This window comes from Aurantiacibacter zhengii (assembly GCF_003584125.1).
Classification (GTDB): Bacteria; Pseudomonadota; Alphaproteobacteria; order Sphingomonadales; family Sphingomonadaceae; genus Alteraurantiacibacter; species Alteraurantiacibacter zhengii.
Genome location: NZ_QXFL01000004.1, coordinates 169,553 through 397,147, shown reverse-complemented (window position 1 = coordinate 397,147; position 227,595 = coordinate 169,553). Strand labels below are relative to the sequence as shown.

The window sequence follows — 227,595 nt, the reverse complement described above, 5'->3', positions numbered from 1 at the left end:
ATCGAGGATGCGTTCGGTGGGGAAGGTGGTGGTGTTCACTGCGTACTGTCCTGCGCGCCGGGAATAAGCGGCGCGATCTTGCGAGATAGATCGGCTGTCACTTCGCGGCTGCCCTCTGCGTTGAGATGGAGCGGATCGATGAAAAATTCCTCGCGGTGCTGCCACGGCTCGCGAAGGTCGATGAAAGTGACGTTGGCATGGGCATCGGCCAGCCTTCGCAGCAGGGCTTCGACCTGCGCGGCCGTCTCCGGCTCCACGGCCTGCCACTGCGCCGTCGTGGGAATGAACGCGAGGAAAACGGGCCAGCCCTTCTGCTCGCTTTCGTCAAGGAAGGCTTCCATGTGCGCGACCTGCGCATCGTCGATCGAGATGCGGCGGAAATCGCCAGAAGCCACCTCGGCGGCCAGAACCTCGGGCTTGAACTGGCCGCCAACGGCGTTGTTCCAGTTGCCCATCCACCCCCGGATGGCGGCGTTGAGCAGCACATCGTCATAGCGGGCCAGATGGCTGATCTGCCGCTGGCGATAGTCCCACTCGGGCGCGGATTCGCGAAGCATGGAGCCGACCAGCGGATCGCCCATGTGAGGGTAGAACTGGCTGTACGAATTGGCGCTCAGCCCCTTGGCGGTGAACAGGTGGTTGTCCACGCCGAACACAATGGCGCGCACGCCGTGGGGATGCAGCCGGGCATAGTGGCGCGCCATCAGGATGCGGTCGTCCAGCTGTGCGCCGGCGCGGGCATAGTTTGCCACCGGCTGGCCCAGCTCGCGCTCCAGCAAGGTCTTGTCGACGCCGAGCACCACGTGACTGTGACCGACCAGTAGCACGGCTTCTGGCTGATCCAGCCCGAAATACCGGTCCAGCCCTTCGCGCAGCACTGCGCCCACGGCGCGGTCCACTGCAAAGAAGGCGAGGATGGCCACCAGCAGCAGGAGAGCGGGTTGCTTCAGGCGGGTAATGATCGGGTTGCTGGCCATCGCGCCCGTCCTAGAACTGGAAGTAGATGAAGGCGGACGAACTCACGCCGAGCAACGCGATGCCGCACACCAGCATGGCGGCCCCCGCCGCGCGCATCGCGGGTGGAAACCGGCTGGGCGAGAAGTAGAGCGAAATCCAACCGCGCGACTGCAGCACCTGTATTCCCATGAGGAACACGATCAGCGCGATATTGATCGCTGCAGTAAAACGCGACGGTCCGAGATCGGGCATGGCGCCCGTATCGGTGAGGATGGTGGTGACTACCAGCCAGGCATCGCCGATGCTTTCGGCGCGGAAGAACACCCAGGCCAGCACCACGGCGTGGAAGGTAATCAGCATGCCGAGCAGCACCGCCCACCACGACGGGTTCGTTGGCGTCGGTACCAGCTTGTTCCAGACCCACTGGACCACGTAATAGGCGGCGTGCAGCGCACCCCAGACAACGAAGGTCCAGGCCGCACCGTGCCACACGCCGGACACCACGAACACGATCCAGATGTTGCGCATCCAGACCAGCGTCGACACGCGGTTGCCACCCAGCGGGTAATAGACATAGCTGCGGAACCAGCTCGTCAGCGAGATATGCCAGCGGCGCCAGAAATCTGCGATAGACGTGGCGAGATAGGGCAGGGCGAAGTTCTTCGACAGGTTGAAGCCCAATATCCGCGCGCTGCCGATGGCAATGTCGGAGTAGGCGCTGAAATCGCAGTAGATCTGGAAAGCGAAGAAATAAGTGGCAAGCAGCAGCGTGGAGCCGTCGTACAGCTCGGGAGCGGCATAAATCTCGTCAACGTAGATACCCAGCCGGTCTGCAATCACGACCTTCTTGAACAGGCCCCAGATTATCAGTTGCACCCCGCTGCCGAAGCGGTCGATGTCGAAGCGGTGCTTTTCCTTGAACTGGTCGAGCAGCGTGCTGGCCCGCTCGATCGGGCCAGCGATCAGCTGGGGGAAGAACACCACATAGGTGGCAAAGCGCGTCAGGCTGCGTTCGGGGCCGTGGTCACCGCGATAGACGTCGATCGGGTAGCTCAGCGCCTGGAAGGTGAAGAAGCTTACCCCCACAGGCAGGATAATCGGCAGGTACGGGACCATGTAGGTCATCCCGCCAGCCTCGAACGCTGCGCGGAAACTCTCGTTGAAGAAATTGAAGTACTTGAAGAAGAACAGTACGCCCAGCGAGACCACCAGCGCCATCCAGAGCCATGCCTTGCGCGCGCGCGGCCTATCAGTCTCGGCAATGCGGCGGCCGGCCTCCCAGTTCGCCCACGTGACAGAGCCGATCAGGAAGGCGAACTTCCAGTCCCACTGCATGTAGAAGTAGTAACTGGCGACCAGCAGGAACGGAACGCGCCAGCGCATGGGCATGGCGAAGAACGCAACCGTCACCACGACCAGAAAGACGATGTATTCCCACGAGTTGAACAGCATCAGGCCGCGACCCGGGACGCCACCGCCTGCCGGTACGTCGCCATCAGGCGCTCGTAATACAGGTCGTAGGTATACTGGCTTTTCACATGGGCAAAGCCGGCCTCGCCCAGTGCGCGGCGGGCATCGTTATCCGCCAGCAGGCCGGTGATGGCCTGCGCAAGTGCGGCATCGTCTCCGGGCGGGGCCAGCATGCCTGCCTGACCACTCGCTACCAGTTCGGGCAGGCCGCCGATGTCGGATACTATCACCGGGCGGCTATGGCGCATCGCCTCGATCACCACGCCGGGAAAACCTTCGTACCAGATGCTGGGCGTGACGATCATTGCCGCCTCGCGATAGAAGCGGGCGAGGTCTTCCTCTCCCAGGTTGCCGAGCAATTCGACGTTTGGCGGGATATCCGTACGCCCTTCGTACACGCCGAGGCTGCCGGCCAGCCGGTAGGTCAATTCAGGCGTACGCGCGGCGGCGGCGAACAGGGTGTCGATCCCCTTTTCGGGGCTGAGACGACCGACGAAGCCGACGAAACTGCCCGGTGACCAGGCCGGCGCCTCTTCCGGCACTTCGATCATGTTGGGAATGACGTCGATTCTTTCCGCCGGGTAGCCTTCGCGAACGAGGACGCTGCGCTGGAAGCTTGTCTGCGCGTAGTAGCGGGTGACATTGTCGCGGTAATAGCCGCGCTTGCGGGCCACCGCATTGCGCGCGGCATAGGCTGCCGACTTGAACAGGTCATTCTCGCAGTTTCGGGTAACGCAATTCCACTCGCGGCCCCCGCAACACGCCTCACACACCTTGCCATGCGAAAGGAGCAGGCCGTTGGGACAAACCAGCCGATAGTTGGACAGCCGCATCACGATGGGTACGCCCGCATCGGCAATCACCGGCAGCACGGCGGGCGAGATCAGCGGATAGAGGTTCTGCACCTGGACGATGTCGGGCCGGTCCTCAGCGATCCGGCGCGCGATCGCACGACGCGACGATGGTGAGTGGATGCCGGATGCCGCTGCGCCGAGCTTGCCCGAAATGCCCGATATCTCCGCGCTGTCTGCGAACCAGGTGTCCACCTCGTGCCCGCGCTCCCTAAGAAGGGAGACGATGCGCTCGAGCATTATCTCCTCTCCGCTGCGCTTGCCGTACTTGTTGTGGACGAACAGCAGTTTCATGGATGTGCGGCTGTCGCTCCGCCGGCAGGCTCCGGCACGGCGGGCGGCGCGTTCCGGTTGTCCCGTTCCTGTGCCTGCATCGCGCGCAGGGTGAAGATATGGAAAAAAGCCAGCATGGCGAATACGCCCACCACCACCGGATCGTACGAGCCGCCCAGGATCGATTTGGAATTGTTGTTGACCAGCATCATGACGAATGCCGCCAGGCAGCCTAGGCCGCCGGCGATCTGCGCCCTGCTGGCGCGCAGGGCTTCGGTAACCAGCTTTATCGAATAGATAAGCATGGTCAGGAAACCCAGGACACCCAGCCCTGCCAGGGCATCGATGAAGCCGTTATGGGCATTGGTCGTCGCCACAGTGCCGAACTGGTCGCCCAGTCGCGCGACGATGGCAAACCCGTGGCCAAGGATCGGCTTTTCCAGGAAGGCATTCCAGTAGGCCGTCCACAGATTGGTGCGGCCGGTCATGGTCTGCACATCTTCAAGCGAGCGGCCCGACAGCAGGGTGACCGACACGACATCCTCGCTGGTGCCCATGATGACGATCACGGCCATGCAGGCCAGAGCCGCAGGGATGATGACCAACTTGCTGCGAGACAGGAACGGCAGCAAAATTAGCATCCCCGCGGCCACGGCGATGTTCGAACCCGCGCTCGTCCCGATAACCACGAAAAAGGCAAAGGCGGCGGCCCAGCGGCGCAGCCTTCTCCTGCGTTGCGGGTCTGCGCGCAGACTTTCCCCCAGGGCATAGAGGAAGCCCATGCCTGCGGTTACGGTATAGATATTGGTGTGCAGCCCCTCGACACTGATGCCTGCAAGGATCACGCGCTGGGCCACGCCCATCAGGGTAGCCACCATCAGCACTACCAGCATGGCGCGTTCGGCGTTCTGCCAGTTCTTGTATCCCTCCATAAGGACGAACAGCGCCCCCATCACTGCCAGCACCTCACCCGCACGGAACAGGACGAATGTGGAAAAATCCGACCACATGGCGCTGGCGGCACCATAGATGAGGAATATCAGCAGGATAAGCGCAGAAGATTCGCGCAACTGCATCAAGGTGTTGCGCCCGCGGGGATGCAGCACTAGCGCAACAAGGATGCTGGCGATCACCACGATGGCGAAGGTCGCGGAGAAATCGACCGTGTCGAAATCGCTGGTATCGCGTTGGCGCACGAGCACGGTGGTGCGCGCCAGTGTTAGCATTACGAGGGCCCACAGAGCATAATCGACGATCTTCGTCAGCCGCATCAGCGGGCCCTCCGGTGGCCGATGGCAATCTCGCATGCCTCGACAATTGATCGAGCGGCGTTCTTCGGGCCGTAGCCATGCACGATCTCGCGCGATCTGAGGCCCATATCGGCCAAACCGTCCCTGCCTTTCGCTTTCGCCTGCTGCAACCTCTCGGCGAGATCGTTCGTGTTTTCAGGCGTAAATGTCCAGCCGTTTTCCGGTCGCACCAGCTCGGGCCAGCAGCCGTTGTGCACCGAACTGAGCACGGGCAGTGCGCAGGCCATCGCTTCGGGGACCACAAGCGACCAGTTGTCCTCCAGCGTGGCGATCAGGAACGCGTCTGCCGCGGCGTAGTACGGGGGCAATCCGTCATAGGGTAGGCGGCCCGCGAAAATGACATTGGTGAGCCCAGCGGCGCGTTCCTGCAATTCCTCGCGCAGGGGGCCATCGCCCACCAGCAGCAAGGTCGCTTCGCCCGGTGCGAAACCCGCCGCTTCCCACCCGTCGAGCATTTCCCGGATGCCCTTGCGTTCGTCCAATCGCCCCACGTAGAGGAAAGCGATCCCTTTCAATCCCAGCTTGCCGCGCAGGGCCTCGCGCTCTTCGTGCGAAACTGCATCGACCGCTGCTTCAAGCCCCTCGGTATCGGCGCTCATGTGGCCCATGGTGATGCGCGCGGGATCCATGCCGAGATCGTCGACCGTGTATTCCTTGCAAAGGAGCCCGCTGCAATCCATCGCGTCGGCCCGCTTCACCACCTGGCGCCGGTACGTGGTTCGTATGCCCTGCGCGTTTCTCTCCGTATGGCGCGTGCGCTCGTAAGCGATCACCAGCGGCGTGCCGAAGCGCATGCGATGGAGCAGAGCCGGCAGAGTCCATTTGAAGAAGCCATCGGCCACGATCACATCGGGCTTAAGGGCGGAAATATGCTTCACCAGGCCCGGCTGCCAGCGGATCGACAGGTTGCGATTGGCAAGGTGGTGCTGGTCCTCCCCGCCGATCTGCATCTCGCCGGTCAGCGGATAGGCCCGCTCGCCCAGCGCTTCCACCGCCTTCGCCGTAACGCTTTCCGGCACATAGCTGCCGGAGAACGTGAGGTGCAGGCCCCCGTCCGTCAGCGCGTCCACTTCGCGGAAGACGGGGATGCGGTAGTCGAGGAAGGAGCGGGTGACCCAGGCAATGCGCACGAAAAATCAGTCTCTTGTATTTGCTGTCCGCCCGAAATCCCAACGGGGCCCGGTTCGACATCGGACAGGGTTCAAGCGGAACTGCCTGCCCGCGACTGCGTTCCCCGTCCGCATATGTCAATGATCGAACTGCACTTACCTGCGACGCGAGCAGGTTCGGGGGCTGGTTTAGACCGGTGGGAAGGAGGCAGCAGGACCTGACGATGCGGTGGCGCTGTCAGGAGGTGTGCGACAAGCCGTGTCCGGGAAAATTCAGCAGGAAATTGAAGTCCTTTAAATGATCGAGGGCAGCCCTGCCCCGGCAAATTGCCGGTGGTTTTTGCATGCGATCGCGAGGGCAGCGTTCGGGGCGGTGACAATCACTCCTTGGTTCTGACCGCCACCGCCAGAATCTGGCGGCGCTTCGTCACGCTGGCGAGCAGGCGACCCGCCAGCGACTGCAACAGCCCTCTGCCAAGGAAGAACAGCTTGTGCGACCACGCACTGCTGACCAGATTCACAACTTGCGGCTCGAGCCCGGCTTCGCGCAGGGTGTTGGCGAATTGCAGCGGTGCCCAGGTATGCAGGTGCCGATTGATGTCGTGCGCTTTCCAGTCGATGTTCCGCTTCGCCCGGAAGTCTTCCACCGGTACCATGATCACCAGCTTTCCGCCCGGTTTCAGGCGGTTGGCCAGCATCCGCAGCATTTCGATTGGATAGGGCACATGCTCGATCACGTGGTTCGATACGATGGCATCGTATTTCCTGTCATCGGGGATGGAATCCAGCTTGTCGTGTACGGTCAGGCCGAAAGTCTCGCGCGCCAGTTCGCGCGGCTTGTCATTGACTTCCAGGCCTTCGATCGACGCAACATGATCGCGGATCACGGCCGCCATAGAGCCATTGCCACAGCCGAAATCGAGCACGTCCATATCCCTGGAGAGGTGCGGCAGGTAGTAGGCTGCTTGCAGATGATACCCGAGGTGCAGCAACTTGTCCTGCCCGCGCCCTTCGAAATAGGCATCGCCCTCGTCACCCTTGTAGGTGGAGGCAACCACGTGTTCTGCCATCGTCAGTTTCCCTTCGTATCGGCCAGCGTGCCGAAGCGTCGCAGGTGACCAAGCAGGATATCGGGTGCGGCATCGGCGAAGCTGTCTGCCTTCGCCTGCGTAACCGGATCGAACAGCCTTTCAAGCACCACGCCCGGCTCTGTCGCCATGAGGTCGTGGCTGTGGAAATAGCGATCGGCTATGCCGGCACGGCGCGCAAGATCATGATTGGGATTCCGCGGGTCGGGCTTGCCCCAGCGCTTGCGCGTTACGTCCATCGTGATCACCGGCGTCTTGTTCGCCATGCATGTCACGAAGGCGTGAAAACGCATTCCGATGAACCCGGCGCAATGAGCGAGGCAGGAATACCAGCGCAGGGGAGACATCGGCAATTCCAGCGCACCATCGGTGAAATCGAAACTGTCCTTCTCGGCCGGATTGGCCAGTGTCATCGCCCGATAACCGCGCGCATGGATCGCATCGACCATGCGGCGCAGCCATGCTTTGTCGAACTCTCCGTTCAGCAGGATGACATCGGACAGGTCGCTATCCGGCTTCTCGTGCTCCGGGACTTCGAATGCCGTGTTGAGGCCGAATACCGGATCGGGGCTGTAGATCGGTTCTGCCTTGCCGCGCGACAGCCAGCTGACCAGTTTGCCGGTCCAGTCATCGCGCACGGTCACAAAGTCGAAGTCCGCCAGCGCGCGTCCGGTTTTCCGCATCATGTGCGGCTTCATGTAATAGAACGACGTGCCGCGCGAAGAGGCTGCGATCGACCCCTTTAGCAGATTCGGCGCATCGAAAGGCATGAAGAATGGCGGCAGACGGTCGTTCCAGCTAAAGGCCTCGAACGGGTTCTTGCGGCCAAGCAGCCGCTTGGCCACGCGAGTGGGCTCGTAAGGCGTGCCAAGGCGGAAGACCGCGTCAGAGCCGGAGACTACACCATCCAGCTCGGTCCGGCAGTATTCAGCCACCTCGGCGGTTGTCTCCAACGGGGGAGACTTTGTGTAATAAGTGTTTCCGAACTGTTCGTGCTCGGCAAACTGTTCTGCGCTGCGCATCGCGGCAAGCGCATCCAGCTTGGCCTTGTCGAGATAGTCGACAACGACCGGTTCGTAGCCCAGCTTGCGCAGCATTTCCTGCGTTGCCAATGTCTGAAGGTTGGCCCCGAAATTGGCGCTGTTGTGGAAGGTGAGAATGCCGATGCGCATGGATTCCTTCAGTCCCTCAAAAGCGAAATCATGGTGCGACCATCGGAGCCGACGCCGATTTCCTCGTACCGGGTCAGGGTAGAGTTATCGATGATGAACTGTGCGAATTCCGCAGGTGAGAAATTGCGGTAAGCTGTCTGCATCTGCGGTTCGTCCTGGCGGTGGCATTGCAGGATCATCTGATCGATTTCAAAGGTGCCGAGGATGGCGGCCAGCTTGTGCGTGGTATCCTTTCGCTTCAGCAGGTGATGCAGGATATTGAGGCACAGAACGAGTTTATAGGGCCGGTCGGCATAGCTCGCCACTGTGGCATCGTCGGCAAGATCGCCAACGATGAATTCCACGTCGTGCCCTTCGATCTGGCTCAACAACCGGGCAATCGCGGCAAGATCCGGATCGCGCTCCACTGCGCGCACAGCAAAGCCGCGTCCGTCCAGGTATTGGCTGAATAGCCCGGTATCGCACCCAAGATCGAGCGCATTGCCGCCCTCTGCGCGAATATGATCGGCGAACAGGCCGACCCTGTCATCCAGCGCGTGGTGATGCGGGATATCGCGAAGGTCGGGGTGCGAAAGCCTGCCGTAAAGCTTGCCACTTTCGCGCGTGGCCGCAAAATCGACGAAGCGCTGGCGCCTTTCCATCCAGCCGGAATGACGTGCACTGACGATGGCCGGAACGCTGCGCACCCCGGCAATCTTGGCAATCATCGCGCGGTGGATCGAATTTTCCAGCAGGATCGCTCCGTCGCGTCCGATCCGGATGGTAATTTCGTCATGCGGCAGGCCGCTGTCGAGCGCCTGCTGATCGAGATAGCCCTGCTCCCGGATCGAAGCGTAAAGCTCCTGTGCCCGACGTGAATGTTCCTCTACATTCTGTTCGTAGATGGCATGCCAGCTGCCGCTGGTGACCGTGTCATCCGGTCCGGCCTCGCCTTTGTAGATCGGCGTGTCGCGCAAATCCTTGCCTTCGACCAAGTGCATGCGGAGCGACTGGAACAGTTCCATGTCCTCCAGCTTCAGGCGAACCTGATCCCAGTCGCCGTCGGCGACGATACTGGTCCCCGCGATTGTCTGGAGCGACGGCGTCGAACCGACCACGCCCGCACGTTGGTTGCATAATTCCAACCTATCCAGCTCCACAACTATCCTGTGTGGCGCGTCGGTAAAGCCGCTGCGACCAGCGAACCGCGAACGAAGATTGTAGGAGGTAACCTTTGCCTTCCTCGCGCCCTCTCTCAAGGCCCGGCGAATATTCGGGAAAGGCCGCAAGGTGCGTTTGGCAAAGGATTTTATGGTCTTTTTCACTCGGGTGCTTTCAATTAATTAAATTCACGCCGTCGCAACGACTTGGCGGACACGACGGGAGTCGAAAACGCCTGTGATAGGTTAGGTCGCGCGATACCGCGACGCATGTCAGGCGTAAATGCGCTCCACCAGTCGATAAACCAGTCGCAAGTCGTCCGGGTCATCGCCTTTCGCCAAGGCTGCGGTTTCGGTGTCGGTCAGCATCAGCGGGCGGGAGCCCTTCGTTCCGCTATGGGGGTTGTGAACATAGGTAAGGTCATGCGGGGTGGCCCGGTAGTTGGGGTTATCCTCAATCAGTGGGCCGCTGCTTACAAAGAAGACCGTATCGGGCGCCACAAGCTCAACATCGGGCAATTGCCAGGATTGGCTAGCTTCGCTGAAATCGCGACGCTTCGGGCGGGCGGTTATGCCCTCTGCTTGCAGAACGGGATCATCGTTGCACAGCTGGCAGATTCTATCGGTCAGCGCATCGACATCTTCTGCGTTCACCGGTCCGCCGAACCGATGGGCGTCCAGAATATAGATGCCACGCATGTGATAGCTGCCAAACGCCTGCGAATTCGCGGCGTCGAAATTCATCTCGAGTCCGGAAAGGGACTTGCGCACGGTCTTGCCCAGCCGCGAAGAAACGGGCCGTGGAAGCAATGCCTTCAGCTTGCGCAGCACGCTCTTGGCCGAGCTGGCTGTCTTTGCCCGCGGCGATTGCAGGGAGTGTCGCACCAGCAGCGCATTGATATTCACGCGTTTCAGGTAGTTCGCGGTGCCGTGATCCGCAGTCAGCATGAAACGGTCGGGCTTCAGTGCTTCGAACAGTCGCCGGATTTCATTGTCGAGAAAAGCATAGTGACGCCGCAGCAGTTCGACGTTCGGGTTCGCGTGGGATTGTTCGCCCCTGGAGGCAATCGCATCTTCGATGTCGAAGCGGGCCAGGTACTGCAGCCCGGTCGTGGGGCGAAGACAGATGAAGTTCAGATCGGCGCGTATCTCCCGGTCCAGCTTGATGAGCGCATCGACGTTGGATGCAATCACCGTTTCGACACGTTCGATGAAGGCGGGAAAAGTCTTCTCCGGCATCGTGCTCATGCGGACGTCGAACTGGTAATCCATCTCTTCAAGCAACGCGGCCAGTTCCGGCGGCTGGCAGAAGCCGTCGGGAACACCTTCGATCTTGCCTACGCCGCCGCCACCACCGGATACGGTGAAGCCATCGACCTTCGGTGCGGGACTCGTTGTCGGAACCCCGATCATGCCGAATGTGGCGCCCAGACGGTTGGCCATGTCCCAGATTGGTTCCGTACCCGGATCGGCGAGCATCTCCTTGAGCGAGAACTTTTCAGACAGAACCGGCCGCTTTTCTGCGGGCGGCAAGGGTCTGAAGTACAGGCCCCCCGTATACTCTGCCTGCCGACCTGTGACGATTTCGGACCATCCTCGACTGAGAAGGTCTTCATTCAGGTCGAACTCGTGTCCCTTGACGGCCAGTTCCCTGTAGAACGGCATGTCGAACGCGTCGAAGATGGCGGCATCGCCCCCATCGAAACCAAGGATCAACGTGCGTGGCTTTGCGGAATTCAATTGGCCCTCCCGGTCTTCTTTTTTCTTAGTCTCAGCAACGCTGGAACAAACCGCATGGCGGGCACGACCGAGATCAGCACTGAAATTCCGACTATCGCCCAATTGGCTTCCGGAAGCTTGAATACATGTGCCTGGCCGCAAATGACCAATGCAAGAGCCGTCACAGCGATGATGGCATTACTCGCGACCTGCCTTATTGATCCGGGCGCGATGCGGAATTCGACATAACCGATCTGGATCAGGAACATGGCGAATTCAGCTGCGAGAATAGCCAGAGCTAGGCTCAGCGCGCCGTAATCGGCAACGGTCAGCCACAGGACCGCAAGGAAAGCGAACGCCCAGAGCACTTGAACGACCAGGTACTGCCATCGATAGCCGGAACCGTCATGGACGCGGCGCAGCGCTTGGTTGAGGGCGAACAGGAACACGCTGAGCATCAGTATCGGCAGGAGGGAGCTTGCCTCGCTGTACGCCCCTCCGAAAACCAGCATCAGCATATCGGAAGCGGCAATCGCGGCGACAGTCAGGGGTAGGGTCAGAAGTAGAATCGCCTGGAATTGCAGCACGACGGCCTCGCGAAATTCATCGTCGGCAGATCTTCCGAAAGTCTCTGCGAGGACCGGCATTGCAACGCGCGTGAGAATAGCCGGCATGAACAGTATCATCGTGCGCCATTGGTTGGCGGCCTCGAACAAGCCCAGTTCGACATAGCCGTTCTCGATGCCGGCAATAACCGTACGGCCATACCATGGCATGAGCGCGCCAACTGCGCCTGCCAGCAGGCCGGGCAAGGCGAAGTTCCATAACAGAGGAAGCTCCGCCTTCCATTCCCTGAATGGAACGTTCTGTTCGACCCCGAACTCGCCGAGAGCGCGGCGAATGTAATACTGCAGCAGCAGGTAGCTGAGGAACGACGCCAGCGCGAGAGCGGCTACCGCTCCGGTCACGCCGTAAAAGTATGCGCCCGGCACGATGAGGGCCGCTGTCAGCACGCCCTTGGCCACATTGACCTGGGCAAATTCGCGAAAATGCTCGGTGCCGACAAGGACCGATTCCCTGACGGTCATGTAGGCCTGAAAGAAAAGGAAAACACCCGCGATGCGCAAGGGCCAAGCAAGATCGGCGTTGTTCAGGGTTGTGCGCGCGATGTAGCCGCTGCTTGCGATAAGGATCAGGGCGACAGTGGCGCAAAAGATCGCCGACAGCCGTAAGGTCATCTTCAGGATGCGCCCCGCTTTAGGCGGATCCTTTTCTCGGTACTCCGCCAAGTGCTTGCTGGCTGTCGTTCCCAGGCGGAAACCTGCATAGACAGTAAACAGGTTTGCAGTTGAGCGGACGATACCAAGTTCGCCAAAGGCAGTGGGGCCAAGGATGCGCGCCACGAGGACCGAGCTTACTGCGGTCAACGCGCGCCAGCCGAACGAGCCCAGCGCGCTCCAGGCAAAGCCGCTTGCCAGTCGCTGAGCGATAGTCCTCGCAGGTTTGGGAACTGGATCCGTCATTCGGTTCCTACCGCCCGTCAGGCCAGCACGAGGTTATCGCCCTCGGCCCCCGCCTTGCGAAAAGCATTGCGTGTGTCCACAACCAGTGCGGCGTGCTTCAGCAGGGCGTGGTAATCGACATCGTCATGGTCGGTGACCAGCAGCACCGCATCGTAATCGGCGGCAAGATCGTCCTTCCAGTCGACACTGCGCATCCCGGTAAGCGAGGGATGTTCGCGCGTGGGGGGCAGTTCGGGCACGAAGGGATCGTAATAGGCGACCTGCGCTCCGCGATCCTGCAGCAGTTCCATGATTTGCAGCGCGGGGCTTTCGCGCATGTCATCGACATTCTTCTTGTAGGCCGCGCCCAGCACCAGCACGCGCGTGCCGTTCAGCCCCTTTCTCAGCCGCTGGTCCACCGCCAGCGCCAGCTTTTCGATCACGCGGTTCGGCATGGACGAATTGATCTCGCCCGCCAGTTCGATGAAGCGGGTCGGCACCGCGTATTCGCGCGCTTTCCAGGTGAGGTAGAAGGGGTCGATAGGGATGCAGTGCCCGCCCAGGCCGGGGCCGGGATAGAAGGGCATGAAGCCGAAGGGCTTCGTCTTCGCCGCTTCGATCACTTCCCATACATCGACGCCCATCGGCTCGAAGATCACTTTCAGTTCGTTCACCAGCGCGATGTTGACCGAGCGGAAGATGTTTTCCGTCAGTTTCGTGGCTTCGGCGGCCCGGGTATTGGATACCGGTACGACCTGCCCGATGAATGTGCCGTAGAACTTCGTGGCGGCTTCGCGGGCCACGTCGTCGTCCGCGCCCACTACCTTGGGGATGGACGTGGTGCCGAAGGAGGGATTGCCCGGATCCTCGCGTTCGGGCGAGAAGGCGAGGAAGAAGTCTTCGCCGCAGGTCAGGCCGCCGCGCTCCAGAATGGGCTTGAGCACTTCGTCGGTCGTGCCGGGATAAGTGGTGGATTCGAGAACCACCAGTTGTCCGGCCCGCAGGTTGGCTGCAATCGTTTCGGTCGTCTGCTCGACGAAGGAGAGATCGGGCTCGAGGTGCTGATCGAGCGGGGTGGGCACGCAGATCGCGATGACGTCGGCCTCTGCCAGGCGCGAGAAATCGGTGGTCGCTGAGAAGCGGCCCGTGGCATTGGCCGCAGCGATGGCATCGCTGCCGATGTGCTTGAAATAGCTCTGCCCGGCCGCCAGTCGCCGCGGCTTCGCCTCGTCGACGTCGAAACCGATCACGGTGAACCCCGCATCGACAATGGCAAGCGCGAGCGGCAGGCCGACGTAACCCATGCCGATCACGCCCACCGTGGCGCTGCGATCTTCCAGCCTGGCCAGCAGGCCGGTGCCATGTTCAACTGTCATCGGGCTTTGTCTTTCAGGTTATTTCAAGCGGTCGATAAGGCGCAGGGCGGCTGTGGCCAAGGCCCAGCCGGGCGCGCCGAAGCGGTTCGCCCCGTTGAGGATATGGTAGCTGATGCCATGGGGCATATCGTCGCCGTATGTTTCCAGCAGTTCCTGCGCATGCTTGCGGCTGCCGCCAAGGGCATGGGCGCTCATCAGCCCGGCAGCCACGCGGCCCCGAACGCGGGCTAGGCCCATCTCGTGTTCCGGTGCTATGCGCGCGGTGATGCGGCGTTCCCAGGCCGGAATGGAGGGGGCCTTCTTGCGCCTCGCGGCATATTTCTTGCGCCACCCCGTTTTCCGGGCAACCGCGTCCGACGTGCCGATCCACAGTACCTCTGGCAGCAGACCCCAGCGCCCTGCAGTGGCGATCAGCGCCCAGTATTCCAGATCCTGGCTGATGCGAAGATCCGCATTCTGCGGCCCGATCTGCTCCGTGATTTCGCGACGCACCAGTACGGTGCCGGTCCGCACGTGATCGTGTTCGCCCCAGAAATCGAAGAAATTGTCCAGCATGAACCCGTCGGGATGCTGTTCGTGGAGTGCGGCGTGATGGGTCGGGCCATAGTAATCGCCCTTCTTTCGCTCGCCTTTGAATGCGCAGCTCACAGCAGCGGCATCCGGATGCGCGTCGAGGAACTGCTCGGTTCGCTCGAGGAATGCGGGCTTCCAGTAATCGTCGGCATCGAGGAAAGCGATGAATTCACCGGTGGCGATGGCGAGGCCGGCGTTGCGCGCTGCGCCCTGGCCTGCATTCTCCTGCGTCAGGTGGATCACCTTGTCGCCGTAGCTGGCGATGATCTGTGCCGTGCCGTCGGTGGATCCGTCGTCGATCACGATCACTTCGTGCGGCGCACTCGTCTGGCCCAGAGCCGAGTCAATGGCCGCGCCAATGCTCGTCTCGCTGTTATAGGCCGGTATGATTGCGGAAGTGCGACGCATGTGTCCTCTGGCTGGGCTACGCAGCGGTCCGGTAGACCCGAAACCGGGTGTGCGCAAGGTCCGGCCATGACGTCGTGGTTGTACGCAATTGCAAGGATTTGCTGCGGGACCGAATGCAGCAATATGGCGGCGTAAACCGGTTAGTCATGGTATCCGGCTCCGCCGCTCGGGCGCCTTGCGCCGATCCATGTCACCGGCGCGCGATCTGCTCACCCAGACCGCGCTACAATGCCGGGGGTTGCGGCACCGCGCACATCCTCTAAGCACGTGACCTTTCTGCGAATTTGGAATCAGGGCAGGTGCGTGCGCGATCGACGTGTAGATCTGGGTTGGAAAAGCAGCTTGTCCGGCATCGAAAGACCTTACCTGGTCCTTTTTGCCACCTTGCTGATCGCAGTCGGCCTGTTCGGCGGCAGTTCCCGCTACGACATGATGCAGAATGCGCTGATCCAGCCTGTCGCCTGGCTGGTTGCGGGCTTGGCGCTGGCGATGGGCGGAGCCGGCAAGGCCACTTACCGCAACCTTCGCTGGCCGTTGTTGATGCTCCTGGCCCTGCTTGTCATTACCATATTGCAGGTCATTCCGCTGCCATATGCGCTCTGGACGTCGTTGCCCGGGCGCGAGCCGCTGGCAGAAATTGCCACCTCAGTGGGTAGCGACATCGCCCGGCCGCTGTCCATGGTTCCTTCGCGTACGCTCAACGCGCTGTCCGCATTGGGCATCCCCCTGGCGGCCCTGCTGTTGCTGGCGGGTTTGGGAACACGCGGCGCATACATTGTCCTGGCGGCGATAGTCTTGCTTGCAGCGGCAAACGCCCTGCTCGCGATACTGCAGATTGGCAGTGGCTATGCCGAGGCTGGCTATCTGTACTCGCTGACTAACGAGGGAACCCCCGTCGGCATCTTTGCCAATCGCAACCATTCCGCGGTGTTCGGTTCACTGGCTATGCTGGTAATCGGTTTTCTCGTGACGCGTTCGAACCGCAAGGCTTTCCCGGGTTCCGATGTCCTCCTCTGGTCCGCGTTCGGGGCGATTTTCCTGGTTATCCTCGTCAACGGTTCGCGCGCCGGATTGCTGACGGCGGGCATTGCCCTGGCGGCAGCGGCACTGCTGGTCGTCAGCGGGAAGCCCTCCGTTCCTTCGCGACCCGCCGGGCGGCGCTCATCTGGCAGCAAGCGAAGCAATCTCGCTCGCTACCTTCCGGGCGCAGTGATACTCTTCTTCGCCGTAGGGATGATTGCGCTGTTCCTGCTGGCAGACCGGCTTACTGCATTCCAGCGGATCGTCGAAGCCAACCCGCTGGAGGACTTGCGTTTCCGTATCGTACCGATCCTGCTGGACATGATCGGTACCTATTTTCCGCTCGGTACGGGGCTGGGCGCGTTCGAAGACGTATTCCGCATTCACGAAACGCCGGAATTGCTGGGGCCGCGCTACCTCAACATGGCGCATAACGACTGGCTCCAGTGGTTTCTCGAAACGGGGCTGCCAGGTGCGATCCTGCTCGTCGCCTTCCTTGGTTGGCTGGGTTACCAGTTACTGCGATTGAAGTCCCGTGGGCGCGACTACATGACGCTGGGACTTGCCGGATTCGCTATTCTCGCACTGGCCAGCTATTTCGACTATCCTCTGCGAACGCCGCTGTTCCAGGTCGCGGGTGTCTGGTTTGTATGTGCGCTCGCTCTGCTGGCGCGCGCAGAAGGCAGGGAAACTAATCAGGACCCGGAGGTTGTCACGGCGTAGACAAGGGGGTGGTATTCCCACCAAGGCCATGGCAATCGAAGAGTTGGGGGTTCCTCAGCCGCCCGAGCGCGGCTAGGACGGTATGAGGATAAGGAGTGTGGAAGTCTTGACCGGAAAGAACATCGTAAGGGGCACCGTTCTCCTTTTCGCATCCCTGGTGCTGGCATCCTGCGCTTCGGTGGACCGCAGCTATGGCGGTTCCGACGCATATGAAGTGACTGCGCTCACGCAGATTCCGGCGCCGGCATCCACGTCTTCACGCTTTTCGCCGATGGGCATCATCGAAGTGACGGTGGCGCAGGACGAAACGCTCAGCGGCACTTATGCGATCGATGAAAACGGGATGCTCAACTTCCCGCTGATCGGCGAGGTTGCCGCACTCGGCCTGTCTCCTACGCAGCTGGCGGCCGTTATCTCCAGCCGCCTTTCCGGCGAATACGTGATCGATCCCAGCGTTACGGTAAATCCTATCAACGCCGTTCCGCCAACCATTTCCATTGGCGGTCAGGTAAAGGCTCCGGGGAATTATCCGATGGCCAACGCGACAACGCTGATGCGCGCCATCAACAGTGCTGGCGGCCTGGGTGAATTTGCGAAGGCCGACGATGTTTTGGTTTTCCGGGAAGTTTCCGGTGAGCGCTACATCGGCCTTTACAACATGGAAGCGATCATGCGGGGCAACCTGCCCGATCCAGCCCTTTATGAAGGTGACATCGTGATGGTCGGGGACAATCCCGGCGAACGTCGCCTTGAACGAATCTTGCAAATCCTGCCTGCCGTTACTTCCAGCCTGGTGCTGATAGAGCGTGTAGCCTCGAGCAACTAATCTAGGACTCTGATGCGATCCCCGAATGACATGAGTGTGGCCCCCGCCGGGGCCACTGGTGGCGTGCAGCAAATGGACGATGCGCTGGAGCTGCTGCTTCAGCGACTGTGGCAGCGCGCGAAGGAATTGAAGTACGTACTGCTGTTCGTGGTAGCCGCCACGATCCTTCTGGGCGTCGCGTTCACCCTGCTGCAGACTCCGGAATATCAGGCCAGCTCGCGGATCGAGATCAGCCGGCTCGACGCCGGTTCCACCGGAGAGGACGACTTGCGCCTCGACATGCAGATGCGCGACAGACAGTATTATGAAACGCAGTACCAGTTATTGCAGTCCCGCTTCCTCGCCGAACGTGTCGTAGAGGCGGAGAATTTCGCGCAGGACCCGGTTTTCCGCGAAGCTTTCGATATTGAGGAGAGCAATCTCTCGCCGCGGGCGCTCGCCGGTCGTGTGAGTTCCACAATCACCGTGGCTCCGGTGGAGAATTCGCAGCTTGTCGATATTGTATCCGTTACGCCCTCTCCGGAGATTTCCGCGCGGATAGCCAATGCCTGGGCAGAACAGTTCCTCGAGGCAAACTACGAAAAACGCTTCGGTGATACCCAGCTCGCGCGGGACAGGCTGGAAAACCAGCTTGCCGAATTGCGGGTCGCGCTGGAAGAATCGGAAGCCGAGCTTGCTGCCTATGCCGCCGAGAACGAGATCGTCGTCCTCAACTCCTCTGCTACCGAAACGGGTGGCCAGCAGGCCGGGCAGGAAACGCTCTCGACGTCGCAGCTCTCGGCTCTCAACCAGGCGCTGATCGCGGCATCTCTGCGCCGGATCGAAACGCGCAGCGCGCTTGATGCAGAGCGCAGCACTGCCGAAGCCGATAGCGCCGCTTCCCTGCGTTCCCGTCGGGCGGAAGCGCAAGCGCAACTGGCGAACCTTCGCACCTCGCTCGGTCCGGCCAACCCCCGTGTCCAGGCGCTTGAAGCAGAAATCGAATCGCTCGAACGCTCCATCAGCAGCGAAGGCGGGGTGATGAATTCCGCGCGGCAGGCAGCTTACGAAAGTGCGCTTCGCGAAGAGTCGGAACTGCGTGAACGCTTTAATGCGGCACGGGGCCGCTATCTGGCCGAACAGAACCTTGGCACGGAATACGGCATTCTTCGCCGCGAGGTCGATACGAACCGGGAGCTCTATGACGCGCTCCTGCAGCGCTACACCCAACTGGGTGTCGGCGAGGCGGGCAGCAACAATATGACCCTGATCGAGCGGGCCGCTCCTCCGGGATCCCCGTCCGGCCCGTCGCTTACGCGCAACCTCCTCATCGCCATCATTCTGGCTACGCTGCTGTCGCTGGCGATCGTCTATCTTGCCGATTTCTTCGACCGTAGCCTGCGCCACATCTCGCAAATCCGCCAGCAGCTGGGCCTTCAGGTACTGGGGGCGATCCCGCGGGCCCAGACCGACGATATGGTCGAGGAACTCATGGACCCCAAGTCCCAGCTGACCGAGGCCTACGGCTCTACGCGTACCAGCATGCTCTCGGTGATGCCGAGCGATGCGCGCAAGATCATCATGCTGACCTCCACAAGGCCGGCAGAAGGCAAGACGATTTCCTCGCTCGCACTGGCTCGCAGCCTGCAGCGCGTGGGCAAGCGCGTCGTTCTTCTCGACCTCGACATGCGCCGTGCCGGACTTTCCCGCCTGCTGGGCGTCACGGCGAAAGTGAAGGGCCTGAGCGACCTGCTGGGGGGCTCGGTAACCCAGCCGAACATTATGCACCTGGAGGCGCATGGGATTGATTTCATTCCCAGTGGCTCGATGCCGAGTGACTCCGGCGATCTGATCGCGCGCGGCGGACTGAAGAGCCTGGTCGCCGAGCTCGAGCAGCAATACGATTTCGTTATCATCGACAGTCCCCCGGTCCTCGGTCTCGCGGACGCTGTCGAAATCGGTCACCTCGCTGGCGGGGTCATCTACGTGATGCAGGCCAACGAGACTTCGGTCTACGCCATTCGCAATGCGCTCGCGCGTCTGCGTCAGCCTGGCGTCGACATCATCGGCGCTCTGGTGACCCGGGTCGATCATCGGAACGACGAGTACGGCTACGGCACTGAGTATGGTTACGGCTATTCGTACGAATCCAGTGAGGCCTGACCGTAGGATCGTCGCCGGCCGGGGGTGTTGAGAGGAACCGCGATGCGCAAGTTCGCGATCATTGCCACAAGCGCGCTGCTAGCCGTCGCCTCCGCGGGTCAGGCGCTTTCCAATGCTCTGGCAGATGACAATCCGGCCCTTGCAGCGTCGCTGTCGCCCTATGCTGCGCCCGCGCTTGAGAAGAGCGCGGTCGCACTGGTCACTGCCGATCCGGAAACCAACAGCGTAGACTTCACTGCGTCGGAACCTGCGGCGCGCCGGGCAGTCGACGCCGGTCTCCTGTCGACAGAAGCGCTCGCCATCCTTGCAATGCAGGGTGAGGATCAGCAGACCCGCACGGCAATCCTGGATGCCGCTCAGGCTGCCTCGCGCAGAGGCCGGGTGCTCAACTCCGCAGCACTGATCGCGGCGCTGGAGGCAGAAGATAACACTCTCCTGCTGGCGACGCTCAACCGCACGCTGCTGCTTTATCCCTCGCAGCAGGACACCACTGTCCCGCTGATGGTTCAGCAACTGGCGAACGAGCGGTTGGTCCCGGCATTCGTGGACATCCTCGAAACCGAACCCCTGTGGGGTGCGCAGTTTTTCCGGGAAGCTGTCCTGCAGCCTGAACTGGCGGACAACATCGCCCGTGTCCGCCTTGGCCTCTCTCCCGATACGGCAGTCGACTACGAGGCGGACCGCGCCATCCTGCGCCTGCTTGCGCGCACCCAGAAAATCGACGAGGCGGCGCAGCTATTTGCCAGAATACGCAGCCTGGACAGTGTCCCGGTGGCGCGCGGCTCTCTGGGCTGGGAAGACGAATACACGCCCTTCCACTGGCAGTTCTATGATCAGGACAACCGCTTTGCGCGCAAAAGCACGGATGGCGATTCGATCATGATCTCCACCCGCGGCGGGTATGGCGGGGTGCTGGCAAGGCGGCTTATCCGGCTGGGAAATACCACGATGGTATTCCAGGTCGAACATACCCTCGATCCCGGCGCGTCGGGGCGGGTGCGCCTTACGCTGGAGTGTCCCGGCACCGAGCAGCGCTGGTCCGATACACTGGGACCGTCGCCCACCATGATGCGGCTGGATCGGGAACTTGACTGTAAATACGCGTGGCTGGGAATTGCGGCCCGCGCGCCTAATGGTGGCGACGCGATTTCCGGTGAGATCCTCGATATCTCGATAATGTGATACCGGTCAGTTCAAACCGTTAGAGTGCGAGATTGGCCCCTGACATCAAAAGCGTTCTCAATTGGCAGCCATGTTCTGAGCAATGAATTCGGCGATGAGAACCGTTTTCCACGTTCCCGAAAGCTGCCGTCTGCTCGACCCGCACCCCGCCGCTTCGTGACGCCGGTTATTAATTCAAATCGGCTCAACTATTGCGCTGGCGCATTCGCAACGATCCAGGGCTCACACCGTACGCTTGCTTGAAAGCACGACAGAATTGGGCAGGATCTGCAAAGGCCCAACGGTAAGCGATCTCCGTGATCGACCGGCGGCCGCCGAATTCCGTATCAGCTAGTTCGGTTCTGGCACACTCAAGCCGTCGGGCGCGTATCCGGCCCATCACGGTCTCGTCCGTGCGGCGGAAAAGATAGTGCAACTTGCGCAGCGACACGCCGACTTCGGATGCCACCATCTGCGGATTGAGAAAGGCAGACTTCAAATTCTTTTCGATCACGGCATGCGCGTCTCTCAGGATCTGCTCGTCGCGATCGCCGTCTGCCACTATGCAGTCGTTTGCGTGCAGCAGGTTCAGCAGCATGGCGATCGATGCACTCTCGATCTGGCTGCTGTTGATCTTGCCGAATGTACGGGCATTGTCCGCCAGTGATCTGAAGTAGGTTCCTGCAAATTCGCGCGCTGGATTTACTTGGTCGAATACGCAGAACCGCCCACGGAAACGCGGCAAGTGCGCGTCGATCAGATGGCGTGGAAACAGAAGGTTGGCGAATTCCGCGCCCTGCTGAATCCGGAAGGACACGTCATCCGTGGAAGACCAGAAGAACATCTCCGAAGGACGGAGGTGGAAGGCGGTGTTGTTGCAGACAAGGTCGAAGGCGCTCGAGGGGTTGAAGGTCAGGCTGTAGAAGGCTGCTCCCTCGCGCGTGGGCTGGCTGCGATCGCGCATGCCGTGGACAGACGCGAAATGCATGCGGGTCAGCAGCATGGTGTTGAAGCTGCGGCTGCCCACCACGATTTCGCCCGTGGTGTCCGGTTCCCCGCCGAGTTTCCATGATCCGTTAAAGCCGCTCAGGAAGGCCTCGACTTCCGAATGCGGCCTGCGCCCCTGCAAGGAGCGCACAGTCCATTCACATGACTGAAGCGTTGCTGCCATGTCTCTCCCCTCCCCTCTCTGTCCGGCCCGGCGGGACTGACGGAGGGGTTTAGTGTTCGGATGTATACTGCGAATTGCGGGCCGCGCCAAGCGACACGCCGGAGCTCGTGCGCGCAGCGACAATCGAAATGCGCGCAGAAGCAAGTCTCGCACCCGATTCCCGCCTATCAACACCCGGTACGACACGAGGAGGAGACAGCCGCGCACCAGGGTGCCGGCATCGATCCCCCGAAGATAGCCCAAGGGAGGGGCAGGAATGGCGCAGGCCAAGACGACGCGGCTTTCGCGTCAGAAGCACTATGACAATCTACAGGCCATGTTCCGGCACGACGGCACTGTTCCGCCGGCCGGCGTGCTGGAGCCGGGGTTCGAAGATATCGATTGCGCGTCCGTGCCGACTTCCCGGTACACTTCGCAGGAGTATCACGAGCGGGAAGTAGCCAACTTATGGCGCAAGGTCTGGCAGGTGGCTGGATGGGCTGCAGATATTCCGGAACCCGGCGATGCGATGACCTATGACGTGGGCGACGTCGCCGCGCTGATCGTTCGCCAACCCGACCTGTCGCTGAAAGCCTATCACAACAGCTGCCTGCATCGCGGCATGCGTATTTGCGATGGCGCGCGCGGCCTCAAGTCCCTGCGTTGCCCGTTCCACGGGTTCACCTGGGGCCTTGGCGGACAGATGAAGACCTTGCCCGAGAAGTGGGATTTTCCGCAGCTCGACGAGGCAGAACTTGCGCTGCCGCAACTGCAGGTGGGCGAATGGCAGGGCTACGTCATGGTGAACCCCGATCCTGCCGCGCCGCCACTGGCGGACTATCTCGGCACGCTGCCTGCGCAGTGGCAGGATGCCGGCTGGGATCTCACCACCCGGTTCAAGGCGGTCCACGTCACCAAGCAGATCCGCGCCAACTGGAAGGTGGCCCAGGAGGCTTTCCTGGAGTTCCTGCACGGCAATTTCGTGCATACCAACTCGATAGTGCCCGCCGCACCTGCCGAGGCCATGCGGCAGGACGTTTTCGTCGGAGAGCCGCACTTCGCCCGCGGCGTGGGTATTGCCGGTGTGCTGACAGGCGAGGGCGATACGGTACAGGCGCGCGAACAGAAGGCCGTCGATCATTTCATTGCCTATTATGCGCCCGAGCTTGCCGACAGCCACGCTTTCGATGTCGCGCCTGGTGAGACCGCGCGGGAAAAGATCGCGGAGATCACGATCCAGAAGTTCCGGCAGGACTACGGCGTCGACCTGTCCGACCTCAACCGCTTCGATATGATCGACTACGTCTGGTACAATGTCTTCCCGAACTTCATGCCATGGCCGACGCTGGGCTATCCACTCGGATACTGGTTCCGGCCCGACGGCGGCCCTTCCAACTGCACGATGGACGTAATCCTGCTGCTGCCCTTCGAAGGCGAAAGACCGCCTTCGGCAGAGCGCGTGGTGGTGGGGCCCGATGAGCCTACCGAACCGATAATCGGCGCGATAGGACGCATCCTCGACGAGGACATGGCGAACATGGAGCGGATCCAGAAGGGGCTGGAAGCTTCGGCTACGGGCACGGTGAACTTCGCCAGCTACAACGAAGTGCGTCTGCGCCACTTTCACCGCACGCTTGCCACCTACGTGGACGATGTCGGTGAAAGCTGAGGTCCGCCGCTGCCCGGCCCGCAGCCACACCTGAAGATTTGCCAACGACAAGCAGCCGCCGTGGTCCGCCGGACCGGGGGAAGGACTGCAGAATGCCAAGGGAGAGAACCCGATGATACGCAAGTTTCACAAGACATTGCCGACTGCCGCCCTGCTGGCTGCACTCCTTCCGCAGGCGGTATGCGCGCAGGAGGACACCGGGCAGACGCGGGACGGGCAAACTGATGCCGACGACGGACTTCTCGACACGATCGTGGTGACAGCGCAGCGCCGGTCCGAAGCCCTGCAGGAAGTGCCGATCGCGGTATCGGCCCTGAATGCCGAGCGCATCCGCGAAGCCGGTTTCAGCGATGTCGAGGACCTGACTTCGACCGTTCCCAACCTCAGCGTATCGGCCCTGTGGGGTACGTCCAACCCCAAGATCTTCATGCGCGGTATCGGCAACAACAACTTCAACCAGACAGCCGAAAGCAAGGTCGCGGTCTACCTCGACCAGGTCTATCTTTCCGCACCTTCCGGACAGCTGTTCCAGATGTTCGATCTCGACCGGATCGAGGTTCTTCGCGGGCCGCAGGGCACGCTGTACGGGAAGAATGCCACAGGCGGTGCGATCTCGGTCTATTCGCAGCTGCCGGACGACGAGTTCGAGGGATACGCACGCGCCGGATACGGCAACTATGACGCCATCGACCTGGAAGCCGCGGTGACGATACCGATGTCCGAAACGCTATCGGCCCGCGTGGCGGGCACGTGGACAAAGCGCGACGGATATGTGCTCGATCTGGCAACCGGCGACTATGTGAACGATGCCGACCAGTGGGCCGCGCGCGGGATCCTTCGCTGGCAACCCAATGCAGGCGTCGACATCGCGCTCAACTTCCACGGCGGGGCCTCCGATGCGACCAACAACAATTCGGTTCACCGGGGTATCTTCGATCCGGCCCAACTGGCGATGGGGAATCTCGTTCGCCTGTCTGCCGAGGAAATCATCGCGCGCGAAGGTGTCGATGCGCTCGGCTACCGCGATGACAATCCCGATCCCTATGTGAACACCTATGGAAATGATACGTTCGGCGATATCGAGCTGTTCGGCATATCGCTGGTCGGTGATTTCGAGATCGGCAACACCCTGCTTACTTCGGTGACCGGGTACGAGAATTCCAAGCGCAGCGTCCTTCAGGACGGCAATGGTGCGCCCAGCACGATCTTCACGATCAACTGGGGGCCATCGGAGTTCGAATCCATCTCGCAGGAATTCCGCCTTGCCTCGCAGAACGATGGCAACTTCAACTGGCTGGTCGGCGTGTTCGGTTTCCACGAGACCGGTGAGGTCGACAACTTCTACAACCTGGCGGACATTTCCTTCGCGCTAGGCGGGATAGAGGCCTTCGACCAGGCTTACACGCAGAAGACCGATACGCTGGCAGCCTTCGCGCAAAGCACCGTCGGCCTGACCGACCGCCTCAACCTGACGGTGGGCGCGCGCATCAACTACGAAAAGCGGACGATCGACCACCAGTCCTTCGCAACGACCGAGGCGGGTGTTTCCCTGCTACCGGGCCCGCTCTTCGACCTCGACCTGAGCGAGAGCTGGACCGAATGGTCTGGCCGTGTCGCCCTGGATTACGAGATTACCCCCGACATCATGGCCTTTGCCAGCGTCAACCGCGGTTTCACCAGCGGCGGCTTCAATACCGGAGCGTTCAACGATCCGCTGGGGGCGGAGCGGGTGTTCGATCCGGAAACCGTCGTCAGCTACGAGGCCGGGGTAAAGTCGACCCTGCTGGGGCGCCGCCTGCGCCTCAATGTGACCGGCTTCATTTACGACTACAGCAACCTGCAGGTTTTCACTTTCACTCCGTCCGGGCTGCAGTTCATCGAGAACGCGTCGAACGCGCGGGTGGAAGGTGTCGAGGTGGAAGTCCAGTCGCGTCCGTTCGACAATCTCGAACTGGGCGCCAGCGTCGGCCTGATGAGCAGCGAGTACCGCGATTTTACACGGGACCTGGGCGGTGTGACCGAGGACCTGAGCGGCAACCGCCTGATCGGCGCGCCCAATTCGCAGTTCAACGTGGTGGGCAAGTACACCGTGCCCGTATCGGCCGGAGATTTCTGGGTGCGCGGCGATTTCACCTACACGGGCAACCGCTATTACGACGAACGCGAGTTGGAGGAAATCAGCAGCGAAGGGGCGACGACCAATCTCAACGCCTCGATCGGGTTCACCGACATCGACGAGCGGATCGAGCTCAGCCTGTGGGCGAGGAACCTGACCAACGAGGTCAACATCATCGACATCCTGGATGTCGGCCTCTTCGGCTACCAGAACGTCTGGTACAACATGCCGCGCACCTACGGCGTCTCGCTGGAATACCGGTTCTGACACCCGTGCCGCAGCTTTCCCACCCTTCATCCACCTGCGCGAAGCCCCGCGAGTGCCGGGACGCCGGGTGCCCGGAATCATCAGGAGCGAGACCATGACCAGCCAGCAAGTCACGAGCGAAGGTTCAAGCCGCGCGTCCGGGATATTCGCCGAACGTTATGACAATTTCATCGGCGGAGATTGGGTCGCGCCGCAGGGCGGAGAATATTTCGTCAACCTGTCCCCGGTGGACGGGGCGAAGTTGAACGAGGTCGCCCGTTCGCAGGCCGCCGACATCGCGCTGGCTCTGGACGCAGCGCACAAGGCGAAGGACGGGTGGGGCCGCACAAGTCCGGCGGACAGGGCCCGCGTGCTCAATCGCATTGCCGACGCGATGGAAGCCAACCTGGAATTGCTGGCCAAGGCCGAAAGCTGGGACAACGGCAAACCGATCCGCGAATGCATGGCCGCCGACCTGCCCTTGGCGATAGACCATTTCCGCTATTTCGCGGGCGCGATCCGGGCGCAGGAAGGGCGACTCTCCCAGATCGACGACGATACCGTCGCCTATCACTTCCACGAGCCGCTGGGCGTTGTCGGCCAGATCATCCCGTGGAATTTCCCGATGCTGATGGCCGCATGGAAGATCGCGCCCGCGCTGGCGGCGGGCAACTGTATCGTGCTGAAGCCAGCGGAACAGACGCCAGCCTCCATCATGGTGCTGGCAGGGATCATCGGTGACCTGCTGCCCGCCGGCGTGCTGAACATCGTCAACGGCTATGGCCAGGAAGCGGGCAAGGCTCTCGCCACCTCGCCGCGTATAGCCAAGATTGCCTTCACCGGCGCGACCTCCACGGGCCGCCAGATCATGCAGTATGCGACCGAGAACCTCATTCCCGTAACGCTGGAACTGGGAGGCAAGTCGCCCAATATCTTCTTCGCGGACATTGCCGACGAGGATGATGACTTCTTCGACAAGGCCGTGGAAGGCGCGCTGATGTTCGCGCTGAACCAGGGCGAGGTCTGCACGTGCCCCAGCCGCGCACTGGTGCACGAGAGCGTTTACGACAGGCTGATGGATCGCGCGACACAGCGGCTGAAGGCGATCCGGCAGGGCAACCCGCTCGACAGCGATACGATGATCGGGGCGCAGGCTTCGCAGCAGCAAATGGAGAAAGTCCTTGGCTACATCGAGATCGGCCGGGAAGAGGGAGCCGAAGTTGTCGCCGGAGGGCATCGCGCGCTGACGGATACGGCGTTTGGCGAGGGATATTATGTCGCCCCCACGATCCTGCGCGGCACCAACGACATGCGCGTATTCCAGGAAGAAATCTTCGGGCCGGTACTGGCGGTGACCACGTTTAGCGACGATGAAGAAGCGATCCGCATAGCCAACGATACGACCTACGGGCTTGGCGCAGGCGTATGGAGCCGCGACATCAACCGCTGCTACCGCGCGGGCCGGGCGATCCAGGCAGGGCGGGTATGGACCAACTGCTACAACCTCTATCCCGCACACGCGGCGTTTGGCGGATACAAGCAATCCGGCATCGGGCGGGAGAACCACCTGATGATGCTGGCGCACTACCAGCAGGTGAAGAACCTGCTCGTTAGCTACAGCCCGAAAGCGCTCGGGTTCTTCTGAGCATGACGGGTTTTCGTGTCGCGATGGAACCGGCCGACTGGCTGGCGGCTGCCGACCTGATCGACTGGTCGGTGTCGCCGCAGGTCGCGCTGGATACTGGCAAAGCGCCGCTGTGCCGATGGTTTCCCGACGGACGGCTCAACACCTGCCACAATGCCCTCGATCGGCATGTCGAAGCGGGCCACGGCGACAGGCCCGCGCTGATTTTCGACAGCGCGATGACGGGGGATCGGCGGCAGTACACCTATGCCGAATTGCGCGACGAGGTGGCGCGCGTTGCCGGAATGCTGCGCAGCCTCGGCGTGGGGAAAGGCGACCGCGTCCTCATCTACATGCCGCTGGTGCCCGAGGCTGTGATGGCGATGCTGGCCTGCGCACGGTTGGGGGCCGTTCATTCGGTGGTGTTCGGCGGGTTCGCCGCACCGGAACTTGCAAAACGGATCGTCGATGCCAGCCCGGCGCTGATCGTAACCGCAACCTGCGGGCTGGAGCCTTCGCGCGTGGTCGAATACCTGCCGATCGTGGCGCAGGCGCAGGCCTTGGCGCAAAGCGACGTCCCCAAGCTTGTGCTACGCCGCCCGCAGCACGAGGTCGCGCTCGATCCGGCAAACGAACACGACTGGCACACCCTGCTGGATCGTGCCGAGCCGGCCGCCCCTGTCGATGTTGCCGCGACGGACCCGCTCTATATCCTCTACACCAGCGGTACCACCGGCACGCCCAAGGGCGTGGTGCGCGACAACGGCGGTCATGCCGTGGCGCTGGCAAAGAGCATGGCGCTTGTTTACGGCGCGCGGCCCGGAGATGTGTTCTGGGCAGCTTCGGATATCGGCTGGGTCGTTGGTCACAGCTACATCGTTTACGCGCCGCTGCTGACCGGTTGCACCACCGTGCTCTACGAAGGCAAGCCGGTAGGCACGCCCGATGCCGGCGCATTCTGGAGGGTCGTGCGCGACTACGGCGTCGACATCCTCTTCACCGCGCCGACCGCAATCCGCGCCATCCGGCGCGAAGATCCCGATGGAACGCATATTGCCGCCGCACCGCTTGCTAGCCTGCGCGCCCTGTTCCTGGCGGGCGAACGTGCCGATCCCGATACGCTGGAATGGATCGAGCAGCAGCTTGGCGTGCCTGTGATCGATCACTGGTGGCAGACCGAACTCGGCTGGCCCGCCATCGCCATCTGCCTTGGCCTTGGGGAGCGCGAAACCCGCAGCGGCAGTGCTGGCAAGCCTGTTCCCGGCTTCGACATTGCCGTGCTGGGCAGGAATGGTGAACGCCTTCCCGCAGGCGAAAGCGGCGACGTAGCCATCGCCGCGCCCCTGCCGCCCGGATGCCTCAGCACGCTGTGGGCGAATGACGAGGGATTCGTGTCGACCTACTTAGCCGCGCGGCCCGGTTATTACACAACTGGCGACAACGGTTTCTTCGATGGCGACGGTTTCCTCCACATCATGGGACGGAGCGACGACATCATCAACGTCGCCGGGCATCGCCTTTCCACCGGAGCCATGGAGCAGGTACTGGCAGCGCATCCCGATATTTCCGAATGCGCGGTTGTGGCGGGTACCGATCCGCTGAAGGGGCATCGCCCGGTGGGCTTCTTTGTCCTGCGATCCGGTGCGCAGCGCGATGAAGCCACGGTCGCAAGGGAAGTCGTAGAGCGCGTGCGCGCCGAGATTGGTCCGGTCGCCGCCTTCCGCGAAGCCGTGGCCGTCCCCGGCCTGCCCAAGACCCGTTCGGGCAAGGTGCTGAGAGCGACGCTGCGCCAGATCGTCGACGGTCAGCCCTACACGCCGTCTGCCACGATAGAGGATCCTGCCATGCTTTCGCATGCCCAGGCGGCGCTGGCCCGCGCAGGGATCACGCAACCCGCCCTTCAGCAAGAGGACCCAGCATGACCATGCAGCCCACAACAGCCCAGAAGCTGTGGATGTACGAAAAGATGGTGACCAGCCGCCGTTTCGAGGAAGCGATCGCCAGGATCTATCTCGAAGGCAAGCAGCCGGTCTTCAACATGGCGAATGGTCCAATTCCAGGCGAAATGCACCTGTCCGACGGGCAGGAACCCTGTGCGGTGGGCGTTTGCGTCCACCTCTCTGCCGAGGACGTGGTGACCGCCACGCACCGGCCCCATCACCAGGCGATTGCCAAGGATGTCGACCTGAAACGCATGGCGGCAGAGATCTTCGGCAAGCAGACCGGCCTCAGCGGGGGGCGCGGCGGGCACATGCACCTGTTCGATCCCGCCGTGAACTTCGCCTGTTCGGGTATCGTGGGCCAGGGCCTTGGCCCGGCGGTGGGCGCGGCGCTTTCCCGCAAGATGCAGGGCAAGCCCGGCGTGGCGGTTGCCTACATCGGCGAAGGCGCGGCCAACCAGGGCGCGTTTCACGAGGCGCTGAATCTCGCCTCTGTATGGAAGCTGCCGGTGGTGTTCGTGATCGAGGACAACGCCTGGGGCATCTCGGTATCCAAAATGACCTCGACCGCCGTTCCGCACAACCATGTTCGCGCGGATGCCTACGCAATGCCCGGCCACCGGGTGGAGAACAACGATACGCTGGCGATCTTCGCCGTCGCAGGCGAGGCGATCGAACGCGCCCGGGCCGGTGATGGTCCCTCGCTGATCGAGATCGAGACGTCACGGCTCGCGGGTCATTTCATGGGCGATGCGGAAGGCTATCGCCCCAATGGCGAGAAGGACGCTCTGGTGGCGAAGGACCCCATTCCGGCCTTTCGCAGGCACATTCTCGAAACGGGCGAAGCGGGCGAAGACGAGCTCTTGGCCATCGAAAAGGCTGCAAGCAAGGCGGTGGACGAGGCCATCGCCTTCGCGCGCCACAGCCCCGATCCCGAACCCGCCGACGCCCTGACCGGTGTCTTTATCGAGGCCAAGCCGCAAGGAGCCGACGCATGACAACCGAGGTCAAGGAAAACGAACGCAAGCTGACCATCGCCCGCGCCATGGCAGAGGCACTGTCGCAGGAAATGCGGATCGACCCGCGCGTGTTCGTGATGGGAGAGGACATCGGCGCGCTTGGCGGTGTCTACGGCAACACCCGCGGCCTGCTGGAAGAGTTCGGCGCGGAGCGCGTGCGCGACACGCCGATTTCGGAAACCGCGTTTGTAGGCGCTGCGGTGGGCGCGGCGCAGGACGGAATGCGTCCGGTCGTTGAACTGATGTTCGTCGACTTCTTCGGCGTATGCTTCGACGCGATCTACAACCTGATGGCCAAGAATACCTATTTCTCGAACGGTTCGTTTCGCGTGCCGATGGTGCTGATGACATCCACAGGCGGCGGTTATTCCGATGGCGGCCAGCACTCGCAGTGCCTTTACGGCACCTTCGCTCACCTGCCGGGGATGAAAGTCGTAGCCCCATCCAATGCGTATGATGCCAAGGGCCTGATGACCGCCGCCCTGCGCGAGGATAACCCGGTCGTTTTCATGTACCACAAGGGACTGCAGGGCATGGGCTGGCTGGGCACCGAGCGCGGTGCCACCGTGCACGTGCCCTCCGATCCCTACGAAGTGGAGATCGGCAAGGCAGCCATTGCCCGCGAGGGCTCGGACCTCACCATCGTGTCCGTCGGTATCGGTGTACACCATGCGCTGAGGGCTGCCGAACAGCTCGAGGGCGAAGGCATCAGCGTCGAAGTTGTCGATCTGCGCTCGCTCGTGCCGCTGGATCGCGAAGCCATCCGCACCTCCGTCGCCAAGACAGGGCGTCTCATGGTCGTCGACGAGGACTACCACAGCTTCGGCATGAGCGGCGAGATCATCGCGACGGTGGCCGAACACGATCCTGCCATGCTCAAGGCGCCGCCGGCGCGCGTCGCGTTTCCTGACGTGCCGATACCATTTGCCCGGGTGATGGAGCGTTATTGCCTGCCCGATGCCGACAAGATCGTCACGGCATGGCGCACCATGCAATTGAGAGAGCGGACTTAGGAGAGCGCAATGGCAACCGACGTAACAATACCCGGCAATCTGTGGGAAGAAGACAGCGAGGCGGCGATCACTGCCTGGCTCGTTTCAGACGGCGCGCGAGTGACCAGCGGCCAGCTCATCGCGGAGATCATGGTGGAGAAGGTGCAGCACGAAGTGCTCGCCCCCGCCGAAGGCACGATTGCCATCGTGAAGCAGGTGGACGAGGTCGCAGCCAAGGGCGAAACGATCGCGCGGATAGACTGACATGCGATCGATGCATGCGTCCTCATCGGCGGGACACACGACTGCCGTTCCGCTTCGCGGCCCTCGGCGGATGATTGCCGACAAGATGGTTGCCAGCCTTCGTGAAGCGGCGCAGCTCACCCATCATGCCACCGCGCAGGCGAGCGCCCTCGTTGCCGCCAAGCAATCCTGCGCCGACGCCGGAGAAAACGTTTCAATCGAAGACCTGGTCATGTTCGCCACCATCCGTACGCTGGCGGACTTTCCGCAGCTCAATGCACGGCTGGTCAACCAAGAGGTTCACACGGGCCCGCAAGTGCACCTGTCCATCGCGATCGCACTTCCGGGTGACCTGCTGGTCGCCCCGGCGATCTTCGATGCACAGGACCTGTCGCTGACCGAACTGCGCGCGGCGCGGCAGGATCTGGCCCGGCGTGCCAAGGTAAACAAGCTTACCGTGTCGGAGATGACAGGGGGGACGTTCACGATCAGCAATCTGGGGCTGACCCGCGTCGAGCACTTCACGCCGATCCTCAATATTCCGCAGGTGGCGATCCTGGGTCTGGGGCGGATGGTCGAAAGACCGGTCAATTGCGCTGACGGATCGATAGCCTTTGCGCCCCATTTGGGGCTGTCGCTGACGTTCGATCATCGCGCGGTCGATGGCGCGCCTGCCGCAGCGTTTCTCACCGCTCTGTGCATCACTATCGAGAGCGGTGCCATCTTCGCGTGAACGCTGTCAGCCATTTCCAGCACTCGCGCGAAGCCCTGGCTAAGGAGGCCCTGTTGCTCGCCCGTGTAGCGCGGCGCGAGAGCGATTTCGAGATGGCGCTCTGGACGGCAGGCCGTTCCCTGGTCGTACCGAGCTCGATGGCGCGAAAGCCGCGTTTCGAAAGTGCGGCCAGCGCCAGCGCAGCTGGTGGCTGGCCGGTTGTGTTGCGCCCCTCCGGAGGGGGCGTCGTACCCCAGGGGCCAGGTATTCTGAACCTCGCAATCGTGAGCGTCGCAGATGGCAAGGAATGTCAGGACCCGGTCGCATATTTCCAGGTCTTGACCGACCTAATTGCAAGCGCCGTAACGCGCACCGGCGCGGTTTCGGTCGGTCCGGTAAATGGAAGTTTTTGCGACGGCAAATTCAACGTCGCTGTCGATGGCCGCAAGCTGGCAGGCACTGCTCAGCGATGGACCATCCGGAATGCCCGGTCACACGAGTACGCAGTGCTCGCGCATGCCACGATACTGTGTGCGGCCGACATCCCAGCTTCGTGCGCAGCTGTCGAATACTTCTGCGGAGAGCTTGGAGAACCAATTCCCCTTGACCCGGACGCGCACATTAATCTCCAAGAGGTCCTGTCGAACGACACAGATGCCTTCGCGCACTGCGCCGGCATCTTCCGGGCTCATCTACTCGGCGGCAATTACGCCGTTTGCAAAAGAGGGCTGGAGTCGCAAACGGCGAAATCGCAAAGCTTTTTGTGCGATTCTGGGGGCAGGGCGGCCCTGAAAAGGGCGGTGGCGGAGACGGAGGGATTCGAACCCTCGATACCCCGATAGAGGTATGGTTCCTTAGCAGGGAACTGGTTTCAGCCACTCACCCACGTCTCCGGACCCAAGCGGCAAGACGCGGCCTATAACGATGGCTTGCAGGGGCTTCAAGTGTGCATTCTCTTTTTGCGCCAGAGCCGTCGTGCGAGCGATCCTGAAAGCATCCTGCCGCACGATCCCGGATTCGGTTCACCGCGAAATCGATTCGACTCGCCGCCTATTCATTGCCGCTTCAGGCCGAGGGGACTCAATGTAACTCTCTGTTCGCGCGCCTGCTGCCAAGCGGGTGAAATCGGAAGGGAGACCATGCAACCGATCCGCAAAGCACTCGTCGCCGCTGCCCTGCTGTCGCTGCCCGCGCTGGCGTGGCCGGTCGCCGCGCAGCAAATCGAGACCGTCGACCCCGACACCATGATCGACGGCGACCTTGTCGATCCGCCGTCGCGCACCACCGCGCCGGACTACCCCCAGCAAACCGATCCCCAGGCGAACGAAATCCCGGCCGAGCCGGGCTTCGGGGGCGCGTACGAGATGAGCGATCCCAGCGCCCGCTATGACAGCAATCGGCAGGTGCTCGACCTGCCGCCCGAAGAACTGCCCGCCGCCGGCTCCGGCGTGGAAGTGGCGCAAGCCCCACCCGCGCAGGAGCGCACCACCTACGCCGAGGATGACCTGATCGGCGCTGCCGAGGGCCTGTTCGGGCGCGGCGCCGAAGGGCTGGCCCGGCTGATCCAGAATATCCTTTCCGACCAGGGCGAGCCCAACGGCTATATCGTCGGGCGCGAGGGCGGCGGCGCATTCGTGCTGGGCGTGCGCTACGGCTCGGGAACGCTGCATCACGCTGTCGAAGGCAACATGCCCGTTTACTGGACCGGCCCCTCGATCGGGCTGGATGCCGGTGCCAACGCAGGCAACACCTTCGTGCTGGTCTACAACCTCTACGATACGGACGAGCTTTACGAACGCTTCCCGGCGGGCGAGGGACAGGCCTATTTCGTGGGCGGGTTCAACGCCAGCTACGTACGCAAGGGCGATGTCGTGCTGATCCCCATTCGCGTGGGGGCGGGCCTGCGGCTGGGCGTGAATGCAGGTTACATGCGCTTCTCGCGCAAGCAGCGCTGGCTGCCGTTCTGATCGGGCAAGGCTGACGCGGCAATCTGCGCACTTGCGGATTGCCGCGCGCGGCGGCATTGAGCCGCCATCATGCTCGACAAACTCACCCAGCAACCGCCCGATGCGCTTCTTGCGCTGATCAAGCTCTACAACGCGGACCCGCGCGCATCGAAGATCGACCTCGGCGTGGGCGTCTATCGCACTGCCGACGGCGCGACGCCGGTGTTCCGCGCGATCAAGGCGGCGGAGAAGCGGCTGGTCGACGGGCAGGACACCAAGGCCTACCTCGGCCCCGAAGGCGACATGGGTTTCGTCAACGCGCTGATGCCGCACGTGTTCGGCGACAGCCTGACGGCTAAGCTTACCGAGGCTGGTCGCATCGACGGCATGCAGACCCCCGGCGGCACCGGCGCGGTGCGCCTGGCGGTGGCGCTGGCGGCGAAGGCGGGCGTCAAGAAGATCTGGATGGGCACGCCCAGCTGGCCCAACCACGCGCAGATCCTGGCCGATTGCGGCATGGAAGTCGGCACGTTCAACCACGCTGCCGAGAATGGCTCTGCCGACATGGCCGCCCTGCGCGATGTGATCGCCAGTGCCGATGCGAACGACGCGGTGCTGCTGCACGGTGCCTGCCACAATCCCACGGGCGTGGATTACACGAACGAGGAGTGGGACGAGATCGCCGGCCTGCTGAAGGACAGCGGCACGCTGCCGATCATCGACCTTGCCTATCAGGGGCTGGGTGATGGCATGGCAGAAGACGCCTACGGCATGCGCACACTCGTTTCCGCCGTGCCGGAAGCGCTGGTGGCCTACAGCTGCGACAAGAACTTCGGCCTCTACCGTGACCGCGTGGGCGCGCTCTACGCCATCGGCGGCGATGCCGACGTGGTGACGCGGATCATGTCCAACGGCTCTTCGCTGGCGCGGGCCAACTGGTCCATGCCGCCCGATCACGGCGGGGCTGCCGTGCGCGTGATCCTGGAAGACGAGGACCTGACTGCCGACTGGCTGGCCGAAGTCGAGGACATGCGCCAGCGCATCGGCCAGGTGCGCGCCAGGCTGGCCGCCAACAGCAATGCGGGCGGTGTGGATCTCACCCCGCTCGGCCGCCAGAAGGGCATGTTTGCGATGCTGCCTGTCAGCAAGGAACAGGTCGAGCAACTGCGCAAGGACCACGGTGTCTACATGGCAGGCTCGGGCCGCATCAACGTGGCGGGCCTGACGATGGGCAACATCGACGCCTTCGTGGCCGCGCTGGCCGACGTGACCGGCTGACCCCAGAACAACGTGGAACGCCCACAGGGGTGTTTTGCAAAAGTTGGTTTTCATGCGCCCGGCTCTTCTTCGAAGGGTTGGGCGTTTGCCTTGTCGAGGCGACGTAGCAGCCGCAAAAGCGCCGAATTGTCGGCTTTCCGGCGTATCCCGGTGATCCTGCCGCGATGGAGCGCGGGGGCGATCAGGCCGTGTTCGACGCGGCGAAACAGCTCCTCATCTGTGACCTTCCGCCAGTCGACCTTTTGCGCGACGCGCCCCTCGCCTTGCGGCGTGAGGACATGATCCCACGCCTGGGCGAAACTCGCCGCACCTGCGCGGCGACGCAAACGGTGCGCGCTCTCCCGGCTCATCCCGACAGCCCCCGCGGCGGCGCTGACGCTGCCGGTCAGGTAAAGGTGGGCGAGGAATGCGCACTGCCGCGCCGCGCTCCACCCATCACGGCGCGAGCGCAGCGGCACGGGATGGAAGAACGGGGGACGGCGGCGAAGTTTGCTTGCAGGGGTTCTCGGCATTGGCCGAGGTTGGAGCGGGTGAGGGCGTGTAGGGAAGCCTGTTGACGGTGAATTTCAGCTATGGGGTGGGAGGCGGACTGGCAGGTTCTAGGAGAAGTGCTATGAATGCCGCCCGCTTCCCGGTCTTGGCAACAGGAGCACCGCGCCTATGAGAATTCTCAGTTTCCTTGTCGCGGCCATCGTTCTCAGCGCAACGCCGACTTACGGGCAGGATGTCATTGAGACAGAACCGTTGACGATCGGGACCTCTTACCTCGTGGAAACTCATGAAGCGGAGCGCAAGGTCCACGTGGTGACACCGCAGGGCTATGATGATGGGGAACAAGCCTATCCCATCTTCATCATGCTCGATGCGGGCCTGAAGCAGGATTTCTTCCTGGCGCTCGGCGTGGAACGCTGGAACCAGTTGTGGCAGCGCAGTGCCCCTGCAATTTTTGTCGGTGTCGAAACGGTCGATAGGCAACGCGAACTGCTGCCACCGACGTCTACAGCAGGCGAACAAGAGCGCTATCCCACAGCGGGGGAAAGCGATGCGTTCCGAGAGTGGCTCTCGTCGGAAATCCTTCCGATGATACGCTCGCAATATCGAGACGATGGCCGTGCTTTCTTGATGGGAGAGAGCGCAGCAGGGCATTTCGTGATCGAGACATGGGTCAACACGCCCGAACTGTTCAACGGATACGCTGCCCTTTCCCCCAGCTTGCAATGGAACGGCCAGCAGCTTTCCCGGCACTTTGTCGATATGGGCGAAACCGAACGCCCCCCTCTATTTATTTCGTTTGCGAATGAGGGTGGCGAGACGGAGGAAGGAATTACGCGGCTTGTCGCCGAAGTGCGCTCGGACATGTGTTATTCCGATCGCCGAAATGACCTTGTGCACGCAAACACGCTTCACGGCCTGCTCCCGGAAGCGCTCCAGTATCTCCTGCCGACCGAGGCTGACTGGCTAGACGAATATGGTCTGACGCTTCGATGCGAGACCGGAAGGGACGCATCGGTCGCTGATTGAGGGCTTTGCGGACGGAGAACAGCTAAGTCGCTCGTCCGCTATGGGGTCGTTAGCCGCCGCTCCCGCAATTCCGATTAACCCGCCCGCAGCGCCTGCATCCGGTGGAGGTAGCGCGCGATGGTATCGACCTCCAGGTTCACCTCTGCATCCTGCGCCAGTTCGCCCAGCGTGGTGACGTCGGCGGTGTGGGGGATGATGTTGAGGCCGAACTGCACGGTGCCGTCGTCACGGTCCTGCACGCTGTTCACCGTCAGCGACACGCCGTTGATGGTGATCGATCCCTTGGGCGCGATGAAGGGAGCAAGGTTGGCGGGGGCGGCGATGGTGAGACGCATCGAATCGCCTTCGGGCTGCCAGTCTGCCACGCGGCCCACGGCGTCGACATGGCCGGTCACGATATGGCCGCCCAGTTCGTCGCCAAGTCGCAGCGAGGGTTCAAGGTTCAGTTTCGCGCCTTCGCGCCACATGCGTTTCGCCGTGCAGGATGTGGTTTCGGCGGACACGTCCACCACGAAATGCGCGTCGCCTTTTGTGCCGCCGCGGTCCACCACGGTCAGGCACACGCCCGAACAGGCGATGGACGCGCCGATATCGATTTCGGCAGGATCGAACGGGCAGGCGATGGTCAGGCGCAGGTCTCCGCGCTGCTGGACTTGCGTGATCGTGCCGATGGCGGTGACAATTCCGGTGAACATGGACGGCCCCTTTGCTGGTCAGGCGCGCTGATAGACTTCCAGCGTGTCGCTGCCAAGCTGGCGCCGGTCGAGGAGGTTCAGGCCGTCGGCAAAGGCTTTCTCCAGCGTATCGTGCCCGATGTGGCCGATGGCGGGCGTGCCGCCGCCCAGCAGCACGGGGGCGCGGTAGATCAACAGGCGATCTACCAGTCCGGCTGCGAGGAAGGCCGAGGCGGTCTGCGCGCCGCCTTCCACCATCAGGTATCGCACGCCGTCCAGCGCGGCGATCTCTTCCGGCGAACGGATGGCCTGCCAGCCTTCGGGTACCTTACCAGAGGTGAGCGCTACGCGGCGAGGAGAGCGATCCTCCAGCCCCGGTAACCGCACGTCGAGGCGCGGGTTGTCGGCGCGAAGGGTGCCGCCGCCGACAAGGATGGCATCGGCCCGCGCGCGCTCGCGGTGGCCGTGGGCGCGGGAGGCGGAGTTGGTGATCCACTGGCTCTCCCCGGTACAGGTAGCGATGCAGCCATCCAGTGACATGGCCAGCTTGAGCGTAACGTGCGGGCGGCCCTTCGCCAGCTGTGTGGCATGGCCCGACAGGCCAAGGCATGCGGGCGTCCAGTCGAGCGTCGCGACTTGCGCGCCTGCGGCCTCGATCCGCGCGATGCCATCGCCTGCCGTGCGCGGGTCGGGATCGCGCATGCCCACCACCACGCGGGCAAGACCGGCGGCGGAAATCAGGTCGGCGCAGGCCGGACCGCGCTGCGAACGGTGGGCGCAGGGCTCCAGCGTGACATAGAGCGTAGCCCCGCTCGCGGCTTCTCCTGCCGCTTCCAGCGCCACGGCCTCCGCATGGGGGCGTCCGCCGGGCATGGTCCAGCCGCGCGCCAGCACCGCTCCGTGCTTCACGATGATCGCGCCGACGCCGGGGTTGGGGCTGGCAAGGGGACGCGCGCGCTCTGCCAGGGCGGCAGCGGCGGCCATCCATCGGGCGTCGTCAGCCAGCAGCAGCGGCACAGTATTCTTCTACCGAGAGCGCCAGCTCTTCCGGCGTTGGGCCGGTGTCCTCGCGCGCCTTGGCCTGTCGCTCAGCCTCGATCTCGGCCTTCATCTCGTCGACATCGATGAATGTCGCACGACCCAGCGTCTCGTACATTTCTCGCCTGCGCGCTTCGTTCGCGTCGATTCGCGCCTGCAATTCGTCCTTCAGCTGCTGGTTGGCGCAATTGGTGGCGATGATCTCGCCCTCGGTCCGGCCTTCCTCGAAGGTGGAGATGTACATCACGTCGGGCCGGGCGGGCGGGGCGCGCTGGCTTTCGGGAATGAACAGCATGAACACGGCAAAGGTCGCAGCCATGGCCACGCCCAGGATCTGCCAGCGGTGCGGCGTGGGCTGCTTCCACTGGTCGCGAAAATCCACGACCGCGCGGCGCGGCGATACTCGGCGGAAAAAACCCTTCATGCTGCTTAGGATAGGGATGTGCGGCGGGATTCGCCAGCTATTGATGATGCGATGGCAGCTCAGCCGAAGGCGGCGTAGAGCGAGCGCCCCTCGCGCTTCAGCCAGCCGTCGGCCTCGGGCAGGTGCCCCTCGAACAGTCTTGCCAGCAGCGCATGGAAGGCAGGCGAGTGGTCGAAGTGGACGAGGTGGGCGACCTCGTGCGCGACGACGGAGCGGCGCACGTGATCGGGTGCCATCACCAGCCGCCAGTTGATGCGGATGCAGCGGCCGGTCTTCCTGTCGCCCGAACACGAACCCCAGCGCCGCTGCGCGCGCGACAGGCGCAGGGCGGGCACGTCGACAGCGGCGCGCTGGCAGTAGAAGGCAAGATCGTCTCCGCACAGCCGCAGCGCCTCTGCCTCCAGCCAGCGGCGCACGCGCGCCTCCAGCCCGTCTGCGGTGCCGCCTACGCGCAAGGTGCCGTTATCGACGACAGGCTTTCGGCCCGCTGCCTTGTCCCAGGCAATGCGCAATGGCTCTCCGCGATAGGCCATGGTCTCGCCGTCCGCCACGCTCAGATTGCGCGGCACCCGGTCAAGCTGCCGCTCTATCCATTCGGCGCGCGCCGCGGCAAAGGTAAGGGCATCCCGCGTTCGGCCCCAGGTGGGCAGGGTGATGCGCACCTCGCGGCCATCGGGCGAGAGCCGCATGGTCAGACGCCGGGCGCGGGCGTGGCGGCGGATGGCGATGGGAAGGGTCTGACCGCCGACTTCGATGGCGGGGTTCTGGTGATCGTCGCGCAACCAGTCGATCAATCGTCCCACTCCACCACGTGGTGTTCCAGCGGGCCTGCCACGGTTTCGCTGATGCAGCGCCCGGCGACGCTGGCACCTGCTTCCACCATGGCATCGCGGCTGCCGGTGAGAAGATGGTGCCAGTCGGGCAGGGGCTTGCCCTCCGCCCGGCGCACGTAGGCGCAGGTGGCAGGCAGCCAGTGAATGTCCTTCAGCAGGCGCGGCGTAAGGCGCAGGCAATCGGGCACGAAGGCCTTGCGATGGCGATAGTCGCGGCATTGCGCCGTGCCGGTGTCGAGCAGCTTGCACGCGACGTTCGTTTCCACGATCTCGCCGGTGTCCTCGTCTTCCAGCTTGTTCAGGCAGCAGCGCCCGCAGCCGTCGCACAAGGCTTCCCACTCGGCGCGCGACAGCTCCTCCAGCTCAAGCTCCCAGAACCGGGCGCGCAGGTCAGCCATCGGCGGGACGGACCCATTTTTCCAGTTCGGCGGCTACCGCTTCTGCCGAATCTTCGACCGGGATCAGCGCCATCGGTTCTCCCTCGCGGTCGACCAGGTAGCCTGTGCGCGAGTGGTCCATCAGGTAGTCGCTCTCGGCGTCCGGATCCAGTTTCTGGTAATGGGCGAAGAACGCTGCCGCCGCCGCCTCGATCTGTTCGGGCGATCCGGTCAGGCCGATCAGCCGGTCGGAAAAGGCATTGGCATATTCGCCCACCTTTTCCGGCGTGTCGCGCGCGGGATCGATGGTGATGAAAATGGGCTGCACGTCGTCGGCGAGGTCGGGATTGGCTTCGGCAAACCGGTCATACCCGCGCATCATGCGCTGCATGTCGAACGGGCAGATATCGGGGCAGTAGGCATAGCCGAAATAGACCAGCTGGTACTGCCCAGCGAAATCGGCGTTGGTGACCTGCGCGCCCGAAGAATCGACCAGGTCGTATTGCCCGGTGAGCGCGCTGTTGTAGAGCGGCGCGTCGGTAATGGGCGGTTCGCTCCCCCCGCCATCGCAGGCAGCAAGGGAGAGGGCCAAAAGGAGGGGGGTGACAACCGAAAGACGTGCTGACATGACGTAGCGTTCATGCTCTGCTAACGCGCTCTAGGCAAGCGAAGTCCCGCACGAACGCGGTGCTTTTGCGCACATTATTGAAACAGGAGAGATGGGAAGTGGCACGCGCCCCCATTCATACGATCTGCCTTGGACTGGCCGCACTGGCGGCAACCGCACTGTCGGTGCCCGCCGCAGCGCAGATGTATTCCGAAGGCTACCAGTTCCTGCAGGCGGTGAAGGACCGCGAGGGGGACGAGGCAACCGAGATGTTGAGCCAGCCGGGCACCACGCTCGTCAACACGCGCGACATCACCTCTGGCGAGACCGGGCTGCATATCACCGTCGACCGGCGCGACCTGACCTGGACGAAGTTCCTGCTGCAAAAGGGCGCCAATCCCAACATCGCCGACAACCGCGGTCGCACCCCGCTGATCGCCGCGGCGCAGATCGGCTGGGTCGAAGGCGTGCAGGCGCTGGTGGATGCAGGCGCGCGGATGGATATCGGCAACGAAACGGGCGAGACCCCGTTGATCTCCGCCGTGCACGCCCGCAATATCGAGATGATCGAGGTGCTGGTGAAGGCAGGGGCCGATCCCGATCGCGCCGACAATGCCGGGCGCACCGCCCGCGACTATGCCGCGATGCCGGGTGTCTCTGGTCGGGTGCTGAGCGCTATCGAGCGCAGCGAAGCCAGCGATGAAGAAAGCAATACGCGGACCTACGGACCGGTATTCTAGGGGGCTTGCCGATGGCGGATGCAGACCTGAAAGACGCGACCCTGGACGAGCTGCGCCTTGCGCTGGCGCCCGATATTGCCGTGTCCGCCATGTTCGACGGGTGGACCGATGCGGCGTTGGTCTCCGCCTGCGAGATGGCCGATGTCGATCCCGCCGTCGGCCGTCTGGCCTTCAAGACGAGCGGGCTTGGCGGACGGGCCATGGACATGATCGATGCCTGGGTCGGCTCGGTCGACGCCAGGATGGAAGCCCATTTTGCCGACGGCCGGCTGGACAACATGCCCATCCGTGAGAAAATCCGCAGCCTGGTGTGGTTCCGGCTGGAAGCGATCATGGGGCTGGAGGAGTCGCTGCGCCGCGCCACCGCCGTGCAGGCCATGCCGCAGAATGCCCCGCGGGCGCTGAAACAGGGCTGGTCCAGCGCCGACAAGATGTGGCGGCTGGCAGGCGATACCGCCACCGATTACAATCACTATACCAAGCGCGCGATCCTGGCCGGTATCTACGGCGCGACGCTGGCGGTGTTCGTGGAGGACGAGAGCGAAGGCAAGGCCGAGACCGCTGCCTTCCTCGATCGCCGGATCGAAGGCGTGATGAAGTTCGAGAAGGCGAAGGCGCAACTGCTGGGCAAGGACCGCGAGCATTTCGATGTCGCGCGGTTCCTGGGCCGCCTGCGCTATCCGCAGAACTGAATCACTTTTTCTATTGCGAAGCAGTTGCAATTAGCGCGGCGCTCTGGCACCGGGCGAACTGTGGAAAACGACCTCACCCTCGATCTCCTGGCGCCGCTGGAGCGCGCTGAAATCGTCCATGTCGACTGGAGCGCGCTCGCGCCCGACGAAGGCAAGCGCCTGCGCGCCATGGGCATTGACGCAGGCGCCCGCGTGGCCATCGCCCATCGCGGCATATTCGTCGGCAAGGATCCCATCGCCCTGATGGTGGGCCGCATGAACGTGGCCATCCGCCGGGTGCACGCCCGTGCGATGACGGTGAGGCTGGTATGACGAGACTTCGCACCGCCGCGCTGGTCGGCAACCCCAATGCAGGCAAAAGCGCGCTGTTCAATGCCCTTACCGGTGCGCGCCAGAAGATCGCCAACTATCCCGGCGTTACCGTGGAGCGGAAGGCCGGACGCATGTTCCTGCCTTCGGGCGAGCCGGTTGAACTGATCGACCTGCCCGGTTCCTATTCGCTGGACCCGGCGAGCCCCGACGAGGAAGTGACCCGGCAGGTTGTGCAGGGGGACTTTCCGGGCGAGCCTGTTCCCGACGTGCTGGTGGTGGTCGTCGATGCGGCGAACCTCGAGCAGCACCTCGTCTTCGCGCAGGAACTGATTGCGCTTGGCCGCCCGACCGTGGTGGCGCTCAACATGGTCGACATGGCGGAGCGGGACGGGCTGGTGCTAGACGCCGATGCTCTTTCCGCCGCGCTGGGCGTACCGGTCATTTCCACCGTCGCCGTGCGCAAGCGCGGGATCGAGGCGCTGGTGGAGGCCATGGGCGATGCCGAAAAGCAGGACCTTTCCGCGCGGCATGAGGTGGCCGGGCAGAGCCTGCCCGAACGGCGGCTGGCCGCGCGCAACATGACCAGGGGCGCGATCCTTTCCGAGGACAGCAAGCACCGCCTCCACGCCAAGCTCGACAAAGTGCTGCTGCACCCCTGGCTTGGCCCGCCGATCCTGTTCGCGCTGCTGTTCATCATTTTCCAGGCGGTGTTCGCCTGGGCGACGCCGTTTGCCGATGCGCTGGACGGCGGCATCACCGCGCTGATCGGCCTGGTGGAAGGTGCCATGCCCGCAGGCGTGGTGCGCGACTTCATTACCGAAGGCGTGCTGACCGGCGTCGGCTCGGTCGTCGTCTTCCTGCCGCAGATCGTCATCCTGTTCGCCTTCATCCTGGCGATGGAACAATCGGGTTATATGGCCCGCGCGGCCTTCATCATGGACAGGCTGATGGCCTATGTCGGCCTGTCGGGCCGCAGCTTCATCCCGCTGCTGTCCAGCTTTGCCTGCGCCATTCCCGGCATCATGGCGACGCGCTCCATCGCCGATCCCAAGGACCGGCTGACCACCATCCTGGTGGCTCCGCTGATGACCTGTTCGGCGCGCCTGCCCGTCTATGCCGTAATAATCGCCGCCTTCATTCCTGCCACCACGGTCGGACCGGGCATCGGCTTGCAGGGGCTGGTGCTGTTCGGGCTTTACGTTGCCGGGATCGTCGGGGCCATGGTCGCTGCACTGGTGCTGCGCCGCACGGTGGCAAAGGGCGGGGCGAGCGGTTTCATCATGGAAATGCCGCGCTACCAGATGCCGCCATTGCGCGACATGGCCATCGGCCTGTGGCAGCGGGCATGGGTGTTCCTGCGCCGCGCGGGCACGATCATCTTCATCGCCACGATCGCGCTCTGGGTGCTGCTGAGCTTCCCCAAGGCCGAGCCGGGCGAGAGCCAGATCGACGCCAGCATCGCTGGGCACGTGGCCGATGGCATGCACGTGATCCTGTCACCTATTGGTTTCAACCGCGAGATCAGCCTGGCGATCATCCCTGCCATGGCCGCGCGCGAAGTGGCCGTATCGGCGCTGGCGACGACCTACGCCGTGGAAGGCGCGGACGAAGAGGAAGAAGCGCAAGGCCTGATCCCGCGCCTGCAGGCCGGGTGGAGCCTGCCGACGGCGCTTGCTTTCCTCGCGTGGTTCGTCTTCGCGCCGCAGTGCATTTCCACCATCGCCGTCGCCAAGCGCGAGACGAACGGGTGGAAATGGCCGATCTTCATGCTCGTCTACCTGTTCGGCGCGGCCTATGTGTTTGCCGGTCTCACCTACTGGAGCGCGGTGGCGCTGGGGCTGTGATCTGTCGATGTGGGAAAGCCGCCTAAGGGGTGGAGCCTGCGCGATTCATTCGATAGGCCGGTCACCGAACTGATAAAGGATACGAATCGATGGCGGGTAGTCTCAACAAGGTGATGCTGATCGGAAACCTGGGCCAGGACCCGGAAGTCCGCAGCTTCCAGAACGGCGGCAAGGTGTGCAACCTGCGCATCGCCACCAGCGAGACGTGGAAGGACCGCAATTCCGGCGAGCGGCAGGAGCGGACCGAATGGCACACCGTGGCCATCTTTTCGGAAGGCCTCGTCAACGTTGCCGAGAACTACCTGAAGAAGGGCTCCAAGGTTTACATCGAGGGCCAGCTCCAGACCCGCAAGTGGCAGGACCAGAACGGCCAGGATCGCTATTCCACCGAGGTGGTGCTGCGCGGCTTCAACGGCACGCTGGTGATGCTCGACGGCCGCGGTGAAGGCGGCGGCGGTGGTGGCGGCTTCGGCGGCGGCCAGCGCTCCGGCGGCGGTTCCGGCGGCTTTGGCGGAGGCCAGGGCGGCGGCAATTACGGCGGTAGCAGCGGCGGCGGCGGCCAGTCCTCTGGCGGCGGTTCCAACTACGACGACCTGGACGACGATATCCCGTTCTGATGACCGGGATAGGCGGCATCGGCCCTTAGGGGCCGCTGCGCCTGCCTTTCTTGCAACATCGGCGGGGACGCCTCTCGCCTGTGCGGCGCTGGTCCGCAGGTGGCAAAAACCGGATACCGCCAGAGCCGGATCGACGGTATGCGTTCACCGTCCTGCCACAAGATTTCGTTAGGTTGTCACCATGATCAGAATGCTGCTTGCCGCCCCCGTCATCGCCAGTGTCGCGCTGTCCGCGCCCGCCAATGCCTGGGGGCCGATCGGTCACCGGATCAGCGCCGAGATCGCGCAGGATAACATCGACGGCCGGACCCGCGCCGAGATCGTCGAGATCCTGGGTCACGAAGGCCTGCCCGAGGCCAGCACCTGGCCGGACGAGGAACGCTCCAACCCCGAACCGTTCTGGCAGGAAACCGCATCCCCGTTCCACTATGTCACCGTGCCGCCGGGCACCGATGCGGGCAGCATCCCCCACCCGCCCGAGGGCGACACGCTGACCGCGCTCGACGGCTTTGTCGCGACCCTGCGCAACGACATGGCGACGCGCGAGGAAAAGGCGCTGGCGCTGCGCTTCGTCGTCCACCTCGTATCCGACCTGCACATGCCGCTCCACGCCGGGGACGGCAGCGACCGCGGCGGCAACGATTTCATCGTCGACTGGTTCGACATGCCCACCAACCTGCACTGGGTGTGGGACGAGGGCATGATCCTGCGCCAGCAGCTGTCCTATTCCGAATATGCGGCGCGGCTGGAGGACCGGATGGGTCCGGACGAGGTGCTGGCCTGGTGGGACGCCACGCCCGAAACCTGGGTGGCGGAAAGCGTTGCCCTGCGAGACCGCATCTATCCCGCCACCGGCGAGGAGGCGGGCATGGGCACGCGCGAGGCCCCGGCAGTGCTGCGGTATGACTACAACTGGGAGTGGTCGCCCACGGTGGAAACGCGGCTGGCCCAGTCGGGCATCCGCCTGGCTGCCTATCTCGACTGGGTATTCGCCCGATAATTGACTAAGGCCCGGCAGATCGTACCGCTGCCAAGGAGTTTTCATGGCGACCACGCCGGATCAGATCGACGACATTCTCGACCAGCTCGAAGCCATTTCCGACGCATCGCGCGGCAATCTGGTGGCGGCGCTGCGCACCTATGGCCAGACCCGCCAGCCGCCCGATCCGGAGGAGCGGGCCAAGGGCATCTTCGCCTATCCGCAACTCACGCTGCATTTCCGCAGTGACGAGGGGCTGGATCATCCTGCGCGGTCCTACGCCCGGCTGAACCAGGCGGGCTCCTATTCCAGCTCGATTGCCGAGCCCGGCCTGTTCCGCCCGTACCTGCGCGAACAGTTGCACTACCTCGTCAGCGATTACGACGTGGAGCTGGAAGTCGGCCGGTCGCATGACGAAATCCCTTACCAGTACGTGCTCGACAGCGGTTCGCCGGACCTGAACCAGGCGAGCAGCGCCGAACTGACACGCCACTTCCCGGCTTCCGACCTGGTGAAGATCGGGGACGAGGTGGTCGATGGCACGTGGCTGGCAGGAGACGACGGGAACCGCCCGCTGTCGCTGTTCGATGCGCTGCGCACCGATTTCAGCCTGGCACGGCTGCGGCATTACACCGGCACCCCCGCCGATCACGTGCAGCGGTACGTACTGTTCACGAACTATATCCGCTACGTCGAGGAATTCATCGACATGGCGCTGGCCGAATTGGCCGATCCCGACAGCCGCTACGAACGCTTCTCCGCGCCGGGCGTGGTAATCGAGCGCGGCGACCTTGAAGGCGCGCGCGAGCGGGTGACCGAGGGCACCTGGCGCAAGCACCAGATGCCTGCCTATCACCTGGTGGGTAAGGACAATTCGGGCATCACGCTGGTCAACATCGGCGTCGGCCCGTCCAACGCCAAGACCATCTGCGACCATATCGCCGTGCTGCGCCCGGAAGTGTGGCTGATGATCGGCCACTGCGGCGGCCTGCGGCCCAGCCAGACCATCGGCGATTACGTGCTGGCTCACGCTTACCTGCGCGACGACAACGTTCTGGACCAGGCGATCCCGCCGGAAATTCCCATTCCCCCGATTGCCGAAGTGCAGACCGCCATGTTCGATGCCGCGCTGCGCATCACCGGCGACAGCGAGGAGCTGCTTAAGCGGCGCCTGCGCACGGGCACCGTGGTCACGACCGACGACCGCAACTGGGAACTGCACTTCACCCGCTCCGCCCTGCGCTTCAACCAGAGCCGGGCCGTGGCGATCGACATGGAATCGGCCACCGTGGCGGCGCAGGGCTATCGCTTCCGTGTGCCCTACGGCACGCTGCTGTGCGTTTCGGACAAGCCCTTGCACGGAGAGATCAAGCTGCCGGGGCAGGCGAACGCCTTTTACGAACGCTCGATCAGCCAGCACCTGCGTATCGGGATCGAGACGCTGAACCTGCTGAGCAAGGAAGCTGGCAGCTTCCACAGCCGCAAGCTGCGCAGTTTCGACGAACCCCCGCTGCGCTGATTCTTTCGGGCGCTGGTCTTCGCGCCCTTCGGTTCATCACAGGCAATAAAAAAGGGCGGCGGCATCCGATGGGATGCCGCCGCCCTTTTCTTGGCGATGATCGCTGCGGCTTAGTAGCCGATGATCAGCGACACACTGGCAGCGCGCGGTGCACCGATCTGGGCAAAGCCGAAGCCGTCCAGCGAGCCACCGAAGAAGCCGATGTAGTATTCATCGAAGATGTTGGTGACGTTCACCTGCACAGCAGCGGTGGTGCCGTTGCTGAACTCGGCAACGTTGTAGCGCAGGTCGAAGTCGACCAGCGTGTACGACGGTGCCTTGTCGGTGTTCAGGTCATTGATCCAGCGACCGCCGGTGTGCTTGGCCTGCAGGCCAAGTTCCAGATCGCCGAGAACCACCTGGCCACGACCGCCGAAGCTGTATTCCGGCGTACCCGATTCGGAGTTGCCGCTGGTGGGCAGGAACACCGGATTGTCGTTGGCATCGAAACCGGTCTGCACGTCGTCGGCAATGTCCGATTCGTTGATCGAACCGAAGACGTAAAGCAGGGTATTGTCGGTCGGAGCGTAGGAAACCGAAGCGTCCACACCGTACTTGTCCACGCGGCCAAGGTTACGGAACACCACGGCGCCTTCGCCGTTGCGAGCCGTCGGATCGAAAGCCGATGCCAGACGGTTTTCGTAACGGGTGAACCAGCCGGCGATCTGCGCCTGCACGCTGCCGCTGGTGTAACGGAAACCGCCATCGAAGCTGTCGGTGGTTTCGGGAACCGGCCGGGCACGCTGGTCTTCGGGGATGTACAGCGAGTCGTACAGCGGGTCCGTACCCGGCACCGAGAGACCCATGTTGTAGTTACCGAAGGCCGAGAACGCATCGGTGATTCCGTAGGTGAAACCGATCGACGGCAGCACCTTGTCGTAATCGTATTCGCGCGAGATCGGCGGCACGTAGTCGGGGTTGTCCGCTTCATAAGCGGCCAGGTTCTGACCGGGAGCCGGGCAATCGACGAAGCCGTTGTCCGAGGTGGTGTAGCAATACTGATTCAGTTCACGCTTGAAGTACGGCACGCGCAGGCCAGCCACCACGTTGAGATCGCCGAACCGGCCGGCATATTCCGCCGAAAGCTGGTTCAGGATCGCATAGGACAGGCGATCGCGCTTGTTCACCTCGTTGCCGTAAACGTCGAGCAGCGGGGTATCGATCGCATAGATGTCCAGCGGCTCGCCATTGGCCAGCATGGTGGTGATTTCACCTGTCTGGCGGTGACGGGCGTGGTCCAGCGTATAGGCCGCGCGCACCGTATGGTCGGGCGTGATCTCGTAGATGAGGTTGGCCACGACGCCGAAACGGTCGGTGCGGGTCTGGCTCGGGTCGTTACCGGCAATGCGGTCCAGCGTATCGCCGTCGCCATTGAGGTCGCGTCCGAAGTAGTAGCCGCCGTTGAAGGCGCCGGTCAGGCCGTCGAAGAAGCCTTCACGCAGATCGTCGGGGCCGCCACCGTTGGCCTTCACGTACTGGTAGCTGGCGTCGAGTGCGAAGGTCAGCTGGTCGCTCAGCGTGAACAGCGAGTTGGCACGCAGGTTGCCGGTGCGCGACGGGTTGTAACGACGGTAGAAGGCAGCGCCGCAGCCGTTGCGATCGTCGTAACGGTCGGACTCGCCGGGAGTGCCGCCGCCGCCGATCAGGACGTCGGAGTCCACGGTGCAGGGGAATTCACCCGAACCTTCGTAGACGCTGAAACGCTCTTCCTTGGTGAAATCGCCGTCGTAGAAGGCCAGCAGGGTGTTCAGGCTTTCCGAACCCGCGAAGTTGTTCACGTTCTCGTTCCAGTGGCCGGTCAGCGAGACGAAGTCGCCGTTGCTGCCGATGTCCTGCCAGATACGGGCGTTGAACTGCGTCTTGTCCACTTCGCCGTACGGATTGTAGGGCACGCCGTAGTTCGTGTAGCTGACCGAGGCGAAGGCCTTGAGGCCGTTACCGGTGATGTCACCGCTGTCGACCATGAAGAAGCCGCGGTAGTAATCGGTGTTCTGCGCGCCCGAAGCCAGCACGTCGCCATAGGTGGCGGTGGCGGTGACGGCAGCGAAGTCCGAAGGTTCACGCGTCCGGATGTTGATCGTGCCGCCGGCCGCGGAAGCGGTGGGGCTGTCAACGTCGGTGGTGCCCAGGTTGACGTTGATCGAGGACAGCACCTCGGTGTCGACCTGCTGGTTGGTATAGAGCGCGTAGTTGCCGCTGTCGTTCAGCGGAATGCCGTCGAGCGTCTGCGAAACGCGGTCGGCGCCGAAGCCGCGGATGGTGAAACCACCGCCCGAGGAGCCCCAGGGGTCGTTGTTCTGGAAGCTGACGCCGGGAACCAGGTTCACGATGTCGTTGAGCGACTGGCCGGGGCGCTGGCGACGAATCAGTTCTTCGTCGATCACCTGCTTGGCGCGCGGGGTTTCGGGGATCTGGACGCCGCCGACATCGCGATTGACCGCACCGGTCACGATGATGACGTTGTCTTCGAAGTCGGTCGAGCCGGTCGACTGTGCTGCCGCGGGAGCGGCTACGGCCATGGCGGCCAGGCTGATGCCGCTGGCGGCAAGGAAACGGAGTTTCATGTCACGAAAGTCCCTGAAGGAGGAGAGGATAAGCGAAAGGCCCGTCAGTAAGGCTGCCGGGCCTCTAGACCTGTTAGCGAACAGTTTGGTTGCACTGGCGTGACATTTAGACCGATTCCAGACTCATTTTGGCCTTATTCGTTCCTGCGACAGCATTCTTGTCCGACCCTGTTGCTGCGACGCAACATAGTCGGTGCAGGAACATTACAGTTGTGTGACAAAGCGGCCCTTTTGGGAGCCCGCCGGACTCAGGCGAGGCCAATCTCGCGCAGGCGCTGCATCAGGTAATCGTGCGCCAGGATCGGCGGCTGGGGCGATTCGCCCTCGTCCACGCATTGGGGCAGCGGCTCGATCAGGAAGTCGGGCCGGAAATGCAGAAAGAACGGCATCGAATAGCGCGAACGGTGTGCGGCTTCCCCGTGAGGGTTTACCACCCTGTGCGTGGTGGAGCGCAGGCGGCCATTGGTCAGCCGGTCCAGCATGTCGCCCACGTTCACTGCCAGCGCGCCGGGCGGCGGGGAGACCGGCATCCATTCGCCCTGCCGGTTGAGCAGTTCGAGGCCGGCTTCCTCTGCCCCCAGCAGCAGGGTGATCGTGTTGATGTCGCCATGCGCGGCGGCGCGAATCGCCCCCGCAGGCGCGTCTTCCGGCAGAGGCGGATAGTGCAGCAGGCGCATCACCGAATTGCCGTCTTCCACCGTGCTTTCGAACCAGTCCTTCTCCAGCTCCAAGTGCAGCGCGATGGCGCTGAGAATACGCGCGCCGGTTTCCTCGAAAGCGAGGTAAAGTTCCTCGAAAGTCTCGCGGAAACCCGGCAGCTCGGCAGGCCAGACGTTGGGCTGCATCATCTCTGACAGCGCATGGCCTTCGGGCAGGGTGCGGCCCACGTGCCAGAATTCCTTGAGGTCGTGGACCTGCGCATCCTTGGCGATCTCGGTGCCGAACGGGGTATAGCCGCGCGCACCGCCGCCGCCGGTAATATGATAGCCGCGCTTCGCGTCGTCGGGCAGGGCGAAGAACTGCCGCGCCATGGCATCGGCACGGTCGATCAGGTCCTGCGAGATCGCGTGATCGCGCACCACGGCAAAGCCGTATTCGGCAAAGCTGCGGCCCAGTTCGTCGGCAATATCGGCCACCGGCCGGGCGAGGGAAATAGAGGCTATCGAGTCCATGAATCAGGCTCTTACAGGGGAAGGAACAGCCCGGCCAGTGCCGCGCTCATCAGGTTGGCCAGCGACCCGGCAGCCAGCGCCTTCAGGCCCAGTTTGGCGATCACCGGGCGCTGGTTGGGCGCGAGGCCGCCAGTCACCGCCATCTGGATGGCGATGGAGCTGAAATTGGCAAAGCCGCACAGAGCAAAGGTGACGATGGCAGCGGTGCGGGGACCCAGCGTGCCGTCTTCCAGCGTGCCGAGTTCGATGAAGGCCACGAATTCGTTGAGCACGATCTTGGTGCCGAACAGGCCGCCAGCCGTGATCGCCTCGTCCCACGGGATGCCGAGCAGGAACATGATGGGCGCAAACAGCCAGCCGAGCAGTTGCTGGAACGACAGGTCCGGCATGCCGAACCAGCCGCCAATCGCGCCCAGCAGGCCGTTGGCGAGCGCAATCAGCGCGACGAAAGTAAGCACCATCGCGCCCACGGCCACGGCCAGTTTGAGGCCGGTCTGCGCGCCTTGCGCGGCGGCCTCGATGATATTTGCAGCGCGGCCATGCTCGTCGAAATGGGCGGCGGCCTCTACCTCGTGCGGGGTCTCTCCCTCGGTAATGGCAGCGGGGCCTTCGGCGCTGATGCGCATTTCGGGCAGGGCGATCTCGCCCTCCGCCTCCGGCGCGGGTTCCTGCGTATCGGGCATGATGATCTTGGCCATCAGGATGCCCCCGGGCGCCGACATGAAAGCGGCCGCCAGCAGGATCGGCAGGTAACTTGGCCCCAGCAATCCGGCATAGGCCGCCAGGATGGTGCCCGCGACGCCCGCCATGCCCACGGTCATCAGGGTGAAGAGCCGCGAGGGCGACAGGGCTGCCAGGTAGGGGCGTACGACCAGCGGGCTTTCCGACTGGCCGACGAAGATGTTGGCAGCAGAGCCGAGCGATTCGACCTTGGAAATGCCGGTCAGCCAGCCGATCGCTCCGCCCAGCCAGCGCACCAGCCGCTGCATCACGCCGACGTGATAGAGGATCGACACCAGCGAGGCGAAGAACACGATCACCGGCAGCGCACCCAGCGCGAAGGTATTGGCGAGCGGATTGGTGTCGTTGCTGCCGAACAGGAACTGCGTGCCCGCATCCGCATAGGAAAGCAGCGCGGCAACGCCATCGGCCATGACGCGGATCACCGCCGCGCCCCAGTCGGTGCGCAGGACCAGTGCGGCAAGCCCCGCCTGCAGGGCAAAGGCCGCGCCCACGATGCGCAGCCGGATCTGCCGCTTCGCATTGGAAAGCAGGAACGCGATGAGAAGGATCGCGGCAATTCCCGCAAGCGAAATCAGTTGTGGGGGCACGTCAACTCCTGGTCTGGGGAACGGTTCCCCTCTTGCCTATCCGTACGGCCTGTTCAAACGGAATCTGTGCGTGGGCTATGCGTCGGGCCTTCCAATCGGGCGCTGCCTTTAATAGCGGTGCCGGATGGAACGCAATTCTCCCACCGACTCGCAGCCCCGCTCTTTCTTCGTTCTCTCGCTGCTTTACGGCGGGATGACGGTGATCGCAGGCGTCCTCGCTTACAAGCAGTTCGCCATCGGCCCATTGGTGGTGGAAAGCGGCATCCTGGCTTTCCTGCTGCTGGTGGTTATCTCCAGCGCCGTATCGCAGTTGCACGGCAAGGCTGCGGCCGACCGGTTGGTGCTGTGGGGTTTCCTGCCGTTGGCGTTCTCCATCGCCCTGATCGGCCTGGTGCTGCTGCTGCCCGCTTCTCCCGACATGCCTGCGGAAAATCTCGCCGCGTTCGAGCGGGTGCATGGGCAGACACCGCGCATCATGGCGGCAGGGCCGGTGGCTTACGGCGTCTCCCTGCTGCTGAACGTGTGGATTTTCGACAAGCTGCGCGGGAAGGGCGAAGCGGGAGGCGGCGGCTTCGGCCTGATGGCACGCGGGGCCATTGCCTCTGCCATCAGCCAGGCGGTGGATACGCTGATCTTTATCACGCTGGCCTTTTACGGAGAGTTCCCCATCGGCAGCCTGCTGGTGGGCCAGGCGATTGCGAAGATCGTGCTGTCCTTCGTGCTGGTGCCTTTCCTGATCGTCGGCGCGGTGGCGTTGGCCAGGCGGCTGGACGCTCCGCGCGGCGGGGTGTCGGCATGAGTGAGGCGCTCATCAAGGCAGCGATGAAGGCGCGGGCAGGGGCCCATGCGCCCTATTCCGAATTCTTCGTCGGCTGCGCTGTCGAAAGCGAGGACGGCGAAGTGGCGCTGGGCGCCAACATGGAAAACGGCTGTTACCGGCTGGGCGTGTGTGCCGAACAATCGGCGCTGGCCGCCGCACAGATCGCCTTTGGCTTGGGCAAGGTGTCTCGGATCGTGGTGGTGGGCGGCCCGCACGCTGCAAGCGATGGCGAAGCGGGCGAACCGGTGATGCCCTGTGGCGGCTGCCGCCAGGCAATCCAGGAGGCCGCCGGCCTTTCCGGCCGTGATATCGAGGTAACCTGCTGCGATCACACCGGGCAGGCGCGCGTCATAACCACGATCGGCGCGCTGCTGCCCGCCGCCTTCACCTTCGAAAAAGGCTGAGGCGTCAGGCCTCGGCCAGCGATTCCGGTCGCCCGTGCTCCACGGCCATGCGCATGCGTGTGGCAATTTCGGCCCCGCGCGTCGTGACGGTGTCGAGCGTCTTGAACTCGGTGGTCCAGAGGCTCGGCGTCACCTCGCACATCACGTAGCCGCGCTGGGCATTGTGCCACTTCAACTGCGGGTTCTCCTGCTGGATCGCCAGAGTATCTGCGCGCTGGTCCACGCCGTTCCCGCCCGACGTGACAGATGTTGCCACGAATTCGGTTGCCACCGGACGCGCCGCCGGTTCCTTGCCATCGATGTGCAGTTCACCAGCGTAGTTCTGGTGTTCATCCCCGGTCAGCACCACGACATTGCCCCGGCCCTGGTCGCGGATAGCCTCCAGCACGCGGCGACGCGGTTCGCGGTAGCCTGCCCAACTATCGAGATTTTCCGTGCGCACCTCTCCCGGCGTACGGTCGAGATCCATCATCATGATCTGCTGCGCCAGCACCTGCCAGCGAGCTTCCGAAGCGCGCATGCGGTCGTTCAGCCAATCCTCCTGCGCGCCGCCCAGCACGGCGGCATCGCGCCGGTCGATGGCCTCGCACACCGCGCCCCAACGGTCGTCGCAAGGCTGGTCGGACCGGTACTGCCGCGTGTCGAGCAGGTTGAGATCGAGCAGGTCGCCGTAGCGGGCCTGCCGATATAGCTGCATGCGCGGCCCTGTCGGCATGGACGAGGCGCGCAGCGGCATGTTCTCGTAATAGGCCTGCATCGCCACCTGCTGGCGCAGCGCGAACACGGCGGGCGGGGTGCCGTCCTGGTCGATATTGCCCACCCAGTTGTTGTCGATCTCGTGATCGTCCCAGGTGACGTACCACGGCGCTGCGGCGTGGGCGGCCTGCAGGTCGGTATCCATCTTGGTCTGCGCATAGCGGCGGCGATAGTCGCCCAGCGAATACAGTTCGTCACCCGCGTACTGGCGCACGTTGTCCAGCGGCCCCATTGCGCCGCCGTTCCACACGCGGTTTCCGCGCCCTTCGTATAGGTAGTCGCCGTAGCAGAACACGAAGTCGGGTTCCTCGGCAGCAAGGTGCCGGTGCGCGGTGTAGAAGCCCTGTTCGTAGTGCTGGCACCCGGCCACGCCGAAGCGAACCCGCTCCAGCGGAGAGCCCAACGGGGGCAGGGTGTTGGCACGGCCCCGCAGGCTGCGCTCGCGCCCGGCGGTGAAGCGATACCAGTACGGGCGGCCCGGTTGCAGCCCCGCAATCTCGACATGAACGGCGTGGCCCAGTTCCGGGCGCGCCAGCGCTGTGCCTGTCTGCACCACATCGCGGAAACGGTCGTCCGCGGCCACTTCCCAACCCACTTCGACCGCGGCGGCGGGCATGCCATAGTCGATCTCCAGCGGGTCGGGCGCAAGCCGCGTCCAGATCACGAAGCCATCGGGTGCGGGATCGCCCGACGCCACACCGAGCTGGAACGGATAGGTGCGGAACACTGCCTGCGCGAGGGCGGGCGCTGTCGCCTGCCACCCGAAGGCGGTGATCGCCGCGCCGCCAAATCCGCGCAGCAAGTTCCTGCGATTGATCGAAAGAATCCTGTCTTGCCGGCTCGTCATGCGTTATGTCCCGAAACTGTGAACCACGTTGCCTGTGACAGCCGCAGATTGCGATTTGATGTCTGGCGCAAGGCCAGGAATCGTTGCACCCGTCATCGCCTTGCAATGAATATACCGTGGATCGTTTGCAATACGCGGCAAGCACGCTCGCCCAATTCAAGGACAGTTGCCCCATGACCCTTCGCCCCGCAATGTTCGCCCTGCTCGCAAGCGCATCGCTGGCCGCCTGCGCCACGGTGCCGTCCGCCTCTCCGATGGCCGATGGGGACCAGGCACAGCCCAGGGCTCGTAACGTCATACTGTTCATCGGCGATGGCATGGGCATTTCCACCATTACTGCCGCGCGCATCTACGACGGGCAGTCGCGGGGGGAGCCGGGCGAGGAGAACCTGCTGTCCTTCGAGGAGTTCCCCAACGTGGCGCTGGTGAAGACCTACAACACCAACCAGCAGGTGCCCGACAGCGCCGGCACGGCGACCGCGATCAATACCGGCACCAAGACGCGCGCGGGCGTGATCAATATCGGGCCCGATGCACCGCGCGGTGATTGCGCGGGCAGTCAGGCGAACCAGCTTCGCCCGGTTGCCTTCGACATGGCCCAAGAGGGGCGCGGTATCGGCATCGTTTCCACCGCGCGGCTGACGCACGCAACCCCTGCCGCGGTCTATGCCCATTCGCCCGAACGCGACTGGGAAAACGATGCCGAGGTTCCCGCACAACAGCGTGCCGCAGGATGCACGGATATCGCCTCGCAACTGGTGGGGTTCGACTTCGACGTTGCGCTTGGCGGAGGCCTGGCCAACTTCCGCGGCACCGCGCTTGGCGGTCGCCGGATCGAAGAATCGGCAGACCTGCCTGCCGCTTGGGCATCGCGCACCGGCGGCCATTTCGTCACCACCGCGGCCGCCATGCAATCCGCTCCGGACGACGGGCTGCCGCTGCTGGGATTGTTCTCGCCCAGCCACCTGACCTACATGGCCGAGCGCGGGCAGGATTCTGCAGAGCCGACGCTGAGCCAGATGACGCGCACGGCCATTACTCGCCTCGCCGACGATCCCGAGGGTTATTTCCTGATGGTAGAAGGCGGCAGGATCGATCACGGCCATCACGATGGCCGGGCCGGATATGCGCTTTCCGAAACGCAGGAACTGTCACGCGCCGTGGCCGCCGCGCTGGAGATGGTGGACCTTGAGGACACACTGATCCTGGTGACCGCCGATCACAGCCACGTTTTCACCATGGCCGGCTATCCCACGCGCGGAAATCCGATCCTTGGCCTTGTCGAGGGGAACGACGACAGCGGCGAGCCGACCGGAGAACCGACGCTGGCCACCGACGGCCTGCCCTACACCACACTGGGGTATCACAATGGGCCGGGCGCGGTCAGCGGCGAACGCGGCATGCCGTCCACCGCCATCGACGCGCGCCAGCAGGCGGCAATCCCGCTATCGGGCGAGACTCACGGCGGCGAGGACGTTGCCCTCTATGCTGTCGGCGCGGGTGCCGAGCGGGTGCGCGGCGTAATCGAGCAGAGCCGCGTCCACGACATTATCCTGGAGGCCGCGCGCTGATACGCGAGGCGGATCAATCCCGCTTCAGCCCTCGCAACATGTCCGCCAAGGGGCCGTCGGCTTCGCCTTCCTCCACCAGGCCATGGCGGCGGCGCGCATCGTCGGCCTGTGGTCCGGTGGCGTAGGGGTCTATCGCCAGCGCAAGGCTTTGCGCCACGGCTTCGCCAAGGTCGAAACTGGTGCCCTCGTACCCGATCTCGTCCAGTTCAGCCTCTTCGAGTTCGATCTCCTCGTCCTCCTCGCTGGCTTCCAGCGCGGCGAGCGGCACGAATCGCAACGTCACCTCGTCGTCGATGCGCATGGGCAGATCGTCGCCCGATACCGCGCAGCTTTGCACATATTCGGCGTGCAGCGTGCCGGTGGCGGCAATCTCCTCGCCTTCCGCTTCAACCGACAATTCGGCTGCGAGCCTGCCGATCGAGACAAGCCCGAACCGACTGGCCAGCGCGGCGCGCTCGCTTTCGTCGGCTTCCAGCTTCACCGGCCTCGCGGTGATGCCGCGAATATCGAACGGGCGGGAAAATTCTGGGGTGTCGCTCATGGTCGCAGGTCTCCCGCCAGCAGCGCGGCATCGTCCTGCGCGGCAAGGTCACCCGTCAGCGCGCGGGTGCGCACGGCGAGGGCGAACGGCTTCTTCGTTTCGTCTGTCAGGGTTACATTACGCTGCAGGATCACTGCCAGCGCGGCATCGCTTTCGATCATCGCCTCCCGCAGGGCGCCGATTCGCCCGCCGAGCGCGCTCACCAGCTTGCCCATCTTCTTGCCCACCATCAGGTCACCCACGCCGGTATCGCGCAGCTGGCGGTCCATGTCGGCCACGAAAAGCTCTGTCAGTAGCCCGGTTCGGGGTGCCAGTTCCTCGCTGTTTTCCATCCGCATCAGGGTGAGCGCCAGGACAAGCGCGATCATGTCGAACCGCCCTTCCGTCGTATCCGCGACGCCGCAATCGGCATACCACTCCGGCTCCCGGCTGGTGGCGACCACGCCGTGCCACAAGGGGCGCAGTTCCTCGCGCGGATCGCGGCCAAGGCCAAGGAAACGGGTGAGGAAGGACATGGGGCTGGCAGCCTTTTCATTAAGCGATTGTTCAAAGCCCAAGGGACATGCACGCACTGCACGTTGCACAGGCGCGCGCGCTGCCCTAAGGCTTCGCCGCATATAGGAGCCGGGCCGGGCTAGCGCAAAGCAGCACTTTGGCCCGTCATGGAAGACAAGAAGGATTTATCGATGGGTTTCATCATGCCCAAGGTTCTGGTTCAGGGCACTGCTGTTGCCGCACTGGGCCTGGCGCTCGCCGGCTGCTCGTCGATTACCAACCACCGCGGTTACATCAATGACGAGGTGCTGATCGCCTCGGTGCAGCCGGGCCTGGACAACCAGCAGTCGGTTCGCGGCACGCTGGGCAAGCCAACGCTGGTCAGCCAGTTCGGCGATCCGGTGTGGTACTATGTCTCCAGCCGGACCGAGCAGGCGCCGTTCCGCCAGCCCACCATCCAGCAGCATACCGTATTGGCCGTGCAGTTCGACGAGGCGGGCAATGTCGTGTCGACCGATCGCAGCGGCATGGAGCAGGTGGTGCGGATCAGCCCCGATGGCGACGAAACGCCCACGCTGGGGCGCGAGCGCGGCTTCCTGCAGGACCTGTTCGGCAATATCGGCACGGTCGGCACCGGCGCACCGGCTGGCCGCGGGCCGGGTGGCCCCTAGGTCTGTCCTGAGAATCAATAGAGTGCACGGCTTCGCTTGAAGCCGCCAATCCGCCTGCCCATATGCACGGGCATGAGCGAAGACAGGGCGAGCCACGGCCTGACACAGTGGCACGGCACCACCATCATCGGCGTGAAGCGCGGCGACCAGACCGTCGTCGCGGGCGACGGGCAGGTGTCGATGGGCAACACCGTGATGAAACCCAATGCGCGCAAGGTGCGCCGCATCGGTGAAGGCGGCCACGTGGTGGCAGGCTTTGCCGGGGCGACCGCCGATGCCTTCACCCTGTTCGAGCGGCTGGAGCGCAAGCTGGAACAGTATTCGGGCCAGTTGATGCGCGCCGCGGTGGAACTCGCCAAGGACTGGCGCACCGACAAGTACCTGCGCAATCTCGAGGCGCTGATGATCGTGGCCGACAAGGACACGCTGCTGGTGCTGACCGGTAACGGCGACGTGCTGGAGCCGGAAGGCGGCATCGCGGCTATCGGTTCTGGCGGCAACTACGCGCTCGCCGCCGCCCGCGCGATCGCGGATTACGAGGACAACGCCGAGACCATCGCCACCAAGGCGATGCAGGTCGCGGCCGACATATGTGTCTTCACCAACGGTAACGTGACCCTGGAACGGGTCTGAGAGATTTCATGGAAAACCTGACACCCAAGGCGATTGTCGCCGCCCTTGACGAGCACATCATCGGCCAGAAGGAAGCCAAACGCGCCGTGGCCGTTGCCCTGCGCAACCGCTGGCGCCGCCAGCGCCTTCATCCGGACCTGCGCGACGAAGTGACGCCGAAGAATATCCTGATGATCGGCCCCACCGGCTGCGGCAAGACCGAGATCAGCCGCCGCCTGGCGAAACTGGCCGAAGCGCCGTTCGTGAAGGTGGAAGCGACCAAGTTCACCGAAGTCGGCTATGTCGGGCGCGACGTTGAACAGATTGCCCGCGACCTGGTGGAAGAAGCCATCCGGCTCGAAAAGGACCGCCGCCGCGACGCCGTGCGCGAGGCAGCGAGCGAAGCCGCGATGGAGCGCCTGCTCGATGCACTGGTGGGCAACAGCGCCAGCGAAGCTACGCGCCAGAGCTTCCGCCAGCGCATCACCGAAAATTCCATGAACGATACCGAGGTGGAGATCGAAGTCGCCGAAGCCGGCGGGATGCAGATGGACATTCCCGGCATGGGCGGCGGCGCAACCATGATCAACCTCAGCGAGATGATGGGCAAGGCCTTCGGGGGGCCGCCCAAGAAGAAGCGCAAGCTGAAAGTGCCCGACGCTTGGGACAAGCTGGTCGACGAAGAAGCCGAGAAGCGCATGGACCAGGACGACGTGGCCCGCGTTGCGCTGCAGAATGCCGAGACCAACGGCATCGTCTTCCTGGATGAAGTCGACAAGATCGCCGTTTCCGACGTGCGTGGCGGCTCCGTTTCCCGCGAGGGTGTGCAGCGTGACCTGCTGCCGCTGATCGAGGGGACGACAGTGGCCACCAAGTACGGCCCGATGAAAACGGACCACGTGCTGTTCATCGCCTCTGGCGCGTTCCACGTGGCCAAGCCTTCGGACATGCTGCCCGAATTGCAGGGCCGCCTGCCGATCCGCGTGGAGCTGCGCAGCCTGACCGAGGAAGATTTCGTACGTATTCTTTCCGAGACGCGCGCCAACCTCGTCAGCCAGTACAAGGCGCTGCTCGGCACCGAGAAGCTGGACGTGCAGATGGATGAAGAGGCGATTGCCGAGGTCGCGAAGATCGCCGCGCAGGTGAACGAAGGGGTCGAGAACATCGGCGCCCGGCGTCTGCAGACGGTGATGGAAAAGCTGTTCGAGGAACTCAGTTTCGAAGCCGAGGAAATGTCCGGCCAGAGCGTGACTGTCGACGCGAACTACGTGCGCGAGAAGCTGAGCGACCTGGCGGCAGACACCGATTTGTCCAAATACGTTCTGTAGATCTTCGGACGATCCGGGCGACGGGTCTGTGCGATCCTCGTCCTTGGCGAGCAGTCCTGTTCTCCTCTGAAGAGCGCTAGCGGCCGCACTATCGCGCCCCTTGGCAATCCGGTAGGCTCCAGCCTCTGAACCTTCCAAGGAGAATGGCGACGTGAAGCAGTTGATCTATCGCTCTCAGCCGTTCGGATTTGACGAGGCCATGCTGGCAGGCATCCTGTCGCAGGCGCGGCGCAACAATGCGCGTGACGACATTACCGGCGCGCTGCTGGTTCGGCACGACCTCTACCTGCAACTGATAGAAGGGCCGGATGCGGCCATCGATGCATTGTTCGGCCTGATCGCGGCAGACGACCGCCACTGCGACGTGGCACTGCTGCTCGCGCGGGGCGCCGAGGACCGCATGTTTCCGGGCTGGGCCATGCTCGATGACGAAATGCCTTCGATGGCATGGTCGGTCGAGCAGGTTGCCGATGGCGCCATCGAGGCAGCGCCGCCCGAGGCTTTGCTAGGGGTATTCGCGCGCATTGCGGCGGAGGGCCGCGTGCCGCCCGCGGACGCAGGGTAAGGTCCAGTCGAGAAACGCCCTGCGTTCGTAACCCTATCGATAGGGTACGAAGTCACCCAGGAAAACTGCGCCCGTCGTGAAGCCGAAATTGCGATCGACCGTGCGCACGATGTCCTGCTTGCACAGTTGTCCGCCGCTTCGTTCGATCACGAGTATGTCCTGCTCATCCAGCGACCGCGGATTTTCGGGTCGCGCGACGTAGATCGTGTTTCCGGCGTCATAGACGACCGCAGTCTCGTCGATCACGGTCAGGCGGTTATCTAGAAGGGCAGGAATGCAGCTCTGCGGTTCTCCCGCGGTCTTTCCCTGAACCATCTCGGCAAGGCGCGCCTCGCCATCCAGTGCCGCCGAACCGCCGGTAGTGGCGCAGGCGGTGGTCAAGCCCAGCGTCAGCACTGCGGCCGCAATCGGTAAAGCGCGCTTCGTATCGGGGGTTTTCATAAGCAATCCTTCCTCTCGCTTGCCTTGCGCCTCTGATGCGTGCGGAAAGAGCAACTGGTCGTGAAAGAACATCGCCCTTTTCCGCGAAGGCGGGCGCGGGCAGGGCGCAATCGTGCCCGCACGTAAGGTTCAACGTCGTGAAATCGGCAGTGTTCCGAAAGCGCCCGGCACCCTAGGGATGCGGTGCCAGTCCGATTTCGACGCCGGTCTTGTCGGTCAGCGCGAACTTGTCGACAAGGTCCGCGCTGGCATCGTTCAGCCCCACAACCTGTACGCTGCGCCCGTTGCGGCGCATGCGGTCCACCACCTTGTCGAGCGCGCCGACACCGGAAATGTCCCAGAAATGCGCCTTCGTCACGTCGATCACCACGTTGTCGGCGGGGTCGTCCATACGGCTTTCCGGGCCGATGGCGTAGAAGAACCGGTCCACGCTGGCGAAGAAGATCTGGCCGGTGATGTGATATGTGGCGGTATCGCCATGCCGCACTCGCTGGACGGCAAACATGCGCTGCACCTTGCCGGTGAAGAAGATGCCCGACAGCAGCACGCCGGCCAGCACGCCCAGCGCCAGGTTGTGCGTCCACACGACGATCACGACGGTCGCCAGCATGACGACGGAGGACGGCCACGGGTGGTGGCGGATGTTGGGGATGGAGTTCCAGCTGAACGTGCCGATGCTGACCATGATCATCACCGCCACGAGGGCAGCCATCGGAATCTGGCCCACGATCGGGCCGAGGGCTGCCAGCAGCACCATCAGCGTAACGCCCGCGGTGAAGCTGGACAATCGCCCGCGCCCGCCACTGGTGACGTTGATCACCGACTGGCCGATCATCGCGCAGCCGCCCATGCCGCCAAAGAATGCGGCGACGATGTTGGCGGAACCCTGTCCCGCGCACTCGCGCTGCTTGTTCGATTCGGTGTGCGTCATGTCGTCCACGATCTGCGCGGTCAGCAGCGATTCCAGCAGGCCCACCGCCGCCATGGTAAGCGAGTAGGGGGCAATGATCTGGAAGGTTTCCACGGTGAGCGGCACGTCGGGGACGATGAAATAGGGCAGGCCCTGCGGGAGGGCGCCCATGTCGGACACGGTATTCACGTCCCAGTTCAGGCCGATGGACAGCGCGCCCAGCACGATGATCGCTACCAGCGGAGAGGGAACCGCGGTGGTCAGCTTGGGCAGCAGGTAGATAATCGCGAGGCCGCCTGCGACCATGGCATAGGTCAGCCAAGAAACACCTTCGTTGGCGAGGTTCAGCTGCGGCACCTGGGCCATGAAGATCAGGATCGCCAGAGCATTGACGAACCCCGTGATCACGCTGCGCGAGACGAACTGCATCAGCAGGTCCAGCCGCAGCAGGGCGGCGATCGCCTGGAAAATGCCCATCAGGATCGTGGCCGCGAACAGGTATTCGACCCCGTGATCGCGCACCAATGGCACCACCACCACGGCCACGGCAGCTGTCGCGGCGGAAATCATCCCGGGCCGCCCGCCGGTAAATGCAATGACCATCGCGATGGTGATCGAGGCATAAAGCCCAACGCGCGGATCGACGCCGGCGATGATGGAAAAGCCGATAGCTTCGGGAATGAGAGCCAGCGCCACGACGATGCCTGCAAGGATGTCGGCACGCGGTTGCGCGAGCCAGTCGCGCTTCAACGCGGCTGTGTCGATCATGGGAATGTCCGTTGTTTCGAGGCTGCGACAAGTACGCGCAGCGGTTCACATCAAGGTTCCACTTAGATGGTGCACTGCACAATGCAAGAGTGGAGTAAAGATCGACCCTGAGGCGGCTTTGCTATTGGCAGACAGGATTCTGCTCTTCGTCCAGTCGGAAGATCAATGCCTTGCGTGCGCATGGCAGGGGTGCTTTAGTTTCCGGGCCAACCAATTTGCCCAGGGGACACCTTCCGCGATGAAAAAAGCTCTTCTCGCCGCTACCGCTGCGATCCTTCCGATTGCGCTTGCGACACCTGCATGGGCACAGCACCACGAGGCTGCCGAGGCCCAGGCCGCGCCGGCCCTGACCGCGCCGGAAATCGAATTCACCGAATGGACGCTGGACAATGGCCTTCGCGTCATCGCTATCCAGGACGACACGACGGCGACCGTCACCACGTCGCTCTGGTATGAAATCGGTTCGAAGCTGGACCCCGAGGGACGCAGCGGGTTCGCCCACCTGTTCGAACACATCCTGTCGCGCAAGACGCGCAACATGTACTACAACCAGATCAACGACCTGACGGCAGACGTTGGCGGCACGCGCAACGCCTCGAACGGCACCGACCGCACCAATTACTTCGAAACCGTCCCTGCCGAATATCTGGAAACCATGCTGTGGACCCACCGGGAGCGCATGGCCTTTCCGGTAGTGGATGACGACGTTTTCGAAACCGAGCGTAGCGTGGTGAAGGAGGAATACCGCACCCGTGTGCTGGCGCCGCCTTACGGCCTGTTCAGCCGGGTCGTGCTGCCCGAAGTGGCCTTTGACGACCTGCCGCATCGCCGCCCCGGCATCGGTTCGATGGACGATCTGGACGCCGCCACGCTGGAGGATGCCCGCGCCTTCCACCAGGCGTACTATGGCCCCGACACGGCCACGCTGATCGTCGCCGGTAACTTCGAAATGGACGAACTGCGCTCGCTGGTGGACGAATATTTTGCCGATATCCCGCGCCGCGCCAATCCGGTGGATGTCACCATCACGACCCGCGAGGACCGCCGTACTTCGCCGCGCATGGTCACCGCCGCAGCACCCAGCGTGCCGCAGCCGCTGGTGGGCACGCTTTGGCAGTTGCCCGAAGCCACGCACGAGGACAGCGCGGCGATCGAGGTGCTCGACATGATCATGAGCAGCGGCCAGAACAGCCGCCTCTACCGCGCGCTTGTGGAACCGGGGCTGGCGACCGCTGCCACCCAGTATGCCTATCAGACCGAGGAGGCCGGACAGTTCGTGCAGTATGCGCGCATCTCCACCGATGCGGACATGGATGCGATTGCACAGGTCCTTGCGCAAGAGACCGCGCGCATGCGGAACGAACCGGTGACGCAGGCCGAACTGGCCGAGGCCAAGAACGAGCTTGTGGCCAGCACGCTGCGCAGCCGCGAAACCGCGCGCGGGCGGGCATTCGAACTGGGCGAGGCGCTGGTATCCACCGGCGATCCGCGGGCCGCGGACCGCCGCCTGGCGGCAATCGCCGACGTGACGGCAGAGGATGTGCAGCGCGTGGCGCAATACTGGCTCGATCCGCAGTCCCGCGTCGATTTCCGCCTGACGCGCGGTGAGTTCGACCCCTCGACCTTTGCCAATCCCGAGCCGATGCCGACCTTCCGTACCTTGCCGCCGCCCGTGGGTGAGCCGCTTTCGGTCCTTCCCGAAGGCGAGCGTGAGGCTCCACCTGCACCGGGCGAGGCACCGGTTGTCGCCGTGCCCGAATTCGCCACGCAGACGCTGTCCAACGGCATAGAAGTGCTCGCAGTGCAGACCGGCGACGTGCCGATCGCTACCATGCGCGTGCTGCTGCCGGGCGGCAGCATCAGCGATGATCGCGCCAAGGCCGGCGTTGCCGAATGGGCAGCGGACCTTGCCGAACACGGCACGCCGTCGCTCAGCGCGCAGGAAATTGCTGCGCGCATGGAAAGCCTGGGCGCGGCGATGGGTGGCGGAGCTGGCACCGACAACACTGGCTTCTCGCTCACCGCGCCGGTCGCCAACCTGGAGGCGGCGGGCACGGTCTTTGCCGATGTCATCCGCAACGCGAACTATCCGCAGGCCGAGGTAACGCGCGAGCTGACCCGTGCTGCCGATAACCTGCGCGTCAACATGAACGAGCCGTCCGCCCTCGCCAGCATGGTGCTGCGCCCGGTGGTCTACGGCGATGCGCCTTATGGCAATCTTGGCGGCGGCACGCTGGAGTCGCTTGGCTCCATCACCCGCGAAGACCTGCTCGCCCACCGCGAAACCTACTGGCACCCCTCGCGCGCGCAGATCGTGGTGAGCGGCGGCATTGCGCCCGAAGAGGCCTTTGCCCTGGCCGACCGCCTGTTCGGCGACTGGACCAGCGAGGCACCCGCGCCGGCGCTGATCGACAGCCGTGCAGGTGATCCGCAACCGGCACGCACGGTGGTGATCGACATGCCCGACGCTGGGCAGGCCGCAGTCTACGTCGTGGGCCGCGGGCCGGTGCGCGGCAGTGCGGATTACTTCCCGCTGGAGCTTGCCAATGCCGTGCTGGGCGGCGGGTCGAGCGGGCGGCTGTTCCAGGAAATCCGCAACAATCGCGGCCTCTCCTACGGCTCCTATTCGGGCTCTGCTTCCCTGCTGGAAGACCCATATATCCAGGCCGCCACGCAAACCGCCAATGAAACGGTGGACGAGGTGGTGCAAGTGATGCTCGACGAATTCGACCGGATCGGCAGCGAACCGCTGGACGACGACCTGCTGGAGAAGCGCCGTCTTTATCTGACCGGTGGCTATTCGCGCGGGCTCGAAAGTTCATCGGGTTATGCCAGCATCCTGTCGAACCTGCTGACGCTGGGAATCGATCCGGCCGAAATCGCGCGCTACGGTGAGAACCTCGACGCGGTAACTGCCGAGCAGGCCTCTGCCGCGGCAGACCGTTATTTCGATCCGGACAACGCGACGGTGATCGTCGTCGGCAACGCATCGGCGTTCATCGACGATCTGCGGGCGATCCGTGCCGATGTGGAAGTGATTCCGCTGGATGAGCTCGACCTCACCAATCCGCAGGTTCCGGCCATGGGCGGCTGATCCGGCTCGGCGGGGCGAGGACTATTCGGCCGCTTCGCGCGTGTCGGTGTCCTCGCTCTGCTGCCGGTTCCACATCTCTGCGTAAAGACCGTCCCGGCGCAGCAGATCGCCGTGACTGCCGTGCTCGACGATACGCCCTGCCTCCATCACGTTGATGATGTCGGCATCGGCAATGGTCGAAAGCCGGTGCGCGATGGCAATGGTGGTGCGGTGGGCCGAGACGCGCTTAAGCGTCGCGAGAATGTCCTGCTCAGTGCGCGAATCGAGCGCGCTTGTCGCCTCGTCCAGCAGCACGATGGGCGGATCTTTCAGCAAGGTGCGGGCAATCGCCACGCGCTGCTTCTCCCCGCCCGACAGCTTCAGCCCGCGCTCGCCCACCTCGGTCTCGAAACCGTGGGGCAATGCGTTCACGAACGGCAGGATGGATGCATCGGCGGCGGCGCGGCGCACCTGCTCGTCGCTGGGATCGTCGCGGCCATAGGCGATGTTGTAGCGGATGGTGTCGTTGAATAGCACCGAATCCTGCGGGACGATGCCGATATTGCGCCGCAGGCTCTCCTGCGTGACCTCGCGGATATCGTGGCCATCCACGCAGATGCGCCCGTTCCACGGATCATAGAAGCGGAACAGCAGCCGCCCGATAGTGCTCTTGCCCGCGCCCGATGGCCCCACCAGTGCAACGGTGCTTCCCGCCGGCGCCTCGAACGAAAGGCCGTGCAGGATCTGCCGGTCACGCTCGTAGCCGAAATCCACGTTCTCGAAAGTGACGGTAGGGCGCTTCACCACCAGCGCGGGTGCGCCGGGGCGGTCTTCGACCTCTACCGGGCGATCGAGCAGGCCGAACATGTCGGCCATGTCTATCAATCCCTGGCGGATCGTGCGGTAGACCCAGCCGAGCATGTCGAGCGGACGGAAAAGCTGCAGCAGGTAGGTGTTCACCAGTACCAGGTCGCCCGGCGACAGGCGCCCTTGCGACCAGCCCCATACGGTCCACGCCATCGCCGCGCCCATCATCAGGTTGAGGATGACGGCCTGAACGATGTTCAGCATACCCAGCGAATTCTCGGTCTTTATCGCGGCCTCGGCATATTGCCCGGCGCTGCGCGAATACCGTTCGCGCTCCCGGTGTTCTGCGCCGAAGTATTTCACGGTCTCGTAATTCAGCAGGCTGTCGACCGCGCGGGCCATGGCCTGTCCGTCGAGGTCGTTCATCTCCTTGCGCAGTTTCACGCGCCATTCGGTGATGGCCTGCGTGATCCAGATAAAGCTAACGACGGTAACCGCGACTGCGGCAACGAGCTCCCAGCCGAAGATGGTCCAGAAGATAACGCTTACTACCACCAGTTCGATGGCGGTGGGGGCAATGTTGAACAGCAGGAAATAGAGCATCGAGCTGATCGATTTCGTCCCGCGTTCCACCACGCGGGTGATCTCGCCCGTGCGGCGCGAGAGGTGGAACCGGAGCGAAAGCTGGTGCAACCGCGCGAAGACATCTTCGGTCAGGCCCAGCACCGCGTCCTGCCCCACGCGGTTGAAAATGATGTTGCGCAACTGGTCGAACAGCACGCTGCCGAACCGGCCCGCAGCATAGGCGATCACCAGCGCCATCGCGACCCAGATGGCCGGCTCGCCGTCAGCGCCCATGGTGTCGACTGCGCGGGCATAGGCAAAGGGCAGGGTGAGGACGACGGCCTTGGCCAGCAGGACGAGGATCCCCGCGCCGACGATCCGGCGCTTGAGGTCCGGCCTGCCCTTTGGCCAGAGGTACGGCAGGAAGCGGCGCATGGTCGCCCAGTCGGCGCTTTCGCCGCTTGCTGTCCTGGTCCCCGTCCTGTCGCCGAAATCTCTCACCGCGCCAAGGTGGGGCCTTGGGCAGGGAAGGGCAAGCGCGAGGCGGCGTGTCGGCCTAGTCGTTCAACCTGCTGGCCCGGCGGTTGAAATGCCAGACCTGGTCGATCGGGACATCGCCGGGCAGGTCGAACAGCACGCGGCGAGAGCGAAAGTCTATGGCAACTCGCTTGAACAGCCGCATTTCGCGCATGCCCAGGATCAATGCGGGCCGTTCCACCAGGCCAAGGGAGTGGAAGGTGGGAGAATCGGTAAACGAGACGACGACATTGTTGATCTGAGCGGTGCCCAGTTCCAGCCGCCGGGCCATGCGGGTTTCCCCGCTGGTGCGCACGCCGTTGATATCGGTGATGACCGCATCGTCCAGTTGCTCGCGGCGGCGCAGCCTTTCCCGCAGCGCGAGGTTGCCGACCGAACCCTGCGCCCCGGTGTCGAGCATTACGTCGACACCCACGCCATCGATCTGGGCACGGTGGATGATCAGCTGGCCCAGCCGTTCCTGCGCACGAACGACGATGTCGTACCCGCCCCTGCCGCCAGGACCGACAGAGTCGGAGACCTGCATCGTGCCGCCTGCGAAATCCAGCAGGACGCGCTGGTTCTGCAGCGAATCGAGACCGAGGATGCCGTCCGCCCCGCCGATATGGGCACCTTCCAGGACTGGCGCGGTTCGCAGGGTCAGGCTGCGCTCGCCCAGCTGGAACCGGGGCACGATGGTCGTCTCCACCGCGCGGCTGCTGGCCATGCCGACCAGCGTTGCGGGTTCGCGGTCCGTCAGGTCGAGCTGCTCTGCCAGGCTGCGCGAAAGCACGGTGGCCTGCGATCCGGTGTCGACCATGAATGCGAAAGGTCCCTCGCCCATGATGGTGACCGGCACCGTCATCCGGCGATAGCGCTCCGTTTCCATGGCGATGGTTTCGATAACGATCGGCGCTGCCGAAATATCGTCCGAAGCGCTTTCTTGCGCGGACGGTGGGCGGGCCGGTTCGGGAACATCTTCCGCCATGGCGGGGGTGAGCAGGGCCAGCGCGCCTGCGGTCGCAATCCAGTGCATTGCCTCTCTCCTGCCCGACGAGGTGTCCCGGACCACGGCGAGCTTGTGGTGAGGGTATTACCACGCAGCGGGCCAAGGCCCAAGCCGGGCTAGTGCGAGGCAGGGCGCGGGGCAGGCACGAGGCGTGCCCAGCCAAACCGGCTAAGCGCATGGCTGGCGAAGTGGTGGATCTCGAAATAGGCCGGGTGGCGAATCTGGCGCAGGGTGACCAGCCACAGCACGACACCGATCACGGCGGCGGCAAAGACTTGGAGAAAGCCGGCCTCCAGTGCGGGCGCGACATATCTGTAAGAGAGCCACACCGGCAGCACCGCCGCCCCTGTCACCAGCGCCGATTGCAGCCAGATGCGCAGCAGCGCGCTCCAACGGAACCCGACGACGCCTTGCAGGAACGGTGCATGGATGGCGAGCCAGGCAAAGCCATAGGCAACGCGGCTAGCAGCGGCGGCTTCCAGAGAGAACATCGCGCCGATCGCCAGCAGCACGACGGAGACGGCGGTATCGAGACCGAAGCGCCAGAGCAGGGGGCGCGTGCGCTTCAGCAGGATTGGCAGTTCGACATGCAGGGGCAGGGCGATCATCAAGATTTGCGCCATGGCAATCCATTCCAGCGGCCGTGCCGCGCCCAGCCAGCGCTCGCCGTAGAGGATGTTCACCACTGGCACCGAACAGGCGGCAAGGCCGGCCATGGTGGGCCAGGTCAGGGCCGTGAAACTGGCAGTGACGCGTTCGTAATGCGGGCCGAGTGGATCGCCACGGTCACGGAAGCGGGCAAAGGCCGGGTAGAACACCGTGGTCATCCCGCCGCTCACCAGCCAGCGCAGCTGCCAGGCAAGGCCGTAGGCGCGGGCGAACAGACCCACGGCGACGGTATCGAGCAGCCGCCCGATCAGAAGTTCGGGAAGGCGCGAGCCGAGCTGCGACATGCCGTTGAGCACCGTGGAGAAGCCGCCGAAATGCAGCACCGGCCACGCGCCTTCGATTCGCGGGGGGATCGGTAGCTTGCCACCCACCCGCCACTGGGCAATCGCCGCCCGCGCCACCTGCTGGGCAAAGGCCCCCCAGGCCAGGGCGATCGCGCCGTAGCCGTACCAGGCCAGGGTGATGGCGACAGCGGCGTTGGTCAGCACCACCCCGATCTCGATCATGGTGTTGGAGCGGAAATCCATGCGCCGGTGCAGCAGCGCCATGGGAACGGTTGCCAAGGGCACGAAGAAATAGCTCGCCGCGACGACCAGCAGCAGCGGCAGCAGGCCGGGCAGATCATAGAAGGCGGCAGCCGGCCAGCTGAGCAGCACGCACAGAACCGCAATCGTCCAGCTTATCGCCAGCGACACGGTGAATGCGGTACGGACACCATCGTCGTCGAGGTCCGGCTCTCCCGCGACGTAGCGATTGATGCCGAATTCCTGCAGCACCGCCAGCAAGGATACGAACGAGAAGGCGATGGTGAAAAGGCCCAGTTCGTCGGGATCGATGAACCAGCGCGCAAGGATTACGCTGGCGGCGAACTGGATGATGAACGCACCCATCTGGCTCGCCATGGCCAGCAGGGCTGCGCCCCGCACGCTCATCGCCGAACTCATGCCGTCGCCGCCTTCGGCTGCGGTGTCGACTCGTGTTCGCTGACTCCGGCACCGCGTGCGTTACGCCGCCGGCGGAATGCCAGCATCGGGGGAGCGAGCATGGGCAGGATCGACCACAGGGCGAAATAGAATCGCCAGACCACGCCAAGCTCGGGGCTGGCGCTTGACCTCAAATCGCCCAGCGCCCGCGTTTCGCCGTCGATCACCCGGTCTGCCGCCAGCGCGAATCGCAATTGCCGCTCGTTGTCGGCTATCATGGCGCGCGCTGTTTGCGCCTCGGGTGCATCGTCCGGCAGCTTTTCCAGCGCCTTTTCGAATGTGCGGATATTGCCCTTGAGCATCTTCATTTCCGCAGCCGAGGCAGAGGCGCTGCGAACGCGGTAATCGCCAAGCACATCGTCGATATAGAGGGCGTGCCCTCCCAGCAGCATCAGCCGTACCCACAGGTCGAAGTCTTCGGCGTGGGTCATGCCCGCATCGAATCCCCCCACGGCCTCGAAATCGGCGCGCCGGAAAGTGGAGCCTATGTAGACGCCAAAGCTGCGGTCCAGCACATCGGCCAGGCTACCCCGCCGCCCGTCGCCGGTGCCCTGCTTTGCCGGGAAACACATCCGTTCTTGCGGCACGGCCCCGAAGATTCGCGCATTTACCGTCACCAGGCGCGCGGATTCGTCTTCTTCCAGGGCTGCACAGGTCTGCGCCAGGTAATCCGGGCGGAGCATGTCGTCGCCGTCCAGCAGAGCGATCAATGGCGCACGGCTGGCCGCGATCGCCCGGTTGCGCGCGGTGGAAACGCCTGCGTTATCGGTTTGCAGCAGGGTAATGCGCGGATCCTGAAGGAACGGTGCGACGGCCCCGGCCACATCGTCGGGCGCGCCATCGTCCACCACGACGCATTCCCAGTCGGCCATCGTCTGCGCCAGCAGCGATTCGAGAGCCTCACCAAGAAGATGGGCAACCCCATACGCCGGTACGATCACCGCCACGCGTGCGCGCGCACGTAAAGAAGGGAGGGGGAGGGAGGCTTCGGAGCTGCTCATTGCACGCGCGCATTACGCGTGCGGGCGTAAAGATTGCCTCAATGGGCGTGAGATTCGCGAATCCATCGCCAAGAGAAAGGGAGGAATGCCGATTTGATGGCAGATTCACGCTGCGGTTTAGCGCTGTCGATGCATGGAATCGGACGAATCCGGCTCTTCAGGACACCAAATCAACCGTTTGGGCCGAGGGGCAGGCTGGGGCACCGAGCGGTTCTGGAAAGTCCGCCCTCAAAAAAATCGTTTGTTTTCAAAGCTATCGAGCGAAATCCGAACTTTTTGAAAGAAAATTGCAAAAAGCCGTTGACCGAATCCCCGACCCCGCCTAGATGGGCTCCACCGACGCGGCGCTGACGGCTTCCACCGCCACTTCGCATCGGTCGCCAACATTAAACGGACAGCCGGCTCCCCCGGTGTAAATCGGGGAACCATTAGCTGTCCGCCTTTAATTGTCTGGTTGGTTCTTTGACATTGTTAGTTTTTGATGAAGGGACATGTGGGCGACGGCGCCCCGTCTGCGAAACTCAAGGTCGCAGTAACGGGTAACCAAGCCGAAGCCACATCCTGACGGAACACCACGTTCTGTCTGTGATGATGCATGTTCATTCGTATCCATTACGTTTGATAGTGCAGGTATCGGCTCCTTGAAGCTCATGCCAAGCAGGTCGATGGGGTTATCCCCATGCCTGTTTAGTATGTGACACAAACTTGAGAGTTTGATCCTGGCTCAGAACGAACGCTGGCGGCATGCCTAACACATGCAAGTCGAACGAACCCTTCGGGGTGAGTGGCGCACGGGTGCGTAACGCGTGGGAACCTGCCCTTAGGTTTGGAATAACAGTGAGAAATCGCTGCTAATACCAAATAATGTCTTCGGACCAAAGATTTATCGCCTTTGGATGGGCCCGCGTTGGATTAGCTAGTTGGTGGGGTAAAGGCTCACCAAGGCGACGATCCATAGCTGGTCTTAGAGGATGATCAGCCACACTGGGACTGAGACACGGCCCAGACTCCTACGGGAGGCAGCAGTGGGGAATATTGGACAATGGGCGAAAGCCTGATCCAGCAATGCCGCGTGAGTGATGAAGGCCTTAGGGTTGTAAAGCTCTTTTACCAGGGATGATAATGACAGTACCTGGAGAATAAGCTCCGGCTAACTCCGTGCCAGCAGCCGCGGTAATACGGAGGGAGCTAGCGTTGTTCGGAAATACTGGGCGTAAAGCGCGCGTAGGCGGCTTTTCAAGTCAGGGGTGAAATCCCGGGGCTCAACCCCGGAACTGCCCTTGAAACTGGATCGCTAGAATACTGGAGAGGCAAGTGGAATTCCGAGTGTAGAGGTGAAATTCGTAGATATTCGGAAGAACACCAGTGGCGAAGGCGACTTGCTGGACAGTGATTGACGCTGAGGTGCGAAAGCGTGGGGAGCAAACAGGATTAGATACCCTGGTAGTCCACGCCGTAAACGATGATAACTAGCTGTCCGGGTTCACAGAACTTGGGTGGCGCAGCTAACGCATTAAGTTATCCGCCTGGGGAGTACGGTCGCAAGATTAAAACTCAAAGGAATTGACGGGGGCCTGCACAAGCGGTGGAGCATGTGGTTTAATTCGAAGCAACGCGCAGAACCTTACCAGCCTTTGACATCCTTCGACGGTTTCTGGAGACAGATTCCTTCCTTCGGGACGAAGTGACAGGTGCTGCATGGCTGTCGTCAGCTCGTGTCGTGAGATGTTGGGTTAAGTCCCGCAACGAGCGCAACCCTCATCCTTAGTTGCCATCATTTAGTTGGGCACTTTAAGGAAACTGCCGGTGATAAGCCGGAGGAAGGTGGGGATGACGTCAAGTCCTCATGGCCCTTACAGGCTGGGCTACACACGTGCTACAATGGCATCTACAGTGAGCAGCGATCCCGCGAGGGTTAGCTAATCTCCAAAAGATGTCTCAGTTCGGATTGTTCTCTGCAACTCGAGAGCATGAAGGCGGAATCGCTAGTAATCGCGGATCAGCATGCCGCGGTGAATACGTTCCCAGGCCTTGTACACACCGCCCGTCACGCCATGGGAGTTGGTTTCACCCGAAGGTGGTGCGCTAACCGGTTTACCGGAGGCAGCCAACCACGGTGGGATCAGCGACTGGGGTGAAGTCGTAACAAGGTAGCCGTAGGGGAACCTGCGGCTGGATCACCTCCTTTCTAAGGATTTATGCGGAAAGCGCCGGGCCTTGTGCTCGGAAGTGCTTCCTCATTTTCCAAAGAACATTGCCGTCGTCCTCATGTCCTTTCATCACTGGAGAAACACACAGGCGCAAGCTTGTGCTGTTTACGCCTGAGCTGGCTCACGCCCCTCGCGGCCTTTTGGCCAGCGACTGGTGAGTGTGGGCCTGTAGCTCAGTTGGTTAGAGCGCACCCCTGATAAGGGTGAGGTCGGTGGTTCGAATCCACCCAGGCCCACCATTAGTCTTGTCTCAAGGGGCCTTAGCTCAGCTGGGAGAGCACCTGCTTTGCAAGCAGGGGGTCATCGGTTCGATCCCGATAGGCTCCACCAGACAAGATCAGTATCTCCAGGATGAAAAGAAAACGGATCCCGCGTTTGGCGGGTAGGCGGTTTCGACCGCTGTCTTTGACATTGTGAATGGGTTTTTAAATCGATGCCGTGAGGTGTCGTCGCGCTGGCAAGGCCTTTGGTCTGGTCCAGTCGATGACAAATCACAAATCAATCAAATTGATTATCTGGCTGAGATAATTCCTCCGCACCATCTTTAAGCGGTCAAGCATTATGCAGGCTTGTCGTTGATGGTGTGGATTCTCAAGCGTGAGGTAAGAGCATTTGGTGGATGCCTTGGCATGTACAGGCGATGAAGGACGTGGCACGCTGCGATAAGCGTCGGGGAGTTGTGAGCAAACTTTGATCCGGCGATTTCCGAATGGGGAAACCCACCTTCACCATTTCTTCTCTTGTCCCTTCGGGGATTGGTGGAGAGGTGGATAAGGTATCACCGAGCTGAATATATAGGCTTGGTGAAGCGAACCCGGGGAACTGAAACATCTCAGTACCTGGAGGAAAAGACATCAACCGAGATTCCGTTAGTAGTGGCGAGCGAACGCGGACCAGGCCAGTGCCTTCATTTCAACTAGCAAAACACTTTGGAAAGAGTGGCCATAGTGGGTGACAGCCCCGTATGCGAAAGTGATGATGAAGGACTTGAGTAGGGCGGGACACGTGAAATCCTGTCTGAACATGGGGGGACCACCCTCCAAGCCTAAATACTCGTACATGACCGATAGCGAACACAGTACCGTGAGGGAAAGGTGAAAAGCACCCCGATTAGGGGAGTGAAACAGTACCTGAAACCGAATGCTTACAATCAGTTGGAGCCCCTTTGGGGGGTGACAGCGTACCTCTTGCATAATGGGTCAGTGACTTAATCTACCATGCAAGCTTAAGCCGTTAGGTGTAGGCGCAGCGAAAGCGAGTCTGAATAGGGCGACAGAGTATGATGGATTAGACCCGAACCCCGGCGATCTAGGCATGACCAGGCTGAAGGTGCGGTAACACGCACTGGAGGGCCGAACCGTTTAATGTTGAAAAATTATCGGATGAGTTGTGTTTAGGGGTGAAAGGCCAATCAAGCCGGGAAATAGCTGGTTCTCCGCGAAATCTATTGAGGTAGAGCGTTGGATGTATGCCGATGGGGGTAGAGCACTGGATGGGTGCGGGCGGCGCGAGCCGTACCAAGCCTAACCAAACTCCGAATACCATCGAGTCTTGTCCAGCAGACAGACGGCGGGTGCTAAGGTCCGTCGTCAAAAGGGAAACAGCCCTAACCTACAGCTAAGGTCCCCAAGTCATATCTAAGTGGGAAAGCATGTGGGAATCCCAAAACAACCAGGAGGTTGGCTTAGAAGCAGCCATCCTTTAAAGAAAGCGTAACAGCTCACTGGTCTAAATAAGGGTTCCTGCGGCGAAGATGTACCGGGGCTAAAGATATGCACCGAAGCTTAGGGTTGCAGTTTACTGCAGCGGTAGCGGAGCGTTCCGTAAGCGAGTGAAGCCGAAGGGTAACCGACGGTGGACGTATCGGAAGTGCGAATGCTGACATGAGTAGCGATAAAGAGGGTGAGATGCCCTCTCGCCGAAAGACCAAGGGTTCCTGCGCAACGCTAATCGGCGCAGGGTGAGCCGGCCCCTAAGACGAGCCCGAAGGGGGTAGTCGATGGGAACCACGTTAATATTCGTGGGCCTGAAGATGTGTGACGGATGGCGGAAGTAGTTCAACCTTATCGGATTGGTTGGGCTGCCAAGTTGTCCCGGGAAATAGCCTCTTCATATAGACCGTACCCGAAACCGACACAGGTGGTCAGGTAGAGTATACCAAGGCGCTTGAGTGAAGTATCCTGAAGGAACTCGGCAAATTGCCTCCGTACCTTCGGAAGAAGGAGGCCCTGTATCGACGCAAGTCTTTGCAGGGGGCACAGGCCAGGGGGTAGCGACTGTTTATCAAAAACACAGGACTCTGCTAAGTCGGCTTCAAGACGACGTATAGGGTCTGACGCCTGCCCGGTGCTGGAAGGTTAAGAGGAGGAGTGCAAGCTCCGAATTGAAGCCCCAGTAAACGGCGGCCGTAACTATAACGGTCCTAAGGTAGCGAAATTCCTTGTCGGGTAAGTTCCGACCTGCACGAATGGCGTAACGACTTCCCCACTGTCTCCAGGATATGCTCAGCGAAATTGAAGTTCCCGTGAAGATGCGGGATACCCGCGGTTAGACGGAAAGACCCCGTGCACCTTTACTGCAGCTTCAGAGTGGCATTAGGAAAGAACTGTGTAGCATAGGTGGGAGGCTTTGAAACTTGGGCGCCAGTCCGAGTGGAGCCATAGGTGAAATACCACCCTGTTGTTTTCTGATGTCTAACCTAGAACCGTTATCCGGTTCAGGGACCCTCTGTGGCGGGTAGTTTGACTGGGGCGGTCGCCTCCTAAAGAGTAACGGAGGCGCGCGATGGTAGGCTCAGGCTGGTTGGAAACCAGCTGCGAGAGTGCAATGGCATAAGCCTGCCTGACTGCGAGACTGACGAGTCGAGCAGAGACGAAAGTCGGTCATAGTGATCCGGTGGTCCCTCGTGGAAGGGCCATCGCTCAACGGATAAAAGGTACGCCGGGGATAACAGGCTGATACTGCCCAAGAGCTCATATCGACGGCAGTGTTTGGCACCTCGATGTCGGCTCATCACATCCTGGGGCTGGAGCAGGTCCCAAGGGTTTGGCTGTTCGCCAATTAAAGTGGTACGTGAGCTGGGTTCAGAACGTCGCGAGACAGTTTGGTCCCTATCTGCCGTGGGCGTCGATTGTTGAGAGGAGTTGCCCCTAGTACGAGAGGACCGGGGTGAACATACCTCTGGTGTACCTGTCATCGCGCCAGCGGTGCAGCAGGGTAGCTATGTATGGACGGGATAACCGCTGAAAGCATCTAAGCGGGAAGCCTCCCTCGAGATTAACAATCATCGAACCGTCGTAGACCACGACGTTGATAGGCTGGGTGTGGAAGTGCAGTAATGCATGGAGCTAACCAGTCCTAATAGTTCTGTTCGCGCTTGGTGAATCTGCACCATCAACGTCAGGCCTGAGTGGCTTAGCGTTGTGGAGGATTTGTCCAGCCGGATAATGACGCCTTCAACAAGCACACCTGATTGGTGCATCGATTTAAAACCTTGTCCGCACGCCGGCTTCATTGCTTGGTGGCCATAGCGCCTGTGACCCACCCGATCCCATCTCGAACTCGGCCGTGAAACCAGGCAGCGCCGATGGTACTAACGCTTAAGCGTTGGAAGAGTAGGACGCCGCCAGGCATTGTAGCCGGCGAGCAGGCAAGGAAATAACCCATTCACAAGTCAGAGGGCTGACCCGCAAGGGCGGCCCTTTTGGCGTCTCTATACGACGTCGACACTACGGTGCCGCGGGATGGAGCAGTCCGGTAGCTCGTCAGGCTCATAACCTGAAGGTCGTTGGTTCAAATCCAACTCCCGCAACCACCGTCTTCGAATGTCATTCTTTTTTCCGCCTCACTGGTTTCCGGTGGGGCTTTTTTGCGTCATTCGCCGAATTTGAGGCGCAGCTGGATCCCTGCGGTCCGCGGTGGACGTACAGATAGCAGCGAGACGTTGATAATCGGCCGGGTCAGTCCGGCAGAGATGACGGCGGTGTCCTCGATATTGTCGACATAAGCGCGCACGCTCCACGGTGCCCCCCTGCGCGTAAGTTCGATCGACGCACCGGTGATGCTGTGGGCATTGCGTCGCTGATCTGCGAGGTAATCCAGGTTGATGAAGCTACCACTTTCGACGCGTGAATTGGCGGCCACGACCAGGGTGTAGGCATTGCCGAGATCGATCGCCTGACGGACTGCGAAGTTGGCGGTCCAGCGCGGCGCGTTCAGCCCGGGCTTTCCCGAGCAATTCACCCTGAAAAGACGGATCGGCGGCGCCGCTTCGCGCGGGTCGTCAGTCACGTCACATGTGGTCAGCAGCGGTGCCCCGCCGGCCGAAATGGCATCGTATTCGAGGCTGCCATATTCGGCTTCGAGATACTGAACATCAGCCCTCAGCTCGGTGTTTGGGAGGGGAAACCACGCGAGTTCGGCTTGGGCTCCGCTCATGCGTGCACTTCCCGCGTTGACGGTGACGCCCGCCTGACCGAAATTGCCGGGTGTCACTTCCACCGGCCCGATATAGCTGATTTGCTGATCCCGGTACCGCCAGTGGAAAGCTTCGATATTCAGCGTAATGCGATCATCAAGAAATGCGCTCTTGGTGCCAAGCGTGAAGGCGATGAGCGTTTCAGGGGCATACTGGTTCTGGCCCGCCGACGGGAAGAAGCCGCCGGATTTAAAGCCGGTTGCTACCGAGCCGTAGAGAAGGGTGGATCGTGCCACGTCCCACTCGGCTCCCACGTTCCATGTCAGCCGATCAGCCTGGCGTCTTCCAGCGATTGGGACGAGTGGGGCGGTAGGGTTGAAGACGGTGCGGTTGCCAACGGCACCTTCCAGCGACTTTGTCTCATACGTGAGACGGCCTCCCGTCAGGAGGCGGACTGCCGGCGATAGGTGCCATGTCAGCGAAACGAATCCAGCCACGCTTTCGGTCTGCAGCCGGGGGCGATATTCCGGGTTGGCCAGTGCGCCCTGGTCGTAATTGTTGAAGCTGTCGGTGTCATCGGCAAAATAGTAAGCGCCGACTATGTAATCCAGCCTTTCGCTTGCCGCGCCGACAAGGCTGATTTCAGCCGTGAATTGGTCGGATGTCTCATCAATGCGTGACGGGAAACCGGGATTGTAAGTCAGCAGGTCGGGGCTGGACCGCCGGTATCCCGCCGCCGTGTTGAGTTCGCCGAAGCTAAGGTCGAGGCGCATCCGGGCCGAAAGCCCCCAGAACTCGCTGCGCTGGAAGCCGTCGTCCAGCGGAACGCTTACGAGGTTGCGAATCTGCTCGTCGGAAAGGGCCGCAAGGGACGGATTTGCGCGGAATAGACTGAAGGAGCGATCTTGCAGGATCTGCGTGATGCGCGGGGCCGAGGCACCGATGAAGCGATCGGGATCGGGCGCATCCGGCGTTCGGTCTGACGGGAAGAGTACGGCTCCTTTGCCGCGCCCCCCGATCCGTGCGTAATCGGCGGAAAGGATAAGTTCGACATTTTCAGCTGGTGCCAGCAGCAGGTTGGCTCGCGCTGCAACGATATTCTCGTCGTCGTAACCATCCGAAAGATAGCCATCGTGGCGCGACCATTGCCCGGCCAAACGGATCGCGGCGCGCTCGCCCAAGGGCACGCTCGCGCCACCTTGCAACTTGCGCGTGTCATAGGTGCCGAGTTCTGCCAGCAGGTTCGCCGATGTCTCCCCCAGTACGGGCATTCGCGACACCACGTTGACGGCACCCGCTGTGGCATTGCGACCGTACAGGGTTCCCTGCGGCCCTCTCAGCACTTCAATCCGCTCGATGTCGAAAAGCGTCCCGGCAGGGGCAGACGGCCGCGCGAAATAGATACCGTCGACGTTGTAGGCGACGGCGTTTTCCTGGAAGGCATTGATGGCCAGTGCACCCACGCCGCGGATGGAGAAGCTGGTGGAAATATCTACCGGTTGAACTGTTAGCGATGGAACCAGCCGGGTCAGGTCGCGCGGATCCGTTACCCCGAAATCGGTCAGGGTCTCGCCGGTCAGGATGGTGGCAGCGATGCCTGCATCCTGCGCTTGCTCCACCTGCCGTCGCGCCGTGACGAGGATACTCCTGTCGCAACGAGCTTCATCGAGGCATCTACTCTCCCCCGCGTTCGTAGCGGGCGCCTGGCCTTGCGCGATTGCCTGGCTGGCGGTCGAGACGGCGAAGAATGTCGCGAGCGCACGGATCATTGCCCCTGCTGGCCGTGCCCCATGTCTGGGCAGATGGGGCAGGCGGCGGCTCACGACATGGCAGCTTGCAGTTCGCTCTCGTGCGGCCAGACCCGGCGCAACGCTGCGAGGCAAGCGCTCCTGTCCTCGTCGCTTTCGAACCAATAGACCATGCGCCGGGCCAGTTCTTCCAGGTCGTCCGGCGTGTAGTCTGGCGCGATTGCGCGGATCCGCGCAATCGTAGTGCGCGCATCCACGTGCTTCCCGGCACGGCTTTGCGCCATCGCCAGGGTGACAAGGTTGAGGCTGTAATTGGGATTGCGATCCACCCCGTCCTCGTAAGCGGCGATCGCTCGTTCGACGTGACCCAGCCGGATTTCGCAGTGGCCGCGATAATGCGCCCAGACCGCGTAACGCGGATGGTGCGGCGCACGCTCTTCGGCCAGTTCTATCATTCTCCGCCCCGCCGGATCGCCGTTGAGCCAGCACAGTTGCCAGCCGAGCACCGCCAGCGTGTGTGAGTTGTTCGGATCGCGCTCCAGCGCCTGAGCGAGCTGGCGAACGGCAAGCCGGGCATTGCCCATCATGGTAGCGGCGATACCGGCGGCCAGCAGTACTTCCGGATCGTTCGGAGCAAGCTGCATGGCCGTATCGACGTGGCGGCGTGCCCTCTCGAAGGCATCGGGCGGCGTGCCGGGAAAGTTGCTCACCACGTTCTGCGTGTACTGGATCGCGAGGCCTGCGTGCACGGCCGCATCTTCGGGGTCGTTTTCGAGTGCCTGCCTCAGAAGCGCGATGATCTCGTGCGCGGTATCCGCGTTGTAATTCATGCGCAGGGCCTCCGCGCGCTGGACCAGCTCATAAGCGTTGAGCTGGAAACCGCGACCCGTAAGCGCGACTTCCGCATGAGCGATCTGCAGCGCGCTGGCCATCGCACTCGACAGGTCGAGCACGAGCTTGTCCTCTATATCGAACAGCTTTTCGAGATCGGTCGTCAGTTTGTGCGACCACACCTGGCTACCTGTCGCTCCATCCATCAACGATGCGCGAAGGGAGACCTTGTCCCCGTGACGCGTGATGGAGCCGGACACGATGTATCGCACTCCCAGCTTCTCGGCGATATCCTCTACCGGTGCAGATCCTTCGCGCACCTGCGCGGCGGAACTGTAAGCCGCAACTTTCAGACGCGGCACGCGCGACATGACCCGCGTGAGATCGCGGGTCAGCCCGTCGGCCAGGAATTCCTGCGAAGCATCGGCAGAAAGGCTGGCGAAAGGCAGGATAGCCACCGAGTAGTCGGGATGGTCCCTGCGCAAGACAGCTTCCGGCATCGGCTCGAGTGTCTGGGGCGTGCCCTCCTCGACGGGTGCGAGAAGTCGATAGCCCCGCTTCCAGACTGTCTCGATATACTTGGGGATAGACTGGTCCTTGCGGAATATCTGTCGCAGCAGGGAGATTGCCCGGGTCAGGCTCTCGTCTGCCCCGGGATTGAAATACCAGACGTGGTTGATCAGCTCATCCCGGCTGACCACCTTCCCCTCCTGCTGGGCAAGGAAGCATAGCACGTCCATCACAAGCGGTTCGACCGCGTAGGTTTCGCCGTTATGCTCCAGGCAATTGCTGAAAGGCTGGGCAGTGAACTGCCCGACCCTGAATGGCTCCTTTTCGAAACCGCCGCGTAACAAACCTGCTCCCCCGGGCACTACGGTTCTCCGTCTGCCCAATAATTCCCAACCGGCTACACACTGGAATAGCGGACAGCAGCATACCGTCAATATCGCTGCCGCACCGACTAAATGTGTCCCTTCTTGCGACGCCCGGAAGTCTATTGCCCCAATAAGCGATAACTTATCGATCCATCAGGTTTCCATCAGGTATTTGCGAAAACCGCGGCGTATCTCCGAACATACACGTTTCATCTCGGAGATACAGCATGGCCGGCCGCATCAGCACGGTACCCCGCAAGTCGGTCATACTGGCACGAAAGCGCCGGTATCTTTACGCGCATGGGCTGATGGCGGTCGGTGCGGGGGCGCTGCTGGCTGGCGGTCTGCCGGGAACGGCGCAGGCCCAGGTGGTAACCGATATCGCGCCCGATGGCAGGACGGATACGGAAGTAACGCGAACCTCCGCAGCGGGCGCACCCGATGTCCGCCGCGTCACGACGCGAACGCGCAGCGGCGGCAATGCGGTCAACAGCTTCTCGGTCTTCGATGTGGGGCAGGAGACAACTGTCGACCTGATCGTGCCGGAAGACGTGAATGCCCTCGTCAATATCGTGCGCGACAGGGCGGTGACTATCGATGGCACGGTCAACAGCCTCGTCGGCGGCGAGATCGGCGGCAATGTCTTCTTCGTCGACACGCATGGCTTCGTGGTTGGCGCATCCGGCACGATCAATGTCGGTAGCCTGACGGTTGTCGCGCCGACGGCATCCTTCGTCGATTCCCTGATCGACGCCAATGGCGGCATAAGTTCGGCAGCCCTCGGAAGCCTGGCCGCTGGCGATGTGCCGCTGTCGGCTTCGGGCAATGTCGTTATTCGCGGCGCGGTTAACGCCGCCAACGGCCTTTCGATCCAGACCGGCGGGACTGTGACGGTAGCGTCCGGCGGTTCGCTCGATGCCGGGCTGAAGGACAGCAATCCGCTGTTTGCCTCGTCGGTCAACACTTCCGGCCTTGCCCCGGCAGCGCGCCTGGTGGAGCGCGAGGGACGGATCGAGATCGTCGCGGCAGATGTGGTCCTCGACGGCACGCTCGATACCGCGCACGGCGCACAGGCAGGTTCGATCACGATCAGGGCGCAGGAGACGAATGTCTCCACGGGCGACCTGCTTTTCACCGATACGGATGTCAGCGCCTCTATTTCGCAGGGCGTGAACGGCGTGATCCGCGGGGGCGACGTGACGCTTGCCGCAACGGCCGATCGCACGGTGGTGCAGGGCCTCGCCTCGGCCGATGCGTCCATCACTCTGGCGGGAACGATAGAAGCGGGATCGCTCGCCGTCACCGCAGATGCCAACGCCGCCTCCAGCAAGGCGGCCTCGCTCACCTCTGTCATCTCCGCCGGATTGGGCGGACTGGAATCGGTTTTTGGCGAGATCGAGTTCTTCGACCAGTTCGCGGGCCTTCCGCTGCCCACCGACAACATCGGATACGCGTCTGTCAGCAGCAATGCCTCGATCGATATAGCGGGAACGGCGAATATCGCGGCCTCGGGGCCGGGCGGCGTGCTGCTGCGGTCCGATACCGCGCAAACCTTCAAGCAGACCACGCCGAGCGGAGCCCTGCTGGGCGTGATCGTGGCCAATGTTGAAGGCAGTGCCGCAACAAGCGTTGCCAGCGGCGCGCGGATCGCCTCGGCCGGGGACCTGCAGATTTCCAGCCACGACACCGCCATAGTCGACCTGACCGTCGCCACCTCGACTGATTCCACCCCCTTCGCCCTCACGCTGGCCTTGCTGGACGCGGATGTGGCCGCCGACACGGTCGTGAACAGCGGGGCCGATATCGAGGTTGCCGGCGACCTCGCCGTGATCGGTCGCAACGATACCAGCTACAAGGTCGCATCGGACGTTACCGCTGCCGGGTCGGGCGCGGTTGGCATTGCTGCAGCCGTCGCCTTGACGCAGGCGCGGGCCACGGCCTTGCTCGATGCCGATATCGGCGGCGGCATCAGCGCGCCGGGCAACATACTCGTGGAAGCCAGTTCCGTCGGATCGCTCAGCGATGTCGGGGCAAAGACAGTCGTCGGCGGTGCCGGTTCGCCGGAAGTTTCCGGGGTGAACGACCTCGGTACCGCGGTCAACTCGCTTCAGAATACGCTTGTCGGCAAGCTTCTTGGCAAGCTGTTCGCGTCGGATGCGGCTTCCAGCGCATTGCCCAAGATCGGCTCGGTCATCGCTGTGAACCAATCCGCAGCGACGACGATTGCGCGTATTTCCGGCGACGTGACGGCACGCGATTCCATCGCGCTGGTGGCCAATCGCGTCGACGCTGGCGCGAGAGCTTCTGGATCGAGTTCGGTCGGCTCTGACGTTAAGAAGGAACCCAGCGCGGAAAATCCTTCGACGAGCGTGGGTGTTAACGCCGCGGTTGCCGTCAACCTGCGCGAGAACGATACGCTCGCGCTGGTCGCGCCGGGCGCCAGCCTGACGGCGGGCACCATCGGCGTGCAGGCCAATTATCTGCACCCCCGCCCGTACAAGTGGGACACGCTGGCCGGGGCCTGGGAAGCGGCAGGCGACATGGCGGGCGACATCGCGGGCGGGCTTGGCAGCCTCTACACGACGCTTTCCGGCATCCGCGACGTGGGTGCCTATGCCACTGGGAATGCGGAAGCCAAGGGTACGTCGGGCACAGAGGCGAGCATCAACGGCGTCGTCAATTATTTCGAGCTCGACAATATCACCAGCGCCTGGGTTGGCGAGGGCGCGTCGATTGTCGCTACCGATGCCGGGGGAGATTCCGGCTGGTCCGTCCCTGCAGGCGGCGGCGACTTGTCGCTGTTCATGGAAGAGGCCGATCTCGCCGCGGGCATACCGCCGCTGGCCCTCGGCACGGCTTCGCCGACCTTCGCCTTCGATTCCGCGCTCAGCGTGGATGCGAATTCCGACATCGCCGTCCTGTTCCTGTCCGGCAGCAAGGCCGCGCTGGCGAGCAGCAATTCGGATTCCGGTTCCGGCACGGGCGATGCCGGTTCGGAATTGGGCGGCGTGGGCGACGTTGTCGGCGGCGCAGGCGGTCTTGGCGGAAGCGGGACAGGCGAAGAGAATTCCGGCGTCGCGGTGGGCGGTGTGTTCACCATGACCGACATCGCCAATGCCACCCTCGCCGGTGTGGCAAGCGGTGCCAGCCTGCAAAGTGCAGGGACAGTTGAAGTTGCAGCAGATGCGGACACGACGAACTACATCGTTGCGCCCGGTTCCGGCTCCGGGGGGAGTGTCGGAGTTACCGGAGTCGTGGCCGTTTCACTGCTTGAAGAGGCGACGCATGCGAGCGTTGCTTCTTCCGCCTCGGTCAGTGGCCGGACAGCAACCCTCCATGCGACCCAGGGGGTTAATGTCTGGTCGCTGACCGGGGCACTCGCGGGGGGAGACAGTGCGGGTATCGGCGTGTCGGTGGCGGTCAATGACCTGAACACCGACACCAGCGCCGTCGTTGGCGACAACGCCGACGATGCCGCCCTTTCGTCCACTATCGACGCGAGCGCAGGGGGCAGCCCCGTTGCACCTGGCCAGGGCACTTTCGCCGCCGATACGCTGGTGGTGGAGGCGGAAACCGTGGGCCATGCAGGCGCGCTATCCATTGGTCTGGCCCAGGCAGGGCAAAGCCAGCAAAGTTCCGGCAACTCCGGCGGGAGCGGCGGAGGGCTTTCGGGCCTCGTCGGCGGAGCGAAGGACAAGCTCAAGCTCATCAGCGACGGTATCACTTCGCTCAAGGACACGCTCGACCCGCTGCTGAACCCGGTCGGCAACCTGATGGATTCGGCAGCCAGCAGCGCCACCGACAACGCCCAGACCCGGACGCCTTCCACGGCAGATGTTGCGCCCAGCGGTACGCCCGCCGATCCCGGCGCGCCCACGCCTCCCGACGGAAAAGGCCTCGGCAATTCGGCCAGCCAGGGATTTGCCATCGGCGTGGCCGGTAGCGGCTCGGTCGGCCTCTACAACGCGCAGACTACCGCCGATGTCAGCGACATCGTGCGCACCAGCTTTACCAATGGCCGTCTGGACCCGGCGGCAACCACGGTGCAGGCCGTGCGCAACGCTTCGTATTTCACGCTCAGTGGCAGCGCCGCGCTGATCAAGGGAGGGCAGAATTCGAACGGTGTTGGCGTGGCAGGCGCGCTCGCGCTGACCGAGGATTCTGGCGACACGCTTGCGCGCATGGTCAACGTCACCGCGCAAAACGCGGGCGATACGGCGGTACAGGCGTTGACCGGGGGCTTTACAGTCGGTGTCGGCGCGAGTGCTGCGGTTACATCCGGGCAGCAGAGCACGGCGATTGCCGCATCGGGCACGCTGTCGCTGCTGCACGGCGCGACCAATGCATATGTCGCCAACAGCAGGCTTACCGGCGCGCCGGGCAGCAACCTCGATGTGCGCGGCTACAACAACACGCAGATCGGCCTTGGCGGCGGCTCGTTCTACAAGGGCGGCTCTACTGGCATCGGCGCGGTCTTCACCGTCAGCCTTGCCGACAACAGCGCCGCGATAAACCCGCTGACCGGGGAGCGTTATGACTTCGTCGGCGCGCACGTCCTGAACACCGATGCCACCTTCGATCGTCTGGCAATCGACGCGCAGGCGCCGATCCGGCTGATCTCCGCCGCGGCGACGGGCGGCGTTTCAGGCAACGACGGCGCGGCCATCTCTGTCGGCGCGGTCTATTCCGATCTCAATCGCACGATAGCATCGTCCGTCACCGGCAGCGTGCTGACTGCGCGTGCCGTCTCCGCCGATAACGGGGTTTGCGATGACGAAACGTGCGGCTTGCTGGTTGCAGCGGGTAACGAAGGCCGGGCAGGACTGGATCAGATCATCGGCGCAGCTACCGCGCGCGATGCCGCCTTTGACTTCACCGGAGACACTTTCGCCGCGCAGCCGGTGGACGCTCCCAATGCCGACAATTCCAACGCCGCGCTGATCGCCGAACAGGAACAGGCGAACGAGGGGCGCAGCGTTCTGCGCGACCTGTTTGCAGCGGACACGGGAGGAGCGGCGATCTACTCCGTCGCCGGCCTGTTCCAGAGCGGCAAGACTGCTGCCGGCCTTGGCTTTGCAGGCGGCAGCATCAACGATACTTACACCGCCACCATAGAGGCCTCGCGCATAGAAGCGGCGAACAGCGGCGTTGCCGTGGTCAGCCGCGATACCGCGGCCATAGCCGCGCTGTCGGTCGGCGCGTCGATCAACCGGGGCAACGGCGGGCTGGCCTTCATGGGTTCGGCCACGGCCAACCTCATCCGCTCTGGCAGCATGGCCGGGATCGGCGGCGGGCTCGCCTACGATGGCAGCACCGGCGTGGTGAACGCACGGTCGGTGAATATCCTTGCAGAGGCAGATGCGACCATTGCCAGCCTGGCAGGCAACATCGCCGCCGGGCAGGGCACTGCCGCAGGGGTATCGGTCGCCTTCAACCAGATCGACCGCGATATTTCCGCTCAGGTTGCTGGGATCGACCTCAACGCTTCAGGCGATGTGGGCATCTCCGCCATGGCAGACGGGCAGATCCGGACGGCATCCGTATCGGGCGCCGCATCCAGTTCCACGGCGATCACCGGCTCCTTCACCATCAACAATATCGCGGACCAGGTCTCGGCCTCGCTCGCTGGCGGGGCCAACGTGGGCGGGGGTGCCGACTACGTCACTATTGCCGCAGACAATGCCTCCGACATCGAAGCGATTGCCGGAAGCCTCGGCATTTCCACCGGGGGATCGGGTGCGGGCGTGGCCATTGCCGTCAACGTAATGGAAGGCACGAACGCGGCATGGGTTTCGGGCGCGGCCATTGTGGCCGAAGACCTCGACGTGCTGGCCAATGCGACCGGCGATATCGGTGTCGCATCCATCGGCGGTGCAGTGGGATCGGACGCTGCCGGGATTGGCGGGTCGATCACCACCAACATTCTCAACAGCCAGACCAGCGCTCTGATCGATGGCGGATCGCAGATCGCTGCTACGAACAACGTATCGGTACAGGCGGCAAATGCGGGCCGGATTTTCGTGGCATCGGGCGCGATCGGCATTGGCAATTCGGCAGGTATCGGCGTGGGGGTTACCACGAACGTCCTGAACGCTACGACCTCCGCGCAGGTCCTCAATTCGACGGTCACGGCGCTGGGGCAGGGCGCAGGCCGGGCAGTAAGCACTGGCGAAGCCGCCAGCGGACTGGATACGTCGCAACTTATCTGCGTGACGGAAGAATGCGCCGAAAACGGTAACAATACGCAGGCTTTTGCGGAAACCTTCCTGCTGGGCGGAGCGGGTACCGGCCTGCTGCCGGACCAGCAAGCCCTCTCCCTCGGAACCAAGACCGTCAGCGGCCTCTCGGTCGGGGCGACATCTGTCCAGAACGTGGCGGTGCTGTCCGCTGCGGCCGGTCTCAGCCAGGGCGTCGGTGTCGGCATCGATGTCGGCGTGACGGTGATGAGTGGCGCGACGACGGCGCAGGTTTCCAGCACCGACGTTATCGGCAATGCCGATGTGCTTGCAGGAGCCTATGGCACCGTGGGGCAGGCCGTCCTTGGCGTCGGCATTGGCAGCGATGCCGGTATTGGCGCTGCGGCCAGTGCTACCAGGTTCACGCAAGATGTCTCCGCCGCCATCGTGGGCGGCTCCGTCACCGGCACAAGCAACGACGGTGTTGGTGTTCACGCGTTCAACAACCAGCAGACATTTGCGATCACGTCCGGAATCGCGGGAAGCGGCACGGCGGGCATCACCGGATCGGTAGCCGTGGACCTGTTCGATTCCGACACCCGCGCCACCATCGATGGCGGGGCGCAGATCAATACCGGCGCGGTGACGGTGGAGGCGGAAACCTTCGATGCCGTGGGCGGCGTGAACGGTGCGCTCGCGATTGGCGGCACTCTGGGCGCGGCTGGCGCATTCAACGTGGCTACCATGCAGGACCGGACACTGGCCCGGATCGGCTCAGAAGCAGGCGACGATGGCACCGATGTGACGGCCAGCGGCGATGTGACCGTCGCCGCCAGCGGTATCGACCGCTATTCCGGACTGGCGATCAGCGCCGGATTTGGCGGCAACGTGGGCATCGGCGGGATCGTGAACGTCGTGCAGATCGACAGCGATGTGCAATCCGGCATTTACAACACGGATGTGAACGCCGCAGCCAACGACGTGGCGGTAACCGCAGACCTCGAAACCGCGATGGAATACGATTCCATCGCTATCGGTATTGCAGGCTATGTCGGCGTCGGGCTGGCGGTGAACGTCGGTATTATCAAGGACCAGGCCACCGCCGAAGTGGTCAATTCCGATATCGCGTCTGGCACGCTCGACGTGGCAGCAACCAAGACGCGGCTGGCCCGATCGGCCACGCTCAGCGCTGGCGGAGGCCTTGCGGGCATTGGGGGCGTGGTGAACGTCCTGCTGGTGGGTGAGGAGCAGGGGGCTATCGACGACGATGGCGACGAGAACGGCCTGTCCTCGCAAGACACGCAAAATGTCCTGGGCAACGTGGCAACGGCAACCGACGCGGGCTATTTCACGCCCAACGCCAGCCTGACAGCCGAAGAAAACGCGGCGCTCTTCTCATCCGGCCCGACCAACGTGATGGGCGCGCTGACCGATACCCGCGACGCCGCGACAACGGCGCGCATCACCGGCTCTGTCGTCACCAGTTCCAGCGTCGATGTTTCCGGTACGGACCGTACGGCCACCGATGCCCAGCTTGGCGCGATTTCCGGCGGCGCAGGCGCGCTTTCCGCCCTGGTCGGCTACACCCGGATCAATGGATCGGTATCGGCCACCGTAGACGGCGCGATCACTGCCAGCGACATCTCCGTGAACGCGCTGAGCGAGGATCTGGGCGGGACGAACCTCTTCAACGAACCCCTCATCGCTGCCCGCGTGCGCGGTGCGGGCGTCTCTGCCGGCGGGGTGGGGGCAGCCGGTATCGTGTCCAACATCTCCATCGGCACAAGCGTGAATGCCAGTGCCGGCGGTACCCTTGCCGGCGATGGCTACGGCGAACTGGTGGTGCAGGCCGCAGATACGACCACGGCGCTGGCCGATGCAAACGGCGCCGCAGCGGGTGGCATCGGGGTCGGCATTGCCGCCGCGATTGCCGGGCGGAACGGTAGTGTCAGTGCCAGCCTGGATGATGGCAGCCTCGCCACGAGGTTCGATGGTATCACCGTGGATGCGGCGAACGCCGGGACGCTGCGAGCATCCAGTATCGCGCTTTCGGGCGGCATCCTGGGTGCAGGCAGCGGCTCGATTGCCCTGGCGAACGACGCCACAGGTGTCAGCGCGGTCATCGGCTCGGGCGTGCTTACCTCAACCGGAGATGGCGGGCTTTCGCTGACTGCCGCTTCCACCACCGATACTTCGGCTTCGGCGAAAGGGGCAGCGGTAAGCGGGCAGGTTGCCATCGGCGCCTCTGCTGCCGAGGCCACCACTTCCGTCAACGTAATGGCCAGAGATAACGGCCGCCTGCACAGGACAAGCGGCGATCTGGTTATCGGTGCAAGCCTGGATGGTGCAGGCACATCGGCCGATGCCGCTGCGGCTTCCGGCGGCGTTCTGGCAGGGGCGCAGGCTTCCGTGGCGCTCGCGCGCAACAGCGCTTCGATCGCGGCGGAAATGAACAGCGATGCCTTTGCGCAAAGCGTGGAGGTGTCGGCGACAAACGGCTCTTCCGTGCTGGCGGACTCCCGCGGTGTGGCCGCCGGTATCGTGGCAGCAGGTGCCGTGGTGGCGGATACGCAGTCCACTACGCAGACCAGCGCCCTGGTCGGCACGACCCGCGGCACCAGACTGGTGGCGGGCGCGGTGGATGTGCGCGCGGACAGCGTGGATACGACGACCACCTATGCCCTGTCCGGCAGCGGCGGCATCGCCGCAGGTGCGGCGGCGACGGCGAACAACACCAATGCCTCCACCGCCACCGCCGGTATATTTTCGGGCGAGATCAACGCAGGCGAGGTGGCGATCTCGGCAGAGCATGAGGCCCGCTATGCCAGCGTGGCGGATTCGCGGCAGGCATCGGCAATCGGGTTCAGCGGCGCGCTGGTCGACAACCGGCTGGGCGCAGTGACGCGGGCAATCGTCGGCGCGGATACCATCATTTCCGCCAGCAACATCGATATCGATGCGCGCAACGTCTTCGCGCAGGAAGACCTGCCGGAAGGCGCGGCATTTTCCGCCTATGGCGGCGGCGGCGGGCTGGGCAACGGAGCCGCAGCGACGGTGAACACCGTGGTCGGCGGACAGGCCTTGGCCGACATCGGTGAGCGTGCGACCCTGGTCGTGGGCGGCGACCCCATCCAGATACAGCAGGACGGGCTGACCGGTTCCCGCGCGCTGCGCATCGATGCGAGCAGCGCCATCGCGCTGGACGAGAAATCCCAGCTTGAACTGGGCAGCGCGGTTGCCGTGCCGATTGCGGAGACGAACCAGACAATCGCCCTCGTCAACACGGTGAACATCGGTAACGATGCCACCTTGCAGAGCAGCGGCGACATCGGGATTGGCACCCTGAGCACCGGGCGCGCGGCCAGCGGTGCCAATGTCACCGTCTACGGCCTTGCCGGTGCCGGTGGCGGCGATTCGAGCACCAATCTGGATACCACCCAGAACGTGAACATCGGCGCGAATGCGGACCTGCTGGCCTACGGCAACCTGATCGTGGGGGCCGGCGCATCCAGTAACGGCCAGTTGCGCGGCGACGTGGCGGCCAATGCGCGCACGCGTGTGTTCAACAACTCGCTGATCCCGATTACCTCCACCCTGGAAGCCGATGCGACGGCCAATTCCGACAGCGTGCTGAATATCGGCGACGGGGCGCGCCTGCGCGCGGTGCTGGATGTCGACCTGATATCCGATGAAGGAGAGGTGGATGCCAGCGGGCGTGCGGTGGGCACCAATCCCTACCTCGACCTGTTCTCCACGCAGACGGTGGACGGCACATCGCTGGCGACGGGGTCCGGCCTGTTGTCGCTGGGCGGAACCGTGGAAGCGGGCGCAGCGCATGATCAGAGCGTGGTCATCACCGGCAGCGCATCCAACCCGCAGATCGCCACCTCGACATCGCTGACCGATACCGGCGCACTGCCGCAGTTCGGAGCGAACGCGATGTTTGTCCCGCAAGGCTCCGGCATGGTTCCCGGAGACGCCGACACCATCGTGCTCTCCCCGATCTATGCGGCGGCTGGCGATATCAACGTCACCGCCAGCCAGATTACCGAACTGGCCGGCAGCAATGCCTCGCTGACCGCAAACGGCGGCGTGGATGTTTCAATCGACAACCAGACCAGCGCTGCGCTGCTGGTGGGCGATATCTACGTCCCGGATAGCGGCAACGGCCTGGTCACTTTCTCTGGCGCGGCCAGTGCCGACGGCACCGGTATCGCCGTGACCCAGAGCGGTGTCGATACGCTGCCTGCCGTCTCCATCTCCAACAGTTTCGATGCAGGGGCCATCGGCTCCAGCTCCACCGGCAGTCCGATCTACCTGTCGGGCGTTATCGGCAATCCCGGCGGTTCCGTGTCGGTGTTCAACGGTTTCGGGGATATCCTGCAGACAGGTGCGATCAACGCCGCGCAGGTATCCATCAGGGCTCCGCAGGGCACATTCAGCGTCGATGCCAATGCTTTCGAGGTGGTCGATCCGCGGGGCCAGTGGAACAGCGTGAAGATCGGCTTCAATACGCCCTTCGACGTGGTCACCTACATGGCGAACTACATCTTCGCCCCCGGCGCGTTGAGCAATCCGGCACTGACCGGCGCTGCCTACGAGGCCGAATACCGGCAGGTTCTCACCTCCATCCTCGACCGGACCGTTGCCGGGCCGCGGTATGACGACAACGGCAACGGCACCACCACCCTGAGGGGCGATTTCAACACCTTCATCTTCGGCATGCTGCCCTATCAGGAGCTGCAACAGACGGACAAGGTGCTGTCCCAAAACTGGTCTGGAGCTGGCTTCGTCTTGGGTTTTGAACCCTTCCTTCTCCAGAACAAGAACATCGGTGTCTACCTGAACCCGGATGGCACCCCGCAAGGTACGTTCAACTGGTGGGGTCCGTTCGGCTATCAGCAAAGCGGTGCGAACAACGGCTGGATCCAGCAGTTTTCCACCATCGCCCCGGTGAGGCAGCAGGCTTTTGGATCGGCGGCGGACCAGGCCACCGCCGGTGTGCAGGCGTCCTCGATCACGGCAAACGCGATCGACATTACGGCCGATATCATCAACATCAACGGCCCGCTGGTTGCCGGGCCCGAGCTCGATCGTTCGGTCCGCATCGATCCTGCCGCGCAGAGCTACATCGATGCCTATGTGCAGGCAGGCTCGCCCCAGTCCGGCTCCGCATTTACAATCACGGACGGCCTGCTGGTGCTCGACGGGTTCACCGGCACATCCGCATCCACGATCAGGGCGGCATACGATGGCCGGGCCTTCATCACCGAAGGCGGCGCGCAGGTGGCGAACCCCGATTTCGGCAAAATCGTGCTGGCCGACGTTGCTGCGGCAGGCAGCGGATCGATCCGCCTCGATGGCGGGATCATCAACACCGATGCCAATGCCAACGGAAAGCTGATCGTGCGCAACGGCTTTGGCGAAGTACAGATCGAGAATTTCACTGATACCGCGCTGGTCCTGGGCAATATCTCCACCGGCACCGGCGACCAGCCTGGCGTGATAGAAATCACCGACCGCTTCAAGGATACCGGCAGCGGCGCACCGACGATGTGGTACGTGAGCGACCAGGGCAGCAGCAGTACCGAGGTTTACGACAATTCCAACGGCGCGACCCGGTGGCAGGATGCCAACCGCCTCTACACGATCAACGCGGGCGGAACGCTCGCCTACAATCCGGACGGTGGCCTGCGCTACCGCTGGACGGAGACACAGCGAGCCAGCCGGAACTTCGATTTCTTCAACAATACCAATGTGCTGGACGACATCGCAACCGACTGGCAGTTTGCCGGCGGTTTCACCTCGGCCGGGGGTGTGGTTACCGGAGGATCGTCGACCGATCCGGCATTCCGCTCGCGCATCAGCGGCGCCGTTTACGGCTCGCAGACGCTGCAGTTCACATCCGGTGGTTTCATCTTCGCCGACAAGCCGAGCACGGTCAGCGCCGTCCAATGGCTTTACAACTTCGTCGATTTCGCAAGCGTCACGGTGGAGAACACGGTTCGGGCGGACAATGCCATCGCGATCGGGTTCGAAGGCGCTTCGCAGGGCCTGATCGGCGTCACTTCGCTTGGCGATATCGTGGTGTCCGGCAATGTAGAGAACGTCTCGGGCAATACCACGCTGGGAACGGCTGGCAGCTTGTTGAATGGCGGCGGCTCGCTGACGACCGGCGGAACCATTACGCTCGGCGCGGCAGGCGGAGATATCGGCAGCAGCGCGGCCCCCGTCGAACTGCGCGCCGTCCCCGGAGGGGCGACGCAGCTATTTGCCAGCGGCAACAACGTGTTCATCACCAACACCGGCGACCTTGCGATCAACACGCTGCAAACGCCCGGCGCGGGTACTGCCTCGGTCACGGCATCGGGCGACATAGTAGAAGGGCAGCAGCCTTCGGCGACAACGCCGCGAGTGGAAACAGGGAGCCTCTCGCTCACCTCCACAGGTGGAGCAATCGGCAGCGCGGTGACCCCGCTCACTTTCATCGCGAACACCGTCGATGCCTTTGCCGTGGGCGATATCACGCTGACGCAGACCGATGGCAACATCGTGGTCGGCTCGATCGTTTCGGACGAGGGCGGCATTTCCCTCATCGCGCAGAACGGAACCATCCTGGGTGCCCTGCCGTCGGCCCTCGAAAGCAGCGCAGACAATGCGGACAGCCAGGCGTTGTTCGAATCTCTCGGCATCCTGTCGGACACTGCCGGTAGCGTCTCGGTTTCGCGTTTCGAGACGAGCGTCGATGCGGCCTACGCGACCTTCTGGCAGATATCCGCCGTGATCGACCCGGCAAGCGGTTCCACCCTCACGGACGAAGGCCGCTCGCTTTACGCAGCGCAAGTTGCCGCCACTCTCGGCGTAGCCAATCCCACGCCCGAGCAGATCGACGCTGCCGTCCTCCAGATGTACAACGGCGCGCTCGCAATTCTCGAAAACGCACCCGGCCTGCCGGGCAACGCGCTGACGAACGAGGATCCGGCTTTCGCTTACATGCTCGATCAGTCAGATCCGCTGTACAACCAGCTCACCAGCGGTGCGCAGTGGCAGCAGGCGCAGGTCGACACCGTGATCGGCACCACTGCCGGGGGCAGCGCGCTGGCAAGCGGCCAGGGCGGCCCCAATCTCCAGGCGCAGACGGGGATCGCCGTGGTAACGCAGGGCACTGCGTCCATTCCCGAGGTCACCGTGCAGGTAACCTCCACCGGCGATGCGGCGCGCTTCTTCGTCGTCACCGCTCCGGGCGAGGGTTACGTCACCGGCGACACCGCAGGCCCCGGTCAATACACGACTGCCGAAATAAAGGCGCTGCTGGCGGCGACGCGCAATCCGCAACCCGTGCCGGTATCGTCCGACACCTACGAATTCACGCTGAACGGTGCGCAGACCGTGTCGGCGCAGACGACAACGGGGATGCTGGATATCCGTTCGGAAAACGACCTGCGGATCGATATCGACGGCGACATCGTGCTCAGTTCGATCACCACGGACGTGGGCGGAACGCTGTTCCTGTCCACGGCGAACGGCAATGTGCTGAACGGCACGCCCGAAACCCTGACAAAGGCGGCCAACCTGTCCCTCAGCGCGGCAGGCTACGCCGGGACAGAGGCCGATCCGCTGCGCTTTACCGCGTTCGATCCCTCACGGCCGTTCAACATCCTCGACCTGACTACAGGCGCGGGTTTCAATATCGAGGTAGTGGGCACCGGCGCGGCGCTGGGTAACACGAACTTCAGCGGACAAGGCACGCTGACAGCGGACGGCGACATCACGGCGCTGAGCGATGCCTCCGGCCCTGTCGCGATAGACGGCAACGGCGGCTTGCTGACGCTGGATGCGGGCACGGGCTCAGTGGGGAGCGCCGCTCATCCGCTGGCCCTCGACATGATCGGCGGAACGGCGCTTTCGCTGAGCGGTGCGGCGGCCCACGTAGCGTCCCCGTCGGACCTGATACTGGGCGCGGGCACAGTATCGGGCCAGCTTTCGATAGTGAGCGGCGGCGGCATTTCCATGGCCACCAATCCCGGCGGACCCTTGATGGCTGGCAGCGTCGATCTGGCGGCGCAAGGCGATATCGGCGGCGCGTCTCCGCTGTTGCTCGATACACAGACCGGCACGATCGTATCGGCTGCCGGTAATGTGAACCTGTCGCTTGCGAACACCGGCAGCGCGGCTCCCGTCGATCTGACGCTGGGCGCGGCGAACGGCTCGCTGACGGTCGTATCCGACGGCTCGCTGGCGATTACCGATACCGCAGCGGCAGGTGACATAGACATAGCCGCCACGTCGGGCGATCTCGAAACCGGCGACCTTGCTTCCGATCAGGGCGACATCGTTCTCGCCAGCGCAGGCGCGGCTACCCTTGGCGACCTCACCGCCACGGCGGGCACTATCAGCGGTACGGCGATGGGCGATCTCTCGTTTGCCGATGCCTCGTCTCTTGGCGATGTCAGCTTGACGGCGGGCGGAGCGCTTTCCGCGCTGTCTGTCATCACGCAGGGCGATGCCGTCCTGGCGGCAGGCAGCATCGACATTGGCGCCATCTCCGCCCAGATGGCGAACATGGCAGCCGTCGGCGCATTGTCGCTCGGCAGTGCAAGCACGGCGGGTGACCTTTCGGCCAACGCCGGCAGCATCGCCATCGGACAGGCCGACACAGGTGGCACGCTGTCGCTCGTTTCGCTGGGAGACATCAGCCTTGTCGATGGTGAGGCGCAAGGCGCATTGGTCGCCACAGCCGGCGGCACCTTCGAAAGCCATGGCAATTTGCAGGCGCAAGGCAACGCCGCGATTACTGCGTCTGGCGATATCGCGATTGCCTCGCTCGCCACCGGCGGTGCGCTGGACTTGCAGGCCGCTGGCAGCATCGATGCATCCGCGCTGGAAGCTGCGGGCTCTGCCACGCTTGGTGCAGGCCTCGATCTTGCCATCCAGTCGCTGCTCGCAGGTGGTTCGACCTCGCTTGCCGCGAACTCGCTCGACATTGCAGCGCTGATGAGCGCAGGTCCTGTCGAGATCACTGTCGGCAACGCGGTTCTTGGCGATCTAGAGACGGACAGCGATCTCGCGATCACGGCGACCGGCGACATCGCTTTCGCGAGCACCACCAGCGCCGGTGATACCGCCATGACCGCAGGCGGCGCGATTGCTGGAGACACCCTTGCTGCCGGAGGAGACGTCGCGCTTTCCGCCAGCAGCATTGCCATCGGGCAGGTGTCCGGCCAGGCAGTCGATCTTGCCGCTTCGGGTGAAGTGGCAGCGGGCACTGTCACGAGCCTTGGCGATCTGTCCGTTACCTCCGGCACGCTCGATATCGGGATGGCCGATGTCGGCGGCGACTTCTCGCTTACGTCTGAAGGCGATGCCGTTGTGAACGATGCTGCGGTGGCTGGCGCAATGCTCGTCCAGTCAGGCGGAGGCTTCTCCAGCGCGGGCAACCTGTCCGTCGGCGGGGCGGTGGATATCGCGGCGGCGGGCGTGAACATCGCGGCCCTGGACAGCGGAGGCTCCGTCGCGCTGGCGGCCGACAATGTCACGCTGGGCGACCTGTCCACGCTGGGTTCGCTGACGATCATGGCGGACGAGGATATCACCTTCGGCACGACCACCAGCGCGGGCGATACCACCATGACGGCGGGCAAGGCCATCACGGGCAATACCCTGCTGGCTGGCGGAACGGTGGCGCTTTCCGCGCGGTCGATCGATATCGGGAACATCACCGGGCGGGATATCGAACTGTCCGTTACGGACGATCTCGTGATCGGGGATATCGCCAGCGCCCAGAACCTCTCACTTACCGCACGCAGCCTGATTATCGGCAACGCCGAAGCGGGTGGCGATCTACTGCTTTCATCGATACTCGACACGATGCTGACCAACGCATTGGTGGGCGGCGACCTGCTCGCCCAGGCCGGTGGCGACTTTGGCAGCGATGGCACGCTCCGGATCGGCGGCGAGGCAGCGATAACGACCGGCGGCGACATCTCGCTGCTGTCGCTATCCGCCGGGCATGATGTGAACCTGAGCGGTGTCGATATCGACTTTGGCAGCGTTTCTGCCCGGAACTTCACGGCATTCAACGAAGGGCAGCTGAGCGGTGGACGCCTCAGCGTTACAAGCAGTGCAACCATTGCCCCTCGTGGCGGGTCAGCGGTGTCGAGCGTGTCGCTGGACGAACTGCTGGCGCTGAACGCCAACATCTCCGCCAGCGCAGCCTACGGCACGGAACCCGCGATCCGGATCGGTCAGGGATGGATCGGTGACGGGCTGGTGCTTCAGGGCAGCTCCGCCACTGCAAACCTTGCAGGAACGGGGCAGGCGTTGAACCTCTCCCTCAGCGGTTACCCCGCCGGGCCGATGGCCTATGCCGATATCGACATCACGAGCACGGTGCCGCTGGTGTTCGGGCAGTTCACGGTCGATTTCGCGGCCATTCAGACGGCGGGCCGGGATGTGCAGCTGTTCGATGGTTACGCCAACCGGCTGGAACTGACCACGGCGGACGTCAGCGTGCTGATCGAGCAGAGACGGCGAGGCCGCGACCACGATTTCGACAAGCAGTTCCAGTTCGTCGACGGGTATTTCGATCTCACCATCGAAGGGCAGGAGCCGCGCGGACGCGGCCGTGGCCAACCGTCCTACCGGGTGCGCGCCGTGCCCGCCCATGCGAACGGGGTCGAGCGGGATCGCCAAGAAGGCGACGACGATAATGGGAGCCAGGATGAGGACCACCAGAGCCAAGGCGGCCCAGGTCAAGGCAACCAGAACCAGGGCAAGAAGAACAAGGGCCGGTGAGGTTTGCGGATGATATATAGGCAACGAGCAGGACGGCGGGCTTTCTTCCTTTCGTCTGCGCCTTGGGCCGCGCTCGCCTTGCTGCTGCCAGCCCACGCCAACGCCCAGTCCGCTCCGCCGCCGCCGCCCGATCCCGGGGTCATCAGCAGCCAGGTGCTGGAGCAACAGCGCGAGCGGCTGGATGCGCTGGAAACGCCTGCCGATCCCGGCCCCGCTGTCACCGGAGAGCGGCCCGCCGATGCCAATGTTACCGGTGAGGATACCATCCGGTTCGAACTGCGCACGGTGGTATTCGACCAGTCGCGGTTCCTCTCCCCGCAGGAGTTGAGCGAAGTTGCCGCGCCCTTCGTTGGCAGGCAGGTTTCGTTTGCCGATCTGGGAGCGATCACGGCGGCAGTGAACGCCATGTACGATGCGCGAGGGCTGGTTACCGCGCGAGCAATCCTTGCGCCGCAGGCGATCGAGAATGGCACCGTCCGCATCACGCTGGTGGAAGGTGTGGTGGGGCAGATCGAGGTTGGCGGTGCGCGCCGGATCGCGGCGCAGGATATCGTCAACCGGTCCGGGCTAGAGCCGGGCGAGACGCTCGACCCGCGGGACCTAGAGCGCAGGCTTTCGCTGATCAACCGCACCAACCCCGTGCAGGTCCGCGCAGGGCTGCAACCGGGCGAGCAATTCGGCCTGACCGACATACAGCTGGCCGTGACAATGCCCGACCCGAACATCCTTCAGGTGTTTGCCGATAACCACGGTTACCGCAGTGTCGGGCGCTGGGAGGGTGGCGGGTACTATCGCCGCACCGGCCTGCTGGGCGCCTCCGATCGCCTTTCGGCCTTTGCCGTGGCGAGCGAAGGGGCGCTTTCGGGCACCGTATCTTACGACGCCGCGGTGCTGGGCCCGACCACGCGGCTTGGCCTGTCCTACGGGCGCAGCAGGTCGGAAATCGTGAACGGGGCTTTTGCCGCAGCGGGCAGCGTGGGCAAGACGCAGAACCTGGCTCTCAATTATCTGCAACCCGTCGTTTCCAGTGCCAGGGGCATCCTGCTTGCAAGCGCGACCGTGGGGGTGAGCGAGACACGCAATTTCGTGTCCGATACCTTCGTCAGCAAGACGACCACGAAGAAAGCTGGCGTGGGCCTGTCGTACGATCACCTGGCGCCCGGCTTCAGTCTCCGGGTAAGCGGGAATGCACTGATCGCCGATTCCCCGCTGACCGGCAGCGTCAGCGACCAGACCTACGGGGTGTTTTCCGGCACGTTCGAAGCGGAAAAGCGCACCGGACCGCGCCTGGGGCTACGCGCATTCGGCGGCTGGCAGATCGCCACGCAGGATGGGGTACCGGGCGATCTGCTGTTCCAGATCGGCGGCCCGCTGACAAACCGCGGATACGAGCCGGGAGCCTTGTCCGGAGATGGAGGCTATTACCTTTCGGGCGAGATCGAAATGCTGCCCGCATCCGACAGTGCCGAACCGGCAATATTCGTCTTTGTCGATCACGGACGGGTCGCCACGCCGAGAGACCAGCCCAAGTCGTTGACGGCGATTGGGGCCGGCATCGGTTTCACGGCGCTGGACATCCTGTCGGTGCAGGCAACTGCGGGGTTCCCCGTGGAAAGGCTGGAAAGCCAGTCCCGAAACCCCCAATTCTACCTGCGCACGACGCTGCAGTTCTGAACTGCCGCGCGGGCGTCTTTCCTACAACGATGGGACGCGATCATACCCCCCGGCATGACCCCTGCCAAACTGCCTATGCGGAAAGTCACACCTTGCACCGCGAATTTGCGCGAATATAACTGGCGCGGCTCGAAAATCCGGGAAACCGGAGTTTCTCAAATGCGCCTGTTCGGTGTTCCAGGATAGCCCCTGCAACATTGCTGGAATAATAGGGATCATTAAGCTGGAGCGCCGCCGGCAACAGGCTTCATCAGGGTTCGCAAATCGCATGTCATCACAAAATCGCCGCCAGTTTCTCAGCCTGACCGGGACGGCTTTTGCCGGGCTGTATCTCAGCAGTTGCACCACGGCAGGCCCGCGCGCGTCCACCAGTCCGGCACTGTCCGGATCGGCCAGCCCCGTTGGCGCACTCGTTCCCGATCCCGCCGGAATGTTCGACCTGCCAGAGGGGTTCTCGTACCGCGTCATTTCCCGGCTGGATGAGCCGATGAGCGATGGCGGCACCGTGCCCGACCACGCGGACGGCATGGGCTGTTTCGATATCGGTAACGGCAAGCTGGCACTCGTGCGCAATCACGAACTGCAGCCGCAGCACGATGGCGGTTCCATCCCGTCCGGCCCGGCTTTCGATACGGTGCAGCGTTCCCTCATCCCGCTCCCGGGCGGAACCACCACGATCGTGCTGGATGCGGCCACGCTGGACGTCGAGCGGCAGTACCGTTCGCTGGCCGGCACCATCCGCAATTGCGCGGGCGGCATCACTCCATGGGGAAGCTGGCTGACGTGCGAGGAAAACACTTCCCGCGCGGATGGTCGTATCAACAAGGATCACGGCTGGGTGTTCGAAGTGCCTGCGGATGCCCCGGGACTGGTCGACCCGGTCCCGCTCACGGCCATGGGCCGGTTCAACCACGAGGCAGCCTGCGTCGATCCGACGACAGGTATCGTCTACATGACCGAAGATCGCGACGATTCCCTGCTGTACCGGTTCCTTCCCGCGCAGCCGGGCCAGCTGGCGCGGGGCGGCACATTGCAGGCTCTGGTGCTGGGAGAGGTCAAGGACACGCGCAACTGGTCGGCACGCAGCATGGCAGCGGGCGATACCTTGGCCGCCAGCTGGATCACCATGGACAATGTGGAAGCTCCCGATGACGACCTGCGCCAGCGTGGCGCCGCTCGCGGAGCGACCCTGTTTGCGCGGGGCGAGGGCATCTGGATGGGCGATGGGGAGATGTTCTTCACCTGCACCAGCGGGGGCGCGGCGCGCCAGGGGCAGATCTTCAGGCTGCAACCCGGAAACGATCGCCCCGACATGCTCGAGCTGTTCTATGAAAGCCCTGCCCAGAGCGAGTACAGCTTTGGCGACAATCTGACGGTTGCACCCAACGGGCATCTGATCGTTTGCGAGGACAGCTACGACGACATCGTCCACAATCACCTGCGCGGCATCACGCCTGCCGGAGAGGCTTATCCGCTGGCGCTGCTGAGAATGCAGACGGAGCTGGCGGGCGCCTGTTTCTCGCCCGATGGCCGGACGCTGTTCGTGAATGTCTACAGTCCGGCGATGACGCTCGCGGTTACCGGACCCTGGCCGGCATGATAGGGCGGGCGCATGAATAAAGCGCCCGCCATCCTGTTCGTCTGCCTCGGCAACATTTGCCGTTCCCCGCTTGCCGAAGGCGCCTTGCGCGCCGCTGCCGAGGCTGCGGGGCTCGATCTGCAGCTCGACAGTGCGGGCACCGGGGACTGGCACGTCGGCAATCCGCCCGATCCGCGGGCGATTGCCGTGGCGCGGGAAAACGGCGTCGACATCACGGGATTGCGCGCACGGCAGGTGACGCGTGCCGATTTCACCACGTTCGATCATATCTTCGCGCTAGATGCGGAGAACCTGCGATACCTGCGGCAACTTGCTCCCGGTGATACGACAGCGGAAGTTGCCCTGCTGCTGGACATGGTGAGCGGACGCACGGGCCAGCCTGTTGCCGACCCATACTACGGCGGCGAGGAAGGCTTCGCCGAAACCTGGGCCGATGTAACGGCAGCGGCGCACGCCATTGTCGCGCGCTTTTCGTGAGCCTTGCCGAAGAGATAGAAGCGGCGCTGGGAGAGAAGGTTGCCGCAACCCGGCAATTGCCCGGCGGGGATCTGGGCGGGGCAGCGCTCGTCACTCTGGCCGACGGGCGGGAGATCGTCGCCAAGCACGGCAGACTTGTCGCTCGCGAGGGGGCGATGCTTCGCGCGATTGCGACAACCGGCGCGCCCGTTCCGCAGGTCCTCTATATCGGTGGCGAATTGCTGGCGATGGAGTTCATCTCGGTGGATGGCCGGGCAGGCTGGGACAGCATGGCAGAGGGACTACGCCTTCTCCATACACCACAAGCCGGGCCCTACGGTTGGAGCACGGATTACGCCTTCGGTTCGGTGACCATTCAAAACGATCCGCTGGAGGACTGGCCGCAGTTCTGGGCTGAGCGTCGGCTTCTGCCGTTCTGCGAACATATAAGCGGTGCACTTGCAGCCCGGATCGAGAACCTTGCACGGCGCACGCCCGACCTGCTGCCCCAAAGGCCGCCAGCTGCCCTGCTGCACGGCGATTTGTGGAGTGGCAACGTCCTGTTCAACAGGGGGAGGCTTGCCGCACTGATCGATCCCGCCAGCTATTACGGCGACCGCGAGGTGGATTTCGCGATGCTCCAGGTTTTCGGAAGTCCGCCCGCAGCGTTTTTCGCTGCCAGCGAGCTGCCGCCCGGCTGGCGCGAGCGGGTACCCGTGTACCAGCTGTGGCCGATGCTGGTGCACCTGCGCCTGTTCGGCAGCGGTTACCGGGCCCGGGTGGAAGACCTTCTGGACGCCTGCGGAGTCTGACGGATCAGCTTTCGCGGAACGGTGTCCATTCCTCGCCATCGGGCAGGGGGGCAAAGATCGCGTCCAGCATTTCGCCGGTCACGCCTTCGGGCTCCGCCGGGTTCCACGCAGGCGCGTTGTCCTTGTCGACCAGCACGGCGCGCACACCCTCGGCGAAGTCAGGCCGCATGATCATGCGCGAAGCCACGCGATACTCCATCGCCATGTTGGCGGCGAAATTCTTGCAGTCGGCGTTTTCCTCGAACTGGCGCAGTGCGACCTTGCTGGTGGCCGGGCACTTGGATCGGACCGCGGCCAGTTCCTTGGCAGCCCAATCGCTGTCGTCGGCTTCCAGCGCGGCGATAATGCCTTCCAGCGTACCGGGCGCGAAAAACTGGTCCACCTTGCGGCGATTGGCCTGCAGCCGCGCCATAGGCGGCTCTGCGGAATGCTCGCTCAGGATGTCTTCCACCTTGTCGGGATCCGCGATGAGGCGGGCTTTCACCTCGGCCAGCTTGCTGCTTTCGATGTAATGCGTGGCAAGGCCTGCCCACAGGCACTCCGCGCCATCCAGCCGCGCACCGGTGAGGGCAAGGAACTTGCCGACCTGGCCGCGCAGGCGAGGAAGATAGTGCCCCGCGCCTACGTCGGGAAACAGGCCGATTGCGCCTTCCGGCATGGCGAATTTCGTGTTTTCGGTCGCCACCCGGTATTTCGCGGGCTGGCTGATCCCCACGCCGCCGCCCATGGTAACCCCGTCCATGAATGCCACCACCGGCTTGGGGTAGGTGAACAGCAGGTGGTTCAGGCGGTATTCGGTGTGGAAGAACTCGCGGGCACGAACGCCATCGTCCTCGGTGGCTGAATTGCGCAGCATTGCCACATCGCCGCCCGAACAGAATCCACGCCCCTCGGCGTGATCCAGCAACACCAGTTTCACATTGTCGTCTTCGCGCCAGCCGAGCAGCGCCAGCCCCATCGCCTCGCACATCTCCAGCGTCAGCGCATGGATCGCCTTGGGGCGGTTGAGGGACACGTGGGCGACGTTGCCGTGCGTGTGCAGGTTGAGAAGATCGGTCATAAAATCCTTACTGTCGCAGCAGGTCGCGGCCCACGATCATGCGCATCACCTGGTTGGTTCCTTCCAGGATCGAGTGCACGCGCAGGTCGCGCCAGAAGCGTTCGATGGGGTAATCCTTGAGGTAGCCGTAGCCGCCGAACAGCTGCAGGGCGTTGTTCACGACATTGCTGCCGCTGTCGGTGGCAAGGCGCTTTGCCATGGCCGAAAAGCGCGTCTTGTCGGGCGCATTGTCGGTGACCTTGGCAGCGGCGAGATAAAGCAGCGCGCGGGCGGCTTCCAGTTCCGTTGCCATGTCGGCCAGCATGAACTGGGTATTCTGGAAATCGGCCACCGGCTGTCCGAACTGCTGGCGTTCCTTGGTGTAGGCCACGGCCTCGTCCAGGCAACGCTGGGCACCGCCCAGCGAGCAGGCGCCAATGTTCAGTCGCCCGCCGTCGAGCCCGGCCATGGCAAAGCGGAACCCGTCGCCTTCCGCACCGACGCGGTTCGATACGGGTACGCGCGCATCCTCGAAAATCAGCTGCGCCGTGGGGCTGGCGTTCCAGCCCAGCTTCTTCTCCGGCGCGCCGAAGCTGACGCCGGGCGTATCCTTGTCCACGACCACGCAGGAAATGCCGCGCGACTTGTCCTCGCCGGTGCGTACCATCACCACATAGACATCGTTCACGCCGCCACCGGAAATGAACTGCTTGGTACCATTGAGAACGTAATGGTCACCGTCCAGCTTCGCCGTGGTCTTCAGCGCGGCGGCATCGGAACCGGAGGACGGTTCCGTCAGCGCATAGCTGGCCAGTTTCTCCATCGACACGAGGTCGGGGAGGTAGCGTTCCTTCAACTCGTCTCCGCCGAAGGTGTCGATCATCCAGCCGGCCATGTTGTGGATGGAGATAAAGGCGCTGGTGGTGGGGCAGCCATAGGCCATGGCTTCCATGATCAGGGCAGCTTCCAGCCGTCCCAGCGCGATGCCACCCGATTCCTCTGATACATAGATCGCGCCAAAGCCCAGTTCACCGGTCCGCTTGATCACATCGCGCGGGAAGTGGTGCGTCTCGTCCCACTCGGCAGCGTGCGGCGTGATGTTGTCAGCGGTGAAGCGCCGCGCCATCTCCTGGATCGCAAGCTGGTCATCGCTAAGCTGGAATTGTCCGGTCATATGTGTCTCCCGCACAGTCAAAGTGCATGGCGCGCCATGTCAAAAGGCGCATTACGAGGCAACCGGTCACCCGTGAAACTTTCGGCCTGTTGCCAGGCGATCTAGTCCTCGAATATTTCCGGCGCTATCGGCTCGGGCGCGAAACCGCCGTTTTCTCGCGGAGTCGGGTCGAATCCCGCAGTATCGTCTACGGGGTCGGTGGAGAAACCCTGCGCATCGTCGACGAAAACTTCGGGCTCGGCATCGACCACCACTTCGTCATCCATTCGCGTGGTTTCGCTTTCAGAATCCTGCGCTGTGGAGGCCCCCTGCGACGGACTGGAACCGCTCTCGGTTTTTATCTGCGACTGCTCCATCGTCATTGCACCGTTTGCGGGTTGGCGCTCCTCTACCGCGGCCTGGCGGTCTTCCAGGTCATCGCCACACGCAGACAGGAGGGGGAGGGCACAAATGCCCAACGCCGCCATGGCGAGGGGCACGACTTTAGGATTACGGTTCAAGCTCAGATGTCGCATGTTCGCTCCAATCCATGCAGCGGGCTGTGAGCTCGCGGATTTTTCCGCCGGGCGAACGCGCGCTGCTCTAACCGCAGGAAATCCTCTCGATAAGCATGTTGTCGTCGTAGGAAACTGTCAGCCGGTCCATCCGGTAATCCATGGTGACAGCGGTGCGCGGCGGCACCCAGCGCAGGGTGCGCGCACCAGTGATGGCCAGCAGTTCGCCGCCCAGTGCGGACGTCGCGCGCTCGCCGACCATGCCTTGCGCGGCCTCAGCATCGCAGGTCTCTGACTGCTCGCGCACATTGGGATTGCCGTTATCGTCGAATGGCGGCGTAGTGGTTGCGCAGGCGGTCAGTCCGAACAGGGTGAGGGTGATGGCGGGTTTGATCATGGCGGCCCTTTTAACGCACACCGCGCCTGGGCGCCAGAATGTCGAGAAGATGGACGCAACTTTCACAGGGGGCTACTGATTTCAGCGGGTCAGGTAACGAGCAGGGCAAGGTTCACCCTGCCAGTACCGGACCGGATAAGGCCGATTTCGCGGGCTGCGGCATGGGAAAGGTCGATCACGCGATTGCCATGATAGGGCCCGCGATCGTTGATACGCACGACCACGCTTTCTCCATTGCGCGGATTGGTGACGCGTACTTCGCTGCCAAGGGGCAGTGTGCGATGCGCCGCCGTGAGAGCCTGGGGATTGAAAACCTCGCCATTGGCCGTGCGATTTCCTGCCAGTTCGTTGCCGTAATAGCTTGCATCGCCGCCGCCCATGGCGCTTTCCCGCGCGGACGGGGTGCTGGAAGGTAGCGGTTCCACCGGATCTACCTGAGCGACCGGCATGGCTTCCACACTGGCCGTTCCCTTCCCCAGCTTCACCACCTCTGGCGAGGTGCGATCGTTCGCCAGTATCGCTCCCAGTGCCAGCGACAGTGCGGCGAAGAGCCCGGTGCCGAGTATGGCCATCTGACGCTGCGATTTCAGGCGCAGTAGCATCCGTAACCGCTCTCGCCGGCTGGGCAGGGTGTGGCTGGAATGGGCGGCATTCTCGGGTTTCCTCATACCCAACCAAGGGATAGCCGGGGGGCAATGTTCCGAGAAAGTCCGGCTCAGGCTGCTATGTGGAGGGGTGTGTCCAGACAACCTTCCGACGCTTGGGGCCGGTCCATGCGGGGAGGGTATGCTCTACCCTTACGTGCACAGGAGCGAGGCGAGCCAGGGCCTGCTGCGCCCTGGCGGCGTCTTCCGCAGGAGCGTCTGGGGTGACCCGCAAAATGGCCTCGTGCGGGCTGGCGCAGGCTTGCCAGTTCCAGCGGGCGCCCAGCACGTTCTCTACCGCCTCAACGACCTGACGGGGCGTGAGGGTAATATCGCCGAGGCGCCAAAGGTCCCCGGCGCGGCCCGCAATCGGCCGGATCACGCGGCCGGCATATCCGCACGCACATGGACCGTCGTCGGCCAGTTCCACGAGGTCGTCTCCGCGCAATCGCACCACGGGCTGGCTCCTGCGGCGCAGGTCGGTGATGATCGGGCGAAATGCGCTGGTGCCGCAGACCGGCTCAAGCTCGATTGCCAGCGCATGATCGTTCAGGTGCAGCCTGCCCCCGGCGCATTCGGCTCCCAGAAAACCCTCGGTCGCTTGCCAGATCGATCGTGGACGCAGACCCAGCACGTTTGTCACGAAATCGGTTTCCGCCGCGCTGATCGCTTCGCTGCCTGTGAACAGATGGCGCAGACTTGGCAGATCTGCGCCCTGCCTTGCGAAATCGATCAGGCGGTGTGGCGGAGCGATGAGGACGGTAGGCGCATATGCTTCAATCTCGCCCAGGGCTTCCGCCGATGATTGGTCCAGCGATACATGGCGAAATGCCATCCGCCCGCTCTCCACATCGCTGTAAAGCGCGCTGCCTGCGCGAAGGTGCAGGGCGATGCGCTGGCGGCGGAACAGAGCGGCGGGAGGCAACAGGCGGGCAAGGCTCTGGCCGAGGTAGTCTGCCCGCTCCCGCGCATTGGCCACAAACAGACCGCGCGTACCGCCGCCGGAGCCCGTCGACCATCCGGCAACGATATCGCCTGTATCCTCGCCGCGCTCGGCGACATCCGCCATTTCGCGCAGGTCTGCATCGGTCAGGCCAAGGCTGTTCCAGAGGCCATAATCGGTGCGCAAATCGCAAATTTCGGTGATCGGATATTCGCACAGCAGCTTGCCCGGGTACTGGGCAATGGCAGGTGTCCGGGCAAGCGACGACTGCAACTCGCGCCACTGCCGTTCGCGATGCGCGGCAAGCCCGCCTGCCGACATGCGCATGGCGCGCCGGGTGCGCCACCAGCTGCGGACAACATCAACCTGCATCGCCAGCATTGAATGCGGCGGCGCTGCGGGCGCAGTGCGACGGCAGGATCGCCACGTCCGACCCATTGCACGAAGCCCGGTGCAGTTGTTCCAGAGTAGCGCGATAGAGCGGGGTGTTGCCCAGAAGTGCGGTGGTCAGGCGCGGCGGGGGCCGGTTCTCGGCAATCGACCGGCCAGACCATACCGCGTCGCCAGCCAGCAGGATCGGGCAGTCATCCTCGTTGATAAAGGCAAGGCCCCAGTGCCCGGGGCAATGGCCGGGCAGTTCTACCGCCAGCAGGCTGCCATCGCCTAGAATATCCCGCCCACTGGTAAAGGGTGCAAAGGCGGAAGGGAGCGCACGCTGGGCAGCGTCTTCGAAGAAGCGGGCATGCGCGTCCATGGCCTGCGGCACCAATGCGGGAAGCAGCCCCTGGCGAACCCTTGCAAGGCGGGGCCCGCTGCGGAGCGCCGAAAGTCCGGCGCGGGCACAATAAAGGGGCAGGCCCGCCAGACGCGCAGCCCCTGCCACGTGGTCGCCGTGAAAGTGGGACACGATCAGCCCCGCCAGCGAATCCCGCGCAATTGAATGGCGCGATAGCCACGCCTGCCATTCTTCGCCCGCGCCCACCTCCACCGGGGTAGTCCAGCGATAGAGACGTTCGGGAAAGGGGTGGGTGGCATCCAGGAACGCCGGATCGTAGCCGGTGTCGAACAGCAGGTTGCCGCGTGACGGATGCGCGATGACTCCTACCATGGCGGGGAAATCCACCGCGCACAGGCTGCCGCCCTTGATAGTTGCAGCCTGTGGATGGCGGCACGATCCGCGCTCCAGCCAGCGGAAGCCGACGCGGATCATTCCGCCCCTTCCAGCTTGCGCGCCTGCTCCAGCACGGTGGCGAGTGCATCGTAACGCGGCGTATAGCCCAGCAGGCGGCGGGCGGGCTCGAGGTCGAATGTCTGCGAATAGGCGAGGGTCGCCAGCGTGTAGCGGGTAAGGGGTGGCTCCGTCGCTGAGCCCGTCAGCCGCGCTGCCATCTCCATGGTTGTGGCAACTGCACGGGCAAGGGGGCGAGGAAGCGAGACCAGCCGGGGTGACAGACCCAGCGTCGCGGCAAGATCGCTTGCCACCTTGCGCACGGCGACGGGCTTCCCCCCGGAAACGTTGATGCCCTTGCCGGAAAGGTCGGGTGCGCGCTCCTCCGCCTCGCAGATCGCCCAGGCTGCATCGCGAAGGTCGGTCATCTCGATCAGCGCGGTGCCTCCGCCTGGCAGGGGCACGCGCTTTCGCGAAGCCAGTTCGACCAGCCGTGGCAGGATCACCCGGTCCCCCTCGCCCACCAGCGCACGCGGGCGCACGGCGCAGGCCGCCATGCCATCTTCGCGCGGGGACAGCACCAGCCGCTCAGCCGCCAGCTTCGTGCGGGCATAGTGGTTGAGCGGCGGATCGGTGGGGGCATCGTCTGGGCCGATCCCGGTCCGGTCGTGCAGCGCGGCGTAGATCGAAGGGGACGAGATAAAGACGAAGCGCCTGACCCCGGCAGCGCTGGCGGCGTCCAGCAAAAGGCGCGTCGCCATGACATTGTTGCGTTCGAACGCGTCACGCCTGCCCCAACTGGCAGAAAGCCCCGCGGCGTGGATCACCGACTGGCAACCGTCCACCAGATCGTAAAGGTCGCAAACGTCGGCAGCGAGGTCGCATGTGACGAAGCTTGCGCCCATCGTCTCCAGCAGCTTGCCTGCATTCTCGTCACGTCCCGTGGCGCGCACCTCGTGGCCGCGTGAGAGGGCTTCGCGCACCAGGGCCGTGCCCAGTCCGCCGGTTGCCCCGGTGATGAGGATGCGGCGCGTCACAGGCGCAGCACCATGGCGCCAGCGCTGATGCCGGCAGCCGTGCCGAGGAGGAGCACATGGTCGCCTTCCCCTGCGAGACCTTCATCCAGCGCATGGGCAAGGCAGGTGGGGATCGACGCGGCAATCTGGTTGCCATGCTGAGCGAAGATATCGACCACCCGGCCTTCGTGCGGCGCAAACAATTTCTGCACGTGCTTGATGCCCGGCGCGCTGGCCTGGTGGCAGACAATGCAAGCGATCGCCTGCTTGCCGATACCCGCCGCCGCCAGCGCCTGTCCGATCACATCGGGCAGCGCCTTGGCCGCGGCCTTGAAAATGCCGAAGGCGTCCATTTCGAAGTGAGAGCCGGCCACCAGCGCATCGTACCCCTCCTGCACGCGCAGCTTCGTTCCGCCAGCGCGTAACTGCGCCAGCCGGTTATGCGCCCCGAACGTTGCCATGCTGTGCCCGGCGATGCCGCGCGCATTATCCCCGCAGGCCTCGATCGCCAGCGCTGCCGCGCCGTCACCGAAGATGGAGCGGATCTTGGGGTCGTTCTCGTCCAGACCGCACGACGCGATGTCGGCGGCGAAAACCAGCACCCTGCGCCATCGCCCGGTGGCGATGCCCATGCCCGCAACGTCCAGCGCGGCTATGAAGGAAAGGCACGTCTGGTTCACGTCGAAAGCCGGTATCCCGCTGCGTCCCAAGCCCAGCCTGTCCTGCACCAGCGCTGCGGTGGAAGGGATCGGTTGTTCCATCACCCCGCACCCGCCGATGATCGCGTCGAAATCGCTCTCATGCCAGCCCGCCATCTCCAGTGCGCGCCGGGCGGCCTGTGCTGCCATCATGGAGCTTGTTTCACCCGGACCCGCCACGTGGCGCGATGTTATGCCGAATTGCTCCTCCGTCCAGCCCCGGGGGTGCCCGTGGCGCGCATCCAGTTCGCTGGAATGCAGCACCCTCAGCGGGCGATAGGTGCCCCAACCGGCTATGGCAAAGTTGCTCAACACAAGACGTGCTCCATTTGATTCGCTGGATAGCATGCCAACAAATTAGACAGTGTTCAATTAAAAATTAGACAGCGTTCAATTTATCGCTTATCCCCCGTTTCATGGGAAGACGATCCGACCATACGCCAGAGCAACTTCGCACCTTGCTGGTAGAGGAAGGCCACGCCCTGCTGGCAGAGCGCGGTTTCGCGAAATTTTCCGCACGCGAGGCGGCGCGCCGGGCAGGCTATTCGGTCGGCACGATCTACAATGTCTTCGGGTCGCTCGATGCTTACCTGCTGGCAGTCAACAGCCACACGTTCCGGCAATGGAGCGCGTGGCTGGAGGAGGCGCTGGATGGCGTGTCACCCACGGGCACCGCACGGATCGAGGCGCTGGTGCGTGCCTATTTCAGCTTTGCGGCGGAGAATGCGAATGCCTGGATGGCGATCTACGACCACCGGATCGACCGCGAGACCGATATTGCCGCAGAAGACGTTGCCGCGCGTGAGGCGCTGACCGCTATCGTCGACCGCGAGGTGGCCGCGTGGATGAGGGCTGGTGCCGATGGGGAGGAAGCCCGGCGGCTGGTCCGCTCGCTGATTGCCACGGTCCACGGCCACTGCGCGCTCTGGCTGTCGGGAAGTTATGCGCTGATGAACGAACCGGACCCGGCCGGCCAGGCCCTTGCCCGCGTGCTGGAAGTGCTGGAGGCGCAGGCCTAGGCGGCCGTCACCCCGAGTTCGGACTCGAGATCGCCCTCGACTTCGGCACCGGCGCGCCGGGCGATCCAGACCTTGGTCGTCAGCGCCTCTCCCACCAGTGCAATGGGCGGGGCGGCGGTCAGCCCGCTGTCGCGGAGAAACTCGCTCATCTGCTCGTCGGTGAAACCCAGCCGGACATGGGCGTGGCGTTCGCGCAGTTCGTCACGGGCGTGGGCCGCAAGGTCGACGATCACGATCCGCGCCCCGGCACTGCTGACGCGGGCCGCCTCGCGCAGGGTGTAGACCGGCTCGTGCGCGAAATGCAGAACCTGGTGCAGGGTCACCGTGTCGAACGAGGCGTCGGCAAAGGGAAGCGCGTAGAAATCGCCCTGCACCAATTCCCAGTGACCGGCGGGAAAGTCCTGCAACCGCGCGCGGGCAAGCCGCAGCATTTCGGGGCTGCGATCGAACCCCACCACGTAGTCGGCACGGTTGGCGAGCAGTTCCGCGATGCGCCCGGTGCCGGTTCCGATGTCGAGCAATCTTCCCAGCGGCTGGCGGCCTATGGCCTCGACGATACATTCCTCCACCTCTTCGGCGGGGCTGAGGAGGGCGCGCAACTGGTCCCACTCGCCCGCGTGGCTGGCGAAGAACTGCGCCGCGCTGCTTTCGCGCCTGGCGCGAATGGCGGCGAGATGGCGGCGGTCTTCCGCGCACTGGGCGGCAAATTCGGCATCTTCGGCCTCTGCCGCGTCGAGCAGGCGCGAGGCGGCAACATCCACCGCGCTGTCGGACGCGTCCGAAATGGCCTTGCGAAGGTAGACCCAACTGCCCTCGCGCCGCCGTTCGGCCAAGCCGCTATCGCACAGGATGGCGACATGCCGGGAAACGCGCGGCTGGCTCTGGCCCAGCGCCTGAGCCAGTTCCCCTACCGCCAGTTCCAAGTGTTCGAGCAGGCGCATGATGCGCAGGCGCGTCGGGTCCGACAGGGCAGCAATGAGAGCTTCGATCCGCACCTCGGAGTACATATGCAGGAATCTTTATATGCGCAATCCAATCCTTTCTTGCGGATATAAGGATATCTTGATATCCGCAAGAAAGTGAGCCCACGGCTTTAATTTCTGGTTATTTCTGAAGGTCAAGCGCGCATGGAAGTCTCTGATTCCCAAATGGCCAAGGCAGGCCGCGATTCGCAGTTCGCGGGTCTGCCGGGGGATATCTCGGTCTCTTTCGAGTTCTATCCGCCTGCCACGGAGACGGCGGAGGAGCAGCTGTTCCGGGCGTTCCACCGCCTTGCCCCGTTTGCCCCGTCCTTCGTCTCGATGACCTATGGCGCGGGCGGTTCTACCCAGTCGCGCAGCATCGCGGGCGTGCAACGCCTGATTGCGGAGGGCGAAGTCCCGGTCGCCGCCCATCTCACCTGCGTCGGTGCCAGCCGTGAGGAAGTGGACGCAGTGGCCATGCAGTTCTGGGACGCGGGCGTGCGGCACATTGTTGCGCTGCGCGGCGATGGCGGCAAGCCGGGCGAACCGTTCGTCCCGCACCCGGACGGCTATGAGAACGCGGCAGACCTGGTTGCAGGGCTGCGCAAGCTGGCAGACTTCGAAATCTCCGTCGCGGCCTATCCGGAAGTTCATCCCGATGCGACGAGCGCCGAGGCCGACCTCGACAATCTCAAGCGCAAGCTGGATGCCGGGGCTTCCCGCGCGCTGACCCAGTTCTTCTTCTCGCCCGACGCGTTCCTGCGCTTCCGCGACCGTGCCGCCGCGGCAGGGATCGACGCTCCGATTGCGCCGGGCATCCTTCCGGTCACCAATTTCGCGCAGGTCTGCAAGTTCGCCGGTGCCTGCGGCGCGCTGGTGCCCGACTGGATGCATGCAATGTTCGAAGGCCTCGACGATCACCCGGAAACGCGCAAGTTCGTGGCCACCACGATCACGGCAGACCTGTGCCGCAGCCTCTATGACGGCGGCGTTCGCGATTTCCACTTCTACACGCTCAACCGGGCGGCCCAGCTGGAGGCGGTCTGCCACCTGATGGGGCGCCGCCTGCCTGCCGCCCGGCTGGAGGCAGCGGCATGAGCGCGCGTGAAGCCATCAACGCGGCGGCTCGCGAACGCATCCTGATCTTCGATGGGGCTTTCGGCACGATGATCCAGAACGCGAAGCTGGCAGAGGAGGATTACGCAGGGGACCTCGGCCTGTCGGCATCGCAGGGCGGCAACAACGATATCCTTGCGCTGACCCGGCCCGACGTCATTCGCGATATCACTGCGGCCTATCTTGCCGCCGGGTCCGACATCGTTTCGACAAACACCTTCTCCGCCAATCGCATAAGCCAGGCGGACTATGGTGCCGAACACCTCGTGCGCGAGATCAACCTCGCGTCTGCCCGGATAGCGCGCGAGGCAGCCGATACGGCGGCTGCGGGCGATGGCATGCAGCGGTTCGTGGCGGGCGCGCTCGGGCCCACCAACAAAACCTTGACCCTCTCCCCCGATGTCGAGGATCCCGGCTACCGGGAGATCGATTTCGATTTCCTCGCCGATGTCTATCGCGAGCAGGCAGCGGCGCTGATCGAGGGCGGTGCCGACCTGATCCTGGTCGAGACGATTTTCGACACGCTCAATGCCAAGGCCGCCATATTTGCCGTGCGCCAGCTGGAGCGCGAACTGGGCCGTGATGTGCCCATTGCCCTTTCCATGACGCTAACCGATCTTTCGGGTCGCAACCTGTCCGGGCATACCGTCGAAGCGTTCTGGTACGCGGTGCGCCATGCAAGACCGGTGGCCATAGGACTGAACTGTTCGTTCGGCGCCGAGCAGTTGCGGGCCTATGTGCAGACCCTGGCGAAGGTCGCCGATACGCTGCTGCTGGCTTATCCGAACGCCGGCCTGCCCAACGAACTAGGCGAATATGACGAGCCGCCGGAGAAGACCGCTTCGCTGCTAAAGGAGTGGGCGCAGGGCGGACACGTCAACGTGCTGGGCGGCTGCTGCGGCTCCACGCCCGACCATATCGCTGCCATCGCCGCCGCGGTGCGCGGTGCGGCCCCGCGCGTCGTGCCGGAGCCGACCGCCGCCACCCGTCTGGCCGGTCTCGAACCCTTTACGCTGGCAGCCTGACATGACCATTTCCGATACCATCGACCGTTCCGAAGAGGATGCCGTCGCCGGGCCAACCGCCCGCTTCGTCAACGTGGGGGAGCGCACGAATGTCACCGGTTCGGCCCGGTTCAAGAAGCTGATCCTGGATGGCGATTACACCGCCGCCGTGGAAGTGGCGCGCCAGCAGGTCGAGAACGGCGCGCAGATCATCGACGTGAACATGGACGAGGGGCTCCTCGATTCCGAACAGGCGATGGTCACCTTCCTGCGGCTGCTGGCTGCGGAGCCGGACATCGCCCGCGTGCCCACCATGATCGACAGTTCCAAGTGGAGCGTCATCGAGGCGGGCCTGAAATGCGTGAGCGGCAAGCCGATCGTGAACTCGATCAGCCTGAAGGAGGGGGAGGAACAGTTCCTCGAACAGGCGCGCAAGTGCATCGACTACGGAGCCTCTGTCGTGGTGATGGCCTTTGACGAGACCGGCCAGGCCGACACGAAGGAGCGCAAGGTCGAGATCTGCAGCCGTGCCTATCGCCTGCTGACCGAAAACGGCTTCCCGCCCGAAGACATCATTTTCGATCCCAACATCTTTGCCGTTGCCACCGGCATGGAAGAGCACAATCGCTACGCCCTCGACTTCATCGAGGCGGTGGCGGAAATCCGCGAACGGTGTCCGCACGTCCATTGCTCTGGCGGATTGTCGAACCTGTCTTTCAGCTTCCGCGGCAACGAGACCGTGCGCCGGGCGATGCACTCGGTATTCCTGTACCACGCCATTCCGGCGGGGTTGGACATGGCCATCGTCAACGCCGGGCAGCTGGATGTGTACGACACGCTCGATCCGCAACTGCGAGAGGCATGCGAGGACGTGATCCTGTGCCGCCGCCCCGATGCGACGGAGCGGCTGATCGCGCTGGCCGAAAGCTATCGTGGCCGTTCCAAGGAAGAGGACAAGCAGGCTGCCGAATGGCGCGGCTGGCCAGTGACCAAGCGGCTCGAACACGCGCTGGTGAAGGGCATCGACAGTTTCGTCGTAGCCGATACCGAGGAAGCGCGGCTGGAAATTGCCGCTCGCAAGGGCCGCACCATCGAGGTGATCGAAGGCCCGCTGATGGACGGCATGAACGTGGTCGGCGACCTGTTCGGATCGGGCAAGATGTTCCTGCCGCAGGTGGTGAAATCGGCGCGGGTCATGAAGAAGGCCGTCGCCCACCTCATTCCCTATATCGAGGAAGAGAAGACCGAGAACTCGCGCAGCGCCGGCAAGATCGTCATGGCCACGGTGAAGGGCGACGTGCACGACATCGGCAAGAACATCGTCGGCGTTGTCCTGCAGTGCAACGGATACGAAGTGATCGACCTGGGCGTGATGACGCCGTGGACGAAAATCATCGAGACCGCGCAAAAGGAAGGCGCGGACCTTATCGGCCTTTCCGGTCTCATCACCCCGTCGCTGGACGAGATGGTGACCGTGGCGGAGGAAATGCAGCGCGCCGGGCTGGATATCCCGCTGCTGATCGGCGGGGCGACCACCAGCAAGGTTCACACCGCGCTGCGGATCGACCCCGCTTATGAGGGCCCGGTGATCCACGTGCTCGACGCCAGCCGCGCGGTGGGCGTTGCCAGCAAGCTGGTCTCCGACACCAACAAGAACGCTTTCGTCGACAGCATCGCCGACGATTACGAGGCGGTGCGCGTAAGCCGGGCGGGCAAGGGCGGTTCGCCGCTGCTGTCGCTGGCAGATGCGCGTGCAAACCGCTTCGCCGCCGACTTCGCGAAGAAGCCGGCGGCGCCCGCAAAACCCGGCCTGCACGTTTTCGACGACTGGAACCTTGCCGACCTGCGCGAAGCCATCGACTGGACGCCGTTCTTCCGCGCCTGGGAACTGGCGGGCACTTACCCCGCCATCCTGCAGGACGATATAGTCGGCGAAAGTGCCCGCAGCCTGTTCGCCGATGCGCAGGCGATGCTCGACCAGATCGTGGACGGGAAGTGGCTCACCGCGCGGGCCGTCGCCGGGTTTTGGCCGTGCAAGGCGGCCGAGGACGATGTCGTGCTGGACGACGGCACGCTTCTGCCCATGCTGCGGCAGCAGGTGAAGAAAAGCCGCGACCGCAACAACTATTGCCTGTCGGATTTCATCGACCCCGCCGGTGACTGGATCGGTGGCTTTGCCGTGGGCATCCACGGCATCGAACCGCACCTGGAACGCTTCAGGAAGGATACCGACGACTATTCGGACATCCTGCTGAAAGCGCTGGCCGACCGGCTAGCCGAAGCGCTTGCCGAGCGACTGCACCAGCACGTGCGCACCGACCTGTGGGGCTATGCGCCTGAGGAGGCGCTTTCGAACGAAGACCTGATCCGGGAGCGTTACACCGGCATTCGCCCAGCGCCCGGCTATCCGGCCTGCCCCGATCACACGCTGAAGCCGATCCTGTTCGACCTGCTCGACGCGCCCGGCAATGCGGGGCTGGAACTGACCGAAAGCCAGGCCATGCTGCCAACGGCCGCGGTGAGCGGGTTCTACTTCGCGCACCCGGACAGCCAGTATTTCGGCGTGGCCCGCATCGGGGAAGACCAGCTGGCCGACTATGCCGAAAGGCGTTCGATGCCGCTGGAAACCGCCACCCGCTGGCTGCGTCCGAACCTCAGCTAGAGCCTCTAAGGCCGCTTGCAGGATGCAGGCGGCCTGGCGCTATTCGCCGGTCCGCTGCCGCAATTGCCACTCGTACAGCGACGGTGCGGCGATGGGTCGCACCTGATCCAGTTCTACGTATGGCGTGGGTGTGTAGTCCAGTTGCAGCGGGCGATTGCCGTGGAGGCCGACCACGCGCGCCTCGGGGCCGCCACTGGGTTCCTCGACGACGACGGTCTCTCCGGGCGCGGCGTTGCCTTCCACCAGCACTTCCAGATTCCATATCGTGTTAAAGCGGCCGTGGCCGGGCAACCAGTATCCGGCCCCGCCGGCCTTGAACAACTCGTAGGTCGCGGGCGGATCTCCGCTTGCCGGTTCCGGCCGCACGTGGACGGTCATCGCATCGTAGAGGTTCTGGTGATTGGCACCGGCATGCTGGTCGAGCGTGGGTTGTTCCCACCCGGTGCTGCGATGATAGACCGATCGGGTGGACTGCGTATTCACACTGAACGTGTGGATCGTGGGATTGAACACCTCGTTACCTGTTACCAGCACGTTGTGAACGTTGCCGATGTGGACGCCGTAGTGCGCCATGTGATCGCCTTCGTTCACCACGTTGGCAATCGTGACCGCGGCCAGATCGTCGGTCAGCACGCCGCTGTCGGCATTGTCGATACGCAGGTTGCTGATCCAGCCGTTGTGGACGCCTGTGAAATAGATGCCGTTGAAGCCAGCCTCGTTATGGTGGCCGAAGAACGGGCTGGGCGGAAAGACCAGCGCCATGTCCTGGATGCCGACTTCGCTCAAGTGTTCCCAGGCGGCGAAATAGGCGGGAAGCTCGGTATTGATGTCGTGCAGCAGGGGATCGGCGATCGTGACCTGGTCACCCGCTATTGCCTCGATCCGCGTGGCCTGGCGCACCAGCGGGCGGTCGGGAAGAAGCCAGTGTCGGTCGCCGACCGGAAACTCCGAGCGGTCCGTGCCATAGATCGCGGCGATCAGGGGACCGTTCTCGCCAGCACGGTTGTGCCAGTGAATTTGCAGCACATCGCCCACGGCAAGACTTGAAGCCCCGGGCACGGTGACGACCCGCTCGCCCCTGCTGCCGCTTTGGATCGCGGCCACGGTCTCGATGGGCCGGTCGTATTCTTCCAGGTATGTCGCGTGGCGACCGCCCGGCACGCGTGTCCAGATGAACCCGCCGCTCCAGCTCCATTCGGAGAACAATACGTCGAGGTTGGCATTCGCCTGGCGTTCGCGCTTGTCGTATCGCACCAAGTATTCGCGCAATTCGTCAAGCGCGCCGCCGTCGTCCATCTGGCTGAGCGGGCGGGGCATGTACAACTCGGTCCCTCCGTCGCCGCTGCCCATTCCTGCAAGGACGATACCGCTGCGTTCGATCCAGAGGATTTCGGTCAGTTGGTAGCGCCCGGCACCCAGTTGCACCCGCACCGGACCTTGGGCGGCATGGGCAGCGGCCAGCGCCGATTGCAGCGCCTCGCTGTCGTCTTTTCCATCGTCCGGCACGGCGCCGAAGTCGGCCACGTCGATCACGGTATCGATCTTTGGCAAAGGGGAAACGCCATAGTCGTACCCGGCATAGGAGAAGTCGGGCAGGTAGGGTGCCTCCTCATCGCCGAGGATGTCGGGCAATTGTGCGGAAAAATCCTGCGCGGCGGCGGGAAATGCTGCCAGCACGAGCGCGAGGACTGCGAAATTCTTTCGTAAAACCATGGGTTTGGGATTCACGGCAACACTCTCCTACGTTCTTTGCAAGAAGGGTATTGACCTTGAATGGCACCGGTGTCAATTAATTGGGTAACCGGTGTCAAAATGGACACCCAGAACGGCAGACCTCGCCAGGACAACAAAGGCGGGGCAGCAACGGAGAGGGAATTATCATGGCTCACCAGTGCAATCCTATCGAATCGCACGCGTCCCGCACAGCCGCTGTGAAAGCGGCGCTGCTGGCGTCGGCCGTCGTGCTGTGCCCGGCGCAGGCCGCCTTTGCGCAGACGACCCCGCCCAACGAAAGCCAGGACGTGGTTGAAGAAGCGCTGAACGATGAAAACACCATCGTCGTTACCGGCGATATCGCGCGCACCATCGAGAACTCGCTGGAGACCAAGCGGAACCTCGATGTGATCGGCGATGCCATCGTGGGCGAGGATGTTGGCGATCTTCCCGACCTATCGGTGGCGGAAACGCTTGAGCGGATCGTGGGCGTCACGTCGGACAGGTTCAAGGGCGGCGCTTCCGAGCTTTCGGTTCGCGGCCTTGGCGCCTTCCTCGGGTCTTCCGTGCTCAACGGGCGCGAAGTCACTTCGGGTAGCGACGGGCGCGATGTGAACTACGGCCAGTTCCCCAGCGAGCTGATCAACGGGGCCATCGTCTACAAGTCGCAGCAGGCCAATTTCATCGAAGGCGGCGTGTCCGGCATCATCGAATTGCAGACGCTGCGACCGCTCGATTACAATCGCTCGCGGCTGCAGGTGCAGGCGCTGGCGGGCTATAGCGACTATGAAGACCGTGTGGTTGACGGCGACCCGTTCAACTATCGCCTGACCGGGTCCTATGTCGACCAGTTCGTAACCGGGGCGGGTGATATCGGCATTGCCATCGGCGGCCAGATGCGCCGCGATACCGCGCCTGAGGACGTCTTTACCACCAGTTCCACCTTCAGCGTCTGCAACACCGACTTCTCGCAGGACGGCGGATCCAACTGCGATTTCGTGGCGGATGGTTCGGCTTCCCAGTACTTCGTTTCCAACCAGTACATCTACCGTGCGCTGGAAACCCAGTCCGATCGCGATGCCATCATGGGCGCGATCCAGTGGCAGCCCGGCCCGGACATCGATGTAAACATCGACGCGCAATGGTCCTACCGGGACGACCGGGAGGATCGCCAGAACCTGATCATCGCCGACGGGCGTCGCCGGATCAGCCCGATCAAAGTCAGCGATCGCGGCGCACTGCTTGCCTACGAGGGCAACAGCCGCGTCGAACTCAATCCCTTCCGGCAGGACCAGACCGAGGAGTACTTCGGTATCGGCGCGAATGTCGAACTGACCTTCGACCGGCTGATCCTTGCCCTGGACGGTGGCTATTCCCAGACGGAGCGCCGCCGGGACGAGCTGGACATGCGCATCCGCACGCAGGACCGCGTCGATTTCCGCTTCGATTTCCGGGATCTCGAGGTGCCTGAACTGACATTCCTCGACACCAGCGCGGTGGAAAACCGGGTCGGCGCCCCGTTCGACCTTAACAACTACGACCAGTACACCAACGCGCTGCGTGTGCGCCGTCGCCAGGAAAACGTGGATGACGATATCCTCTCGTTCCGGGTGGATGCGGCCTATGAACTGAGCGGCGCGATCTCCTCCATTCAGGCCGGTGTTCGCTACGCCGACCGGCACCGCGTGCGTGACGATGGTATCGATCGCAGCAGCGACGACTCCACCGATCCCATCGTCCTGGTGAACGACATCTTCTCCGACGAAGCGATTGCGGCGCGCATGGGCTTCCCGGTGGAAGACATTTATGAAGGGGCCATCACGCCCATGCAGGGGCTGACCTTCGCCAGCTGGGATCCCACGGCGCTGTTCCTTGCCCTTACCGGCGATGCCGATGCGGGCCTTCCCATCGGCTCTACCCTGAGCACCGACGACACCGACGTGACCGAGCGGACCTGGGCCGGCTACGTGCAGGCCAATTTCGACACCACCGTGTTCGGCTTGCCGGCGCGGGCCGATGTCGGCGTTCGGGCGGTGCACACTGAGATTACCTCGCTTGGGGTCAGCAGCGCGCTGGCGACCTCTCCCGGCACCGATCCGGGAACGGTCGATATCGAAGCCGTCGGCCCGGCCACGGTGAACGCGGAGACCAACAGCTTCTGGAACTTCCTGCCCAGCGCGAACCTCTCGCTGGAACTGAACCCGGACCTGCTCCTGCGCCTCGCCGCCTACCGCGCAATCGCCCGGCCCGATCCCGAGGCGATGACGGCCGCGCTGGCTATCGACGACGAATCCGACGCCGCCAGCGTGGGTGAAGCCGTGTCGGCTTCGGGCAACCCCTTCCTCGAACCGCTGCAGAGCTGGAACGCGGATGTCTCGCTGGAATGGTATGCGGCAGATACCACCTCGCTGGCGGTAGCGGCTTATTACAAGAACCTGCAGACCGGGTTCGATACCGATCTCAGCACGATCAGCCTGGTCGTCGACGGTACGCCGACGGCGGTGCAGATCGCACGAACCGTTAACTCCGACGACAAGAGCCGGATCTTCGGGTTCGAGGTCACCGCGCAGCACCAGTTCGACTTCGGCCTTGGCTTCCAGGCGAGCTACAACTTCGCGGATTCGAACTTCGAATTCCCCGATCCCACAATCGGACGCAGCGGCGAATCGCTGGCTGTATTCATCGAGGACGCGAACATTCCGGGCTATTCGCGGCACACCGCCAATGCCACGGTGTTCTACGAGACCGGGCCTTTCAATGCCCGCCTCGCGTACAAGTGGCGCTCGCAATACTTCAAGCCGTTCCGCACGACGTCGAACCGTTTCGCCGACGAGCAGGGCTTCCTCGATTTCTCGACCAGCTACGACATCACCCGGAACGTCGAAGTGCGTTTCCAGGTGCTCAACATCCTGGACGAGCCGAACCTGATGTACCGCCCGACGCGCGACAGCCTGGCGCAGTCAGATTTCTCCGGGCGTCGCTACTTCGTCGGCCTGCGTGGCCGGTTCTGATCGGGCGCGTGGAAACGAAGATGGACGGAAACAGCCTCCCAGCCGAGCATCGTGCGATCTCGGCCAAACTGGTCCGGGCGAGGGCGTCGGGTCGCGCCTTGCCCGGACCGCCCGGGGGCCTGCCCGATACGCTGGAGGCAGCCTATCGCCTGCAGGACTATTCCATCGGCCAATGGGATGACCAGGTGGCTGGATGGAAAGTTGGCGGCGTGCCTGCGGCCTATCTCGACCGTTTCGATGAGAAGTACCTGGCCGGTCCCATATTTGCCATGTCGGTGCGCCGTGCCGATGGCAGCGGTCCCACGGCCATGCCGGTGTTCGCTTCAGGCTTCGCTGCGATCGAGCCGGAATTCGTATTCCGCCTGGGCGCGGCGCCAGAAGCGGACCGGATGTACATCGGTGCGGAGATCGCCTCCAGCCCGATTCCGGCGATCAACGACTATGGGCCCACGGCCGTCATCACCGATTTCGGCAACAACAATGGCCTGCTGATCGGACCGGAGGTGACGAACTGGCGCGCGCGGCGGGAACCTGTCGTGGTAAGGGCCATCGTGGACGGGAAGCTCGCCGGCGAGCGAACCGTCGACAACTTTCCTCGCGATGCTCTCGATGCGCTTGCATTCCTGCGCGGTCTTGCAGACGAACGCGGCCATGCGTTGCAATCGGGAACATTCGTATCGACAGGCGCCATCACCGGCGTCCACGAGGCACCGGTGGGGGCAACCTCTTCGCTCGACTTCGGCGATCTCGGCAGCATCGAGCTGGAACTGGTGAGCGCCGAGGTTCAGTGATTGCGTCCGAACTTCCCCGATTTGACCGGCGTACCATGCTGGGCGCTGCGGCTGCGGGGCTGCTCCTGTCCGGCTGCGATCGCAAGCTGGGACCGGGACGGCTGACCTCGGTCGACACCCATCCGGTAGGCTATCCCACGGTGGAGGGCGTGCGCCGCTTCGGCGAACTGCTGCGCCAGCGCACCGACGGACGGCTGGACCTCAACATCTATGCCGGTGGGCAGCTCGGCAACGAACGCGATACTCTCGAGATAACCACCTTCGGCGGCATCGATTTCAACCGCGTGAACCTGGCACCCCTCAATTCGATCGAGCCGCTTACCGTGGTGGCGGCACTGCCCTTCATCTTCGAAAGCACGGCCCACATGCGCGCAGTGGTCGACGGGCCGATAGGCGATGCGATCCTCGCATCGCTGGAACCGCACGGCCTGATCGGACTGTGCTTCTACGATTCGGGCGCGCGCAGTTTCTACAACACCCGCGGCCCGATCCGCACGCCCGAAGACATGCGCGGGCTCAAGCTGCGCGTACCGGGCTCCGACCTTTACATCGACATGGTCCGCTCGCTGGGCGCGGACGCCGTGCCGATGCCGCTGGACGAAGTTTACCAGTCGCTGGCGCAGGGCGTTATCGACGGCGCGGAGAACAACTGGCCCAGTTTCGAGAGCGGCCGCCACTACGAGGTCGCCCGCTACTACAGTCTCACCCGGCACCTGCTGGCGCCTGAAGTTTTCGTGATGAGCAAGGTCACCTGGGATGGCCTCCCGCCCGAAGACCGCACCGTCGTAATGCAGGCAGCGCGCGATTCCGTGCCCTACATGCGAGAGCTGTGGGACACGCGCGTGGAACAGAGCCGCGAGACCGTGCTGGCCTCGGGCGTCGAGGTGAACGAAGTCGATCCGGCACCTTTTGCCGAAGCGATGACGGGCATGTGGCAGGCATCGCTTACCACCGATGCCCAGCGCACGCTGGTGGACCGGATCCTCGCCATGCGCACAGGTGCATCGTGAAGCGCGGCCTGGCTGACCGCGCCGCCGACTGGCTCGCCAAACTGGGCGCAGCGGGCCTGCTGGCCATGACGGCCGTGGTCGGATGGCAGGTGTTCGGTCGCTACGTGCTCGACAGCAGCCCCTCGTGGTCGGAGCAGACCGCCATGCTGCTGATGATCTGGTATGTCTTCCTCGCGGCGGCGGCCGGAGTGTGGGAGCGATTTCATATCCGCATCGAACTGCTGGAACAGGTCATGTCTCCTGCGCACCGGCGGCTGCTGCGCATCGTGATACACGTGCTGATCTTCTTCTTCGGCCTGGTGTTCTGCTTCTACGGGACGCTGCTTGTCTGGGACGTGCGGGAGCATGTCATCCCCTCGCTGGGGATCAGCCGGGGCTGGGCCTACGCCGTCATTCCGTTCGCGGGTCTCGTCATGGCGATCTTCTCGCTGGGCCGGATCCGCGTGCGCTTGGCAGAGGGGAAGGCACGCTGATGGAAATCCTGGTGCTCTTCATCGTCCTGTTCGCCTTGCTGGCGCTGGGCGCGCCAGTCGCCTTTGCTTTGTTCGGCGCGGCGCTGGCTACCTTTGCCCTGGCGGACATCCCGCTGATCGTGGCGGTTCAGCGCATGGCTGCCGGCATCAGCGTGTTCACCCTGATGGCCATTCCTTTCTTCATCTTCGCCGGAGACCTGATGTACCGCGCCGGCATAGCGGAGCGGCTGGTGCGCGTGGCCGATGCCGCGTTCGGCCGGGTACGCGGCGGGCTTGGGCTGGTGAACGTGGGTGCCAGCATGATGTTTGGCGCGGTGTCGGGTTCCGCCATTGCCAGCGCCTCCGCCATCGGATCCAGCATGGTGCCACTGATGGACGAGAAGGGGTACGACAGGGACTACTCGGTGAACGTCACCGTTACCGCCGCCGTCGTCGGCCTGCTGATTCCTCCATCGCACAACATGATCATCTATGCCGCCGCATCGGGTATCGGCGTATCCATCGGCAACCTGTTCCTGGCGGGGGTCATTCCTGGCCTGCTGACCGGCGGCCTGCTGATGCTGACGGCCTGGCTGATAGCGCGCAAGCGCGGCCTGCCGAAAGGGCACTTTCCCGGCTGGCGCACTTTCCTGCGTGCCGCGCTTTACGCCCTTCCCGGACTGATGACCGGCGTGATCATCATGGGCGGCATCCTGTCGGGTATCTTCACGCCCACCGAAAGCTCCGCCATCGCGGTGATCTATACCATTGTCGTGGGAACCCTGGTCTATCGCAACCTCGGTTGGCGCGGGACGTGGGAAGCCGCCCAGAAATCCGTGCGGACCGCCGCCATGGTGCTGTTCATCATCGCTGCCGCAACCGCGTTCGGTTTCGCGCTCGCCCTGCTGGAAGTTCCCGCCGCGCTGGCCAGCCTGATCGGGACGATAAGCGACAACCCGCTGCTCACGCTACTGGTGATCAACGTCATGCTGCTGCTGCTCGGCACGTTCATGGACATGGCACCGCTGATCGTGATCACCACGCCCATCTTCCTGCCGGTCGCCATGGCCAGCGGGGTCGACCCCCTGCATTTCGGCATCATCCTGATGCTGAACCTGGGCATCGGCCTCGTTACGCCGCCGGTCGGTTCCGTGCTGTTCGTCGGTTCTGCCGTGGGCAAGCTGCCGATTGGCGACATGGTTCGTACGATCTGGCCGTTCTACCTCACGCTCATCCTGGCGCTCTTGCTGGTTACCTACATCCCCTTGCTCTCTCTCTGGTTGCCGGGGGCTATGTGAGCATGGCCCTTGGCCAATTCCCCAACTGGCAATAAGGGGAGGGGATGAAGGGCGAAGGCAAACCGACGATCAACGACGTGGCAGCAGCCGCGAACGTTTCGAAAAAGACCGTCAGCCGTGTCATCAACAAGTCGCCGCTACTTTCCGACAAGACCCGCGCCAAGGTGGAAGCGGTGATCAAGGATCTGGGCTTCGTACCCAACCTGCAGGCCCGCGCACTGGCGCTGCGACGCAACTTCATCATCGCCGCCATCCACGACAACCCGAATGCACAGTTCCTCGTCAACGTGCAGCAGGGCATTCTGGAAGGCATCGAGGGCAGCGAATTCGGCCTGATGGTCCAGCCGTTCGACCGCAACACCGAAGATTTCGAGCAAAAGGTTCGCGCTTTCCTGGAACGCCAGCGCCCCTACGGTGTGGTGCTGCTACCGCCGATTTCCAGCGACGAGGCAATTGTCGACCTGTGCCGCGAGATGGGCACGCGATATGTCAGGATGAGCTCAATCAAGAACGACGACGAAGCGCACATCGTCAGTTCCAACGACCGGGACGCGGTGCGGGAGGCTACCGCCTACCTGATCGAAAAGGGGCACACCCGCATCGGCCTGATCGAGGGGCCGGAGGGCTTCACGTCGCCGCAGGAACGCCGCGCCGGTTTCGAGGAAGCGATGACGGCCGCCGGGCTCTCGCTCGATCCGGCACTCGTGCGGCCGGGCAGCTATACTTTCGAATCCGGCGTGACTGCCGCGCAGGACCTGATTGCGCTGGATCATCCGCCCACGGCGATCTTCGCCTGCAACGATGAAATGGCCATTGGCGCGATGATCACCTGCCGCCGCAGCGGGATGCTGATTCCCGAAGACATCTCCATCGTCGGTTTCGACGATACGCCGCTGTCCAGCCACGTGTGGCCATCGCTGACCACGGTACGCTGGCCAATCGTCGAAATGGCCCGAACCGCGGCGCAAAAGCTGATCGAACCCGATGACGCAGCGGCGCAGATGCCGTGGATGCTGCCATCCAATCTCGTCGAGCGGGGATCGGTCGTCCCACCTAAATAGCCTAACGCAAGGCGCGAAATGAATGCTTGCATTCGAAAATGACACCGGTTACCAAAATAGCCAAGAACACGCCGTGAGCAACCGGCGGCGCTGACAAATCCAGCCAGAGAGGCCCTGAAATCATGAAGATCGCACTCATCAACGAGAACAGCCAGGCGGCGAAGAACGGCATCATCCACGATGCGCTGACCACGGTGGTGGAGCCCCTGGGACACGAGGTTCACAACTACGGCATGTATACCGCCGACGATACGGCGCAGGTGACCTATCCGATGGTGGGCCTGCTCACCGGTATCCTGATCAATTCCGGCGCTGCCGATTTCGTTGTGACGGGTTGCGGCACGGGCTCCGGCTCCATGCTGGCGGCGAATGCCATGCCCGGCGTTTTCTGCGGCCTGGTGATCGATCCGACCGACGCCTTCCTGTTCGCCCAGATCAACGATGGCAACGCGATTGCCATGCCTTACGCAAAGGGCTTCGGCTGGGCGGCAGAGCTGAACCTGCAGGATTGCTATCGCAAGCTGTTCGAAGGTGAGAGCGGCGTGGGCTATCCCAAGGAACGCGCGGCCATCATGGCCAAGAACCGCACCGTACTGTCCGACCTGAAGGCGAAGACCTGCCACGACATGCTCACCGTGCTGAAGAGCGTCGACCAGGACCTGCTGAAAAGCGCGATCGCGGGCGAGAAATTTGCCGAGCTGTTCTATGCCAATTCGCAGGACGAAGAGATCAGCAACTACCTGCGCGGACTGTAATCGTGACAGTCCAGGCGTTCGATCTGTCGGGCAAGGTGGCCCTCGTCACCGGGGCCAACACGGGCATAGGGCAGGGCATTGCCGTCGCATTGGCGAAGGCGGGCGCGAACATCGCGCTTGCCGCCAGGCGCAGTCCTGACGAGACGAAGGCACTGGTCGAGGCCGAAGGCGGGCGCGCGCATGTCGTCATGGCAGACCTGTCTTCCACGCAGCCATGCGAGCGGATCGTGGACGAAACGGTCGATGCGCTGGGGCGAATAGATATTCTCGTTAACAACGCCGGCATCATCCGGCGCGCCGACGCGCTCGACTTTTCGGAAGAAGACTGGGATGCGGTGATGGACGTGAACCTGAAGGTTCTGTTCTTCCTCAGCCAGGCGGTGGCGCGGCACATGACCGGCTGGGCATCGCAGGATGGCACGCGCGGCAAGATCGTGAACATCGCATCGATGCTGACTTTCCAGGGCGGCATTCGCGTGCCCAGCTATACCGCCAGCAAGAGCGGTGTCGGCGGGCTCACCAAGCTTTTGGCAAACGAATGGGCCCCCAAGGGCATCAACGTGAATGCCATCGCCCCCGGTTATATTGCCACCAACAATACCGCCGCCCTGCAGGCAGACGAATACCGCAACCGCCAGATTCTGGAGCGCATTCCCGAGGGGCGTTGGGGCGACCCAGCCGACATCGGGGGTGCGGCAGTGTTCCTGGCCAGCAAGGCGGCGGACTACGTGCAAGGGCACATCCTCGCCGTGGACGGAGGCTGGCTGGCCCGCTGATGGAACGGGCAGTCGCCTGTTTCGGCGAGGTCCTGCTGCGCTTTGCACCAAGCGACGGAGCGACGCTGCGCGACACGGCCAGGCTGGACGTGCACGTTGGCGGGGCGGAGGCCAATGTCGCCGTCGCGCTGGCTAACCTCGGTTTCGCAACCCGCATGGTCTCGGCCCTGCCGGATAACGCGCTCGGCACCCTGGCGCTCAAGGCGCTTCGACGCGAGGGGGTGGATATCGCCCACGCTGTGCCAGCATGCGGCCGGATGGGAAGCTATTTCCTGACGCCCGCCGCCGGACCGCGCGGGGGCGAGGTTGTCTACGACCGCAGCGGCAGCGTCTTTGCGGGTATGCGGGAATATGACCCGGCGGCTCTCGAAGGGACGGGTCACCTGCATGTTTCGGGCATTTCGCTGGCGGTCAGCGAAGCCTCTTCCGCCGCCACCCGCGCGCTCGCCAGAGAGGCCAGGGAACGCGGGCTTACCGTTTCCTTCGATGGCAACTACCGACCGTCGCTGTGGCAGGCCAGCGGCCGCGAGGGGCGAGACGAAATCGCCGAGATGGTTGGCCTGGCCGATATCTTTTTCGGCAATCACAAAGATGTATCGCTGCTGCTGGGCCGCGAATTTTCGGGTGAGGGGCGCGCGCGGCGGCGCGAAGCGGCTTTAGCGCTGCTGGCCGAGTTCCCGGCGCTGACCGCGATTTGCAGCACCGCGCGCCAGGTTGAAAACGGCACGACCCACCGGATCGTCGCACGGGTCGACACCCGCGAGGCTGCTGCCGAGAGCGAGGAGCGGGTGCTGACGGGGATCGTCGATCGCATCGGCACGGGCGATGCCTTTGCCGCCGGCGTACTGGCGGTGTGGCTGGAGCGGCCCGATGCCCTGCAGCATGCGGTGGAGGGGGGCGCTGCCCTGGCCGCTCTCAAGCATTACGAGCCCGGCGACTTCTGCCGGGCCAGCGCAGCCGAATGGCGACAGGCAATCGAAGGAGCAGGCGATGTTTCGCGTTAGTCTTTTTGCATGTGCCGGTCTCTTGCTGGCCTTTCCGGCCGTGGCGCAGGATGCCCCGGCACAAGGCCAGGTGCCAACCTTCGAGGCAGAGCCGGATCAGCCGGTCTGCCGTGGGGCTTCAGGCTACGCCGCCGATTTCGACGGCGCGCGCACCTTTCTATGGCGACCACGCTGGGTGGAAGCGATGCTGGCGGACGAGGCAATGAAGGCGCGCGTGATCCGGGAGGGCGAAGCAGCGCTCGACAACGGGCCCTATTCCGTGACCGACAAACCCGCGCCCGTTCCCGGTGCATCGCCCAACGCCTATGCTTCAATCGGTCCCTATTGGTGGCCGGACCCATCGCAGCGTGACGGGCTCCCCTACGCGCGCCGCGACGGGGAGGTTAACCCCGAACGTGACGGGCCGGAATTCGACAAGTCCCGCCTGCGCGACCTTTCCAACGACATGCGGGCGCTCGCTCTCGCCTATCGCGCGACGGGCGATGAACGCTTTGCCGAACACGCGATGGCGCTGGCGCGGGTCTGGTTCGTGGACGATGCCACCCGCATGGAGCCGCACTTCAATTTCGCGCAGGGCATCCCGGGCAAAGTGAACGGGCGCGGCGAGGGTATCATCGAGGCTTCGCACCTCTCGACGATCGTGGAGGCGCTCGGCCTGCTGCGGCCGTCCCCGGCCTACAACCAGGCGGATGAGAACGCGCTGCGCCAGTGGTATGGCGATTTCGCCGTGTGGATGGCCACCAGCGAAATCGGCGAGGAGGAGATGGCCAAGACGAACAACCACGGGGTGTTCTACGATTTCTATCTCGCGCATTTCGCGCTGTTTGCCGGCGCTCCCGATATCGTCGGCAACGTCGGCGGCAACTTCCCGCGTTACCGGCTGGGCGTACAGATGGACCGTCAGGGCCGCTTTATCGACGAACTGCGTCGCACCCGCAGCTGGCACTATTCCCATTACGTCGTGAACGGCGCCGCGCGGCTGGCAACGATTGCCGAGTGCGCGGGGCTGGACCTGTGGGATGCCCGGCTGGAGGATGGGCGCGGTCTAGCGACGGCACAGGCCTTTCTCGCCCGCTACGGCGGAGACCCGTCAGCATGGCCATTCCCCGACCGCGACCTTGCTGCCGGGCGGATCGAGAGGATGGAAGCCATCCGCGACGAACTGGCCGTCCTTTTGCGGGCGCAGGCAGCCCCGGCGGACCTCGCCCAGTTGCCGTGATCTGCAGGCCCGTGGCGGCGCTTGGCCACCGTAATCGGACACCGACAAAAGCCGTTGACCGGATTGGCGGAACGCGCCAGAGAACCTCGCCGAGCGCTTTTCGCACAAACGGCGGATGATTGGGCGCATCCAGACAGGGTGCAAGCTCTTGAAATGCGGGTGTAGCTCAATGGTAGAGCAGCAGCTTCCCAAGCTGACGACGAGGGTTCGATTCCCTTCACCCGCTCCAGCCGCCCTTCTCCAGTAGAGCAAGCCGCGTCGCCGCTTCCGGGGTGGCCAGCAGTGTATCGAGCGCGGCGTCCAGCCGCCTTCGCCAGTTCGGATGCTCGGTAACCGTGCCGGGAATGTTCGGCTGCTCCACCAGCCCCAGCAGGTCTTCGACAGGGACGATTGCGAGTGCGCTTGGCGTGCGGGCGATATGGGCTATCGCGGCGTCAACGGCGGCGCGCGGTTCGTGCGGGGCAGGGCGCGGCGTCTGGCCTGCCACGGTTGACCAGAGAAGGCCGCGATCCCAGTCGCGGATTTCCTCCGCCTTCGCGCGGTCGATGCCGGCGGGCAGGCGTCCCAGGCGGTCTGCCCAGTCGATGTCGTTGCCGGTCCACCATCCGGCCAGTGTCGGCGTGTCGTGCGTTCCGGTCATCGCGGCGGCAAGCCGGTCGTAGTCCTGCGCGCCGATGAACCCGTCGTCGCTTGCCCGCTCGAACCAGAGGACACGCATGCCCAGCAACCTGCGCTGCGCAATCGCGGCAGAGAACCCATGTGGTGCCGTGCCCAGATCCTCCGCAATCACGAAGGCATCGGCAAGGTGAGCTTCCAGCGTGAGAATGCGGATCAGGTCGTCGAAAGGATAGGCGAGATAGGCGCCGTCACCGGGCCCGCCGCCTTCGGGAATGACCCACAGCCGGGCGAGCCCGAAGGCGTGATCGATCCGCAACCCTCCGCCATACGCCAGCGCGGAACGGATCATCGCGATCCACGGGGCATAGCCTGTACGCCGCAGGCCGTCGGGGGAGAAACTGGTAATTGCCCAGTTCTGGCCGTGCGGCCCCAGCGGATCGGGCGGTGCGCCGATGGTGAGGCCCCGCAGCATAACATCGCCCAGCGCCCAGCAATCGCTTCCCCCCGGATCGACGCCCACAGCTAGGTCGCCGATAAGGCCGGTGGCCATCCCCGCTGCCTTCGCGCGCGCCTGCACGGTGGCCAGGCCTTCGCGGGCGAGGGCCTGCACGAACAGGTGGAAATCCACCTCGTCCGCGTGTTCCGCGGCAAACCGGGCAACCGCCTTGCTGTCGGGCTTCCGATAGCGAGCAGGCCATTCGCGCCAGCCATTGGCCCCTTGCGAACGAAAGCGGCAGTCGAGCGCATCGAACATCGCGTGCAGGACGAGTTCGCGGTCAGGCTCCCCAATCAGGTGCGCGCGCGTATCGTGTGGCAGGCTGCCGAAAAGTGCGCGCAATTGTGCCAGTCTTTCGGGCAGGGCGCTCTCCCAGTCGATCAGCGGGCCGCCTTTCGTATCGGGCAGAGGGGTCAGGCCCAGCAGCGCGGGGTCTGCCATTGCGCCGTTCAGGAACCTGCGGCTGGAAGGGGAATAGGGGCTGAACCCCTTGCCATTGCCCGGAAACAGCGCGTGAACCGGATTGATCGCGGCCGCGTCTGCTCCTGCTGCTGCCAAGGTCTCCACCGCATCGGCAAGTTCTCCGAACGTACCGAAAGGACTGGCCCTCCCGGCCCTCAGCGACGGGATCTGCAGCGATACGCCCCAGCGGCGATGATCTCTTGACGGCGGCTGCGGACAATGCGGCGGTGCCACCGCAAGCCGCGTTTCGGTGCCGTCGATGCGGCAACCGTAATAGCCCGGCACTATCGGGGCGACGGGCATGCCGTCACGCCGATGCAGTTCCACGGTTTCGCCCTGGGGCAGCGTGATCTCGGCGTGGTCACAGGGCCGGGTGAGCGCGATTGGCTGCCCCGCATCTGCCACCAGCAGCGTGGGAAGGGCCTCGCGCTCGGCCAGCAGGGCTTCCAGGCTGGTGTCGACCTGTCGCCTGCTTTCCGCCTTGTGTCCAAGAGCCGCGAGAACACGGATCAGCGTTTCGTCGGGCACCACGTGATCGTGGCCGTCGACGTCGCGCCAGTGGCGTTGCAGGCCGGCAGCCTCGGCAAGCGCGTGGAGCGGTTCGATTGCGTCACCCATTGCCAAATCCCGCGCCGTGAAAGCGGGACCATCGCCGCGAAGGGCCGTATTTGCAACCGCCATGCTGCGCTGCGTCAGGCAATCGCGTGAGGCCCGGGTTTGCCGATTGCGCAGTGCAGCACAACCCGTCTACAAGCGCGGCGGAGAGGCGTATTTGCGGCTGCGGCACCTGCTATCCGGCGAAAGACGGAAGCTTGCCTGCCAGTTGGCCACCCATTGGAGCTTTCGTATCGTGACTCTCAGCCCCCCTCCGTCCAATGCCGAAATCGATGCGCTGATCCTCGATGCGCTGAACCACCGCGTGGGCAAGGACGAGCGCGCGGCCAAGCCGCACGACTGGTACACCGCCACCGTCTATGCCCTGCGCGACAAGGTGATCGACCGGTGGATGGAAAGCACGCGGCGCACTTACGCCGAGGGGGCGAAGCGGGTCTATTACCTCAGCCTGGAATTCCTGATTGGCCGCCTTTTGCGCGATGCGGTCAGCAACCTCGACCTCAATGGCGCGCTGGAACGGGCGCTGCGCTCGCACGGGTTCGAACTTTCGGAACTGGAAGACCTTGAGCCCGACGCCGCCCTTGGCAACGGCGGGCTGGGCCGACTGGCGGCGTGCTTCATGGAAAGCCTCGCCAGTCTCGACATACCCGCCTACGGTTATGGCATCCGCTATGTGAACGGCATGTTCCGCCAGCGCATCGACGATGGCTGGCAGGTTGAGCTGCCGGAAACCTGGCTCAGCCACGGCAACCCCTGGGAATTCGATCGCCGAGAAAGCGCATATCGCATCGGCTTCGGCGGCGAAGTCGTGGCTGATGGCGAAAGTGTGGAGTGGAAGCCTGCCGAGCAGGTGGAGGCCTCCGCCGTCGATACCCCGGTGGTCGGCTGGCGCGGCAAGCGGGTGAACACGCTGCGGCTGTGGACCGCGCACGCGCTCGATCCCATCAAGCTCGATGCCTTCAACGCGGGCGATCACGTCGGCGCGCTGGAAGGAGAGGCCCGCGCCGCCAGTCTCGTGCGCGTGCTTTACCCGGCGGATTCGCACCGGGCCGGGCAGGAACTGCGCCTGCGGCAGGAGTATTTCTTCTCCGCCGCCAGCATCCAGGACATCCTGCGCCGCCACATGCAGCACCACGGCGATATTCGCACCCTGCCGGACAAGGCGGCGATCCAGTTGAACGATACGCACCCTGCCGTGGCGGTGGCCGAACTCGTCCGCCTGCTGGTAGATCATCACGGTCTGGAATTTGACGAGGCGCTGGATGTCACGCGCCGCACCGTCGCCTACACCAACCACACCCTGCTGCCCGAAGCGCTGGAAAGCTGGCCGCTGCCCCTGTTCGAGCGGCTGCTGCCGCGCCACATGCAGATCATCTACGCCATCAACAGCCGCGTGCTGCGGGAAGCGCGCAAGAAAGGCATGGACGATGCCGCCGTTGCCGCGATCAGCCTGATCGATGAAGGCGGCGAACGGCGCGTGCGCATGGCCAACCTCGCCTTTGCCGGTGCGCACAGCGTGAACGGCGTGGCGGCGCTGCATACCGAACTGATGAAGCAGACCGTGTTTCACGACCTGCACCAGCTGTATCCCAAGAAGATCAACAACAAGACCAACGGCGTCACCCCGCGTCGCTGGCTGATGCAGTGCAATCCCGGCCTGACGAACGTCATCCGCGATGCGATTGGCGATGCCTTCCTCGACGATACCGAGGAACTGGGCCAGCTGAACGCGCTGGCTGGCGATGCGCAGCTGGGGGAGCGGATTGCCGAGGTAAAGCGCAGCAACAAGGTGGCACTGGCGGGCCATATCAAGGATCTGACCGGCATCCGCGTCAGTCCCGATGCGCTGTTCGACGTGCAGATCAAGCGGATCCACGAATACAAGCGCCAGCTGCTGAACCTGATCGAGACGGTGGCCCTCTACGACCAGATCCGCAGCCATCCCGAACGCGACTGGGTGCCGCGCGTGAAGATTTTCGGCGGCAAGGCCGCGCCCAGCTATCACAATGCAAAGCTGATCATAAAGCTGGCGAACGATATCGCCCGGCGGGTAAATTCCGACCCTTCGGTGGCGGGGCTGCTGAAAGTGGTGTTCGTGCCCAACTACAACGTGACGCTGGCAGAGCGGATCATTCCCGCGGCCGACCTGTCGGAACAGATCAGCACGGCGGGCATGGAAGCATCCGGCACTGGCAACATGAAGTTTGCCCTGAACGGTGCGCTCACCATCGGCACGCTCGACGGTGCGAATATCGAGATCAAGGACCATGTCGGCGATGAGAACATCGTCATCTTCGGCATGACCGCCGACGAAGTCGCCGAGAAGCGCGCCAACGGCTACAACCCGCGCGCAGTGATCGAGGGTTCTCCCGAACTGCGCCAGGCGGTGGAGGCCATCGCCGGCGGGGTGTTCTCACCCGACGACAAGGATCGCTACAAGGGCCTGATGGGCGGTCTGTACGACAGCGACTGGTTCATGGTTGCCGCCGACTTCGAAGCCTATGCCTCCGCCCAGCGCGAGGTGGACGCCCGCTGGCTGGATACGGCTGGCTGGCGCAAGTCTGCGATCCACAACATCGCCAACGTCGGCTGGTTCTCTTCCGACCGGACGATTGGTGAATATGCCCGCGATATCTGGGGCGTGATGTAGGAACAGGCCATCAACGCATACGTTTTCCTGTTTCGCTCTGCCCGTACGTCGGGCACAGTGATGAATGCGGGGTCTCTACGGTCTCGGCAACAGGGGGACAGGTGAAGCCACCGCAAGAAGCGATCGAAGCCCTGTTTGCAGGCCGCCAGGCCGATCCCTTCTCTCTGCTTGGCCCGCACGAGGGGCCGGAAGGCACTTTCGCCCGCGCCCTGCTGCCCGGTGCCGAGGCGGCAGAAGGCTACTCGCTTCAGGGCGCGAAACTGGGCAAGCTGAAGCGCGTTGACGATCGCGGGTTGTTCGAAGGCAAGCTGCGCGGCAAGCCGAAACCTGTAAAGTATCGCTGCACGGCGGGCGAACACGAATGGTGGGTGACCGACCCCTACAGCTTCGGCCCGGTGCTGGGCCCGCTGGACGACCTGCTTATTGCGCAAGGCACGCATTTCCGCCTGTTCGACAAGCTGGGCGCGCACCTGATCGAGCATGAGGGCGTCCACGGCGTCCATTTCGCCGTGTGGGCTCCCAATGCGCGCAACGTCAGCGTAGTGGGCGATTTCAACGACTGGAACGGCGCCCGCCACCCGATGCGGGGCCGCGTGGATATCGGCGTGTGGGAAGTGTTCATTCCCGACATAGCCGACTGGCGCGCCTACAAGTATCGCATCGTCGGCCCCGACGGCGTCGAGCAGCCGCTGAAGGCCGATCCCTTCGCTTTCGCCAGCGAACTGCGGCCCAAGACCGCGTCCCTTACTGCACGCCCGGCCAAGCCCGACTGGGGTGACGAGGCGCACCGCGAACACTGGCGCGAGGTCGATCCTCGGCGCGAGGCGATCTCGATCTACGAGGTCCACCCCGGATCATGGCAGCGCGACGGTAACGACTGGTTCCTGACCTGGGATGAAATGGCCAGCCGCCTGATCCCCTATGTCGCCGACATGGGCTTCACCCATATCGAGTTCCTGCCGGTGTCGGAGCATCCCTACGACCCCAGCTGGGGTTACCAGACCACGGGCCTCTATGCCCCATCTGCGCGCTTCGGTTCACCGGATGGTTTCGCACGCTTCGTGGACGGCGCGCACCAAGCCGGGCTGGGCGTTTTGCTGGACTGGGTGCCTGCGCATTTCCCGACCGACGAGCACGGCCTCGCCAAATTCGACGGAACCGCCCTTTACGAACATGGCGATCCCAAGCTGGGTTTCCACCCGGACTGGAACACCGCGATCTACAATTTCGGGCGGCGCGAGGTGCGCAGCTTCCTGGTCAACAACGCACTGTTCTGGGCGGAGCAGTACCACGTCGACGGCCTGCGCGTGGATGCCGTCGCCTCCATGCTCTACCGCGACTACAGCCGCGAGGAAGGCGAATGGATTCCCAACGAGGATGGCGGCAACGAGAACTGGGAAGCGGTGGAATTCCTGCGCGCGATGAACCGCGCCGTGCACCGCGAACACCCCGGTATCCTGACAATCGCCGAGGAATCGACCAGCTGGCCCGGCGTATCCGAGCCCGCTTTCGACGATGGCCCGCGCGAGAACCTGGGCTTCGGGTTCAAGTGGAACATGGGCTTCATGCACGACACGCTGCAATACATGGCGCGCGATCCCGTCCACCGGAAGCACCACCACGACGAGATCACCTTCGGGCTGGTCTATGCCTTCAGCGAGAACTTCGTCCTGCCGCTCAGCCATGATGAGGTAGTCCACGGCAAGGGCAGTCTGCTGAACAAGATGAGCGGCGATGAGTGGCAGAAATTCGCCAACCTGCGCGCCTATTTCGGCCTGATGTGGGGCTACCCCGGCAAGAAGCTGCTGTTCATGGGGCAGGAGTTCGCCCAGCGCCACGAATGGAGCGAGGAACGTGCGCTCGACTGGCACCTGCTCGATGCGCCCGCGCACGAAGGGGTGCGCAGACTCGTGCGCGATCTGAACCACCTCTACAAGGCAAAGCCTGCTCTCCATGCCCGCGATTGCGAGAGCGAGGGGTTCGAATGGCTGGTGGCGGACGACGCCGATGCCAGCGTGTTCGCCTGGCTGCGCAAGTGCCCCGGCCAGCCGCCCGTGGCGGTGTTCTGCAACATGACCCCGATGACGCACGGCTGTTACGGTCTCAACCTACCACACGACGGCGTGTGGGCCGAGGTGTTCAATTCCGACGCGCAGGAATACGGCGGCAGCGGGCAGGGCAACATGGGACAGATCGACGTCAAGGATCGTTGGGGCTGTGTAACCTTGCCTCCGCTCAGCACGATCATGCTGGAATACAAGGGATAACCGATCGGGAGAATGTCGATGAGAGAGACATATTCGCAGCCGCTGGCACGTGACGCCATGGCCTATGTGCTGGCGGGCGGGCGCGGCAGCCGCCTGCTGGAACTGACCGACCGGCGCGCCAAGCCTGCGGTCTATTTCGGCGGCGTCTCGCGTATCATCGACTTCGCGCTCTCCAACGCGATCAATTCCGGCATCCGCCGCATCGGCGTTGCCACGCAGTACAAGGCGCACAGCCTGATCCGTCACATGCAGCGGGCGTGGAACTTCATGCGGCCGGAGCGCAACGAGAGCTTCGACATCCTGCCCGCCAGCCAGCGCGTGTCCGAAAGCCAGTGGTACGAAGGCACGGCGGACGCAGTGTTCCAGAACATCGACATCATCCAGGCCCATGCGCCCAAGTACATGATCATCCTGGCCGGTGATCACGTGTACAAGATGGATTACGAACTGATGCTGCGCCAGCACGTGGAAAGCGGTGCCGACGTGACAGTGGGCTGCCTTGTCGTGCCGCGCATGGAAGCCACCGGCTTTGGCGTGATGCATGTCGACAAGACCGACCGCATCACCGACTTCGTGGAAAAGCCGTCCGACCCGCCCGGCATTCCGGGGCAGGAGGACATGGCGCTTGCCAGCATGGGTATCTACGTTTTCGAGACGGACTTCCTGTTCGACCAGTTGCGCCGCGATGCCGACGACCCGGACAGCAAGCGCGATTTCGGCGGCGATATCATCCCGTGGATCGTGAAGAACGGCAAGGCGCAGGCCCACCGCTTTACCCATAGCTGCATCCGCGCCGCGGACGAGATCGAGGAATACTGGCGCGATGTCGGCACGCTGGACGCCTATTTCGAAGCCAATCTCGACCTGACCGATACGGTGCCCAAGCTCAATCTCTACGACCGGGAATGGCCGATCTGGACCGACCAGATCGTGGCCGCGCCTGCCAAGTTCGTGCACGACGAGGACGGGCGTCGCGGGTGCGCGATTTCTTCCCTCATCAGCCAGGATTGCATCGTCTCTGGCGCGATGGCGAAGAAGAGTCTGTTGTTCACCGGCGTCAAGATGGGCAGTTATTCCCGCGTGGAGCGCGGCGTGATCCTGCCCTATTCCAATATCGGCCGCGGCGCGCGGTTGAAGAACGTGATCCTCGATTCCGGCGTGCGCATCCCTGAAGGGCTGGTGGTGGGGGAGGACCCGGAACTGGATGCCCGTCGCTTCCGTCGCAGCGAAAAGGGCGTATGCCTGATTACCAAGCCGATGATCGAGAAGCTCGACCTGTAATGGCACTATCCGTCCTGTCCGTGGCTTCGGAGGCGGTGCCGCTGGTGAAAACCGGCGGGCTGGCCGATGTGGCGGGCGCATTGCCTGCTGCCGTTGCCGCGCATGGCGTGGACATGACGACATTCCTCCCGGCCTATCCCGCAGTGGGCAAGGCAATGGGGCGCAAACGCGTGGCTCACGAATGGGATTCGCTGCTGGGCCACAAAGCGCGGCTGCTGTCCGGCAAGATCGGGGCGCACAAGTTGCTGGTGCTCGATTGCCCGACTTTCTTCGCCCGTGATGGCGGCCCGTATTCGGACAGCAAGGGACAGGACTGGGCGGACAACTGGCACCGCTTCGCCGCATTCAGCCGCGCCGCTGCCGATATTGCATCGGGCAGAGTGAAAGGGGCCAAGTTCGACCTCGTCCACGCTCACGACTGGCAAGCCGCGATGGCAATCGCCTACCTGAAGCTCGCCAGCGATGCGCCGGAGCTGCCAGCGGTGATGACGATCCACAACATGGCGTTCCAGGGATACCACGACGCAGGAATATTCCCGCGCCTTGGCCTGCCGCAGTCGGCATGGTCCGTCGACGGCGTGGAAAGTTATGGCGGGGTGGGGTTCCTGAAAGCCGGAATGCAGCTTGCCGATGTTATCACCACCGTCAGCCCTAGTTACGCTGCGGAAATCCGGCAGCCGCAATTCGGGATGGGGCTGGAGGGGCTGGTCGCCCTTCGCGGCGACAGGGTGCGCGGCATCCTGAACGGCATCGACCCGGCGGTGTGGAACCCGAAAATCGATTCGGATATCGCCGCCAGTTACGATCACCGCTCGCTCGCCATGCGCAAGGCCAACAAGCGCGCCATCGAAAAGGAATTCGGGCTGGAGAAGGGGGACGGCCCTATCTTCACCGTGGTCAGCCGCCTTACCTGGCAGAAAGGGATGGACGTGCTGGTGGAAGTGCTGGATCACCTTGTCGGTATCGGCGGGCGGCTGGCGCTGCTCGGCTCCGGCGACAAGGCGATCGAGGCCGCCTTGCAGGAAGCCGCCGCGCGCCATCCGGGCCGTATTGCCATCCGCATCGGATATGACGAGGCGCTTTCCCACCAGTTGCAGGCGGGCGCCGATGCCATTCTCGTGCCCAGCCGGTTCGAGCCGTGCGGCCTTACCCAGCTTTACGGCCTTGCCTATGGCTGCGTGCCCGTGGTGGCGCGCACCGGCGGGCTGGCAGACACGGTGATCGATGCCAATCCCGCCGCGCTGGCACAGGGCGTGGCGACGGGCGTGCAGTTCGATGGGGTGCATTACCACGCACTGCGATCCGCCATAGACCGCGCGATGGTGCTTTACGCGCAGCCGAAACAATGGCGCGACATCCAGCAGAACGGGATGAAGGCCGACTTCTCCTGGGATGCCAGTGGCCGCGCCTATGCAGACCTTTATCGCGAGCTAACAGGGAAAGCCGCATGATCCGAACGCACCCGTCCACCCCATTCGATGACCAGAAACCCGGCACTTCGGGCCTGCGCAAGAAAGTGCGGGTTTTCCAGCAGCCGAACTATGCCGAGAACTTCATCCAGTCGGTGTTCGATGTGGCGGAGCGGGAGGCAGGCTCCACGCTGGTGCTGGGCGGCGACGGGCGCTTTCACAACCGCACGGTGATCCAGCAGGCGATCCGCATGGCGGCTGCCAACGGCTATGGCCGCGTGCTGGTGGGGCAGGGCGGCATTCTCTCCACCCCGGCAGCCAGCCACGTGATCCGCAAGTATGGCGCCAGCGGCGGCCTGATCCTTTCGGCCAGTCACAATCCCGGCGGGCCGGACGAGGATTTCGGCATCAAGTACAACACCGCCAACGGCGGCCCCGCGCCCGAAGGGGTGACCGGCGCGATATACGCCCGGACGCAGGAGATCGACCGCTGGCTGGATGTCGATGCGCCCGATGTCGACCTCGACACGCGCGGCGTAACCCATGTGCGCGAAATGGCCGTGCAGGTGATCGACCCGGTTGCCGACTACGCGGCGCTGATGGAGGAACTGTTCGACTTCGACGCGATGCGGGCAGCGGTGAAGGATGGGCTCGGCATGGCCTTCGATGCCATGCACGCCGTCACCGGGCCCTACGCGCACGAAATCCTCGAGAAACGGCTCGGCTTTGCGAAGGGCACCGTGCGCAATGGTACCCCGCTGGAGGATTTCGGCGGGCATCACCCCGATCCCAACCTCGTCCATGCCAAGGTGCTGTACGACCTGATGATGTCCAACGATGCGCCTGCCATCGGCGCGGCGTCGGATGGGGACGGGGACCGCAATCTCATCATCGGTAAACACCGCTTCATCACGCCTTCGGACTCGCTCGCCATGCTGGCCGCGAACGCCCACCTCGCGTCCGGCTATGCCGATGGTCTGAAAGGCATTGCCCGTTCCATGCCCACCAGCGCGGCGGCTGATCGGGTAGCAGAGGCGCTGGGTATCCCGGCCTTCGAGACGCCCACCGGCTGGAAGTTCTTCGGCAACCTGCTTGATGCCGGGAAGGCCACGATCTGCGGCGAAGAAAGCGCGGGCACCGGCAGCGACCACGTGCGCGAAAAGGACGGGCTGTGGGCCGTGCTGCTGTGGCTCAATATCCTCGCCGCGACCGGCAAGAGCGTGGACCAGATCGCCCGCGAACACTGGGCGCGCTTCGGGCGAAATTACTACGCGCGGCACGATTACGAAGGTGTCGAGAGCGACAGCGCCGATGCGCTGATGGACGCATTGACGGGCAGCCTTCCGGGACTGCCGGGCACCAGCTTCGGCCCGCTCACCGTGGCAGAGGCGGACAGCTTCGCCTACACCGACCCGGTCGATGGTTCTCTCAGCGAGAACCAGGGTGTCCGCGTGCTGTTCGAAGGCGGCAACCGCGTGGTGTTCCGCCTTTCGGGCACGGGCACACAGGGCGCGACGATCCGCGTATATCTCGAACGCTACGAGCCGGTAGGCGGCAACCTCGATGCCGAGACACCAACCATGCTGGCCGAGATCATCGCCGCTGCCGAGCAGATCGCCGGGATCGAACGGCACACCGGGCGGACCGCGCCCGACGTGGTGACGTGAGCGACTACGGCGCGCAGGTCCGCGCGGGCCGCACTTCATTCCGCGTCCGTTCCCCGCTCGCCGAAGCGCTGCACCTCTGCCTGTTTCAAGGCGAGGGCGAACAGCGCGTGGCCATGGAGCGGGACGGTGAAGACTGGGTGGCCGAAGTGCCGCGCGACCTTTCCGGTACGGCTTACGGCTATCGCGCCGAAGGGGAATGGGCATCCGACAGCGGCAAGTGGTTCGATCCTGCAAAGCTGCTGGTCGATCCTTATGCGGTGGAGTTGGACAGGCGCTTTGTCCAGTCGCCGGAACTTGCCGTCTATGCGGTGGACACTGCGGGCATCGTCCCGCGCGCGGTGGTGCCGGGAGTTTTGCCCGAGGTAGAGCCGGGCCCGCCGCATTTCAAGCATGGCGGACTGGTTTACGAACTTGGCGTTGCGGGTTTCACCGCGCTTCATCCCGACGTGCCGCCGCATCAGCGCGGCACCGTGGCGGCGCTGGCCCACCCCGCCGTGATCGCGCACCTGAAGAAGCTGCACGTCAGCACGGTGGAACTGATGCCGATCACCGCGTGGATCGATGAACGACACCTGCCGCCACTCGGCCTTGCCAATCATTGGGGCTACAACCCCGTTGCGCCGATGGCGCTGGATCCCGGCCTGTGCCCCGGCGGCGTTGCCGAATTGCGCGAGACGGTGGCGGCGTTGCACGATGCTGGCATTGGCGTGATCCTCGATCTCGTGCTCAACCATACCGGTGAGAGTGACATCTTCGGCGGCGTGATGTGCCTTCGCGGACTGGACGATGCCGCCTACGCCCATGCGCCCGACGGATCGCTGATCAACGACACCGGCTGCGGCAATACGCTGGACTTCGCCAATCCCCATGTCCGCGTGCTGGCGCTGGAGACCCTGCGCCACTTCGTGCGCCACTGCGGCATTGACGGGTTCCGGTTCGACCTCGCCCCGGTGCTGGCACGCGGGCCCGGCTTTTCCGCCGATGCGCCTATCTTTGCGGAGATCGCCGCCGATCCCCTGCTGGCCACGCGCGTGATGATTGCAGAGCCGTGGGACATTGGCCCTGGCGGATACCAGCTCGGCAATTTTCCCGGCAACTGGCTGGAATGGAACGACCGCTACCGCGACGATGTGCGCCGTTTCTGGCGCGGCGACGGCGCGGCGAACGTGCTGGCCACGCGTATGGCGGGCTCGTCCGACATTTTCGGACCCCAGACCCGCAGCGTCAATTTCCTGTCCGCCCACGACGGCTTCACCCTGGCCGATACCGTGGCCTACGAACACCGCCACAACGAGGCGAACGGCGAAGGCAACCGCGACGGACACGGCGAGAACTACAGCTGGAACAACGGCGTGGAGGGGCCGAGCAACGATCCTGCCGTCCTCGCTCGCCGCGGTGCGGACCTGCGGGCGTTGCTGGGCACCTTGTTCGCCTCTGCCGGCACGATCATGCTGACGGCAGGCGACGAGTTCGGCCGCAGCCAGCAGGGCAACAACAACGCCTATTGCCAGCCCATGCCCGTCGACTGGAAAGCGCGCGATGTGGCGCTGGAGGATTACGTTGCGGCACTCGCGGAAAAGCGGGCCTCGCGCGCGGGCGCCATGGCGACATTTGCCGAAGGCGGCGTTTGGCGAAGCCTTTCAGGTGAACCCCTTGATGCTGCCCGTTGGGAAGATTCGAGTCTGGCCGGTTTCCGCTTCGAGCCGGATGAGGATAGCGACTATCCCGGCTTCACGGTCGACCGGAACAGGCGCATCGCCAGGTTTGGCTAGGCGACTTTCCGGGGTTCCCCCAACAGCGAGGCGGCAATATCGGCGAGGTCGTCCCGCGTCATCTCCACCGCAGTGCGATTGAAGTGTTTTTGCGCATTGGTGACACGCGCCAGCAGCGAGCGGTAGAACACGTCCAGCGACTTCGAAACCGGCTGCTCCATGTCGAGACCCGACAGCAGCGTGATCAGTCCCAACTGGGCGCGCTCCAGTGCCCTGCCGCGCACGTCGTCGCGGCCATTTGCGTCGGCCCACAATGCCCGGTCCAGCGCAGCGCCTGCATCGGCAAAACACATGCGTACGAGGCCGTTGGTGTCGCTTCCGGCGACAAGGGCTTCGAAATCGACGCGCTTGTAGGCGGCGGCGGGATCGGTGCGTTTCAGCATGTCAGTTCCGGTTGTTCGTCCACACGGCGACCTGCGCCTTCAGAAATTCCAGCGTCGATTGCGAGGCGGAGACGCGCGCATCGGCGGCGGCAAAGTTCTTCACCATCCGCTCGCGCAGGACTTCCTGCTGGTCGGCGATCTTCTCGCGCCGTTCCTGCAGTCGCTCCAGCTGGGCTGAATAGCGGGTGATGGAGCCGCCCAGCGTGCCGGGGTCGGAACGGCTGCCCATGTCGCGGGCAAGATTGTCGATGGTGGCGAACAGTCCGAATGGGCCGGTGGTGAACATGGCGCTGGCGGCGGCAAGGTTGCCTTCGAGCGTGGTCTTCAGCCGCGCGTTGTCGAGCGAGAAGCTGCCATCGCGTCCGCGCACAAGGCCAAGGTCGGCCAGCGTCGAGGGTTCGCCCTCTGCCGCGCCGGGCATCACGACTAGGCCAGTCAGCCCTGCCAGTTCGCGCTTGAGGGCCCGCGCTCCGGGGTCGTTGCCCAGCTCTCCGCCAAGGGGCGCTGCCAGTTCACCCAGCGAAATTACAATATCGTTCAGCGCTCCGACGAAATCGCCCATCATCGCGGTGATCTCCTTGCTCTTGTCGGCGAAGGAGATGGTCGTGGGATCGTCCCGGTTCGTATCGGTCAGCGTAAGGACGAGGCCGGAGGGCAAGCCGGTCAACTTGTTGCTGCTGCTGGTCATGGCCACACCGTCGAACAGGAATTCGGCATCGGCGGCGCTGGCTTTCAGCTGGCCTGCATCGGTGGCGGGGTTCCACGCGAGGTAATCGATATTGCCTGCCGCGGGAGTTCCCCCGCTCGCGCTGGCCCCGCTCGCCTCGATGGCGAATGCGCTGGCTGCGCCTTCGGTGCCTTTCACCACCAGCTTTGCGCCTTCGGCGGTATTGGCGACATAGGCGTTGAGGCCGCGACCCGAACCGCGGATTTTCGCCGCGACATCGGCCAGCGTATCGGCGGCGGCAACGTCGATCACCAGCGGATCGCTGCCGCCATCGGTGAAGGTGCCTGCATTGATGGAGCCGAAACGCAGCGTGAGTTGTCCCTCGCCAACAAGGTCGGTTCCGGCGGAGTAGGCGCTGCTTGCCAGCGTCTGGGCGGACGCGAGCCGGGTCACTTCCAGCGAGTAGCTGCCTTTGGCATTGCTTCCCGGCAACACCGAAGCAGTCGCCACGCCCGCGTCGCCGATGCTGGCGCTGGGCGCGAGATCGCCGTTGCGGATGCGGTCGCCCAGCGCGCTCGCCAGCTGGCTGAGCAGGTTCTTGAGGCCCGATGCGCCAGAGATACGCGCTTCCAGCGCTTCGCTGCGGCTGTCGATCTGGGCGATCTGCGGCGTAAACCGGGCGGCCGCTAGGTCCTGCGCCAGCTTGACCATGTCGACCCCGCTGCCGCCGCCGAGCGCGGATACGATGGAGGATGTGCTGCTTTCCATGGCTTTCAGAACGGGCGCGGCCCGGCTCCTTTAAGTGGCTGAAGGACGCCCCTCGGCATCGAAATGCAATTCCAGGGGCACGCCCACCTGCGGGCGCTGCGGATGCTCGCCGCGCTTGAGGCTCATCACGAAGGCAAGGACGCTGGCGATGGCGGAATAGAGTTCCGCGCGGATCATCTGCTGTTCCCGCGTGGTGAAATAGACCGCGCGGGCGAGGGTGGGATATTCCAGTGTCGGCACGCTCATCTCGGCAGCCAGTTCGCGCATCGCCAGCGCCTTTTCCCCGCGCCCCTTGGCGATAACATAGGGCGCGGAGGCCACCGCAGGATCGTAGGCCATGGCGACGGAGAAATGCGTCGGGTTGGTCAGCACGAATTGTGCCTCCTGCATCGCCGGGCGAAGGCCGCCCTTGGCAAGATCGCGCTGGCGCTGGCGGATTGCCTGCTTCTTCTCGGGCGAGCCTTCGGCCTCCTTGTGCTCGTCGCGCAGTTCCTGGTTGGTCATCTTCAGTTGCGAATTGCGGCGCACGTATTGGATCGGCCAGTCGACCAAGGCGACCAGCACCAGTCCGGCGGACAACAGCAGCAGCAGGTTCACCATCGAATCCCACGCTGCCGACAATTGCCCCGTCAGTTCCCCGCGCCCCAGTTGCAGGATTGCGACGAGGTTGGCGCTGCCCCAGAACCACGCGATGGAGCCGAGCAGAGCCAGTTTCGCCAAGCCCTTGCCCAGCTCGATCCAGCCTTGCGGGCCGAACATGCGCTTCAGGCCTGTGAGCGGGTTCAGCTTCTCCGGCTTGGGCTTCAGGTTGCCGTTCACCCATGCGCCGCCTCCAAGCACTAGCTGCGCGGCCATGACGGCGACGATGACCAGCACGCCGAGCGTCAGGATCGGCGGAACGAGCGCGACCACCAGGTCGGTCATCATTCGGCCCGGCTGGAAATGGGTGATGGCAGAGCGGTCGAACTGCCAGCCTGCCTCCGCCGAAGCCTCTACCGTGCCGAGCAGCCACGGCCCCGCCAGCTTCAGCCAGAGAGCGCCCACGAGGACGCAGACCGCTGTCGCCACTTCCTTGGAGCGCAGGACATTGCCCTTCTTGATGGCATCGAGCTTGCGCTTCTCGGTCGGCTCGAATGACTTCTCGCCCGATGGCTGTTCGCTCATGGCCTAACCACCATTCCGGCCTGTTCGATGGCCATTTCCGCCAGCACAACAAATTGCTCGCCCAGCAGCGCGGTGCTGGCGATAAGCGCGGCGAGCCCGGCCAGAACGCTCGCGGGCAGGCCAAGCGCGAAGAGATTGAGAGAAGGGGCCGAACGTCCGATCACACCTGTAACAAGTTGCACCAGCAGCAGCACAAGCGTGACGGGCAGGGCAATCGCCACGGCGGTGGCCAATGCCTGTGTGAAAAAGCTGGCGACCAGCCAGCCGCGCTCCGCAAACTCCCAGTCGCTACCGGGCGGGAACAGCAGGTAGCTTTCCACCACCAGCCGCAGCCACAGCAGGTGCCCGCCGATGGCGAGGAACAGCAGCGTCAGCACCACGGTGAACATCTGTCCGACCACGCCCGACTGCGCGCCGCTGGAGGGGTCGACTGCGGTTGCCATCGCCATGCCCATGCCGCCGGCAATCTGCTCGCCCGCGATCATCGGCGCAGCAAAGGCGATCTGCAGAACCATGCCGAGCGAGAAGCCGATCACTGCTTCGGTCGCGAGCGACACGAGTGTGGGCAGGGCGAGCATGTCCGCCGGCACGGAAACCGGCACCCAGTTGAGGATGAACACGCCCATCGCGCCTGCCAGCACGGTGCGCACCTGCGGCGGCACCATGCGCGCGCCGAAGATGGGCGCCGCCAGCACGGCGGCACCCATGCGCACCATCACGAAGATGAGCGCCCACAGGTCCGCTTCGATCGCGCCGAGGCCAAAGGTTGGCAGGTTCACCGGTCCGGCCCTACTGCGCGGAGATATTCGCGATGCGGGCGAAAATTTCTTCGGTGAAATCCCCGATCAGGCCGAACATGCTTGCCCCCATCAGCACCAGCACCACGGCCACGATGGCAAGTTTCGGCACGAAGGTGAGGGTCTGCTCGTTCACCGACGTCGCGGCCTGGATCACGCCGACCAGCAGGCCGACGGCGAGGGCGGCGACCAGGATGGGAGCGGCCACCAAGGCGGCGGTCCACAACATGCGATCCATCAACGAGAACAGGGCTGCGCTTTCGTCCATCGCTTGCCTCCCCTTATCCGAAACTCATGGCGAGGCTGCCCATCAGCAGCGCCCAGCCATCGACCAGCACGAACAACAGCAGCTTGAAGGGCAGCGAAATGATCGTGGGGGACAGCATCATCATGCCAAGGCTCATCAGGACGCTGGCGACGACGAGGTCGATCACCAGGAACGGCATGAACAGCATGAAGCCGATCTGGAACGCGGTCTTCAGTTCGCTGGTGACGAAGGCGGGCAGCAAAATCGAATAGGGAATGTCATCTGCATCGGCGAATTGCTGCTGGCCGGCGATGTCGGCGAACATGGCAAGGTCCGTTTCGCGGGTCTGGCGGATCATGAAGGCGCGGAAGGCATCGCCCGCCGCCTCGATGGCCGCGTCCGCCTCGATCTGCTCGGCAGCATAGGGTTCGATGGCGGCGGTGTTCACCTGTTCCAGCGTGGGCCCCATCACGAAGAGGGAGAGGAACAGCGACAGCCCGATCAGCACCTGATTGGGCGGCGACTGCTGCAGGCCCAGCGCCTGTCGCAGGATGGCGAGCACGATGATGATGCGGGTGAAGCTCGTCATCATCAGCACCAGCGCGGGCAGCACGGTGAGCAGGCCCATGATGAGCAGGACCTGCAACGACAGCGAAAGCGGTGTGTCCTCGCCGCCAGCAGCACCGTCCATCGCGCGTTCCAGCGCGCTGCCGATGCCGGGCACCTCTGGCGCGGCGTGGGCGAGATCCGGCAGGGCAAGCACCAGCAGCGCAAGCAGTCCTGCCGCAAGGATGTGGCGGTTCATGGATTGGGCTCCACTACCGTGCGAGAGGCTTCTACCTCCGCCAGTCGGACAAGGCCGTGCTTGCTGGCACCCACCAGAATCTCGCGACCGTGGAATTCGATTACGGCGAGCCGCATTCCGGGGCCGAGCATCGTGGTTTCCTTCAGACGGGCGGACTTCTCGCCCGCCCGCGCGACGGCAACCCCTTGCGTCTTTTTCGCCAGCCACAGGCTACCCCAGATCAACCCTGCGAGCAGGGGCAGGAGGAGCAGCAGTTTTGCCACGTACCACAGCATCAGGCGACCTCGGTCCCGTCGCGTGTCTCGATACGGCGATCCTCGCCCGAACGGCGTTCCCCGATCATTTCCACGATGCGCAGCGCAAAACGTCCGCCTTCGCTGACGACCTCGCCTTTCGCGATGGGCTTGCCGTTCACGTAGATGTCAAGCAGTTCGTCCACCTGCCGGTCCAGCGGCACGACGGAGCCCTCGACCAGTTCCAGCACATCCTTCAGCGCCATACTGGAGCGGCCCAGTTCCACCGTCAGCGCGACGGTGACGTCACGGATCAGGTCAAGTCCGCGAAAATTGTCGGTCATTGTTCGTGTCCTTTCGAAAGGGAATTCCAGGCGATCGAGGTAAGCCGCAGGGCCAGTGCGCCGTCGCAGGTCCCCACTTCACCGCGCGCGATCTCGGTCTCGGCCAGTTTCAGCGCGACGCTGCGCCCGATGGCGAGCGGGATGGTGTCACCGGGGCGAAGGTCGGAAATGCGCGAGACGGGCATGTCCATCCGCGCCAGAACGGCGGTGAGCGGCAGCGGGATGGCCGCAAAAGGCTTGGCATCGGGGCGGCGCCGGTCGCCAGCGCCTGGCGCCGCAAAGCAATGCGGCTGTTCATCCAGCAGCTTTGCGGCATGGGCCTCCCTCACGGCGAGCAGAACGCTCCAGGGCTGCGCATCGGCCACGGCGATCTCGGCGCGCAGGGTCAGGAAACTGTCGCTGTCGCGGGGGGAAACCAGCTTGCCCAGCACGTCGTTGCGGCTGGCGAGAGCCATGGGGGCCGCGAGGTCGAACGAAGCCGAGAGCGCCTTGCCCAGCACATCGCCGATGCGCTGCAGGGTCAGGTCGACCGATGCGGGCAGACGGACTGGCCGCGCGGCAGACCATTCGCCAGCGCCGCCGAAAACCTGGTCCGTCAGCACCAGCGCGCCGTGGTAGTCGATGGAGGCGAGAACCTGCACGCCGTCATCGCCTGCCAGCTGGAAATTTGCGGCAACGGCATCGACGACCTTGAGCAGCCTGGCGACATTCGCCCTGTCCACCTTGCCGCAGGTCACCCTGGCCCGCATCCCGCCCAGCAGGTCAGCCAGTTCGTCTGCCAATGCGCTTTCCAGCCGCGTTGCCCTGGCTGCCAGAGCCTTGGCCAGTTCGCCAGCTTCCGGCGGGCGAGTGGCCAGCAGTTCGCTGTGGCGAGCCAGCGGACGCGCGGCCACGATGGTGCCGGACTGCCTCACTGGACCAGGAACGTGCGGAAGTGGACTGCATCCACGCCGCCGAACCCCTCTTCCTCTTCCAGCACGCGGTTGATCGCGGCGGTGAGGCGCTGCTTGAGATCTTCCTTGCCTTCGACGGTGAAGACATCGTCCTCCATCGTGTTGGCGAGTTCCACGAGGATGGCGGAGCGGATGGCCAGTTCGTGCATCTGCAGCCACTGGATCACGCGCCCGTCATGCCGGGTGGATGCGGCCAGGCTCAGTTGCACGAGACCCGGTGAATCCTTGAGGTTGGAGGTAAAGCCCTCCTCGAAACTGTAGTAGGCCGTGCGGTATTCGCTCCCGCCCTCCCCGTGCACCATCGCAACGGCTTCGTCTTCGACGGGTGCAAAGGGGTCTTCCGCGCCCTTGCTGACCAGCTGCGGCACGTCGGGGCCGTGGTCGCCTCCGCCAGACGGGCCCACAAGGCCGGCGGCAAATGCTCCGTAGGCTCCGCCCGCGCCGAGACCCAGGAGGATCATCGCGCCGAGAACCATTTTCATCATGCCCGACTTCGGCTTGCTTTCGGCCCGGTCGTCGGCGGGTTTGGACTTGCTCATGAATAGTGTCTCCGATGGATGGATCAGGCGAACAGCGCGGAATCGCGCCCGATGTCTCGGCGATGCGGCGCATCACGTTCGGCGGCTTCGGCCTGTTCGCCGCGGTTGGCCTGCACGCTCGCGGCGCGCTGGGTCTCGGGGTGGCGGCCCTGTTGCTGGTGAGCGCTCTCCCCATCGGATTGCGCCATGGCCGACTGCGCGGAAGTGCTGGACTGCACGCCCGTCTGCGCCTGCTCATGGTTTGCCACCTCGATCCGCGCGGCTTCTGCCGGAGGCGCCACCGGGCGCTCCGCCAGGGCCGCCTGCACGGCAGGAGCAAAACCCGCATGGGCGCTGGCGAGCGCGACTTTCAGCGCGCTGCCGGTAGCGTCGAACTGCATTGAGACCGTTCCGAACTCGCGATGCATCACCTGCATCTCGGCCCGCGCCGGGCGAGCGAGTTCGCGGGCCTCGGAAAGCTTCTCGACGACCTGCCCGAAATCGTGGCGCTGCAGCGCCGGGGCAGGCTCGGGCTGCGATGGCGGAGCGATGGGGCGAACGATCTCACCGGATGGGACAACGGCAGCCTGGGCGAGCGGCGCGGACACCGGCGACGACGGAGCGGCGGGCGCGATGGACTGGGGCCTGTTCTCCGGTAGGGCTTCGGCAGGAGTCTCCGAAGCAGGCACCGGTGCATTGGCCGTGACAGGGCGCAGCAACTGCGCGACCGGCATGAAGCGGGCGACCTTTTCGGCGGAGATCCGATTCTGCTGCGGTTCGTCCGACGCGACTGCGGGCTGCGTAACGGGGGACTCGGACATCCTGATCTGCGAGGCAGTGGCCGTCGAGACTGGCCGCAAGGCGAGTGCAACGGTCTCGCGTGCTGCGAAGGTCAGTTCGGCAGGCGCGGTCGACTTGCCGGGTGCGGCTTGCACTTCGGAGCGCGGCAGCGGCGGCGCGACCGTTTCAGATTCAGGGAGGGCGGCGCGCGCTTCGCCCGATCTCGCCTCTGACAGGACGGAGTTCGGTGCGATAGGTTTGCCGGGAGCAGTCGCAGCCGCTGGGGCGGGCGATAGATCCTGAGGCGAGACCGAGGGCGCTCCATCTAACGGCTGCGCGACCGGCAGATCGGCAAACGGCAAGGCGGCAACGGCAACCGGCAATTCCTTGCCGGTCTCTTCCGGCAAGCCATTGCCGTCAACGATGTTAGCCACCTCTTCGCCTTCAACGGCGGGGGCGGCTTGCGGTGCGGCAAGGGTGAAGGCGAACAGGTCCGCAAAGGAGCCGAAAAGCCCGCTTTCCTGCGGATTGTTGCCTTGGGCCGCCGGGCCGGACAGCACGGCTGCAACGCCTGCGCTGGATGAAGGAACGAGATCGAAGAGGTTCACTTGGATTGGCCCTGCGCCTGTTGGTTAACGGTCAGGAGGGCCTTTTCAATTTGCGTGCCAATTGCGCCGGTTCGCGTGAAAGGCGGCGCATTTCGTCCTCGCGCTGGCGGGCAGAGAGAGCGTCTGCGGTAATCTTCTGCCGCCGTTCGGCCACGTGCAGGTGCGCCATCGCGGCCCGGCTGGCATCGCCCGCCTTGCGCGCTTCGCTGGCGGTGTCGCCCCTGATCGCCTGCACTCCGGCGGTGAATTGCAGCGTCCGGGCAAGTTCGTCTGCGGTGCCTGCATCCCGGCGCGCGGAATAGGTGGCGGCGATCTCTGCGCTGCGGCCTTCCAGCGCCAGCAGCTTGCCGTGCATCCCTTGGGCCTCTGCCAGCCGGGCGGCGGCGCGGCGCTTCTCCACCTCGCGCAATCGCACGACGCGTTGCAGCAGCGCGATCCGGCGATCAGCCTGCGGCATCGCCCATCAGCGCAGCCAGCGCAGCGGTGGAGGCACCCAGCGAGACAGGCTTGCCCGCCTCCTGCGAAAGGAAAGTGCGGATCTGCTCCTGCATTGCCAAGGCGCGATCAAGCTGCGGGTCCGTGCCCTGCTGGTATGCGCCCATCATCAGGAAATCGCGGTTGGCCTCGTGCGCCGCGATCAGGCCGCGCAGTTCCCCGGCGTGGAGGCGATGCGCGGGCTCTGCGACATCGGCCATCACGCGGCTGAGCGAGGAGGGAATGTCGATGGCCGGGTAGTGCCCGCGCTGGGCGATATCGCGGCTGAGGACGATATGGCCGTCCAGAATTGCGCGCGCGGTATCGACCACGGGATCGGAGGTATCGTCCCCGTCGGCCAGGACAGAATACAGGCCCGTAACCGAGCCTCCGCTGCTGGCTGAATTGCCCGCCCGTTCGATCAGCTTGGTGATAGTGGCGAGCGCCGAGGGCGGATAGCCGCGCGCCGCGCCCGCTTCTCCCAGTGACAGCGCGATCTCCCGGGCAGCGTGCGCGACGCGGGTGAGGCTATCCATCACCAGCAGCACGCGCTTGCCCTGGCTGCGAAAATACTCGGCCAGCGATGTCGCCAGTTGCGCGCCGCGCAGCCGCAGGTTCGCGGCATGGTCTGACGGAACGGCGACAATCACCGTTCGCCGCTTCCGCTCGCCGCGCATGTGTCGGTAGACGAAATCCGATACCTCGCGCGCCCGCTCGCCGATCAGGGCGACCACGGCCACGTCGCAATCCGCCCCGCTCACCATGGTATCGAGCAGCACCGACTTGCCCACACCAGACCCTGCAATCACGCCCAGCCGCTGGCCCACGCCCATGGTGGCAAGAGCATTGATGGCGCGGATGCCGCAATCGAAGGGCTCGATCACGCTCGCGCGTTCCAGTGCGCCCTCGCGCCTGCCGCCCAGCAGCCAGTCATGGCGCGCCTTTACCGGCGGGCCCCCGTCGATCGGCAGGCCTTGCCCGTCCACCGCCCGGCCCAGGTATTCCTCGCCCACTTTCGCTACGCCGGGATGTCCTTCGGCGCGCACCAGCGCGCCGGGCTGCAGGCGCACGGTGTCGCCCAGCAGCATCATCAGGCTGCGCCCGCCGCGAAAACCCACGACCTCGGCAGCGGGGACAGGTTCGCCGGAAGGTGCTTCGGCCCGGCAGAGCGTTCCGATGGGGGCGTTCAGGCCCGAAACCTCGATCAGGCCGCCATCGCAGGTGACGATCCGGCCCATCCGCACCGGCTCTAGCGAAGGCGCGCTACGGGCGATCCGGTCCAGTTCGCGTGTCACTGCGTTCAGCACAGGCCAAGCGCTTCCCGCACGGCGGTGCGCCATTCCTCCGGCCCGTCGCGCACCGCGCCATCCTGGCTGTCGAAATGCAGCGTGCCGCGCGGCTGGCCGGGCGCGGGGATGACGGTCCATTGGGTAGCGAAGTCGGCATCCAGCAAGGGAATGTCTTCGGGATGGAGATGCAGCTTCGCGTCCCCGGCGCTATCGCCCAGCAGGGCGGCAGCGGCCGCACAGCGGCGGTGCAGCGCTTCTGTGTCCAACGCCATCGGAGCCAGCGCGGTTTCGCACAGCGCGGCCACGGTTTCCGCCAGTTGCTGCGCCAGTTGTTCGTGCAACTGCGTGTCGAGCTTCTGGAACGCCAGTTTCAATGCCGCCCGCGCCGCGCCTTCGTTGGCCATCTCGGCCAGCGCCACCTGGCGGCCGCGCGCCTCGGCATCGGCCAGCATGTCTGCAATCACAGCGTCCGGCTCGCTGGTGTCGGGCTCCGGTTCCTGCTCCAAGTCACAGCCCACGCGAAAGCGGCTGTCGTGCTGGAATCCGCCCTGCTGCGAAAGTGCGGCGAACCAAGGCGTCGCCGCTGCGGCATCACCGGCGGCGGCGAACCCCGCCAGCGGCTCAAACGAATTCGCCATCGTCGCCTCCAAGGCTGATCTCGCCGTCGTCGGCCAGCCTGCGCGCGATCTTTACGATGGCATTCTGCGCCGCGATCACGTCGCTCTTCTTAAGGCGCCCGCGTTCCTCAATCTCGTCCTTCACTCCGTCCGCGGCGCGGCTGGACATGGCGGCAAAGAACGGTTCGCGATCTGCCTCGGCAAGACCCTTGAGCGCATCGACCAGCGCCTCGTTCTCCACTTCGCGCAGCAGCTTGCCCATTTCCATGGGTTCGAGCTGGAACAGCATTTCGAATGTGAACATCTCCGCCTCAATCGCGCGGGCGAGTTCGGCATCCTTCTGCGTGATAACCGGCATCACCGTGCCGCCGACCGAACGTGCAGCCATGTTGATAAGCTCTGCCGCCTCGCGCGCGCCGCCCATGGCAAGCGCCGCCTTGCCGAAGCGGTGAGTGATGCGCTGCGCCAGCACTTCCTCCAGCATGTCCATCGCGTGGCCGGATACCTGCCGCATGCGGGCGATCCGCTCGACCAGGTCCGGCTGGAGTGTGGGCGGCAGCAGCGACAGCAACTCGGCGGCGGGTTCCGCATCCAGCAGCAGCAACAGCACGGCGATGGCCTGCGGATGCTCACCTTCCACCAGCGGCAGAAGGACCGAGGGCGCGAGCCAGCGCGCCAGTTCCAGCGACGGCGCCGGGCCGCCGGGCACAATGCGCTGCATGATGGAATCGGCTTTAACCTCGCCCAGCGCCTGGGTCATGCGCTGGCGCACCTGCGCGGGGCGATCATGGGCAAAGGGCGTGGCGTCGTCGGCCAGCGTGACGAAGCCCTCGATCGCGACGGCTATGCGTGCAGGATCGACATCGCCCAGCGCGATCATCTGTTCGCCCACCCGCTGCAATTCGTCGGGTTCCAGGCTGCCGAGCAGCTTGGCCGCCTCCGCATCGTCCATCAGCATCAGGATGACGGCGGCGCGTTCGGCGTTGGCCAGACTGTCTAGCGGGGTCATTGGCCGGCCCCGGCAGCGGGCGTCGCCAGCATCCGCCGCAGCGCCACGACGGCGCGCTCGGGCTGTTCATTGGCAAGGCGGCGGGCGAGAGCGACCTGTTCCTGCAGGTCGCCCTGGCCGTTCGGGGCCGGTATGGCTTGCGGGCTGATGAGGATTTCCTCGCCCGTTTCGCTCGCGGCTATCGCCGGAGCCTCGGCGTCGCCAGCATCGTCTCGCGGGCCGCGCAGTGCTTTCAGGATCGGGCGCACGCCCAGCAGCAGGCCAAGGATCACGGCCAGCAGCGCGGTGCCATAACGCAGCGCCATGGCGAACCAGCCAGTTTCGTAGAATGGCGTTTCGACCGCCTCGACAGGCTCGAACGCGCCCGCGACAACCGTGACCTGATCGCCGCGCTGCGGGTTTGCACCCACCGCGGCGGAAACGAGCTGTTGCACCTGGGCGGCGGTGGCGGGCGCGATGGCCTTCAGGGCCTCGTCGCTCAGCGCGACGGCGACGGAAATGCGCTGCACCGTGCCCGGACCGGAGGAGGTGACGGACACCTCGCGCCCGACCTCGAACACGCGTTGCGCGCTAGTCTGCCCGCTCTGCGGCGTTGTGGCGGCATTGGCGGCGCCGCCTTGCGGGGCACCTTCTTCAAGCTGCGCCGGATCGGGCGGGGTGTTCGCGGTAACGCCGGGCACGCCGCCCGCCAACGCTTCCCCGCCGCGGGTGGAGGTCGTCTCGCTGACGGAGCGCACGACGCCGTCGTCGTCATAGCTTTCGCGGGCACGGGTTTCCTCGGACAGGTCAAGTTCCACCTGCACCTGGCTTGAAAAATTGCCCTCTCCGATCATCGGCGTGAGGAGCTGCGCCACCTGCAACTGCAGCTTTTCCTCGAACTGGCGTTGCAGATCGAGCGTGTCAGTGGGGTTGGCTCCGGTGGAGGAGAGCAAGCGACCCGACTGGTCCGCCACGCGCACGGCTTCCGCCGTCAGCCCCGGTACTGAGCCTGCAACGAGGTTGACAATGGCGCGTACCTGGTCTTCCGAAAGGCTGCGGCCCCGCGCCAGGCGCAGCATTACCGACGCGCTGGGGGCCACGTTATCACGCACGAAGACGGAGCGCTCGGGCGAGGCGAGGTGGACGCGGGCGCTCTCGACGCCGTCTATTTCCTCGATAGTACGCACCAGTTCACGCTCGCGCACATTGCGCAGGCGTTCGCCTTCCAGCGTGCGGCTGGAGCCGAGCGGAATGGAATCGAGCAGCTCGATGGTGTTGTCCGGGCTGGCGAGCGAACCGTCGGACGCGACCAGCATCCGCGCACGGTAGACGTCGTCCTCCGCTACCGAAAGCATGCCGGTAGTGTTGTCGATATCGTAGGCTATGCCCGCGGTATCGAGGGTCTGCACCACGCTGGCGCGCTCGGCATCGGAAAGGGTGGAATAGAGCACCCGCTGCGGACTTTCCGCCAGCACAAGGTAAAGCGCGCCGACTGCGGCCAGCGCAGCGACGCCGCCGATGGCGGGCAGCGCACGGCGCACGGCGGGCTGGGCCATAAGGCCGCGCGCGCGAGTGGCAAAGTCGTTCCCGATCATTGGTGTGGGAGCGAGAGGAAAGGCTGCGTCAGCCATCTATCACACTCCCATCCGCATGATTTCCTGGTAGGCGCTCAGCAGCTTGTTGCGCACCTGCAGGGTTGCCTCGAACGCGACAGAGCTTTCTTGGCGCGCCATCATTACCTGTGCCACGTCGGTCACCTCGCCGCGTTCGTATGCCTCGGTGATCGCGCCTGAACGGGCCTGCGCCTCGTTCACCGCGTCGAGCGTGGATTTCAGCGTATCGGCAAAGCCGCCGCCCTGCGGTTCGCCAGTCCGGGTGGGCGCGGCGGCGCCGGAGATATTGGCGGTTTCGCCTGCCGCGCCCGCCTCGCGCAAGGTGCGCAAGGCATCGGACTGTTGCATCACCTGCTGGCGGATCGCCATCACCTGGTGCAGCGCGCCCGCGCCGCCGGCAGGGCCTATCGCGCTCATCGCGCACCACCCGCGGCCAGCAGACCGGCTTCACGCATGGAGGCGAGGCGGTAGCGCAGCGTGCGCTCCGAAATGCCCAGCGCCCGTGCGGTGGCCAGACGGTTGCCGTCGTTATCGTCCAGGGTATCGAGGATCACCTGCGCTTCCGACTGGCGGACGACGGCAGACAGCTTGCGCTCACCGGTATCGGCGGCGGCAAGGTTTACCGGCGAAACGCTGGCACCAACGACGGGCGTGGCCGGATGATCGAACACGATGTGGTCTGCCGCGATGGTGCGATCGTCGCCTGCCAGCAGCAGCGCACGGCGAATGACGTTTTCCAGCTCGCGCACATTGCCCGGCCATTTGTGCGCCTCCAGCTTCGCCAGCACTTCTTCGGCGATCCAGTATCCGCCCTGCGTATCGGGCGCGTGGCGCAGCAGCATGGCAACCGCGAGCGGTGCGATATCCTCGGTGCGCTCGCGCAGGGCGGTCAGGCGCAGGGGAAAGACGTTGAGACGGTAATAGAGGTCTTCGCGAAAGCGACCCTCGGCAATTTCGCGCGGCAGGTCGCGGTTGGTAGCGGCGATCACGCGCACGTCCACTTTCACCGGCTGGGTTGCGCCCAGCGGTACAACTTCGCCTTCCTGCAACGCGCGCAGCAGCTTTGCCTGCAAGCCAAGGGGCATCTCGCCCAGCTCGTCCAGCAGCAGGGTGCCGCCGTCGGCCGCGCGGAAGAAGCCCTCGCTTGCCTCGGTCGCGCCGGTGAAGGCACCCTTGCGGTGGCCGAACAGCAAGGCTTCCAGCATTGCTTCGGGCATGGCGGCGCAGTTGACTGCGACGAAGGGGCCATCGGCGCGGGTGCTGGCCATGTGAATGAAGCGCGAAAGCACTTCCTTGCCGGTGCCGGTCGGCCCCTCGATCAGCACGGGGATCGTGCTGGCAGCTACGCGCCGGGCCAGGGTCATCAGGGCCTGCGATCCGGCATCGGCCACGATCGGACCATCCGTACCGGCAGCGGCGACCGTCAGGGCGGCACGGGTCATGCGGGCATAGGCATCGCTGTAATCGAGGCGGAGCATGTTCGCCCCCATTCTGGCCAGCGCTGGCCTGGCGGACCGGTTGACGGCAAGAACGCGGTCGTCGCGGCGGCGAGCGGGAATGGTCTCGCCCACCTCGCACAGCTGTATCTCACCCTCTGTCGGCGCCGCGCAGAGCATGGCCGATGCGATACCCGCCAGTTCGGCGTGATTTTTTTCCAGCCCCTTGGTGCAGATCGCCCGTGCCATTTCAAAACCCCTGTTAACGCTGTTTGCAGGGCGGAAATGGCTCGCCAACGGCCAAGGAACACTGAACTTAATCCCCCGTGCGAACACCTATGTGCGCGCGGGCCGGGCGAGGATTGGTGCGCTTAAACTTTTGCGCCCCGGGCCGCTCTTGGTGATGGCAGCCGCGCCAAGTCATTCGAATGCGGGCTGCGGCTAACCAAGTGAAGACCAGGAGATTTTAACATGGGTGTTATCAATACGAATATCGGCGCACTGCGCGCTGCCAATGCTTCCAGCCAGGCCGACCGCATGCAGGGGGTGGCAATGGAGCGTCTTTCCACCGGCAAGCGCATCAACGGCGCGAAGGACGATGCCGCAGGCCTCGCCATTTCCACCACGATGACCGCCGACATCCGCGCCATGAAGCAGGGCGTGCGCAACGCCAATGACGGTATCGCCCTGGCGCAGACCGCCGAAGGCGCGCTGGACGAGGTCAGCAACATGCTGCAGCGCGTTCGCGAACTGGCCGTGCAGTCCAAGACGGAGACCTATTCCACCGACGATCGCGCTTACATGGATGCGGAAGTCGACCAGTTGCAGCAGCAGATCGACGACATCCTGACGAACACCAAGTTCAACGGCAATGCTGTGTTCGCCAAGGGTGCCGCCGGAACCGACGATGCGGAGTTCGTGATCGCCACCGATGCGACCAACACGGTCACGCTCACCAGCGTTGCCATCGATGCCGCGACCAATCTGACATCGACTGCCCTGGACGTTACCGATGCGACCAAAGCCAACGCGACGATCGGCTTCGTCGATGCCGCGCTGGACGATATCAGTGCGACCCGTGCCACGCTGGGTGCAGGCCAGAACCGACTGGAATCGGCGATCAACAACCTCAACACCAACTCCACCAACCTGTCCGACGCGCGTTCGCGGATCGTGGATACCGATTACTCGGCGGAAACGACCGCTCTCGCCAAGGCGCAGATTCTGAGCCAGGCCAGCACCGCGATGCTGGCGCAGGCCAACCAGAGCCAGCAGAACGTTCTCTCCCTGCTGCGTTAAAGTTCCCCCTGACGACCCGAACAGGGCGTTGCCGAAACGGCCCGGAGCACCCCCGCTCCGGGCCGTTTTTCGTATGTCGTGCCCACATTCCGGGACGCCGGAGATGGCGGGCACGGCCTCGCATCTGTCCCATCGGGCAGGCACTGGTGATTTCCTTAGTCAGGACGGTCGGATCGGCTTTCCCTCCTGATGGCGCCAGGGGTGGCTTCTCGCGCCGGGATCGGTGCGCAGACGTGGAGCATCAAAGCCATCTTTTCCGTCGTCGACCGTCTCGCGGCTGTACGACCTGTCATCCAAGGCATGTCTGGCCATTGGTCAGGCGGGCCATCCCGTGGAGGCTTTGCCATTGCGGCTGCCGGGCTGACCGGTTCACGATGACAGGGGCCAGCCATCGGGCAGCGGCGTTGCGGCCAGCGTCAGCCGATGGGGTGGAAGCAAGCCGCGCGTAGTGACTGCCTGCCGAGAGTCAGTCCCGGGAACAGCCTTGGCACTGCGGATGAGGCCCGCTTACGATCACGACCGCACTCCTGCCTTGGGTTGCGTGTCGGTTCGGTAATGCGCGAAAGCGCTGCGTTTCAGGAATTCGGAGCTGCGGACCGCGTGCGGCCTTCCAGCAGCAGGATCGACATACGCCGGTTGCGCGGATCGGCGGGATTGTCGCGGATCAGTAGTTCGCGATCGGCGACCCCCTCGATGCGGTCGAAACGTCGCTCCGGCAAGCCGGAACGGAGCAGTTCCTGCCGGGTCGCCTCCGCCCGGCCGGTGGATAGCGACCAGTTGTTGGCGGCCACGCCCCCACTGGTATCGGCGCGCCAGGGCAGGGCGTCGGTATGACCACGAACCACCAGCTGGCCGGACTGCGCAGCCACGGCATCGGCGATGATGCCCAGCAGCTCGCGCGCATCCTCTGTCAGCACGGTGGACGAGAGATGGAACATCGAAAAATCGGCATCATCCACCAGGTCGATGCGAATGCCTTCAGGGGTGTCGACAACACGCACCTGCCGCACCAGCCGCTGCAATCGTGCGCGCTCTGCCATGGCTTCTGCAATCTGTTTGGCGATGGCCGCGCGGCGACGTTCCGCATCGGGCGCGCCGCCTTCGGTCGGGCCGCCCTGCGTGTCTCGCGGGATGGTGATCGCCTGGGTGCCGGTCTGCCCGGCGGCGTGAGGATAGTTGTCCGCATCCACCAGCGACGATCCGCCCAGCATTCCGTCGGACCCGGCGCTCTGCTCGCGCAGCTTCACCAGCGTGGGCGTGAAATAGTCGGCCAGCCCCTTGCGCTGCTCCTCCGTGGTGGACCCCAGCAGCCATAGCAGCAGGAAGAAGGCCATCATGGCGGTCACGAAGTCGGCATAGGCCACTTTCCACGCGCCGCCGTGGTGGCCATCACCGCCGGCGATAATGACTTTCCTCACGATTATCGGCGCGGGCGGGGCCGCCGGCGCCGGTTCGTCGGGCATGGGTTTCAGCGCGGCGCTGGCCATGTCACTTGCCCCTTAGGGTATCGAGCAGCTCGGTCAGCGCGGGGCGTTGCGCGGGCGGCAGTCCCGAACGCGCGCTTTCCACCACCAGCGGCTGCGGATAGCCATGCAGGCTGGCGATCAGCACCTGCTTTACCGAGTGATAGATTTGCGCGTCGTGCGCGTTCACCTGTTTCAGGCGGCCGGCCAGGGGGCCGACGATGCCATAGGCGAGCAACACGCCCAGGAACGTGCCGACAAGGGCAGAACCGATCATGCCGCCCAGCACCTCGGGCGGTTCGTTGATGGACCCCATCGTCTTGACCACGCCAAGGACCGCCGCGACGATGCCAAGGGCGGGGAGGGCATCGGCCAGCGATTGCAACGCGTGCTGCGGCTCGTCCATCTCGTGCAGCTGACTCTTGATGGCGTTATCCATCACGTCCTCCACCGCATGGGTGTCGAGCGAGCCCGACGACACGACGATCAGCGTCAACGTGTCGCACACCAGACCGGTCAGGGCCTTGTCCCTGAGGAGCGAGGGATACTCCGCGAAAATGGTTGATTCCTGCGGGTTCGTGACGTGGCTTTCCAGTGCCACCGGCCCCTCCGTCTTCATCATCTTCATCAGCTTGGCCGTCAGCGCGATGGCGTCGATGTGGTCCTTTTCCGAATAACGGGGTCCCTTGAAGACCTTGGCAAAGCCACCGCCCAGCAATTTCAGCTCGTGCATGGAATTGCCCGCCACAGTCGCCCCCACGGCGGCCCCGCCGATGATCAGCATTTCATGGGGCAGGGCGTGCATGACCGGCCCAAGCGCTCCGCCGGTAAGGGCAAAGCCGCCGAACACGAGGACGAGTAGGATGATGATCCCGGTGGCTGCAAACATTATCGGTCCTTCGAAGAGGCTAGATCTGGTTGAACAGGCTGAGGTTGGCGAGGCGCGAGAAGCTGGCCTGGCTGGCCTCCAGCACGGTGAGAAGCTGCTGCAATTCGGCGACGGTGGAGGCGAAATCGACGCCGCCGGTGTCGGCGATCGTCTGCGAGCGGGCGAACGACTGGTCCACCTGCCTGTCCTGCACCACGTCCAGCCATGCCACGCGCGCGCCGGTGACGGTCTGTACGCGGGTGACGGTTTCCAGCGCCTCGTCCAGCCCGCTAATCGCATCGCGCGCGGCTGCGGCAGGATCGGTGGCCGCGCCACGAATGGCAGCGGCGAAGGCGGCAAGGTGGGCGAAAACGTCGGTCGCCGTGCCGCCATCGGTGAAGGTGAACACCTCCGGCCCGGTGAAGCCGCGCGTTACGCTCTGCCCTTGGCCAAGGTCGATGGTGCTGCTGGTGGCGGTGCCGATGTAGGTGGCCGTCCCCGCAGCGTCCGTTTCGTAGGCCTTCCCGCTGCCTTCCCCGCCGAACACCGCGTGGCCGCTGGAATCGAGGGCGTTGGCGCTTTCGAGTATCCGCAGGCGCAGGTCGTCGATCTCCGCAGCAATGGCCTTGCGCTCGGTCTCGCCGATGGTCTCGGTGGCGGCCCACACGGCGAGTTCGCGCACCCGCACGAGGTCGTTCGCCACCGATTCGAGGCTGCCTGCCGTAACCTGCAGGTCCTCGCCGGCGCGGCGCGCATTGGCGGCATCGACATTGCCCAGTTGCTCGGCCCGCTGGAGCGTGCGCAAGCGCGATGCGGCGACCGGATTGTCGGACGATCGAGACAGTCGTTCGCCTGTCGAAAGGCGCGCCTGCAGAGTTTCGGCCTCCTCGCGAAGACCGCCCATCTGCAAGCGGGAGCGGGCGTAGAAGACGAGGGTGGAGTTGGTGACGGAATTCATCAGCCGATCCCAAGGATGGTATCGAACACATCGGCAGCGGCCTGGATCACGCGGCCATTGGCCTGGAACGCCTGCTGGTAACGCAGCAGGTTCGCCGCCTCCTGATCGAGGTCGACGCCGGTCTCACCGGACAGCGCGACCTGCGCGGTGTCGGCAATGGTGCCCAGTGCCTCGCGGGTGACGGAGCGCGCGGCAATGGCGCTGGACAGGCCGAACAGCAGAGAGTCGGCGCTCTGGGCCGGACCGCCGCCAGCCAGTGCATCGCGCAGGGCCTGCAAGTTTCCGATATCGCGGCTTCCCGCAGGCGAGCCCGCAGGCGCGGTGGCAATCTGGCTGCCGCTGGTCAGCGCCAGCGCGATGTCGGCAGCGCCGGTGCCGCTGAAGAACGGTTGGCCTGCAGAGCCATCGGGCGCAGCGCCATTGGCCTGCGCGGTGTTGACCGTGTCCATCAACTGCACGGCAAGATCGTCGAGTTGCGTGCGGAGCCCGCCGATGGCCTGCATCGCTTGCGATCCGCCCAGCAGGCTGCCGGAGGCTAGCGATACGGCGTTGCCATTAACGGTGAATGCCAAGCCGCCACCGGCGCTGTCGGTAGCAGCCAGCGTAAAGGCCTGTGTGCCCTGCACCAGAGCCTCGCCGCCCAGCGTCACCGTGGCGCGGCCAAGGTTGTCGAGACTGGCCTTTGCGCCCGTCAGTTCGGCAAGGTCGCGCAGCAGCGCGTCGCGCTGGTCGTGCAGCACGGCCATGCCGCTGGTGCCGGGCTGGACGCGGGCGATGCCGACATTGGTTCGCGCCAGTTCGGCGGCAAGGAGGTTCGCCTGTTCGATGCCCGCCTCTGTCTTCAGCCGTGCATCTCCGTGCGCCACGTCCAGCGCGTTGCTGGCGACGTGGAATGTTTCCGCCAGGCGTCGCCCGTCTTCCAGCACGGCGGCGCGCAAAGCCCCGCCCAGCGGATCGGAAGCAAGACGCGACAGGCTGGCTTCGAAGTCGACGATCGCACCGTAGATGCCCGCCTGCTCGATCGCGCTTTCGGCGTGGGTCAGACCGGCAAGTTCCGCGTCTGCGCGGGCAAGGTCGCCCGAGGTGCGGCGCGCCTCGTTCTGCAGGAACAGCGAATCCGAACGCAGCACCCGGTCCACCCGCACGCCCGAAAGCGCGGTGCCCGGCTCGACGCCGATACCGCCCTTGCTGGCAACCTCGGCCATGGCCAACGTGCGGCGGGCATAGTCCGGGCTATCGGCATTGGCGATATTCTGCGCGGTCAGGTCCAGCGCTGCGCGCGCGGCCATGGCGCCGCTCTTACCGATGTTGAGCAGGTTGGACATGGCCTATCCGCCACCCTGGTCGACAAAGGCGGCAAGCTGGCGCTCGATGGAAGCCGCCAGCCCGAACGTGCCCTGCATCGATGCGATGTCTGCGAAGTGCTCGTCCCGCATGGCCGTGAACTGCTCGAGGCCGGGGCCGCCGAACAGGTCTTCGCCGCCGAAGTCGCTGGCGCGGGCGGAGGCGAGCAACTGGCGCACGAAGATCGCCTCGAACGCCTGCGCCGCCTGGCGCAGGTCCTCGCGCGGGGTTGCCGGTGCGGTGTCCGCCTGCATCGGGCTGGTGGGCAGGATGGCGGTCACAGGATCACCATTTCAGCCTGCAAGGCACCCGCCTGCTTCAGCGCCTCGAGGATTACGACGAGGTCCGCCGCGCCCACGCCCAGCATGTTGAGCGCGTCGACAACCTCGGAAAGGTTCGCCCCGCCGCGCAGAAGGGCAAGGCGCGTCTCTTCGGCCTGCAGACTGATGTCGCTTGCCTGCTCCACCGCAGACACTCCGCGGCTGAACGGTTCGGGCTGGATGATGCGCGGGTCTTCCTCGATCCTCACCACCAGCCGCCCGTGGCTGATCGCGGCAGGCGCCAGGCGCACCGCGGAGTTGATGACGACGGTGCCGGTGCGGCTGTTCACGATCACGCGCGCTGGCGTTTCGGCAGGAGTCACGTCGATCATCTCGATCGCCGCGATCATTTCGCTGCGCGCGTCGCCGCCAAAGGGCATGACGATGGACAGCGTCACACCGTCCACCACGCGGGTGGAGCCGGGAAAGCGGGAATTGATGGCATCGCGCATGCGGCTGGCGGTCTGGAAATCGGCGTTGTGCAGGTTGAAGCGCAGCTCCCCCTGACTGTCGAACCCGGTGGCGACACTGCGCTCCACCGTCGCGCCATCGGCGATCCGGCCCACGGTGGGCACGTTGACGGTGACCTGCGAGCCGTCGCGACCCGAAACGCCGAGGCCGCCCACGGCAAGATTGCCCTGCGCCATCGCATAGACCTGCCCATCCGCGCCGTAGAGTGGCGAGAGCACCAGCGACCCGCCGCGCAGGGAATCCGCGCGGCCAATGGTGGAAACGGTTACGTCGATGGTCTGCCCTGGCTTGGAAAAGGCGGGCAGTTCGGCGGTGATGATGACCGCAGCGGCGTTCTTCAGTCCCGGCGACACGCCCGGCGGCAAGGTGAGGCCGAGCCGGCCGGAAACGCCGCGCATGGCCTGCGTCACATATTCGAAATTGTCGTCGCCCGAACCGTCCAGCCCCACCACAATGCCGTAGCCGGTCAGCTGGTTGGGCCGCACGCCGTCGAATGTGCCTAGGTCGCGCACGCGCTCGGCATGGGCGGGCAGGGCGACCAACAGCGCCAGCGCTGCCAGGAGGAAAGTGAGGATACGCATCAGAAGGGGCTCACCATGTTGAAGAAGCGGCCCAGCCATCCGGGGCGGCTGGCCTGCTGGATCGCGCCCTGTCCGCCGTAGATGATCTGCGCATCGGCAATGCGGGTGGACAGGATGCGGTTGTCGACGTCGATATCGGCCAGTCGCAGGATTCCTGCGAACTGCACCCATTCATCGCCCTGGCTCAATCGCATGTTGCGTTCTCCCACCACCAGCGCGGTGCCATTGGGGCGTACCTCGGAAATCGTCACCGAGATCGCGCCGTTCAATTGGCTGCGCTGGCTGGCCGTGCCCGAACCATTGAACGACGATTGCGACGCGGCATTAAGGGCATCGGGGTTGAGGAAATCGAGCGGACCTGCGCTGGGCGGCGTGATCGAGGCGCTGCCGTTGCGTCCGGTCGTGGCGCTGGTGGTCTTGTTGGTGCTGACGCTTTCCACCAGGATCACGGTGACAAGATCGCCCACCCGGCGCGCCCGCGTGCCTTCGTGCAGCGCGGCGTAGCCGTTCGCCGCCTGGTAGATCGCGCCGTTGTGCGGCGTGGGCACCGGCGGGGGCAGCGGCAGGCTCGCGGAGAAACCGGGGGCAGGCCGCCCGCCTTCCATTCCGCAGGCCGAAAGGGATAGGGCCAGCAGGCCCGAAGTCAGGATGCGGTTCATCGGTGTTCTCACAGCGTCTGGTTGGCGTTGCGCAGCATCTCGTCGACGGCGCTGATCATCTTGGAATTGATCTCGTAGGCGCGCTGCGCCTCGATCATTTCGACCAGTTCCTCCACCACGTTGACGTTGGAAGCTTCCAGCATTCCCTGCCGCAGCTGTCCGCGCCCGTTCTGGCCCGGAACGCCCACTTCGGCGGCGCCGCTGGCGCCCGTTTCCAGCAGCAGGTTGTTTCCGGTGGCCTGAAGGCCCGCCGGATTGACGAAGCTGGCGATGGTGATCTGGCCCAGTTCCGCAGGCGCGGCATCGCCGGGCACCATGGCGGAAACGGTGCCGTCCGGCCCGACCGAGATCGACTGCGCGCCCTCGGGCACCTGGATCGCGGGTTGCAGGGCATAGCCTTGGGCGGTGACGAGCTGGCCCTCTGCCGAAAGCGTGAAATTGCCCGCGCGGGTGTAGGCCGTCTGCCCGCCCGGCGTCTCGACCACGAAGAACCCGTCGCCATCCAGCGCCAGGTCCAGCGAATTGCCGGTGGTGGTCATGGTGCCCTGCGTGTCGATGCGGGTGGTGCCCTGCACGGAAACACCGGTGCCGAGGTTCAGGCCCATCGCATAGGCGGTTTCGCCCGTAGATCGCTGTCCGGCCACGCGGGCATCGTCGTAGGCGAGCGTCTCGAAATTGGCGCGGTCGCGCTTGAAGCCGGTGGTGCCGATATTGGCGAGGTTGTTGGCGATCACCCGCATCCGGGTGTCCTGCGCCTCCAGCCCCGTGCGGGCGACGTGAAGTGCGGATGTGGGCATGGGTCTTATCCTTTCAGGTCAGAAATCAGCGCAGCGACATCAGGCTGGCGCTGGACTGGTCGAGCTGTTCGGCGGTGGAGATGATCTGCACGCGCCGCTCGAAACTGCGCTGCGCCTCGATCATTTCGACCAGCGTTCCGGAGGCATCGACATTGCTCGCCTCCAGTGCGCCAGTGACGATCTGCGCTTCGGGATCGTTCGGCAAAACGCCGCCGCCACGCACGCGCAGCTGGTTGTCGAGATCCTTGACGACCGCGCTGCCCGCCGGGCTGACGACGTTGAGGCGGGCGACTTCCTGCGCCGGTGCATCGGGCGCGGCGGGATCGGCAGCAAAGACGGTGCCATCCTGGCCAAAGCTGATGCGCCAGCCGGGCGGTACGGTGATCGGGCCATTTGTCCCTATCGCCTGCAAGCCTTCGCCGTTGATCAGGCGGCCTGTCGCATCCACTTCCATGTCTCCGCGGCGGGAATAGACTTCTTCGCCCGTCGGGGTTTGGAAAGCGATCAGCGCCGCGCCGTTCACCGCCACGTCCAGCGCGCGGCCAGTGCGGGTGACTTCGCCCTGCGACAGGTCCGCCCCGCGCACCGCGCCCTGCGCATAGCCGCGCACGTCCATGCTTTCGGCCTTGAGGTGCCACGGCGTGGTGGCGAAGGTCTCGGCGCGAAAGCCCGGCGTATTGGCATTGGCAAGGTTGCTGGCAACAGCGCGCTGGCGCGTCATCGCCGCATCCATGCCGGTCAGCGCGGTGTAGATCATGCGGTCCATGGCAAGGGCTCCTCAGCTGGAAGGATCAGCTGCGCAGGTTGATGATGGTCTGCGAGAACTGGGTGGCGGTATCGATGGCCTTGGCGTTCGCCTGGAAATTGCGCTGGGCGGTGATCAGCCCCACCATTTCCTCTGCCAGGTCGACGTTGGATTTCTCCAGCATGCCCGACAGCAACTGCCCGGTGCGGCCCGTTGCCGGTGCCTCGAACGCGGGCGCGCCAGAGAAGCCAGTGGCCTCCCAATTTGTGGAGCCGACAGCCTTCAGCCCCGTGGGAGCGGCGAAGTTCGCCAGCGCCATGCGGGCGACGGGCTCGCTGACGCCATCGGTGTAGGCGGCATAGATCGTGCCGTTGCCCTGGATGGTGATGCTGGCAAGGTCCGCACCGGCAGCGTTCGTCGTGGGCACCACGGCATCTACGGTGGCACCGGGGTTCACCACGTTGCCCGTGGCATCGACTTCGAACACCTGCAGCGCCTTGCCCGAAAAATCGGTGAGGGTGCCGGTGCCGTCGATCTGGAAGCTGCCGTTGCGGGTGAACAGCACCTGCCCGCTATCGGGATTGCGGGTGGCGAAAAAGCCGTCGCCGTCGACGGCAACGTCGAGGCTGCGCCCGGTCTGCTCAATCGCACCAAGGCCGAAATTCTGGTTCACGCCTGCCACCGTGGCACCAAGCCCCTGCGACAGGCGCGGGTTGGCGGCGGAACCGTTGGCGACAAGGTCGGCAAATTCCACGCTGCTCTTCTTGAAGCCGGTGGTTTCCGCGTTGGCGATGTTGTGGGCGATGGTGCCCAGATCGGTCTGCGAATTCTTCAGGCCGTTCAGCGAGGTGTAGAAGGATGTCATGGCTCGGGTACTCCTCAGGATTTGGCGGGGATGGCGGCGCGCTGCGCTTCGATCAGCGCATCGAGCTTGGTGGATATGTCGGTAAGGGTGGCGTTGGTTTCGGCAGAGCCGGCGAGGGCGGAAAACTGCGCTATCTGCGCCAGCATGTCCTTGTTATCGACGGGCGCGAGCGGATCCTGCTGCTGCAACTGCACGGTCAGCAAGCGCAGGAAATCGCCCTGGTCCAATGTGGAAATGCTGCTCGCCTTGGCGCTGGCGGCAGCAGCGATGGTTGGATCGCCGCCGTTGATATCCTTGATGTTGGCGGGCAGCGCCGCGGTTGCCGATAGCGTGCTCATCACTTGCTCCTGATGGTGTCGAGCATCAGCTGCTTGGCAGTCTGCATGGCTTCGACGAGGTTCTGGTACTGGCGGGCGCTTTCCATGATCTCGACCATCTCGGCGCTTTCATCGATGCCCGCTTCCCACACGTCGCCGTTCTCGTCGGCGAGGGGGTGATCGGGATCGTGGCGGCGGATTGCGGCGACATCGGACTGGCGCACCTCGGACACGCGCACGCTTGACAGGCCGCTGGCTTCATCCAATTCCTGCTGAAACACGGTGCGCACGGGGCGATAGGCTTCCGCCTCGCTGCCCGACACCGTGCCGGAATTGGCGATGTTGGACGCCGCGGCGTTCATGCGCACCATCTGCGCGGACATGCCGCGCTGCACGACCTGGAAGAGATTGATCGGATCGCTCAAGATTATTCTCCCTTCAGCGCGCGCTTCACGGTTTCGACGCGGCCGTTGAGGAAAGTGAGCGTGGCGGAATAGGCGACGGCGTTCTCGGCAAAGGCCATCTGCTCGTTCGCAAGTTCCACCGTGTTTCCGTCCATGCTGGCCATTGTCGGCACGCGGTATCGGGTGGCGCTCTCGATGGCGGCGGAGCGGTCGCTGCCGCCCACGCGAGCCTCCAGCGCGGAGGCGAAATCGATATCGCGGGCCTGGTATCCCGGCGTTGCCGCATTGGCGATGTTGGACGTCAACAGCCCCATGCGGTGCGAGCGCAGTTCCAGCGCCGCGCCGTGAATGCCGAAAAGCCTGTCGCTCATCGTCGTTATCCTCGCATTGCGGACGGGCGGGCCGTCCTCTCGAGGGCCTGGTCAGCAAGCGGCGTGCCAGTTTCGCATTTCGCCGGACTTTACGGATGGAGATGGCTGGCAGGCGGCAAGCGCTTGCCGGAGGCGGCAATTTCGCGCCGTCCTAAATCCGCTGCCTTGCCGGTCGTCCTTTGTTTCACAGGAAGGACACGTGACCATGGAAATCTGGGCTTTGTGGGATGCGACGGGGGCGGCAATCGTGCTGGGCGGCACGCTGATGGCGACATTCCTCGCCTGTGGCCGCCGTGAAATAACCGCCGCAGTGCAATCGCTGGGCGCGTTGGCGAAACCGCGTTTCGATTACGAGAAGGTCCGCGCCGAAATTGCCCACGACGTAGAGGAAATTCGCCATGACGGTCTGCTTCGCGCACATCCGCTGCACACCAGCGACAGGGAGATCGCGCTCGTATCCGATGCGCTGATCCACGATCGTTCGCTGCGCTCGTTGCTGGCCACGCACGAGCATTGCCAGGAGATGCGCCAGCGCAGTCGGCTGGCCGCGCTTGCCCCCATCCGGCAAGCCGCCGAAATGGCGCCCGTCTTCGGCATGGCGGGCACGTTGTTCTCGCTTTCGCAGATGCAGGTGGGCGAATTGGGCGACGCGCGGTTGCTGGCCAGCGTCGCCATGGCCATCGTCACCACGCTTTACGGCCTCCTGCTCGCCAATCTCGCCTTTCACCCGCTGGCGCGATTGCTGGAGCGGCGGATGCTGGCCGAAGAGGAAGACCGCCGCCGCCTGATCGACTGGCTGACCATTCAGCTCGCGCCAAGCTGCCCGCCTGCGCCCATGCCGCTGGAGCGGGCGGGATGATTGCGGACGGTTCGGGCAAGTGGCTGGTTCCGCTAGCCGACCTTTCGCTGATCCTTTTTATCGTGACGGGCGGCGCGCTGGGCGCCTCGAAGGAACATCGGGTTACACCTGCCGAGGGCGTGGCCACTGCCATCTACGTCGATGGCCCGGATGCGCCCCCCCTGCTGGAACTGCTGGCTTCGCATCCGATCTCTGCTGGCGAACAGATGACGGTGTTGGGCACCTATGCGCCCGGCCAGCGCGAAGCCGTCATGCAGCGGACCGAGGCGCTTGCAGATCAGGCCATCGCTGCCGGGGTGGAACCGCGCGTGATCGTGCAACCCGCCGCCGAAACGCGGGTGATCGCGCGCCTTGCCCACGATGCCGATCCCGGCTTGGCACGCGGCTTGCAGATCCACGGGGAATGACAATCCGCTGGAGCCACGGCCCATGAACCGCCTGACCGCCACTGCTATCCTCTCCCTCCTGCTTCCCGCCAGCGCGCTGGCGCAGCAGGGCCAGTTTGCCGATCCTGCCGCCATCGATGCCGAGGTTGCTGCCTTTACAGGCGCTGCCATGGGCATGCCTGGCGGGGCGCAGCACCCTGTGGACCGACGTCTTCGGCTGGCCAACTGCCCACATCCGCTGGCGCTCGCCTGGCATGGGCGCGGGGCGGACATGGTGCGGGTGGAATGCCCGTCCAGATCTGGCTGGCGGGTGTTCGTGCCGGTCAATCGCGGCAGCACCACTGCGCCAGCTTCCGCCGCGCGGGCAGAGCCGCAGGTGGTTGTGGAGCGCGGTCAGGTGATGACCATTATCGTCGAAGGGCGCGGCTTTGTCGTCAGCCAGCAGGGCGAGGCGCTGGAGGACGGAGCCATCGGCCAGTGGATCCGGATCCGTCCGGAAGGCAACCGCGAGGTGATCCGTGCGCAGGTTCGCACACCGCAGCGCGCGGTGATACCGCTGGGGTGAGCGCGTTTTTCCCAACAAACCCTTAAACCCGCGCCCCTCTCGCCGTTCTACGCTTCAGAAATGACCACAGGAGCGACCACGATGTCCCTCTACGACGTATCGAAACTGAGCGGTGTCGGGCCCCTTCGCCCGTCTGCACGCGAATTGGCTGGTGAGAAGCCGTCCGTGCGCATGCAGGATGCGAAGGGCGCTGTCGACCAGGGCGTGAGCGTGCAGACCGACGCAAGAGTCAGCGCTGGCGCTGCGCCGGTTGACGCGGATCGCGTGCAAGAAATCCGCCAGGCCCTGCGCGAGGGGAGCTACCCGCTGGTGCCGTTCCAGATCACCGACGCTATCATCGCCGCGCGCCATATGTTGAGCGACGCACGATGAGCAGCGGCAAACTGGCTGACCAGCTGCGGCAAATGCTTGCCGTGCTGGAGGCGGAGCGGCAGGCGCTTGCCGCCCTCGATATCGATGCGCTGATGCTTTCCACCAATGACAAGAATTCGCTATGCGCCGTGCTGGAAACGCGTGATGCAGGCGGACTGGACGCGGAATGCCGTTCGCTGGTGATCGCCGCGCGGCAGAAGAACGAGGTGAACCGCAAGGTGCGCAACCTGCTGGCTGCGAATGTCGCCGCGCGGCTGGACGCGCTGACCGCTTCACCTGGCACCTATGCCGCCCCGCAGGCTTACCGCGCATAGGTAAGACTACGTAGGTCCGCCCGAGTGGCACGCCCCTTGCTGATCTCTCCGCAGAGAGAAACGGCAAGGAAGCCAAAGGCGGATGACCGACCGAATTTCAACGTCAGTTGCGGCCACCGCGCCGCACCCTCGGCACGCGATTGCCGATGCGGCACGGCGCACCGGGGTCGATTTCGACTACCTGATGGCGCAGGCGCAGATCGAGAGCGGGATGAACCCACGGGCCGAGGCACGCACCTCCAGCGCCAGCGGGCTTTACCAGTTCATCGACCAGACCTGGCTCGCCACACTGGACCGGCACGGCGAAAGGATGGGCTACGGCGATATGGCCCGCGCCATCGAAACGCGCGGCGGGCGCGCCAGCGTAACTGACCCCGCCATGCGCGATGCGATCATGCAGTTGCGCTTCGATCCGCAGGCGAGTTCGCTGATGGCGGGCGCGCTGGCGACCGACAACCGCGCAGCGCTGCAAGGCGTGCTGGGCCGCGATCCCGATGCGAGCGAGCTCTATCTCGCGCATTTCCTGGGGGCGGGCGATGCCGCGCGCTTCCTCTCGGTGCTCACCACCGATCCCGACAGTTCCGCCGTCGCCCTGCTGCCGCGCGCCGCCGCTGCCAACCGCGCGATTTTCCGGGAGCCGTCCGGCGCGCCGCGTTCGGTTGCCGAGGTCATGCGCGCGATCCGGGGCCGGGTCGAAGGCGCGATCGCCACGTCTGCGAACGCGCCGCCTGCCGCGCCGCTGCCGCGTCCATCTGGCCCGGGCCTCGGCGCGCCTGCCTATCCCGCCATGCCCGCTCGCATCGCTCCTTCGCCGCAGATGCCGAGCATGGCCGATACCCTGCGCCACAGCTTCGCCGCGCCCCGAGCCGAACCGCCGGCGCATGTGCGCACTGCCTATGCCCGGCTGGAGGCCTTTGGACTGTGAGCGCGAAACTTCCATTCAATGCAGCCGCACTCGCGCTGCCCGCAGGTATCCTGGCGCTGATCGCCATGATGGTGCTGCCCATTCCTACGGTAATGCTGGACGTATTCTTCGTGTTCAACATTGCGCTTTCCATCGGCGTGCTGATGGCGGCGCTGAACGCCACCAAGCCGCTCGATTTCAGCGCCTTTCCCACCGTCCTGCTGTTCGCCACCCTGCTGCGCCTCGCGCTAAACGTCGCCTCTACTCGCATCGTGCTGGTGAACGGGCACGAGGGGGAGGGCGCTGCCGGGCAGGTGATCGAGAGCTTCGGCGCTTTCCTTGTTGGCGGCAACTTCGCCGTCGGGCTGTTCGTCTTCATCATCCTGCTGATCATCAACCTGGTGGTGATCACCAAGGGTGCGGGCCGTGTGTCGGAAGTCTCCGCACGGTTCACGCTGGATGCTCTGCCGGGCAAGCAGATGGCGATCGACGCCGATATCGCCGCAGGGCTGATGACGGCGGAAGAGGCGAAGGCCCGCCGCGTGGAGGTCTCTACGGAGGCCGATTTCTACGGCTCCATGGATGGTGCCAGCAAGTTCGTGAAAGGCGATGCCATCGCCGCCATGCTGATCCTGGCGGTGAATATCATTGCGGGCATCGGTCTAGGCATGATCAGCTATGACATGAGCGCAGGCGAGGCGGCGGAAACGTTCATCACGCTGGCCGTGGGCGATGCGCTGGTGGCGCAGGTGCCAGCGCTGCTGTTGTCCATTGCGGCTGCGGCAATCGTCACCCGCGTGACCGATGCCAGCGACCTTGTCGGCCAGATCGGGCGGCAATTCTCCAGCCCCGCAAGCTGGCTGCCGGTGGCTCTGGTCCTGGGAGCGATCGGGATGGTTCCGGCAATGCCGCAGATGGTGTTCCTGCCCGCCGCCGCGCTCGCTTTCTGGCTTTACCGCACACTCAGGAAGAAGCTGGACGCGCCTGCCGCAGAGCCGGAGGAGGCAGCTCCGCATGAGCCGCAGAAAATCGCCATTTCCGATGTCAGCGATCATACGCTGGTGACGCTGGAGATGGGGTATGGCCTCGTCCACCTGGTGGACGAAGGGAAGGGAGCGCCGCTCGTCACCCGCATCACCGGGGTGCGCAGGCAACTAAGCCAAGCCTTCGGTTTCGTCGTGCCGCAGTTTCGCATCCGCGATTCGCTGGACCTTTCGGCGAACGCATACCGCGTCATGCTGGGCGGCGTGGAACTGGCGCGGGCCGAGGCGCGTCCCGATGCCCTGCTGGCCATCGATACCGGCGAAGTCTCGCGGAACCACGGCCTCACCGGTCAACCCACTACCGATCCCAGCTTCGGCTGCCCCGCGCTGTGGATCGCCCCTGCCGAGCGCGACCATGCCGTGGCCGAGGGCTTCCTTACCGTGGCCGCCGACACCGTGATCGCCACCCACCTCAACCAGTTGTTGCAGGAACGCGGGTCATCGCTGCTGGGACCGGAGGAAGTTCGCAGCCTGCTGGATGCAGTGAAGGAGCGCGCGCCGGGCCTTGTGGAGGCCATCCACCCGGACCCGCTTTCGCTTGCCGCGATTACCCGGATGCTGCGCGCGCTGCTGGCCGATGGCATCAGCCTGGCGCACCCGGTGCCGATCCTTTCCAGCCTCGCGCTGGGGCTGCAGGTCACGAAAGACTTCGACACCCTGCTGGACCACATCCGCGCCGACCTTGGCGGCTGGCTGGTGGGCCAAGTGTGCCCGCCGACGCAAGCGCTCGGCGTGCTGACGCTGGATGCTGAACTGGAAAGCGCTATCCTGGGCGGGATGCGCGATCCGGCGACGGGCCAGCCGGTGATAGAGCCAGACTGTGCGCGGATGATCGGCGATGCCGTGACCGCGCACATGGCCGAGCATTCTGCGCGCGGTCTTGCGCTGATCGTTCAGCCACCCGCCCGCCGCGCATTGGCCGCACTGCTGCGCCAGCGCGCTCCGGGCTGCCTTGTCCTGTCCATTACAGAGTTGCCCCCCAGCCAGCCGGTGGAAGTGATCGCCGTGATCGGCGGCTGCACTGCGCCGCCCGCTCCCCCGCAATTGTCTGATGCTTCCCGCCAAGAGGAGGTCCTTGCCGCATGAAACACGATCCATCCACCTTCGCTGCCGCCGCCTATGCAGGCCATGATGTTGTGAGCGACCGCGTGCGCCGCTTCGTGCCCATGGTGCGCAAGGCCGCCTGGCACATCAACGGCAGGGGCCGCGAGGGTATCGAGATCGAGGACCTGATGCAGGCCGGTTTCATCGCCCTGACCGAAGCGGCCCGCAACCACGATGGGCCGGGTGAGGACGGGTTCGCCGCCTATGCCAAGCTGCGCGTGCGCGGGGCCATGTTCGACCTTGTGCGCAAGGCGATGCCGGGCACTCGCGGTGCGGTAAAGCGGCGGCGGGAGATCGAGGAAGCACGGCGCGAGTTCGCCCAGCTTGCCGGGCGCGAGCCGGGACACGATGAACTCGCCGCTTTGGTCGATATGACGCCGGCCGAACTGGCGCAGCACATGGGCGACGAGGTGCAGCTTGTTGCCATGGATGCAGCCTATGACGATGCCAGCGACATGTTTGCCAGCGATCTGCCCGATCCTTTTGCGCTGGTGTGCGAAATGCAGGACAATGCGCGGCTGGGAGAAGCAATGGTGCAATTGCCCGACCGCTTGAAGCTGGTGCTCCAGCTCTATTTCGTGGAGGAACTGAATCTCACGGAAATCGCGCAGGTGCTGGAGGTCAGCGTGCCGCGCGTTCACCAGTTGAAGGCGCAGGCACTTCTGAAGATCCGCCAGTTGATGGACAGCGCGTAAAAGTTTCCTACCGCTCGACACCAACGGCAGTCTCTTGCATGAGGCGGTGCGTGCCTGCCTTCTTCCTCACGTTCGTAACGGTCGCAGCCGCCATGGTGGCGGGGCGCGATGCCCTGCGCGTGGCACGGCTTCGCGCCACGCTGGGGTGGACAGGGCCGTTGATCGTGACCGTGGTTCTGGCCGCGCTGGCAGGCGCTGCCCTGGCGGCATGGATCGCACGCGGTCTGGCGCCGCTGATCCCGGCGGATTTCAAGCCGGTCGTCGTGGCGGTGGCTCTCGGCCTTGCCGGGCTGGAGGTGCTGCTGCGAACTCCGCCCGAAACACCTCGCGAACCGACCCGGTCGATAGGCGCGATCACGCTGGTGCTGTTGCTTGGCATGGTCACCGACGCCAGCGGATTCATCATCCTGTCGCTGGCCATCGCCACGGGGGAGGCGCTGCTGGCGGCGGCAGGCGGCGCGTTGGGCGCGCTGACAGTTCTGAGCGGCGCGATCGTCGCGGCGCAGGACTGGCAGGCGCTTCCGCTGAAAACCATGCGGCGGGTGGTGGGGACAGGGCTGCTCCTGGCTGCCGTGGTAATCGTTATCTACAATCAGTGATTTAGGCATGATCGACTTATGCGATCACCATAACCGCTCTAAACCCTGAAACCGTAGGCCCGCTTGTCCGTTGATTGGGCAAAGAGATAATCGAAAGGACGAGACACCCATGGCAACTGCCGGAGACAATTCGAAAACCGCGCTGATCGAGGGGCTGAATGGCCTGCTGGCCGATCATTTGGCGCTCTATTTCAAGACAAAGAACTTTCACTGGCACGTCACCGGTCCGCGCTTTCGCGACCTGCACCTGCTGTTCGACGAGCAGGCCATCGAAATTCGTGACCAGATCGACGCCATCGGCGAGCGCGTGCGCAAGAACGGCGCCAAGACGCTGACGTCCATCGCCTCGGTTGCCAAGGCCACGCAGATCGCCGACCAAGACGATACCGAGCTTTCGGCGGACGACATGGTTCGCGAACTGCGCGACGACAATCAGAAGGTTGTCGACCGTCTGAAGGGTTTGAAGGAACATGCTGAAAAGGCAGGCGACAATGCTACCGATGGCCTGCTGGACGACTGGACCGACATGGCGGAGGAACGCGTGTGGTTCCTTACCTCCACGCTGCAGTAGACTGACAACTTGTTGAACCCCGAATCCGCCGCGCAGCCTCTCGCTACGCGGCGGTTTTGCGTATAGGCGAGGGCGCATGGCCAATATCGACATCATTGAAAACGCACCGGACGCACAGATCGCGTCCTTCATCGAAACTGCCTTGCGAAAGGCTCTGGCGGAAAGCGAGCTGCCGGTCGAAATCAGCGTGCCGGGCGGTTCCACGCCGTTCCCGATCATGCGCGAACTGGTGAAGGCCGATCTCGACTGGAGCCGCGTTACCGTATGGCCGGGCGACGACCGCGTCGTTGCGGAGGATCACGAGGCCAGCAACACTGGCAAGATCCGCGCCCTGTTCGAGCCTGTGGGCGCGCATGTTGCCGCGTTGACAGTGATGGAACAGGTACCCCATTTCGCGCTGGTATGGCTGGGCATGGGCGCGGACGGTCATGTGGCCAGCCTGTTCCCCAACACCGACCCGCAGGTGGATGACGATGCCGCGATCCGCCGCCTGACGCCCGATCCCCTGCCACCAGAGGCTCCGTTCGACAGGGTAACGCTCACCATCCCCTCGCTGCTGGACAGCGATGCACTGATGTTCGTGATCCGCGGGGATGACAAGCGCGCCGTGTTCGATGCGGCGGCGAAGGGCGAAAGCGACCTGCCGGTTGCGCGGCTGTTGAAAGCGGCGGACCAGAAGGTGACATGCTTCACCTGATCCCCGCACCGCTGCACCGGGCGGTGATGCCGCTGGGGTATGTGCTGCGCAAATACTACCTGCGGATTTTCAAGCCGCGCATTGCCGGGGTTGCCGTATTCATCCGTGACGAGCAGGGGCGCGTCCTGCTGATCCGCCAGTCGTACGGTTCCGGCGGATGGACCACGCCTGCGGGCGGAGCGGGGCTGGACGAGGATCCGGAGCACGCCATCCGCCGCGAGGTGCGCGAGGAACTATCCTGCGAACTGGTCGAACTGGTCCTGCTGCACGAGGGTGAGGACACAATGCACGGCGCCCCGCAGCGCAACTGGGTGTTCCACGCCCGCGCGGATCGTGCGCCATGCCCCGACCGGCGCGAGGTTGTCGAAGCGCGGTGGTTTCACCTCGACGATCTTCCGTTTCCGCTGACCGGACCCACCGAGCGGCGGCTGAGACTGCTAGAGCAGGGATAGCTGCGCGTCTTCGCGTCCGCGCTCGTTTCCGGCACTGTCATCCCGGTCGAGATTGCTGAGCGTCAGGCCCATCAGGCGGATCGGCATGGGCAGCGGCAGTTCGTCTTCCAGAATGGCACGGGCGATTTTCGTGAACTGATTCTTGTCGGCAACCGGTTGCGTCTGGCTGCGCGCGCGGGTGGCGATCTGGAAATCGTTGTACTTCAGTTTCAGCGTGACGGTGCGCCCCTTGGCGTCCTTGGCGGCGATCCGTTCCCACACGATGTCGATGATCCGCTCCAGCGTTTCGCGCAGGTCATTCTCGGCCGAGATATCCTCGCTGAAGGTGCGTTCGCCGCCGATGGACTTGCGGATACGGTTGGTGCGCACCGGCCTGAGGTCGATCCCACGTGCCGCACGGTAAAGGTAATCGCCGAAACTGCCGAAGTTTGCCGCCAGCCACGCTCGGTCCTTCTCCGCAAGGTCGGCACCTGTCTCGATTCCCAGCCGGGCCATTTTCTCCGCCCCTTTAGGCCCAACGCCGTGGAAGCGGCGGATCGGCAGGCTTTGGACAAAGGCCGCGCCCTCGCCGGGGCGGATGACGCACAGGCCATTGGGCTTGTTCTGGTCGCTGGCCAGCTTGGCGAGGAACTTGTTGTAGGAAACGCCTGCGCTGGCCGTCAGCTGCGTCGTCTCGCGAATTTGTCGGCGGATAGCCTGCGCAATGGCGGTGGCCGAACCGAGGCCATGGCGATCCTCGGTCACGTCGAGGTATGCCTCGTCCAGGCTCAGCGGTTCGACATGCGGCGTGTAGTGATGGAAAATCGCGCGGATCTGTTCGGACACCTCGCGATAGACATCGAACCGGCTCTTGCAGAAGATCAGGTCCGGGCATTTGCGTCTGGCGGTGACCGAAGGCATGGCGCTCTTCACCCCGAACTTGCGCGCCTCGTAACTGGCGGCAGCCACCACGCCGCGCCCGCTCGATCCGCCCACCGCAACCGGCTTTCCGCGCAGGTCCGGGTTGTCACGCTGTTCAACGCTGGCAAAGAACGCATCCATATCGACATGGATGATCTTGCGCAGGCCATCGGCCTCGGCCGCCTGTTCCTCGCTTTCGTCCGCTTCGCCTAGCCCGGGATTCGCCATAGCGCCGGGATCATAGCCTTTCGGGAAGCATTTGAGTTAATCCTTTTCTCGGCTGCTATTCTTGGCCAAAGGGGCTGCGTGACTTCCCAGACAATCAAATCCGCCGACGGTTCAGGGCGCCAGGTCGGGCAGCGCGAGTTCATCGTTCTGATGGCCGCGCTGATGAGCCTGAACGCGCTGGCGATCGACGCAATGCTGCCCGCGCTGGACGAGATTGCCAGCGCCTTTGCCATCGACGATCCCAATCGCCGCCAACTGGTAGTGGGCGTGTACCTGCTGGCAACCGGGTTCGGTGCTCTCGTCCCCGGACTTTTTGCCGACCGCTACGGCAGGCGGCCGGTCCTGTTCGTCAGCCTTGGCATCTATCTGGTGGCATCCCTGCTGTGCATGATAGCGCCAACATTCGAAGTGCTGCTGGGCCTGCGCGCCATGCAGGGCTTTGGCACTGCAGGCCTGATGGTGCTGCCCGCGGCCATCATCCGCGACCGCTTCGACGGAGACCGGATGGCACGGCTGCTCTCGATGATCTTCATCGTCTTCATGCTGGTGCCGGTGCTTGCGCCAACAATGGGGCAGGCCGTGCTGAGCGTTGCCAGCTGGGAATGGATATTCTTCGCACTTGGCCTGTTCGGGCTGGCAGCAGCGGTCTGGGCCTGGCTGCGCATGCCCGAAACGCTTGATCCTCGCAATCGCCAGAAGATCGACCCGCGCACCATAGCCTACAACCTGCCGCTCACCCTGCGCACCCGCTCCTCTGTTGGCTACGTTCTGGGCGGCGGGCTGACCTTCGGCGGGGTGTTCGGCTATATCAATTCCGCACCCCAGCTGATCGGCGGACATTTCGGTGCGGAAGAGCAATTCCCGCTGATCTTCGGTGCGTCCGCTGCCACGCTGGCCTTCTCCAGCTTTGCCAATTCGCGGATTGTGGAGCGGTTCGGCGCGCGGCGCGTGTCGCACACGGCGCTGATCGCCTTCATCTTTGTCAGCCTGGTGCAGGTCTACGCGGCAGAGATTCACGCGGATTCGCTGGCATGGTTCTTCCCGCTCATCAGCATCAACCTGTGCCTGCTCGGCTTCCTTGGCTCCAACTTCGGCTCCATCGCCATGCAGCCGTTCTTCAACAGCGCCGGGGCGGCCAGTTCCGTCCAGGCGAGCATCCGCATGCTGCTGGGCGCCGTGATGGGGATCGTCATCGGCCAGTTCTACGACGGAACGGCGCTGCCTCTTGCGATTGCGCTGCTGGCCAGTAGCCTGATATCGCTGGCGCTGGTTCTTTTCAGCGAGCGCGGAAAGCTATTCACCCGCCCGCGCCAGTCGCGCTACTTTACGGAGGGGCCTCGTTAATGCCGGAAACGCCGATCACCCAGCCGTTCGACCTGATCGTCATCGGCGGGGGTGTGAACGGCGCCGGCGTGGCGCGCGATGCGGCGGGCAGGGGGGCAAGCGTCCTGCTGCTGGAAAAGGGCGACCTCGCCAGCGGCACTTCCAGCAAGTCGACCAAGCTGGTCCACGGCGGCCTGCGCTACCTCGAATACTACGAATTCGCCCTGGTGAGGGAAGCTCTGGGCGAGCGCGAGACGTTGTGGTCCATCGCGCCGCATATCATCTGGCCAATGCGCTTCGTGCTGCCGGTGACGAAAAGCATGCGCCCCAAATGGATGCTGCGCGCGGGACTGTTCCTCTACGATCATATCGGCGGAAAAGGCTCGCTGAAGAAGACCCGCAGCGTCGACCTGCGCAAGCACCGCGCGGGCGGCTCACTGGAAGGGCAATATACCCACGCCTTCGAATATTCGGACGGCTGGGTGGACGACGCCCGGCTGGTGGTGCTCAACGCGCTGGATGCTGCCGCACACGGCGCGCAGATCCGCACCCGCACTCCGGTCACAGCCGCCCGGCGCGAGGGCGATCTGTGGCATGTGGAGGCTGGCGGAGAGACATTCCATGCCCACGCTCTGGTGAACGCCGCAGGGCCGGGCGCGGACGACGTGGCGCGGCTGGTGGGGGAGAACCCCGCCTACGGCATTCGCCGGGTGCGGGGATCGCACATCGTGGTGCCAAAGCTGTTCGATCACGACTGCGCCTACATCCTGCAACAGCCCGACACCCGCATCTGCTTCGCGATCCCGTGGGAGAACGACTACACGCTGGTTGGGACCACCGATGCCGACCATCCCGGTTCGCTGGACCACATCAAGGCGAGCGCGGACGAAATCCGCTACCTGTGCGACGCGGTGAACCGCTATTTCGCGGCTGACGTGACGCCCGACGACGTGGTGCATACCTACGCCGGTGTTCGCGCGCTGGTGGACGATGGTTCGGGCAGGCCGGAAGCCGCCTCTCGCGGATACGAACTGGCGCTGAGCGACCAGGGTCGCGGCGCGCCGGTCCTGGGCATCTACGGCGGCAAGATCACCTCCTACCGGCACGTGGCGGAAGATGCGCTGGACAGGCTGGCCGAGCGGCTGCCGCTGCTGAAGGGAAAGCATTGGACCGCCAGCACTCCGCTGCCCGGCGGCGATTTCGACAAGCAGGCGCAGCCTTATCTGTTCGAAGTGCTGGGAGAGGATTATCCGTTCCTCTCTCACCGCGATGTGGTGCGCATCGGCCGCGCATACGGCACATTGGCGTGGGACTGGCTGGGCGATGCGAAATCGTGGGACCATCTGGGCCGAGCGTTCGGTGGCGGGCTGACCCTTGCCGAGGTTTCCTACCTGCGCGACCGCGAGTGGGCGCAGACATCTGAAGACATCCTCTGGCGGCGCAGCAAGCTGGGGTTGCACCTGAGCGCAACCGAGCAGGGGGCGCTGGCTGAATTCATGGGCGGCTAGGGCAGCGGCGCGCCTCTGGCGGCCGTGAAAACCCTGTACCACTGCTCCCGTGTCCAGCGCTGCCCGGTCGCAGCGGCAGCCTCGGTAATGCGCGCAGGGCGTTGGGAGCCGACAACGGGCACGATCCCGGCCGGATGCGCCATCAGCCAGCCATAGGCGGCCAACGCGCGACTGGTGCTCAGTTCTTCCGCCACTACATCCAGCGCTGCTGCAACCGCCTTTTCGCGCGCGGTTTCGGGCTGCATCAGGCGGCCACCGCCGAGCGGACTCCACGCCATCGGCACGAGGCCCAGCTGCATCGCCTGGTCCATCTCGCCATTGTCGATGGGGTCGATCCGCAGCGGGCTGATCTCGGGCTGCGTCGCGGCAAGCGGAGTGCGGAGGAACGCGGCGAGTGCGTCGATTTGCGCCGCGGTGAAGTTGGACACGCCTATGGCGCGCACCTTGCCGCTGGTCACGGCGTCATCGAGGAACCGCGCCAGTTCCTGCGGATGGGTCAGCACATCGGGGCGATGGATCAGGTAGAGGTCGATCACATCGGTGCCGAGCCGCGCGAGCGAGGCATCGAGCGCGCCCGCCATGTATTCGCGCGACTGGTCGTAGGGTACGGGCGGCGTGATCCCGCCCTTGGTCGCCAGCACCATGCGCTGCCGCAGTCCCGGTTCTGCGCGCAGCACCGCGCCCAGTTTTTCCTCGACGTCGCCGAAGCTCGAATGCCCGTTCCACCCGTAGATGTCGGCGGTATCGATCAGGTCGATTCCGGCATCCAATGCGGTGTGCAGGCAGGTGGCCACGTCTTGCGAAGAGCCGTCGCTGCGCCACATGCCCCAGGCAAGCGGGCTGACGGTAATTCCGGTATTGCCGAGCGTGCGACGGGCGGGCGCGGGAAGGGTGGTCATCGGGGGATCAATCCTCCGCAGGTTGCACCACCGCCAGCACTGCCTCTACCTGCACCTGCGCGCCTTCACTTGCGGAAAGCTGCGTCACGGTGCCGTCGAACGGGGCGGTGAGCGAGTGTTCCATCTTCATCGCCTCGAGCACCATCAGGCGCTGGCCTGCGGTGACGCTATCGCCTTCGGCCACGTCGAGCGTGATGACCTTGCCCGGCATGGGGGCGAGGATCGCGCCGTCTGCGGCGGCTGCGGCACCGGTGCCTCGCGCATCGCGGGCGAATTCGAAGCTCTGCCCATCTGCGAAGACGACGGTGCGCGCGTCTTCGACGAAGCCCGTGGCATGGGCCGCATCCTGCTTGCCGCTGGCAATCACGGTGCGCATTTCACCCTTGAATCCCAAAGTCGCGGCGATGCGGGGCGCGGCATTCAGGCGAAAGCCGAGCGCACTTGGTACGTCCTCGTCCATCGCCGCCATCAGTGTGAAATCGGCGGCGGCTTGCCAGATCGTATCGTCCGGCTCTGCGTCGGCGACGAGGGTGTCCAGCTTGCGCTCGATGAACCCTGTGTCGAGCTCCGCTTCTCCGAAATCGTCGTCCAGCAGGGCGTTGGCGAGGAAGGCGGCGTTGGTCTTTACCGGCCAGATCTCCACGCTCTCGGCAATTGCGGCGAGTTCGTCGATAGCCTCGTCGCGGGTTTCGCCCCAGGCGACCAGCTTGGCCACCATCGGATCGTAGTGCGGGGAGATGACGTCGCCCTCTTCAACGCCTGTTTCTATGCGCCCGGCATGGCCGAGGTCGAAATGGTCGAGCGGACCGGTCGAGGGCAGGAAGCCGCTCGAAGGGTCCTCCGCATAGAGCCGCGCCTCGATGGCGTGGCCGTTGATGACGAGTTCGTCCTGCTTCAGCGGAATTGCCTCGCCGCTCGCCACGCGCAGCTGCCATTCCACCAGGTCCACCCCGGTGATCTCCTCGGTCACGGGATGCTCCACCTGCAGGCGGGTGTTCATCTCCATGAAGAAGATGCGGTCGGCGCGCAGGCCTTCGCTGGCATCGGCGATGAATTCGATGGTGCCCGCGCCTTCGTAGTCCACAGCCTTGGCCGCGCGCACGGCGGCGGCACAGATTTCCTCGCGCGTGGCCTCATCCATGCCCGGCGCAGGCGCTTCCTCGATCACCTTCTGGTGGCGGCGTTGCAGTGAGCAATCGCGCTCGAACAGGTGGACGACGTTGCCGTGGCTGTCGCCGAACACCTGCACCTCGATATGGCGGGGGGAGGTGATCCACTTTTCCAGCAGAACCTCGTCGTTGGAGAAGCTGGCCTTGGCCTCGCGCCGGCAGCTTTGCAGGTCAGCCTCGAAATCTTCGGCCCGGTCCACCTTGCGCATACCCTTGCCGCCGCCGCCTGCCACGGCCTTGATCAGCACGGGATAGCCGATCGCGTCGGCCTCTTTCTTCAGCCGCTCGACCGATTGGTCCTTGCCCAGATAGCCCGGTGTCACCGGCACGCCTGCGTCCTGCATCAGCGTCTTCGCGGCATCCTTCAGACCCATAGCGTCGATGCTGGCAGGCTTGGGGCCGACCCAGACCAGCCCGGCGTCGATCACGGCCTGCGCGAAGCCTGCATTCTCGGACAGGAATCCGTAGCCCGGGTGGATCGCATCCGCGCCCGTCTGTTTGGCAGCAGCGATGATCTTTTCACCGACAAGGTAGCTTTCGGCAGCGGGCGAAGGTCCGATATGCACGGCCTCGTCAGCCTGCCGCACGTGCAGGGCCCTCGCATCGGCATCGGAATAGACCGCCACGGTGGCGACCCCCATTTCGCGGGCGGTGCGGATGATGCGGCAGGCAATCTCGCCGCGGTTGGCTATCAGCAGTTTCGAAATCATGCCGGGATGCATTCGCGCTTTTCTCTGCAAATGCAACCGCCCGCGCGATGGAAAGGTGCCGCGGCCTTTCAGTCTTCCTTGCGCCGCACGCCCTCGTCGCGCAGCGGAGTGTTGGGTACGCCCGCCACCGGGCCTGCCATGCGCGCTGCCGCCATCAGCTGCCCGCGCGTCCATTTGGGTTCCAGCTGCGGCGGGTAGGAGCCGCGCATGGTTTCCTTCAGCGCGCTGGCGATATGGCCCATCTTGGCGAGAAAGCCGATGCGCACGCGGTGATCCCACGCCGCTTCGCCGCGGGCGTGCACCTTCTTGCCGATCGCGCCGTAGATGTTGGCGGCAGACAGCACAGCCCAGCGCTGGCGAAACTTCAGCCGCCCCGCGCCGACGCGTGCGCGCATGTCGTGGACCTGCGCGATGGAAACCAGCCGCCCTGCAAGCTGCACCAGCTGTTCGCGGTAGGCAGGCTTCATCAGCTGGCCGGGCGGGATGTCCATCTCCACCAGCCATTCTTCGGGGATATAGCAGCGCCCGGCAGCATCATCGTCCCAGATGTCGCGGGCGATGTTGTTGAGCTGGAAAGCAAGGCCAAGGTCACAGGCGCGGTCGAGCGTTTCGGTCGCGTCGCTGGGCACGCCCATCACTTTCGCCATCATCACGCCCACCGCGCCTGCAACGTGATAGCAATAGCGCATCAGGTCGCCTTCCGAGCGCGGACGCCAGCCGTCGGCATCGAGGGCGAAACCGTCGATCACATCGTCGCACATCTCGCGGGTGATGCCGCATTCGGCGGCGACCAGGCCGAGGGCATCGAACGCCAGATCGGCAGTCGGCTGGCCGTCCAGCGCGCGGTGGGTGAGAATGCGGATGGCTTCGACCCGGTCCTTCGCGCTGGCCTGGTCCAGCTTCAGGTCGCGTGCCCCATCCCTGAACCCATATTCCTGGCCGTCGGCAATGTCGTCGCAGCGGCGGCACCAGGCGTACAGCAGGTGCGCACGTTCGCGCGTGGACTTGTCGAACAGCCAGCTGGCGACGGTGAAACTTTTCGACCCTTCGGCGATGCTCTCACGCGCCTTGGCGACCAGCGCCGCGCGCGAGCGACCGCCGCCCACCTGCCGAGGGGTTGCCTTCACCAGCTGGCTGGCCACCAGCGGGCGCGGCCTTATGCGTTTCGTGCTCACAAATCCTCCGCGCGCATTTGCACGATGGTCCGGATAGGCTCGTAATTCGCCATCTTCTCGAGCAGTACCTCCAGCGTTTCGCCCACGATCAGGATGTCGCGGTGCATTTCCCTGACAAAGCCGGTTTCGGCCATTTGCCGGTTAAACGCTATAAGTCCGTCATAGTATCCAAAGGCATTGAGAAGACCGACCGGGCTCTGGTGATAGCCCAGCTGCGCCCAGCTTACCGCTTCCCACAATTCGTCCAGCGTGCCGACGCCGCCGGGCAGGGTGACGAAGCCAGCGGAAAGGTCGGTGAAGGCCTGCTGGCGCTGGTGCATGGTGTCGACCACGTGCAGCTGCGTGCAGTCGGAATTGGCCACCTCCATATCGACCAGCGCCTGCGGGATCACGCCGATCACCTCGCCGCCCGCTTCCAGCGCGGCATAGGCGACCGCGCCCATCAGCCCGGCCTTGCCGCCGCCGTAGACGACGCCGATGCCCCGCTTCGCAAGCGTGGTGCCGACATGGCGAGCGAGTTCGATGTAGCGCGGATCGGCGGGCGTGGCGGAGCCGCAATATACGGCGAGGCGTTTGAAATTCTCAGACATGGGTTCAGCCCGTAGCCGCAGCGGTCAGGAAGACAAGTCCCCGATCATCAGGCCCGCGGTCGCCTTGGCGCTGCCGACAACGCCGGGAATGCCCGCACCGGGGTGCGTGCCTGCGCCCACGAGGTAAAAGTTCTCGATCACGTCATCGCGGTTGTGGCCGCGGAAGAATGCACTTTGCCACAGCACCGGCTCCAGGCTGAAGGCGCTGCCCTGGTGGGCGTTGAGGTCTACTGCGAAATCGAGGGGGGAGTAGCTGAACTTCGTCACGATCCTATCGTGGATGTCCGGGATCAGGCGGCGACCGACCTCGTCGAGGATGCGCTTTTCCAGTTGCGGGCCGACCTCGTCCCAGTCGATCGGCATTTTGCCCAGGTGCGCGACCGGCACCAGCGCGTAGAACGTGCTCATGCCCTCGGGCGCCATGCTGGGATCGGTTACGGTGGGGTGGTGCAGGTAGATCGAGAAATCGGCCGGCAGGATGCCCTTGGAATAGATGTCGTCCAGCAGGCCGTGATAGCGCGGGCCGAACAGGATCATGTGGTGCGGAATGCCCGGCCAGGTGCCCTCGATGCCGAAATGGACAACGAACAGCGAAGGCGAGAAGGTCTTTTTCTTCAGCGACTTGGCCTGCGCCTTGCCGCGCGGGCTGTCGCCCAGCAGGTCCTTGTAGGAGTGCATGATGTCGGCGTTGCTGGCCACGGCATCGAAGCGCTGGGTCCAGCCGCTTTTCGTATGGACGGCCTTTGCCCGGGTGCCCTCGGTTTCCACGCGGGTCACGCCGTCACCCACGCGCATGGTGCCGCCCAGCCGCTCGAAATGGCGGACCATTCCGGCGATCAGGCGGTTGGTGCCGCCGCGCGTCCACCACACGCCGCCGTCCTTTTCCAGCTTGTGGATCAGGGCATAGATGCTGGAGGTTTTCATCGGGCTACCGCCCACCAGCAGGGTATGGAAGGAGAGCGCCTCGCGCAATTTCTCGTTCTTGATGTATTTCGAAACGATCGAATAGACGCTGCGCCAGGCCTGCTTCTTCATCAGCGCGGGCGCGGCCTTGATCATGGACTTGAAATCGAGGAACGGCACTGTGCCGAGCTTGACGTAGCCTTCTTCGTAAACACCGGCGGCATAGTCCAGAAAGCGGTCGTAACCGGCCACGTCGGCAGGCTCCAGCTTCATGATCTCCTTGCGCAGGTCTTCCTCGTCGTTGGAATAGTCGAAGTTCACCCCGTCCGGCCAGTTGAGCCGGTAGAAGGGCATGACCTTCATCAGCTCCAGATCCCCGTCCATGTCGTGGCCGGTGATTTCCCACAGCTCGCGCAGGCAATCGGGATCGGTCACCACGGTGGGGCCCGCATCGAAGGTGAAGCCGTCCTTTTCCCAGTAGTATGCCCGCCCGCCGGGCTTGTCGCGGCTTTCGACGACAGTGGTGGCGATCCCGGCGCTCTGCAGGCGGATGGCGAGCGCCATGCCGCCGAAACCGGCCCCGATCACGCAAGCTGTTCGGCCTTCTGGGGTAGTCATTGGGTATCCTTCCGGGAGGGGACAGTGAGGGGCGGGGCCTTCGACATGAGGGCGCCGATACCCCGGGTAATGGGAATAGGTGGCTTGCCCGACAGCACGCGCAGCTTGTCGAGCAGGGTGGACTTGCCGGCGTAGAACCGCTCGATCAGCGGTTCGCGCAGGCGATAGAAGCGTTCGAACACGCGGTAGCGTTCCCGCGGGCGTGCGCCGCAGAACAGCATCGTGCCCAGCATCCGGTAATGGCCCATCGCAGCCCAGTGACGGCGCGCCCGCGCTTCCAGCTTGGCAGCCATCTGGTCGCCCGGCAGGTCCGCATCTTCGGCAACGGCCAGCGCCACGTCCACGGCGATGGGCAGGGTGTAACTGGTGAGCGGGTGAACGAAGCCGCCACGTGCCCCGGCCTGGGCGACGCCCTCTACCCGGTGCTGGCGCTGGAAAGCCGCGAAATCACCGCCGGTGATGACGGGCAGCACGCCGGTCTCGAAGCCCACCGGATCGCCGGTGACGCCCAATTGTCGCTGATACTCGTCGATGCGCGCCGACAGGGCAGAACGGTCGAGCAGCGGTTTGTCGGCGTAATAGGTATCCTCGATAAACAGGTCATGCGCGCCCAGCGGCAGGACATAGACGAAGCGGTAGGCTCCGTCGTTGTCTGCCGGGCCGTTGGCGTACGGGGCCAATTGGTCGACATCGGCATCCATTATGGTGGGCCGGGAAACGCCGTGCGGCTGGGGTGTGCGCAGGTGGCGGCCCATGAAGACCTGCCAGCCGCCCTGAAGGGTATCGGTGGGCGTGAAGCCCCGGCAATCGATCACCGTGCGGGCAGTGATCCGCGTGCCGTCGGCAAGGTCAGCCCCATCGGCATCGAGCGCCGTTACCTCCTGCCCCGTCATGATGACGCCTTCGGGCAGGTCCCGCTCCAGCCGCGCGGCGAAATCCGTGCTGGCGAGCGAGAGATAGGACGATTTCAGATGCCGGCGATACTTGGGAAACTGAACGATGTAGCCGTCAGTCCACTCGGTCCGCCGGAAGGCCTCCATCAGCGCCGCGCCTGCTTCCGAAAGGTCGGTGCCGAACCAGCTCCAGCGGTGGTTGCCGCCCAGCTGATCGCCTGTTTCCACAAGCCTTACCGACACGTCCGGCCGCAGCACGGCCAGAGCCAGCGCAATCAGCCCGCCGGACAGGCCGCCACCAATGATGGCAATATCGCAATCGCGCCCGTTCATCTCCCACATGCCTTAGCGGAATGGCGAACGCGTGCAATCACAGCCCTTGGTCGGGCCTTGAATTGTCGGCACGCGGCAGGAACCGCGCGATGAACGGCCCGTTCTCAAGGCAAACGCAACGGGAAATTCCATGAACAGACGCCTATCTTCACCTTCCGCCATGACACTTGGCGCAATTCTAACCGCGCTTGCCGGTGCCAGCCCCGCGCTGGCGCAGGACGATGCCGAAACGCAGGGCCCGCCCGATATCGAAGACACGGTGTTCGCTGGCGATTACCTGTCGGTGGGCGTGGGCGTGGCGCTCAACCCCTCCTACACCGGTTCCGACGACTACGTGTTTTCGGTTCTGCCCGTCGTGCAGGGTTCGCTGGGCGGAGTGGACATCAATCCGCGCGCCGGAGGGGTGGAGCTCGATTTCGTGCAGGATCCCGATGAAGGCGTGGGCCTCGACCTTGGTATCGCCGCGCGCCTGCGTGCCAATCGCGCTTCGCAGATAGAGGACGAGGTCGTGCTGCAATATGGCGAGCTGGACCGCGCTATCGAGGTCGGCCCCAGCGTGGGGCTGAACTTCCCCGCCGTGCTCAATCCCTATGACAGCATCGGAGTGGGCGTCGATGCCATGTGGGATATCAACGGGGCACACGGGGGCATGACGGTCTCGCCCTCGGTCAATTATTCCACCCCGCTCAGCCGCGCTGTCTTCGCCAGCCTCTCGTTCTCTGCCGAATGGGCGGATGAGGATTTTCAGGATTACTATTTCCGCGTCGATGACACGGCTTTCATCGGCGACGGGGCCGCCCCCCTGCCGGAGTTCGAGCCGCGCGGCGGTGGTTTCACCAGCGCGGGCGTGAACCTGCTGCTGGGCATCGACCTCGACGGCGACATCACCAACGGCGGTTTCGGGATAATCGCGCTGGGCGGCTATTCGCGGGTGCTGGGCGATGCGGCGGATACGCCGTTCACCGACATTCGTGGCAGCAAGGACCAGTTCATCGGTGCGGTGGGCATCGGCTACACGTTCTGATCGTTCGCGATCAGGTTGCCGCCGCCTGCTGGGCGGCGGCTGCCAGTTCCTGCAACGCCGCCATGTGGGCCTTGAACGCCTTGGCCCCGGCCTTGGTGAAGGCGGCCCAGGTGCGCTGACGACCTTCGCTTTTCGCCTTTCTCAGCTGCACGTATCCGGCATCCGCCATCGCGGCGAGGTGCTTTGAGAGCACGCTGTCGCTGACATCCAGGATCTCGCGCAGTGTGGCGAACTCGATATCATCCACGCGGGCAAGAGCCGCCGCAATCTGCAGGCGCGCCGGCGGATGCAGCACGGGATCGATAGCCGCCGTCATGCCGCATCATCCGAAACGCGCAGGTCGTCCTGAGCGAGTTTCTGCCACCACAGGCTCGCCAGCGTTTCCCCGATGAAGACAGCGATCGCCACGATCGCCACCAGCGGGCTCCACGTATTGGGGCCGCCGGTGAGGATGACGACAGCGAGGCCCGCGAGGAAGATTGCAAAGGCCAGCCACAGCGCAGGCTGCGCGGCGCGGGAGGAATACCCGCTGACGAACATGCCATAACGCTGTCGGTCGTCGCGAATGATCCACCATAGCGCGCCGAACGCGACCACGATGCAGGCCGCCATTGCCGCTACCGGCAATCCCCAAGCCAGCACCAGCAGCGCCTGCACCGCTCCATAGGCCGCGTGTCGCCATAGGGGCCATCGCATGCGCTTTGCCATGCGCCGGTCCGTGTCTCTCACCGCGCCAAGCGCGCTGCGTGCTTCTTCGCTATCCATCGTTTTCATCCTTCACTTTCCTGTATGGAAAGAGATACGATTCACTTTCCAGTTTGGCAAGTGAAAACTTTCCAAGTTGGAAAGTGAGGGCGGTTCACGCACGAAAAAAGGGGAAGCGACGCATGCCGCCCCCCCCTCCTTTATCCTGTCTCAGGATCGCCGGGTTCAGTCGTCCTCGATCATCAGATCGGGGCGGGCGGGCGGCAGGTCCGCAACGCGATTCCCCGTCTTCAGATAGGTGTCGAACCACTGCATCATGCGCAGGTTGTAATCATAGCGCGACGCGGCAAAGGCATTGCCGTGGCCTTCGCCCGGATAGCGCACCAGCCGCAGCGGCGTATCGGGACGACGCAGCTTGATGTAGCGATAAAGCTCCAGGCTCTGGCCCGGATCGACGCGGGTATCGGCTGTGCCGCCCATGATCAGCAGCGGCGTGTCGGCGCGGTCGGTGTAATAGATCGGGCTGACTTCCAGGAAGTGCTGCCAGTCTTCCCACGGCCACTGGCGTGCGTGGACGAGGTACATCTCGTTCGGGATGTCGCCGGTACCGACCTTGCTGATCTGGTTGGAAATGCCAACGAACATCACGCCTGCCGTAAATTCTTCCGAATTGTAGGTGGAGGACCAGGCCGTGGCATAGCCGCCGTAGGACCCGCCGGTGATGCCCGTGCGGTCCGCATCGGCAATGCCTTCCGCCACCAAAGCGGCCTTGGCGTCGGTCAGGTCGCGGAATTCGGGGTCGGTGTAATTGCCGGAGTGGGCCTTGGAAAATGCCGTGCCGTAGGCGGTCGAGCCGCGATAGTTGGGCAGGAACACCGCATAGCCCTGACCCGCGGCGACCTGGCCGGGATTGGAATAGCTGGTGACCCAGCCGTTGCTTTCATGCGCCTCGGGCCCGCCGTGAACGTCCAGGATCGTGGGTGCCCCGCCAGCGGGAACACCGCCCACCGGAAGAACCAGCACGCCCTCGATCTCGGTGCCGTCGGTGGCGGTGAAGGTATAGGTGCGCTGCTCGCCGAAATCGATTTCCGCCAGCCAGGGATTATGGTTCGTCCAGCGGGTGAATTCGCCGGCGTTGAAGCTGAAAAGCTCGTTGGGATGTTCGGGCGAATTGGCTTCCACCACCAGGCGGTTTCCGCCCTGTTCCAGGCTGGTCAGGATCAGGCTGCCGGGATCGTATTCGCGCTGCTCTTCGCCGTTAGCCGAGTAGAACCGCAGCACGCTCTGCGCGCCCACGTGGACAACGGCAGCGAGGCGCCCGTCGGACATCCACTCGGTGTCCACCACGGCTTCCGCCGCGCCTTCGTTCACGGCGGAATAGCTGCCGGTCATCACGTCGACCAGGTGCAGCGTGGTGGCGGCAGGATCGTTCGCATCCACGCCCGCGACCATCGACAGGGTGCGGGAGTCGGGCGAGAATTCGACGTCGCCCAGCTTGCCCGGCGTTTCCACCACGGTCACGTCGCCGCTCGCCAGGTTCAGCAGGTTCACCCGCTGCGAGGTAAGCGAATCGTCGACCAGCGGGCTAGGCGCGGTCACGATCATCGCTGTCTGGCCATCGGGAGCGATATCGAAGCTGCTGACATAGCCGGGCACTTCGAACTCGACCGGCTCCGCATCCACCTCAGCGCCGCTAGCGTTGGCAACGAACATGCGGTTGAGGCGCTGTTCCTCCTCGTAGACCACGGCGTTGAAGCCATCGTCGGATTCGGTTTCGCGGTCTTCGTCGGGCGCCGACGACACCAGCATGTAGACCTGGCTGCCGTCGGGCGAGAACGCATAGTCACGCACGGCCGCGTCGGCGACGCCGGCAATCTTGCGATAGGCACCGCCGTCCACCGGAATGCCCCATACGGAGCGGTCGTCATCACCGTCGCTCCACAGGAAGGTGATCATGCTGCCATCGGGATTGAAGCCGATGGACGAAACGCTCATGTCCTCGGGCAGGTAGGCCCGCACGTCCATCGCGCCGTCGGCCAGGAACAGCTGCTGGTCTGCGGTGCCGTTTTCTTCCCCGCGCGTGACATCGGGCCAGTGGACGCGGGTGTAGGCAACGTGGCTGCCGTCCTGCGACACCGCCACGGTGCCGGTATATTCGATGCGGGCAACATCCTGGGGCGTCATGTCGCGGGCAAGGGCGGGTGCCGCAGGCAGTGTCAGCACGGTGGCAAGAAGGCCGGAACGCAAGGTAGTGCGAAGCAGGGTCATTGGCGGTAGGATCCTCTGGTGGTCTGTTTCAGTTGAAACGGTTCATAGCGACTGTGCCCGGAAGCGCAAATCTCGGCTTTTGGCCGATTATGCGCGCATTTCGCCCTCTCGCGCAGGACGGGGCAAACCTGCTATGCCATTCCCATCGTCAGGGACGGAGGGAGAAACATGGCCGACACTCAGGACATTTCCGCATGGATCGCGCTGTTCATCGGGCTCTATGCCCTGGGCGCGGCAATCGGTGAATTGCGCAGCCCGGGGAGCTGGGCCGCGATGCTCGACGGGTTCGAGACGAGCGAGGCGCTGCGTTTCCTGACCGGCATCGTGGTGCTGGCGCTGGGCGCGACGATCTACCTGGTCAATCCGTGGCGGCCCGATGACTGGCTTTCCATCGTCGTCACGGTGATCGGTGGCGGCATGGTGGTGGAAGGCGTGGTGATCCTGGGCTTCGGCAGGCCATTCCTGCATTTCGCCAGCGCCATGATGGGCGCGGTGAACCGGGCATGGGCGCTGCTGTCGGCGGGGCTGGGCCTGGTGCTGGTCTGCGTCGCGATGCTGCGGTTCTAGCGTTCGACAGACTGCATAAGGCTGGAGGAATAGGGCTGGAGGAGCGCGCTCGCCCGGTCCCATCCGGCGCGCAGCCAGGTGTCGTGCGTTTTGGGGTCAGGTGGAAGCACCACCGGCATCGCGTCGCGTCCGGCATGCTTCAGCGCGGCATTGGGCGGGCAGGTGAGCAGGGCGAAACCGGGCACTTCGCTATCCTTCCATACGCCCGCCAGCGCGAACACCGGCTGATCGGCGCAGGCGAACCAGTGCTGGCGGCGCTTCCCGTCCATACCGATCCTGCCCCATTCCATGAAGGCCGTGGCGGGCACCAGGCAGCGAAATTCCGGGTTGCGCAGGTTGCCGATCCAGAACGGGCTGTCGGGATTGCGGACGCTCAGCACAGGTCGCGCGGGATCGTGGGCCGAGGGCGGAGGCGGAACGCCCCATACCCGCGGCACCATGCGGCGCGGCTGGTTCGCTTCGCCCGGCCCGGCGATGAATTCGCGGCCTGTGGTGATGACCGGGGCAAAGCCGGAAGGCGAGATGTAACCACCCGCCCAAGGGTCGTCGCCCGGATTGATGCCGAACACCTTTCCGACCATCGCGGCATCGGCATCCAGGCGATAAAGCATCGTCACGGCTGGCGCGGGCCTATCGCGCGATGAGGAACATGTTGATCGTCAGCCGCCCCTCGGCAGGGTCTGCGGTAAGGGCGCCGGGCAGCGGAATGACGCCCGAATGCAGCAGCCGCCCGCGATAGACGATCAGGCGGTCGGGCCGGGCCTCAATCTCGCCGATCTTCTCGTACCGGTCGGTGTCGCCGTAATAATATCCTGCCGCCGGAGGACCGTATTCGCGCTCGTCTTCGGCCACGGCGGCGCTGAAGGTGGCCTCGCGCTGCGGGGTGATCGTCTCGAACCCGGTGCGCCTGTGGCGGTAAAAGGCAGTGCCGCCGGTCTCCGGGCCCAGCAGGTAATGCATGATGGCAAGCACTTCCCCGCCGGTATCGTCGTAATGCGGGATGCGTTGGGGTGGGGTAAGCTCGCCCGCTGGCGTGCATACCATCGAGAAGGCGCAGCTCTCCACCTTCACGCCCTCCTGCACGCCGAACACCTGTTGCATGATCTGCACCATCAGTGCGCCCTTGCGATCGAGGTAATCGGGCTGCCACAGGCTGCGCAGCCCCGGATACATCGCGCCGCCCGGCTGGTAGGTCGCGCTGCGGCCACGGGCCAGCAGTTCGTCTGCCATGCCGCTGTAGTCATCGATCTGCACCACCGGTTCGGCTTCCCTGCCAAAGCGGTGTACGGTTACCCCTGTGTCTGTTCTGTCCGCGCCATGCATGGTCAGGGCGTATAATAGGTTGGGGACCCCGGTCCAACCGGCAGGCCGAAGGCGAAGGTCCACAGGTAGAAGAACACGCTCCACGTCGTGATGAAGAACAAGGTGTAGGGCAGCATCATCGCGATCAGCGTGCCCACGCCCAGGTCCTTCTGGTAACGCGTCGCCCAGGCCAGGATCAGCCCGAAATAGCTCATCATGGGCGTGATGATGTTGGTGGTGGAATCGCCGATGCGATAGGCCGCCTGGATCGCCTCGGGCGCATAGCCGATCAGCATCAGCATGGGCACGAAGATGGGTGCGGTGACGGCCCACTGTGCCGATGCGGAGCCCAATGACAGATTGATCAGCGCGCAGATGGCGATGAAGGCGAAGAACACGACCGGCCCCGTCATCCCGCTTTCCACCAGGAAGTTCGCGCCGGTTACCGCCGTGATCGCGCCGAGATTCGTCCAGCCGAAAAAGGCCACGAACTGCGCGGCGAAGAACACCAGCACGATGTAAAGGCCCAGCGCAGACAGCGCCTCGGACATGGCGTCAATCACGTCGCGGTCGGTCTTCATGGAGCCGGTCACGCGCCCGTAGGTATAGCCGATGGTGATGAAAAAGATGAGGATCCAGACGACGAAGCCATCGAAGAACGGTGAATCCATCCGGTCGCCCGTTTCCGCATTGCGCAGCACGCCCCATTCGGGAACCAGCGTCATCGCCATGAAGGCCAGCACACCCAGCAGCGCCACGCCCGACCAGCGCAGGCCCTTGCGTTCGGTATCGGTGAGCGGCTGCATCATGCCTTCGTCCAGCACGTCCGGATCGGCCTTGCTCGCGTCATACGGGCCAAGCTTCGGCTCCACGATGTAAATCGACACCAGCGACCCGATGATCGTGATGAGGAACGTGCTGACGAACATGAAATACCAGTTGGCCGTGGCCAGCACGGTGTAATCGGGATCGATCAACTGCGCGGCTTCCTGCGTGATGCCCGCCAGCAGAGGGTCGATCGTGCCGATCAGCAGGTTGGCGCTGTAGCCGCCCGAAACCCCGGCAAAGGCAGCCGCCATGCCCGCCAGCGGGTGCCGGCCCAGCGCGTAATAGATCGCGCCGCCCAGCGGGATCAGCACGACGTAGCCCACCTCACTGGCAGTGTTGGAGATGATGCCGGCAAACACGATGGCTACCGTCACCAGCTTGGGCGGCGCGCCCAGCACCATGCTGCGCACGGCAGCGGACAGCAGCCCGGATTTCTCCGCCACGCCCACGCCCAGCATAGCCACCAGCACGACGCCCAGCGGGGCAAAGCTGGTGAAATTGTCGACCAGGCCGGTAAATATGCGGCGCACCCCGTCGCCGTTCATCAGGCTGACCGCGCGGATCATGCCGTCGTCCGCCACGTTCGGCGCGCCTGCGGGGCGGGGATCCTCCACCGCCACGCCCATCCAGCCGAACAGGCCGGAGACGAGCACGATGCCCACGGCCAGCAGGGCGAACAGTGTGACCGGGTGCGGCAGCAGGTTGCCCAGCCATTCCACCCCGTCAAGGAAGCGGGTGAAGGCGTTGCGCTTGCCCTGCTTGTATTCGTGCGTGGGGGTGGGGAGCTCGGACATGGGTGGGCTCTCTCGCAGTTACTTTGGGATAGGGTTGCGGGTTACGTGGCAGACGCGGTCTGGCGCGCCGATGAACGGCCGTGGCTTAGCCGATGGCCATGCCGGGCAGCACATCGAGACGGAAAGCCTCCAGTGCCGTGGTCCACTGCGATAAGTGTCCATGTCAGAATTGGCAAGGCAGGTATATCCGAAGCCAGTATCGCGCTTTCCCCTCGCGCAAACGGCAACGGGCGACGCATCCCGTGATGCGCCGCCCGCCACTGGCCGAAAGAATGGCGAGGGCTAGAAGCCCAGCGTCATGCCTACGCGCGCCGCCGTTTTGCCATTGCGGTTGAAGCCGGTGGCAACGCCCGCATTCAGCGCGATGTTTTCCGTCACCAAGGCGCCTACCTGCAACGATCCGGCGTGCGCCCCGTCATATGTTGCAACGTTGGCGGTGAGGTTGAAGGACATGTTGGGCAGGAAAGCATTGCCGCTCATCGCGGTTGCGACCGCGGTGGAGCCGGAAATGCGATCATCCAGCAGCGCGATCTGATCGTCGATCATGTCGATGCGAGTGCCGACCGCGTCCAGCCTTTCCGACAGCGCGTTGTCCGCTGCCAGCCGCGCTGTCTGTTCCGAAGCGAGGTTGGCGGCCAGCTGGCTGGTCAGAGTTGCCTGGCTGGTAATCCGCTGTCCCAGCGCGATATCGGCATCGGCACGGGCGATGGATTCCGCATTGATGACGGTTTGCAACGCATTGTCCCCCGCCACCCGCGCGGCCTGCTCGGTGTTGAGATTGGCGGTGAGCTGGTTGGTGACGGCCACCTGCCCGTCGATCCGCTGGCCCAGTGCAAGGTCGGCATTGGAGCGGGCGATGGACTCAGCGTTCACGGCAAGCTGCAGGCCGTTGTCCGCTGCCAGGCGTGCATCGCTTTCAGCGCTTAGCTGCGCCACCGTTGTCGCGTCGCTTGCCGCGATACCGGCAGCAACATTGGTAATGCGGCGTTCCGCACCTGTGGCACCCACAGAAACGGTATTTGCCTGATCGGCAATCGATCCTGCACCCAGCGCAACGCTGTTGCTGGAAAGCGCCATTGCATCGCCGCCCAGGGCGACCGATCCCGCTGTCATGGCCATCGCCCCGTTGCCCAGCGCCACGCTGCCGTTGCCATTCGCCGTAGTCATGTTGCCCAGCGCAACCGCGCCGATGCCAGTGGCGGTGTTGTCTGCGCCGATGGCGATTGCACCTGTTCCGGCAGCAATGTTGGGATCGCCGATGGCGACCGCGCCATTGCCGATCGCCGACTGCTGAAGGCCCAGCGCAACCGCGCCTTCTCCCTCTGCGATGGATCCGCTGCCGCCTGCAAGCGCGCCGTTGCCGTTCGCATCGGAGGCATCGCCGCCGCCGCCGACAACCGCGCCGCTTTCGGCAAGCGCCGCCTCGAGCTGGGCAAGGGTTACGGCGTCGTTCTGCTCCACGGCCGCGCCGAGGTTGGAGATACGGCTACCGTTCATGTTGATGCCGCCCGTCACCGCGATGGTGGGGGTGATAAGGCCAGTTTCGTCCAGCTGCGTGGTGATTTGGGCGCTCAGCGCATAGTTCAGCCGATAGGGAGAGACGAGGCCGATGTTCACTGCTCCGGTCGCCTCGTCATAAGGCGTGAACAGCGAGCCCTGTTGCAAGCTGGCGGTGCCGCCAAGCGTGCCGAACTGGATCGCGCCGGTCCCGCTGCGGCCCTGGAACGATCCCGACACCGCCACGCCGTTGTCGACGATGGCGGCGGGGTCTGCTGTGGCCAGCAGGAAATCGTAGTCCCCTCCGTCCGAGGTGGAAAGGTTGCCATCTGCATTCACGTCGATCGCGTTGATCGTGGTCTGGAGACTGGAGTAGGAGACGTAGGCCGGATCTTCCGGCTGCGGCGGGGTGGGATCGCCAATGCGCACCAGCTGGCTGCTGCGCGAGACATAGCTCGCATCCACGTTTACGGTCTGCAAGGTGGTGTCGAAGAAGAAATCGGCATCGGTGTAGCCGCCGCCGAAGGGATACTGGAACGGCGTGCCCACCACGGTGGGAATACCGTCCACCTGAAGGTTGCCGGAGAATGTGACATCGTAGGTGTTGCGCACCACGTCGAAAGTCGCATCGCGGGGCGTGCGGGTCTGGCTTACAGGCGTTACCGTCCGGGTGCCGTCCACGTAGCATTCCGACGCGACATTGCCGGGGAAGGTGATGCCGTCATAAAAGCAGTTGAAATCCTTGAGCGGGGTCGAAGGCAGATCGATATCCACCGACTGCGCCATGGCCGGGGCGGAGATGGCGAGGGCCAGCACGCTGGCGCCTACGGAAAGGCGACGAGCGCCGCGAATTACAGTAAGTCCCTTCATCGTTTTGATCCTTGAACGGACACGCCACAGCGCAGCGAGACGCCGGCGTTCTCACCGAAGTCTCACCGTGAAAGGCGTGTGCGTTATATTGTGAGGTAATGCCCGTTATCTCGAACGCTATTGTTCGCGATACTACGGAATATATGCAATTTCGTTTGGCGGCGCAAACGTTTCAACACGTGCGCCTGTCGCGCCGGCAATTCTTGCGCAGACCCGTTGCGGACCCGCTGCGCTTCACCTACAAGACGTGCATCCCCGGGGAGCCATGAGGCTGAGAGGGCGGTTGAAGTCCGCCGACCCGTTGAACCTGAACCCGTTAGCACGGGCGGAGGGAAGGGCCGGCACTTTCGCCCGAAGTCCCTTTTCCCGCCCATGAGGAGAGACTTCGTATGGCCGACATCAATTCACCTGTCGAAATCGGCGTCACCACCGGACCTATCCGCGGCAGCCGCAAGATCCATGTCGGCCCGCTGAAAGTCGCCATGCGCGAGATCGACCTCGAACCTTCCAGCGGCGAGCCGCCGGTCCGCGTGTACGACACCTCCGGCCCCTACACCGACCCCGAGTCGACAATCGACATCAACACCGGCCTGCCGCTGCTGCGCCGCCAGTGGCAACTGGATCGCGGCGATATCGAGGAATACACCGCACGCGAGGTGAAGCCGGAAGACAACGGCCAGCTTGGCCCCGATCGCAGCGGCGGCGTGCCCGCGTTTCCCAACGTCAGCAAGACCGTGTTCCGCGCCAAGCCCGGCAAGAACCTGTCGCAGATGCACTACGCGAAGCAGGGCATCATCACGCCGGAAATGGAATATGTGGCGGAGCGCGAGAACCTGGGCCGTGCCGCGCTGAAGGAAGTCACCCGTGACGGGCAGGACTGGGGCGCGGAAATCCCCGACTACGTCACGCCCGAATTCGTGCGCGACGAGGTTGCGCGCGGCCGCGCAATCATCCCCTCCAACGTCAACCACCCGGAAGCCGAGCCGATGGCCATCGGGCGCAATTTCCTGGTGAAGATCAACGCCAACATCGGCAATTCCGCCGTCGCCAGCGACGTGGCGAACGAGGTGGACAAGATGGTCTGGTCGATCCGCTGGGGCGCGGACACGGTGATGGACCTGAGCACAGGCCGCAACATCCACGACACCCGCGAATGGATCATCCGCAACAGCCCCGTGCCCATCGGCACCGTGCCCATCTACCAGGCGCTGGAGAAAGTCGGCGGCGTGGCAGAGGACCTGACCTGGGAAGTGTTCCGCGACACGCTGATCGAGCAGGCCGAGCAGGGCGTCGACTATTTCACCATCCACGCGGGCGTGCGCCTGCCCTACGTGCCGCTGGCGGCCAAGCGCGTGACCGGCATCGTGTCGCGCGGCGGCTCCATCATGGCGAAATGGTGCCTGGCCCACCACAAGGAGAGCTTCCTCTACGAGAAGTTCGACGAGATCACCGAGATCATGAAGGCCTACGACGTCGCCTATTCGCTGGGCGACGGCCTGCGCCCCGGCAGTATCGCGGACGCCAATGACGAGGCGCAGTTCGCCGAGCTCTACACGCTGGGCGAGCTGACCAAGCGAGCCTGGGAGCAGGACGTGCAGGTGATGATCGAGGGGCCGGGCCACGTGCCCATGCACAAGATCAAGGAGAACATGACGAAGCAGCTCGAGGCCTGCGGGGAGGCTCCGTTCTACACCCTCGGGCCGCTCGTCACCGACATTGCGCCGGGCTACGACCACATCACCAGCGGCATCGGCGCGGCGCAGATCGGCTGGTACGGCACGGCGATGCTCTGCTACGTCACGCCCAAGGAACACCTCGGCCTGCCCGACCGCGACGACGTGAAAGTCGGCGTCGTCACCTACAAGCTGGCCGCCCACGCGGCGGACCTTGCCAAGGGCCACCCGGCCGCACAGGTGCGCGACGACGCGCTGTCGAAAGCCCGCTTCGAATTCCGCTGGCGCGACCAGTTCAACCTCTCGCTGGACCCCGACACCGCCGAGCAATACCACGACCAGACCCTGCCCGCCGAAGGCGCGAAAACCGCGCATTTCTGCTCCATGTGCGGGCCGAAGTTCTGCTCAATGAAGATTTCGCAAGAGGTGCGCGAGTTTGCGGCAAAGCAGAACTCCGACAGCTACCTCGCCACCGAGAACGTGGCTTCGGAGACGCCGCCCGAGGCGAAAGCCAACGCCGAGGAAGGCATGGAGGAAATGAGCCGCCGGTATAAGGAAGGCGGGGACTTGTATGTGCCGAAGGGGTGAGCGGCCATGTATTTAGAAGGTTGAACTTTTAAATAAATGTGCATAGCGTTCTATCAATGTTCTTGTGAGGATTTGATGGAACCACAGGCTTTCGGTGATAAGCATACGCTAAAGAAGCTTGAGGCAGTCGAGGAATATCTTGGGATGTTCACGACTGCCCTGAGAGACAAATTTGAGCTTCTTTACATCGACGCGTGCGCAGGATCAGGTTCATCGATGCCTCGGTCAGCGAAAGAGAAGGAGCAGGTCGAGAATGGGCAAATCCAATTGCTGGAACCTGCCGCAGAGTTGGCCGACACGGATGAGATAATTGTCGGCTCTGCCCTTCGCGCGCTAGGGGTAAAGTATCCGTTCAATCGATACCTCTTTAACGACAAAAAGAGGAAAAATGTAGAAGCCCTGCGTCGCGAGGTGAAAACAAAATTTAGCCATTTGGAAGATCGAGTAACGATCACGCAATTTGACGCCAATGAGATGCTTCTTCGCATCTGCGATACGATCAACTGGCGGAACTCGCGTGCCGTGGTGTTTCTTGATCCGTTTGGCTTGCAGATCAAATTCGATACATTGCAAGCACTAGCAAGAACGCAAGCGGTGGATGTCTGGTACTTAGTGCCGGTATTTGCGATGTTCAGGCAGGTTCGCGGGGATGGGGCGGTATTGGCAGATGGGGGGCGCAGTGTCGATGAAGCGCTGGGAACGACAGAGTGGCGGAATGTCCTGCCTGTAGAAGAGAAGGGGCAAATGGATATGTTCGGGCAAAAACTGTCCGAGAAGGCTGTTGATGTCGCGTGGTTTGAGAAGATCGCGCAAGAGCGTCTTAAAGCGGCTTTCGGAGGTCGCGTCGTCGAACAAGTTCTGCCGTTAGGCAAACCTGGGCTTCATGAATTCTCTCTTATGTTTGCTTGGGCAAACCCACATACGAGTGCGAGGCTCGCCTCTAAATTTGCGTCAGTGGTGCTGAAGTAATGGCAGGCTCATCCGAGATCGAATGGACTGACGTAACTTGGAACCCAGTTGCAGGTTGCACTGTCGCATCAAAGGGTTGCACCAACTGTTACGCAATGAGAATGGCGGCCCGGCTTCAAGCAATGGGGCATCACAAATATGAAGGGACCACCCGAAAGAGCGGCGGTCGTTACGTCTGGACTGGAAGAGTAAATATAGATGAAAGCAGTCTTTCCGCTCCGTTAGAATGGCGCAAGCCAAAGCGAATCTTTGTCAACTCGATGTCGGACCTATTTCATCCTGACGTGCCCGCTGATTTTGTGGTCCGTGTTTGGGAAACGATGATCGCTTGCCCGCATCATCATTTTCAGATTCTTACGAAGAGGCCAGATCGAATGGCTGAGATGTTCTCGCAAGGCGTAATTGAAGCGCGAAATCACATTTGGGTGGGCACTTCTATTGAGAGTAGCGAGGTCGCAGAACGAGTAAGACATCTCGCCTCAGTTCGTGGTGCGACTCTTTTCATTTCGTTCGAGCCTTTGATCGGTGAGATTCAGGACATCGATCTCCGTGGTATCCATTGGGCCATCGTTGGAGGGGAATCCGGTCCTCGAGCACGGCCTATGCAAGAAGCATGGGTTGAGCGTCTCCTCGAGATATGCCGTCGTGACGATGTTGCGTTTTTCTTTAAGCAATGGGGCGGCAGGAATAAAAAAGCGGCAGGCCGCGAATTGCACGGGCAGACCTTCGACGAATACCCGCTTGAATTAGAAGCTTAACGCCTACCACATAACCCCCATGTCCGCAGACTGCTGTTCCGCCAAATCGACCACGCTCGAACAACTCGCCCGCCAACGGGAGCAGCGGCGCGTGCTCGTCATCGTGCTGGCCATCAACGCGGTGATGTTCGTGCTTGAATTCGGGGCGGGGGTGATTGCCGGGTCGGCGGCGCTCATGGCCGATGCCAGCGACATGTTGGGCGACGCGGTGGTCTATGCGGTCAGCCTCTATGCGCTGGCCCGGTCGGACCGGTGGAAGGCCGGGGCGGCCATGCTGAAAGGCGTGGTGATCCTGGCGCTGGGCGTGGGCATCGCGGTGAACGTGGTGGTCCGGATACAGAGCGGCGTGCCGCCAAGTTCCACGCTGATGCTGGTGTTCGGCGCGCTGGCGCTGTTGGCCAACCTGGTGTGCCTCAGGCTGCTCACCCGTTTCCGCAACCAGGACGTGAACATGGCGAGCACCTGGGAATGTTCGCGCAACGACGTGATCAACAATTGCGGCGTGCTGCTGGCTGCGGGCCTCGTCTGGTGGCTGGCCTCGCCGTGGCCCGATATCGTGATCGGCTCGGTGATGGCGCTTATATTCCTGCGCTCCGCCCTGCGCGTGATGGCGGAGGCCGCACCCCAGCTTCGCGCGGCCTGAGGCCTTTCCTACACCCCGTCACCATGGTCCGGTGCCGCGCATGGAAGCACTCCCGCACAGCATACGAAAAAGCCCGCCCCGGACGCTTCCGGAGCGGGCTTCCTGAAATGCTCTATGCCTTCGCTTACATCGCGGCGTCGGCGGTCATGGCGCTCATGTCCGCATCGGGCAGGGCGGCCAGGTCTTCGGCGGTCATGCCGGTCTGGATGTCCATGTCGTCGCCGTTGGTGACGGGGGTCAGGCCGTCCATCGGCACCTCCACCCAGCGATCGGGGTCGGTGTTCTCCAGTTCGACCACCAGGCCGGTGACCGCGCCGTCTCCGCCGCGGCGGACCATCTCGACATCGCCCAGGTCGGTGCCGTCCGCCGTCACCAGGTCGGCGTCGAGCAGCTGCGTCTCGGTCATGCCGAGCGCGGCTTCTTCCATGCCAGCAGCAGCGGCGCTCTGGTCCGCCTGCATTTCCATCTGGTCTTCCATGCGGTCGGCCTCCTGCTCGGCAGCGGAGTCCCCGCAGGCGGCGATCATGGCGCAGCCCGCGGCCAGCGTGGCGAGGGTGAACTTGCGATTGGTCATTTGCTTTCCTTCCAGTGATTTCCCCTTCGCCAACGCGGCATTTGCGGCGCCGTTCCGATCAGCGTTACGATCACCGTTCCGCTCGGGGGCGCTTATTGCCTCAGGACTGTGTTCCATGTGTTCCAGGTTAGGCCCGGCGCGCTCCGTTCGTCGCGTTTGTGGACGAAGGTCAGGAGCTTATCGGCATCCTCGCAGTTGCAGCATGATGACACACCCCGCATCGCCCAGCGATCTCGCCCAATGGAACCGCCTCGCCCAGCAGGGGGCCATGCTCTGGATGGAAGCATCGCAGGTCATGTGGTTGCGGGGCTTGCGGATGATGGCCGGCGGCAAACTGGCCGAGCGCGAGGCGGAGCGGATGGTGCGCGAGAAGCTGGTGGCGAGCATGACGCTGTGGCCCTTCGTGGCGATGGGCGGCATGCAGCAGACGCCCGAGCAGGTCTCCGACCGGGTGCTGCGCCATTATCGGAAACCGGTGCGCGCGAACCGCAGGCGCCTCTCGCGCTGATTTGCGGGATGCCGGGGCAGGCGGCGGCGGATCAGCCGATATCGAAGTCCGCCTCTTCCTCCCCGTCCCAGTATGCGGCGCGCGAAGCCTTGACGTGCAGCATGACCATGCCCTGCGTGTCGATGCCGTCTTCGAACCAGCGTTCCAGCTCGTCTACCCAATGCTGCGCGAACTGCGTCTTGTCGCGCACGATCTGTGCCGTGCCTTCGATTGAGATGAACACGCCCGGCGCGCCATTGTCGCGCTGCGCACCCTGGAGCGAGAGGCCGACCTTCGGATCGCGCTTGATGTCGTCCACCATCAGGCAGTCTTCCCAGGTGAAGTAGTAGCTGTCGCCATCGTAATCGACCTGGCGGTTGTTGCTCATCGGTCGTGCGCCGATCTGGCCGTCTTTCGTATGCGTGTTGAGCATCACGAAATCGATGTCCTTCATCGCCTCGGCAATGTGGGAAAGGTGGTCGTTCTGGGTGGTGTCGGCCATGGAATTCTCCTTGCGCTCCCGCAGGATGGACAGCGATCCGCCAGCCTTTGCGTTCCCGCCCGGCCTAGCGGTTCAGCGCCACCAGCACCCGGTCCAGCGCTTGCAGGAAGCGGGATCGGTCAGCCTTGCCGAACGGCGGCGGACCGCCACCGGCTGCGCCCAGCGGTCCGTCCATCCCGCTGCGCAGGTCCGCCATGATGGCGCGCGTGGCGATGGCAGAGCCTATGCTGGCGGCGTCGAACGGCCTGCCATTGTGGGCCAGCACCTGCGCGCCCGCCTTCAGGCACCGCTCTGCCAGCAGGATGTCGGCGGTGATCACCACGCTTCGCGGATCGGAGTGCTGGGCGATCCAGTCATCGGCGGCATCGAAACCGTCGCCTACGGTCACCCGCTTCACCCGCTCGCTGACGGGGACGCGGAAGGGACTGTTGCTGACGACGCGCACGTGGGCGCCGTGACGTTCGGCCACGCGGTAGATCTCGTCCTTTACCGGACAGGCGTCTGCATCCACCAGGATCGTAATGGGACCATGCTCGGGCGGGCTGTTGTTGTCCATCGCACCCGCCCTAGCGTGCCCGAAGACCAGCCTCTAGCTGTTCTTCATGTTTTCCAGCCCCTTGATCGAACCTGGCTTCAGGCTCGGCTGACTGGCATTCTGCTTTGGCCCCTTGTCCGCCTTGGGTTTGCGGTTTTCGCGGCTCTTCTTCATCTGGCCCTTGGCCATGGTCTTTTCCAATCGGGGCGGAATGCCCCGCATGCACTCTAGGCCCTTTCGCGCCAATGCCCGCACGAATTCGCCTGCATCCCCGGCGCCGTTGCCCGCCAACTGTTTTGCTGCTATAAGACACCCGCTACCAGTCGCAATCGACGGTCGATGGCCAGCCATGCGCGCGCCGTATCCATCCATTCCGCCTCCTAGCCGCAGCCGCGCCATTCTGGCGTGCTGCCATGAACAGGACGAAGACGATGGATCTCAACCAGCTCCTCTGCAACCACCAGCGCGCGCTGATGAACCAGCGCAGTGCCAAGTCCCTGAACGATCGGAATACCTATTTCGACCTTGCCGGGTACTATGGTGAACGCATCCGCAAATACCGCCTTACCGCCGGGCTGGAGCGTTAGGAATGGACCGATCGGGACCGTCCCTGACAGGCCTTGCGCCGGAATAGCTGGCCAAACGCCCTCGCGTGCCCTACATAGGCTCCGCTTACGTCGATAAATTGCGACGGACTTCTAGACTTGCCGACCGCCGCTTGCCCTTTTTGAAGGCCCCGGCGTTAACCTGACTACGACTTCCTTTTCGATGACGATTTGCACGACCACGCGGCATGTTGCCGCGCGGCAACACACGCGTTCTTGAAAGGAACCACAGCATGTCAAAGACTGGCACCGTAAAATTCTTCAATGCCGACAAGGGCTATGGCTTCATTCAGCCCGACGACGGTTCGAACGACAGCTTCGTTCACATCAGCGCCGTGCAGGCCGCCGGCATGCAGACGCTCGATAAGGAACAGCGCCTGAACTACGAAGTCGAAACCGGCCGCAATGGCAAGGAAAGCGCCGTCAACCTTTCGGCTGCCGACTGATCCGAACGCCTGTTCCCGCTTGCGGGGATTGACGAACAAGAGGGCGGGAATGCACGGGCCCGGGGCCCAAGCGTTTTCGCCTTCCTGATTTACCCCCCTGTCAGCGAGGCCGACGATGTCGCAGAACTATCACTTCTACAAGCAGCGCGCCGAAGAGGCCGCTACCGACGCCGATGGCGCCGAACTGGAAAACGTCCGCGAGCGGCACCTGCAGGCGGAGAAGACCTGGCGCGGGCTGGCCGAACAGGCTCGCAAGGTGGAGGAAGACCGCGCCGTCGCCAAGCAGGAGCGACTGGATCGCATCGCTGCCGAAGAAGAGGCAGCGGAAACCGAAAGCGGCGAATAGCCGCCTTACTACCGCGTCCTTCGCTGCTTGCCCTGCGAGCGTGATCGATGCTCTTTTTCCAGGCCGCAGTTCCAATTCCCTGAGAACGCACACCCCTTTCTGACAGGGGTTCGAGCACACGTTTGCGCTGCCTTTTGCACATTAGCCCTCTTCGTCGGGACACATCGCAGGGTGTTCCACGTTGCGCCGCGCGCCCGCTGCGCTACCCTGTATGGGGTGTGCTGCGAGAGGGGCGGAAATTATGAGCGAAGACACCCAAATCCTTGAGGAGAAGAAAGAGCGCCGCCGCCTGCCGCAGATCGGGCTGGCCCTGACCGCGCTCTATCTGGTGGGACTGGTGATCTATCTCGCGGTGCAGGGACAGAACCCGACTGACCTGAGGCTCAACGAGCTGGGCGACTTCCTGGGCGGAGTGTCCAGTCCGCTCGCGTTCCTGTGGCTGGTTCTCGGCTTCTTCCAGCAGAGCCGCGAGATCCGCCTGTCGAACAAGGCCCTTCACCTGCAGGCCCGCGAAATGCGGCGCAGTGTCGACGAGCACCGGCGCCTGGCAGGCGATCGCAGCGGACCGGAGGGAAATGCATGAGCGGTGTTACTGAAACGAACCGCGAACTGCTGACGAAAGCCTTCGCCAAGCTGGAGCATGGCGATCCGGACGATTTCCTGCCGTTGTTCGACGAACATATCACCTGGCACGTGATGGGCACCTCCAAATGGTCGAAGACGGTCAGCGGCCTCGCCGATGTAGAGGCGCAGCTGATGGGCCCGCTGTTCGCCCGTTTCGCGGGGCCATATCGCAACATTCCCGAACTGGTGCTCGCCGATGGCGACCACGTGGTCGTGCTGGCAAAGGGCCACGCCGATACCGTGGACGGGAAGGTCTACGCCAACGAGTACTGCTTCATCTTCCGCCTCGAAGCCGGCAGGATCGTGGAAGTGCGCGAGTATCTGGACACCAAGCTGGCGGACGCCGTGCTGGGTTAGGAAAGAGCCTCAGTCCGGCTTGCCGACACCGGCGCGGTCAAGCTCCGGCTGCAAGCGTCCAGTCAGCCAGAGCCACCACATGCGGAAGTCTGCAGCCAGGCTCCACAGGGGATAGGTGAAGGTTGCCGGACGGTTCTTCTCCACCGTGAAGTGCGCGAGCCAGGCAAAGAAGTACCCCGCTACCGGAAAGGCGATGAGCCACAGCCACCGCCCCGTCACGACCGCGAACAGCAGGACGGCGATAGCCAGCGTGGTGCCGATGTAGTGCAGCGCGCGTGTACGCGGCTGCGAATGCTCGCGCAGGTAGAACGGCCAGAACGCTGCGAAAGAGGTGTATTGGCGGCTCATGCGCGCGAATGTGGAGGAGAATCCGCACGCAGACAAGTCGTGTCGGAAAGCGAGGCGCTGCCAAAACAAGGGCCGAAACGAGGATCGCACCAACGCCGGGTGGGTGTTGGTGCGATCGGCCGCCATGCCTGGCGTCTCCCGCTGTCCGGCGGGCTCGAGGACCAGGTGCGGCCTTGCACCCGGGTCCGTTGCATTCGCTGTGACCGTGACGATGCGCCCGCGCATGGGATTGGACCAGAACTTTGGTACCAGATGAGCCCGGCGTGCGGCAGAACGACATCGCCGCGGAACGCCCGAGCCGGCGGGGGCGTTCGGAAAAGAAGGTAAGGAGAATACCAATGCCCCGAACCACACCAAGCATCATGTCCTTGGGAGCAGTGCTGGCGATCGCCGCCTGCGCGCCCATGGAACAACCTGGCGCAGACGAATACGATACCACGCTGGCGAACGTTGATACCGACCGCGCATGCTTTTTCACGCGCGAGATCAACGGCTACTCCAATGCGCCGGAGAGCCCCAGGGGCCGCGACCGGCTCTATATCGCGACCGGCGTCAGCGAGCGTTGGTTGCTGGAGACCTGGGGGTCCTGCCCGGAACTGGATTTCAGCCTTGCCGTGGGACTGGATGCGCGTGGCTCCACCAGTATCTGTACCGGACAGATGGAAACACTCGTGGTGCCGTCAGCCATCCCGGACACGCTGGACCGCTGTCCCGTCCGCGTCGTTGGCCGGGTGATCGAGGAGGACTAGCGCTTCTTCACGAACTCTGCGCGCAGCACGAGGCCCTTTATACCCGGGTACTTGCAGTCGATTTCCTGCGCATCGCCTGTCAACCGGATCGACTTGATGAGAGTGCCTTGCTTCAGGGTCTGGCCGGCGCCCTTCACGTCCAGGTCCTTCACCAGGGTGACCTGGTCGCCATCGGCAAGCAGGTTGCCAACGGCATCGCGAACTTCCACCCGGTCTGCCTCAGCCTGCCGCTCCGCTAGTTCGGATGACGGCATCCATTCGCCGCTTTCCTCGTCGTAGACATACGCGTCATCATCCGTGGCCATGGACCTGTCTCCTTCGGCACCTCCAGTGGCAGGCGCGGGGGCTTCGGGCAAGCCGGCGCCGCACTACGTGCTTTGGGCCAGTTGCGGAACGTACGGCCATTCGCAACCATTGTAGCGCTGAACGGATGGCCCGGAGGGGTCTGAATGCCGCCAGCCATTCGACTGACTGCAATCTAAGGACACCCAAGATGAAGACGCTTCATATCCTGACCGCCTCAGCCGCCGCGCTGGCCCTTGTCGCCTGTGCCGAGCCTGCCGAGGATACCACCATGGAAGACGACACCATGATGGCTGACGAAATGGCCAACGCCGAGGCAGACATGCCGGGCACCATCGTGGAAGTTGCTCAGGGCAATCCCGACTTCTCCACCCTTGTTTCGGCCGTGACTGCCGCGGACCTTGGTGAAACGCTGTCGGGTGACGGTCCTTTCACCGTTTTTGCTCCCACGAATGCGGCATTCGACGCGCTGCCCGCTGGTACGCTGGAGACGCTCACCACCGAAGATACCGAGCAGCTCGGCAACATTTTGACCTATCACGTCGTACCCAGTGAAGTGATGGTCTCCGATCTCACCGCCGCCATCGAAAGTGCGGGCGAAGGTGGCTACACCATCGAAACCGTGAACGGCGGCACGCTGACCGCGACGGTTGAGGGCGGCAACGTCATCCTCACCGACGCGCAGGGTAACACGGCGACCGTGACCGCGACCGATGTCGATGCCTCCAACGGTGTGATCCACGTGATCGACACCGTCCTTATGCCGTAAGGCTCTCGACCAACCATGAAACAGCGAAGGCGGGCCTTGCGGGGCTCGCCTTCTCTTGTTTGGGGTGAATTTTCTTGTCTGCTATAGAGACTGACTGATGCGCAACATGCCTCCCGCCCCGCGCTTTCTCGGTTACGCCGGGTTGCTCCCGCAAATCGCCTGCGTCCTTGCCGCATGGCTTGGGCCGCCGGAATGGCGCTGGAGCGCACTTGCGATGGGCTGGGGCTATGCAGCGCTCATCTTCAGTTTTCTTGGCGGATTGTGGTGGGGTCTTGCCGCCGGTTCCCCGGACGAGGGGCGCCGCGCGCCCCAATGGCTGTGGGTGGCCGCCGTGGCGCCCAGTTTGCTGGCGCTCGGGACCTACTTGCCATGGGTTTTCGGGGCCACCTGGCCGGGACCCTCGCTTTACTTGCTAGGCGGCGCAATCATCGCGAGCCTGCTTGTCGACCTGCGTTTGGTGACCATCAGGCCGTCCTGGTGGATATCGTTGCGAATGCCGCTATCGCTGGGGCTAGGCGGCGCAACCGTCCTTCTGGCCCTCGCAGCCTGAGATGTCCTCAGCGTTGTGCGGCCAGGGCAGCCTGCACATCGATCACGCGCGCTGTGGCTAGTTGCGGTTCGACAATCTGGATATCGGGCTTTGGTTCGGGTGAGGGAACATTCGCATTTTCTCCCGTCCCGGCGCTTTCCATTGCGGAGTAATTGGCGACTTCCGGGGTGCGATACTCGGGTTCTGGCTGGGTCTCTTCGTGCTGCTGCGGGGAAAGCGCACGTGCAGCGCGGACGTCGAGACTGTCGCCATCCCAATCGCTTTCGAGCATCGCGAAGCTCTCCTGCGTATCGTCGTAAATTGGCGGCTGATAGCGGTCGGCATAGCGGCCACGCATGGCCAGTTCGTGTACCTCGACGCGGCCCTCGGGCGTTTCCATGGCGTAGTGATCGGGCAAGCGCTCTACGGTTTTCGGAGTCGCATCGCTGGCAGCGATGGGCGATCCCATGGGCAGTGTGGTGGACACGTCCGATATCGACGCTATCGGGTCGGTGCTCATCTTCTGGCCCGCGACCGCACCCACGATGGGGGCGATCAAAAACGCGCCCACAATCAGGGGCTTGACTTTCATCTGGAACTCTCCGGCGTGAAACTTGCTTTGACTGGACAACGCCCAAAACCACTGTGATGTTCCCCTGTGTGAGCAGGTGGTCGGTAGCCAGCGGCTGGTCTGATGTCGGCGCGGTGGACGCGCAAGAGAGGTAAGATGACGATGCTATTCAAGGCGATGGGCCTAGTGGCCGCATGTTCTGTGCTGGTTGCATGCAACGGCTCGCCAGAAGCCAACGTGCCCGGCGATACGGCTGATGAAGGCGCCTATTCCGGCATTCCGGAGGATGCCGCGATCAGGGTTTACGGGAACGAGCCGTTCTGGGGCGGCACCGTGGAGAACGGCACCTTCACCTACACCACGCCCGGCGATCAGGCGGGTAGGGGGATCGCCGTTACCCGCTTTGCCGGGCGCGGCGGGTTGTCATTCAGCGGCGAACTTGACGGACAGACGGTGGACCTTGCGGTAACGCCCGGCGATTGTTCCGACGGCATGAGCGACCGCACATATCCCTTCAACGCCACGTTGCAGATAGGTGCAGACCAGCGCTCCGGCTGCGCTGCCCTTGCGGATGCCGACCTTGGAACGCCCTAACAGGCGAGCCAGCGATCAGTAAACGCCTGGCGCCTCGTGCTCCAGCACGCTGGACGCGCGTTCCGGTTGCAGCAAGTCGCGACCAACGGACTGCGTCGTCGCAGGGCCACCGGCAATCGGGGTGCACGAGCGACCGGCCAGGAAGTCCAGCGCTGTCGCCAGCATTTCCTCGCGCGGATCTCCGAAGTTCCGAGAGAGGTCGTCCCTTGCCCGGCACGTGTTCGGTACAGTTGCGGCCAGGCCATTGAAGTATTCGCCGTTGCCGTTCGCATTTTCCAGCTTGATGGTGAGCACGCGCAGGCGATCATCGCAGGCGGCCAGATCGAAAGCGGATTGCCCGACCGGCTTGCCGAAGGTGTTTTCGCCCACGATCGCGAGATCGTCACCGATATAGGGTTGCATGCCGTTTATCAGCGCCTCGCTGGCAGAGGCGGAGCCGCTGGTGGTGATAAAGGCGATTTTGGTCGGCGCGATGGATTCCGGCCGTGCCTGGAAGCGGTAGGTCTCGTTCAGAGCGCTCTTGCTGTCGCGGAAAGCGATGGTCTCGAAAATCTGTCCGTTGAGGTTACGGCCCATCAGGTCGCCGAAGAACTCGTTCACATTGATGCCGCCGCCGCCGTTGTAGCGCAGGTCGATCACCAGTTCGGTAACCCCAGCTGCGCGGAAATCGGCAAAGGCAGCGCGCAAGTCGTCGATGGCCGGGTTGATGAAGTTCGTCAGGCGCACATAGCCCACCTGTTTCCCGCCATCGTTGATGATCTGCGCGCCGTAACGGGGCACCGGATCAAGTGCGTAGTCGGCCTTGCTCACGCTGACCTCGCGCTGCACGCCGCTGGCGTCGATGATCCGCAGGACCCGTGTCACGCCCGGATCGCTGGGCCCCAGAGCATTAATGACCGCCTGCGCTCCGCCGGTTGCGATCAGGCTGTTTACCGACTGGATATTGCTGGAGTTCGTACCAACCCCCAGTATCTCGGTACCGCGCTCGATATTGGCGCCGAGTGCGGGCGTATTGTCGAAAGTTTCGGCAACGAAGACACGTCGCGCGCTCAAGTCATAGGACAAGCGGAAGCCGAACCCGGCGCTGGAGCCCTGGTTGAAGAAGGCGTTCTCCTCCTCGATGGAGGTGATGTAGCTGAAGTAGCGATCCTTATTCTGGGCGCGTGCGGGCGCCACTAGTGCGTCGATGTAATCCTGCACCGAGCTGTAATTGCTTGGGTTGACGCCGGTCGCCAGCAGATTGGGGAACAGATACCACTCATCCAGCACGTCGAACGCGAACTGTTGGCGGTTTTGCAGCGAACAGGTGGCCGACGTGGGCGTTGGCGTGGGCGTAGGTGTAGGTGTAGGCGTTCCACCAGGAGATGTTGCTACGGGAGACGGCGTGGGCGTACCCCCTCCACCGCAAGACACTGTCATGCCCAGACAGGCGAGGGAAAGGGCGATCTTGGAGGTGCGCATGCAAATTGTCCCGAAATTCTAAGCAATTGGTGCGGGGCTACCCGATCAGGAAGGGGTAACGCTGCTTCTTCGCGGTGGCAAGATGCTCTGTTCGCGGAAGTGGATTCGCTGGAAATTGTTCTGCCAATTGCGCACCATCAACAGCTTGAACGGGGTTTCGCCTTGAAAAGCCCCCCTTGAAATGCTGGACCGCATTCTGCACATCGCGGCCTCGCCCCACGAACCCGCGGCCGAAAACGCTAAGGATTACACGATGCTCGAACATGTCCCCGCCTGGCTTGGCAAGGCCCTCCGCAATGTAAGAGCGGGGCATGCAAAGCTGATGGTGGCCAAGCTGGGCGACGAATCGCTGGTGGGCAAGTCCGGCTTCGAGCTGAAGTCGGCCGCGTTTCGCGACGGGCAAGAACTGGACCCCAGCTTTACGGCGGACGAGGAAGATGCCGTCGCGCCGCCGCTGGAGTGGTCGGCCCCGCCATCGGGCACGCAGGAACTGGTGCTGGTGGTGGAAGACCCCGATGCACCCGCGCCCGAACCGTTCTGTCACTGGCTTGTCTGGGGCCTCCCGGGCCAGAAGGGCCAGCTGCTGGAAGGCGAAGTGCCACCGCGCGTCGGCAAGAATTCGTTCGGCAATTCCGAATGGCTGCTGCCCGATCCGCCAACGGGTCACGAGGCCCACGATTATGTGTTCCAGCTCTTCGCGCTGGACTTGCCGCTGGTGCAGATGCCCGGCGCCAGCCGCGATGAGTTGACCGATGCCATGCGCGGCCATGTGCTTGGCGTAGCAATTCTGACCGGAACGTATGCCCGCGAAGAAGGCGGGGATTACGACCGGAATGATGAAGACGAAGCCGATTGAAGGGTGCTAGTCCCTTCCGGCTATTTTTGAGTGAAAGGATACCAAGGAAATGGCTGCCAAGAACAACGCGCTGAACAAGCCGGTGAACCTATCGTCGGACCTGGAAGCGGTGGTCGGCAAGGGTCCGATGACCCGTGCCGAGGTGACCAAGAAGGTGTGGGATCACATCAAGGCTAACAACCTGCAGGATTCCAAGGACAAGCGGATGATCAACCCCGATGCCAAGCTGGGCGCGGTTATCGGCAATGACCAGATCTCCATGTTCAAGATGACCGGTGCCGTCTCCAAGCACATGAGCTGATAGAGACACCTGTTATTGCAGACACGAAGGGCGGGCGCGCGGCGACAAGCTGCGGGCCCGCCCTTTTTCGTACAGATGCCGTTTCAGGTGCGCTTGCGGAAAGGCCAGTCCGTCACGCGTCCTGTCCATAATGCCAGCCAGATCAGCCCCGGCTGGGCCAGCATCCGCGGTATGTGATAGCCAAGGCCCCAGCCGCCGTCCGCACGCGCCATGTCCATGACCATGTGGTTGAGGTTGGCCGGCCATACGCACAGCGCATAAAGGGCAAGGCCAATGCCTCCCGCCCGCCGCAGACGGGTCGACCACGGCTGGGCAAGCGCGGCGGCACCGGCGATTTCGGCTATTCCGGTCAGCAGGATCACCGTTTCCGGGAACGGCACCCATCCGGGCGTGATCTGAAGAAACGGTTCCGGACCGGCAATGTGGCGGTATCCGGCGTAGGCGTAGAACGGCGCGAGCAGGTAGGTGAGGGCGCCGCGTATCATGGCAAGTCATCGCCCGGTTCCCACCCCGGCGGGGCGAGGGTGAACCCGGCGAATTCGAAAGCGGGCGACACCACACAGGATACCAGCGTAAAATCGTGGTCACCCGGAAGGCATTTCGCTGCCTGCCATTCATCAGGACGGATAACTTGCTGCACCCGTTCGCCCGCCAGCACGTCTGGACCCAGAACCAGGTCGGCAGCGGCGCTGCCGGTTGGATCGGTAAGCGAGAGTTGCAAAGGATTGCCCGCGTGCCAGAGCCAAATCTCCGCCGCGTCGACCTTGTGCCAGTGAGAACCTTCGCCGGTCTTCAGCAAGAACAGGATTGCCGTAGCCGCACCGCGAGAGCCCTCGATGGCGTCGGCGCGCCATGTTTCGCGGTACCAGCCGCCTTCGGGATGCTGTTCAAGCCGCAGCTTTGCTATCAGGTCGTCTGCCGTTGCCACTGTCGTTCCCTCATTTCGCTGTTGCTGCGCCCGAAAGCGCAAAGTCGCGGTTATGGCAAGGGCTAGAGCAGTTCGAGCGTAGCGGCATCGCGCCGACCGTTGCACATCCGCTCCAGCGCGGCAGCAAAGGGTGCCGGATCGCTGGCGACGGCTTCGAACAAGGTCATAGAGCTGCAGAACTTCATGGTGTCGATCGGGCCGAGGATCTCCACGGGCGCCAGCTTGCCCGCATGATCCAGCATGGCTTGGGTACATTCCAGCAGGCGCGGGCCTAGCAGGTCGTGTTCGAGATAGGCTTCCGCCTCATCCCTACCATGGATGGCGTAGGCGCGGGCGTTCGCGCTCTTTCCGAGGCCGAGCATCTGCGGGAATATGAACCACATCCAGTGGGTGCGCTTTTCGCCCGCCCGCAATTCGGCGAGTGCGGTCGAGTAAATGCCAGCCTGCGCGCGAACGAACCGGTCGAGCCCGGGCTTGCTGGTCGACGTTTCAAGCATCCTTCAGCGGGTCGTGGCCCCAGTTCATCAGCGAATAGCGCCAGTCCGTATCCTCGACATCGCCATCCGGCTTCTGATTGAGATGACGGTGGATGTAGCCAACGACCTTGTCCATATGGCCCCACTGGCTTTCGGTCAGGTCGTCTTTCTTCGTGCGCTTGATATCCACGATCCTGCGGCCCGAACGGTGGCCCGTGCTTTCGCCGCTGTCGCTGTCGCCCACGGACTTCGATTCGTCGGTTTCAAGCCATTCTTCCAGTTCCTTGGGCTGCATGTTCACGCAGTCGTAGAACTCCGAATAGGTCTCATCACGCTCGTCGCTCGACATCAGTCGTCGCCGTCCACCTTGTCGGGCAGACCTTCGCGGTCGGTCGAGGCATAGTCCTCCAGCTCGTCTTCAGACATGCTGTCGTACATCTGCTTCGACGCGCCCTGCAGGTCGGATACCTTAGTGTCGCCGCGCTTGGCGGAAAGGGCCGCGCCAGCGGCTTTTTGCTGTGCTTTGGATTTTGCGGGCATCAGTTTTTCGCCTCAAGTTCGGAGCCGAGCTTGAGCACCTTGTCGCCATCTTCCTGCTTGATGAGATAGGCGGGGTTGTCTTCTTCGCCGTTGCGGGTGATCTCACTGCCTTGCAGCGTGCGCGTCACTTCGCGCTCGAAGCGGTCTTCGATCTGGCCGCTGGCGGTGCCGTTGCCCCAGTCCCACTGGACATATTGCCCGGACTGGAAACTGTTGGAATTGCTCATCTGTTCGGTCTCCTCGGGTTATGCATGCAACGCCTGCCCCCCTGTTTGCGATCCCGAAAAACGAGTCCCTATTCCTCGCTGTAGACGACGGTCGCTTCTTCTTCGGTGTCGCCCTGCGTCAGGGCGCCGGTCATCCAGATGACCGAAAGGATGATGATTGCCGCCAGCAAGCTGATCAGCAGCACCCAGCGAACAACGCCTTCCTTTGAACCGCCCGAAGCCTTTTCGTCGTCGATATGGATTTCGCCGTTACGTTCTTCACTCATGATTTTTTACCTTTGCTCCAGTCAGACCCTTGGAACGATTACGGCTCGAAGGGTCGAAAGTTCCGCTGCCGAGCGGCTTACAGACCAAAGAAGGTAGGCCATATTCGGCCGGAAAATCAATCGCGCAACAGCTCGTTGATGCCCGTCTTGGAGCGGGTCTGCGCATCCACGGTCTTCACGATTACCGCGCAATAGAGGCTGGGGCCGGGCGTGCCATCGGGCAGCGGCTTGCCGGGCAGGGCGCCTGGCACGACGACCGCGTAGGGCGGCACTTCGCCGCGATGCACTTCGCCGGTCTGGCGGTTCACGATCTTGGTGGACGCGCCCAGGTAGACGCCCATCGAAAGCACGGCGCCTTCGCCCACGCGAACCCCTTCGGCCACTTCGGCACGGGCACCGATGAAGGCACCGTCACCGATGATCACGGGATCGGCCTGGAGCGGCTCGAGCACCCCGCCGATACCCGCACCGCCGGAAATGTGCACGTTCTTGCCGATCTGCGCGCAGGATCCCACGGTGGCCCAGGTGTCAACCATGGTGCCTTCATCGACATAGGCACCGATGTTTACGAAGCTGGGCATCAGGACGGTGTTGCGACCGATGAAGCTGCCACGCCGCACGACGGCACCCGGCACCACGCGAAAGCCCGCTTCCTCGAAGCGCTGGTCGCCCCAGCCGGCGAACTTGCTGGGCACCTTGTCATAGGCGTTGGCACCGGCGCTGCCGCCTTCCATTACGCGGTTGTCGTTCAGACGGAACGACAGCAGCACGGCTTTCTTCAGCCACTGGTTGACTTGCCATCCGCCGTTTCCGTCAGGCTGGGCAACGCGCGCCTCGCCCGCATCGAGCATGGCCAGCGCCTCGTCCACCGGGCCGCGCACATCGCTGCTGGCAGGCGTAACCTCGGCGCGGTTTTCCCAGGCCTGTTCGATGGTAGCTATAAGATCGGCGGACATTTCCGGTGGCTCCCTGCGTGACTTCAACCCTTGCTGTCTGCGCGGCTAGCCCCTTGGTGCAGCGGACACAAGCGCCGAAGGCAAGCGTTGGACAGGCGCGCGTGTTCAGGCCAGGTTACGATAGGAACCGGAATGGACGAGATCGCGAACAAGGAATTGATTTGAAACACGAAAGCACTCTCGTCCGTCGGCGTAGCTGGCAATCGGCATCGATGGTGGCGGTGCTCGCCCTGCTGGCCGCGTGCGGGGGTGGTGGCGGTGCGCCGATCGTCTCGACCCCGCCTCCTGCGCCGGCACCTACGCCTTCGCCAACCCCGACGCCGACACCGGCACCTGCGCCCACGCCGACTCCCACGCCTACCTCGGCTAGTTTCTCGGTCGTCCCCCCTCCCGCAGCTTTCAACACTGCGGAATTCCGCCGGTCGGATGGGCCGGGACAGCACAACGCCGCCAGCGCGTGGGCCCGCGGCTTTGCCGGAAGCGGTGTAACCATCGCCGTGATCGACACGGGCATCGATCCCGACAGCCCTGAATTTGCCGGACGGCTCTCACCCGCCTCAACGGATATTTATGGCGGCCGCGAGGTGGAGGGAACGGACGACCACGGCACCCTCGTCTCGCTGGTGGCGGGTGCAGCGCGCAATGGGACGGGCGTGCTGGGCATGGCTTACGATTCGACCATCCTCGCGATCCGCGCGGACCAGCCGGGCTCTTGCGCGGGCGACAACCCGGAAGATCCCACAACCGAATGCGGTTTCACCGACAGCGCCATTGCCGATTCCATCTCGTACGCAGTGGCGAACCAGGCAAAGGTGATCAACATATCGCTGGGCGGGGAGAGCGGGGTCTCCTCGCAACTGCGGGGCGCGGTGCGCGATGCCGTTGCCGCAGGCGTGCTAGTGGTCGTAGCCGCCGGCAACGATGGTCGCAGCGAACTGACAACCTTCGCGGAGATCATGGGCAATACCGGTAACGGCGGAGTGATCATCGTTGGTTCCGTGGACGAGCAGTACGAGATTTCCGACTTCTCCAACCGCGCCGGGACCAATCCGCAATATTACCTCAGCGCTCGGGGAGAGGCGATCTGCTGCGTCTACGAGGACGGTGAAATCTTCATCGATGACGAGGGGTTCATCTACCTGTTTTCCGGCACCAGCTTCGCCGCTCCGCAGGTGGCGGGGGCTGCTGCGTTGCTGGCGCAGGCCTTCCCCAACCTGACCGGCACGCAGATTGCCGAAATCTTGCTGGAGACCGCCTTCGATGCAGGCGCCAGCGGCAGTGACGCGGTCTACGGCCGCGGCATCCTAGATATAGCCCGCGCATTTCAGCCCATCGGTGCGACGCGATTAGCCGGCGAGAACGTCGCCATGGCGCTGGGAGACAGCACCGCCGTATCCTCGCCTGCCATGGGCGATGCCTTTGTCGCAGCGTCGCTGCCTACCCTGATAACGGACAAGTACCAGCGGGCCTTTTCGACAGACCTCGCCGGAACGCTGCGCGGGGCAGATATTCCTCAGCGGCTGCACGATGCGCTGGGGCAGGGGACGCGCCACCTGTCTGCCGGATCGGACGCGGCCAGCGTCGCTTTCTCCATCGATGCCAGTGGGCGCCAGCTCCCACGGGCCGAGATGCTCCGCCTGCAACCGGAAGAGGCCGAGCAGGCGCGGGTGCTGGCAGCGCGCGTGGCCCTGCGCATTGCGCCGGGAACACAGCTGGGCTTTGCCTATCGTCAATCGGCCGATGGCCTCGTCGCCTCGTTGCAGGGGCGCAGCCAACCTTCCTTCATGATCGCGGGCAATCCTTCGGGTGATACCGGCATGCTGGTGCAATCCGACAGTGCCGTGGCGCTGCGCCAGCAGATCGGCAGCTGGGGTCTGACGATAAACGCGCAGACCGGCAGCACCGTTACTGCCGCCGCGCAGCGCCGCGCCGCCGAACTGCGCGGGCTGCGCGCACAGGAGGACCTGTCCAGCTTCGGCCTGGCCTTAGACCGCCGTTTCGGTGCGCTGGACGTTGGGCTTGGCCTGACCTGGAATGCCGAGGACCGCACTGTGCTGGGCGCACGCTTTCACGAAGGGTTCGGCCTCGCAGGTAGTGACACGCTGTTCCTCGATGCAAATGTCGGCTGGCATGTGGACGATCGCTGGCGGCTGGGTGCGGCATACCGGCAGGGCTTCACGCGCCTGCGCAGCGCGCCCTTGCTCGCCGATGGCTCCCGCCTGTCCAGCAATGGCTGGTCCGTGGACCTGCAGCGCGAGGGCGTGTTTGACAGTGACGACCGGCTCGCCTTCCGCCTTGCACAACCGCTGCGTGTAAATTCCGGTGGGCTGAACCTGAATCTGCCGGTGGGTTACGACTACGAAACGCTGGCTCCGGACTATGCCGTGCGAACGCTGCTGCTCTCTCCCGAAGGGCGAGAGGTCACGGGCGAGATGGCATGGACGGGGCAGTTGTGGGGCGGCAGCGCTGCGGCAAGTGTCTACCTGCGGCGCCAGCCAGGCCATTATGCGCAGGCACCAGACGATCTGGGCGCTGCACTGCGCTGGTCACGCCGGTTCTGACGGTTCCTGCATCAGCCAGCGGGTGAAATCGACCAGGCCAGTCTGCCGGGCACGTTTCATGCGTTCGGCTTCCAGGATGGTGAGCACCTTGTCGTAGCAGCTCGCGATATCGTCGTTGATCACGACGTAGTCGTAACCATCCCAGTGACTGATCTCGAACCGGGCGCGCTCCATGCGCGCAGCGATTACAGTGTCGCTATCGGTGCCGCGAGAGCGCAGCCGGTGCTCCAGTTCGGAAATGCTGGGCGGCAGCAGAAACACGCGCACCACATCGGTTTCCATGCGTTGATAGAGCTGCTGCGTGCCCTGCCAGTCGATGTCGAAAAGGAAATCCTGTCCGGCCTTCAGACCCGCCTTGATCTGCGCCTTGGGCGTTCCGTAGCAATTGCCGAAGACCTTGGCCCATTCGAGGAACTCGCCGTTTTCCACCATCGCATCGAAGGTGGGCTGGTCGACGAAGTGATAATCGCGTCCTTCCACTTCGCCCGGACGCATCGGGCGGGTGGTGACGGAAACCGACATGCCTATGCCCTGCACCTCGCCCAGCAACTTGCGCGCGATCGTTGTCTTGCCCGCGCCCGATGGCGAAGACAGGATGAACATGAGCCCGCGGCGGGCGAGTGGCTGTGAGGATGCGGGGAAGGATTCGGTCATTCACCGCTAATGCGGCGAGGCAGAGGCCGGATCAAGCCCGGGCAGGTCAGCTATCTTCGGTTGCCCTTTCGATAAGCTGCGCGTCGCCTTCGCTCTTCTGCGCGCGGCGAGCCTTGGAGTGGTCATACAGAACCTTGCCAAGGATGCCCGTGCCCACGATGGCAGCGCCGGGAATGGAGCGGGTGGCGAACTTGGCAACGGCGATGGAGCCCAGGGTGCGAGTAATCGAACGGCTGTCTCGGATGTCCTTGGCCGTATCCTTGTCGTATCGCTTGTTAAGGAATGCCTTTTCCACGCCGCCGCGCAGCAGGTAGGAACCCATGCGCATGACGACATCGGCCAGCAGCAGGTTGGTGGCAGGATTTTCGGTAGGGCCGGGCACGTTGCCGCTCTTGCCGCGCCGCGCTCTTACCAGGCGGTGTATCTCTTTGCGGTCCAGTTCTTCGCTCATCAAAGCCCCTTATGGGCCCGCGATGATCGAGCCCGGTTATTTCTTGCGGCCGAAATCGACCGTGACGACATTGGAGCCGTCCTCACTCTTGGCAACGTCTTCAAGGCTGCGGCGTTCCGTGCCGCCCGGCGCATCGTTTTCGGCATCGTCGTGCGCGGCCGGCTGTTCGTCTTCCAGCGCGGCCTGGAATTGCAGACCGAAATCCACCGCCGGATCGACGAAAGCGGTGATCGCGGAGAAGGGGATGACAAGCTTGCTGGGAATCTGGTTGAAACTTAACCCGACCGAGAAGCCGGTGTCGGTCACCACGAGATCCCAGAACTTGTTCTGCAGAACAATGGTCATTTCGTCCGGGAAGCGTTCGGTCAGGCTTGCCGGGATGTCCACGCCGGGCGCGCCGGTCTTGAACGTGATGTAGAAATGATGGTTGCCCGGCAGGGTGCCGCCATCGCGTTCCACCTGGCCAAGCACTCGCCCGACCACGGCGCGCAACGCCTCTTGCACGATCTCGTCGTACGGGATCAGACTGTCGGGTGCTTCATCGCTCATGGGGGTCTAGGTGACGCTGGTGCAGCGCAAAATCAAGCGGGAATCGCGCCGTCATGCCCGCCAATCCGCTTGCGCGGGCGATGCATCCGCTTATAGGCTGCCCCCCATGCGTACAGGGCGAACAGAGCGTAAAACCAAGGAAACGGACATCCTTGTCGAAGTGAATCTCGACGGGACGGGGCAGTACGACATATCCACAGGGATCGGCTTTCTCGATCACATGGTGGAGCAGTTCAGCCGCCATTCGCTGATAGATGTCACGCTGAAGGTGGCTGGCGATCTGCACGTTGACCAGCACCACACAACCGAGGACAGCGCCATCGCGCTTGGGCAGGCCTTGTCCGATGCCCTTGGCGACAAGGCGGGGATCGGCCGCTATGGCGAGGCGCATTCGCCGATGGACGAGACCATGGCCCGCGTGGTGGTGGACATTTCTGGTCGGCCCTATCTGGTATGGAAAGCCCGCTTCACGCAGGAAAAGCTGGGTGAATGGGATACCGAGCTGATCGAACACTGGTTCCATTCCGTCGCGCAATCCGCCGGTCTGACACTGCACTGCCAGGTGCTCTACGGCAGCAACAACCATCACATCTGCGAAGCGCTGTACAAGGGCTTTGCCCGCGCCATGCGGCAGGCGGTCGAACTGGACGCGCGCAAGGGCGGCGCGGTGCCCAGCACTAAGGGGCAGCTCGGTGGCTGAGGCCATCGCACTCATAGATTACGGCGCTGGCAATCTTCACTCTGTCTACAACGCGCTGAAAGCGGCGGGGGCGGAGCATGTCGCTGTCACGGACGACCCGAAATTGGTACGCGGCGCGCGCCGTATCGTGCTGCCGGGCGTGGGTAGCTTTCGCGCGTGTTACGAAGGCCTCACCAGCATCCCCGGCATGGTCGATGCGCTGGAGGAGCGTGTGCTGGGCGACCGCAAGCCTTTCCTCGGCATTTGCGTGGGCATGCAACTGCTTGCCGACCGTGGCCTGGAACACGGGACGACCCCCGGTCTCGGCTGGATACCGGGAGAGGTGCAGTTGATCGAGCGAACCGATCCGAACATCCGGGTACCACACATGGGCTGGAACGATGTCGGACTTACGCCGCATCACGGCGACCACGAACTGCTGGAGGAAGGCGAGGCCTATTTCCTCCACTCCTATCACTTCGTGCCGGAGGACGGGCTGGACGTTGCCGCCATGACTGATCACGGCGGCGGCATCGTGGCGGCGGTCGCGCGCCACAACATCGTGGGCGTTCAATTCCACCCCGAAAAGAGCCAGGCTTTCGGCATCGACCTGATGCGCCGTTTTCTCGAATGGAAACCCGTATGATCGTCTTTCCCGCAATCGACCTCAAAGGCGGCGAAGTCGTGCGCCTTGCCGAGGGCGATATGGACCGCGCCACCGTTTACGGCGACAACCCTGCGGCGCAGGCGATGATCTTTGCCGAGGCCGGGGCCGAGCACCTGCACGTCGTCGACCTGGACGGCAGCTTCGCCGGACGCGCCGAGAACCGCGAGGCGGTGGAAGCTATTGTCGAGGCGTTTCCAGGCTACGTGCAACTGGGTGGCGGCATCCGCGACGCAAAGGCCGTGGAAGGCTGGTTCAACCTTGGCGTGGCGCGCGTGGTGATGGGTTCTGCCGCCTTGAAGGACCCCGATTTTGTCAAGGAAATGGCGCGCGAGTGGGTAAACGGCATCGTCGTCGCCGTGGATGCCAAGGATGGCATGGTGGCGACCGAGGGCTGGGCCCAAGTGTCGGACGTGCCCGTGCGCGACCTTGCCCGCCGGTTCGAGGACGCGGGCGTCGCCAGCCTGTTGTTCACCGACATCGGGCGCGACGGGATGCTGAAGGGCTGCAACGTGCAGGCGACGGTCGATCTGGCGCGCAGCGTCGATATACCGGTTATCGCCAGCGGCGGTGTGAAGGGGCTGGATGACATCCACATGCTTGCATTGCAGGCCGATCAGGGCATCGAGGGCGTGATTACGGGCCGCGCGCTGTACGAGGGCAAGCTGGACCTGGCGACTGCGATCGCGATGGCGAACCGGTGAACCCGGACCACAACCCCTACCTGTTGCCCGGTATTGGCGGCGCGGCGGTGTCAGGAGCTGTTCGACTGGTCTTCGGCGATACGCAATCCGCACTGATCGGGCTGGTGGTATTCACCATCGTCTATGGCGCGCTGATCCTGCTGGGGCGTGGGATGAAATGGGATGAGGCTCCAATACAGCACGCTGTGGTTGCTGCCATCGCCACGACAGCTGCGTACCTGCTTACCGATCACGGTGCTGTAATGACCATGTCGCACCGATGAGCATTGCCGATATCGCTCTGGTCGCGTGCCTTGCCATGCTGGCGACCGCCATTATCGACTGGCGGCGCGGCGTAACAGGGCTTGGCAAGCTGCGCCTGACGAAGAAGGACGATCCCGATCGTTACTGGATGGCGCTGGTGCTCTATTTCAACATGGCGTTCCTGATGTTCTGGCTGTTCGGCCAGGCCCAGGCCGAACGGGCAGAGGAAGAGCCAGCGGCGGTGACTGAAGGGCCTCTGATGATGATCGATATTGAGCAGGCGACACGAGAATGACAGTTCGTATCCGCGTAATCCCCTGCCTGGACGTTGCCGATGGCCGCGTGGTGAAGGGTGTAAACTTCGTCGACCTGAAAGACGCGGGCGATCCGGTGGAACAGGCGCAGGCCTATGACGAGGCGGGCGCCGACGAACTGTGCTTCCTCGACATTTCCGCCAGTCATGAGGGTCGCGGGACGCTGCTCGACATCGTGAAGCGCACGGCAGAGGTGTGTTTCATGCCGCTGACGGTGGGCGGCGGTGTCGGCTCAGTCGAGGATGCCCGTGCGCTGCTGCTGGCGGGCGCGGACAAGGTGGCGGTGAATTCCGCCGCCGTACGTCGCCCTGAAATCATGGCCGACATCGCGGACCGGATGGGCAGCCAGTGCGCCGTCGCCAGTGTCGATGCGCGCCGTGTATCCGCTCCGGGTGAGCCGGGACGCTGGGAAATCTTCACCCATGGCGGCAGGCGCGAAACCGGGATCGATGCGGTGGAACATGCGGTGAAACTGGCAGACCTTGGCGCAGGCGAACTGCTGGTCACCAGCATGGACGGCGATGGCACGCAGAAGGGTTATGACCTAGAACTCACCCGCGCGATTGCCGATGCCGTCACTGTTCCGGTGGTGGCGAGTGGCGGCGTGGGCAACTTGCAGCACCTTGTCGACGGTGTGACCAAGGGGCACGCCACTGCGGTTCTGGCTGCCAGCATCTTTCATTTCGGCACCTACACCATAGCCCAGGCGCACAAGGCGCTGCGCGACGCGGGACTCCCCGCGCGCGGTTAAGACTTGGCCCCCTGGGGGTCCGATAACGGGACAGTCGCCGCACGGCCTTTGCAAAGACCGGCGAATGCGCCTTTGCCATTCGCATGTGGTCCCGACTCACGATTGCCGCTGCCCTGTTTGCCAGCGCCGCACCCGCGGCGGCGGAGGGCGCGACGCAGGTGCCCGAGGCATCCGGTCTTACGCTGTTCGCGATCGGTGTGGCCGGTGTGCTGATCGGTCGGCGGCTGTCCATGCGTAGCAAGGACCAGGATTGAACCACCAAGCGGCTTGACCGGATACCCGCGTATCGACCATTGCCAGCGGCGATGGATACACTCGCCCGCCTCGAAACCACGATTGCCCGGCGCCGCAGCGCCTCCCCCGACAGCAGTTACGTTGCCAAGCTGAACGCCAGGGGCTTGCCCAAGATCTGCGAAAAGGTGGGTGAGGAAGCGACCGAAACCGTGATCGCGGCGCTGACCGGCGGCGATACCGAACTGATCGGAGAGGCCGCCGACCTTCTCTTCCACCTGATGGTACTGCTGAGCGCGAAGGGGATCCCCCTGTCCGACGTCCTGGCCGAACTGGACCGGCGGGAGGGTACCTCAGG

General features: G+C 64.0%; 209 protein-coding genes, 5 tRNA genes, 3 rRNA genes and 1 riboswitch (2 of these 218 only partly in view). Of the genes, 105 read left to right on the top strand and 112 right to left on the bottom strand.

The window, feature by feature from the left end:
* The 13 genes from D2V07_RS11340 to D2V07_RS11280 form a co-directional block, all read right to left on the bottom strand.
* Window positions 1-39: the beginning of a WecB/TagA/CpsF family glycosyltransferase gene (locus D2V07_RS11340; RefSeq protein ID WP_119587084.1), read on the bottom strand. It extends 729 nt beyond the left edge of the window; only the first 39 of its 768 coding nucleotides appear in the window; the start codon lies at window positions 37-39; the stop codon falls past the left edge of the window.
* A complete protein-coding gene (locus D2V07_RS11335; RefSeq protein ID WP_119587083.1) occupies window positions 36-977 on the bottom strand; it encodes an SGNH/GDSL hydrolase family protein in 942 nt (313 codons plus the stop codon). Before D2V07_RS11335 ends, D2V07_RS11340 begins: the two co-directional genes overlap by 4 nt.
* 10 nt (window positions 978-987) lie before the next feature.
* Window positions 988-2,409, bottom strand: coding sequence for an MBOAT family O-acyltransferase (locus D2V07_RS11330; RefSeq protein ID WP_119587082.1), 1,422 nt, complete (start codon window positions 2,407-2,409; stop codon window positions 988-990).
* The gene (locus tag D2V07_RS11325) at window positions 2,409-3,572 is read right to left on the bottom strand and encodes a glycosyltransferase family 4 protein (RefSeq protein WP_119587081.1); all 1,164 of its coding nucleotides are present in this window, start codon (window positions 3,570-3,572) and stop codon (window positions 2,409-2,411) included. The genes D2V07_RS11330 and D2V07_RS11325 overlap by 1 nt, the downstream gene beginning before the upstream one ends.
* A complete protein-coding gene (locus D2V07_RS11320; protein ID WP_158586819.1) occupies window positions 3,569-4,822 on the bottom strand; it encodes an O-antigen ligase family protein in 1,254 nt (417 codons plus the stop codon). Before D2V07_RS11320 ends, D2V07_RS11325 begins: the two co-directional genes overlap by 4 nt.
* Window positions 4,822-5,991 (bottom strand): glycosyltransferase family 4 protein, encoded by a 1,170-nt coding sequence (locus D2V07_RS11315; protein WP_119587079.1) that lies wholly within the window; start codon window positions 5,989-5,991, stop codon window positions 4,822-4,824. The genes D2V07_RS11320 and D2V07_RS11315 overlap by 1 nt, the downstream gene beginning before the upstream one ends.
* A 359-nt stretch (window positions 5,992-6,350) precedes the next feature.
* A complete protein-coding gene (locus D2V07_RS11310; RefSeq protein WP_119587078.1) occupies window positions 6,351-7,040 on the bottom strand; it encodes a class I SAM-dependent methyltransferase in 690 nt (229 codons plus the stop codon).
* Window positions 7,041-7,042: 2 nt separating this feature from the next.
* A complete protein-coding gene (locus tag D2V07_RS11305) occupies window positions 7,043-8,230 on the bottom strand; it encodes a polysaccharide pyruvyl transferase family protein (RefSeq protein ID WP_119587077.1) in 1,188 nt (395 codons plus the stop codon).
* Window positions 8,231-8,238: 8 nt separating this feature from the next.
* Window positions 8,239-9,327 carry a class I SAM-dependent methyltransferase gene (locus tag D2V07_RS11300; RefSeq protein WP_119587076.1) on the bottom strand — a complete coding sequence of 363 codons (1,089 nt, stop codon included), beginning with the start codon at window positions 9,325-9,327 and terminating at the stop codon, window positions 8,239-8,241.
* Between the two features lie 315 nt (window positions 9,328-9,642).
* On the bottom strand, window positions 9,643-11,211 hold the full coding sequence (locus tag D2V07_RS11295) for an alkaline phosphatase family protein (protein WP_158586818.1): 1,569 nt from the start codon (window positions 11,209-11,211) through the stop codon (window positions 9,643-9,645).
* Window positions 11,106-12,611 carry an oligosaccharide flippase family protein gene (locus D2V07_RS11290; RefSeq protein WP_119587074.1) on the bottom strand — a complete coding sequence of 502 codons (1,506 nt, stop codon included), beginning with the start codon at window positions 12,609-12,611 and terminating at the stop codon, window positions 11,106-11,108. Before D2V07_RS11290 ends, D2V07_RS11295 begins: the two co-directional genes overlap by 106 nt.
* Window positions 12,612-12,628: 17 nt before the next feature.
* Window positions 12,629-13,966: a nucleotide sugar dehydrogenase gene (locus tag D2V07_RS11285; protein ID WP_119587073.1), complete on the bottom strand. Its 1,338-nt coding sequence runs from the start codon at window positions 13,964-13,966 to the stop codon at window positions 12,629-12,631.
* An 18-nt stretch (window positions 13,967-13,984) separates the two neighbouring features.
* A complete protein-coding gene (locus D2V07_RS11280) occupies window positions 13,985-14,947 on the bottom strand; it encodes a glycosyltransferase family 2 protein (RefSeq protein ID WP_119587072.1) in 963 nt (320 codons plus the stop codon).
* Window positions 14,948-15,289: 342 nt separating this feature from the next.
* Between D2V07_RS11280 and D2V07_RS11275 the strand changes: the two genes are divergently transcribed.
* From D2V07_RS11275 to D2V07_RS11260, 4 genes are all read left to right on the top strand, one after another.
* Window positions 15,290-16,690, top strand: a complete 1,401-nt coding sequence (locus tag D2V07_RS11275; protein WP_158586817.1) for an O-antigen ligase family protein — start codon at window positions 15,290-15,292, stop codon at window positions 16,688-16,690.
* Window positions 16,691-16,796: 106 nt separating this feature from the next.
* Window positions 16,797-17,516: a polysaccharide biosynthesis/export family protein gene (locus D2V07_RS11270; RefSeq protein WP_158586816.1), complete on the top strand. Its 720-nt coding sequence runs from the start codon at window positions 16,797-16,799 to the stop codon at window positions 17,514-17,516.
* Window positions 17,517-17,546: 30 nt separating this feature from the next.
* A complete protein-coding gene (locus D2V07_RS11265) occupies window positions 17,547-19,658 on the top strand; it encodes a GumC family protein (protein WP_158586815.1) in 2,112 nt (703 codons plus the stop codon).
* 42 nt (window positions 19,659-19,700) lie between these two features.
* The gene (locus D2V07_RS11260) at window positions 19,701-20,840 is read left to right on the top strand and encodes a hypothetical protein (RefSeq protein WP_119587068.1); all 1,140 of its coding nucleotides are present in this window, start codon (window positions 19,701-19,703) and stop codon (window positions 20,838-20,840) included.
* 184 nt (window positions 20,841-21,024) lie between these two features.
* On the opposite strand, the gene D2V07_RS11255 is transcribed toward D2V07_RS11260, so the two are convergent.
* Window positions 21,025-21,990 (bottom strand): helix-turn-helix domain-containing protein, encoded by a 966-nt coding sequence (locus D2V07_RS11255; protein WP_119587067.1) that lies wholly within the window; start codon window positions 21,988-21,990, stop codon window positions 21,025-21,027.
* A 256-nt stretch (window positions 21,991-22,246) separates the two neighbouring features.
* Between D2V07_RS11255 and D2V07_RS11250 the strand changes: the two genes are divergently transcribed.
* The 9 genes from D2V07_RS11250 to D2V07_RS11210 all read left to right on the top strand — a co-directional run bounded on the left by D2V07_RS11250 (window position 22,247) and on the right by D2V07_RS11210 (window position 33,372).
* Window positions 22,247-23,638 carry an aromatic ring-hydroxylating oxygenase subunit alpha gene (locus tag D2V07_RS11250; protein ID WP_119587066.1) on the top strand — a complete coding sequence of 464 codons (1,392 nt, stop codon included), beginning with the start codon at window positions 22,247-22,249 and terminating at the stop codon, window positions 23,636-23,638.
* A gap of 112 nt (window positions 23,639-23,750) precedes the next feature.
* Window positions 23,751-26,021: a TonB-dependent receptor gene (locus tag D2V07_RS11245; RefSeq protein WP_119587065.1), complete on the top strand. Its 2,271-nt coding sequence runs from the start codon at window positions 23,751-23,753 to the stop codon at window positions 26,019-26,021.
* Window positions 26,022-26,115: 94 nt separating this feature from the next.
* Complete coding sequence (gene adh / locus D2V07_RS11240) at window positions 26,116-27,645, top strand: aldehyde dehydrogenase (protein ID WP_119587205.1); 1,530 nt, start codon at window positions 26,116-26,118, stop codon at window positions 27,643-27,645.
* A gap of 2 nt (window positions 27,646-27,647) precedes the next feature.
* Window positions 27,648-29,546 carry an AMP-binding protein gene (locus D2V07_RS11235; protein WP_119587064.1) on the top strand — a complete coding sequence of 633 codons (1,899 nt, stop codon included), beginning with the start codon at window positions 27,648-27,650 and terminating at the stop codon, window positions 29,544-29,546.
* Window positions 29,543-30,562 (top strand): thiamine pyrophosphate-dependent dehydrogenase E1 component subunit alpha, encoded by a 1,020-nt coding sequence (locus tag D2V07_RS11230; RefSeq protein ID WP_119587063.1) that lies wholly within the window; start codon window positions 29,543-29,545, stop codon window positions 30,560-30,562. The genes D2V07_RS11235 and D2V07_RS11230 overlap by 4 nt, the downstream gene beginning before the upstream one ends.
* A complete protein-coding gene (locus D2V07_RS11225) occupies window positions 30,559-31,596 on the top strand; it encodes an alpha-ketoacid dehydrogenase subunit beta (RefSeq protein WP_119587062.1) in 1,038 nt (345 codons plus the stop codon). Before D2V07_RS11230 ends, D2V07_RS11225 begins: the two co-directional genes overlap by 4 nt.
* Window positions 31,597-31,605: 9 nt before the next feature.
* Entirely contained in the window at window positions 31,606-31,839 is a 234-nt protein-coding gene (locus D2V07_RS11220; protein WP_119587061.1) for a biotin/lipoyl-containing protein, read from the top strand.
* A 1-nt stretch (window position 31,840) separates the two neighbouring features.
* Window positions 31,841-32,551 carry a 2-oxo acid dehydrogenase subunit E2 gene (locus D2V07_RS11215; RefSeq protein WP_325049015.1) on the top strand — a complete coding sequence of 237 codons (711 nt, stop codon included), beginning with the start codon at window positions 31,841-31,843 and terminating at the stop codon, window positions 32,549-32,551.
* A complete protein-coding gene (locus D2V07_RS11210; protein ID WP_119587059.1) occupies window positions 32,548-33,372 on the top strand; it encodes a lipoyl protein ligase domain-containing protein in 825 nt (274 codons plus the stop codon). Before D2V07_RS11215 ends, D2V07_RS11210 begins: the two co-directional genes overlap by 4 nt.
* Here D2V07_RS11210 and D2V07_RS11205 read toward each other — a convergent pair.
* A tRNA-Ser gene (locus D2V07_RS11205) sits at window positions 33,332-33,423 on the bottom strand. The two genes, D2V07_RS11210 and D2V07_RS11205, sit on opposite strands and share 41 nt — an antisense overlap.
* Before the next feature lie 246 nt (window positions 33,424-33,669).
* On the opposite strand from D2V07_RS11205, the gene D2V07_RS11200 reads away from it, so the two are divergent.
* Entirely contained in the window at window positions 33,670-34,497 is an 828-nt protein-coding gene (locus tag D2V07_RS11200; RefSeq protein WP_119587058.1) for a DUF1134 domain-containing protein, read from the top strand.
* A 69-nt stretch (window positions 34,498-34,566) separates the two neighbouring features.
* Window positions 34,567-35,754, top strand: coding sequence for an amino acid aminotransferase (locus tag D2V07_RS11195; RefSeq protein WP_119587057.1), 1,188 nt, complete (start codon window positions 34,567-34,569; stop codon window positions 35,752-35,754).
* Window positions 35,755-35,804: 50 nt separating this feature from the next.
* On the opposite strand, the gene D2V07_RS11190 is transcribed toward D2V07_RS11195, so the two are convergent.
* The gene (locus tag D2V07_RS11190; protein WP_147366950.1) at window positions 35,805-36,266 is read right to left on the bottom strand and encodes a hypothetical protein; all 462 of its coding nucleotides are present in this window, start codon (window positions 36,264-36,266) and stop codon (window positions 35,805-35,807) included.
* A gap of 148 nt (window positions 36,267-36,414) precedes the next feature.
* On the opposite strand from D2V07_RS11190, the gene D2V07_RS11185 reads away from it, so the two are divergent.
* Complete coding sequence (locus tag D2V07_RS11185; RefSeq protein ID WP_119587055.1) at window positions 36,415-37,275, top strand: alpha/beta hydrolase; 861 nt, start codon at window positions 36,415-36,417, stop codon at window positions 37,273-37,275.
* A 74-nt stretch (window positions 37,276-37,349) separates the two neighbouring features.
* Here D2V07_RS11185 and D2V07_RS11180 read toward each other — a convergent pair whose 3' ends face one another.
* Genes D2V07_RS11180 through D2V07_RS11155 form a run of 6 tightly spaced genes read right to left on the bottom strand, consistent with a single transcriptional unit; the run spans window position 37,350 to window position 41,249 of the window.
* Entirely contained in the window at window positions 37,350-37,970 is a 621-nt protein-coding gene (locus D2V07_RS11180; protein WP_119587054.1) for a riboflavin synthase, read from the bottom strand.
* Window positions 37,971-37,988: 18 nt separating this feature from the next.
* Window positions 37,989-38,954 carry a bifunctional diaminohydroxyphosphoribosylaminopyrimidine deaminase/5-amino-6-(5-phosphoribosylamino)uracil reductase RibD gene (gene ribD / locus D2V07_RS11175; protein WP_267899757.1) on the bottom strand — a complete coding sequence of 322 codons (966 nt, stop codon included), beginning with the start codon at window positions 38,952-38,954 and terminating at the stop codon, window positions 37,989-37,991.
* Window positions 38,947-39,411, bottom strand: coding sequence for a hypothetical protein (locus tag D2V07_RS11170; RefSeq protein WP_119587053.1), 465 nt, complete (start codon window positions 39,409-39,411; stop codon window positions 38,947-38,949). The genes ribD and D2V07_RS11170 overlap by 8 nt, the downstream gene beginning before the upstream one ends.
* A gap of 59 nt (window positions 39,412-39,470) precedes the next feature.
* A complete protein-coding gene (locus D2V07_RS11165; RefSeq protein ID WP_325049014.1) occupies window positions 39,471-40,214 on the bottom strand; it encodes a M48 family metallopeptidase in 744 nt (247 codons plus the stop codon).
* Window positions 40,202-40,642 carry a YcgN family cysteine cluster protein gene (locus tag D2V07_RS11160; protein ID WP_119587051.1) on the bottom strand — a complete coding sequence of 147 codons (441 nt, stop codon included), beginning with the start codon at window positions 40,640-40,642 and terminating at the stop codon, window positions 40,202-40,204. The genes D2V07_RS11165 and D2V07_RS11160 overlap by 13 nt, the downstream gene beginning before the upstream one ends.
* Window positions 40,635-41,249, bottom strand: a complete 615-nt coding sequence (locus D2V07_RS11155; RefSeq protein ID WP_119587050.1) for an SCO family protein — start codon at window positions 41,247-41,249, stop codon at window positions 40,635-40,637. Before D2V07_RS11155 ends, D2V07_RS11160 begins: the two co-directional genes overlap by 8 nt.
* A gap of 98 nt (window positions 41,250-41,347) precedes the next feature.
* On the opposite strand from D2V07_RS11155, the gene D2V07_RS11150 reads away from it, so the two are divergent.
* From D2V07_RS11150 to D2V07_RS11120, 7 genes are all read left to right on the top strand, one after another.
* Window positions 41,348-41,968, top strand: coding sequence for an ankyrin repeat domain-containing protein (locus D2V07_RS11150; protein ID WP_233548360.1), 621 nt, complete (start codon window positions 41,348-41,350; stop codon window positions 41,966-41,968).
* Between the two features lie 11 nt (window positions 41,969-41,979).
* The gene (locus D2V07_RS11145; RefSeq protein ID WP_119587049.1) at window positions 41,980-42,660 is read left to right on the top strand and encodes a COQ9 family protein; all 681 of its coding nucleotides are present in this window, start codon (window positions 41,980-41,982) and stop codon (window positions 42,658-42,660) included.
* Window positions 42,661-42,720: 60 nt separating this feature from the next.
* The gene (locus tag D2V07_RS11140; protein WP_199698781.1) at window positions 42,721-42,972 is read left to right on the top strand and encodes a FeoA family protein; all 252 of its coding nucleotides are present in this window, start codon (window positions 42,721-42,723) and stop codon (window positions 42,970-42,972) included.
* Entirely contained in the window at window positions 42,969-44,816 is a 1,848-nt protein-coding gene (feoB, locus tag D2V07_RS11135; protein WP_119587048.1) for a ferrous iron transporter B, read from the top strand. Before D2V07_RS11140 ends, feoB begins: the two co-directional genes overlap by 4 nt.
* 89 nt (window positions 44,817-44,905) lie before the next feature.
* Window positions 44,906-45,433 carry a single-stranded DNA-binding protein gene (gene ssb / locus D2V07_RS11130; protein ID WP_119587047.1) on the top strand — a complete coding sequence of 176 codons (528 nt, stop codon included), beginning with the start codon at window positions 44,906-44,908 and terminating at the stop codon, window positions 45,431-45,433.
* Window positions 45,434-45,614: 181 nt separating this feature from the next.
* Window positions 45,615-46,433 carry a S1/P1 nuclease gene (locus D2V07_RS11125; RefSeq protein ID WP_233548359.1) on the top strand — a complete coding sequence of 273 codons (819 nt, stop codon included), beginning with the start codon at window positions 45,615-45,617 and terminating at the stop codon, window positions 46,431-46,433.
* A gap of 43 nt (window positions 46,434-46,476) precedes the next feature.
* Window positions 46,477-47,931: an AMP nucleosidase gene (locus tag D2V07_RS11120; protein WP_119587045.1), complete on the top strand. Its 1,455-nt coding sequence runs from the start codon at window positions 46,477-46,479 to the stop codon at window positions 47,929-47,931.
* A gap of 110 nt (window positions 47,932-48,041) precedes the next feature.
* Here D2V07_RS11120 and D2V07_RS11115 read toward each other — a convergent pair whose 3' ends face one another.
* The 3 genes from D2V07_RS11115 to D2V07_RS11105 form a co-directional block, all read right to left on the bottom strand.
* Entirely contained in the window at window positions 48,042-50,534 is a 2,493-nt protein-coding gene (locus D2V07_RS11115; RefSeq protein WP_119587044.1) for a TonB-dependent receptor, read from the bottom strand.
* A 248-nt stretch (window positions 50,535-50,782) separates the two neighbouring features.
* Window positions 50,783-51,706 carry an isopenicillin N synthase family dioxygenase gene (locus D2V07_RS11110; protein WP_119587043.1) on the bottom strand — a complete coding sequence of 308 codons (924 nt, stop codon included), beginning with the start codon at window positions 51,704-51,706 and terminating at the stop codon, window positions 50,783-50,785.
* A gap of 11 nt (window positions 51,707-51,717) precedes the next feature.
* Window positions 51,718-53,037: a NupC/NupG family nucleoside CNT transporter gene (locus D2V07_RS11105; RefSeq protein ID WP_119587042.1), complete on the bottom strand. Its 1,320-nt coding sequence runs from the start codon at window positions 53,035-53,037 to the stop codon at window positions 51,718-51,720.
* A gap of 124 nt (window positions 53,038-53,161) precedes the next feature.
* Here D2V07_RS11105 and D2V07_RS11100 point away from each other — a divergent pair, with 124 nt between their 5' ends.
* Both D2V07_RS11100 and D2V07_RS11095 read left to right on the top strand, forming a co-directional pair.
* A complete protein-coding gene (locus tag D2V07_RS11100; RefSeq protein ID WP_119587041.1) occupies window positions 53,162-53,836 on the top strand; it encodes a queuosine precursor transporter in 675 nt (224 codons plus the stop codon).
* Entirely contained in the window at window positions 53,833-54,261 is a 429-nt protein-coding gene (locus D2V07_RS11095; protein ID WP_119587040.1) for a cytidine deaminase, read from the top strand. Before D2V07_RS11100 ends, D2V07_RS11095 begins: the two co-directional genes overlap by 4 nt.
* A 4-nt stretch (window positions 54,262-54,265) precedes the next feature.
* Here the strand turns inward: D2V07_RS11095 and D2V07_RS11090 are convergent, their stop codons facing one another.
* Window positions 54,266-55,864: an alkaline phosphatase D family protein gene (locus D2V07_RS11090; RefSeq protein WP_119587039.1), complete on the bottom strand. Its 1,599-nt coding sequence runs from the start codon at window positions 55,862-55,864 to the stop codon at window positions 54,266-54,268.
* A 173-nt stretch (window positions 55,865-56,037) separates the two neighbouring features.
* Between D2V07_RS11090 and D2V07_RS11085 the strand changes: the two genes are divergently transcribed.
* Window positions 56,038-57,435, top strand: coding sequence for an alkaline phosphatase (locus D2V07_RS11085; RefSeq protein WP_119587038.1), 1,398 nt, complete (start codon window positions 56,038-56,040; stop codon window positions 57,433-57,435).
* A gap of 13 nt (window positions 57,436-57,448) precedes the next feature.
* On the opposite strand, the gene D2V07_RS11080 is transcribed toward D2V07_RS11085, so the two are convergent.
* On the bottom strand, window positions 57,449-57,976 hold the full coding sequence (locus tag D2V07_RS11080; protein ID WP_119587037.1) for a YceD family protein: 528 nt from the start codon (window positions 57,974-57,976) through the stop codon (window positions 57,449-57,451).
* Window positions 57,973-58,491 carry a ubiquinol-cytochrome C chaperone family protein gene (locus D2V07_RS11075; protein ID WP_119587036.1) on the bottom strand — a complete coding sequence of 173 codons (519 nt, stop codon included), beginning with the start codon at window positions 58,489-58,491 and terminating at the stop codon, window positions 57,973-57,975. The genes D2V07_RS11080 and D2V07_RS11075 overlap by 4 nt, the downstream gene beginning before the upstream one ends.
* Window positions 58,492-58,662: 171 nt before the next feature.
* On the opposite strand from D2V07_RS11075, the gene D2V07_RS11070 reads away from it, so the two are divergent.
* From D2V07_RS11070 to D2V07_RS11055, 4 genes are all read left to right on the top strand, one after another.
* The gene (locus D2V07_RS11070) at window positions 58,663-59,142 is read left to right on the top strand and encodes an outer membrane protein assembly factor BamE (protein WP_233548358.1); all 480 of its coding nucleotides are present in this window, start codon (window positions 58,663-58,665) and stop codon (window positions 59,140-59,142) included.
* A 72-nt stretch (window positions 59,143-59,214) separates the two neighbouring features.
* Entirely contained in the window at window positions 59,215-59,775 is a 561-nt protein-coding gene (gene hslV / locus D2V07_RS11065; RefSeq protein ID WP_119587035.1) for an ATP-dependent protease subunit HslV, read from the top strand.
* A gap of 8 nt (window positions 59,776-59,783) precedes the next feature.
* On the top strand, window positions 59,784-61,082 hold the full coding sequence (gene hslU / locus D2V07_RS11060) for an ATP-dependent protease ATPase subunit HslU (RefSeq protein WP_119587034.1): 1,299 nt from the start codon (window positions 59,784-59,786) through the stop codon (window positions 61,080-61,082).
* 151 nt (window positions 61,083-61,233) lie between these two features.
* A complete protein-coding gene (locus D2V07_RS11055; RefSeq protein ID WP_199698780.1) occupies window positions 61,234-61,647 on the top strand; it encodes a BLUF domain-containing protein in 414 nt (137 codons plus the stop codon).
* 33 nt (window positions 61,648-61,680) lie between these two features.
* On the opposite strand, the gene D2V07_RS11050 is transcribed toward D2V07_RS11055, so the two are convergent.
* Together D2V07_RS11050 and D2V07_RS11045 are read right to left on the bottom strand one after the other, a co-directional pair.
* Window positions 61,681-62,088: a hypothetical protein gene (locus D2V07_RS11050; RefSeq protein ID WP_147366949.1), complete on the bottom strand. Its 408-nt coding sequence runs from the start codon at window positions 62,086-62,088 to the stop codon at window positions 61,681-61,683.
* 172 nt (window positions 62,089-62,260) lie between these two features.
* Complete coding sequence (locus D2V07_RS11045; RefSeq protein WP_119587032.1) at window positions 62,261-63,766, bottom strand: SulP family inorganic anion transporter; 1,506 nt, start codon at window positions 63,764-63,766, stop codon at window positions 62,261-62,263.
* Window positions 63,767-64,004: 238 nt separating this feature from the next.
* Here D2V07_RS11045 and D2V07_RS11040 point away from each other — a divergent pair, with 238 nt between their 5' ends.
* The gene (locus D2V07_RS11040) at window positions 64,005-66,860 is read left to right on the top strand and encodes a M16 family metallopeptidase (protein WP_119587031.1); all 2,856 of its coding nucleotides are present in this window, start codon (window positions 64,005-64,007) and stop codon (window positions 66,858-66,860) included.
* A gap of 21 nt (window positions 66,861-66,881) precedes the next feature.
* On the opposite strand, the gene D2V07_RS11035 is transcribed toward D2V07_RS11040, so the two are convergent.
* The 4 genes from D2V07_RS11035 to D2V07_RS11020 form a co-directional block, all read right to left on the bottom strand.
* Window positions 66,882-68,645, bottom strand: coding sequence for an ABCB family ABC transporter ATP-binding protein/permease (locus D2V07_RS11035; RefSeq protein ID WP_119587199.1), 1,764 nt, complete (start codon window positions 68,643-68,645; stop codon window positions 66,882-66,884).
* 121 nt (window positions 68,646-68,766) lie between these two features.
* Window positions 68,767-69,762 (bottom strand): aspartyl protease family protein, encoded by a 996-nt coding sequence (locus D2V07_RS11030; protein WP_119587030.1) that lies wholly within the window; start codon window positions 69,760-69,762, stop codon window positions 68,767-68,769.
* 89 nt (window positions 69,763-69,851) lie between these two features.
* A complete protein-coding gene (locus D2V07_RS11025) occupies window positions 69,852-71,348 on the bottom strand; it encodes an oligosaccharide flippase family protein (protein WP_119587029.1) in 1,497 nt (498 codons plus the stop codon).
* Window positions 71,345-72,388 carry a glycosyltransferase family A protein gene (locus D2V07_RS11020; RefSeq protein ID WP_119587028.1) on the bottom strand — a complete coding sequence of 348 codons (1,044 nt, stop codon included), beginning with the start codon at window positions 72,386-72,388 and terminating at the stop codon, window positions 71,345-71,347. The genes D2V07_RS11025 and D2V07_RS11020 overlap by 4 nt, the downstream gene beginning before the upstream one ends.
* A 701-nt stretch (window positions 72,389-73,089) precedes the next feature.
* On the opposite strand from D2V07_RS11020, the gene D2V07_RS11015 reads away from it, so the two are divergent.
* The 6 genes from D2V07_RS11015 to D2V07_RS10990 all read left to right on the top strand — a co-directional run bounded on the left by D2V07_RS11015 (window position 73,090) and on the right by D2V07_RS10990 (window position 78,412).
* Window positions 73,090-74,576, top strand: a 16S ribosomal RNA gene (locus tag D2V07_RS11015).
* Window positions 74,577-74,760: 184 nt separating this feature from the next.
* Window positions 74,761-74,837 (top strand) — tRNA-Ile (locus D2V07_RS11010).
* Window positions 74,838-74,852: 15 nt separating this feature from the next.
* Window positions 74,853-74,928: transfer RNA gene (locus D2V07_RS11005), tRNA-Ala, on the top strand.
* 262 nt (window positions 74,929-75,190) lie between these two features.
* A 23S ribosomal RNA gene (locus D2V07_RS11000) occupies window positions 75,191-77,979 on the top strand.
* A gap of 135 nt (window positions 77,980-78,114) precedes the next feature.
* Window positions 78,115-78,229, top strand: a 5S ribosomal RNA gene (rrf, locus tag D2V07_RS10995).
* The 16S, 23S and 5S rRNA genes sit together here with 3 tRNA genes alongside, the layout of an rRNA operon.
* A 106-nt stretch (window positions 78,230-78,335) precedes the next feature.
* Window positions 78,336-78,412, top strand: a tRNA-Met gene (locus D2V07_RS10990).
* A 59-nt stretch (window positions 78,413-78,471) separates the two neighbouring features.
* Here D2V07_RS10990 and D2V07_RS10985 read toward each other — a convergent pair.
* Both D2V07_RS10985 and D2V07_RS10980 read right to left on the bottom strand, forming a co-directional pair.
* Window positions 78,472-80,784 carry a TonB-dependent receptor gene (locus tag D2V07_RS10985; protein WP_119587027.1) on the bottom strand — a complete coding sequence of 771 codons (2,313 nt, stop codon included), beginning with the start codon at window positions 80,782-80,784 and terminating at the stop codon, window positions 78,472-78,474.
* 50 nt (window positions 80,785-80,834) lie between these two features.
* Window positions 80,835-82,466, bottom strand: coding sequence for a winged helix-turn-helix domain-containing protein (locus D2V07_RS10980; RefSeq protein ID WP_147366947.1), 1,632 nt, complete (start codon window positions 82,464-82,466; stop codon window positions 80,835-80,837).
* 230 nt (window positions 82,467-82,696) lie between these two features.
* Between D2V07_RS10980 and D2V07_RS10975 the strand changes: the two genes are divergently transcribed.
* The 5 genes from D2V07_RS10975 to D2V07_RS10955 all read left to right on the top strand — a co-directional run bounded on the left by D2V07_RS10975 (window position 82,697) and on the right by D2V07_RS10955 (window position 103,981).
* Window positions 82,697-99,439 (top strand): leukotoxin LktA family filamentous adhesin, encoded by a 16,743-nt coding sequence (locus tag D2V07_RS10975; RefSeq protein WP_119587025.1) that lies wholly within the window; start codon window positions 82,697-82,699, stop codon window positions 99,437-99,439.
* A 78-nt stretch (window positions 99,440-99,517) separates the two neighbouring features.
* Window positions 99,518-101,113: a ShlB/FhaC/HecB family hemolysin secretion/activation protein gene (locus D2V07_RS10970; protein WP_158586813.1), complete on the top strand. Its 1,596-nt coding sequence runs from the start codon at window positions 99,518-99,520 to the stop codon at window positions 101,111-101,113.
* Between the two features lie 268 nt (window positions 101,114-101,381).
* Window positions 101,382-102,713: an alkaline phosphatase PhoX gene (locus D2V07_RS10965; RefSeq protein ID WP_119587023.1), complete on the top strand. Its 1,332-nt coding sequence runs from the start codon at window positions 101,382-101,384 to the stop codon at window positions 102,711-102,713.
* A gap of 12 nt (window positions 102,714-102,725) precedes the next feature.
* Window positions 102,726-103,190 carry a low molecular weight protein-tyrosine-phosphatase gene (locus tag D2V07_RS10960; RefSeq protein ID WP_119587022.1) on the top strand — a complete coding sequence of 155 codons (465 nt, stop codon included), beginning with the start codon at window positions 102,726-102,728 and terminating at the stop codon, window positions 103,188-103,190.
* On the top strand, window positions 103,187-103,981 hold the full coding sequence (locus D2V07_RS10955; protein WP_119587021.1) for a fructosamine kinase family protein: 795 nt from the start codon (window positions 103,187-103,189) through the stop codon (window positions 103,979-103,981). Before D2V07_RS10960 ends, D2V07_RS10955 begins: the two co-directional genes overlap by 4 nt.
* A 4-nt stretch (window positions 103,982-103,985) precedes the next feature.
* On the opposite strand, the gene D2V07_RS10950 is transcribed toward D2V07_RS10955, so the two are convergent.
* The 9 genes from D2V07_RS10950 to D2V07_RS10910 all read right to left on the bottom strand — a co-directional run bounded on the left by D2V07_RS10950 (window position 103,986) and on the right by D2V07_RS10910 (window position 111,866).
* Entirely contained in the window at window positions 103,986-105,041 is a 1,056-nt protein-coding gene (locus tag D2V07_RS10950) for an enoyl-CoA hydratase/isomerase family protein (protein WP_119587020.1), read from the bottom strand.
* A 7-nt stretch (window positions 105,042-105,048) separates the two neighbouring features.
* Window positions 105,049-106,194, bottom strand: a complete 1,146-nt coding sequence (locus D2V07_RS10945) for an acyl-CoA dehydrogenase family protein (protein ID WP_119587019.1) — start codon at window positions 106,192-106,194, stop codon at window positions 105,049-105,051.
* A gap of 101 nt (window positions 106,195-106,295) precedes the next feature.
* A complete protein-coding gene (locus tag D2V07_RS10940; protein ID WP_147366946.1) occupies window positions 106,296-106,709 on the bottom strand; it encodes a hypothetical protein in 414 nt (137 codons plus the stop codon).
* Window positions 106,710-106,776: 67 nt separating this feature from the next.
* On the bottom strand, window positions 106,777-107,085 hold the full coding sequence (locus tag D2V07_RS10935; RefSeq protein ID WP_199698779.1) for an I78 family peptidase inhibitor: 309 nt from the start codon (window positions 107,083-107,085) through the stop codon (window positions 106,777-106,779).
* Between the two features lie 89 nt (window positions 107,086-107,174).
* Window positions 107,175-107,753, bottom strand: a complete 579-nt coding sequence (locus D2V07_RS10930) for a septal ring lytic transglycosylase RlpA family protein (protein WP_119587017.1) — start codon at window positions 107,751-107,753, stop codon at window positions 107,175-107,177.
* Window positions 107,754-107,808: 55 nt separating this feature from the next.
* Window positions 107,809-109,053, bottom strand: coding sequence for a cell division protein FtsA (locus D2V07_RS10925; RefSeq protein ID WP_119587016.1), 1,245 nt, complete (start codon window positions 109,051-109,053; stop codon window positions 107,809-107,811).
* Window positions 109,034-109,882: an MBL fold metallo-hydrolase gene (locus D2V07_RS10920; RefSeq protein WP_119587015.1), complete on the bottom strand. Its 849-nt coding sequence runs from the start codon at window positions 109,880-109,882 to the stop codon at window positions 109,034-109,036. The genes D2V07_RS10925 and D2V07_RS10920 overlap by 20 nt, the downstream gene beginning before the upstream one ends.
* The gene (locus D2V07_RS10915) at window positions 109,879-110,877 is read right to left on the bottom strand and encodes an NAD-dependent epimerase/dehydratase family protein (RefSeq protein WP_119587014.1); all 999 of its coding nucleotides are present in this window, start codon (window positions 110,875-110,877) and stop codon (window positions 109,879-109,881) included. Before D2V07_RS10915 ends, D2V07_RS10920 begins: the two co-directional genes overlap by 4 nt.
* Window positions 110,874-111,866: a 3-oxoacyl-[acyl-carrier-protein] synthase III C-terminal domain-containing protein gene (locus D2V07_RS10910; RefSeq protein ID WP_199698778.1), complete on the bottom strand. Its 993-nt coding sequence runs from the start codon at window positions 111,864-111,866 to the stop codon at window positions 110,874-110,876. Before D2V07_RS10910 ends, D2V07_RS10915 begins: the two co-directional genes overlap by 4 nt.
* A 104-nt stretch (window positions 111,867-111,970) precedes the next feature.
* Here D2V07_RS10910 and D2V07_RS10905 point away from each other — a divergent pair, with 104 nt between their 5' ends.
* Complete coding sequence (locus D2V07_RS10905; protein ID WP_119587012.1) at window positions 111,971-112,573, top strand: TetR/AcrR family transcriptional regulator; 603 nt, start codon at window positions 111,971-111,973, stop codon at window positions 112,571-112,573.
* Here the strand turns inward: D2V07_RS10905 and D2V07_RS10900 are convergent.
* On the bottom strand, window positions 112,570-113,580 hold the full coding sequence (locus D2V07_RS10900) for an ArsR/SmtB family transcription factor (protein ID WP_233548357.1): 1,011 nt from the start codon (window positions 113,578-113,580) through the stop codon (window positions 112,570-112,572). The two genes, D2V07_RS10905 and D2V07_RS10900, sit on opposite strands and share 4 nt — an antisense overlap.
* A 120-nt stretch (window positions 113,581-113,700) precedes the next feature.
* Between D2V07_RS10900 and metF the strand changes: the two genes are divergently transcribed.
* From metF to metH, 3 genes are read left to right on the top strand one after another with little or no spacing between them, the layout of a single operon-like run.
* On the top strand, window positions 113,701-114,633 hold the full coding sequence (gene metF / locus D2V07_RS10895) for a methylenetetrahydrofolate reductase [NAD(P)H] (protein ID WP_119587011.1): 933 nt from the start codon (window positions 113,701-113,703) through the stop codon (window positions 114,631-114,633).
* Window positions 114,630-115,676, top strand: coding sequence for a homocysteine S-methyltransferase family protein (locus D2V07_RS10890; protein WP_119587010.1), 1,047 nt, complete (start codon window positions 114,630-114,632; stop codon window positions 115,674-115,676). Before metF ends, D2V07_RS10890 begins: the two co-directional genes overlap by 4 nt.
* Before the next feature lies 1 nt (window position 115,677).
* Complete coding sequence (gene metH, locus D2V07_RS10885; RefSeq protein ID WP_119587009.1) at window positions 115,678-118,317, top strand: methionine synthase; 2,640 nt, start codon at window positions 115,678-115,680, stop codon at window positions 118,315-118,317.
* A 39-nt stretch (window positions 118,318-118,356) separates the two neighbouring features.
* Here the strand turns inward: metH and D2V07_RS10880 are convergent, their stop codons facing one another.
* On the bottom strand, window positions 118,357-120,045 hold the full coding sequence (locus tag D2V07_RS10880; RefSeq protein WP_147366945.1) for a right-handed parallel beta-helix repeat-containing protein: 1,689 nt from the start codon (window positions 120,043-120,045) through the stop codon (window positions 118,357-118,359).
* Window positions 120,046-120,197: 152 nt separating this feature from the next.
* Between D2V07_RS10880 and D2V07_RS10875 the strand changes: the two genes are divergently transcribed.
* The 11 genes from D2V07_RS10875 to D2V07_RS10825 all read left to right on the top strand — a co-directional run bounded on the left by D2V07_RS10875 (window position 120,198) and on the right by D2V07_RS10825 (window position 131,636).
* Entirely contained in the window at window positions 120,198-123,041 is a 2,844-nt protein-coding gene (locus tag D2V07_RS10875) for a TonB-dependent receptor (protein ID WP_119587007.1), read from the top strand.
* 20 nt (window positions 123,042-123,061) lie between these two features.
* Window positions 123,062-123,832 carry a 2-keto-4-pentenoate hydratase gene (locus D2V07_RS10870; RefSeq protein ID WP_147366942.1) on the top strand — a complete coding sequence of 257 codons (771 nt, stop codon included), beginning with the start codon at window positions 123,062-123,064 and terminating at the stop codon, window positions 123,830-123,832.
* Window positions 123,833-123,867: 35 nt separating this feature from the next.
* Window positions 123,868-124,842 carry a TRAP transporter substrate-binding protein gene (locus D2V07_RS10865; RefSeq protein WP_119587005.1) on the top strand — a complete coding sequence of 325 codons (975 nt, stop codon included), beginning with the start codon at window positions 123,868-123,870 and terminating at the stop codon, window positions 124,840-124,842.
* Complete coding sequence (locus D2V07_RS10860) at window positions 124,839-125,315, top strand: TRAP transporter small permease (RefSeq protein WP_119587004.1); 477 nt, start codon at window positions 124,839-124,841, stop codon at window positions 125,313-125,315. The genes D2V07_RS10865 and D2V07_RS10860 overlap by 4 nt, the downstream gene beginning before the upstream one ends.
* Window positions 125,315-126,592, top strand: a complete 1,278-nt coding sequence (locus D2V07_RS10855; protein ID WP_119587003.1) for a TRAP transporter large permease — start codon at window positions 125,315-125,317, stop codon at window positions 126,590-126,592. Before D2V07_RS10860 ends, D2V07_RS10855 begins: the two co-directional genes overlap by 1 nt.
* 44 nt (window positions 126,593-126,636) lie before the next feature.
* Complete coding sequence (locus tag D2V07_RS10850; protein WP_119587002.1) at window positions 126,637-127,653, top strand: LacI family DNA-binding transcriptional regulator; 1,017 nt, start codon at window positions 126,637-126,639, stop codon at window positions 127,651-127,653.
* 122 nt (window positions 127,654-127,775) lie between these two features.
* Entirely contained in the window at window positions 127,776-128,408 is a 633-nt protein-coding gene (locus D2V07_RS10845; protein ID WP_119587001.1) for an RpiB/LacA/LacB family sugar-phosphate isomerase, read from the top strand.
* 2 nt (window positions 128,409-128,410) lie between these two features.
* Window positions 128,411-129,184, top strand: coding sequence for a 2-dehydro-3-deoxy-D-gluconate 5-dehydrogenase KduD (kduD, locus tag D2V07_RS10840; protein WP_119587000.1), 774 nt, complete (start codon window positions 128,411-128,413; stop codon window positions 129,182-129,184).
* Window positions 129,184-130,188, top strand: a complete 1,005-nt coding sequence (locus D2V07_RS10835) for a sugar kinase (protein ID WP_119586999.1) — start codon at window positions 129,184-129,186, stop codon at window positions 130,186-130,188. Before kduD ends, D2V07_RS10835 begins: the two co-directional genes overlap by 1 nt.
* A gap of 40 nt (window positions 130,189-130,228) precedes the next feature.
* Window positions 130,229-131,407 (top strand): alginate lyase family protein, encoded by a 1,179-nt coding sequence (locus D2V07_RS10830; protein ID WP_158586812.1) that lies wholly within the window; start codon window positions 130,229-130,231, stop codon window positions 131,405-131,407.
* Window positions 131,408-131,562: 155 nt separating this feature from the next.
* A tRNA-Gly gene (locus D2V07_RS10825) sits at window positions 131,563-131,636 on the top strand.
* Here D2V07_RS10825 and malQ read toward each other — a convergent pair.
* Window positions 131,625-133,601 carry a 4-alpha-glucanotransferase gene (malQ, locus tag D2V07_RS10820; RefSeq protein WP_119587196.1) on the bottom strand — a complete coding sequence of 659 codons (1,977 nt, stop codon included), beginning with the start codon at window positions 133,599-133,601 and terminating at the stop codon, window positions 131,625-131,627. The genes D2V07_RS10825 and malQ overlap by 12 nt on opposite strands.
* 232 nt (window positions 133,602-133,833) lie before the next feature.
* Between malQ and D2V07_RS10815 the strand changes: the two genes are divergently transcribed.
* The 6 genes from D2V07_RS10815 to D2V07_RS10790 all read left to right on the top strand — a co-directional run bounded on the left by D2V07_RS10815 (window position 133,834) and on the right by D2V07_RS10790 (window position 144,644).
* Window positions 133,834-136,248: a glycogen/starch/alpha-glucan phosphorylase gene (locus D2V07_RS10815; RefSeq protein ID WP_199698777.1), complete on the top strand. Its 2,415-nt coding sequence runs from the start codon at window positions 133,834-133,836 to the stop codon at window positions 136,246-136,248.
* 101 nt (window positions 136,249-136,349) lie between these two features.
* On the top strand, window positions 136,350-138,515 hold the full coding sequence (gene glgB / locus D2V07_RS10810; RefSeq protein WP_119586996.1) for a 1,4-alpha-glucan branching protein GlgB: 2,166 nt from the start codon (window positions 136,350-136,352) through the stop codon (window positions 138,513-138,515).
* Window positions 138,516-138,533: 18 nt separating this feature from the next.
* Window positions 138,534-139,796: a glucose-1-phosphate adenylyltransferase gene (gene glgC, locus D2V07_RS10805; RefSeq protein WP_119587195.1), complete on the top strand. Its 1,263-nt coding sequence runs from the start codon at window positions 138,534-138,536 to the stop codon at window positions 139,794-139,796.
* The gene (gene glgA, locus D2V07_RS10800; RefSeq protein ID WP_119586995.1) at window positions 139,796-141,247 is read left to right on the top strand and encodes a glycogen synthase GlgA; all 1,452 of its coding nucleotides are present in this window, start codon (window positions 139,796-139,798) and stop codon (window positions 141,245-141,247) included. Before glgC ends, glgA begins: the two co-directional genes overlap by 1 nt.
* Entirely contained in the window at window positions 141,244-142,872 is a 1,629-nt protein-coding gene (locus D2V07_RS10795) for an alpha-D-glucose phosphate-specific phosphoglucomutase (protein WP_119586994.1), read from the top strand. Before glgA ends, D2V07_RS10795 begins: the two co-directional genes overlap by 4 nt.
* On the top strand, window positions 142,869-144,644 hold the full coding sequence (locus D2V07_RS10790) for a glycogen debranching protein (RefSeq protein ID WP_119586993.1): 1,776 nt from the start codon (window positions 142,869-142,871) through the stop codon (window positions 144,642-144,644). Before D2V07_RS10795 ends, D2V07_RS10790 begins: the two co-directional genes overlap by 4 nt.
* Here the strand turns inward: D2V07_RS10790 and D2V07_RS10785 are convergent.
* The 18 genes from D2V07_RS10785 to D2V07_RS10700 are packed head-to-tail and all read right to left on the bottom strand — an operon-like array spanning window position 144,641 to window position 159,577.
* Window positions 144,641-145,027 (bottom strand): flagellar protein FliS, encoded by a 387-nt coding sequence (locus tag D2V07_RS10785; protein WP_119586992.1) that lies wholly within the window; start codon window positions 145,025-145,027, stop codon window positions 144,641-144,643. The genes D2V07_RS10790 and D2V07_RS10785 overlap by 4 nt on opposite strands.
* Window position 145,028: 1 nt before the next feature.
* A complete protein-coding gene (fliD, locus tag D2V07_RS10780; protein ID WP_119586991.1) occupies window positions 145,029-146,462 on the bottom strand; it encodes a flagellar filament capping protein FliD in 1,434 nt (477 codons plus the stop codon).
* 30 nt (window positions 146,463-146,492) lie between these two features.
* Window positions 146,493-147,626, bottom strand: coding sequence for an EscU/YscU/HrcU family type III secretion system export apparatus switch protein (locus tag D2V07_RS10775; protein WP_119586990.1), 1,134 nt, complete (start codon window positions 147,624-147,626; stop codon window positions 146,493-146,495).
* Window positions 147,623-148,405 (bottom strand): flagellar biosynthetic protein FliR, encoded by a 783-nt coding sequence (locus tag D2V07_RS10770; RefSeq protein ID WP_119586989.1) that lies wholly within the window; start codon window positions 148,403-148,405, stop codon window positions 147,623-147,625. The genes D2V07_RS10775 and D2V07_RS10770 overlap by 4 nt, the downstream gene beginning before the upstream one ends.
* Before the next feature lie 10 nt (window positions 148,406-148,415).
* Entirely contained in the window at window positions 148,416-148,691 is a 276-nt protein-coding gene (locus D2V07_RS10765) for a flagellar biosynthetic protein FliQ (protein ID WP_119586988.1), read from the bottom strand.
* Window positions 148,692-148,704: 13 nt separating this feature from the next.
* Window positions 148,705-149,475 (bottom strand): flagellar type III secretion system pore protein FliP, encoded by a 771-nt coding sequence (gene fliP / locus D2V07_RS10760; RefSeq protein ID WP_119586987.1) that lies wholly within the window; start codon window positions 149,473-149,475, stop codon window positions 148,705-148,707.
* Entirely contained in the window at window positions 149,472-149,750 is a 279-nt protein-coding gene (locus tag D2V07_RS10755) for a flagellar biosynthetic protein FliO (RefSeq protein WP_119586986.1), read from the bottom strand. Before D2V07_RS10755 ends, fliP begins: the two co-directional genes overlap by 4 nt.
* The gene (fliN, locus tag D2V07_RS10750; protein ID WP_119586985.1) at window positions 149,750-150,052 is read right to left on the bottom strand and encodes a flagellar motor switch protein FliN; all 303 of its coding nucleotides are present in this window, start codon (window positions 150,050-150,052) and stop codon (window positions 149,750-149,752) included. Before fliN ends, D2V07_RS10755 begins: the two co-directional genes overlap by 1 nt.
* Entirely contained in the window at window positions 150,049-150,966 is a 918-nt protein-coding gene (locus D2V07_RS10745) for a flagellar motor switch protein FliM (protein WP_119586984.1), read from the bottom strand. The genes fliN and D2V07_RS10745 overlap by 4 nt, the downstream gene beginning before the upstream one ends.
* Window positions 150,963-151,544: a flagellar basal body-associated FliL family protein gene (locus D2V07_RS10740; RefSeq protein WP_119586983.1), complete on the bottom strand. Its 582-nt coding sequence runs from the start codon at window positions 151,542-151,544 to the stop codon at window positions 150,963-150,965. Before D2V07_RS10740 ends, D2V07_RS10745 begins: the two co-directional genes overlap by 4 nt.
* A gap of 23 nt (window positions 151,545-151,567) precedes the next feature.
* Complete coding sequence (locus tag D2V07_RS10735; RefSeq protein WP_119586982.1) at window positions 151,568-152,911, bottom strand: hypothetical protein; 1,344 nt, start codon at window positions 152,909-152,911, stop codon at window positions 151,568-151,570.
* A 31-nt stretch (window positions 152,912-152,942) separates the two neighbouring features.
* Window positions 152,943-153,368 (bottom strand): hypothetical protein, encoded by a 426-nt coding sequence (locus tag D2V07_RS10730; protein ID WP_119586981.1) that lies wholly within the window; start codon window positions 153,366-153,368, stop codon window positions 152,943-152,945.
* A complete protein-coding gene (locus D2V07_RS10725) occupies window positions 153,355-154,692 on the bottom strand; it encodes a FliI/YscN family ATPase (RefSeq protein WP_407641594.1) in 1,338 nt (445 codons plus the stop codon). Before D2V07_RS10725 ends, D2V07_RS10730 begins: the two co-directional genes overlap by 14 nt.
* A complete protein-coding gene (locus tag D2V07_RS10720; RefSeq protein ID WP_119586979.1) occupies window positions 154,686-155,312 on the bottom strand; it encodes a FliH/SctL family protein in 627 nt (208 codons plus the stop codon). The genes D2V07_RS10725 and D2V07_RS10720 overlap by 7 nt, the downstream gene beginning before the upstream one ends.
* Window positions 155,296-156,300, bottom strand: coding sequence for a flagellar motor switch protein FliG (locus tag D2V07_RS10715; RefSeq protein ID WP_119586978.1), 1,005 nt, complete (start codon window positions 156,298-156,300; stop codon window positions 155,296-155,298). The genes D2V07_RS10720 and D2V07_RS10715 overlap by 17 nt, the downstream gene beginning before the upstream one ends.
* A complete protein-coding gene (gene fliF / locus D2V07_RS10710; protein WP_119586977.1) occupies window positions 156,297-157,874 on the bottom strand; it encodes a flagellar basal-body MS-ring/collar protein FliF in 1,578 nt (525 codons plus the stop codon). The genes D2V07_RS10715 and fliF overlap by 4 nt, the downstream gene beginning before the upstream one ends.
* Window positions 157,875-157,913: 39 nt before the next feature.
* The gene (fliE, locus tag D2V07_RS10705) at window positions 157,914-158,309 is read right to left on the bottom strand and encodes a flagellar hook-basal body complex protein FliE (RefSeq protein ID WP_119586976.1); all 396 of its coding nucleotides are present in this window, start codon (window positions 158,307-158,309) and stop codon (window positions 157,914-157,916) included.
* Window positions 158,306-159,577, bottom strand: coding sequence for a sigma-54 interaction domain-containing protein (locus D2V07_RS10700; protein WP_233548356.1), 1,272 nt, complete (start codon window positions 159,575-159,577; stop codon window positions 158,306-158,308). Before D2V07_RS10700 ends, fliE begins: the two co-directional genes overlap by 4 nt.
* Window positions 159,578-159,799: 222 nt before the next feature.
* Here D2V07_RS10700 and D2V07_RS10695 point away from each other — a divergent pair, with 222 nt between their 5' ends.
* On the top strand, window positions 159,800-160,627 hold the full coding sequence (locus D2V07_RS10695; RefSeq protein WP_119586975.1) for a flagellin N-terminal helical domain-containing protein: 828 nt from the start codon (window positions 159,800-159,802) through the stop codon (window positions 160,625-160,627).
* A 575-nt stretch (window positions 160,628-161,202) separates the two neighbouring features.
* On the opposite strand, the gene D2V07_RS10690 is transcribed toward D2V07_RS10695, so the two are convergent.
* Genes D2V07_RS10690 through flgB form a run of 13 tightly spaced genes read right to left on the bottom strand, consistent with a single transcriptional unit; the run spans window position 161,203 to window position 170,790 of the window.
* Window positions 161,203-162,114: a flagellar motor protein MotB gene (locus D2V07_RS10690; RefSeq protein WP_119586974.1), complete on the bottom strand. Its 912-nt coding sequence runs from the start codon at window positions 162,112-162,114 to the stop codon at window positions 161,203-161,205.
* Window position 162,115: 1 nt separating this feature from the next.
* Window positions 162,116-162,979 carry a flagellar motor stator protein MotA gene (gene motA, locus D2V07_RS10685; protein ID WP_119586973.1) on the bottom strand — a complete coding sequence of 288 codons (864 nt, stop codon included), beginning with the start codon at window positions 162,977-162,979 and terminating at the stop codon, window positions 162,116-162,118.
* 19 nt (window positions 162,980-162,998) lie between these two features.
* On the bottom strand, window positions 162,999-163,916 hold the full coding sequence (locus D2V07_RS10680; protein ID WP_119586972.1) for a flagellin N-terminal helical domain-containing protein: 918 nt from the start codon (window positions 163,914-163,916) through the stop codon (window positions 162,999-163,001).
* Complete coding sequence (flgK, locus tag D2V07_RS10675; RefSeq protein ID WP_119586971.1) at window positions 163,916-165,241, bottom strand: flagellar hook-associated protein FlgK; 1,326 nt, start codon at window positions 165,239-165,241, stop codon at window positions 163,916-163,918. The genes D2V07_RS10680 and flgK overlap by 1 nt, the downstream gene beginning before the upstream one ends.
* A gap of 3 nt (window positions 165,242-165,244) precedes the next feature.
* Window positions 165,245-165,541 carry a rod-binding protein gene (locus D2V07_RS10670; RefSeq protein ID WP_233548355.1) on the bottom strand — a complete coding sequence of 99 codons (297 nt, stop codon included), beginning with the start codon at window positions 165,539-165,541 and terminating at the stop codon, window positions 165,245-165,247.
* Window positions 165,538-166,632: a flagellar basal body P-ring protein FlgI gene (locus D2V07_RS10665; RefSeq protein ID WP_233548354.1), complete on the bottom strand. Its 1,095-nt coding sequence runs from the start codon at window positions 166,630-166,632 to the stop codon at window positions 165,538-165,540. The genes D2V07_RS10670 and D2V07_RS10665 overlap by 4 nt, the downstream gene beginning before the upstream one ends.
* Window positions 166,632-167,291, bottom strand: a complete 660-nt coding sequence (locus D2V07_RS10660) for a flagellar basal body L-ring protein FlgH (protein WP_119586970.1) — start codon at window positions 167,289-167,291, stop codon at window positions 166,632-166,634. Before D2V07_RS10660 ends, D2V07_RS10665 begins: the two co-directional genes overlap by 1 nt.
* An 8-nt stretch (window positions 167,292-167,299) precedes the next feature.
* Window positions 167,300-168,088, bottom strand: a complete 789-nt coding sequence (gene flgG, locus D2V07_RS10655) for a flagellar basal-body rod protein FlgG (protein ID WP_119586969.1) — start codon at window positions 168,086-168,088, stop codon at window positions 167,300-167,302.
* A gap of 25 nt (window positions 168,089-168,113) precedes the next feature.
* The gene (locus D2V07_RS10650; RefSeq protein WP_119586968.1) at window positions 168,114-168,854 is read right to left on the bottom strand and encodes a flagellar basal body rod protein FlgF; all 741 of its coding nucleotides are present in this window, start codon (window positions 168,852-168,854) and stop codon (window positions 168,114-168,116) included.
* 25 nt (window positions 168,855-168,879) lie between these two features.
* A complete protein-coding gene (locus D2V07_RS10645; protein ID WP_119586967.1) occupies window positions 168,880-169,698 on the bottom strand; it encodes a flagellar hook-basal body protein in 819 nt (272 codons plus the stop codon).
* Window positions 169,699-169,712: 14 nt separating this feature from the next.
* Window positions 169,713-170,036 carry a flagellar hook assembly protein FlgD gene (locus D2V07_RS10640; RefSeq protein ID WP_119586966.1) on the bottom strand — a complete coding sequence of 108 codons (324 nt, stop codon included), beginning with the start codon at window positions 170,034-170,036 and terminating at the stop codon, window positions 169,713-169,715.
* Window positions 170,036-170,443: a flagellar basal body rod protein FlgC gene (gene flgC / locus D2V07_RS10635; protein WP_407641598.1), complete on the bottom strand. Its 408-nt coding sequence runs from the start codon at window positions 170,441-170,443 to the stop codon at window positions 170,036-170,038. The genes D2V07_RS10640 and flgC overlap by 1 nt, the downstream gene beginning before the upstream one ends.
* Window positions 170,443-170,790, bottom strand: a complete 348-nt coding sequence (flgB, locus tag D2V07_RS10630) for a flagellar basal body rod protein FlgB (RefSeq protein ID WP_119586965.1) — start codon at window positions 170,788-170,790, stop codon at window positions 170,443-170,445. The genes flgC and flgB overlap by 1 nt, the downstream gene beginning before the upstream one ends.
* 205 nt (window positions 170,791-170,995) lie before the next feature.
* Between flgB and D2V07_RS10625 the strand changes: the two genes are divergently transcribed.
* From D2V07_RS10625 to D2V07_RS10570, 12 genes are all read left to right on the top strand, one after another.
* Window positions 170,996-171,649: a MotA/TolQ/ExbB proton channel family protein gene (locus D2V07_RS10625; protein WP_158586811.1), complete on the top strand. Its 654-nt coding sequence runs from the start codon at window positions 170,996-170,998 to the stop codon at window positions 171,647-171,649.
* Entirely contained in the window at window positions 171,646-172,056 is a 411-nt protein-coding gene (locus D2V07_RS10620) for a hypothetical protein (RefSeq protein ID WP_119586963.1), read from the top strand. The genes D2V07_RS10625 and D2V07_RS10620 overlap by 4 nt, the downstream gene beginning before the upstream one ends.
* 22 nt (window positions 172,057-172,078) lie before the next feature.
* Window positions 172,079-172,600, top strand: a complete 522-nt coding sequence (locus D2V07_RS10615; protein ID WP_158586810.1) for a flagella basal body P-ring formation protein FlgA — start codon at window positions 172,079-172,081, stop codon at window positions 172,598-172,600.
* 81 nt (window positions 172,601-172,681) lie between these two features.
* A complete protein-coding gene (locus D2V07_RS10610) occupies window positions 172,682-172,972 on the top strand; it encodes a flagellar biosynthesis anti-sigma factor FlgM (protein WP_233548353.1) in 291 nt (96 codons plus the stop codon).
* Window positions 172,969-173,286, top strand: a complete 318-nt coding sequence (locus tag D2V07_RS10605) for a flagellar protein FlgN (protein WP_233548352.1) — start codon at window positions 172,969-172,971, stop codon at window positions 173,284-173,286. Before D2V07_RS10610 ends, D2V07_RS10605 begins: the two co-directional genes overlap by 4 nt.
* Window positions 173,287-173,368: 82 nt before the next feature.
* Window positions 173,369-174,211, top strand: coding sequence for a transglycosylase SLT domain-containing protein (locus D2V07_RS10600; RefSeq protein ID WP_119586960.1), 843 nt, complete (start codon window positions 173,369-173,371; stop codon window positions 174,209-174,211).
* Window positions 174,208-176,319, top strand: a complete 2,112-nt coding sequence (locus D2V07_RS10595; RefSeq protein ID WP_119586959.1) for a flagellar biosynthesis protein FlhA — start codon at window positions 174,208-174,210, stop codon at window positions 176,317-176,319. Before D2V07_RS10600 ends, D2V07_RS10595 begins: the two co-directional genes overlap by 4 nt.
* Window positions 176,316-177,032, top strand: a complete 717-nt coding sequence (locus D2V07_RS10590; RefSeq protein ID WP_119586958.1) for a sigma-70 family RNA polymerase sigma factor — start codon at window positions 176,316-176,318, stop codon at window positions 177,030-177,032. The genes D2V07_RS10595 and D2V07_RS10590 overlap by 4 nt, the downstream gene beginning before the upstream one ends.
* Before the next feature lie 50 nt (window positions 177,033-177,082).
* Entirely contained in the window at window positions 177,083-177,631 is a 549-nt protein-coding gene (locus D2V07_RS10585; protein WP_147366941.1) for a hypothetical protein, read from the top strand.
* A 109-nt stretch (window positions 177,632-177,740) separates the two neighbouring features.
* Window positions 177,741-178,202 carry a Dps family protein gene (locus tag D2V07_RS10580; RefSeq protein WP_119586956.1) on the top strand — a complete coding sequence of 154 codons (462 nt, stop codon included), beginning with the start codon at window positions 177,741-177,743 and terminating at the stop codon, window positions 178,200-178,202.
* Between the two features lie 76 nt (window positions 178,203-178,278).
* Window positions 178,279-178,899 (top strand): 6-phosphogluconolactonase, encoded by a 621-nt coding sequence (locus D2V07_RS10575; RefSeq protein WP_119586955.1) that lies wholly within the window; start codon window positions 178,279-178,281, stop codon window positions 178,897-178,899.
* A complete protein-coding gene (locus D2V07_RS10570) occupies window positions 178,887-179,351 on the top strand; it encodes an NUDIX hydrolase (RefSeq protein ID WP_119586954.1) in 465 nt (154 codons plus the stop codon). The genes D2V07_RS10575 and D2V07_RS10570 overlap by 13 nt, the downstream gene beginning before the upstream one ends.
* On the opposite strand, the gene dinB is transcribed toward D2V07_RS10570, so the two are convergent.
* Window positions 179,337-180,479 carry a DNA polymerase IV gene (gene dinB, locus D2V07_RS10565; protein ID WP_119586953.1) on the bottom strand — a complete coding sequence of 381 codons (1,143 nt, stop codon included), beginning with the start codon at window positions 180,477-180,479 and terminating at the stop codon, window positions 179,337-179,339. The genes D2V07_RS10570 and dinB overlap by 15 nt on opposite strands.
* A gap of 78 nt (window positions 180,480-180,557) precedes the next feature.
* Here dinB and D2V07_RS10560 point away from each other — a divergent pair, with 78 nt between their 5' ends.
* Together D2V07_RS10560 and D2V07_RS10555 are read left to right on the top strand one after the other, a co-directional pair.
* A complete protein-coding gene (locus D2V07_RS10560) occupies window positions 180,558-181,823 on the top strand; it encodes a multidrug effflux MFS transporter (RefSeq protein ID WP_233548351.1) in 1,266 nt (421 codons plus the stop codon).
* Entirely contained in the window at window positions 181,823-183,310 is a 1,488-nt protein-coding gene (locus D2V07_RS10555) for a glycerol-3-phosphate dehydrogenase (RefSeq protein WP_119586952.1), read from the top strand. Before D2V07_RS10560 ends, D2V07_RS10555 begins: the two co-directional genes overlap by 1 nt.
* Here D2V07_RS10555 and D2V07_RS10550 read toward each other — a convergent pair.
* The 6 genes from D2V07_RS10550 to crtY all read right to left on the bottom strand — a co-directional run bounded on the left by D2V07_RS10550 (window position 183,307) and on the right by crtY (window position 190,609).
* Window positions 183,307-184,209: an aldo/keto reductase gene (locus D2V07_RS10550; protein WP_119586951.1), complete on the bottom strand. Its 903-nt coding sequence runs from the start codon at window positions 184,207-184,209 to the stop codon at window positions 183,307-183,309. The two genes, D2V07_RS10555 and D2V07_RS10550, sit on opposite strands and share 4 nt — an antisense overlap.
* Before the next feature lie 7 nt (window positions 184,210-184,216).
* Window positions 184,217-186,088, bottom strand: a complete 1,872-nt coding sequence (locus D2V07_RS10545; RefSeq protein WP_119587188.1) for an acetyl/propionyl/methylcrotonyl-CoA carboxylase subunit alpha — start codon at window positions 186,086-186,088, stop codon at window positions 184,217-184,219.
* A 68-nt stretch (window positions 186,089-186,156) separates the two neighbouring features.
* Complete coding sequence (locus D2V07_RS10540; protein WP_407641593.1) at window positions 186,157-187,263, bottom strand: phytoene/squalene synthase family protein; 1,107 nt, start codon at window positions 187,261-187,263, stop codon at window positions 186,157-186,159.
* Window positions 187,260-187,853: an LOG family protein gene (locus tag D2V07_RS10535; protein ID WP_119586950.1), complete on the bottom strand. Its 594-nt coding sequence runs from the start codon at window positions 187,851-187,853 to the stop codon at window positions 187,260-187,262. Before D2V07_RS10535 ends, D2V07_RS10540 begins: the two co-directional genes overlap by 4 nt.
* A 24-nt stretch (window positions 187,854-187,877) precedes the next feature.
* Window positions 187,878-189,374, bottom strand: coding sequence for a phytoene desaturase (locus tag D2V07_RS10530; RefSeq protein WP_119586949.1), 1,497 nt, complete (start codon window positions 189,372-189,374; stop codon window positions 187,878-187,880).
* Window positions 189,371-190,609, bottom strand: a complete 1,239-nt coding sequence (gene crtY, locus D2V07_RS10525) for a lycopene beta-cyclase CrtY (protein WP_325049013.1) — start codon at window positions 190,607-190,609, stop codon at window positions 189,371-189,373. Before crtY ends, D2V07_RS10530 begins: the two co-directional genes overlap by 4 nt.
* Window positions 190,610-190,730: 121 nt before the next feature.
* Between crtY and D2V07_RS10520 the strand changes: the two genes are divergently transcribed.
* Entirely contained in the window at window positions 190,731-191,624 is an 894-nt protein-coding gene (locus D2V07_RS10520) for a MipA/OmpV family protein (protein WP_233548350.1), read from the top strand.
* 10 nt (window positions 191,625-191,634) lie between these two features.
* Here the strand turns inward: D2V07_RS10520 and D2V07_RS10515 are convergent, their stop codons facing one another.
* The 3 genes from D2V07_RS10515 to D2V07_RS10505 all read right to left on the bottom strand — a co-directional run bounded on the left by D2V07_RS10515 (window position 191,635) and on the right by D2V07_RS10505 (window position 194,597).
* Window positions 191,635-191,940 carry a transcriptional regulator gene (locus tag D2V07_RS10515; protein ID WP_119586947.1) on the bottom strand — a complete coding sequence of 102 codons (306 nt, stop codon included), beginning with the start codon at window positions 191,938-191,940 and terminating at the stop codon, window positions 191,635-191,637.
* Window positions 191,937-192,398 carry a hypothetical protein gene (locus D2V07_RS10510; protein WP_119586946.1) on the bottom strand — a complete coding sequence of 154 codons (462 nt, stop codon included), beginning with the start codon at window positions 192,396-192,398 and terminating at the stop codon, window positions 191,937-191,939. Before D2V07_RS10510 ends, D2V07_RS10515 begins: the two co-directional genes overlap by 4 nt.
* A 156-nt stretch (window positions 192,399-192,554) precedes the next feature.
* On the bottom strand, window positions 192,555-194,597 hold the full coding sequence (locus D2V07_RS10505) for an alpha/beta hydrolase family protein (RefSeq protein WP_119586945.1): 2,043 nt from the start codon (window positions 194,595-194,597) through the stop codon (window positions 192,555-192,557).
* A 168-nt stretch (window positions 194,598-194,765) separates the two neighbouring features.
* On the opposite strand from D2V07_RS10505, the gene D2V07_RS10500 reads away from it, so the two are divergent.
* Window positions 194,766-195,164 carry a hypothetical protein gene (locus D2V07_RS10500; protein ID WP_119586944.1) on the top strand — a complete coding sequence of 133 codons (399 nt, stop codon included), beginning with the start codon at window positions 194,766-194,768 and terminating at the stop codon, window positions 195,162-195,164.
* On the opposite strand, the gene D2V07_RS10495 is transcribed toward D2V07_RS10500, so the two are convergent.
* The 4 genes from D2V07_RS10495 to D2V07_RS10480 form a co-directional block, all read right to left on the bottom strand.
* On the bottom strand, window positions 195,161-195,775 hold the full coding sequence (locus D2V07_RS10495; protein WP_119587185.1) for an SOS response-associated peptidase family protein: 615 nt from the start codon (window positions 195,773-195,775) through the stop codon (window positions 195,161-195,163). The two genes, D2V07_RS10500 and D2V07_RS10495, sit on opposite strands and share 4 nt — an antisense overlap.
* 19 nt (window positions 195,776-195,794) lie before the next feature.
* On the bottom strand, window positions 195,795-196,487 hold the full coding sequence (locus D2V07_RS10490; protein WP_147366940.1) for a DUF6445 family protein: 693 nt from the start codon (window positions 196,485-196,487) through the stop codon (window positions 195,795-195,797).
* A gap of 2 nt (window positions 196,488-196,489) precedes the next feature.
* Complete coding sequence (locus D2V07_RS10485; RefSeq protein WP_119586942.1) at window positions 196,490-198,088, bottom strand: AbgT family transporter; 1,599 nt, start codon at window positions 198,086-198,088, stop codon at window positions 196,490-196,492.
* Between the two features lie 282 nt (window positions 198,089-198,370).
* Entirely contained in the window at window positions 198,371-200,455 is a 2,085-nt protein-coding gene (locus D2V07_RS10480; RefSeq protein WP_147366939.1) for a YadA-like family protein, read from the bottom strand.
* 246 nt (window positions 200,456-200,701) lie between these two features.
* Window positions 200,702-200,806: riboswitch (TPP riboswitch) on the top strand.
* Window positions 200,807-200,844: 38 nt separating this feature from the next.
* Between D2V07_RS10480 and thiC the strand changes: the two genes are divergently transcribed.
* The 4 genes from thiC (at window position 200,845) to D2V07_RS10460 (ending at window position 205,086) form a co-directional block, all read left to right on the top strand.
* Complete coding sequence (gene thiC, locus D2V07_RS10475) at window positions 200,845-202,716, top strand: phosphomethylpyrimidine synthase ThiC (protein ID WP_119586940.1); 1,872 nt, start codon at window positions 200,845-200,847, stop codon at window positions 202,714-202,716.
* A gap of 75 nt (window positions 202,717-202,791) precedes the next feature.
* Entirely contained in the window at window positions 202,792-203,685 is an 894-nt protein-coding gene (tcmP, locus tag D2V07_RS10470; RefSeq protein ID WP_158586808.1) for a three-Cys-motif partner protein TcmP, read from the top strand.
* Entirely contained in the window at window positions 203,685-204,443 is a 759-nt protein-coding gene (locus D2V07_RS10465; RefSeq protein ID WP_119586938.1) for a DUF5131 family protein, read from the top strand. The genes tcmP and D2V07_RS10465 overlap by 1 nt, the downstream gene beginning before the upstream one ends.
* A gap of 19 nt (window positions 204,444-204,462) precedes the next feature.
* A complete protein-coding gene (locus D2V07_RS10460; RefSeq protein WP_119586937.1) occupies window positions 204,463-205,086 on the top strand; it encodes a cation transporter in 624 nt (207 codons plus the stop codon).
* A gap of 124 nt (window positions 205,087-205,210) precedes the next feature.
* Here the strand turns inward: D2V07_RS10460 and D2V07_RS10455 are convergent, their stop codons facing one another.
* Window positions 205,211-205,660, bottom strand: coding sequence for a PRC-barrel domain containing protein (locus tag D2V07_RS10455; protein ID WP_119586936.1), 450 nt, complete (start codon window positions 205,658-205,660; stop codon window positions 205,211-205,213).
* A 202-nt stretch (window positions 205,661-205,862) separates the two neighbouring features.
* Between D2V07_RS10455 and D2V07_RS10450 the strand changes: the two genes are divergently transcribed.
* A complete protein-coding gene (locus tag D2V07_RS10450) occupies window positions 205,863-206,168 on the top strand; it encodes a hypothetical protein (RefSeq protein ID WP_233548349.1) in 306 nt (101 codons plus the stop codon).
* A 31-nt stretch (window positions 206,169-206,199) separates the two neighbouring features.
* Here the strand turns inward: D2V07_RS10450 and D2V07_RS10445 are convergent, their stop codons facing one another.
* The 3 genes from D2V07_RS10445 to D2V07_RS19010 all read right to left on the bottom strand — a co-directional run bounded on the left by D2V07_RS10445 (window position 206,200) and on the right by D2V07_RS19010 (window position 207,373).
* Entirely contained in the window at window positions 206,200-206,649 is a 450-nt protein-coding gene (locus D2V07_RS10445; protein ID WP_119586935.1) for a pyridoxamine 5'-phosphate oxidase family protein, read from the bottom strand.
* A gap of 64 nt (window positions 206,650-206,713) precedes the next feature.
* Window positions 206,714-207,205 carry a YaiI/YqxD family protein gene (locus tag D2V07_RS10440; protein ID WP_199698776.1) on the bottom strand — a complete coding sequence of 164 codons (492 nt, stop codon included), beginning with the start codon at window positions 207,203-207,205 and terminating at the stop codon, window positions 206,714-206,716.
* Between the two features lie 33 nt (window positions 207,206-207,238).
* Window positions 207,239-207,373: a hypothetical protein gene (locus tag D2V07_RS19010; RefSeq protein WP_267899753.1), complete on the bottom strand. Its 135-nt coding sequence runs from the start codon at window positions 207,371-207,373 to the stop codon at window positions 207,239-207,241.
* 224 nt (window positions 207,374-207,597) lie between these two features.
* Between D2V07_RS19010 and D2V07_RS18575 the strand changes: the two genes are divergently transcribed.
* From D2V07_RS18575 to D2V07_RS10415, 5 genes are all read left to right on the top strand, one after another.
* Entirely contained in the window at window positions 207,598-207,771 is a 174-nt protein-coding gene (locus D2V07_RS18575) for a hypothetical protein (protein WP_158586807.1), read from the top strand.
* A 251-nt stretch (window positions 207,772-208,022) separates the two neighbouring features.
* Complete coding sequence (locus D2V07_RS10430; protein ID WP_119587182.1) at window positions 208,023-208,235, top strand: cold-shock protein; 213 nt, start codon at window positions 208,023-208,025, stop codon at window positions 208,233-208,235.
* Between the two features lie 115 nt (window positions 208,236-208,350).
* On the top strand, window positions 208,351-208,581 hold the full coding sequence (locus tag D2V07_RS10425; RefSeq protein ID WP_119586933.1) for a hypothetical protein: 231 nt from the start codon (window positions 208,351-208,353) through the stop codon (window positions 208,579-208,581).
* A gap of 241 nt (window positions 208,582-208,822) precedes the next feature.
* Window positions 208,823-209,164: a hypothetical protein gene (locus D2V07_RS10420; RefSeq protein WP_233548348.1), complete on the top strand. Its 342-nt coding sequence runs from the start codon at window positions 208,823-208,825 to the stop codon at window positions 209,162-209,164.
* Entirely contained in the window at window positions 209,161-209,562 is a 402-nt protein-coding gene (locus D2V07_RS10415) for a nuclear transport factor 2 family protein (protein ID WP_119586931.1), read from the top strand. Before D2V07_RS10420 ends, D2V07_RS10415 begins: the two co-directional genes overlap by 4 nt.
* A gap of 9 nt (window positions 209,563-209,571) precedes the next feature.
* Here D2V07_RS10415 and D2V07_RS10410 read toward each other — a convergent pair whose 3' ends face one another.
* Complete coding sequence (locus D2V07_RS10410; protein ID WP_119586930.1) at window positions 209,572-209,910, bottom strand: DUF962 domain-containing protein; 339 nt, start codon at window positions 209,908-209,910, stop codon at window positions 209,572-209,574.
* 338 nt (window positions 209,911-210,248) lie between these two features.
* Between D2V07_RS10410 and D2V07_RS10405 the strand changes: the two genes are divergently transcribed.
* Entirely contained in the window at window positions 210,249-210,659 is a 411-nt protein-coding gene (locus D2V07_RS10405) for a DUF6491 family protein (protein ID WP_147366938.1), read from the top strand.
* Here D2V07_RS10405 and D2V07_RS10400 read toward each other — a convergent pair.
* A complete protein-coding gene (locus D2V07_RS10400) occupies window positions 210,656-210,964 on the bottom strand; it encodes an alkylphosphonate utilization protein (protein WP_119586928.1) in 309 nt (102 codons plus the stop codon). The two genes, D2V07_RS10405 and D2V07_RS10400, sit on opposite strands and share 4 nt — an antisense overlap.
* A gap of 188 nt (window positions 210,965-211,152) precedes the next feature.
* On the opposite strand from D2V07_RS10400, the gene D2V07_RS10395 reads away from it, so the two are divergent.
* Together D2V07_RS10395 and D2V07_RS10390 are read left to right on the top strand one after the other, a co-directional pair.
* Window positions 211,153-211,731 (top strand): fasciclin domain-containing protein, encoded by a 579-nt coding sequence (locus D2V07_RS10395; protein ID WP_119586927.1) that lies wholly within the window; start codon window positions 211,153-211,155, stop codon window positions 211,729-211,731.
* Window positions 211,732-211,828: 97 nt separating this feature from the next.
* Window positions 211,829-212,281 carry a DUF3429 domain-containing protein gene (locus D2V07_RS10390; protein WP_119586926.1) on the top strand — a complete coding sequence of 151 codons (453 nt, stop codon included), beginning with the start codon at window positions 211,829-211,831 and terminating at the stop codon, window positions 212,279-212,281.
* Between the two features lie 7 nt (window positions 212,282-212,288).
* On the opposite strand, the gene D2V07_RS10385 is transcribed toward D2V07_RS10390, so the two are convergent.
* Window positions 212,289-212,852, bottom strand: a complete 564-nt coding sequence (locus tag D2V07_RS10385) for a hypothetical protein (RefSeq protein WP_119586925.1) — start codon at window positions 212,850-212,852, stop codon at window positions 212,289-212,291.
* Between the two features lie 135 nt (window positions 212,853-212,987).
* Between D2V07_RS10385 and D2V07_RS10380 the strand changes: the two genes are divergently transcribed.
* Window positions 212,988-213,425 carry a COG3650 family protein gene (locus D2V07_RS10380; protein WP_233548347.1) on the top strand — a complete coding sequence of 146 codons (438 nt, stop codon included), beginning with the start codon at window positions 212,988-212,990 and terminating at the stop codon, window positions 213,423-213,425.
* Between the two features lie 15 nt (window positions 213,426-213,440).
* Here D2V07_RS10380 and D2V07_RS10375 read toward each other — a convergent pair whose 3' ends face one another.
* Window positions 213,441-214,886 (bottom strand): S41 family peptidase, encoded by a 1,446-nt coding sequence (locus D2V07_RS10375; RefSeq protein WP_119586924.1) that lies wholly within the window; start codon window positions 214,884-214,886, stop codon window positions 213,441-213,443.
* Window positions 214,887-215,067: 181 nt separating this feature from the next.
* Here D2V07_RS10375 and D2V07_RS10370 point away from each other — a divergent pair, with 181 nt between their 5' ends.
* Complete coding sequence (locus D2V07_RS10370) at window positions 215,068-215,742, top strand: YbhB/YbcL family Raf kinase inhibitor-like protein (protein ID WP_325049012.1); 675 nt, start codon at window positions 215,068-215,070, stop codon at window positions 215,740-215,742.
* A gap of 49 nt (window positions 215,743-215,791) precedes the next feature.
* Entirely contained in the window at window positions 215,792-216,043 is a 252-nt protein-coding gene (locus D2V07_RS10365; protein WP_119586923.1) for an SWIB/MDM2 domain-containing protein, read from the top strand.
* Window positions 216,044-216,126: 83 nt separating this feature from the next.
* Here the strand turns inward: D2V07_RS10365 and D2V07_RS10360 are convergent, their stop codons facing one another.
* From D2V07_RS10360 to dapD, 8 genes are all read right to left on the bottom strand, one after another.
* Window positions 216,127-216,528, bottom strand: a complete 402-nt coding sequence (locus D2V07_RS10360) for a DoxX family protein (RefSeq protein WP_119586922.1) — start codon at window positions 216,526-216,528, stop codon at window positions 216,127-216,129.
* On the bottom strand, window positions 216,525-216,971 hold the full coding sequence (locus tag D2V07_RS10355) for a cupin domain-containing protein (protein WP_119586921.1): 447 nt from the start codon (window positions 216,969-216,971) through the stop codon (window positions 216,525-216,527). The genes D2V07_RS10360 and D2V07_RS10355 overlap by 4 nt, the downstream gene beginning before the upstream one ends.
* Before the next feature lie 62 nt (window positions 216,972-217,033).
* Window positions 217,034-217,468, bottom strand: a complete 435-nt coding sequence (locus D2V07_RS10350; RefSeq protein WP_119586920.1) for a DUF1810 domain-containing protein — start codon at window positions 217,466-217,468, stop codon at window positions 217,034-217,036.
* Complete coding sequence (locus D2V07_RS10345; protein WP_119586919.1) at window positions 217,461-217,796, bottom strand: DUF3140 domain-containing protein; 336 nt, start codon at window positions 217,794-217,796, stop codon at window positions 217,461-217,463. Before D2V07_RS10345 ends, D2V07_RS10350 begins: the two co-directional genes overlap by 8 nt.
* Window positions 217,796-217,987, bottom strand: coding sequence for a DUF3008 family protein (locus tag D2V07_RS10340; RefSeq protein WP_119586918.1), 192 nt, complete (start codon window positions 217,985-217,987; stop codon window positions 217,796-217,798). The genes D2V07_RS10345 and D2V07_RS10340 overlap by 1 nt, the downstream gene beginning before the upstream one ends.
* Window positions 217,987-218,214, bottom strand: coding sequence for a hypervirulence associated TUDOR domain-containing protein (locus tag D2V07_RS10335; protein ID WP_119586917.1), 228 nt, complete (start codon window positions 218,212-218,214; stop codon window positions 217,987-217,989). The genes D2V07_RS10340 and D2V07_RS10335 overlap by 1 nt, the downstream gene beginning before the upstream one ends.
* Window positions 218,215-218,282: 68 nt before the next feature.
* Window positions 218,283-218,480 (bottom strand): hypothetical protein, encoded by a 198-nt coding sequence (locus D2V07_RS10330; protein ID WP_119586916.1) that lies wholly within the window; start codon window positions 218,478-218,480, stop codon window positions 218,283-218,285.
* Window positions 218,481-218,596: 116 nt separating this feature from the next.
* Window positions 218,597-219,436 (bottom strand): 2,3,4,5-tetrahydropyridine-2,6-dicarboxylate N-succinyltransferase, encoded by an 840-nt coding sequence (gene dapD, locus D2V07_RS10325; RefSeq protein WP_119586915.1) that lies wholly within the window; start codon window positions 219,434-219,436, stop codon window positions 218,597-218,599.
* Between the two features lie 161 nt (window positions 219,437-219,597).
* Here dapD and D2V07_RS10320 point away from each other — a divergent pair, with 161 nt between their 5' ends.
* Window positions 219,598-221,997: a S8 family peptidase gene (locus tag D2V07_RS10320; protein WP_147366937.1), complete on the top strand. Its 2,400-nt coding sequence runs from the start codon at window positions 219,598-219,600 to the stop codon at window positions 221,995-221,997.
* Here the strand turns inward: D2V07_RS10320 and gmk are convergent.
* Genes gmk through D2V07_RS10305 form a run of 3 tightly spaced genes read right to left on the bottom strand, consistent with a single transcriptional unit; the run spans window position 221,983 to window position 223,651 of the window.
* Window positions 221,983-222,651: a guanylate kinase gene (gene gmk / locus D2V07_RS10315; protein WP_119586913.1), complete on the bottom strand. Its 669-nt coding sequence runs from the start codon at window positions 222,649-222,651 to the stop codon at window positions 221,983-221,985. The two genes, D2V07_RS10320 and gmk, sit on opposite strands and share 15 nt — an antisense overlap.
* Window positions 222,652-222,697: 46 nt before the next feature.
* Window positions 222,698-223,102, bottom strand: a complete 405-nt coding sequence (locus D2V07_RS10310) for a hypothetical protein (RefSeq protein ID WP_119586912.1) — start codon at window positions 223,100-223,102, stop codon at window positions 222,698-222,700.
* Between the two features lie 36 nt (window positions 223,103-223,138).
* Window positions 223,139-223,651 carry an SspB family protein gene (locus D2V07_RS10305; RefSeq protein WP_119586911.1) on the bottom strand — a complete coding sequence of 171 codons (513 nt, stop codon included), beginning with the start codon at window positions 223,649-223,651 and terminating at the stop codon, window positions 223,139-223,141.
* A 106-nt stretch (window positions 223,652-223,757) separates the two neighbouring features.
* Here D2V07_RS10305 and hisB point away from each other — a divergent pair, with 106 nt between their 5' ends.
* From hisB to D2V07_RS10265, 8 genes are all read left to right on the top strand, one after another.
* Window positions 223,758-224,351: an imidazoleglycerol-phosphate dehydratase HisB gene (gene hisB / locus D2V07_RS10300; protein ID WP_119586910.1), complete on the top strand. Its 594-nt coding sequence runs from the start codon at window positions 223,758-223,760 to the stop codon at window positions 224,349-224,351.
* Window positions 224,344-224,976 carry an imidazole glycerol phosphate synthase subunit HisH gene (hisH, locus tag D2V07_RS10295; protein ID WP_119586909.1) on the top strand — a complete coding sequence of 211 codons (633 nt, stop codon included), beginning with the start codon at window positions 224,344-224,346 and terminating at the stop codon, window positions 224,974-224,976. The genes hisB and hisH overlap by 8 nt, the downstream gene beginning before the upstream one ends.
* Window positions 224,973-225,698 (top strand): 1-(5-phosphoribosyl)-5-[(5-phosphoribosylamino)methylideneamino]imidazole-4-carboxamide isomerase, encoded by a 726-nt coding sequence (gene hisA, locus D2V07_RS10290; RefSeq protein WP_119587179.1) that lies wholly within the window; start codon window positions 224,973-224,975, stop codon window positions 225,696-225,698. Before hisH ends, hisA begins: the two co-directional genes overlap by 4 nt.
* Window positions 225,695-225,961 (top strand): hypothetical protein, encoded by a 267-nt coding sequence (locus tag D2V07_RS10285; RefSeq protein WP_119586908.1) that lies wholly within the window; start codon window positions 225,695-225,697, stop codon window positions 225,959-225,961. The genes hisA and D2V07_RS10285 overlap by 4 nt, the downstream gene beginning before the upstream one ends.
* Window positions 225,958-226,236: a hypothetical protein gene (locus D2V07_RS10280; RefSeq protein WP_119586907.1), complete on the top strand. Its 279-nt coding sequence runs from the start codon at window positions 225,958-225,960 to the stop codon at window positions 226,234-226,236. Before D2V07_RS10285 ends, D2V07_RS10280 begins: the two co-directional genes overlap by 4 nt.
* On the top strand, window positions 226,233-227,006 hold the full coding sequence (gene hisF, locus D2V07_RS10275) for an imidazole glycerol phosphate synthase subunit HisF (RefSeq protein WP_119586906.1): 774 nt from the start codon (window positions 226,233-226,235) through the stop codon (window positions 227,004-227,006). The genes D2V07_RS10280 and hisF overlap by 4 nt, the downstream gene beginning before the upstream one ends.
* Before the next feature lie 83 nt (window positions 227,007-227,089).
* On the top strand, window positions 227,090-227,260 hold the full coding sequence (locus D2V07_RS10270; RefSeq protein WP_119586905.1) for a PEP-CTERM sorting domain-containing protein: 171 nt from the start codon (window positions 227,090-227,092) through the stop codon (window positions 227,258-227,260).
* A gap of 51 nt (window positions 227,261-227,311) precedes the next feature.
* Window positions 227,312-227,595 carry the 5' portion of a phosphoribosyl-ATP diphosphatase gene (locus tag D2V07_RS10265; protein WP_119586904.1) on the top strand. Its footprint extends 34 nt past the window's final position, so the window shows 284 of its 318 coding nt (coding positions 1-284); it begins with the start codon at window positions 227,312-227,314; its stop codon lies off the right edge, out of view.

What these genes read in the sequence shown, in the direction of transcription:
- D2V07_RS11335 (WP_119587083.1), bottom strand. Translation starts at nt 977, where the DNA reads ATGGCCAGCAACCCGATCATTACCCGCCTGAAGCAACCCGCTCTCCTG.
- D2V07_RS11330 (WP_119587082.1), bottom strand. Translation starts at nt 2,409, where the DNA reads ATGCTGTTCAACTCGTGGGAATACATCGTCTTTCTGGTCGTGGTGACG.
- D2V07_RS11325 (WP_119587081.1), bottom strand. Translation starts at nt 3,572, where the DNA reads ATGAAACTGCTGTTCGTCCACAACAAGTACGGCAAGCGCAGCGGAGAG.
- D2V07_RS11320 (WP_158586819.1), bottom strand. Translation starts at nt 4,822, where the DNA reads ATGCGGCTGACGAAGATCGTCGATTATGCTCTGTGGGCCCTCGTAATG.
- D2V07_RS11310 (WP_119587078.1), bottom strand. Translation starts at nt 7,040, where the DNA reads ATGGCAGAACACGTGGTTGCCTCCACCTACAAGGGTGACGAGGGCGAT.
- D2V07_RS11305 (WP_119587077.1), bottom strand. Translation starts at nt 8,230, where the DNA reads ATGCGCATCGGCATTCTCACCTTCCACAACAGCGCCAATTTCGGGGCC.
- D2V07_RS11290 (WP_119587074.1), bottom strand. Translation starts at nt 12,611, where the DNA reads ATGACGGATCCAGTTCCCAAACCTGCGAGGACTATCGCTCAGCGACTG.
- D2V07_RS11285 (WP_119587073.1), bottom strand. Translation starts at nt 13,966, where the DNA reads ATGACAGTTGAACATGGCACCGGCCTGCTGGCCAGGCTGGAAGATCGC.
- D2V07_RS11280 (WP_119587072.1), bottom strand. Translation starts at nt 14,947, where the DNA reads ATGCGTCGCACTTCCGCAATCATACCGGCCTATAACAGCGAGACGAGC.
- D2V07_RS11265 (WP_158586815.1), top strand. Translation starts at nt 17,547, where the DNA reads ATGAGTGTGGCCCCCGCCGGGGCCACTGGTGGCGTGCAGCAAATGGAC.
- D2V07_RS11260 (WP_119587068.1), top strand. Translation starts at nt 19,701, where the DNA reads ATGCGCAAGTTCGCGATCATTGCCACAAGCGCGCTGCTAGCCGTCGCC.
- D2V07_RS11255 (WP_119587067.1), bottom strand. Translation starts at nt 21,990, where the DNA reads ATGGCAGCAACGCTTCAGTCATGTGAATGGACTGTGCGCTCCTTGCAG.
- D2V07_RS11250 (WP_119587066.1), top strand. Translation starts at nt 22,247, where the DNA reads ATGGCGCAGGCCAAGACGACGCGGCTTTCGCGTCAGAAGCACTATGAC.
- D2V07_RS11245 (WP_119587065.1), top strand. Translation starts at nt 23,751, where the DNA reads ATGATACGCAAGTTTCACAAGACATTGCCGACTGCCGCCCTGCTGGCT.
- adh (WP_119587205.1), top strand. Translation starts at nt 26,116, where the DNA reads ATGACCAGCCAGCAAGTCACGAGCGAAGGTTCAAGCCGCGCGTCCGGG.
- D2V07_RS11235 (WP_119587064.1), top strand. Translation starts at nt 27,648, where the DNA reads ATGACGGGTTTTCGTGTCGCGATGGAACCGGCCGACTGGCTGGCGGCT.
- D2V07_RS11230 (WP_119587063.1), top strand. Translation starts at nt 29,543, where the DNA reads ATGACCATGCAGCCCACAACAGCCCAGAAGCTGTGGATGTACGAAAAG.
- D2V07_RS11225 (WP_119587062.1), top strand. Translation starts at nt 30,559, where the DNA reads ATGACAACCGAGGTCAAGGAAAACGAACGCAAGCTGACCATCGCCCGC.
- D2V07_RS11220 (WP_119587061.1), top strand. Translation starts at nt 31,606, where the DNA reads ATGGCAACCGACGTAACAATACCCGGCAATCTGTGGGAAGAAGACAGC.
- D2V07_RS11215 (WP_325049015.1), top strand. Translation starts at nt 31,841, where the DNA reads ATGCGATCGATGCATGCGTCCTCATCGGCGGGACACACGACTGCCGTT.
- D2V07_RS11200 (WP_119587058.1), top strand. Translation starts at nt 33,670, where the DNA reads ATGCAACCGATCCGCAAAGCACTCGTCGCCGCTGCCCTGCTGTCGCTG.
- D2V07_RS11195 (WP_119587057.1), top strand. Translation starts at nt 34,567, where the DNA reads ATGCTCGACAAACTCACCCAGCAACCGCCCGATGCGCTTCTTGCGCTG.
- D2V07_RS11190 (WP_147366950.1), bottom strand. Translation starts at nt 36,266, where the DNA reads ATGCCGAGAACCCCTGCAAGCAAACTTCGCCGCCGTCCCCCGTTCTTC.
- D2V07_RS11185 (WP_119587055.1), top strand. Translation starts at nt 36,415, where the DNA reads ATGAGAATTCTCAGTTTCCTTGTCGCGGCCATCGTTCTCAGCGCAACG.
- D2V07_RS11180 (WP_119587054.1), bottom strand. Translation starts at nt 37,970, where the DNA reads ATGTTCACCGGAATTGTCACCGCCATCGGCACGATCACGCAAGTCCAG.
- D2V07_RS11170 (WP_119587053.1), bottom strand. Translation starts at nt 39,411, where the DNA reads ATGAAGGGTTTTTTCCGCCGAGTATCGCCGCGCCGCGCGGTCGTGGAT.
- D2V07_RS11160 (WP_119587051.1), bottom strand. Translation starts at nt 40,642, where the DNA reads ATGGCTGACCTGCGCGCCCGGTTCTGGGAGCTTGAGCTGGAGGAGCTG.
- D2V07_RS11155 (WP_119587050.1), bottom strand. Translation starts at nt 41,249, where the DNA reads ATGTCAGCACGTCTTTCGGTTGTCACCCCCCTCCTTTTGGCCCTCTCC.
- D2V07_RS11145 (WP_119587049.1), top strand. Translation starts at nt 41,980, where the DNA reads ATGGCGGATGCAGACCTGAAAGACGCGACCCTGGACGAGCTGCGCCTT.
- feoB (WP_119587048.1), top strand. Translation starts at nt 42,969, where the DNA reads ATGACGAGACTTCGCACCGCCGCGCTGGTCGGCAACCCCAATGCAGGC.
- ssb (WP_119587047.1), top strand. Translation starts at nt 44,906, where the DNA reads ATGGCGGGTAGTCTCAACAAGGTGATGCTGATCGGAAACCTGGGCCAG.
- D2V07_RS11125 (WP_233548359.1), top strand. Translation starts at nt 45,615, where the DNA reads ATGATCAGAATGCTGCTTGCCGCCCCCGTCATCGCCAGTGTCGCGCTG.
- D2V07_RS11120 (WP_119587045.1), top strand. Translation starts at nt 46,477, where the DNA reads ATGGCGACCACGCCGGATCAGATCGACGACATTCTCGACCAGCTCGAA.
- D2V07_RS11115 (WP_119587044.1), bottom strand. Translation starts at nt 50,534, where the DNA reads ATGAAACTCCGTTTCCTTGCCGCCAGCGGCATCAGCCTGGCCGCCATG.
- D2V07_RS11110 (WP_119587043.1), bottom strand. Translation starts at nt 51,706, where the DNA reads ATGGACTCGATAGCCTCTATTTCCCTCGCCCGGCCGGTGGCCGATATT.
- D2V07_RS11100 (WP_119587041.1), top strand. Translation starts at nt 53,162, where the DNA reads ATGGAACGCAATTCTCCCACCGACTCGCAGCCCCGCTCTTTCTTCGTT.
- D2V07_RS11095 (WP_119587040.1), top strand. Translation starts at nt 53,833, where the DNA reads ATGAGTGAGGCGCTCATCAAGGCAGCGATGAAGGCGCGGGCAGGGGCC.
- D2V07_RS11090 (WP_119587039.1), bottom strand. Translation starts at nt 55,864, where the DNA reads ATGACGAGCCGGCAAGACAGGATTCTTTCGATCAATCGCAGGAACTTG.
- D2V07_RS11085 (WP_119587038.1), top strand. Translation starts at nt 56,038, where the DNA reads ATGACCCTTCGCCCCGCAATGTTCGCCCTGCTCGCAAGCGCATCGCTG.
- D2V07_RS11080 (WP_119587037.1), bottom strand. Translation starts at nt 57,976, where the DNA reads ATGAGCGACACCCCAGAATTTTCCCGCCCGTTCGATATTCGCGGCATC.
- D2V07_RS11075 (WP_119587036.1), bottom strand. Translation starts at nt 58,491, where the DNA reads ATGTCCTTCCTCACCCGTTTCCTTGGCCTTGGCCGCGATCCGCGCGAG.
- D2V07_RS11070 (WP_233548358.1), top strand. Translation starts at nt 58,663, where the DNA reads ATGGGTTTCATCATGCCCAAGGTTCTGGTTCAGGGCACTGCTGTTGCC.
- hslV (WP_119587035.1), top strand. Translation starts at nt 59,215, where the DNA reads ATGAGCGAAGACAGGGCGAGCCACGGCCTGACACAGTGGCACGGCACC.
- hslU (WP_119587034.1), top strand. Translation starts at nt 59,784, where the DNA reads ATGGAAAACCTGACACCCAAGGCGATTGTCGCCGCCCTTGACGAGCAC.
- D2V07_RS11050 (WP_147366949.1), bottom strand. Translation starts at nt 62,088, where the DNA reads ATGAAAACCCCCGATACGAAGCGCGCTTTACCGATTGCGGCCGCAGTG.
- D2V07_RS11045 (WP_119587032.1), bottom strand. Translation starts at nt 63,766, where the DNA reads ATGATCGACACAGCCGCGTTGAAGCGCGACTGGCTCGCGCAACCGCGT.
- D2V07_RS11040 (WP_119587031.1), top strand. Translation starts at nt 64,005, where the DNA reads ATGAAAAAAGCTCTTCTCGCCGCTACCGCTGCGATCCTTCCGATTGCG.
- D2V07_RS11035 (WP_119587199.1), bottom strand. Translation starts at nt 68,645, where the DNA reads ATGCGCCGCTTCCTGCCGTACCTCTGGCCAAAGGGCAGGCCGGACCTC.
- D2V07_RS11030 (WP_119587030.1), bottom strand. Translation starts at nt 69,762, where the DNA reads ATGCACTGGATTGCGACCGCAGGCGCGCTGGCCCTGCTCACCCCCGCC.
- D2V07_RS11025 (WP_119587029.1), bottom strand. Translation starts at nt 71,348, where the DNA reads ATGAGTTCGGCGATGAGCGTGCGGGGCGCAGCCCTGCTGGCCATGGCG.
- D2V07_RS11020 (WP_119587028.1), bottom strand. Translation starts at nt 72,388, where the DNA reads ATGAGCAGCTCCGAAGCCTCCCTCCCCCTCCCTTCTTTACGTGCGCGC.
- D2V07_RS10985 (WP_119587027.1), bottom strand. Translation starts at nt 80,784, where the DNA reads ATGATCCGTGCGCTCGCGACATTCTTCGCCGTCTCGACCGCCAGCCAG.
- D2V07_RS10975 (WP_119587025.1), top strand. Translation starts at nt 82,697, where the DNA reads ATGGCCGGCCGCATCAGCACGGTACCCCGCAAGTCGGTCATACTGGCA.
- D2V07_RS10965 (WP_119587023.1), top strand. Translation starts at nt 101,382, where the DNA reads ATGTCATCACAAAATCGCCGCCAGTTTCTCAGCCTGACCGGGACGGCT.
- D2V07_RS10960 (WP_119587022.1), top strand. Translation starts at nt 102,726, where the DNA reads ATGAATAAAGCGCCCGCCATCCTGTTCGTCTGCCTCGGCAACATTTGC.
- D2V07_RS10950 (WP_119587020.1), bottom strand. Translation starts at nt 105,041, where the DNA reads ATGACCGATCTTCTCAACCTGCACACGCACGGCAACGTCGCCCACGTG.
- D2V07_RS10945 (WP_119587019.1), bottom strand. Translation starts at nt 106,194, where the DNA reads ATGACCGGACAATTCCAGCTTAGCGATGACCAGCTTGCGATCCAGGAG.
- D2V07_RS10940 (WP_147366946.1), bottom strand. Translation starts at nt 106,709, where the DNA reads ATGCGACATCTGAGCTTGAACCGTAATCCTAAAGTCGTGCCCCTCGCC.
- D2V07_RS10935 (WP_199698779.1), bottom strand. Translation starts at nt 107,085, where the DNA reads ATGATCAAACCCGCCATCACCCTCACCCTGTTCGGACTGACCGCCTGC.
- D2V07_RS10930 (WP_119587017.1), bottom strand. Translation starts at nt 107,753, where the DNA reads ATGAGGAAACCCGAGAATGCCGCCCATTCCAGCCACACCCTGCCCAGC.
- D2V07_RS10925 (WP_119587016.1), bottom strand. Translation starts at nt 109,053, where the DNA reads ATGCTGGCGATGCAGGTTGATGTTGTCCGCAGCTGGTGGCGCACCCGG.
- D2V07_RS10920 (WP_119587015.1), bottom strand. Translation starts at nt 109,882, where the DNA reads ATGATCCGCGTCGGCTTCCGCTGGCTGGAGCGCGGATCGTGCCGCCAT.
- D2V07_RS10905 (WP_119587012.1), top strand. Translation starts at nt 111,971, where the DNA reads ATGGGAAGACGATCCGACCATACGCCAGAGCAACTTCGCACCTTGCTG.
- D2V07_RS10900 (WP_233548357.1), bottom strand. Translation starts at nt 113,580, where the DNA reads ATGTACTCCGAGGTGCGGATCGAAGCTCTCATTGCTGCCCTGTCGGAC.
- metF (WP_119587011.1), top strand. Translation starts at nt 113,701, where the DNA reads ATGGAAGTCTCTGATTCCCAAATGGCCAAGGCAGGCCGCGATTCGCAG.
- D2V07_RS10890 (WP_119587010.1), top strand. Translation starts at nt 114,630, where the DNA reads ATGAGCGCGCGTGAAGCCATCAACGCGGCGGCTCGCGAACGCATCCTG.
- metH (WP_119587009.1), top strand. Translation starts at nt 115,678, where the DNA reads ATGACCATTTCCGATACCATCGACCGTTCCGAAGAGGATGCCGTCGCC.
- D2V07_RS10875 (WP_119587007.1), top strand. Translation starts at nt 120,198, where the DNA reads ATGGCTCACCAGTGCAATCCTATCGAATCGCACGCGTCCCGCACAGCC.
- D2V07_RS10870 (WP_147366942.1), top strand. Translation starts at nt 123,062, where the DNA reads ATGGACGGAAACAGCCTCCCAGCCGAGCATCGTGCGATCTCGGCCAAA.
- D2V07_RS10865 (WP_119587005.1), top strand. Translation starts at nt 123,868, where the DNA reads ATGCTGGGCGCTGCGGCTGCGGGGCTGCTCCTGTCCGGCTGCGATCGC.
- D2V07_RS10855 (WP_119587003.1), top strand. Translation starts at nt 125,315, where the DNA reads ATGGAAATCCTGGTGCTCTTCATCGTCCTGTTCGCCTTGCTGGCGCTG.
- D2V07_RS10850 (WP_119587002.1), top strand. Translation starts at nt 126,637, where the DNA reads ATGAAGGGCGAAGGCAAACCGACGATCAACGACGTGGCAGCAGCCGCG.
- D2V07_RS10845 (WP_119587001.1), top strand. Translation starts at nt 127,776, where the DNA reads ATGAAGATCGCACTCATCAACGAGAACAGCCAGGCGGCGAAGAACGGC.
- D2V07_RS10835 (WP_119586999.1), top strand. Translation starts at nt 129,184, where the DNA reads ATGGAACGGGCAGTCGCCTGTTTCGGCGAGGTCCTGCTGCGCTTTGCA.
- malQ (WP_119587196.1), bottom strand. Translation starts at nt 133,601, where the DNA reads ATGGGTGACGCAATCGAACCGCTCCACGCGCTTGCCGAGGCTGCCGGC.
- glgC (WP_119587195.1), top strand. Translation starts at nt 138,534, where the DNA reads ATGAGAGAGACATATTCGCAGCCGCTGGCACGTGACGCCATGGCCTAT.
- glgA (WP_119586995.1), top strand. Translation starts at nt 139,796, where the DNA reads ATGGCACTATCCGTCCTGTCCGTGGCTTCGGAGGCGGTGCCGCTGGTG.
- D2V07_RS10795 (WP_119586994.1), top strand. Translation starts at nt 141,244, where the DNA reads ATGATCCGAACGCACCCGTCCACCCCATTCGATGACCAGAAACCCGGC.
- D2V07_RS10785 (WP_119586992.1), bottom strand. Translation starts at nt 145,027, where the DNA reads ATGCTGAAACGCACCGATCCCGCCGCCGCCTACAAGCGCGTCGATTTC.
- fliD (WP_119586991.1), bottom strand. Translation starts at nt 146,462, where the DNA reads ATGGAAAGCAGCACATCCTCCATCGTATCCGCGCTCGGCGGCGGCAGC.
- D2V07_RS10775 (WP_119586990.1), bottom strand. Translation starts at nt 147,626, where the DNA reads ATGAGCGAACAGCCATCGGGCGAGAAGTCATTCGAGCCGACCGAGAAG.
- D2V07_RS10765 (WP_119586988.1), bottom strand. Translation starts at nt 148,691, where the DNA reads ATGGACGAAAGCGCAGCCCTGTTCTCGTTGATGGATCGCATGTTGTGG.
- fliP (WP_119586987.1), bottom strand. Translation starts at nt 149,475, where the DNA reads ATGAACCGCCACATCCTTGCGGCAGGACTGCTTGCGCTGCTGGTGCTT.
- D2V07_RS10755 (WP_119586986.1), bottom strand. Translation starts at nt 149,750, where the DNA reads ATGCTGTGGTACGTGGCAAAACTGCTGCTCCTCCTGCCCCTGCTCGCA.
- fliN (WP_119586985.1), bottom strand. Translation starts at nt 150,052, where the DNA reads ATGACCGACAATTTTCGCGGACTTGACCTGATCCGTGACGTCACCGTC.
- D2V07_RS10740 (WP_119586983.1), bottom strand. Translation starts at nt 151,544, where the DNA reads ATGAGCAAGTCCAAACCCGCCGACGACCGGGCCGAAAGCAAGCCGAAG.
- D2V07_RS10730 (WP_119586981.1), bottom strand. Translation starts at nt 153,368, where the DNA reads ATGCCGCAGGCTGATCGCCGGATCGCGCTGCTGCAACGCGTCGTGCGA.
- D2V07_RS10720 (WP_119586979.1), bottom strand. Translation starts at nt 155,312, where the DNA reads ATGGCGAATTCGTTTGAGCCGCTGGCGGGGTTCGCCGCCGCCGGTGAT.
- D2V07_RS10715 (WP_119586978.1), bottom strand. Translation starts at nt 156,300, where the DNA reads ATGACCCCGCTAGACAGTCTGGCCAACGCCGAACGCGCCGCCGTCATC.
- fliF (WP_119586977.1), bottom strand. Translation starts at nt 157,874, where the DNA reads ATGATCGGGAACGACTTTGCCACTCGCGCGCGCGGCCTTATGGCCCAG.
- fliE (WP_119586976.1), bottom strand. Translation starts at nt 158,309, where the DNA reads ATGAGCGCGATAGGCCCTGCCGGCGGCGCGGGCGCGCTGCACCAGGTG.
- D2V07_RS10700 (WP_233548356.1), bottom strand. Translation starts at nt 159,577, where the DNA reads ATGGCACGGGCGATCTGCACCAAGGGGCTGGAAAAAAATCACGCCGAA.
- D2V07_RS10695 (WP_119586975.1), top strand. Translation starts at nt 159,800, where the DNA reads ATGGGTGTTATCAATACGAATATCGGCGCACTGCGCGCTGCCAATGCT.
- D2V07_RS10690 (WP_119586974.1), bottom strand. Translation starts at nt 162,114, where the DNA reads ATGGCCAGCGCCGCGCTGAAACCCATGCCCGACGAACCGGCGCCGGCG.
- motA (WP_119586973.1), bottom strand. Translation starts at nt 162,979, where the DNA reads ATGTTTGCAGCCACCGGGATCATCATCCTACTCGTCCTCGTGTTCGGC.
- D2V07_RS10680 (WP_119586972.1), bottom strand. Translation starts at nt 163,916, where the DNA reads ATGAATTCCGTCACCAACTCCACCCTCGTCTTCTACGCCCGCTCCCGC.
- flgK (WP_119586971.1), bottom strand. Translation starts at nt 165,241, where the DNA reads ATGTCCAACCTGCTCAACATCGGTAAGAGCGGCGCCATGGCCGCGCGC.
- D2V07_RS10665 (WP_233548354.1), bottom strand. Translation starts at nt 166,632, where the DNA reads ATGCGTATCCTCACTTTCCTCCTGGCAGCGCTGGCGCTGTTGGTCGCC.
- D2V07_RS10660 (WP_119586970.1), bottom strand. Translation starts at nt 167,291, where the DNA reads ATGAACCGCATCCTGACTTCGGGCCTGCTGGCCCTATCCCTTTCGGCC.
- flgG (WP_119586969.1), bottom strand. Translation starts at nt 168,088, where the DNA reads ATGCCCACATCCGCACTTCACGTCGCCCGCACGGGGCTGGAGGCGCAG.
- D2V07_RS10650 (WP_119586968.1), bottom strand. Translation starts at nt 168,854, where the DNA reads ATGGACCGCATGATCTACACCGCGCTGACCGGCATGGATGCGGCGATG.
- D2V07_RS10645 (WP_119586967.1), bottom strand. Translation starts at nt 169,698, where the DNA reads ATGACATCCTTCTACACCTCGCTGAACGGCCTGAAGAATTCGCAGACC.
- D2V07_RS10640 (WP_119586966.1), bottom strand. Translation starts at nt 170,036, where the DNA reads ATGAGCACGCTATCGGCAACCGCGGCGCTGCCCGCCAACATCAAGGAT.
- flgB (WP_119586965.1), bottom strand. Translation starts at nt 170,790, where the DNA reads ATGAGCGACAGGCTTTTCGGCATTCACGGCGCGGCGCTGGAACTGCGC.
- D2V07_RS10625 (WP_158586811.1), top strand. Translation starts at nt 170,996, where the DNA reads ATGGAAATCTGGGCTTTGTGGGATGCGACGGGGGCGGCAATCGTGCTG.
- D2V07_RS10620 (WP_119586963.1), top strand. Translation starts at nt 171,646, where the DNA reads ATGATTGCGGACGGTTCGGGCAAGTGGCTGGTTCCGCTAGCCGACCTT.
- D2V07_RS10615 (WP_158586810.1), top strand. Translation starts at nt 172,079, where the DNA reads ATGAACCGCCTGACCGCCACTGCTATCCTCTCCCTCCTGCTTCCCGCC.
- D2V07_RS10610 (WP_233548353.1), top strand. Translation starts at nt 172,682, where the DNA reads ATGTCCCTCTACGACGTATCGAAACTGAGCGGTGTCGGGCCCCTTCGC.
- D2V07_RS10605 (WP_233548352.1), top strand. Translation starts at nt 172,969, where the DNA reads ATGAGCAGCGGCAAACTGGCTGACCAGCTGCGGCAAATGCTTGCCGTG.
- D2V07_RS10600 (WP_119586960.1), top strand. Translation starts at nt 173,369, where the DNA reads ATGACCGACCGAATTTCAACGTCAGTTGCGGCCACCGCGCCGCACCCT.
- D2V07_RS10590 (WP_119586958.1), top strand. Translation starts at nt 176,316, where the DNA reads ATGAAACACGATCCATCCACCTTCGCTGCCGCCGCCTATGCAGGCCAT.
- D2V07_RS10580 (WP_119586956.1), top strand. Translation starts at nt 177,741, where the DNA reads ATGGCAACTGCCGGAGACAATTCGAAAACCGCGCTGATCGAGGGGCTG.
- D2V07_RS10575 (WP_119586955.1), top strand. Translation starts at nt 178,279, where the DNA reads ATGGCCAATATCGACATCATTGAAAACGCACCGGACGCACAGATCGCG.
- D2V07_RS10570 (WP_119586954.1), top strand. Translation starts at nt 178,887, where the DNA reads ATGCTTCACCTGATCCCCGCACCGCTGCACCGGGCGGTGATGCCGCTG.
- dinB (WP_119586953.1), bottom strand. Translation starts at nt 180,479, where the DNA reads ATGGCGAATCCCGGGCTAGGCGAAGCGGACGAAAGCGAGGAACAGGCG.
- D2V07_RS10555 (WP_119586952.1), top strand. Translation starts at nt 181,823, where the DNA reads ATGCCGGAAACGCCGATCACCCAGCCGTTCGACCTGATCGTCATCGGC.
- D2V07_RS10550 (WP_119586951.1), bottom strand. Translation starts at nt 184,209, where the DNA reads ATGACCACCCTTCCCGCGCCCGCCCGTCGCACGCTCGGCAATACCGGA.
- D2V07_RS10545 (WP_119587188.1), bottom strand. Translation starts at nt 186,088, where the DNA reads ATGATTTCGAAACTGCTGATAGCCAACCGCGGCGAGATTGCCTGCCGC.
- D2V07_RS10535 (WP_119586950.1), bottom strand. Translation starts at nt 187,853, where the DNA reads ATGTCTGAGAATTTCAAACGCCTCGCCGTATATTGCGGCTCCGCCACG.
- D2V07_RS10530 (WP_119586949.1), bottom strand. Translation starts at nt 189,374, where the DNA reads ATGACTACCCCAGAAGGCCGAACAGCTTGCGTGATCGGGGCCGGTTTC.
- crtY (WP_325049013.1), bottom strand. Translation starts at nt 190,609, where the DNA reads ATGTGGGAGATGAACGGGCGCGATTGCGATATTGCCATCATTGGTGGC.
- D2V07_RS10520 (WP_233548350.1), top strand. Translation starts at nt 190,731, where the DNA reads ATGAACAGACGCCTATCTTCACCTTCCGCCATGACACTTGGCGCAATT.
- D2V07_RS10515 (WP_119586947.1), bottom strand. Translation starts at nt 191,940, where the DNA reads ATGACGGCGGCTATCGATCCCGTGCTGCATCCGCCGGCGCGCCTGCAG.
- D2V07_RS10510 (WP_119586946.1), bottom strand. Translation starts at nt 192,398, where the DNA reads ATGAAAACGATGGATAGCGAAGAAGCACGCAGCGCGCTTGGCGCGGTG.
- D2V07_RS10505 (WP_119586945.1), bottom strand. Translation starts at nt 194,597, where the DNA reads ATGACCCTGCTTCGCACTACCTTGCGTTCCGGCCTTCTTGCCACCGTG.
- D2V07_RS10500 (WP_119586944.1), top strand. Translation starts at nt 194,766, where the DNA reads ATGGCCGACACTCAGGACATTTCCGCATGGATCGCGCTGTTCATCGGG.
- D2V07_RS10495 (WP_119587185.1), bottom strand. Translation starts at nt 195,775, where the DNA reads ATGCTTTATCGCCTGGATGCCGATGCCGCGATGGTCGGAAAGGTGTTC.
- D2V07_RS10490 (WP_147366940.1), bottom strand. Translation starts at nt 196,487, where the DNA reads ATGCATGGCGCGGACAGAACAGACACAGGGGTAACCGTACACCGCTTT.
- D2V07_RS10485 (WP_119586942.1), bottom strand. Translation starts at nt 198,088, where the DNA reads ATGTCCGAGCTCCCCACCCCCACGCACGAATACAAGCAGGGCAAGCGC.
- D2V07_RS10480 (WP_147366939.1), bottom strand. Translation starts at nt 200,455, where the DNA reads ATGAAGGGACTTACTGTAATTCGCGGCGCTCGTCGCCTTTCCGTAGGC.
- thiC (WP_119586940.1), top strand. Translation starts at nt 200,845, where the DNA reads ATGGCCGACATCAATTCACCTGTCGAAATCGGCGTCACCACCGGACCT.
- tcmP (WP_158586808.1), top strand. Translation starts at nt 202,792, where the DNA reads ATGGAACCACAGGCTTTCGGTGATAAGCATACGCTAAAGAAGCTTGAG.
- D2V07_RS10465 (WP_119586938.1), top strand. Translation starts at nt 203,685, where the DNA reads ATGGCAGGCTCATCCGAGATCGAATGGACTGACGTAACTTGGAACCCA.
- D2V07_RS10460 (WP_119586937.1), top strand. Translation starts at nt 204,463, where the DNA reads ATGTCCGCAGACTGCTGTTCCGCCAAATCGACCACGCTCGAACAACTC.
- D2V07_RS10455 (WP_119586936.1), bottom strand. Translation starts at nt 205,660, where the DNA reads ATGACCAATCGCAAGTTCACCCTCGCCACGCTGGCCGCGGGCTGCGCC.
- D2V07_RS10450 (WP_233548349.1), top strand. Translation starts at nt 205,863, where the DNA reads ATGATGACACACCCCGCATCGCCCAGCGATCTCGCCCAATGGAACCGC.
- D2V07_RS10445 (WP_119586935.1), bottom strand. Translation starts at nt 206,649, where the DNA reads ATGGCCGACACCACCCAGAACGACCACCTTTCCCACATTGCCGAGGCG.
- D2V07_RS10440 (WP_199698776.1), bottom strand. Translation starts at nt 207,205, where the DNA reads ATGGACAACAACAGCCCGCCCGAGCATGGTCCCATTACGATCCTGGTG.
- D2V07_RS19010 (WP_267899753.1), bottom strand. Translation starts at nt 207,373, where the DNA reads ATGGCCAAGGGCCAGATGAAGAAGAGCCGCGAAAACCGCAAACCCAAG.
- D2V07_RS18575 (WP_158586807.1), top strand. Translation starts at nt 207,598, where the DNA reads ATGAACAGGACGAAGACGATGGATCTCAACCAGCTCCTCTGCAACCAC.
- D2V07_RS10430 (WP_119587182.1), top strand. Translation starts at nt 208,023, where the DNA reads ATGTCAAAGACTGGCACCGTAAAATTCTTCAATGCCGACAAGGGCTAT.
- D2V07_RS10425 (WP_119586933.1), top strand. Translation starts at nt 208,351, where the DNA reads ATGTCGCAGAACTATCACTTCTACAAGCAGCGCGCCGAAGAGGCCGCT.
- D2V07_RS10420 (WP_233548348.1), top strand. Translation starts at nt 208,823, where the DNA reads ATGAGCGAAGACACCCAAATCCTTGAGGAGAAGAAAGAGCGCCGCCGC.
- D2V07_RS10415 (WP_119586931.1), top strand. Translation starts at nt 209,161, where the DNA reads ATGAGCGGTGTTACTGAAACGAACCGCGAACTGCTGACGAAAGCCTTC.
- D2V07_RS10410 (WP_119586930.1), bottom strand. Translation starts at nt 209,910, where the DNA reads ATGAGCCGCCAATACACCTCTTTCGCAGCGTTCTGGCCGTTCTACCTG.
- D2V07_RS10405 (WP_147366938.1), top strand. Translation starts at nt 210,249, where the DNA reads ATGCCCCGAACCACACCAAGCATCATGTCCTTGGGAGCAGTGCTGGCG.
- D2V07_RS10400 (WP_119586928.1), bottom strand. Translation starts at nt 210,964, where the DNA reads ATGGCCACGGATGATGACGCGTATGTCTACGACGAGGAAAGCGGCGAA.
- D2V07_RS10395 (WP_119586927.1), top strand. Translation starts at nt 211,153, where the DNA reads ATGAAGACGCTTCATATCCTGACCGCCTCAGCCGCCGCGCTGGCCCTT.
- D2V07_RS10390 (WP_119586926.1), top strand. Translation starts at nt 211,829, where the DNA reads ATGCGCAACATGCCTCCCGCCCCGCGCTTTCTCGGTTACGCCGGGTTG.
- D2V07_RS10385 (WP_119586925.1), bottom strand. Translation starts at nt 212,852, where the DNA reads ATGAAAGTCAAGCCCCTGATTGTGGGCGCGTTTTTGATCGCCCCCATC.
- D2V07_RS10380 (WP_233548347.1), top strand. Translation starts at nt 212,988, where the DNA reads ATGACGATGCTATTCAAGGCGATGGGCCTAGTGGCCGCATGTTCTGTG.
- D2V07_RS10375 (WP_119586924.1), bottom strand. Translation starts at nt 214,886, where the DNA reads ATGCGCACCTCCAAGATCGCCCTTTCCCTCGCCTGTCTGGGCATGACA.
- D2V07_RS10370 (WP_325049012.1), top strand. Translation starts at nt 215,068, where the DNA reads ATGCTGGACCGCATTCTGCACATCGCGGCCTCGCCCCACGAACCCGCG.
- D2V07_RS10365 (WP_119586923.1), top strand. Translation starts at nt 215,792, where the DNA reads ATGGCTGCCAAGAACAACGCGCTGAACAAGCCGGTGAACCTATCGTCG.
- D2V07_RS10360 (WP_119586922.1), bottom strand. Translation starts at nt 216,528, where the DNA reads ATGATACGCGGCGCCCTCACCTACCTGCTCGCGCCGTTCTACGCCTAC.
- D2V07_RS10350 (WP_119586920.1), bottom strand. Translation starts at nt 217,468, where the DNA reads ATGCTTGAAACGTCGACCAGCAAGCCCGGGCTCGACCGGTTCGTTCGC.
- D2V07_RS10345 (WP_119586919.1), bottom strand. Translation starts at nt 217,796, where the DNA reads ATGTCGAGCGACGAGCGTGATGAGACCTATTCGGAGTTCTACGACTGC.
- D2V07_RS10340 (WP_119586918.1), bottom strand. Translation starts at nt 217,987, where the DNA reads ATGCCCGCAAAATCCAAAGCACAGCAAAAAGCCGCTGGCGCGGCCCTT.
- D2V07_RS10335 (WP_119586917.1), bottom strand. Translation starts at nt 218,214, where the DNA reads ATGAGCAATTCCAACAGTTTCCAGTCCGGGCAATATGTCCAGTGGGAC.
- D2V07_RS10330 (WP_119586916.1), bottom strand. Translation starts at nt 218,480, where the DNA reads ATGAGTGAAGAACGTAACGGCGAAATCCATATCGACGACGAAAAGGCT.
- dapD (WP_119586915.1), bottom strand. Translation starts at nt 219,436, where the DNA reads ATGTCCGCCGATCTTATAGCTACCATCGAACAGGCCTGGGAAAACCGC.
- gmk (WP_119586913.1), bottom strand. Translation starts at nt 222,651, where the DNA reads ATGACCGAATCCTTCCCCGCATCCTCACAGCCACTCGCCCGCCGCGGG.
- D2V07_RS10310 (WP_119586912.1), bottom strand. Translation starts at nt 223,102, where the DNA reads ATGAGCGAAGAACTGGACCGCAAAGAGATACACCGCCTGGTAAGAGCG.
- D2V07_RS10305 (WP_119586911.1), bottom strand. Translation starts at nt 223,651, where the DNA reads ATGAGCGATGAAGCACCCGACAGTCTGATCCCGTACGACGAGATCGTG.
- hisB (WP_119586910.1), top strand. Translation starts at nt 223,758, where the DNA reads ATGCGTACAGGGCGAACAGAGCGTAAAACCAAGGAAACGGACATCCTT.
- hisA (WP_119587179.1), top strand. Translation starts at nt 224,973, where the DNA reads ATGATCGTCTTTCCCGCAATCGACCTCAAAGGCGGCGAAGTCGTGCGC.
- D2V07_RS10280 (WP_119586907.1), top strand. Translation starts at nt 225,958, where the DNA reads ATGAGCATTGCCGATATCGCTCTGGTCGCGTGCCTTGCCATGCTGGCG.
- hisF (WP_119586906.1), top strand. Translation starts at nt 226,233, where the DNA reads ATGACAGTTCGTATCCGCGTAATCCCCTGCCTGGACGTTGCCGATGGC.
- D2V07_RS10270 (WP_119586905.1), top strand. Translation starts at nt 227,090, where the DNA reads ATGTGGTCCCGACTCACGATTGCCGCTGCCCTGTTTGCCAGCGCCGCA.